Here is a 223,931-nt window from a genome sequence, read left to right on the forward strand (position 1 = left end):
GGATCGGCCGCGAGATCACCGTTGCAGCCAGACAGGGGGCTGATCCCAATGGCAACTTCCAGCTCAGAACGGCCATTGCCAAGGCCAAGGCCGCCGGCGTTCCAGCTGGCAACATCGAGCGGGCGATCGCCAAGGGATCAGGGCAGGGCGGAGAGGCCATCAAGCTGGAATCCATCCGCTACGAGGGGTATGGCCCAGGCGGCGTGGCCGTTCTGGTGGAAGCCCTCAGCGACAACCGCAATCGCACGGCGGCGGAGCTGCGCCTCGCCTTCAGCAAACACGGCGGCAACCTCGGCGAAAGTGGATGCGTCAGCTACCTGTTCCAGCATCGGAGCGAGGTGAGAATTGAGGCTGACGCAGAGCGCGAAGAAGCGCTTCTGGAAAGCTTGCTGAGCCTCGAAGCCGATGGCTATGAACTCGGCGACGACGGCCAGGCCCTGGTCCATGGCCCCTTCGAAGTCCTCGAGTCCCTGCAGAACGGGCTCAGGCAGCAGAGCTGGCAGGTTCAGGAGTGGACCCATGCATGGCATCCCCTCACCCAGGTGGTCCCCCAGGATCCAGACACCACCCGGCAGTGCCTCAAGCTTCTCGAGGCACTCGAGGACCTGGATGACGTGAACAGCATCAGCACAAACCTGGAGATCGACGACGCCTTCGTGCCTTGAGCCGATGGAGGGTCCGCTCAGGGGGCAGACGCCGTTGTCGCCACTCCCCAGCCTCCGCCACCAGGGGTCGCAATCAACAGACGATCCCCTGGCTGCACCTCCAGTTGGGCGCATCCCTGAAGCGGTTCGCAGGAACCAGTCGCGCGGGTGAGACGCGCAGCCCCGGGCGCGCCATCCTCGCCACCCTCAAGACCAAAGGGCGCCACCAATCTTGAACCCGACAGCAGCGCCGCTGTCATCGGTTCCAGGAATCGAAACTCCCGCACCAGGCCATCGCCCCCGGGCCAACGGCCGGCACCACCACTGCCAGGGCGGAATCCGAAGCGCTCCAGCCTCACGGGAAAGCGTTGTTCGAGGATTTCAGGATCCGTGAGCCTTGAGTTGGTCATGTGGGTCTGCACACCACAGGACCCAGGGAAGCCCGGACCCGCGCCGCCGCCGCCTGCGATCGTTTCGTAGTACTGCCGCCGCCCATCACCAAAGGTGAGGTTGTTCATCGTGCCCTGAGCCGCCGCCATGGCACCCACTGCGGCAAACAGAAGGTTGCAGAGCGCCTGGGAGGTTTCCACATTCCCCGCCACCACCGCAGCAGGCGGTCGGGGATTGAGCAGACACCCCTCCGGCACCACCAGGGTCAAGGGCTGAAAACAACCGGCATTGAGGGGGATCGGCTCCTCCACCAGGCAGCGCAGCACATACAGCACGGCGGCCTTGGTGACTGCCAGCGGAGCATGGAAATTGTGATCGCCTTGCAGAGAGCTGCCGCTGAAATCGAGCACCGCTTCACGACGGTGCCGTTGCACCCGCAACGCCAGCCGCAGCCAGGCCCCGTTATCCAGCTGCACCTCGCAGTGCCGCTCTTGCAAACGATCGATCAGGCGGCGAACGGTGCTCGCGGCGTGGTCTTGCACATGCTGGAGATAGCGACCCACGCGCGCTCGCCCCTCAACTTGAAGCAGCGTTTGGAACAGCTGCAGTCCGAGGTGGTTCGCCGCCACCTGAGCTTGCAAATCAGCCCAGAGCAAATCCGGAGCCCTGAGGGGGAAGGGCTGCTGGCGCACCAGCTCAGCCCAGCCGTCTTGATTCAGAACGCCCTGTTGCATCAGCCACCAGTTGCGCACCAGCAACCCTTCCTCGCTGATCCGCCTGCTGAAGGGGGGCATCGACCCCGGGGTCAGTCCCCCCACATCCGCGTGGTGCCCGCGGCAGGCCACGAACGCAAACGGTGCATCCAACCGATCGCTGAACACCGGCGTGATGGCGGTGATATCAGGCAGGTGGGTGCCGCCGTGGAAGGGGTCGTTGCTGATGATCGTGTCGCCGTCCCGCAACGCAGGACGGTCGCCCCGGCGCACCTGCAGCAGCAGATCGGCCACCGCATCACCCATGGAGCCCAGATGCACGGGGATATGGGGAGCATTGGCCACCAGGGCACCCTCGCCATCGAAGAGGGCGCAGGAAAAATCAAGCCGTTCGCGGATGTTCACCGAGCGACTGGTCTGACGCAGCCGCTCTCCCATCCGTTCAGCGATCTGCATGAACCGGTGATGGAACAGGCTCAGATCCACAGGATCGGGGCTCTGCGGGGGGCAAGATTCGCGACTCGCAGCGGCAGGCATCGCCGCACCCCCTGGTAGCGCCCCATCCATCTCCAGCGACAGGCTCCCGTTCGGCAGTCTCCGGGCTGACCAACCAGGCTCCAGCACAGTTCCAGCGGTGGGATCGAGGATCAAGGCCGGGCCCTCCAGGCGCTGATTCACGGAAAGCTGCAGCCGTTGCACCACCGGAACGGCACACCATCCGCGCTGCGGCCAATGCACCATCGCTGCATCAGGAACGCTGGCGAGAGTGCCGGCAGGCCCTAAGCATTCGTCCTGGCCCTGCGCCGAGAGCTCCGCCGCAGCCAGCACCTCCACGTCGATCCGCTCCACCACCAACCGGGTGTCGGGAGCTGGGGCATAGCCGAAGCGCTGCTGGTGCGCCTGGGCAAAGGCTGCCCGCAGATTCTCCAGGGAAGGCTGTTGCGGAGGAGGCTCAAGAGCGATGAGCAGTCCCTGCTCCGCGGCCCCATCCCGCAGTTCCAGATGGACCCGCTGCTCCCCCACCACCACGGAACGACCGCACACCTGCTTCAGGGCAGCGTGGGCCAGGGCCAGCTGTTCGGCGACCAGGGCTGGCAACCGAGTCAGGCAGGCGCCATCGAGGGGCTCGCGCACCGCCGACTGCCGCAGCTGCCGCGGACGGGCCTGACCAATCCCATAGGCCGAGAGCACCCCGGCCAGGGGATGCAACAACACCTGGCGCAGCCCGAGGGCAGTGGCCACGCGACAGGCCAACTGGCCGGCCGCACCGCCATAGGCGACCAGGACGCCCCCGCGGATGTCATGACCGCGGAACAGAGAGACCTGACGGATGGCTGCTGCCATGGCCTCAACCGCGAGGTCGAGGGCCCCTTCCGCCAAAACCTCCGGTGTGCGCTGCAGCGATTCAGCCAGAACAGCGAACTTGTTCTGCGTGATCGCCAGGTTCGGATGGGCATCACGATTCGGACCAAACAACGCCGGGAAAGCCTGAGCCTGCAGCCGGCCCAGCAGCAGATGGGCATCGGTGATGGTGAGGGGTCCACCCCTGCCGTAACAGGCGGGGCCTGGATCGGCGCCGGCCGAGCGGGGCCCCACCAACACCCGTCCGCCATCGTCGTGGATGATCGAGCCCCCCCCGGCAGCCACCGTGTGAATCGGCAATCGCGATGCCGTGAGCAGCAAACCGGCGATCTCTGTTTCGGGGCTGCGGTCCCAATCGCGATCGGCCGCACCTGCCGGCAAGCAGAACACATCGGTGCTCGTGCCTCCCATATCCACGCCCACCAGGGGGAGATGCCCCACACCGGCCTGTTGGGCCGCAGCCACGGCACCAACCATGCCCCCCGCCGGCCCAGACAGGATCGTGTCCTTGGCCAGCAGAGACGTTGGGGCCTGCAGGCCTCCACTGGAGGTCATCACCCGCAGCCGGGGGCGTCCCTGCAGCGCAGCCTGTACCTGGTTGAGGTAGGTCTGCAAAACCGGCCGCACAGCAGCCTCCACCAGGGTGGTTTGGCCCCTGGGAACCAGTCGGGGCAGAGGGCTCACCTGGTGGGAGCCAATCACCGTCTCAAAGCCAGCGGCGAGCACCGCCTCCGCCAGGGCCCGTTCATGGGCTGGCGTCCGCCAGGCATGCATCAAGGCGATGGCACAACTGCGCAGACCCGCGGCGCGATGGGCCTGCAACCGGCTGATCAGAGCGGCATCGATCACCAGCGGCTCCAGCTCGCGCCCCGCCGCATCCAAACGTCCCGAGACCCCCTCAACTGCCGCGATCAAGGAAGGAGACGGGGGAATCTCCAACGCGAAGAGGTCCCGCCGGTGCTGATCACCGATGCGCAGCAGGTCGGCCAGGCCCTTGTTCGTGAGCAACAGCACGGGCTCCCCCTTGCCCTCCAGCAGGGCATTGGTGGCAACGGTGGTTCCCAGTCGCAGCTCCTCGATGCCTGATGGGGAACCGAGGCCTTCCGTCGCCATGAGCGCCTGGATCGCATCCACCGCCGGATCGCCCTCCAGGCCAGGCTGCACCGACAGCACCTTGCGCACGATCAGCCCTCCGTCAGGCCGGCGTGCGACCACATCGGTGAAGGTGCCGCCGCGATCAATCGAGAACTGCCAACGCGTCACGGTGCCGAAAGACGGGCATAGGCGGCATCATCCACCCACACGTGCACCTGGGGATGCTGCTGAAGCCAGCTGGCGGGAATCAGATCAGTGCTGGGCTCCAACAAGGCCGCGCGCAGAATCTCCGCCTTGGCGCTGCCGGTCACGATCAGGTGAATCACCTCGGCACTGAGAATCTCCTGCAACCCGAGGGTGATCGCCTGCTTGGGCACAGCCTCGGAGTCACCGCCGAAGGCGTCAGCGTTCTGAATCAGCGTCGCTGCCTGCAACGTCACCACGCGGCAAGGACTATCCACCCCTGAGGGCGGTTCGTTGAAGCCCACATGGCCATTGCTGCCCAGGCCAAGAAGCTGGAGGCCGAGTCCCCCGGCCTGCTGCAAAGCCGTGCTGTAACGACGGGCCTCCAAACCTGGATCGCTGGCCCTGCCGTCAGGAAGTCTGACCCGGTCGGTCGGCAGATCCAGGGGACCCGCCAGGTGGGTCTGCATGTAGGCCGCAAAGCTGCGCGGATCCCCGACCGGCAGCCCCACGTATTCATCGAGGTTGAAACTGCACCAGTGCTCCCGTAGCCACTGCAGATCAAGCGCAGGCCAGCGCTTCAGCCGCGCACAGAGCGCCGCATAGAGAGGCTCCATGGTGCGGCCGGTGGCCAGGCCAAGAGGACGGAAGTGTTGCTGCTGAACACCCGTCTGCAGAGACGCATCCAGCACATCCACCACCGCATCCATCAGCGCAACGGGATCAGGGCGGCGCTGAACCGAGATGGACGGGGGAAGCTTCGACACAGATCGGGCGGGGATCAACCCCACCAGGCTGGCTCCGGTCCTGGGCTGAATGCCAGCGATGGATCATCGCTCGGCCGGTAGGGACGAATCTGCACCCCTCGGTAGTAGTGAAGAAGAATCTGGCGAAAATCAGCCCCTTGCTCAGCAAGACCGTGGGCTCCCCATTGGCTCATACCCACACCGTGCCCATACCCCTGGCCTTGTGCTTCGAGCACAAGGCTGTTTGAACGATCAAGGCTGTTCGGGCGGTCGTGGCTGTTCGGGCGGTCGTGGTTGCTGAGAGTGAGAGGCATCTGCAGCGGTGGTGGCGGTGGCGGTGGTGGCGCAAGCCCCGGATCCGCAGCTTCACTGGAGCCACTGGCCGAATCGCTCCAAAGGCCGATCAGAGCCGGCCGCGCGCGGGCTGGTTCGGAATCCAACGGACGTGCTGGAGAGAGCTCCCTGTCGCCACCGCTCACCATGGCGAAACGCACCATCGTGCTTTTGAGGCCAAGCCGCTGACGCAGCTCACGCCCTGACAGAACCAACGCCCCTCTCGGCCCCTGAATGCGAGCCGAGCGCACCCGCCCGGTGGAACTGGTGCTCAGAACACGCACTGTCTCCACTCCGCCGGTCTCCTTGAAGAGCCGTTGAAGATCGCCGCCATCGAAGCGCTTGTTCCATCGGTGCACAGGGCTGTGGTCGTCGTGATCGCGAACGCTCACCAGATAGGGCAGTTGTTGGCGCCACACCTCTCCGCTGGGCTCGGTCGCCCCACCCGAGCTGCTGTGGAACACCGCATTGATCAAACGGCCGCCATGCACCAGAACCAGCGATCGGGTGGTATCGACGGCCTCCCGAGTGCGTGGGGTCTCCGATTCGACGCCCTTGTACACCTGGCTGGCAACGGTGGCTTTCACATCGAAGTCGCCCTTTTTGCCCCGCTGCCGGAGGGCGTAGGTGCGTGCGGCAACCGCTTGGGCCTGGAGCGCAGGGAGCGGCCAGCTGGCCGGCATCTCACTGCCCACCACACTGGGCAGATAGGTCTCGATCCCAAGCCTGTTGATGGCCAGCACGCGACCGCCCCGGGGCAGAAGCAGCACATCCCCGCGGTAGCGCCGCTGGCCGAGCCAGAGGCCCCGGGGATCATCCGTGGACACGCGCAGGGATGGCGCTTGACCCAAACCATCGAGAAGCAGGGAGCCGCCACGGAGGCTGACCGACAACCGCTGCAGAGAGCGCTCCTGTCCTCCGAGGCCGCGCACCCGCAGCGGCAGCGCAGCATCGGCCCTGAACTGCAGCGTCTGTGCTTCGGCAATAAGAACCCGCATCATCGGCTCCTGGGCGGTCACCGCAACCCGCGGCTCACCCGCAAGGGCAGCGACGGCAAGGGGCGCCAGCGCGACAGCCCTGAGCACTGGCCGCAGGTTGGAGACGAACGGGGACACTCCAGGCACCGATGGGCGCCCAGTGTGCCCCTCCTGTTGCCGGAGAGCCAGGCCTCCGTGGCAGATTGGCCGTTGAGCCCGCTCCGCCGTGCAGGTCACCTTTCTCGGCACCAGTTCCGGAGTTCCGACCCGCGCCCGCAACGTGTCAGCCGTGGCGCTGCGTCTGCCGCAACGGTCGGAGCTTTGGCTGTTTGACTGCGGAGAAGGCACGCAGCACCAATTCCTGCGCAGCGATCTGCGCCTTTCCCAACTGCGCCGCGTGTTCATCACGCACATGCACGGCGATCACGTGTTCGGGCTGCCAGGGCTCCTGGCCAGCCTGGGGCTGAGCGGCAGCAGTGCCGGGGTGGATCTCTACGGACCGGATCCCCTCGATGCCTACCTGCACGGCGTTCTGCGCACCAGCTCCACCCGCATTGGCTATCCGCTGGCCGTACATCCGGTGCGTGGAGCTGCCGAATCAGGACGGATTGTCTTCGAGGACGACGATCTGCAAGTGCGGGCCACGCCCCTGCATCACCGGGTGCCCGCCTATGCCTACCGGGTGGATCAGAAGCCCCGGGCCGGTCGATTCGACGTGGCCAAAGCCAGGGATCTGAACATCCCACCCGGGCCTGTTTATGCCGCTTTGAAGCGCGGTGAGACCGTCATTCTTGATGATGGCCGCCGCATTGACGGCCACGCGTTGTGCGGCCCCCCGCGGCGTGGAGCCAGCGTGGTGTACTGCACCGACACCGTGTTTTGCGAAGCCGCCGTGGAACTCGCGCGCGGAGCGGACCTTCTGATTCACGAATCCACCTTTTCCCATGCCGAAGCGGAGATGGCATTCCAACGCCAGCACTCCACCAGCACCATGGCGGCACAAACGGCGGCGGAGGCGGGTGTGAGCCAACTGGTGCTGACCCACCTCAGTCCCCGCTATGCCCCGGGGAATGCTGTCACTGCAAACGATCTGCTCGCGGAAGCCCAGGCGATTTTTCCCGCCACGGTGCTCGCCAAAGACTTCCTTTCCATCGACGTCACCCCGCAGATGGATCCATCGTGCTGCAACAGTTCGTGATCGCCTGAGCGCGATCGGCCACAGGGGGATCCCACCCCGTGATACAAGAGCGTTGTGTGCTGTCTCCATCAGTCTCCGGCATTTTTATGGCCTCTTTCCTCCCAAACGTGCGTCGCTCCCTGAGCCGACTGCTGATCGTGCTGTCGGCCTTCGCCGTCCTGGTGATCGGCACCCCTGCCCAGGCTGCCTCTTGGGATGCGGAGACCTTGACGGTTCCCGCTGACGCCGAAGGCAGTCCCGTCACCTTCTCGGAGCAGCAGGTGAAAGCTGGACGCAAGGTGTTCAACACCAGCTGCGGCACCTGCCATGCCGGTGGCATCACCAAGACCAACCACAACGTTGGCCTCGACCCTGAAACCCTGGCCCTGGCCACCCCAGCCCGCGACAACGTGGCAGCACTGGTGGATTACCTCCAGGACCCCACGTCTTACGACGGGGAATACAGCATCGCCGACCTTCACCCCAGCATGCGCAGCCGGGACCTCTATCCCGCGATGCGTGACCTCACAGATGAAGATCTGCGCTTGATGTCGGCTTACATCCTCGTGGCTCCAAAAGTGCTGGGCCAGGAATGGGGTGGCGGCAAGATCTACTTCTGATTCATCCAGAACGCCTTCGTAGCGAATGCCCCTTTGAAGCCCGCTGCAGAGCGGGCTTTTTTAATGGCTTGCCAAACCCGGCCTTGCTCAAGGCTGTTGATTGGCCGCATCGAAGGAACGGGGATGCCGGCTGTACCACCACTCCTGAAGCTCAGGAGTGAAACGCATGGAGAACAGCGTCAGCACGGTGGCGGTAGGCCTGGAACCGGGCTGAAGCAGCTCAACCGCATAGGAGGGGCAACGACGGGAGGCGAGGTCGGGCACGAAACGACGGCCCACCCGGCGCCAACTCGGCTCCTTGCTGCGCCACACGAGGCGGCAGCAGGGCCAGGGCAGCTCATCGCGATCGAACAGCCGGCAACAGGGACCGATCACCCTGAAGCTGTACTGGCCCCCAGGACTGGTATGCACCGTGCCATGAGCAAGAAGCCCATCAACCTCAGGTCGCAGGGGAGTAGCAGCGGTGGCGGAGGACATCCTTCGATCGGCCAGACACACACCACCCTGCCAACAAAAAGCCACCCCTGGGGGTGGCAGAGCATTCTCCGGTTAAGGAGAGCTGATTGTTGCGGAGGGGCTCAATAGAGCTCTTCCTCGGCGTGGGTCTTGATGGTGCAATCAGAGGTGGGGTAGGCCACGCAGGTGAGCACGAAACCAGCTTCGATCTGGTCGTCGTCCAGGAAGCTCTGATCGGACTGGTCAACGGTGCCAGCGGTGATCTTGCCAGCACAGGTGGAGCAGGCGCCGGCGCGGCAGGAGTAGGGCAGGTCGATGCCCTGCTCTTCAGCGGCATCGAGGATGTACTGATCGTCGGGAACCTCGATGGTCTTGTTGAGACCTTCGCTCTCGCTGACCAGAGTGACCTTGTAAGAAGCCATGGATGGATGAAGTGTGCAGAGACCCGAAGCAATCGGGCTCGCAGGACCGCACCCTTCTACATCGGACAGGCGTCCCCCCACACGCTTCCACTGAGCATTAGGGCCAAGGCCAATCAAATCCGATACTTACATAAGCCCAGCTTATTGAACTTTCCGGCGGATCTCCAGCAGTCCCCAGCGCCCCTGACTGGCGAGAGGCTGCACCGACCAGCCCAGCGCCTCGAGCACGTCGGTCAGGCGCGGAGCTTGCTCCACCAGGAGCCCACTCAGAAGCCCCCGCCCCTGGGCGCTGAGGATGGATTGAAAGCCTGGCGCCAGGGCTTCGATCACCGGCGCCAGGATGTTGCAGAGCAGAAGGTCCGACGGCTGAGACGCCAGAAGGGTCTCCAAGGTCTCCAGAGACCCCTGAGCAACGCGCAGCGCTTCAGGGGCCAGACCGTTGAGGGACGCGTTCTCTGATGTGGCTCGGACAGCCAGGGAGTCGGTATCCACGGCCATCACCTCGCGGGCCCCGAGCCCCAGTGCCGCCAGGCCGAGCACGCCGCTCCCGCATCCGAGATCAGCCACCCGCAGCCCCTGGGGCGGCGCGGCTTCGAGAGCCTCCAAACACAGGCGTGTGGTGGGGTGACTCCCGGTCCCGAAGGCACTACCGGGATCCATCTTCAGCACCAGACGCTGGGCATGCTCCTCAGGAACACTGAGCCAGGCGGGAAGGATGAGAAGCCCCTTCCCCACAGGATCTGGCTGCCAGTGCTGCTTCCAGCTGCGGCTCCAATCTTCATCGGCCAACTCATCCCATTGCGGGTCCGCCAGCTGAAGGTCGAAGGTTTCAGCGAGGGGAGCCAGGCTCGCAATCAGCTCAAGCCGCTGGTCCTGCGGCCATTCATGGGCAGGCAGCCAGGCCAGCAGCGTGCGTTGATCTGGGGCCTCAGGGGCATGCTGAACCGCCACCCGGTGGAGTCCCATGGCCGTGAGCTTCCAGAGCAGGGATTCCTCCAGCTCTGGCTGCAGTGGCAGAGACAGGCGCCACCACATCACAGCGTGACGGGATGCGCTTCCTGGATCCCGTTGATCCCGTGGATCGTGGCCAGCAACGCCGGCGGAATCGGATCGTCGATGCTCAACACCATCACGGCATCCCCGCGCACGATCCGCCGCCCCACCTGCATGGAGGCAATGTTCACGTTGTGCTCACCCAGCAGTGAGCCAAGGTGGCCAATGATCCCGGGCATATCCCGGTGGCGGGTGAAGAGCATGTGACGGCTGGGGGGCACATTCACAGGAAACTCATCGATGTTGGTGACCCGCAGCTCCCCATCAGCGAACACCGCACCGGTCACGCTGTGCCCTCCCTGGCCGCCGCGGGTGGTCAGCTGGAGCGAGCCACCGGCGAAGTCGCGGCTGGCGTCATCCTTCACCTCCAGCACGTGAATGCCCCGTCCCTTGGCTTCCAGAGAGGCATTCACATAGTTGATGCGATCACCAAGAGCACTGGTCAGCAAACCCTTCAGCGCTGCCACCATCAGAGGCTGTGAGGGATGGAGGGCGAATTCACCCTGAAGCCTCACCTCAAGCTCCTGCACCTGCCCGCCACTGAGCTGACTTACCAGCAGTCCCAGCGTCTCAGCGAGCTGGAGATGGGGCTTGAGCCGCTCCATGATCTCCGCGCTCAGCCCGGGAATATTCACAGCGCTGCGCGCTGGAAGACCGAGCAGCACATCACGAATCTGCTCTGCCACATCCGTCGCCACATTTTCCTGGGCTTCCTCAGTGGAGGCGCCAAGGTGAGGGGTCAGGACCAATCCGCGTTCCACGGTCCTCAACGGAGAATCCTCAGCCAGCGGTTCTGAGGCATACACATCCAACCCCGCCCCGGCGATGACACCGTTCTCGATCGCTTCGGCCAGAGCCGCTTCATCCACGATTCCGCCCCTCGCGCAATTCACGATGCGGGCCGTGGACTTCATCGAGCGGAGCAGCTCAGCATTGACGAGGTTTTCGGTATCCGGCGTGCGGGGAATATGAAGCGTGATGTAGTCGGCCTGACGGAACAGATCCTCGAGCGTGGTGAGCCGCACCTGCATCTGCTGGGCGCGATCGGCAGAAATGAAGGGATCGAACGCAATCACCTCCATGCCCATCGCCTTGGCGACCCGAGCCACATGGGAGCCGATCTTTCCAAGACCGACAACGCCGAGAACCTTCTTGTAAAGCTCATTTCCCACGTACTTCTTGCGGTCCCAGGCACCGGCGCGCATGGAGCCATGGGCCTGGGGCACATGACGCGACAGGGACAGAAGCAGCGCGAGGGCATGCTCAGCCGCCGCGATCGTGTTGCCTTCGGGTGAGTTAACAACAAGCACGCCGCGCTGGGTCGCAGCGGGAACATCCACGTTGTCAACACCCACACCAGCCCGGCCGATGATGCGCAGGCGATCAGCCGCAGCGATCACATCCGCCGTCACCTGAGTGCCTGAGCGGATCATCAAAGCGTCGTAGTCACCGATAATGGACTTCAGCTCCTCGGCCGAAAGGCCCGTGCGCTGATCCACCTGAGCCACCTGCCCGAGGATGTCGATCCCCGCCTGATCAATGGGGTCTGAAACGAGAACTTTGGTCATCCAGCGGCAGGAGAAAGCCGCCATCCACTTTAGAGATTGATCCGATCGCTCCTGAGCCCTGATCGAGAAGGCTGCGCCGCAGCCCCTCTGATTCAGCGGCAAACCATGGAGAATGTGCCCTCGCGCCGAGTCTGTCCATGCCCGTCTGTGTCCTGGTGCTCAGCCAACGCGACGCCGCTGAGAACCTCGTGGCCTCCTTGCGGGAGGCAGGCACCCATCTGCTGCGAGTGGCGCTCGTGGCTCCCGACGATGAACCTGCTTCCTCCGGTGAGCTAACAGCTGAGCGCATCGACGAGGTCGACCTTTTGAATCCAAGCCTGACCAGAACGAAGCGTCAGCGCTCTATGTCGCGGTGGCTGATGCCCTTCGGTTTCCTGGCCGGAGCCACCTTTACCCAGATCACAACGCTCGACACCTTTGCCCGCTTCGGAACGCTCGGCGAAATGGTGCTTGGAGGATTGCTGGGTCTTGGATCCGGTCTGATGGGCAGCTATGCAGCAGCCGCCAGCGTTCCCTCAGATAACGACGACGGCGTGCGGATTTTGCGCAACCGTCACAAGGAAAACGCCTGGTTACTCCTGCTCGAGACCCGACCCGGGGTGGAGCTTCCCTGGACACTCGTTCAAAAGGTGCGTCCCCAGCAGGTTGTGCGGCTGAGCGACGTATGACACTGCCAAGAGATGCGCTCCTCGCTGGCTCCTGCCATCGGGCGGTGATGGCTCGGCTCCTCGATCAGGCCGAAGAGGTGCTGCGCACCTGGCAACCCAGCTGGAGTCCCTTTCTCACTGGCCCTGAACTGGAGGAGGCCGGAAAGCTCGAGGCCCTCGCGGAGTTGCGAATGGTGCGCGATGGAGGCCGGGAAGGCGCCGAACGCTGCCGGCTTCAACTGAGCCGCCGCGATCAGGAGGCTGACGCGGAATCAGCCCCGCTCTGCGGTCTTCGCCTGGAAGGCAACTTTCTTTTTGACCGCGCTGAACCCGATGACATGCGTCAGGCGCTGATGCAACTCGATGTGAGCGCAGATTCCATCGGTGATCTCTGGCTGCGCGGTGACCGGGGAGCGCAAGCCGTCTGCACCCCGGAGGCCGGAGAGCAGCTCAACGGACTGACTGGACAGGTTCGCGATGTACCGCTTCTGCTGGAAACGGTTCCTCTCGATGCTCTGCAATGGCCTGCCAGGCGCACGCCGCGGCTCCTGCGCAGCGTGGAGGCGTCCTGCCGGCTTGATGCCATTGCCTCAGCGGGCTTCGGGTTGTCCCGTTCCAAGGTGACGCGGGAGATCAAGGAAGGACGCCTCAGACTGAATTGGGGAGCGATCCGCCAGGCCAGTCGAGACGTCAAGGTGGGCGATCAACTGCAACTCCAGGACCGCGGAAGCGTGGAGGTGCTGAACCTGACGCTCACCAAGCGTGAGCGATGGCGAGTCGAAATGATGCGCCGGTGAGCTGCTAACTTCGATTTCACCCGGTGGACATCGATCCAACCGATCACCGCAGATTCTCTGAAGGGTGACAATGCGGGCGATTAGCTCAGAGGTAGAGCACTACCTTGACACGGTAGGAGTCACTGGTTCGATTCCAGTATCGCCCATTTCCCTTGATTGGACAGGAGTTTCTTGATGCCTCTGTCCATCGTTGTCGGGCTCGGCCGATCCGGTTCGGGCGCGGCCCGGTTGCTCCAGGCTCAAGGGCACGACGTGGTGGTGCTCGAACGGGGTGATACCCCGGCGTTGCAAGACACAGCGCATGCCCTGCGCCAGCAGAACATCACCATCGAGCTGGGGCGCCCTCTCGAGCTTGACAGCTTCACCGCCTGGCTCGACCAGGCCTCAGAGGTGGTCATCAGTCCTGGAATTGCCTGGGATCACCCCACACTCAATGCCCTGCGCGCCCAGGGCCTGCGCGTCCGCGGTGAAATGTCAGTGGCCTGGGATGCCCTCTCTGGCATTCCCTGGATCGGCATCACCGGCACCAACGGCAAAACCACAGTCACCCATCTTCTCCAACACGTGCTGGCCCATGCCGGCCTTGAAGCGCCCATGGCGGGCAATGTTGGTCATTCCGCAGCCGAACTGGCCCTTGAAGTCCTGCAAGGAACCAGACCCAAGCCTGACTGGGTCGTGATGGAGATGAGCAGCTATCAGATCGAAGCCGCAGGGGAGGTGTCGCCGCGCATCGGAATCTGGACAACCCTCACACCGGATCACCTCGAAAGGCACGGAACCCTCGCGGCGTACCGCGCCATCAAACGGGGCCTGCTGGAGCGCGCAGAGACTCCCGTTTTGAATGCGGATGACGCCGACATCCGCCAACACTGCGGTGCTTGGTCACGGCCAGGCCTTCGCTGGGTGTCCGGCGCCGATGATGGCCCCGACAAGGACTCAATCCACAGGATCAGCGTGAATGCTCAGGGCTGGGTGAGCCAGGGAGAGCGGCCACTGTTCCCGGCCGACGCCTTACCCCTGCCCGGCGATCACAACCGTCAGAACATGCTTTTAACGACCGCTGCTGCGCTGGAAGCGAGTGTCTCAGCGTCCAGCATCGAGGCGGCACTGCGCTGCTTCACCGGGGTCCCGCACAGGCTTGAACCCCTTGGGTCGGTTGGGGGCATCCCCGTGTTCAACGACAGCAAGGCCACGAATTACGACGCTGCCGCCGTGGGTTTGCGCTCCGTGCAGGCGCCTGTGGTGCTCCTCGCCGGCGGTCAGACCAAGCAGGGCGATCCAGATCCATGGCTGGAGCTTCTCCAGTCCCAGGTGTGCGGCGTGGTTCTGTTTGGAGCAGGCGCCGGGGAGCTCGCCGATCTGATCGAGACCGCTGGCTTCACAGGTCCGGTGATGCATCACGCCGACCTGAACGCGGCCGTGCCGCAAGCCCTGAGCCTTGCCAAGGACTTTGAGGCCGGCAGCGTGCTGCTGTCACCGGCTTGTGCCAGTTTCGACCAGTACCCCAACTTCGAGGCCAGAGGCGATCATTTCCGGCGGTTAATCAATGCGGTGAAAGATCTCTAGGCTGCGGAAAACACTGCGAAATCCGTGGCCTACTGGTTGATGAAAAGCGAACCCGATGTGTACGGGATTGACCATCTCCAACAGGAGCACACCACCCTTTGGGATGGAATTCGCAATTACCAGGCCCGCAATTTCATGCGGTCAATGGCCATTGGCGATCAGGCCTTTTTTTATCACTCCAACTGCAAACCCCCCGGCATCATTGGCCTCATGGAGGTCAGCGAAACGGGTCTTGTTGATCCCACCCAGTTTGATCCTTCCTCTAAGTACCACGATCCAGCCTCAAAGCCGGAAGCACCCCGCTGGGACTGCGTCAAACTCACCTACAAGGGCCGGTTTGGAAGCCTCTTAAGCCTTGACGATCTGCGCCAGGCCTACCAACCCGAACAACTGGCCGTGGTGAAGCGTGGCAATCGTCTCTCGATCCTCCCTGTGGACGAGGCCATTGCCCACGATCTGTTGAAGCGACTTGGCCCTCTCCAGTGACCCCCAGCAGGTGTCCAGCGCGGAACGCCTGCCGCTGACCACCCTGATTCCGAGAGCCTGGATCGGGTTCGGCAAAGCCCCATGGCAATGCGTCGGGCTGACCGCACTGACCCTGATTGCCTTAACCGGTCTTGGCGTCCTCGCTCGCGACCTCCAGGAGAGCGGGCACAGCGGCCTCCGACTCGCGGGGAACGCCCTGCTGCTGTTGACAATCCCTGCGACCCTTGGACCGTTGGTGTCGCTGCTGCGCCTGGCCGATCAACTTCTGCCCGTGGGTTCTGGTTCCGACGCCGACACAAGTCCAGGCAAGGGGCGCCCCCTGCGCTGGCTGTTGCGCCAAACCACAGCGCTTGTTCTGCTCGAGGGGGTGGTGTTCATCGGTGCCTTGAATGTGATCCGCATCCTCAGCGGGCTGATCGCATCCCACAGCGGGGTTTTCTCCACAGCAGTTCTGCTCTTGGGACTGCTAGCGCTGGCGGCCTGGTCCCTCAGCCAGATACTGGCTCTCCCCTTACTGGTGCACTACGGCCATCGCCCTCTGGCCGCGATGGAGCACAGCCGCAAAATTGTTCAAGCCAACCGCATCAAGGTGCTCGCCCTGTTGGGACTTCTGTTGGGGGTCAACCTGATCGGCCTGATGGGCGCCTGCCTGGGCCTTCTGCTGAGCATTCCATTCTCGGCCTTGCTCCTGATGGCCAGCTGCCGGACTCAAACCCCCTGGGACAGGGATTCACGCCGGAACATGCTTCCCACATAAAGACGGGTGATCTCGCGGGAATCAACACCGTTCTGAATCAGAAATCCCGCGATTGCAGCCTGCACAAGACGGTATTGATCCCAGTTGGGGCAACGCTCAATGAACCCCACCATGGCCTGCTGGAGCGGCTGGGAGACCTCCGTCTGAAAGCTCACAGAACCGGATTCCTCCAGAGCAGTACACGCAAGTCCAGCTTGGCTCGTCGTTTCAACCGTTTGATCAACCAGGTGCATGCAATCCCTTCCAATGGCTACCAGTTCTCCACATCAACAACGCTGCGTCAAGGCAGCACTTTTTGGGCAATCCCAACAACTCTCCCAATGAGATTTCAGTGGCAGACAGCCTTCACAGCCGGGGATTTGCCTCATAGAACGACAGGCCAGCCGCAAGCAGCTTCGTCAACCTCCGCACGCGCAATCACTGCCCTTTTCCACAGAGCGAGGCCAGAAGCCCGATACCGGCGCCAGGCCTGTGGAAAACAGTGGCACAAGCGCGGAAAAGCCTCGGGAAAAATCAGTGCATCGCGATTGATCAGTTCAGCTGATCAGTGGAGAGGTCCCAAAGCGTTCTCATGGCAGCGGCCACGGCTGCGGCCGCTGGGGCCGGCCAAAACACCTCCACACCTCGCTCGCAGCCGTCCTCCGGCCTCAGAATCATCTGCAGGGACCAACCCTCACGATCTCCCTCAAGAGATCCCCACCATGGAGTGCGTTCCAGCTCGAGGGTGATCAGCTCCTCGTCCATCAGCTGCCCGCGCAGGGCCGCATGGTGGTCGACCAAATCCTGAATTAACGAGGCCAACGCGCCGGCCTCGGATTCGGTGAGCTCAACGGCCCAGGTCTCCCCACCAATCAGTGCGCCATAGGGATGGCGTTGAGGATCCCTGGCCAGTCTCCAGCCGGGACCCTCCTGCTGAATCATCCCGGCAGGAGATCGGGCTGATCCTGCTCATCGCTGAGCTCCACGATGGCTCGCTGCACAGGCTTCACGCTGGATTCCTCCAGCAAGCCGTCGAAATCATCAAAGCGACGCTGCTTGGCACGAAACGCAATGCGTACCGTTGTCAGATAGCGATTGCTCGACTGACGGATCAGACTTTCTCCTCGCTTGGCAAGGTCCTGATGGTCGACTCCGGCCGTGAGCATGCCCAGTTCCAAGGAATTCAGCATCTTAAGTGAACAGGTCGCTGTGGAAGGGAATGTGCATCGGATAACAGCGTTGTGGACGGCCCGGCACGCGCAGCACGATCTGACGCCCCAGCCCCATCGCCACCAGCGGGCGACGCAGGTGGCTGAGCAAGGCACTCACCTCCTCGAGATGACCGGCATCCACACACTCCACGCGGATGGTTCCCCAGCTCCTCGACATCCGGCAGTCCCGAAGGGGTTCCAGCTCCGCCTCGATCTCAGGGTCCTCCCGGTAAAAGGAAAACACCAGTCGCCGTAACCGATCCATGACTGATCCCCGTAGTCTCAACCTTCCTCCAACGTGCCCATGGGGATGACGAAGCCCCGCGCTGGCGAACAAAACCTTCATCTTTCCCGACGCGGGACCCTGGCCATTGATCTGGGAAGCACCAACACCGTGGTGGCCTTTCAGGCCTGCGACGCGGTGGGAATCGAGCTGATTGACCTGGCGCCGATCAGTCGCGAAGCAGGCGAGGTCCCCTCGATGCTCTGGCTGGATGATCAAGACACAGACGGGCTTCTGGTGGGCCGCCAGGTGCTGGAGAGCGGCCTGGGCGACCGTGATGCTCCCCAGCTCCACCGAGACTTCAAGCGCTGGATCGGCCTTCCCGTTCCCTCCGAGTGGCGTCAGCGGCTCAGTCCTGATCAGGCTGGAGCGCGCTTGCTCCAGGAAATCTGGAAGCGGATTCCCCAAGATCTCACCATCGAACGCCTCGTGCTCACCGCGCCGGTGGAAACGGACGCGTCCTACCGCCAGTGGCTGCTGAACGCCTGTGCGCCGCTGCAGATTCCTGAAATCGCGATGGTGGATGAGCCCACGGCCGCAGCCCTTGGGGCGGGGTTACCGGCAGGAGCGAAATTGCTGGTTGTGGACCTCGGCGGCGGCACACTCGATCTGTCACTCGTGGCCCTGGAGGGAGGCGAAGGCCGCGCCGCACCTCTGGCGCAGCTGCTGCGCTTCCAGAGCCGAAACCTCAGCAAAAGTCGCCAAACCCTCCGTCAGGCGCGCGTGCTCGGAAAAGCAGGGATCGCGCTGGGGGGTCGAGATCTCGACCGCTGGATCCTCGACGCACTCCAACCGCCAGGCCTTCCTTGCGAAGGCGATGGATTCACCGCCTGTCTCGCTGCAGCCGAACGACTCAAATGCCGACTTTCAAACACCGACATCAACGATGAGGAGGAACTGACGGAACTGGCCAGCAGTCCCGCCATGGCGACTCCCGCCACGTTGCAGATGAACCGCAAACGCTTCACCCAGATCCTGGAGGAACGGGGACTGTTCCTGCTCCTGGAGGAGCTTCTCAATCAGACCTTGCGGTCTGCCGCCGTTCAAGGCTGTCGCCGCAGCGACCTCAGCGCCGTTGTGATCGTTGGTGGAGGCGCCCATCTCCCCCAGTTGCGCGCGTGGCTCACCCGCTTCATGAGCCCGGTTCCTCTCTGCACCCCACCTCCGATGGAAGCCGTCGCCCGCGGAGCCCTCAGCCTCACACCGGGAGTTCGGATTCTCGATCTTCTGCAACGGGGAATTGCGTTGCGCTGCTGGGACCGTCGCAGCAACCGACATCACTGGCATCCTCTCTTCGTTGCAGGACAACCCTGGCCATCAAGCCAGCCCTTTGAGCTGGTGCTGAGTGCCAGTGCCGTGGATCAAACCACCCTTGAATTCGTCCTGGGCGAGCCAGAGCTGGAGGCACGCCACGAGGTGAGACTTGTCGATGGACTTCCGCAGGTGATCGAACGCACATCCGATGCAGCAGCTGTGAAGGAGCGTCCCGGTCCTTCGTTCACCCTGATGCTCAATCCCCCGGCTCAGCCTGGAGAGGATTGCCTGAAACTGCACTTTGTGCTCGATGAGCATGCCGAGCTGATCATGGAGGGGGAAGACCTTCGCAACGGCAGGCGCCTCGAAAGAGTCAGCCTCGGCACCGTGCGGTAGCCGGTCCGTCCACAACGGGATGTCCGGCGTCGCAGGAGTCCATAGAAAGGGATTCCTTTCAAGTGTGTCTTGGCGCTTCGACGCCCTCTCCCCCGCTTTTGGCTGATCGCCACGCTGGGTGGCGTTCTGGCGCTTTGCGGAACCGCCTACTGGTGGGAGCAGCAGCTGCCCAAACGCCTCGAAAACGCTGCTGCGGCTGGCGACCTGGATGCATGCCTGCGCTATGGAGAGCAGCTGGCCGCCCTGCGTTGGCTAGGGACAGAAGCGCCCCTCGAGCAAGCGTTCTGCAGACGCCGCCAAGCGCAGCTCAGCTGGGAAGCCGGAAACACAGGCAAAGCACTGGAACTGCAGACCCAGCTTGTGAATTCTGCAGTCGGCAGCCAAGCGGAGCAGACCAGTGATCGCCAGCGGCTGAAAGAGTGGCGTTCTCAGGTCCGCGAGAAGGCACTGGCCCAGTTCCGAGCTGGAAACCTCGACGCAGCCTTGGCCACCTTGTCCCCCCTCGAGACAAGGGGGCAGCGCACGGGGAGCCAACTCAGCGACAGTTTGAGAGAAACCTGGAACCGCAATCGCGTCGATCATGAGCGCCTGCAGGAGCGGGTCCAGCGTCAACAATGGTGGGAAGCCTTGAGTGTGCTGAATCAACTCGACCATCCCTGGTGGCAGCGCCATGCCCTGCCGCTGCGACGTCAGATCGAAACCGCCATCAAGAACCTTCGCGATCAGCAAAGCCACACCAGTCACGGTGATCTCCCTGATCACAGCGTGGATCTGGAGCGCCTGAACGAGGCCGTTGAACAGCGCATTGGCGAAGGCATGGATCCTTGGAGCGCTTTCGTTGCCGGTTGCTCCGATCTCGACGGTGTGCTGGTGGAGGAGGGGCCTGAAAGCCTCTGCAAGGCGAAGAAGCCGTGAGACAATTCGCCCATTGACTTGAGACTTCATGCAGCCTGGTGACAAGGTCGTCGTCGCCTCATCAGTGGTGGTCTACAACCATCCCGAACATCGGGGCACATCCTTCGATCTCCAGGGCAGTGAGGGAGAGGTGGTCACCGTGCTGACGGAATGGAAAGGGCGCCCGATCAGCCCAACGCTTCCGGTGATCGTGGCCTTTGGTCGCTACAAGGCCCATTTCCGCAGTGATGAACTTCAGGTTGCGTCCTGAGTTCTGCGCAGAAACACCCCTTCTTCACCATCCACGTCCATCAAACGCAGTTCGATCGTTTCACAGCGACGCGTCGGAACGGTGCGCCCGCAGAAATCAGGCTGAATCGGCAGTTCGCGATGTCCGCGATCCACCATCACCAACAGCAGAACCCTGCGGGGACGTCCCCAGGCCTGAATCGCCTCAAGTGCCGCTCTAACCGTACGACCGGTGAAAATCACGTCATCCACAAGCACCACATCCCGCCCTTCCACACCCACAGGAAGGTCGGTGCCTGTCACCGGTCGCATGGCCACGCGCTCGAGATCGTCCCTGTGAAAGGTGGGATCCAAGGTTCCTCTGGCCACCGGCCGACCAGCTTGTTCTTCCAGAGCACGCGCCAAAACCGCAGCCAGCTGGACACCCCGCGTCGGGATGCCAAGCAAGACGAGATCATCAAGCCCACCAACGCTCTCAAGCACTTGAGAGGCCAGGCGCATCAACGTTCTTCTCAGTTCGTCGGACGAAAGAATCTCGATCCGTTCATCATGGCCGCCCGTCCCCATGGATCCAGTGAGCAGGGCGCTGAGTTTATGCGTTTGAGCCGGCGGGGCGTCCGCGAAAGCTGACCGATCAGCGGCGGACGATTCACTGAGGGAGGGATCCGGAGGTAACTTGTGAATCTGGAGAAGTCCTTAAGAAGGGAGACACGCTGAGTGAACGCGGTTGATCGCCAAGCTGGACCTCCCAAGCAGAGGTCGTCGGTGGCACCTGTGGTGCTCGCGATCCTGGATGGATGGGGCGACCGTGAAGGCAGCGATTTCAACGCCATCCGATCGGCCGAGACCCCGGTGATGGATGCCTTGAGGCACGCCTATCCGAACACCTTGATCCAGGCCAGCGGCTCCCATGTGGGACTCCCTGACGGGCAGATGGGGAATTCGGAGGTCGGCCACCTCACGATTGGCGCAGGACGCATCATTCGCCAGGAGCTGGTGCGCATTGGTGACACGGTGCGCGCCAACCAACTCGCAGCAGTGCCCGCGCTCAGCAAGCTGGCTGCGCGCCTGCGCGAGAGCGGCCGAACGCTCCATCTCCTCGGGCTCTGCTCCGATGGCGGCGTGCATAGCCACGTCGATCACATCTGCGGTCTACTGCGCTGGGCTGCTGAAGAAGGGATCGAATCCGTGGCCATTCACGCGATCACCGATGGGCGTGACACACCCACCCAGAGTGCACCGCGCTACGTGCACACCATCGAAGGCACCATCCATTCCTGCGGTGTGGGCGAGATCGCCAGCCTGTGCGGCCGCTACTGGGCCATGGACCGCGACCAGCGCTGGGAACGCACCGCACGCGCTTACGCGCTGCTGACAGATCCTGACCATCCCTGCAGCAACAGCGACGCTTCAGCCGTTCTCGAAGCGAGCTACGCCGCGGGAACCACCGATGAATTTCTGGAGCCCACGCGCCTGAGCAGCAGCCATCTTCAAGACGGTGACGCCCTGCTCATGTTCAATTTCCGTCCCGACCGCGCGCGTCAGATCATTCAGAGCCTCACCCTGGATGCATTCGATGGTTTTGAGCGTCCGCACCATCCCAAATTGGATGTTGTCACCTTCACGCAATACGAAAGCGGACTGCCCGTGGAGGTGGCCTTCCCTCCCGAATCCCTCGACGACCTCCTCGGCCAGGTGGTGGCTGCTGAAGGATTGAAGCAATACCGCACAGCGGAAACCGAGAAATATCCTCATGTGACCTATTTCATGAACGGCGGCATCGAGCAGCCCCTCGATGGAGAAGACCGGCATCTGGTGCCCTCTCCCCGGGTGGCCACCTATGACCAGGCCCCGGCCATGGCCGCCGACACGCTCACCGACAGCTGCATCGCCGCCATCGAACAGGGGATTTATTCCCTTGTCGTGATCAATTACGCCAATCCGGACATGGTGGGGCACACGGGAGTGATGCAAGCCGCCACCGAAGCGATCCAAACCGTGGACCAGTGCATCGGTCGCCTGCTCGATGCCGTCGGACGCATGGGCGGCACCTTGATGATCACTGCCGACCACGGCAACGCTGAGTGCATGCGCGGTGCCGATGGTGAGGCCTGGACAGCACACACCACCAATCCCGTGCCTGTGATTCTTGTCGAGGGTGAGAGGCGCAAGCTGGTGGGCATGGGCAATGCGCTGCGCTTGCGCGACGAAGGTGGTCTTGCGGACATCGCCCCAACACTGCTGCAGCTGCTGGGCCTCGACAAACCTGCAGCCATGACCGGTCAAAGCTTGATTGAAGCTATTGACACGCCAGCGCCGTCCAGCGCCAAGTTGCCCCAGCCAGTCTGACCCGACCCGCCATAGGATCAGCTGATGATTACAACAGTTCTCTCCTGGATCTGGATCGGCAGCGGCCTGCTGCTCATTCTGTTTGTCCTCCTCCACAGCCCAAAGGGCGATGGCATGGGAGGTCTTGCCGCCAGTGGCAGTTCAACGTTCACCAGCTCCAGCAGCGCTGAGGCAACCCTGAACCGCATCACGTGGACCACGTTGGCGGTGTTTCTCACGCTTGCGATCATCCTCAGCGCTGGCTGGCTGAAGTAATCAATCGCCTGGGTTGCCCTGTTTGGCGTTAGCCGACTCTTTGAAGGTGGACATTCCACTTTCAAGGGTTCGCTGTGAGCGGTTGATCGCCTTGATGATGAAGAACAGGGCCCAACCCACGATCAGAGAGTTGAGGATCACATCGAAGATTTTTCCAATTGCCAAGTCCCCGCCGAAGTAAGGGATGACAAGGTTTTGCCAGTTCCCTCCCCGCACCAAAGGGTTGAGGAGAGGCATCAACAGATCCTTACTGATGGCATCCACAAAAAGACCCCCGCCGTAGCAGGGGTCTTGATGTTGAACAGGGTTGATTGCGCTTGACGCGACTGATCGGTGTCGATCAGTAGTCGAAGTCGCCGCCTCCCATGCCGCCACCGGCCGGTGCTGCTTCCTTCTTCTCAGGAAGATCCGCCACGATGCACTCGGTGGTGAGCACCATGCCGGCAATGGATGCCGCGTTCTGCAGACCGGAACGGGTCACCTTGGCGGGATCGACGATGCCGGCAGCGAGCATGTCGACATAGTCGCCATTGGCAGCGTTGTAGCCCTCGTTGAAGGACTTGGCCTTCACGTTTTCGGCCACAACAGCACCGTTGACTCCGGCGTTCTCTGCGATGCGCATCAGAGGAGCGGTCAGAGCCGCGGCCACGATGTTGGCACCGATCAGTTCCTCACCGCTGAGCGTGGAGGCAGCCCACTGCTCAAGGGCGGGGGCCAGATGAGCCAGGGTGGTGCCGCCACCGGGGACGATGCCCTCCTCAACCGCAGCCTTGGTGGCATTGATGGCGTCCTCGAGACGAAGCTTCTTGTCCTTCATCTCGGTTTCGGTGGCTGCACCCACCTTCACCACAGCGACACCGCCGGCCAGCTTGGCCAGACGCTCCTGCAGTTTCTCTTTGTCATAGGTGGACTCGGTTTCGTCCATCTGCTTCTTGATCTGCTCGCAGCGCGCCTGCACAGCCACCTCATTGCCCTCGGCAACGATCGTGGTGGTGTCCTTGTTGATCGTCACGCGGCGGGCGGTGCCCAGCATTTCGATCTTGGCGTTTTCGAGCTTGAGGCCGGCGTCCTCAGTGATCAGCTGACCGTTGGTCAGCACAGCCATGTCTTCGAGCATGGCCTTGCGGCGATCGCCGAAGCCAGGGGCCTTCACGGCCGCCACGTTCAGCACACCGCGCAGACGGTTCACCACCAGGGTTGCCAGAGCTTCTTTCTCGATGTCCTCAGCGATGATCAGCAGAGGCTTGCCGGTGCGGGCAATCTGCTCCAGCACAGGAACGAGATCCTGCACCAGGCCGATTTTCTTGTCGGTGAGCAGGATGTAGGGCTCATCCAGCACCGCTTCCATCCGCTCGGTGTCGGTGGCGAAGTAAGGGGAGATGTAGCCCTTGTCGAAACGCATGCCTTCGGTGACCTCCAGTTCGGTGGTCATCGACTTGCCCTCTTCCAGGGAGATCACGCCTTCCTTGCCGACCTTGTCCATGGCGTCGGCGATCATCCGACCCACTTCCTCGTCGTTGCCGGCGGAGATGGTTCCCACCTGAGCGATGGCGTTGCTGTCGCTGATCGGGTTGGCCTTGTCCTTGATTTCAGCAACAAGGAAATCCGAAGCCTTGTCGATGCCCTTCTTGAGGGTGATGGCATTGGCGCCAGCAGCCACGTTGCGCAGACCCGCCTTCACCATGGCGTGGGCCAGAACAGTGGCGGTTGTGGTGCCGTCACCGGCGGCATCGTTGGTTTTGGAAGCAGCCTGACGAATCAGGGCAACACCCGTGTTCTCAATGTGATCCTCGAGCTCGATCTCTTTGGCGATGGTGACACCGTCATTGATGATCTGCGGGGCGCCGAACTTCTTTTCCAGCACCACGTTGCGACCCTTGGGGCCGAGGGTGACGGCAACGGATTCCGCAAGGATGTCGATGCCTTTCTCGAGAGCGCGGCGGGCGTTCTCGTTGTAAATGATGCGCTTAGCCATGGGAGGCGATGGTTCGTAGGGACTAGAAGATGGTCAGCCGAAGCTGTGCTGTCTCAGTTGACGACAGCCAGGATGTCCTTCTCGGACAGGAGCACGTACTCGTCACTGCCGAGCTTGATATCGGTTCCGGCGTACTTGCTGTAGAGAACCTTGTCGCCTACGCCGACTTCAGGAGCCTGACGGGAGCCGTCTTCGTTGGCTTTGCCGGGGCCGACCTGAACCACCTCACCCACCTGGGGCTTTTCCTTGGCGGTGTCGGGAAGAAGGATGCCGCCAGCGGTCTTTTCCTCGGATTCGGAAACCTTGACGAACACGCGATCGCCGAGGGGCTTGACGGTGGAGACGCTGAGAGAAACAGCTGCCATGGGGACTTGCAGGAGCAGGGACAGGGCGCCGAAGCGCGACAGCGACCCGAGCTGGCACTCAAGGTCACCGACTGCCAACTTATGTGCGCTCATCACCCATCGACCATGGATTCGGCGTGCGGGTGACCGAACCCTTTGGCCCCGCTCAAGGCGGTGGTATCGTTGCGCCGCTCGAGAAGGGTGCGCACGTCGCGTCCCTCACACACCTCCTTTCCTATGGCCGCTGCTGCTCCCGCCTCCGCCGGTACCAAGGGCGTTGTTCGCCAAGTTATTGGCCCGGTTCTGGACGTGGAATTTCCAGCCGGCAAGCTGCCCAAGATTCTCAATGCGCTCCGGATCGAGGGAACTAACACGGCGGGACAGCCGGTAGCCCTCACCGCAGAAGTGCAGCAGCTGCTGGGTGACCATCGCGTTCGTGCCGTGGCCATGAGTGGCACTGACGGCCTCGTCCGCGGCATGGAAGCGCTCGATACAGGCGCTCCGATCAGCGTTCCCGTGGGTGAAGCAACCCTCGGCCGAATCTTCAACGTTCTCGGCGAGCCCGTCGACGAACAGGGCCCTGTGAACGCTTCGGCAACGGCACCCATTCACCGTTCAGCCCCCAAACTCACCGAACTGGAAACCAAGCCCAAGGTTTTCGAAACCGGTATCAAGGTGATCGACCTTCTCGCCCCCTATCGCCAAGGCGGAAAAGTCGGCCTCTTCGGAGGTGCCGGTGTGGGCAAAACCGTTCTGATTCAGGAACTCATCAACAACATCGCCAAGGAGCACGGTGGCGTGTCCGTGTTCGGTGGCGTGGGTGAGCGCACCCGCGAAGGCAACGACCTCTACGAGGAGTTCAAGGATTCCGGCGTGATCAATGCCGAAGACCTCTCCAAGTCGAAGGTGGCCCTTTGCTACGGCCAGATGAATGAGCCCCCCGGCGCCCGCATGCGCGTGGGTCTCTCCGCTCTCACCATGGCTGAGCACTTCCGTGATGTGAACAAGCAGGACGTGCTCCTGTTCGTCGACAACATCTTCCGCTTCGTGCAGGCCGGCTCTGAGGTGTCCGCTCTCCTGGGCCGCATGCCGTCCGCCGTGGGTTACCAGCCCACCCTGGGCACCGACGTGGGTGAGCTTCAGGAGCGCATCACGTCCACTCTGGAAGGGTCCATCACCTCCATTCAGGCCGTTTACGTTCCCGCTGACGACCTCACTGACCCGGCTCCTGCGACCACCTTTGCTCACCTCGACGCCACCACCGTGCTGAGCCGCGGCCTGGCCTCCAAGGGCATCTATCCCGCTGTGGATCCCCTGGACTCCACCAGCACCATGCTCCAGCCCGCCGTTGTGGGTGAGGAGCACTACAAAACAGCGCGTGCCGTGCAGTCCACACTGCAGCGCTACAAGGAGCTTCAAGACATCATCGCCATTCTTGGTCTTGATGAACTCTCTGAAGACGACCGTCGCACCGTGGATCGCGCCCGCAAGATCGAGAAATTCCTCTCCCAGCCCTTCTTCGTGGCTGAGATCTTCACCGGAATGCCTGGTGTGTACGTGAAGCTGGAAGAAACCATCGCCGGATTCAACCAGATCCTCGCTGGTGAGCTCGACCACCTCCCCGAACAGGCCTTTTACCTCGTCGGCAACATCGACCAGGTCAAGGCCAAGGCCGAGAAGATCGCGGCAGAAGCCAAGTGAAGCTTCCGGGGACCGCCGTTCAACGCCGGTCCCCACCATCACGATTTAGCTCCAACGCCCCGACCCCAAGTCCTCCCCTTCCATGTCCCTCACCCTCCGCGTGCTGGCACCCGACCAGAGTGTGTTCGACGGTTCAGCTGACGAGGTGATTCTTCCAAGCACCACTGGTCAGCTTGGAATTCTCCCCGGCCACGTGTCCTTGCTCGCAGCGCTGGATGTGGGTGTCCTGCGTGTTCGTGCCGATGGCGGCTGGAAGTCCATCGCGCTGATGGGCGGTTTTGCGGAAGTGGATGCTGACGATGTCACCGTGTTGGTGAATTCTGCTGAGCTCGGCAGTTCCATTGACGCCTCCAGTGCCGAATCGGATCTTCAGGCTGCAAGGAACGAAGTCTCCAAAATGGAAGGCCAGCCTGCATCAGCCGACAAAGTGAAAGCTCAACAATCCCTCGATCGTGCCCGCGCACGCGTGCAGGCGGCTAAGAATCAGGATTGATTGTTCAAAATCAACGGAGATTTCATCCAGTCCGGGGTTTTCTACCCCGGCTTTTTCATGTCTGAACGATCGAACAAAAAAAACGACCTGCAGTGACTGCAGGTCGCGATCGAACCATGGACCCTTGGTGTGCGCGCGATTCAGGCGGTACCGCAGAAGGTGACGTCGGGGAACTTGAGCTTGGCATCCTCAAGGCTCTTGCCCTTGCCTTCCTCTTGCCAGTAATTGATCACTTCAGTGGCTTTGTTGAGCACTTCAACACGCTCGTTATCGGTGATCCAGGACTTTCCTTCCAACTCACTCTTGAGCGTTTCCCAGGCATCTTCACGAGGCCAGAAGAAGTAGGCAGTCAAAGGGCTTGGACCACCGCCGACGATTTGATCCACGGCCAGAGCCACGTTGTCAGGGAGCCAAAGGATCTTCAGGAGAAAACGTCCTTCGTCCGCTTTGGGTGTGTAGCCGGAAGGAACACCGTCGGCGTCGATGGTGGCAGAGGCCAAGGCAGCACTACCGCCGCGCATGACAGGGCGACCTTCCTTCGGCTCCTGCTGCTGATCGGCATCGGTGGTTTGCGGTGCCTGATCAGCTGCTGCTGCCTCGGTGGCGACCTCCTGGTCGACGGCAGCGCCTTCGGAAACCGTCATGGTGTCAGCGCTCAAGGATTAAGGACAAACAACTAACCTAACAGCCGCCTTAACCCTTCATCACCTGAGCTTGCCAAGCGATCCCCACCAACTCCTGTTGTTCGATATCGACGGCGTGATTCGGGACGTGGCCGGAAGCTACCGCCGTGCCTTGCAGGCAACGGTTGAGCACTACAGCAACTGGCGACCAAGTCCGTCGCAGATCGATGATCTCAAGGGAGAAGGGCGATGGAACAACGATTGGGATGCAAGCCTCGAGCTGTTGAAACGGCATGGATCGCCCCTGCCGGAACGCAATGCTCTGATCGCGGTGTTCAGCGGGTTTTATTTCGGGGGCGATCCAGAAGACTCACCGGAAAGCTGGACTGGTTTCATCGGCGATGAGCCACTCCTGGTGAATGCGTCCCTGTTTGAGACCCTTCATTCCCTCGGATGGGCCTGGGGCTTCGTCAGCGGCGCAGAACCCCCCTCCGCCCGCTTCGTACTGGAGCAGCGCCTGGGGCTCAACGCCCCGCCCTTGATCGCCATGGGCGATGCTCCCGACAAACCGGATCCCACCGGACTGCGGCAGATGAGTGAATCCCTCCTCACCAGCAGCGAAGCAACCACCGTGGCCTATCTCGGGGACACCGTGGCCGACGTTCAAACCGTCATCCGTGCCAGGGCTGAGCAACCAGAGCGAACCTGGATCAGCCTGGCCGTCGCCCCTCCGCACCTTCACGCTCACCCTGTGGAGCGTCGTGCTTACGAACAGCGGCTGATGGAGGCCGGTGCTGACCACATCCTGAGCAGCACCATGGCCGTGACTGAATGGCTGGAATCCGCGGCGCAGCGCTGAAAGGACTGCCAACGTATGGCCTGTGAACACCCCCAGGCGTCCATGAACAGCCGATCGCCACTGCCCTCCTCGGTCATGGAGATCCGCAACGAGCTGTCAACCCTCGCCCTCGGAGGCGGCGTGCTCGCCCTGCTCAGTTTCAGCGGAGTGCTGGATTGGCTGCTGGCCAGTGACGCCGGCTTGATCATTGCTGGACTCCTGATCCTGGGAGCCGTTGTGGTGCTCCTCTCCCAGCAAGTGGCCAATCAGGCCGAGCTGCTGGCGGAGGCGCTCGGCGAGCCCTACGGGACCCTGGTGCTCACAGGCTCTGTCATCGTGATCGAGCTGGCCCTCATCGGCAGCACCATGATCACCGGCGAACAGAACCCCACGCTCGCCCGTGACTCGATGTTCTCCGTGCTGATGATCGCCCTCACCGGCATCACCGGGTTATGCATGGCGATCACCTCTAGGCAGTCCAGACAGAAGCTGGAGTCTGATGAAGCCATGAGTGAGGAGGACCTCTCGGGCCCGAACATGGCCGGCTCGATGGTCTTCTACAACCTCATCAGCACGATGAGCGTTCTCGTCCTCATCATTCCCAACTTCAGCACGGACTCGCCAGAGGGTGAATTCAGCCTGCCGATCGAAGCGGTGCTGTCCGTGGTCGCCGTCGGCGTCTACGTGATCTTCCTGATCAACCAGATGGGGCCTTACCGCTGTTTCTTCATGGATGCGCAGGAGCGGGCATCTCTCAACAGCGGCAACACCCCTGGAGGCCTCAACCGCAAGCACCGACCCTGGCGGGCGGGCGGCCTGCTGGTCGCCAGTCTTGGAGTGGTGGTGCTGATCGCTGAGTCCATGGGTCAGCTGATCGAGCGGGGCGTGAACGAACTGGAACTGCCCGGTGCTCTGGCTGGCATCCTCGTGGCCATGCTGATCCTGATTCCGGAGGCGTTGAACGCGATCCAGGCCACGCGCCGCGGCCAGCTGCAGCGGGCCCTCAACACCCTCTTCGGATCGGTTTTGGCCACGATCAGCCTCACCGTTCCCGCGGTGCTCATCATCGGGCAGATCATCGGCTCTGAGGTGGTTTTGGGCCTTGAGCCCGCCTCCATGGTGCTGCTGGCTCTCACCCTCTTCCTGCTTCGCCCCCATCCGAAGGTGCTCGGGAGCGAAGGGTTGATGCTTCTGGTGGTGTTCCTGTTCTGGCTGATGTTGGATCTGGTCTGAGATCAGCGCTCCATGGCCTGAACCGACTTGAGGGCGTTGGCGCTGAGCACTTCGTGGCCTTCAGGCACCTCGTCGAGTTTCCTCACAGCCACGTCGTCCTCGATGCGGATGCCGATCCCCTTCCAGCGTTCGTCGATGCTGGGTTGCCCTTCAGGAACCGGCAGACGATCGCTCACGTAGAGGCCGGGCTCCACGGTGAGCACCATGCCGGGTTCCAGCTCCACGTGATGCTCGCCAAGCCGATAAGCACCCACATCATGAACATCCAGGCCGAGCCAATGGCCGGTGCGGTGCATGTAGAGATGGCGGTACGCGCCCTGTTCAATCAGGCCATCCACATCCCCCTGCAGGAGACCGAGGCTCACCAAACCCTCCACCAGAACGCGCACGGCCGTGTCGTGCACACCCTCAGCGGTCTGACCAGGTCGCACACTGTCAATCGCGGACTGTTGCGCAGCCAGCACAAGGCTGTAGAGCTCACGCTGCTCGCCGCTGAAGCGACCATTCACCGGGAACGTTCGCGTGATGTCGCCGTTGTAGTAGTCCGGCAGTGAGCAGCCGGCATCGATCAGCAGAAGATCGCCGTCCTGAAGCACGGCGTTGTTCTCGATGTAATGAAGAACGCAGGCGTTATCCCCTCCCGCCACGATGGATCCATAAGCCACACCACGGGCCCCTTGATCGAGGAAATGCTCTTCGATCAAGGCCTGAACCTGTCGTTCGCGCATCCCGGGTTTGACGACGGAACGGGCCAGCTCATGGGCGGCGGCCGAAATCCGCCCGGCCTCGCGCAGACGCTCCAGCTCCGCCGGCTCCTTGCGCAGGCGCATGCGATGCAGCAAGGAACAGGGAGCCAGCAAGGCCAAGGCCGCGCTCCCGGTTCGCGAAGCACGATCGAGTTGCCCGGCCCAAGCGGCAACCACCAACGGCTCAATGGCGGGATGGCGACCGACGCGGAAGGCGATGCCCTCAGCACCGTTCAGATAGTCGGGAAGCCGCTGCTCAAGCTCAGAGCGAGGGTGGGCGATATCAGCACCGAAACACTCCACGGCCCCCTCGCACCCCCAGCGACGTCCGGTCCAAACCTCAGCGGCTGGTTCGCGAGGGTTCACAAACAGCACAAACCGTTCCCCCTCCGGCCGATGGGGCAGCAGCAGAGCCACCGCATCTGGCTCATCAAAACCGGTCAGGTACCAGAAATCGCTGTCCTGACGGAACGGCCATTCCGTGTCGGCATGATGGGTGACCAAGGTGGCAGCGGGGATGACCGCAGCTGCACCCCCCAGATCTTGCATGAATCGCTCACGACGATCCGCATGACAAGCAACATCAATGAGGGGGGTGCATTCAGCCACGAAAGAGACAGGTTGCCGAGTAACAGTCAGGATGGCAGGCAAAGCGCACCCCCATGACCTCCGACCTGCTGATCCTGCTGATCCTGGTGGTGGTGGTGCTGGCGGGATCCGCTCTCTGCTCGGGTGTGGAGGCCGCTTTGCTCACGGTCAATCCCATCCGCGTCCACGAGCTCGCCGCCCGCCCGCGGCCAGTCGCTGGTGCCCGCAGACTTGCCCAGCTGCGCCAGCGCCTGGGACGCACCCTGTCGGTGCTGGTGATCGCCAACAACGGCTTCAACATCTTCGGCAGCCTGATGCTTGGGGGCTATGCCGCCTGGCTGTTCAAACGCATGGACAGCAGCAATGTGGCGCTGCCTCTGTTTTCGGTCAGTCTCACCGTTCTGGTGATTCTGCTTGGCGAGATCCTGCCCAAAGCGATCGGTAGTCGCCTGGCTCTGCCAGTGGCTCTGGCCAGTGCCCCGGTGCTGCACTGGCTGGGCGTGATGATGCGCCCCCTGGTTCTGCTGCTCGAACGCCTGCTGCCGGCCATCACTGAGGAGAGCGAGATCAGCACGGATGAGGAAGAGATCAGGCTTCTCGCCAGGCTTGGTTCTCAGAAAGGTCAGATCGAAGCGGATGAGGCCGCCATGATCGCCAAGGTGTTCCAGCTCAACGATCTCACCGCCCGCGATCTGATGATCCCGCGGGTGGCAGCGCCCACCCTGGATGGGGCCACCCGCCTGGATGAACTGCGGGACGCGCTGATCGACAATGAAGCCCAGTGGTGGGTCGTGCTCGGCGACGCAGTGGACAAGGTTCTGGGTGTGGCCAACCGCGACAGTCTTCTGAGCGCGCTGGTTCAAAACCGTGGTCAGCTCACCCCTTTGGATCTGAGCGAACCCGCAGAATTCGTCCCAGAGATGATCCGCGCTGATCGACTGCTGACTGCGTTTCGTCGTGACAATGCCGGCGTGCGCGTCGTGGTGGATGAATTCGGGGGCTTCGTCGGTGTGATCGGTCCCGATGCCGTCTTGGCGGTTCTGGCTGGGTGGTGGCGGAAGGGCGGAGGAAGCGGTTCCCCATGACCAACCCCACCGCGATGGCATCCAAGGCGACAGTGTTGCGGCTGTGGAAAGACCAGCTGAACCTGACGCCCCGTGAGCGAGGGCTTTTAAGCGGTGCTCTCATCACGCTGGACCACCAGCTCCAGCGACTGGAGCAGAGCCGGCTGCGCATCGCCGTGTTCGGCCGGGTTGGCGTCGGCAAGTCGAGTTTGGTCAACGCCCTCGTGGGCCAGTCGCTGATGGCCACGGACGTGGCCCATGGCTGCACAAGGCAACAGCAGAGCACTCCCTGGCCCAAGCCAGTCCCAGGCCTGCAAGGCGTCGACCTGGTGGACACACCGGGGATCGATGAGGTCGATGGCCCAGCCCGAGCCCGCCTTGCCGGACGGGTGGCCATGAACGCCGACCTCGTGTTGCTGGTGCTGGATGGGGACATCACCCAGATTGAGCTCGATGCACTGGCGACCCTCCAGACCAAGGGAAAACCGGTGCTCACCGTGTTGAATCGCAGCGATTGTTGGCCCGCCGAAGAGCTGGCCCCTCTGCTCGCCAGCATCAAACGCCGCCTGCCGAAAGGGCTCCCCGGGCCGGTCGTCGCCGCAGCGGCACCGAGACGGGCTGTGCAACTCAATGACGGACGCATCCGCAGCCAAAAGCAGCCAGCGGATGTCGCGCGTCTGGAGACCCATCTCAGCGCACTGCTGGCTGAGCACGGCGCAAGCCTGCTGCTCTTGAACGGCCTGCGCCAGGCAACGAGCATTCAGCAGCAGCTCGAAACCGGCCGCCTGCTGCGCCGCCGTCGGGAAGCGCAAGGGCTGATCGGTCGCTATGCCGCGCTCAAAGCAGCGGCCCTTGCTGCCAACCCCTTGCTGCTGCTTGATCTTGCAGGAGGCATGGCCTGTGATGCCGCCTTGGTGAGCCAGCTGTGTGCGCTGTACGACCTTCCGCTGGGAGGCCCCGCTGCCCGTCGTCTGCTCCGTCAGCTCGGTGGTCAGAACGCCCTGATCGGTGGAGCCCAGCTGGGGTTGCAAATGAGTCTGGGAGTGATTCGCCAGCTGCTCCTGCTGGCGGCTCCCTTCAGTGCAGGGCTCAGCCTGGCTCCGGCGGCTCCGGTGGCCGTGGCCCAGGCGGCTCTGGCGGTCCACACCACCCGCCGCACCGGGCGGATGACAGCCCGCTGGCTTCTGGAGGAGCGCGGCCGTGGTCGCCGCAACCAGCCGATACCCATCAGCATGATGCGCCGGCTCTCCCGCACCGATCGCGGGCTGGTCGGATTGATGCATCGCTGGCCGGATGCCCCAACGCGGCCGGCGTTGAAATCGCTACTGCCATGAGCAGAGACTCGATTGCACTGCTGGGCACCAGCGCGGATCCGCCCACCCTCGGACATCAGGCCCTCCTGGAAGGACTTCTCGGCGAGTTCCAGCGCGTGGTGACGTGGGCCAGTGACAACCCGTCCAAGCGCCACGGTGCAGAACTCAAGCAGCGCAGCGACCTGCTGGGTTGTGTCGTTCAGACCATCGACAACCCACGCCTGGAACTGGCCCAGGACCTCAGCAGTCCCTATGCCATCACCACCCTGGAACGCGCGCGACAGCGCTGGCCTCAATCCCCTTTGTGCTTTGTCGTTGGCAGCGATCTGGCCACGCAGATCCCACGTTGGAAAGATTGCGAGCAGTGGCTCGGTCTCTGTGAACTGGGCATTGTTCCGCGCAAGGGCTGGCCCTTACAGGCCGATCACGTCCAAACCCTCGAAGGCCTCGGTGCCCGCCCAAGGATTCTGTCCCTCGACATCCCAGCCACCGCCAGCTCCGCCGTGCGCCAAGCCACAGGGGATGATCAAATTCCCGACACGCTCTGGCCTCTGCTGTTGGAGCACAATCTTTACGGCTTCCACTCCTCTTCCGCCTGAGTGCTGATGCGTATCGCCCTGGCCCAGATCAATCCGGTGGTGGGCGACCTTCTGGGGAATGCCGATCGCATTCACGCGGCCTTGGCCGCCACCGAGGTCAACGGCAAGGTCTCGGCAGACCTGCTGGTGACACCAGAGCTATCCCTCTGGGGCTACCCACCAAGGGATCTGCTCTTCAGCGCCGCTCACCTGGAGCAGCAGCAACAGGCCCTCGACCAGCTGCAGCAACGCTTGCACGCCGAACAATTGGATGTGGCCCTCCTCGTTGGAGTGGCCGAGGTGGCCCCAGACCAGCAACACCCCCGGCTCTTCAACGCCCTGGCTCTGGTGCAGGCGAGGGGATGGCAGGTCGTCGCCCGCAAGCAGCTGTTGCCCAGCTACGACGTCTTCGACGAAACCCGTTATTTCCGCGCCAGCGGCAGTCCGTCCACCATCAGCCTTCGCGTGAACCACCGCGACTGGCACCTGGGGCTCAGCATCTGCGAAGACCTCTGGGTGGATGAGGAGCTCCATGGGCAACGCCTGGTGGGCCCGGATCCCATCGCCAGCTTGATCCCCGAACGCCTTGATGCCTTGATCAACTGCTCGGCATCCCCATTCAGCAGGCGAAAGGGCACGCTCCGCCATGAGCTGGCGGCTCGGGCCGCTGAACGTCTGCAGTGTCCTGTGGTGTACGTGAATCAAGTGGGGGGGAACGATGAGCTGATCTTCGATGGCGCCAGCTTCGTGATCGCTCCAGGAGACAACACCCCGCTGCTTCAACTGCCCGAATTCGCCGTCAGCACAGCGGTCTGGACAGCGGCATTACCCCCTGAGCGGCAAGAGCAGCCCAGCCGCGCGCATCAACAAGCGAACACCCCAGACGACGACCTCGAGGCGCTGTTCCGAGGCCTGGTGACCGGGGTCAAGGACTATGCAATCAAATGCGGATTCAAAAAGGCGCTTCTCGGACTCAGTGGCGGCATTGATTCGGCTTTGGTGGCGGTGATCGCCGCCGCTGCTCTGGGGCCTGACCACGTGCAGAGCCTGCTGATGCCCTCTCCCTGGAGCTCCTCAGGATCGATTGCCGATGCTCTGGACCTGGCAACACGCCTTGGGATCGCCTCGCAGATTGTGCCAATTCAGACTCTGATGGAGGGCTTTGAAACCACGCTCACACCAGCGCTGAACGCAGAGCCCTCAGGCATCACAGCTGAAAATCTGCAATCACGCATCCGCGGAACCCTGCTGATGGCGATGGCCAATCAGCAGGGCCAGCTGCTGCTCTCCACAGGAAACAAATCCGAACTGGCCGTGGGCTATTGCACCCTCTATGGCGACATGAACGGCGGCTTGGCGGTCATTGGTGATCTCTACAAATCAACGGTGTTCGCTCTCTGCCATTGGCTCGACAGCCCGGACGCTGGTGCCTGTCGAGCCGAACTGGGGCTGGGGGGGTCTGGGCCATTGATCGGCCAGGCCATTCTCGAAAAACCCCCGAGCGCCGAACTGCGGCCAGACCAGAAAGACAGTGACTCCCTGCCTGACTACGAACGGCTGGACCCCTTGCTCATGGATCTGATCGAACAGCGGATGAGTGGTGAGCAGCTGATCGGTGCCGGACATGATCCCGACGATGTGAAGCGCATTGAACGGTTGTTCCGTCGGGCTGAATTCAAGCGGCGACAGGCCCCTCCGCTTCTGAAAGTGAGCAAACAGGCGTTTGGCAGTGGCTGGCGGCTGCCGATTGCAGCCATCTGAGCCAGATTGAGAAGACGACTCTGCCTTCCATGGCTCATTCCGTTCTGACGGCCCCGATGGCCAGCATCGGGGTGCCCACCGAGATCAAAGCTGATGAGCAACGGGTCGCCCTGACGCCGGATGGGGTGAGGGAGTTGGTGACCCAGGGCCTGGAGGTTCGGGTCCAACACGGTGCCGGGGCTGGGGCCGGCATCGGCGATGACGCCTTTGCTGCAGCGGGGGCCCGCATGGTCGACCGGGACGAGGCCTGGGCCGCTCACCTGGTGGTGAAAGTGAAGGAACCGCAGGAGGAGGAATTCGGCCTGCTGCGCGACGACATGGTGCTCTTCACGTATCTGCACCTTGCGGCCTACCCCCAGGTGGGACAGGCCCTTCTGGATGCAGGAACAACGGGTGTGGCCTATGAGACGGTGCAGTTGGAAAACGGCAGCCTGCCGCTGCTGGCGCCGATGAGTGAAATTGCCGGCCGTCTCGCTGCTCAGGTGGGCGCACGCCTCCTGGAACGACCCAATGGCGGCCGTGGCGTGCTGATCGGTGGCTGCACCGGTGTTCAACCGGCACGGGTGGTGGTTCTTGGCGCAGGCACTGTCGGCTGGAACGCAGCCCGGCTTGCAGCGGCCATGGATGCCGAGGTGATGCTGCTGGATCGATCACCGGAGCGGTTGCGCAGCCTGGAAGCCGACCGCCGGGGACGCTTGATGAGTGTGGTGAGCAGTCGGGGACTGCTGGAACGACTCGTGCCCACCGCCGATTTGCTGATCGGTGCCGTGCTCACACCAGGCGGACGGGCGCCGACCCTGGTGGACGACGACATGGTGAAACAGATGAAACCGGGTTCGGCCATCGTGGATGTGGCCATCGACCAGGGGGGTTGCATCGCCACGAGCAGGGAAACCACGCACACCGATCCCACGATCAACATTCATGGCGTGCAGCACTACGCCGTTGGGAACATGCCGGGAGCCGTGCCGTTCACGTCCACCGAAGCCCTGGTCAGTGTCACGCTGCCTTACATCCTTGGCATCGCTGGACGTGGACTGGAAGAAGCCGTCACTGAGCGACCGGAATTGTTGTCTGGCCTCAACACCGTGAAAGGTGCGGTCTGCCACCCCGGCGTTGCGAAGGCCTTAAACGTTCCGCCCCGTCATCCCATGGCATGCCTGCGCTGAGGTCGTCACAGTGCGCGGATGTAAAGCCAATCACCACTGAGCTGCCCATCCCGCCGCTCAAACAACGAGGTTTCCTCAAGACATCTGCGCTGCCCAGAGGCAATGCAATGCGCAGCAAACTGAACCGTGCCCTGGCAATCCTCGATGCCACCACGCTCCACGGCCAGGATTTCGAGTGCGATCCATCGAACCTGGCGGCTGCTGGCCCGAAGCTCGCGGCGCCGTTGCTGAAGCGATGTCTGTGGCTCAGGGTGGGTGGCCATCAGATACGCAATCTCACCCAGCGCATAAGCGCTGTAGCGCGACCGCATCAGTTGTTCAGCCGTTTGTGCCTTCGCCAGGCCCTGATGAAAAACACCGCAGCATGACGCCAACGGGGCTCCGGACCCACAAGGACAAACCGACCGATCAGCAGCAGACCCTGCGAACCCCCTGGCCATGCGATCAGTCTCGAGCGATGGAGCAAGGTTTCAGAGGCAAAAGGGGCCTCTGCAGCGATGGCAACGCCACCCCCTCCCGCATCGCCAGCACCAACCCGGCGGCTTCGGCGTAGGTCGCAGCGGCAATCACCCGATCCTCGAGTCCGAGGGATTGGGACGACACCTGAAGCACCGAAGGGTTGCTGACGGCAATCACTGGAACGTTCCGCTCCAAGCAGGCCAGGACGGCCTCCCCGCCCAAGGCACCCTCCGGCACCACAAGGGCCCTGAGGCCGGAGGCCAGAAGATCCCCGGGCTGCGCCGTTGCCGACTGAATCAGATCCGGGGCGCGACTGAGCCCCACGAGAACACAGGGAAGAAAGGTATGCGCCAACTCTTCGGCTGCCGCCCGCGGATCCAGCTGAGGGTCGAGCGGCAAGGGAGCCAGAGCCGGTGCGTGGGCACAGGGGATCTGAAGATGCCTCACGAGCAGATGGCTGATCACCGCCTCCGCACCAGCCAACCCATCCACGCCGCTTCCATGGCGATAGGCCTCCAGAGCCTCACTGCCGCAGTCATCCGGGAATCGGGCCACCACGGCGATCGCCGATGCTCCAGCGTCTCGCAGTGTCTCCCCAGCGCGAAGCAGCGCATCCGGATGCTCGAGCGAGCCCCAGCTCACCCCACTCTCCCCTTGCCGAAGCGTCACTCCGAGGGCGACATCCGTGGTGACCACAGGACCAATCTCCAGGCCGAGGGTGGCGCGACAGGCATCGGCAACCTGCAAGTGGCGGTCTCGAAGAGACGGTTCAATCGCAGCATCGAGCAGCAGGCCGATGCGCTGCCGCCGTCCTCCACGCAGCGCCAACTCCCCGGCTGCAAACCGATCAAGCCCCCATCCCTCCACATAAAAAATGCGCTCATCGCTCCAATAAAGAGCCGCTCCATTCATCACGTTGGGATGGGTCACCAGACAGCCCGAAGCGGCCGCGAGTAACCGCGCAGCTGGAAGCGCATCGCCGGCATAACCTCCGATCGCGCATCCAATGCCCGTGGGCACAATCATCAGTGTGGGGAAGACGGCCGCCATGAGCTCACCCCGTGTGCTGAAGCATCACCGCTTCAATCAACACCTCAGATCCACCCTCTGGTGCGGCATTGGCCGAGGTGATGGCCCAGCGCAGAGGTTCGCCATGAACGCGCAGATGCTCCAGGATCCTGCCGCGCCAGTCACGGGCTGTTTCGTGCGCCGGAAGCGCCAGCTGCAGCTGAAGTGATTCAAGTTTCACTTCTGATACTGGCCAAACTGCGCTTCATAGAGAGCATCCTCCTGTCCTGCGAGCACCTTGAGATCTGAGCGTGGATAACTCACGCACAGCAATGCAAAGCCGTCCTGGCGGAGCTCTTCCTTCACGCCCATGGCATCCGGTTGATGCACAGTGCCATCAAGGATGCGGGCGGCACAGGTCGTGCACACACCAGCGCAACAGGAGCTGGGAACGGCCACGCCCGCAGATTCTGCGGCTGCGAGCACAGTTTGATCGGCACCGCACTGAAACTGATGGGTCTGTCCATCTAGCTCAACGCTGATGGCGAAGGTCGCTGCCGTGGAGTCGCTCATCCGTTCGAGATAGTCCTTGAAGCGCGCATTCTCTCAGGACAACTGGCGCTCACAGCCTTGCCACTGATGGGGATGGGGCGCGAGGAATTCCGCAGGCGCGGACGCAGCCTGGGCCGTGAGCACGAAGTCGAAGCTGATGGACACCCGGAGCGACTCCTCATCATTGTTCTGGCCAACACTGTGATCCAGCCGGTACGGAAAGATCACCAAAAGACCGGGTTCAGGGTTCACAGTCCAGAGCCCCTGATTGTGAGGGTGATGATCGCGAATGGGCCCACCATGACCTACAGCAAGCCCTGGAACCAGCTCATTGAGTTGATGCCTTGCGTGCAGACAGAGGGCTCCATCCTGCCCCTGACCATCACCACTGAGATACACGACGGCACTCACATGGGCATTGGGATGGTGATGCCGACCCACCACTTGCCCAGTCGTACTGAGCACAGGCCAACAGCGTTGGAGGTGCAAGGCAATCTGGTCAAGATCAAATCCTGTGCGCTCCAGATACATCCAAACGCGTGCCATCACCTCGTCCGCTAGCGGCTGGAAGTCGGGATGTTGATGCAATTGCCAGATGCCATGGAGATCTCCGGTCCATGCACAACCTTCATCGGGATTGCTGATCGCCTCGCCGCGCAGGTTCAGCAGTGTCTGCATCTGGCCGGCCAGCGTTAGAGGGTCGATCGCCATCCGCTCTGTGGCCACCACTGTGGGGAAAAGGGGATGAAGCTCCACAACGCGCGAGCGGCAGATCTCCAGAATCGGTCATGCACAACGCTACAGAAAACTCTCATCAAAAAAAAGCCGGCCCTGAGGCCGGCTTTGCACAATTGCGATGGGTGCGTGTGTCGTTAACCGACAGCAGCAGCTCCACCAGCCACTTCCAAAATCTCCTGAGTAATCGCAGCCTGACGGGCTTTGTTGTAATCAAGAGTCAGAGTTTTAGCCAGAGCCTTGGCGTTGTCGCTGGCATTGTTCATCGCCGTCATACGACTGGCGAGCTCCGAGGCCGCAGCCTCCTGAAGAGAGCGCAGCACCTGGTTCTGAAGGTAAAGAGGCAGAAGCGCATTCAAGAGCTGATCCGGGCTCTGCTCAAACACGATCTCAGAAGAGAGTTCTGGTTGCGCATTGGCAGGAGCAGAACCTGTTTCCACCCGGAGATCGCCATCTTTGGTGGTGAGGCGGAAGATCTCGTCATCAGCATCAGCGATGCCTTGGGGATCGAGCGGAAGCAGGGTCTGCACAACCGGCTTGCAGCTCACCAAATTGATGAACTTGGTGAAGATGATTTCAACCCGATCGGTTGTTTCGGAAAGAAACTCAGCGAACACTTCATTCGCCACAGATCCGGCTTCATCAGCCGTTGGCACTTGCTCCAAGCCAGTGAATGTGGCCTGAATCGGATAGCTGCGATTGGTGAAATAGCTGATGGCCTTGCGTCCGATCAACACAAGATTCACCTTGTAGCCCTTGCTCTGCAGCTCTTCAAAGCGCTGCTCGGTGCGCTTAATGATGTTGGCGTTGTAGCCACCGCACAAGCCACGATCACCTGTGACCGCCATGAGTGTGACCGTCTCAAGGGGACGATCCTCAAGCAGGGGGGCGTCAGCATCCTCAAAGCGCATGCGCGCCTGAAGATTTTCCAGGAGCCTGGCCAGGCGATCGGCGAAAGGCCGACTGCGCAGAACCTGCTCCTGGGCACGACGCACCTTGGCTGCCGCGACAAGGCGCATAGCCTCGGTAATCTTGCGTGTGTTTTTAACTGATTTGATCCGATCGCGGATCTCTTTGAGATTTGCCATGTCTCAGGACCTCAGTTGGCCGTTGCCAGCATGGTGGAAGTGACTTCAGCGACGGCCTCTTTGAGCATGGTCTCAGCTTCAGGGCTGAGAACCTTCTCGGTTTGGATTTTTTCGATGAACTCAGGCTTGTTGCTCTTGAGGTACTCGCGGAGCTCGCGAGAGAACTGAACCACCTGGTCCACAGGCACGTCGTCGATCAGGCCCTTCACACCGGCATAAACGATGGCCACCTGCTCAGCAAGGATCAGAGGGCTGAACTGAGGCTGCTTGAGCAGTTCGCGCAGACGCTTGCCACGGCCGAGCTGCTTCTGGGTTGCCGCATCAAGATCAGATGCGAACTGGGAGAAGGCGGCAAGTTCATCGAACTGAGCCAGCTCCAACTTGAGCGTGCCGGCGATTTTCTTGATGGCCTTGGTTTGGGCTGCACCACCAACGCGGCTCACGGAAATACCCACGTTGATGGCAGGACGCAGGCCGGAGTTGAACAGATTAGAGCTCAAGAACACCTGACCATCGGTGATGGAAATCACGTTGGTTGGGATGTAGGCCGACACGTCACCTGCCTGGGTCTCGATGATGGGCAGTGCCGTCATCGAACCTTTGCCCATGGCATCGGACAACTTGGCGGCACGCTCGAGAAGTCGGCTGTGGCAGTAGAACACGTCGCCGGGATAAGCCTCACGACCGGGCGGACGACGCAGAAGCAGAGACATCTGGCGATAAGCCTGAGCCTGCTTGGAGAGATCGTCGTAGATCACCAAGGTGGCCTTGCCCTTGTACATGAAGTACTCGGCAATCGACGCACCGGTGTAAGGCGCCAGATACTGAAGAGCAGCAGGTTCAGAGGCATTGGCGGCCACGATCACGGTGTAATCGAGGGCACCACGCTCACGCAGCACCTCAGTCACCTGGGCGACAGACGCAGCCTTCTGACCGATGGCCACATAAACGCAAACCACGTCCTGATCCTTCTGATTGAGGATCGTGTCGATCGCGATCGCTGTTTTGCCGGTTTGACGGTCGCCAATGATCAGCTCACGCTGGCCGCGACCGATGGGAATCATCGCGTCGATCGCGGTGATGCCCGTTTGCATCGGCTCATGCACCGACTTCCGCTGAATGATGCCGGGAGCGGGGGATTCGATCAGGCGAGACTCGGTTGTGCCCAGGTCACCCTTGCCATCGAGAGCAACACCCAAAGGGTTCACCACGCGGCCAAGAAGACCATCACCAACGGGGACAGATGCAATCTTTCCGGTGGCGCGAACGGTGCTCCCCTCCTGGATACCCAGGCCCTCACCCATCAGCACTGCGCCGACATTGTCGTCTTCGAGATTGAGCGCAATGCCTTCGGTGCCGTCTTCGAACTCAACGAGTTCACCGGCCATCACTTGCTGAAGGCCGTAGACACGAGCAATGCCGTCGCCCACCTGCAGGACGGAACCCACATTGCTGACCGAAACAGACTTGTCGTAGTCCTCAATCTGCTGTTTGAGGATGGCGCTGATCTCGTCGGGACGGATGGAAACCATGGCGGGTAAACCCTGGAAAAGGGCGTGAGAGGAGGAGCGTGGGGTTGAAGAGAGAGGTGCTCAGCTCGCCTTCGCGAGCGAAAGACCAAGGCGACGAACCTGGCCAGAAAGGCTGGCGTCGATGACTTGAGAGCCGATGTTGATCACGAAACCACCGATCAGGCTGGCGTCGATGGTGAGATCAATCTCAACGGAACCGGTTCCGACCATGGACTGAACCTTTGCCGTGAGGGCTTTGGTTTGGTCATCAGACAAAGCCTGTGCGCAGCGCACATGTGCCAGGGAGATGTTGCGCGATTCGCGATACAGCTCCAGGTAGCGGCGCAGGACGGCATCGAGTGCAGTCAAACGCTGGCGATCAGCGAGAACCTTGAGAAGGTTCATCAGTGAAGGCTTGATCTGCTCAGCCAGCAGTTTTGACAGGGCCTGTTTCTTGGCAGAAGGCTCAAGAACCGGAGATGTCATGGCGTCGCGCAAGGCGGTGCTGGAATCCCAGACCGCAAGGAGTTCCTTGCACTGTGCGGCAACATCATCGGATTCACTGCGACCATCAGTGACCTGAAGAAGAGCCTCGGCGTACGGAGTTGCCAGAGTGTTGAGCAGTGGCATCAGGCGTCCTCCAGGTTGCTGATGGAGGCATCAATCAACCGGGACTGTCCCGCTTGATCGAGACGTCCAGGAAGTTCGGTCATCACCTTGTCGATGGCGGCGAGTGCAGCCTCGCGGCGCAGTTGTTCGGTGAGGCGAGCACCTTCTGCATTGAGATCAGCCAAAGCATCCTGCTTGACAGCAGCCATGGCATTGATCGTGCGCATTTCACCGTCCTTGCGGATGGCTTCAGCTCGGGCCTTGCCGTCAGAGCGGATTTTCTCTGCTTTCTGCTGAGCAGCAGCGAGGTCTTCTTGGGCTCGAGCCAGATCGGTGGTGGCCTGACGCAACCGGCCTTCGGAATCCTCGAGGTCCTTCAGAATCGCTTGGCGGCGACGCTCAAGGATGCCCCCTAAGAAGCCCTTCAGGAACCAGTAAAGAACCCCGATCACAATGACGAGGTTGATGAGGTTGGTCTCGAAAAGGTTGAGGTTCAGACCGAACCCACCTTCCGAGGCAAAAAGTGGAAGAGGCATAGTCATCGTCAGGCGGCCAGAAGTCTGTTGATGATCTGGGCACTGAGCTGATCCACCTGACTCATGAGCTGAGCCTGGGCAGATTCTCGTTGGGACTCGATCTCGCGCCGGGCCTTTTCGCGGGTGCGATTGGCTTCGGCTTCCGCTTCGGCGAGGGCCTCGCGGTACAGACGATCAACTTCCTGTTCAGCCTCAACGATGGCTGACTGAGCAGCCTGACGGGCTCCACGCAGTTGATCTTGGAGATCGGCTTCCAGTCGGTTGATTTGCTCAAGCTTTTGCTTGGCCTCAGCACGACTGGTCGCGATGTAACCCTCGCGATCCTCCACGACCTTGCCGACCGGCCGGAAGAACAGGGAATTGAGCAGGAAGGTGAGGAGAACCACCTGAACCGCCATCAGCGGCAGGGTGGCATCGAGGTCAAAAAGACCTCCCTCCGGAACACCTGCTTCAGCGAGCAGAAGCCAGGTCATGGAAGGATGCGATTGGGACAGTCAAATCGAACGGATCAGAAGCGCGGGGAGACGTGAGGTCTCCCCGCAAGCGAATCTGATCAGCCAGCGAAGGGGTTGGCGAACAGAAGAACCAGTGCCACCACCAGGCCGTAGATGGTCAGAGCTTCCATGAAGGCCAGGGAGAGCAGCAGGGTTCCGCGGATCTTGCCTTCAGCTTCAGGCTGGCGGGCGATGCCTTCCACAGCCTGACCGGCTGCGGTGCCCTGGCCGATACCAGGGCCGATGGCGGCGAGACCCACCGCGAGAGCGGCGGCCAGAACGGAAGCGGCGGAGGTCAGATCACTCATTGGTGGAAAGCGGTTGGAGGTGCGCAGGATGAGCGCGGAAAGGGCAGGACGCGCCCGGGACACCCTCACGATGGAGGGCGGGCCCGGTTCCACCCGGACCTGCGCGCGATGTGTTTAGCAGATCGCGGGGGACCTGCGAAAGGCACGAAAAGACTTAGTGGGCCTCTTCGTGCACAGCCTCGCCGATGTAATTCGCGGCAAGGGTGGCGAAAATCAGGGCCTGAATGGCACTGGTAAACAACCCGAGGAACATGGCAGGCAGCGGGACCAGCACAGGCACGAGGAAGGCCAGGACGGCCACAACCAGTTCGTCAGCCAGGATGTTTCCGAAAAGACGGAACGAAAGCGACAGAGGCTTCGTGAAGTCTTCGATGATTTTGAAAGGGAGCATGATCGGGGTCGGCTCCACGTAGTACTCGAAGTAACGCAGACCTTTACGGCTCAGTCCCGCATAGAAGTAGGAGAGAGACACCAGCAGAGCCATGGCCACTGTGGTGTTGATGTCTGCAGTTGGTGCACCGAGCTCTCCATTGGGAAGCTCAACGAGACGCCAGGGAATCAGGGCGCCTCCCCAGTTGCAGACGAAGATGAACAGGAACAGGGTTCCCACGAAAGGAAGCCAATCTCTGTAAGCCTTCTCGCCGATCTGCTCCCGTGCGAGCTCCCGAAGGTAATCCCAGAGGTATTCCAGAAGGTTCTGAACACCTTTCGGATCGCGTTCCATCTTGCGGGTTCCGCTCACAACGAGCAGGAGCAGCAAGCCGATCACGACCCATGAGCTGAGGAAAACCTGGCCATGCAGGTTCAGATTGCCGATCTGCCAGTACAGGTGCTGACCGACCTCGAGTTCGGCGAAGGGCAGATTGAGGAGCGACGGAACCATGACGGTGATGAGTGCGCGAAATCAGGCGTCGATGACGGTCTGAAGAATCAAAGCGGGCTTGTAGAGAAGAAAACCGATGAAGGCGGGAAGAAGCTCGAGCTGGGGAAGTTTGGCCGCTGCCACGATGAGAAGCATTGGCACCACCAGCTGAAATCGCCCAACCTGACGGGAACCTCCGCCGAGCCTGGCCACGCTGCGGGCGAGTAAGCGCAGGTACAGAAGACCAGCACACGAGCCCACCAGCAGGCTGCGGGCCACCAGAGCATCGAATCGAACGAACGCGACAAGAGCCGCGAGCAGGGAGACGGTGAGGGTGGCCAGCATCAAGCGTCGTTGGAGCCTGGCGTACTCACCCATGCCCGAATCGGTTGCAACGGATGCCGCACTGGATTCGATCGGAGTGGTAGCCAGCAAACAACGCCTGAGAAAGCGCGCGGAATCTATCACGCGTTTTCCCTGCCCCCCCCTGCTTCAGCGATGGGCAACAGCAGACGCCGCTGGATCAGAGCCCTTGCCACATCAGCAGTCCAGGGGCCTAAATCGAGCTCTCCGAGAGAATGCTCAGGGTGGGCATCCACAGCCTCAAGCAGCTGCTTTTCCTGCGCAGACAACGCCATCGGCTCGAGATCAGGACCCAGCAGGCTGACGGAGGGCCAGCCCCACAAACACGACTGGCGTCGGCCTCGCGTCTTCAAGAGCTCCCCGTCATCGTCCCAGCGCCGCTTCTGAATCGGTTTCCGCGCAACAAAAAACTCGAAATGACTGATCTCCGTATCGAGATCCTCGATCAGAAACCACTGATCCTGGATGGGAAGCGATTGCGCCCGTGCCAGGAGATCACCGCTCAACACACGCGCTGGATCCCAAACCGAAGGATTGGAGAAGCCAGCGAAATGCAACCCGGAGGCCTCAATCAAGGCAAACAGTGACTTGAGGTCGTAACTGGTCTCCTGGGGGTGCAGATACATGTCTGCGAAGTTGGCATCGGCAGCGGTGTCGATCAACCACCGCTGTTCATGGTTACGGCGAAGCCGATTGGATTCAGGCAGCACCTCGAACAGCTCTCGGCCCAGGCGCAGAGCTTCTCCGTCCTGCCCCACGCCAAGCCTGGTCAGGGCTCTCTGCGTCCGGTGGATTTCCCAGCGCCCTGCATTCGCATACAGGAACAGGTGCATCAAGCCGTCTTCGTCCAGCAGCGCAGCAAGAGCTTTCAGACCCGCCAGAGGGTCTCGCAAATGATGCAGGACACCCACGGAGTTGATGTAGTCAAAGGGCCCCTCATCCTTGAGATCCAAGAGGCTGCGCTGTTCCTGACGCAGTGATCGAACCTGCTTTGCTCCTCCGGAGCGGTGCAGCCGCTCTCTGGCCAGTCCCAGAGCACCGGCGCTGATATCGACAGCCAGGATCTCGGCACCGGGATTGAGGTGGCAGAGATAGTCGGTACTCACACCCGTCCCACAGCCTGCGTCGAGAATGCGGGGAGGCGTCCCTGCATCAGCGCGAACGGGGGTTGCACCTCTGACGGCGCCATCGACGCTGTCCAGACACCAGCGCCAGTTGTACCCAGGCGGTGGGCCGTCCTGAATGGGGTCACCCGGATAGGGAAAACGGTCGTAGAAATCACTCACCACTGGTGTGGCGGCATCGGACGGGGTGGGTTGCATCAGCGGCGGGCTTCCGGGTCGATCGGCTTGCGATGGAGCATTTCATGCGCTGTCGCAATGCGTCACTGCTGACGGCGACCCCTGCAAACATTTGTTCATGGCAGCCGAGGTGCTCAGGGCACGAGCCGTAACCTGGCCGGATCCGGCTTGCTTCCGTTCATGACCGTGACCGCCAGCAGCGGCAGCCCCAGGGTCTCCCCCCAGCTGTACGACACACTGCCGCTCTCCAGCGTTCGCCAAGCCGAGCAGCAGGATCGATTCCCCGATGGTGGGGAGCTTGACTCGCTCATCACGTTTTTCCGCAGTGGTAACGACAGGCTTGAGGCCTCGCGGATCATTGCGGCCAACGCCGAGTCGATCGTGGCTCGTGCAGCCAACCGAATTTTCGTGGGGGGAACACCTCTTTCTTTCCTCGAGAGCCCACTCACAACCGGCGAAGAACGCCGGGCGGGTGATGACACCCCCCTGGCCGCCGATCAGGTCGCCTTCGCCCAATCGGTTCGCACCTTCACTGGAGAAAGCGCAACCACCAAGCGCGGAAACTTCCTCACCAGGCTTCTGGATGGAAGCAGCGGCGATGCCGATGTGCGTGTGGTGCTTCCCACTGGCTTCAACGCCATCAGTGTGGCCAAATACGGCCCCGCATTCATGCGCAAATCCGTGCGCGACATGGGTTGGTTCCTGCGATATGTGGGCTATGCCCTCGTGGCAGGAGACCCAAGCATTCTCTCGGTGAACACCCGAGGGCTACGGGACATTCTCCTGAAGAACTGCTCGTTGACAGCCACCAACGTTGCGCTGCAGGAAATGCGTGCGGCTTCAGCCCAACTGCTTCGTGAGCTGCCTGAAGCGCGTCGCCTCACGATCGACTGCTTCAACGTTCTGCTCCAGGAGCTGGCTGTTGCCACCCCTTCAACGCGGCAGAAGCCTGGAAGCGCTGTTCGGCAGGGACTGCAGCTCCCGGCGATCTATGCCCTGGCCGCTGAGTCGGCCCAGCGCTTTGAAATGCGTCCCGGTCTCTCCGGCGCCGAAAAAGCTGAGATTGTGAAGGCTGCGTACCGCCAGGTTTTTGAAAGGGATATTGCCAAGGGCTACTCCCAAACCCCCTGTCGCTCTGAAGCAAGTCAGCTCGTGCAGGGCAAGATCTCCATGCGCGAGTTCATTCGCGCTCTTGGCAAGAGCAAGGAATATCGAACTCAGTTTTACGGTCGATTTGTCAACAGTCGCGTCGTGGAACTGGCCTATCGCCACTTCCTCGGTCGAGGCATCAGCTCACTCGAAGAATTCCGCAAAGCCTTCTCGATCGTGAGCGAGCAGGGTCTCAACGGATTGGTTGATGTGCTCGTTAACAGCAGTGAGTACGCCCAAACCTTTGGGGAGGAGACCGTTCCCTACCTGCGCGATCTTGGAGAAGAAGCCCAGGAAAGTGCCGGCTGGGGCTCCAATCGGCGTTTGTTCAGGTTCAGCGCACCATTCGAAGGCGCTCCGCAATACGTCACGCTCTACGCGTCCTACCGCCAGCCGTTCGGCGATCAGCATGTTTACGGCGGTGGCAATGATCCCGTCGGCAACCAATACGGCGCGATCTTCCCCTCGTCGACAGCATCAGTCGCGACACGACCGGCTCCCTTCGGCTACGACACCCGCCGCCTGCTGGTCAGCAATGGCATGGCCCAGCCCGGCCAGATGGACAGTCCTCAGTTCCGCGGAAGCCGTCCCCGCAAGGTCGGCCCAAGAGTGCTGCGTCTTCAGCAGATCGCAACCGGTGGAGCCGCCAGACCCCGCCGAGGCGGCCAGCCCAGCATTCGCAACACCGAATCGTCCACCCAGGCTGTGATCAAAGCGGTCTATGTACAGGTTCTCGGAACAGCCGGCTACGCAGGAGAGCGACTCAGCTCTGAAGAAGCACGACTCGAGAACGGAGACATCAGCCTGCGCGACTTTGTGCGTTCGGTGGCACGCTCCAATGCGTTTCGCCGTCGCTATTGGGAAGGCTTGTACATCACGAAGGCGATCGAAGTGATGCATCGCAGACTGCTCGGGCGACCCACGTTTGGTCGCTGGGAGATTGATGCACTGTTCGATACTGCCGCCCGCCGAGGCTTTTACGGTCTCGTTGATGCACTGATCGACGGTCAGGACTACAAGGATTGCTTTGGTGAGGACACCGTTCCTTACGAGCGATTCATCACGCCGGCAGATCTGAACACACGCCGAGCTCCTGCCCTGCGACGTCCCATCGATGTCACCGCCGTCGTTGACCTGGCCATGGGTCGTCGTCCCGACTCTGTTCGGAACGACCGCCTGCGAACGACGAGCGATGTCACAACCCGGAACCTGACGGGTCAAACGCAAACCGCTGCTGGTCAGTGGCGCGCTGATGTGAGCTCCATGCCAGCATCCAATTGGTCGCCACTGATGCGTGGCCGCCCACAGCGAAGCTCAACGTCACCAGGCTCGGCGCAAGACACGGCCAACTCGTGGAGTCGCACGCTCGACTCACGCTTCACTCGAACGATCCAACAGGATCAGGGGAAGACTGGGCTCACAGCGGCTTTGCAAATAGGGAACGCGCTGGGCTTCCAGCGGCGCACCGGACTGCCCGCCAAGCTCTCGCTCCCTGTCAATCCAAGTGAATCAGAACTGAGAGAAGTGGCTGACGCCACCTATCGGCAGCTTCTCAACCGCGTGCCTTTGGAAAGCGAACGCCTGATCACGAGCGAATCCCGACTGCGCGATGGCCAAATCGATCTCGAAGGATTCGTGGCAGCTGTCGCCACCAGTGAAGCCTTTATGGAAAGACTGTCCAAAATGGCGCCCCTACGCGCTGCCACCGCAGCGGCAATGGCGCTTGTTGGACGGGCATCCACTCCGGCAGAAACGAGTCGCTTCCTGATCGTGAGAGCAGAATCAGGGCAATGTGCAGCTGTTCAGGAGTTGCTGGATCTTCGCTCCAAACTCGGATTCGAGTCGTCTGAGGTTCCTGGGCTTCAAGGCTTGAGTTCACAGCCAGGCGTCGCCCAGCCAACCCTCACCCGCACAGCATCCCTCTACAGCGGCAATGCCGGACTCACGCCTCCAACCAGCCAACCGTTGTAAGCACTCCTAATGCTGGTGCATCACGTCTAATTACCAATTACAACAACTCGCAATTTGCAGAGCCAGCGAATGTAAACCGCTGGCTTTTTTATGCCTGGTTATCAAACACCTAACCCAGGAATGAAGATCTGTTACCAGCACCAAACCCTCCCTAGCAGTTGGCTGAGAATCACTGGTGATCGGCCTCACCATCTCTGGTGAAGCCCGACGGCATCCCCGAAGGTCAACAGATACAACATCTGAAGGCCTTCGAGCTCGAATCTCCACGATCTGAGCACCTGCGGCCCTTAAGCTGCTGTCCGATCTCTGTCGAGATCACCACCACCACACACCGGATATCGGTCTCCTACGGGCGGCCGCTTGCTTCGAGGTAGAACTGCATGAGCATCGTCTCCAACTCGATCATCAACGCGGACGCCGAAGCCCGCTATCTCAGTCCAGGAGAACTGGACCAGATCAAGGCTTTCGTCGGCGGCGGCCAGCGTCGTCTGCGCGTCGCTCAGGTTCTCAGCGAGAGCCGTGAGCGCATCGTCAAGACAGCTGGCGGCCAGCTGTTTCAGAAGCGTCCTGATGTGATCTCCCCCGGCGGCAACGCCTACGGCGAGGAAATGACCGCAACCTGTCTTCGTGACATGGATTACTACCTGCGCCTCGTCACTTACGGGGTCGTCGCAGGTGACGTGACCCCGATTGAAGAAATCGGAGTCATCGGCGCTCGCGAGCTCTATCGCTCCCTGGGTACTCCCCTGGAAGCCATGGCTGAAGCGGTCCGTGAAATGAAGACCGTCGCCATGAGCATCCTCAGTGGCGCCGACGCCGAAGAGGCAGGCTTCTACTTCGATTACGTGGTCGGCGCCCTCGCCTGAATCACCGGACTTCACGCCCCTTTCCGTCACTCCTGATCCATGCAAGACGCGATCACCAACGTCATCAACAAGTCGGATGTCCAGGGTCTTTACCTGGACACGACGTCCATGAGCAGCCTCGAGGGCTATTTCGCCAGCGGTGAGCTGCGCGTTAAAGCTGCTGCCACCATCAGCGCCAATGCGTCCTCGATCATTCGTGATGCTGTGGCGAAGGCCCTGCTGTATTCGGACATCACCCGTCCGGGCGGCAACATGTACACCACCCGTCGCTATGCAGCCTGCATCCGCGATTTGGATTACTACCTGCGTTATTCCACCTACGCCATGCTGGCCGGTGATACCTCCATCCTCGACGAGCGGGTGCTGAACGGTCTCAAGGAGACCTACAACTCCCTCGGAGTGCCCATCGGAGCCACTGTTCAGGCCATTCAGGCCATGAAAGAAGTCACCGCTTCCCTCGTTGGCCCCGATGCAGGCAAGGAGATGGGTGTCTACTTCGACTACATCTGTTCCGGTCTCGGCAACTGAGGCCCATGCGGTTGTTCAAAGTCACCGCCTGCATTCCGAGCCCTGAAAAAGTTCGGACCCAGCGCGAATTGCAGAACACCTTCTTCACCAAGTGGGTTCCCTACGACAGCTGGTTCGCTGAACAACAGAGAATCCAGAAACAGGGTGGACGAATCATCAAGGTTGAACTCTGCACTGGCTCACGCCAGGTGAATGTCGGTAACTGACATCAGCTCAAACCCTTGCGAACCCGGCTAAAGGCCGGGTTTTTTTATGACCTGTCCCTTGGCAAATCGTGTTGAAGACGGCTCAATACACTTATTCCTTTCTTGACTCTTGAGCAGCCCGTCCGTGATGTCCAGGAGGAGTCGGTCCTCACGGTCGGACACCGTGAGGACTCGGACGCATCCTGAAAAAGAGCAGAAGGCGTTCTGGGACCGCCACCTCCCCCTCGACTGGTCGTTGTGGCCTGCGGAAGCACGCCTGTTGCTCACGCTCACAGCGATCTGGAGTCTTGCGGGTTTGCTGGTGCTGGCCTCTGCCAGCTGGTGGGTTGCAGCCCGAGAGCAAGGGGAAGGTGCTTTTTATCTCAAGCGCCAATTGGTGTGGATGGCTGCGAGCTGGAGCTTGATGGCGTTCACAGCATCCATCAACCTGAGGCGTTGGCTGAAGATGGCTGGCCCCGCCCTCTGGATTGGCGGCCTGCTTGTTGCCGCCACATTGGTGATGGGAACCACGGTGAACGGAGCCAGTCGCTGGCTCGTGATCGGACCGATCCAGATCCAGCCCTCAGAACTCGTGAAACCGTTTGTGGTGTTGCAGGCGGCCAACCTCTTCGCGCACTGGAAACGCACAGGCCTGGATCAGAAGCTGCTTTGGCTCGGCAGTTTTGGGCTGTTAGTGCTTCTCATCCTTAAGCAACCCAATCTCAGCACCGCCGCTCTGAATGGGTTATTGATCTGGTTGATGGCCTTCTCAGCAGGCTTACCCCTGGTGCAACTGTTCGGCACGGCGATCGGAGGCGCCTGCCTGGGCACCGCAAGCATTTTGATCAATGAATACCAACGACTCAGGGTGATTTCCTTTCTGAATCCCTGGAAAGATCCTCAGGGTGATGGCTACCAACTGATTCAAAGTCTTCTGGCGATCGGTTCGGGAGGGGTCTTCGGAGAGGGATTCGGACTCTCAACGCAGAAATTGCAATATCTGCCGATCCAAAGCACCGACTTCATTTTTGCGGTGTACGCCGAGGAATTCGGGCTGGTGGGCTCGTTGCTTCTGCTGCTCTTCTTGATGCTGATCGGCTACCTCGGCCTGCGCGTGGCACTGCGCTGCCGCAGCAATCAGGCGCGCCTTGTTGCCATTGGCTGTTCCACACTGTTGGTGGGGCAATCCATCATGAACATTGCCGTGGCCTCCGGAGCCATGCCAACAACAGGTCTGCCGTTGCCCCTGATGAGTTATGGAGGCAACTCGCTGCTGTCCAGCCTGATGATCGTGGGACTGCTCATCCGCTGCTCTCTGGAATCCACAGGCTTCATTGGAGGCCGCGGCCAACGCAGATCAGAACGCAAACTCCGGCGGCATTGAAGCGCTGATCGATAGGCTTGCAGTCTGTGATTTCCGGCCGACCGGCACGACCATCGCTTTCCTCGATCTAGCGCTTTCCGATCTGGCTCGAAGCGCTGAGCAGCTGCTGAATCACGCCCTGGAACAGCCAGGCCCCCTCAGTTTGGGGGTGGTTCTGATCGGAGGAGCCCTGACCAGCCTTGGTCCCTGCTCTCTCTCCCTTCTTCCGGTCACCCTTGCTTATCTGGCCGGCTTTGAGGGTCGCCAGGCTCCCTGGCAGCGCAGCCTGGCGTTTTCCGCTGGCATTGTTGCCGCACTGGTCATGCTGGGAAGCCTCAGCGGTTTGCTGGGCGGAATTTACGGACAAGTGCCAGGTCTGATCCCAACGCTGGTGGCTGTGCTTGCCATCGTGATGGGCCTCAATCTTCTGGGGATGATCCGGATTCCCCTGCCGGCGGGCCCTGATCCCAAGGCCTGGAGCAATCGAGTGCCAGCACCGCTGGCCCCCCTGGCCGCAGGCCTGGCCTTTGGGTTAGCAGCCTCGCCCTGCACGACCCCCGTTTTGGCCGTTCTGCTCGCTTGGATCGCCAGCACTGGGAATGTTGTGATTGGCATTCTGTTCCTGAGCAGCTTCGGGATCGGCCAGGTTCTGCCGCTGCTGTTGGCGGGCAGCATGGCAGCGTCCTTGCCGAAATTGATGGCGCTCCGTCCTGTGAGCCAATGGATCCCGAGCATCAGCGGAGCCGTGCTGATCACGGTGGGATCACTCACGCTGTTGGCTCGGTTGGTCTAAGGATGCGCACTCTCAATCGCGTCTTCGCGATCCTTTCCGATCTGCGCCTGGCCATCGCGCTGCTTCTGCTCATCGCCACAGCCAGTGCTGTGGGGACGATCCTTCCTCAGCAAGAAGCTCCTGAGCTGTACCTCGAGCGCTTCAACGCCGATCCCTGGCTCGGGTTGATCAATGGTGACCAGATGCTGGCCTTTCAGCTTGATCATCTCTACTCAAGCGTGTGGTTCCTGGCTCTGCTCGCCTGGCTCGGCCTGGCCCTGATGCTTTGCAGTTGGCGCCGGCAATGGCCGGCCTTGCAGGCGGCCATGCGTTGGATCGATTACACACGCCCGCGTCAACTGAGCAAGCTGGCCCTGGCGGAAACCCTCAGCTGTGCCAGCAGCGATGGTGCTCTCTCCAGCCTTGCCATCGAACTGAAATCACGGGGGTGGCAGGTCAAGCAGCATCAAGATCGCCTGGCCGCGCGTCGCGGCGTCGTGGGACGGGTAGGTCCGCTGCTGGTGCACACGGGCTTGGTGTTGCTGCTGATCGGAGCGGCCTGGGGAGCACTCGCCGGTCAGCGTCTGGAACGGTTTTTAGCTCCAGGACGGTCTCTGGATCTTCTCGATCCAGCAGGCGCCAATCGCCTCAGTCTCACGCTTGAGAACTTTTCGATCACGCGTGACCCTGCCGGACGTGCAGAACAGTTCCAATCGACGCTGACTCTCTCACCACCAGGCCAAGAGGACGAGCGCCGCACGATCAGCGTGAACCATCCACTCCGTTACCAGGGCATGACGGTGTATCAGGCCGACTGGTCTTTGGCTGCAGTCACGGTGCAGATCGGCAAAAGTCCCATGCTGCAGCTTCCCCTCAGCACATTTCCGGAGCTGGGTGACCAAGTCTGGGGACTGGTCCTGCCCACCCGTCCGGACGGCAGTGAACCCGTCTTTCTGAGCACCAGCAGTGAACAAGGTCCAGTGCAGGTGTTCGGCTCGGACGGTGCACTGATCACCAATCTCCGCCCCGGAGGCGAAGGAACAGAGGTGAGGGGCTTACCCCTGAAGGTGATCGACATCCTCCCTGCCAGTGGGCTGCTGCTCAAACGTGACCCCGGAGTGCCTCTGGTCTATGCCGGATTTGCCATCACGCTGCTCGGCGGAGCGCTGAGCATGGTGGCGACGCGTCAGATCTGGGTGATCAGCGACGCCGTGCATCAGCGCTTGCACATCGGCGGACTTTGCAATCGCAACCTGCTGGGTTTCGCTGCAGAACTGCCGGAACTGATCAACAGGGTTGACGTGTCCCATGGCTGACACGCACCACGGTGTGAACATTTCCCCGGGGATGGAAATCGGCCTCAAGCTGCATCCAAACCGGGTCGCAAGCTGACACGAGATCATCAAGGATCCGGTTGGCAACCTCTTCATGGGAGATGGTGCGATCGCGATAACCGTTCACATACAGCTTGATCGCCTTCAGCTCAACGACCCGCGGGCCGGGCTGATAAAGAAGACGCAAAACAGCGAAATCCGGGTAGCCCGAAAAGGGGCAGAGGCAGGTGAATTCCGGCAGTTCAATGGACACCTCATAGGGCCGACCGGGCCGAGGGTTGTCGAAACAGATCAATTCGGCCTCGGCGATCGCTCGCTCGCCATACAGAGGCGTTCGAGTCGTTGCTGAAGAGGATGCGCTCATGACTGACATCAGAGACAACGGTTTGTAAAGAACCTAAATCCCAACCGGAGAGGCCCAGGCCCACCAGAGCCTGGTATTCACCGATTTTCTTCCAAGCAAATCAGCAAAATGTTCACTATGAACAACACTTTTGCGGTACAACTGCATTGAAGGACAAAACGTTGAGCTCAGGCGACGGTCATGCGTCGCCTTTCCAGCCGGAAGTAGCCACTCGCGCGGCGAAGCAACGCTCCTTCCCACGAAGCGGCTCCGATCAGCGATCGGAACAACCACCACCCCCTTCGAGGCTTCTCCCATGACCACTGTTCAACACACCTACAGAGGCATTGCCTACGACCCAGCCCAGCACGAACGGCTGAGCACTCAACAGGTCGATCACACGTACCGCGGCAGTCACTACGAAGCGCCCCTGCAGCATCAAGTCGCTGATCAAAACACCGTCGAGCTGCACTATCGCGGCAGCGTTTATCAGCACAGGCAGCAGCAAGCCAAATCCTGATTCGGTATCGAATCGAACAACGACTGGGTCTGGGGCCAGCGGTAATGGGGACACACTCGAGCCCATTCCATGGATCTCCGATTGCTGGCAGATGGCCTTTCCTATCGATTGACGCCAAACAGCATTCACGGAATTCTCTGGCTCCAGACCCACTTCGAGTCTCAGCACTGGGACCTTCTGGCCGATGGACGGGTCACCGTGTCCCGTTCGGACGCCGAAATTCTCTGGCAAGACGCCACCAAGGGTGGTCTGACAGTCGCACCTCTGCCGACCCTTTCACCCTCCCGCTGAATCAGTCCTGAACCACCCCTTCACCGCCTGAAGCTCCTTCCATGAAAAAAGTCGAAGCAGTCATTCGTCCCTTCAAGCTCGAAGATGTGAAACTTGCCCTGGTCAATGCCGGAATCGTCGGCATGACCGTGAGTGAAGTGCGCGGATTCGGCAGGCAGAAAGGCCAGGTTGAGCGCTACCGAGGATCTGAGTTCACCGTTGAATTCCTTCAGAAGCTGAAGGTGGAAGTGGTCGTCGACGATGCCCGGGTGGACACGGTCGTGACGGCCATTGCCGAAGCAGCGAAAACTGGCGAGATCGGCGATGGAAAAATCTTCATCTCAACCGTTGAAACCGTGGTTCGCATCCGCACCGGCGATCGTGACGGTGCTGCTCTCTGACATTCGCATCAGGGATTGAGTGTTGCGATCACCACGGCCTCGGTCACCTCGCTGGTGACCGAGGAGTCACCTGATCCGCCAAGCCACAACAGATATTCGTGATTACCCGCAGGGCCTGTGATCGGTGACCCCACCAACCCGCGAGCCTTCCAGTTCAAAGCTCGGCCTGCAGCAATCACGCTTGCAATGGCATCGCGGTGCGCCGCTGGGTCACGAACAACACCGCCTTTTCCCACGCGCTCACGCCCCACTTCGAATTGAGGCTTCACCAGCAGCACAGCTTCACACCCACAGCAGCGTTCACCCTGTTGATCCAGTTGCAGCAACCCAGATAGAGCGGGAAGCACAAGCTGCAGAGAAATGAACGACACATCCGCCACGGCCAAGGTGGGTCTGGAATCACCCTCAGCGAAAAGCTCCTCAGGGATCAGGCGCCGCAAATTGGTGCGCTCCTTCAGCACCACCCGTTCATCGGTGCGAAGGCTCCAAGCGGTCTGGCCGTAACCCACATCGATGCCATAAACCCGAGTCGCGCCGTGCTGCAGCAAGCAATCGGTGAAACCGCCGGTGGAGATACCCCCATCCACACACACACGCCCTTCCACCTCGATGGGGAACGCCTGAAGCGCGCCGAGAAGTTTCTCCCCGCCCCGGGAAACAAACCGTGGCGGCTGCTCGACACGAACAACCGTGTCTTCAGTCACTTCAAAACCGGGCTTCTCCAGCCGCTGGCCATGGCGATCGCGCACCTTCCCAGCACGGATCAGCTGCTGAGCCTGTTGACGGGATGCCGCCAGGCCCAACGTCAGCAGATGCAGATCCAGCCGTTGTTTTCGGGGCACAGCTTCATAAAAGCAGAGTGGAAATCCGAACAAAGTCATGGGGTTCACCCATGAACCCGTTGATCTCCGGGAGGATCAAGCCGAGCCGCCTCACGGACATGTCCGCCAAGCAGCCTCCCCATCGCCGCTGCCGCAACCACAGCAACGTTCTGGAGCTTCTCCACCCTGGAACCTTTGTCACGATCGACAATCATCCTGATGATCTGCCTCCTTTCCAGGTGATCGAATGCCGTGGTGGCGTCTGCCTCGTGCGGCAGCAGTCATGGGGACAGCACGTGCAGTGGGAGGTTGAACACCGTCGCTTGCGCTCAGCCTGAACGTCCCCGTCGCCGTATGGTCATGGATTGACCGTTCGTCTGAGAGCCCTTGATCGAGCGCTACACCCTGCCCGAGATGGGCGCGATCTGGACCGACCGTGCCAAGTATCAAAGTTGGCTCGATGTCGAAGTCGCTGCCTGTGAAGCCAACTGCTCCTTAGGGCGCGTCCCGGAGCCTGCCATGGAGGACATCCGCACCAAGGCGGCCTTCGAGCCGGAGCGGATCCTCGAGATCGAAGCCGAGGTGCGCCATGACGTGATCGCGTTCCTCACCAACGTGAATGAGCATGTGGGGGATGCCGGGCGCTACATCCACGTGGGCATGACCAGCAGTGATGTGCTGGATACCGGCTTGGCGCTGCAACTCAAGGCCTCGGTGGCGCTGTTGCGACAGGAACTGACGGCCCTCGATCAGGCCATCGCCGAGCTGGCGACAGCGCACAAGAACACGGTGATGATCGGCCGCTCCCACGCCATCCATGGCGAACCGATCACCTTCGGCTTCAAGCTTGCAGGCTGGTTGGCAGAAACCCGGCGCAACGCTGAGCGTCTCGAACGCCTCGAACGGGATGTCGCCGTGGGCCAGGTGAGTGGAGCCATGGGCACCTACGCCAACACCGACCCAGAGGTGGAGCGTCTGACCTGTGAGCGTCTCGGGTTGAGCCCCGACACAGCCAGCACCCAGGTGATCTCCCGCGATCGCCATGCGGACTACATCCAGACCCTCGCCCTGGTGGGAGCGAGTCTTGACCGCTTTGCGACGGAAATCCGCAATCTCCAGCGCACCGATGTGCTCGAAGTGGAAGAAAGCTTCGCCAAGGGCCAAAAAGGCAGTTCGGCCATGCCCCACAAACGCAATCCGATCCGCAGTGAGCGCATCAGCGGCCTGGCCAGGGTGCTGCGCAGCTATGTCGTCGCGGCACTTGAAAATGTCGCTCTGTGGCATGAACGGGACATCAGCCACAGCTCCACCGAACGGATGATGCTTCCGGACTGTTCGGTCACGCTGCATTTCATGCTCAGGGAAATGACAGCTGTGGTGGCCGGTCTCGGCGTCTACCCGGACAACATGCGCCGCAACATGAATGTGTACGGCGGGGTGGTGTTCAGCCAGCGGGTCCTGCTCGGCCTCGTCGATGCCGGCATGAGCCGGGAGGATGCCTACCGAGTGGTGCAGAGGAACGCCCACAGCGCCTGGAATACCGAGGGAGGCGATTTCCGCTCCAACCTCGCCGGCGACCCTGAGGTCACGGCAAAACTGAGCAGCCAACAACTCGAAGACTGCTTCAGCACGGAGCTGCATCAAGCCAACCTGGGCGTGATCTGGGATCGGCTGAAGCTCTGATGCACGTCTGATGCACTGACGGCCCCCATGTTCTGGACCCCCTACGCAGACTGGATTTATGTGGTGGTGAGCGTCAGCGGAATGCTGCTGATCATTGCCCTTGTGTTGAGGCCCCCCTCGAAGCCATGACGAACGCGACGCGCACCGAACACGACAGCATGGGCACTGTGGAGGTGCCGGAGCAGGCGCTCTGGGGGGCGCAAACCCAGCGCTCCCTGAACAATTTCGCCATTGCCGAGGATCGGATCCCTACCCCCCTGATTCACGCACTCGCTCGCATCAAGCAAGCAGCCGCCATCGTGAATGCGCGACACGGCCTGATCAGCAGCGACCAGTGCAGCTTGATTGTGGACGCCGCGGCCGCCATCGCCGAAGGGCATCACGATGCGCAGTTTCCACTCAGGGTCTGGCAAACCGGCAGCGGCACGCAGACCAACATGAACCTCAACGAGGTGATCAGCAATCTGGCCTCGCTGCATGCAGGGGAAGCACTCGGCAGCCACTGGCCCATTCACCCGAATGACCACGTCAACCGTTCCCAGTCCACCAACGATGCCTTCCCTGCCGCCATTCACGTGGCAGCCGTTGACGCGATCAGTCGCCGTCTTCAACCGGAAGTGCAGCAGCTGAATGAGGCCTTTGCCATCAAGGCGGAGGCCTGGGGCTCCATCGTGAAAATCGGTCGCACTCACCTCCAGGATGCGGTCCCGCTCACCCTCGGCCAGGAAGCGTCCGCCTGGAGAGACCAAATCGGAACCGCGGCGCGACGCATCGACACGAGCCTGGAGGAACTCCTGCCTCTGCCCTTGGGAGGCACGGCGGTGGGAACGGGGCTCAACGCCCCCAAAGGCTTTTCCGTGGAGGCGGCAGCTGAGCTCAAACGCCTCACAGGCCTGCCCTTCACCACAGCCCCCAACAAGTTCGCCGTGATGGCCGGCCATGACGGACTCGTGAACACCATGGGGCAGCTCCGGCTTCTGGCCGTCAGCCTGCTCAAGATTGCCAATGACATCCGCTTACTGGCCTGCGGTCCGCGGGCCGGTCTGGCCGAACTGCATCTTCCAGAGAATGAACCTGGAAGTTCGATCATGCCGGGCAAGGTGAATCCCACCCAGTGCGAAGCGATGGCCATGGTCTGCACCCAGGTGATCGGACTGGACGCTGCGGTGGCCATGGCCGGTGCGGGTGGCCATCTGCAGATGAATGTGTACAAACCGCTGATCGGCTTCAACCTGCTGCAGGCCATCACACTGCTCACCGATGCCTGTCACTGTTTTCGCGTGGCGATGGTTGAAGGGATGGAACCCAACCGCGCCCGCATCCAACGGGATGTGGAGCAGTCCCTGATGCTGGTCACCCCCCTCACCCCGGTGATTGGGTACGACAAAGCAAGCACGATTGCGAAGTACGCACACGACCAGGGACTGGACCTGAGAAGCGCCGCTCTGAAACTGGGTTACGTGAGCGCTGAGGAGTTCGATCGCGTCGTCGACCCTGCAGCCATGGCGGCTCAACAGGGCTAGGAGCCGTTGGCTGGAGGGTCAAGCAGCCCTCTCGGTTGCAGGATTCAACGGATCCGATTCCGCTGCGGCAGCCTTGAGCAAATCATCCGCTTCCGCCACAGGGAAGCGATTGATCGCTTTCAGCGCCTGACGGGCATGGCTGCGCAGCTGCTCGCTGATCGCCTCGCAGTAGGGAACCTGCGCCAGCAGATCAATGGTGCGTCGCATGATCCGAACCACATCACCCTCATCCAGCGAAGTGTTGGCGATCAGATCATTCCAGGCCACACCGCGGGCCCAGGCCTCCACCAACCCCATCAGTTCAGGCTCCCACCAAGCAGGGACCACAACCTGATGGCGTTCCTGGGCCCGCAGCAGTTCCCGTCGCAGTCCTGAAAGATCATGAAGGGCCTCTTCGGCCCGGGGCGGCGGCAGGAAGCCGCTCCAGAGGTCAGGCCGGTTCACTTCGGTGCTGATCGCCTCGAACACCGCCGCGAGCTCGGCGGGTGGCAAATCATCCAGGTGACCACTCATCAGCGCCAGACCGAGCCAGAGCTCGTTGTCACCGCGCAGAGCCGCCACGGTTCTGCCGATCTCCGTCGGCACGAGGTCATCGAGAGCGCCGAAGTGCTGAAGAATCTCCATCAAGGAGAGAAACGTGTCCCAGTGCCGGTTGGCACGGTGATGGAGCAGTTGCTGGCGCTCGGTGATTTCCAGTTCCAGCTCCTCCATGCGCCGCCGGTGCTTCTTGAGGTGCTTGCGATCCCCCCAGCGGTGGGCGGGATGGGCTTCCAGCTCAGCCTCGAGCTCCTTGACGGTCTGCATCTGGCTCAGGACCTCGCCGGCAAGGTCGTACTGGGGTGTGGTCATGTCATGGCGCTGGGCCATGTGACCCACAGCAAGAGCGAGCCCACCACTGTGCTGATCGCCATGGCGAAGCTCTCCAGCACGTCCGAGCTCAGGCGCCTGCAGCCCATCCACCTGCAGACAACTCAATTCCGCATGCAGGCTCACCACGGCCTGACAGGGCAGCAGGAGCCAGACGTTGTCGCTGGTGAGGCACAGCAGGAGCGGGAACTGGCCGGGACCCTCGCATTTCTCCACGATCACGGCTGGCGTTACGCCACCGCGCAGTTGCGGAGCTTTCAGACTCACCAGCGTGCCGACGCTGGCAAACTGCAGCGCCAGTGTGAGCTCATGGGCCAGGGTTTCCTCAGCTTGTTGCTGAAGGATGCGCAACAGACGCCTCTCTTCGCGCAGGCGGCCACGCAGCTTTTCATAGTCTTCGAAATCTTCCCAGGGCACATCACCGGCGGTGCCCTGCAACTGCCCGAGCTGAAGGCGCAGCTGCTGGAGAATTTCCTCTTCCTCAACAAGATCGAGGCTGGCCAGATAGCGGCCGAAGCTGCGTTCAACCAGCTCACGAGCCTTAGCCAGATCATGGCGCTGCAAGAGGTTGAGCACCATCCCGTAGCTGGGTGTGAACTGACTGACGAGGGGATCCGACGGGCTTGTGGCCAGTTGTCCCGCCTCTCGCACCCCTTCAAAACGACTCTGCACCGTCACCACATAGCCCTTTGAATCCAGGCCACGCCGACCGGCACGACCGGCCATCTGCAGGAATTCACTCGCCATCAGCGGCCTGTGGCCCCGCTCCGTGCGCTTGGAGAGAGAGGAGATCACCGTGCTGCGCGCAGGCATGTTGATCCCCGCCGCCAGGGTTTCCGTGGCGAACACAACTTTCACCAAACCCTGCTGGAACAACTCCTCGATCAGCTCCTTCCACGCCGGCAGCACGCCGGCGTGATGGGCAGCAATCCCCCGCAGGAGCGCATCAGCATGCAAGCCATCACGCACCGCCTCCGGATTGGCCTCTGTGTTGGCCTTGAGGCGCTCACGAATGCGTGCTTGCTCAGACTCGCTGACCAGACACTGCACGCCGAGATCGCGCACGGCTTTGTCGCAGCCCCGGCGACTGAAGATGAAGTAGATGGCTGGCAACATCTCCCGCGCCGCCATCTGAGCGACCACAAAACTGATCGGCGGCGGCTCGGGCTGGGGCGGGCGCTGGGAGCGTCCCTTGCGCTTGTTCCCCTTGGGAGCGCGCCACACCTTGCAGTTGGGATGCAGGCCGGTGCCTTGGTCATTCAGCAACGGATGCAGGCCCTTGGCGCTGCAAAAACTGAACTGGAGGGGGACGGGTCTGAAGTCGCTGACCACCAGACGGGTGGGGCCATGGACCCGTTCAATCCAGTCGGTGAGCTGACCGGCATTGGCAACCGTGGCGGAGAGTGCCACCAGCTGCACCGGGGGTGGGCAGTGAATGATCGACTCTTCCCAAACCGTGCCGCGCTGCGAGTCGTTCATGTAGTGACACTCATCCAGCACCACCGCCTCCACACCCGCCAGCGGGTCGTCGGACTGATCGGCTTCCGCGTACAGCATGTTGCGGAAGATCTCCGTGGTCATCACCACGATTGAGGCCTCACGGTTCACGCTGAGGTCACCGGTCATCAAACCGACGTTGTCGGCCCCGAACTGCTCGCGGAAATCGCGCAGCTTCTGATTGGACAGAGCCTTGAGAGGCGTGGTGTAGAACACCTTCAGGCCATGGGCGATGGCCCTGTAGATGGCGTACTCACCCACGAGGGTCTTGCCGGATCCCGTCGGGGCGCTCACCACAACCGAATGCCCCTGATTGAGGGCATCGATCGCTTCCAGCTGGAAGTCATCCAGCTGGAAGGGAAACAATTGCGCCGGATCAGGAGATCCCTCACTGGCGGGCCGTGCAGCCTGGGGGGCCTGATCCTTCATGGCGCGATCCTAGGGACGCCGTCGCCACAGGGCCGCAAGCAGACTGCCCAGCAGTGAGTGCATCACAGCGGAGATCGCTCCTGGAAGGGCGGTGAGCGGACTCGCAAAGCCACCGGATCGGGCCAACACAACCGCCAGTCCGGAGTTCTGCATCCCCACTTCAATGCTGATGGTGCGACGCACAGCCCTGGGTTCACCCATGAGTGCTGGCAGCAGGAAGCCGAGCAGGAAGCCACCGCCGTGGAGGAGAGCCGTGGCCAACACCAGCACTGCTCCCTGGCGCAGCAGCACCTCACGCTGACTGCCAACAATGCCGGCAACAATCAAGGCAATCGCGACCACCGCCAGCGGTGGCATCACAGGCTGCACCCTGGCCGCCAATCGGGGCAGCCCCTGCTTGATCACCACGCCGACCGTGACCGGAATCAACACCACCTGCAACACATTCACCAGCAGGGTCCAGCCATTCACCGGCACGTAGCGCCCCGCCAGGGCACTGGCGAGCAGGGGTGTCACCACTACGGCCAGCAGGGTGCTCAACGACGTCATCACCACCGAAAGCGCCACATCAGCCCGGGCGATCAAAGCCACCACATTGCTGGCTGTCCCGCCTGGGCAGCAGCCCACCAGAATCAAGCCAACCGCCAGCGGCGGCTCCAACTGCAGGGTCCAGGCCAACAGGGCAGCAAGGGAGGGCATCACCAGAAACTGCGCACCCACACCGATCAGGGCAGCCCGCGGCGGAAGCATGGCCCGGCGGAAATCAGCGGGGGAAAGCCCCAGCCCCATGCCCAGCATGATCAGCGCAAGAGACCAAACAATCACTGGCCCCGCCACCCAGGAGAACAAACCGGGCTGCAGCAGGGAGAGCAACGCTGCGAGCAGGGTCCACAACGGGAAGAGAAGAGTGAAGCGCTCCAAGTCTTGAACCGCTTCCCAGTGAAACGGTGACAACGACCCCTTCACTCTGCAGGGCGATCAGGGCCCAAAGTGGGGGTCATGACTGTCCCACCCGCCCGCCGTCGACGACTGCGCACCTGGGCACCATCCCTGGATGGCGCAAACCTGCACCCCGTGCTGGCATCGGAGGCAGAGACGGTTGCAGGCCCAGCCCTGGTGGATCTGGCCAGCAATGACTACCTCGGGCTGAGCCGCCATCCGGCAGTGATCGCCGCAGCCGAAGACGAATTGCGGCGCAGCGGGGTCGGCGCCGGTGGATCCAGGCTGGTCACAGGCAGCCGGCCTGTCCATGACCGCCTGGAGACGGCTCTGGCCCGGTGGCTCCAACGCGACAGGGTGTTTCTGTTTCCAAGCGGATTTCAAGCCAATCTCGCCGCAGTCCTCGCACTGGCCAACCGCCACACCACCGTGCTGGCCGATCGCTTGATCCACCATTCACTGCTGGTGGGAGTCCAGGCCAGCGGAGCCCAGCTGAAGCGCTTCGCCCACAACGATCTCGACGCCTTGCGCCAGACACTGGAGGCGTGCCGCAGCCAGCGCCCGGACGCAGCCCTGGTGGTGATCAGCGAAAGCCTGTTCAGCATGGAGGGCACCAGCCCGGATGTGCCGGCCCTCGCCGCACTCTGCAAGACCTACAGCGCCCGCCTGCTTCTGGATGAAGCCCATGCGCTCGGGGTCCTCGGATTGGGAGGACGAGGGCTCGGCCTGGGCGTGGAAGGCATCGCCCTGATCAGTGGCACCTTTGGCAAAGCCTTCGGAAGCGGTGGCGCCTTCCTCGCCTGCGATCGAGAGCAGGCCGATGCTCTTCTGCAAACCAGCGGAGCCTTCCGTTACACCACAGCCCTGGCACCACCCCTGGCAGCCGCCGCGTTAGCCGCTCTGGACCTTCTGACCACGCATCCCTGCTGGGGATCCGACCTGGTGAAACAAAGCCATCTCTGGAGAGATCGCCTGGCAGCCCAGGGCTGGGCCCGCCCCGCCGGACTTGGGCCGATCCTGCCGCTGCTGGTGGGGGAGGATCAGCCAGCCCTGGAGTACCAGCAGCGGCTGGAGGCGGCAGGGGTTCTCACGGTTGCCATCCGCCCGCCAACCGTTCCGGAGAAAACAGCCCGGCTGCGCTTGGTGCTGCATCGCGGCCAATCCGATCAGGCCCTGCATGCCTTGGAGACGTCCCTTGGGCCCGGCCCTCTCCGCTCATGAATCAGATCATCGCGATGCATGGCTGGAGCTCGGATGCTGCCGTCTGGGCCCCCTGGGAGCGCGCCTTCCAAGCGCATGGATGGCACTGGATCAGTGGAGAACGTGGCTATGGCAGCCGCAGTCCTTACGCGCCTGTCTGGAGTGAGCAATCCGATCCTGCGGCGCCGCAGCGACGGGCGGTGATCGCCCACTCCCTTGGACCGCATCTGCTGGAGGCCACCGTGCTGGCCCAGGCCACAGATGTTGTCTTCCTGGCCAGCTTCGGGCGTTTTGTTCCTGAAGGACGGCAGGGCCGTGCGCTGCGGGCTGGGCTTGAAGGGATGAGAAGCGCCATCGGTGGTCCGGGCGAAGCCACGATGCTGCACACATTCCTGCAACGCGCTGCCGCCCCCACGGATGTCAGCGCGCTGCCACCGGGTCCGGGCACGCAGGGCCTGACAACTGCAGGGCGGGAGCGGCTGCGAGCCGATCTCGAGCGCCTGATCGCCACCACGGGGCTGCCACCAGGGCTGCCCGCCAGCGCCCGCGTGCTGATCGTGGAGGCGGGCTCCGACGCCATCGTGGCGCCAGAAGCGAGCCGATGCCTGCACCAAGAACTCGGCAACCTGCTTGAGCACGCTCCCGAGCACTGGTGTCTCCCCAACGTGGGCCATGCCCTGCTGGTGCCTCACTTGCTGACGCAAGTCAGAGAGTGGCTGGGCCAAGACCAGTGGCTGGGCCAAGACCAGTGGCTGGGCCAAGACATCGGGCAGCCCTCGTGAAACCGACCGCCTGGCAGGAACGCGTTCTGCGCGGATTCGATCGCGCTGCTGAACGGTATGACCGCTTAACACGACTGCAACGCTCCGTGGCCTGGCGGCTGGCCCAACTCTGTCGGCGGGAAGAACTCTCCGACGGGCTCTGGGTTGATCTGGGGAGCGGAACCGGTCATCTCGCCAAAGCTCTGGAAGAACTCCACCCCGGCCGCAGCGTGCTGCGCGTCGATGGCAGTCGGGCGATGCTGCGCGGTCATCCTGACCATGCTGAGGTGTTGCGGTGGGATCTCGCGGCGGGGCTGCCGGTCTGGAGTGAAGCGCCAACCCTCTTGGCCTCGAGCTTCTGCTTGCACTGGCTGCCGAACCCACAACGCGTGCTGCAACAGTGGGCGCGGCGGTTGTCACCCGCTGGACTCCTGGCCGTTGCTCTCCCGGTGGACGGATGCTTCCCCCAGTGGCAGGAAAGCGCCAGGCGCTGCGGGGTGCGCTGCACCGCTCTGCCATTCCCGTCCAGTGACGATTTACTGAAAACGATCCCGGCCCAGCAACTGCGCATGACGCGCCGGGTGTCTTACACCGTGACCTCACCGAGCCTGCCGCTCCTGCTCAAACCGATACGCCGGATCGGAGCTGGCACCAGCCCGCAAGCCCCTCTAGCGCTGCGGGACTGGCGTCGTCTCCAGACAAACTGGAGCGACCGCCGGAACGACGGCCAGCTCAGACTCACCTGGGTGATCCAATTGCTGCTGATTCGCGGATGAATCCAAGGTCTGATCCTCTCCGGCTCGTGGTCTGCGGCACAGACACCGACGTCGGGAAGACGGTCGTGAGTGCATGGCTGGTTCAGGGGCTGGAGGCGATGTACTGGAAGCCAGTGCAGAGCGGACTGGAGGGAGGGGGCGATCGTCAGAGGGTGATCGATCTTTTACAGCTACCGGAACACCGCTGGATTCCAGAGACCTACGCCTTCCAAGCTGCCGTCTCACCCCATTGGGCGGCGGAGCTTGAGAACAGGGTCCTCGAGCCGCGGCGGCTCCAGTTGCCCCCCAGCGGAACCAGCCCGTTGGTAGTGGAGACGGCCGGAGGCCTGCACGTGCCGCTCACCCGCACCTGGAGACAGATCGACCAGCTGCAGCGCTGGAATCTCCCGGTGGTCTTGGTGTGCCGCAGCGGACTGGGCACGCTCAATCACACGCTCCTGAGTCTTGAGGCCTTGGCAAGCCGAGGCATTCCCGTGCTCGGGCTGATCCTCAATGGCCCCTTGCATGCCGACAACCCTCGAACCCTGGAGGATCTCGGAGGGGTTCCGGTGCTGGCAGAACTGCCTCCCCTGGACCCTCTCAGCGCAGCAACACTCAGCGCTGCGTGGCAGAAGCAGAAGCTGGGCCTTAAGTTCAGGGCCTTGATGCACCGCCCGGATCACTGATGACCAGCCGACAGACCTGGGCCACCGTGGCCGTCGTCCTGCTGTGTGGGGGCATCCTTGTGCTCTTCACCGATGTCGAGGTTCAGCTGGTGCGCTGGTTCAACTGCGGCCCAATCGCGACCCAGGGAGAGCGCGACAGCGACGTTTGCCGCTGAACACCGTCGCTCAGGATCAACCCATGGGCCTGGAGCGAATCGGACAACGGCCCAGCATCAGCGCAACGTGACGCACCGCCATGGTCAGAGGCCACCCCTGGCGCAGCTGTTCGTGGATCTGCTCCACCTGGGAGGGCGACCATCCGCGCATCTCGAGGCGCGTCTTGATCGAAGGCCAACCCCCTTCAAAAAAAATGCTGCGACAGCCCTCGCTGCCTTGCTGGCATCGGGGCTGGGAGGACGCGGGTTCCACAAACCGTCGAGAGCGGGGCTGCCCGTGACGGCGGTTGGCTTCTGAGAAGGCCATCGATGCACGAACCCGACTAGAGCTCATGATGACAACTGGCTGTCATGCGTGCCCAGTGTCACGGAACCACCACCCCAACCTCTGGCCACCCTTCACATCCATCACCACCACACCGCCACTCGAGCAGGTGGTGCGAGGCGCAGGGGCGTTGCTCCACCGTGCCGAAGGAGGGCCCTTGATCGATGGGATCAGCAGCTGGTGGGTCACGCTGCACGGCCATGCGCACCCGGTGGTGGCGGCAGCCATCGCCGAGCAGGCGGCCACGCTGGAGCAGGTGATCTTTGCGGAATTCACCCATCCCCAGGCCGAGCGGCTCGCCCAGCGACTGGCCCAGCACACGCACCTCGATCGCGTGTTCTTCTCAGATAACGGATCCACGGCGGTGGAAGTGGCTCTGAAAACCGCGGTGCAGTGGTGGCACAACCGCGGAGAGCCCCGCCAGCAATTGATCGCTTTTGATGGGGCTTATCACGGCGACACCTTCGGCGCGATGGCCGTCGGCGCTCGCAGCCTGTTCAGCGAGCCCTTCGATCCGCTTCTGTTCCCCGTTGCGCGGGTGCCCTGGCCGCACACGCACTGGGACGACGCCACGGTGGACCAACGCGAACAGGAGGCCTTGAGTGCCCTGGAGCAAGCGCTGAAGACCCCAACAGCAGCTGTGATCCTGGAACCGCTGGTCCAGGGAGCCGGAGGGATGCGCATGGTCCGTCCTGCGTTTTTGCAAGCTGTGGAACAGCAGGTTCGGCAGGCCGGCAGTTTGCTGATCGCCGATGAGGTGCTGGCAGGCTTCGGTCGCTGTGGCGCCCTGCTGGCATCCCAGCGCGCAGGGATCGATCCCGACCTGGTCGCGCTCTCCAAGGGATTAACCGCCGGATTCCTGCCGATGGGGATCACGATGGCCCGAGAGTCGATCTTCGCGGAGTTCCTGGGGAGCGATCCCACCCGAACCCTTTGGCATGGCCACAGCTTCACGGCCAATCCATTGGGCTGTGCCGCCGCCAATGCCAGTCTCGACCTGCTGGAAGCCGAGCCGGAAAACTACCAGCGCTTTGAAGAGAGGCATCAGCCCCGTCTGGAACGTCTGGCCCGCCACCCCAAAGTTCAACGGCCGAGGTTGTGCGGCACGATCGCAGCCTTCGACCTGGTCACAGACAGCGCCGAGGGGTACCTCAATCCCGCAGGCAAAATCCTGCGCAGCCTGGTGCGTGAGCACGGAGTGCTGATTCGCCCTTTAGGAGATGTGGTGTATCTCCTTCCTCCGCTGTGCATCAGCGATGCTCAGCTGGATCAGTGCTACGACGCCATCGAAACCGGATTGGACGCGCTCAGGGACCAAGCCTGAGGGCTGCTTCCACATCCTCCCGGGACAGTCCATAGGGGAATGAGCAGGATTTCAGGGGCTGGCAGGACGTCCAGGTCACGCCCAGGTCCTCCTGGGCCAAACGCAAGCGAGCGCTCCATTCAGGCTGATCCCAGATCCAGTCGCAGGGATCACTGTCACTGCGCCCTGCGCCCAAACTCTGCAGCCATTCCTCAAGAGCCCGCAGTGAGTGCTGGTTCAGGGGAGTTTCTGGCGGAGGAAGCGGGGCCATCAAAACCACCAGGATTGCCGTCAATGATTCGAGTCTGCTCTTCCACCAGCCAACTCGGTTGCACCTGAAGCGCCAGACCCCGATTCCAGGCCACTCCGACCCCCAAGAGCAGGCAGAGCAACAACGCCCCTGCGAGCAGAAGCAATGACGTCCATTCCCCACCGGACAGGGGTCGACGCTGGCCGATCGCACTGGGCACCGGCAAGGAGGCCTGCATGGCGGCCACTGGCGTGGCCTTCCGCTCCTCTAAGGCCGCGTCGTAGAGACGTCGCAGGCGTGGATCAGCCAATTGCTCATAGGCCTCCCTGAGCAGGCGAAATTGTCTGGCGGCATCCTGGGCCGGCAGACGGGTCGTATCCGGATGCACAGCCTTGCTGAGCCTGCGGAAGGCCTGCCGCAACATTTCGCTATCGGCACCCTTGGGAACACCAAGGCGCTCGTAATGGCTGAGATCCTGAACCGAGGGTGGCATGCGGTGGGCTGAGTCCCCGGGCACGCGGACACTCTAGAAAGGAGAGAGGGGAAGGCCGTTATGCCTGAGTCAACGCCGTTCGCTGCCCCAGGGCCGGAGCTCTGGTCCAGGCTGGGCTGGACGCCTGACGCAGGGCAACGCGAGCAACTGATCACTCTCCAGGAGTTGCTGCGCGACTGGAACACGCGGGTGAACCTCACACGACTTGTGGAGGGGGAAGACTTCTGGGTCACCCAGGTGCTGGATAGTCTCTGGCCTCTCAAACCCGAACTGGACACGGCAGACAAGCCTCGTTGTTGCATTGATGTCGGCACGGGCGGCGGATTCCCTGGTCTCGCGGTCGCCATCGCTCTCCCGGGGGCAGAACTGACCCTGGTGGATTCTGTGAGCCGCAAAACGGCAGCGGTGGCAGCCATGGCCCGTTCACTCGGAATGGCAGATCGGGTCAGTGTCCGCACGGAACGGGTGGAACGAACCGGTCAGGACCCCCGATGCAGAGGCCAATTTGATCTGGCGTTGGCCCGGGCCGTGGCCTCGGCTCCTGTCGTGGCCGAATACCTGGTTCCACTCCTGCACACCAACGGGCAGGCCCTGCTCTATCGAGGGCGTTGGCAACAGGAGGACCAGCGGGATTTGGATCCTGCTCTTGCCTTGCTGAAAGCGAAAACGGTCGCGATTGAGCGCTGTGAGCTGCCATCGGCGCGCGGCCCCCGCACCGTGATCCGGGTGATGCCCGAACAGCCGACGCCGCACCTCTACCCGCGTGCCGTTGGCATTCCCGGCAAACAGCCTTTGGGCATTCAGGCTGACGACAACCGCTCCTGACGGTCACCTCCCACCCGCTCGCGCAGATCGCGCAGTCGCTCGGGGATGGAGGTCCGCCACGGACTCGCGCCCAGGGCCGCATCAAGTTCTTCCTCACTCACGTCGCGATCAAGGGCGTCAGCATTGGCACCGGGGAACCAGTGTCCAGCCCTGCCCAAGAGGCCATAACGGGCCCGGGCATAGCCATCCAGGCCCCAGGCCTCCACAAGATTGTGAAGCCAGAGCAGCACGGGCAGATTGATGTCCCCGGGGGTGGTTTGCCAATCGGGAAGCCCCTGCCGCCAACTGTTCAGCCAGTCGGCCCCGAGGGCCTCCAACTCGGCCTGATGCAAACGGGCCTCGATGGGGCTCACCAAAGCCTGAGCGTGATCCAATCGACTGACAGCCTCCAGATGCAGGTCGAGATCTTCAGGGCGGGCCGCACCCACGCTGAGGGTGTGAACACGCGCATCGCGCAGACAGAACAGATCGTTGAAGACGATGGGATGAAGAGGGTCGGTCAGCGCGACCAGCCGTTGCGCCGGTGTGTGCAGATGGCCACCTTTGTCTGTGGGGCTGATGATGAACACGCCCATGTCGTGGCGATGCGCAGCGGCAATCGCCGGCTCATTGTCCTGACGGATGAAGTACCAGTGCAGGTTCACGTAATCGAACGCATCGGTCTCAATCGCTTCAACAATCACATCGGTGTCCCCATGGGTGGAAAAGCCGACATGGCCGATGCGCCCTGATTGCTGCCAACGCAGCACCACCTCCAGGCAGCCTCCTGGCCTGATCGTCTGCACGAGGTGGTCCCGTCGGTTGATGCCATGGATGGCGAGCAGGTCCACGCGCTGCACACCCAACCGCTGCATGCTGAGCTCCAACTCCGCCTCAAACAGGGCAGGGTCCTGTTGAGGCGGAACTTTGGTTTGAAGAATGCGGCCTGGGTCAGGACAGTCAGGCATGGCCCAGCCCAGCTGCCGCTCCGAACTTCCGTAATGCCGTGCTGTTTCGATGTGACGAAAACCAAGCGCAACAGCACGTTCGAGGGTGCGCTGCAGCAACTGTTGGGACGGGGCCGTGATCGCCTTCGCTTCAAGATCACTCCAGCTCTGCTGAAAGCGCATTCCTCCGAGGGAGAGAACCGGCATCGAGAGCTCGGTCCGTCCAAAGCGGCGTGTGGGAAGAGTGGTCACACGCCTCAATCCGAAGACGTGGCACGAGGCAACTGCCGCCGCGGCCTTGCCGGTGATGGCAACCCGAGGGGGAGCAGTTCCTGGGCGTCGAGCTGCCGCCTCAGCGCGGGTAACTCATCGAATTGCACCCAATGAATGCAGTCCACTGGACAGGTTTCGATTGCTTCCTGAATCCGTTCACTGCTGTCACCGTCCTGACGAATGGCACGGGAGCGGCCCAGGTTGGGTTCGATTGCGAAGGTATTGGTGGCCACGTGGGCGCAGTAGCGACAGCCAATGCACACGGCCTCATCAACCCAAACTGCACGCTCTCGGAGTGCCCCGCCAAGCACGGGCTCACATCCCGACACAGCGGGCTGGTCAAGGGAGGACGCGGCATAGGCCGCTGCAGCAGGATCCTTCACGCTGGAGCAAGCCGACTCAGGCGTCCCAGCGGGTGACAACCAATTCGATCGAGCCGTCCTGAGTTGTGATCTGTTGAGCCAGATCAAAGCCCTCCTGACGACTGGCTTCGAGCACAGCACGCAGTGCGTAGCGCTGCGTGAGCTGGGACAGGAAACGCTCCACCGGGACCGGCTGACGCCACAGATCAAGATCGGTCACGAATTCGTAAGCGCCGCTGGTGGCGTTCCAGCGGAACCCAAAATCAGCACTGCCCTCGATCGCAACCGACAGTTCCGCCTCCACGGTCTGGCCGCGATAACCACGCACGGTCTGCATCCCTGAGTCGGGGGCGTAACCGAGATCTTCAAGAGCGCCGCGGAGGGGCTCGAGCTGACGAAGTTCAGTCTTGACAGTGCTGAAGTGAGACATCAGGAGGGCTCGACGGACTGGGTCTGTTGGAGGTTTTGGGTAGTGGCAAACGCCTCAGATGTGGACTCGCGCCTTTCAACGGTGCCGAGGGCCGCTTCCAGACGATCCGTGAGCTGCAAACAGCCGTCACCAGCGATCCCTTCCACCGTTTCCTCGACGCGACCGTCGGGACGAATTCGGAATCGCACTGTGCGCTGAGGCATGCACCACCACAAAGTTGGACAAATGCTAGAGGCGAGAGACCTTCTCCGGAGAGCCCTGTAACCGATCCCAGTCAGAGCAGCAGTCCCTCATCGACCAAGGTCTTCAACCGGTCCACAAGCTCGGGATCATCAAGCTGCTCAAGTGCGGTGCGTGCCTCATCGCGAACCGTCGCCTCACGATCCTGGAGCAGTGCGCCGACAAACGCCTCAACCACCTGATCCTGCCGAGGTTTCACCAGATGGTCATGCAAGCGGGACAGGGCCCAGATGCAATTGCTGCGCACAACGGGCTCACTGTCGATCTGAAGGCTCACAAGCAACTGCCCCGCTGCCAAATCGGCCTTCGCAGGCGAGGTGCTGCCGGCCTCAGCCAGGGAAACAGAAGCCCAGAGGCGCACCGATGCCACATCGGTTTGCAGCGCATGGATCAACGGATTGAGAACTGGAGCGTCCGAGTAGTTACCCAGACTCCAGGCAGTGGCCTTGCGCACATAGGCGTTGCTGTCCAGCTTGAGCAGCTGGAGCAGGGGCTGAACCGCCTGCGCTGAAGGATTCCGTCCCAGGGCGTACACCGCGCTCATGCGCACGACGGGACAGAACTCTTCCAACAGCGGCAGCAGCAGGGGAACGGCGCGGGGATCCCTGTGTTCACAGAACACACGCAGACCCTGCAACCACTGGTCATGGCCCTGTTGCAGCCATTCCAGCCCTTCATCACAGGCTCTGGCGGCCAGAAGGGCATCATGCTCTGGGTCATCCAGAGCAATCTCATCTAGGGGATCCCCGACCAGCTCAGCGGCTAGCTCATTGGCCAGCACATCCGGATCGATCGCCAGATCGGCCATCGCATCATTCTTTTTGGAGCTGAATGCGTCACCCATGTGCCGATCGTAATCTCAGCTCATGGGTGCGGGAGCGAGCATGTCCCCGGGAAGCCAGATGCGGGCACTGACGGCCACCAGGGCCAGAGCGAACAAGGCCACGATCAGGATGGGCAGCAGGGTGGATCGAAAGAACGCCACAACGTTGAACAGTTCGGCTCATTCTGACTGCCAGAGCACCGAAGCCACGCTCAGACCAGCGTGACGGCACGCCCTGTCCTGCGCAGCATCAGCAGACTGATAGCGGCAACAATCAGCCCCATCCAACCGATCACCTGCTGGTGCAGAAGAAAGGCTCCCGAACCCAGGAGAGCCCCGAACAGAATCCCGGAGCTGAACAGAAAACGGGCCAGCAGTGTCGACAACGTTTCAGCGGCCTGAACATCCCAGCGACGACGCCACTGGTCCCAGCCGGGTCCAGGCGGGCGCACGGTTTGCACGAAGCGTTCGAGCACGTCAGGGGATTCCGGTGGCGTCAGCAGCATCACCGTCAGCCAGACCAATGCCGTCAACCCAGTCGTGACCATCAAGCGCTGGCCGTAATCAGCGATCTGCAGAAGGGGAACGACCGATGTCAGCAAACCCACCACGAAGCCGCAGAGCATGGCGGCGAGTTCAGCGGCGGCATTGATCCGCCACCAGAACCAACGCAGCACCAGCACCACACCAGGGCCGGTGCCGATGGCGATCACCAGCCGAAAAACAGTGCCGATGCTGTCGCTGATCAAAGCCGTGATCACGCCCAACACGAGCAAGATCACACTCATCAGCTGACCCACCAGCAGGAGCTCCCGCTGGGAGGCGTTCGGGCGCAGGAAGCGTTGATACAGGTCGTGGGTCAGGTAGCTGGCGCCCCAGTTCACCGACGTACTCACCGTGCTCATGAAGGCGGCCACCAGAGACACCACGACGAGGCCGAGCACCACAGGCGGAAGGAACTGCACAGCCAGAGTCGGATAGCTGAGCTCCCAGTCCGCCTGATCGGGAAGCAGCACCAACGCCGCCAGGGCAACGAGCACCCAGAGCCAGCTGCGCACGAGGTAGTTCACCACCAGAAACACCCAGCCCGCGAGGCGTGCCTCCTGCTCATTGCGGGTGGCCAGCATGCGTTGGATGAACTCTCCACCGCCGTCACTGCGGCGGAAACTCCACCACTGCACGGTCAAGTAGGCCAAGAAGGTGGACACGCTGATCCCAGCGCCGCCGATCCAGTTGAAACCGTTGTCCTCCCAGCGCCAGGGAACGATGGAGAGCAATTCAGGCCGGCCCAAAGCCTCCAGCTGCTCCAGGAGGGGCCCCATTCCTCCAGCAGCGTGCACCGCCGCCCAGGCAACGGCCGCAGCACCGAGCAAAGCCAGGATCAATTGAATGAAATCCGTGATCACCACAGCCCAGAGCCCCCCGGCCACGGTGTAAGCCAGCACCAGGGCCGCCACGATGATCAAAAGGAGAAGCGTGTCGGACACACCACCGGCCGCGGGAACGGGCTGATCGGAGACGATGCCCAGAGCACCAACCACCTTGCGCATGGCCAGGAACGCGTAGCCGATCCCAATGCAATTCACAGGGAGTGCCAGCAGAAAGGCCTTGATTCCCCGCAACCAGGCAGCAGCAGCACCCCCGTAGCGCAGTTCGGTGAAGGCCGCATCGGTGAGAACTCCACTGCGGCGCCAAAGGGGCGCAAAGACCACCGCCATCGCCACGTGCGCGAGACCGAATCCCCACCACTCCCAGTTGGCCGCCAGTCCCCGCGTCCCAACAATGCCTGCCACGTAGAGCGGGGTATCGATGGAAAAGGTGGTCGCAGCCATGGACGCACCGGCCAACCAGCCGCTGAGCCGGCGACCGGCCACGAAATAGTCGTCTTCGCCGCGGTTTCGCCTGGCCAGCCAGAGCCCCAGAACCAGCGTGCTGGCCAGATAGGCGACCAGGATCAACCAATCAATGCGCGCCATGGGGACGAACGGTGATCCGCTGAGTCTCCCTTACTTCTGGCGGGAACGCCTCAGCTGCCCGCAGGCTGCATCCTGATCAAGCCCGCGGCTGGCACGCAGGCTCACGGCCACCCCACGGCTTTCCAGCACGCGCCGAAATCCCTCGATGCGATCCCGCGTGGGACGCTGAAATTCCTCTTCCTCGATCGGGTTGTAGGCGATCAGATTCACGTGACTCTGGAAACCACCCACCCGATCCGCCAGTTCCTCGGCGTGGGCTGGGTGGTCATTGAGGCCACCCAACAGGATGTATTCGAAGCTCACCCGCCTGCCGGTGATGGCCAGGTAGTGCCGGCAATCATCCAACAGCGCGTCGTAGGGGTAGGCATGCGCCGTGGGGATCAGCTCTTCCCTGAGGCTCTGATTCGGAGCATGCAAACTCACCGCCAGGGTGAACTGAGCGCGACCGAGCCGCTCCATGGCCAGTTCCGCCAGCCTTGGCAACGTGCGTGGCACTCCCACCGTGCTCACCGTGATCCGGCGCTGACCGATTCCGAGATCATCGTTGAGACAACGAATGGCATCCAGCACCGCCTCGATGTTCAACAGCGGTTCCCCCATGCCCATGAACACCACATGGGATGGTCGGCGCTCCATCACCTCACGCACGCTCAGCACCTGGGCGACGATCTCGTGGGTGTACAGCGAGCGTTGCAGCCCCCCTTTGCCGGTAGCGCAGAAACGGCAAGCCATGGGGCATCCCACCTGGCTTGACACACAGACAGTGAGGCGCTGATCCGTGGGGATGCCAACGGTCTCCAGCGTTTCGCCGTCGTCGGTTCCCAGGAGAAGTTTGGTGGTGGCATCACCGGCCACCTTGCGGTCCTGCTCCTTCAAGCGCCCGATGATCACCCCTTTGTCTTGAAGGGATGCTCTCCACGCTTTCGGGAGCACCGTGATGTCCTGCAGATCGCAGGCTCCCTTGGCGTAAAGCCAATCATGAAGCTGTCGGCCCCGGAAGGCGGATTGTCCCTGCGAGACAGCCCAACGTTCAAGCTCGGATGCACCGAGCCCAAGCAGTGTTTTGGACTGCGCAGTGCTGATCACCAGATCAGCAGTCCGTGGCCGAGCTTGATCTCCACCGCCAGGAGTGCGATGAACCCGAGCATGGCAGCACGGCCATTCAGCCGTTCGGTATGGGTGTGAAACCCATACCGGGGAAGACGACGGACGGGGATCGTGGTGGGTTCAATCATGAGCAGGGCTGACCTGGAGGGACAGTTTGGGGAGATTGGGAAGACGATCGCGATTCATGGCGCACGCATCATTCATCACTGAGAAGCCCCTCTTCCTGCAGACCCTCCACGGCTTCAGCATCCACCACTTGCTCCTCCTTCAGCTCATTGTCGGCATCAGGACGGGCAAAAGCTGCGAAGTTGCTGCCAGCTTCAATGCCGTGGCGACTGCGGGTGGCCTCCATGTCGGCATCGCTGGGATCGTCTAAGACCGCCGTGGCATCACCCGCTGGTGCAGCAGGCATGTCCACGGTGTAGTCAGGGCGAAGGTTTTGCATGCGGCGGTAGCCAGCCGGATCCTCGGCAAGGATGTCGGGGTGCGGACCGGCTTCGGCCTTGAGCTCCTCCTCAAAGCCGCTGAACCCGGTACCAGCGGGAATCAGGCGACCGATGATCACGTTTTCCTTAAGGCCGCGCAGCCAATCGCTCTTGCCTTCGATGGCCGCTTCGGTGAGCACACGGGTGGTTTCCTGGAAGGACGCTGCAGAGATGAAGCTGTCGGTGTTCAGGGACGCCTTGGTGATACCCAGCAGAACGGGAGTGAACTCGGCAGGAGCTCCTCCAGTGATCGACATGGCCTGATTGGTGTCTTCCACCTGACGGAGCTCGATCAACTCACCGGGCAGCAGGGTGGTATCCCCCGCATCCTCAACACGCACCTTGCTGGTCATCTGACGCACAATCACCTCGATGTGTTTGTCGTCGATGGACACGCCCTGGGACTTGTAGACGTTCTGAACCTCGGTCACCAGACGGTGCTGGAGCTTGGCGATGGCTTCCTGCGCCGCATCCATCAAGGGCTTGCGGCTGCGCAGATCCTCGAAGAAACACTCCAGCAGCTCGTGGGGATTGATGGGTCCGTCTGTCAGCAACTCACCGGCCGTGACCTGCTGACTGTCACTCACCATCACGTTGCGCCCCAGGAGAATGGGGTACTCGGAGACAGCGTCGTCGGCCTCGATCACCGTCACCGTGGTGTTCTCATCGTCTTCACCTTGCTTGATCTCAACGGTTCCTGGCTTTTTGCAGAGAATCGCTGATTCGCGCGGACGGCGAGCTTCCAGCAGTTCCTCGATCCTGGGCAGACCCTGAACGATGTCACCTGTCTTCTGGCGTTCGAACACCAGGAGAGCGAGGCCATCACCGCGCTGCACCAGATCACCGTCACGGACGTGCAGCAATGAATCCGGCGAGACCATGTAAGGCCGGCCGAGGCGCAGGGTGACGCTCGTGCTGTCAACCTTCTCAACCTCACCACAGCAGTCGGAGGGTTGACCTGCGGCGAGTTCTTCTCCGTCCACGATCCGCTGACCGACCGTTACGACGGGCTGGGAGTTGGTGGAGATGGTGAGGGTGTCTTCCGGACGCTCCACGATCAATCGGCGCACAGGCTCGTCGGCTGTGGCCTCAGGCATCTGGGCGACACCCTCCTGCTTGCAAAGGATCTGGGTGGTGGCAATCACCTCACCAGCCTTGATCGACTGACCATCCTCCACCTGAAGCTCGGTGTGGGTGGATCCGTGACTGGAGTCGGAAATGGTGTCACGGCGAACAAGGATGCTCTCGAGGATCACCAGCTGAAGACGTTCGATCGTCTTGGCCCGCTTGTCGGGGACCGCTTCCACATCCACAGTCATCTGAGGAGTGGTGTCAAAGGTCTCCAGCATCAACTGCGTCCGCAGCAGCTCAACACCCTCCACAGACTTGACCAGTTCGTTGTCCTTGAAGGCGAGACGCTGGCTGGCCTTGAGGCCAAGGTGCGGTCCATTGGGCTGTTTGACATGACCCAGATCAGGCAGCTGAGCCTCATTGGGAATCGTGTACTCCTCAACGGGGCGGAGGAGCAGACCGCTGCCTTCCGGTGTTTCCACCGTCTGGACATACACCATGGTTTCGGTACTGATCCCCTTGGCGATTGGCTCGCCGGGATTGACCATCACGCCATCACCCTGGAAGCGCTCCAGCGCTTTCTTTTCGCTGCAGAGATGGAAGCTGCCGCTACGAACGATGATCTCGCGAAGGATGTCGTTCTTCTGGGTGACGGTGACGATGCCAGCGGTCTGACTGAAAATGTCCTTCACCACCTCGGTGCCGGCCTCAATCCACTGGCCGTCCGTGATCATCAACAGAGAGATGTCCTTGTTGATCTCATGGGTCTCCTGGGGAATCCAGAGCAAGGTTCCACCCTTGTTCACCTCGTAACCGTTCTTGGCAGAACGGGCTTTCTTGATCGCCAGTCCAGGAGCGAATCGCACCAGTCCACCGGTCTGGGTGCGGAAGCGGTCGTCGTTGAGTTCCGCAACCACTTCGCCACTGCCGATCTTGCTGCCCGGGATGGTGTTGAGGCGATAACGGGTGCCGTCCTTGGCCTCCAGATTCCAGATCTCTCCAGCATGGGTTGACTCACCCTGCAGTTTGAAATCCCTGAGGGTCATGGCGGTTGTGACGATCTGCACCTCACGGGAATCGCCGAGAGCTTCCCGCAGACGAATCGCACCGCCGTACTCGCTGGCCTGGCTCGCCTCGGCGAGCACCTGGCCCTCCGTCACGGTTGCACCGGCAGTCACCACCGGACGCGCATTGGGCGGCAGGTTGTACACATCTCCGGCCAGGACCCACATCCGGCCCAGTCGCTGAGCCTTGTGGGTGATGTTGCCCTGACGGTCGGTGACCTCCCGGGGCTGGATCGAGGGGTCGTAGCTGACCTGACCGGCCAGGTCGCAGATCACGTCCTTGGTGGCCTTCTCCACACTTTTCTTCACCGCGCCGGCTGCGATCTGGGCAACGGTGACATCGGCGTCGATGGCCTGGCCGTTGTCCACAAAGAGCAGAGAGCCGTTGGTGATCTCAATCTTCTGGGGTTTGCCCTTACCGGATGGCTGGATCGTGAGGTTGAAATCAACCTCTGCCTGCTGGGCATTAACGCCATGGGGGGTGCGGTACGGGCGCACACGCGCCTTGGCACCGAATTCCACCGTTCCTTCCAGCTTTGAGCGCACCACGCCGGTCTCGGCGGTGGACACACCCCCGGTGTGGAACGTCCGCATGGTGAGCTGGGTTCCCGGCTCACCAATGGACTGAGCAGCAATAATGCCGACGGCCTCTCCGAGGTCCACCAGCTCGTTGTGAGCCAGCGCCCACCCGTAGCACTTGCGGCAAACGGAACGATTGGCCTCGCAGGTGAGCGGTGAACGCACGCTCACCGCTTGAACAGCGGCTTTCTCGAAGCGTTTCGACAGGGGTGGATCGATTTCGGTATTGCGCTCAGCCAACACCTCTCCATCAGCACCCACCACCTGATCGGCGGTGAGACGTCCCACCAGTCGGTTGCCGTACTTGCCGTCTTCCGCCTTCACCAGGATGCAGCGGCTGGTGCCGCAGTCGTCCTCACGGACGATCACGTCCTGAGCCACATCCACGAGTCGGCGGGTGAGGTAGCCGGAGTCGGCGGTGCGCAGAGCTGTATCAACCAGGCCCTTGCGAGCGCCGTACGAGGAGATCACGTACTCCGTAACGGTGAGTCCCTCACGGAAATTGGTACGGATCGGCAAGTCGATGATCTCCCCCTGAGGGTTGGCCATCAGGCCGCGCATGCCCACCAACTGGCGCACCTGGGACATGTTTCCCCTGGCGCCGGAGTTGGCCATCATCCACACGGAGTTGAGCGGATCGTTCTGGTTGAAGTTCTTCTTGACCGCATCAACCAGACGCTCATTGGTCTCTGTCCAGGTGTCGATCACCTTGGTGTGACGCTCAACCTCCGTAATCACCCCGAGGCGATAGGACTCCTCCGTGGCGGTGATCAGCTCTTCAGCCTGTCCCAGGAGGTTCTGCTTCGCTTCCGGAACCTTGAGGTCGTTCACGGAGATGGAGACCGCCGCCTGGGTGGCATAACGAAATCCGAGATCCTTGAGCTGGTCGGCCATGGCCGAGGTGGCCGCGGTGCCGTGATGCTTGTAAGCCCAAGCCACCAGCTGCTTCAGCCCCTTCTTGTCCACAACACGGTTGCGGAAGGGAGGGGGCGTTTTGGCCAGTGGACGGGTCTCGGGAGCGGAGGCAGCAGCCTTGGATCCCTTGGAAGACTTGCGGGACTTGGAAGGAGTGGAAGTCATGACAGCGCGGAGAGGAGAGGAATGAGAAGACGAGCGAATCGAAGTTGAGCGTCAGGTGGCTGCCACCGCGTCGATGATCGTGTGATTCATCACCACGCGGCCCACGGTGGTGAGGATGTAACGGCTGATCAGCGCGCCATCGTCATCAAAGCGGTCTCTGCGGTACGTCCACTGCTCAAACCGGGTGCCATCGGAGAGCGTTTCACTGCTCACGGGTTCTTCACGTTCATCGTCGTCTTCAACCTCACCGTTGAAGCGCACCCACACCCAGTCGTGCAGACCGAGGCGCTTGTCCTCGAACGCGTGAATCACATCCTCAAGATCTGAGAAGGTGCGGGAACGATCGCCAAAATCAACCGGTTGAACGTCGGGCTGCAGGGCGGTGAGGTAGTAGGCGCCCAGAACCATGTCCTGAGAAGGCGTGATGATCGGTTCGCCGGTCGCAGGAGAGAGGATGTTGTTGCTGGCCAGCATCAACATGCGTGCCTCGGTCTGGGCTTCGATGGCCAGGGGCACGTGCACAGCCATCTGGTCGCCGTCGAAGTCAGCGTTGAAAGCTGGGCAGACCAGGGGATGAAGCTGAATGGCGCGACCGTCGACCAGCTTGGGTTCGAAGGCCTGGATACCGAGACGGTGGAGCGTGGGCGCGCGGTTGAGCATGATCGGGTGCCCGTCGATCACTTCCTGCAGCACCTGCATCACTTCATCGTCAGCACGCTGAATGAGCTTCTTGGCTGCCTTGATGTTGTTGACGATGTTCTGACGGATCAAACGATGGATCACGAACGGCTGGAAGAGCTCGATCGCCATCTCCTTGGGAAGACCGCACTGGTGCATCTTCAACTTGGGACCAACCACAATCACGGATCGGCCGGAGTAATCGACACGCTTGCCGAGCAGGTTCTGCCGGAAACGACCTTGCTTGCCTTCGATGATGTCGCTGAGGGACTTCAGAGGGCGATTGTTGGCACCAACCACCGTGCGACCACGGCGACCGTTGTCGATCAGAGCGTCAACAGCCTCCTGCAGCATCCGCTTCTCGTTGCGGACGATGATTTCTGGAGCCAGGATTTCCTGGAGCCTGGCCAGACGGTTGTTGCGGTTGATGACCCTGCGATAAAGATCATTCAGATCGGAGGTTGCGAAACGACCACCGTCGAGCTGCACCATCGGGCGCAGATCGGGTGGAATCACCGGAATCACGTCCAACACCATCCACTCCGGACGAGCGTTGGTGGCGATGAAGTTGTCGATCACGCGCAGACGCTTGATCAACTTCGCCCGCTTCTGCCCCTTGCTGCCGGCGATCTCCTCGCGCAGCTGCTCGGCCACCTCGTCGAGGGTGAGATCTTCAAGCAACTGCTTGAGAGCCTCGGCGCCAATGCCCACAACGGGCTCATTTTCAATCTCTGAATCTTCGGCGTAGATCTCATCTTCGATTTCCAGCCACTCATCTTCGGTGAGAAGCTGCTTGTATTTCAGGTCCTTGTGGTCACCGGGATCCAGCACCACATAGCAGTTGAAATAAACGATCTGCTCAACGTCCCGCAGGGGCATGTCCAGCAGAATGGCCACATAGCTGGGGATGCCCTTGAGGTACCAGACATGGGAGACGGGGGCCGCGAGCTTGATGAAGCCCATGCGGTGACGACGCACGCGGCTCTCGGTCACCTCCACACCACAACGTTCACAAACGATGCCGCGGTGGCGAACACGTTTGTATTTGCCGCAGTGACACTCCCAATCTTTGGATGGCCCGAAGATTTTTTCGCAGAACAAGCCGTCCATCTCCGGCTTCAGGGTGCGGTAATTGATCGTTTCGGGCTTGGTGACCTCACCCACCACCTGGCCGTTGGGAAGGGTGCGTTGCCCCCACTCCATCACCCGGTCAGGTGATGCAAGGGTGATCTTGACGTAGTCGAAGTGGTTTTCGGTGCGGAGATTGCTGTTGGTCATTGACGGTTAAAGGAGAAGAAGCGTTGTGTCAGATCGTTCGTCAGTCCGTCAGTCCTCGTCGTAATCCGCGACGCCGAGGGATTCATAGGTCGGACGACTTGGGGTGCTGCGACGCGGATTCACGTCTTGCATGAGATCCACCTCCTTGCCTTCATCAGTGAACACAGCGATGTCCAGACCCAGGGACTGGAGTTCGCGCATCAACACCTTGAAGGATTCCGGTGTGCCGGGCCTGGGGATCGGCTTGCCCTTCACGATGGCGTTCAGAGCCTCATTCCGTCCCTGCATGTCGTCGGACTTGACCGTGAGCAGTTCCTGCAGGGTGTAGGCCGCGCCATAGGCCTCAAGCGCCCACACCTCCATCTCTCCGAGACGCTGGCCACCCTGCTGAGCCTTACCGCCCAGGGGTTGCTGCGTCACCAAGGAGTAAGGACCGGTGGAACGGGCGTGGATCTTGTCGTCGACCAGGTGGACCAGCTTGAGGAAGTGGGAATAACCCACGGCCACGGGCTGATCGAAGGGCTCGCCGCTGCGGCCATCGATCAGTTGAAGCTTGCCGGGATCATCCGGGTTGTAAATCCATTCCTTACCGGGTTGCTTGGCAGCCTCCTTGAGGAAGGTCTCCACCGTCTGCTGCGACTTTTCAGCCCCATACATCTCGTCAAACGGCACCACCTTCACGCGGCAATCAAGATTGGCGGCGGCCCAGCCCATCAGCAGCTCGAAGACCTGACCCACGTTCATCCGGCTCGGCACGCCCAGGGGGTTCAGCACGATGTCAACCGGGGTGCCATCGGGCAGATAGGGCATGTCCTCCCGGGGAAGAATGCGGCTGATGATTCCTTTGTTGCCATGACGGCCGGCCATCTTGTCGCCGACCTGGATCTTGCGGCGTTGCGCCACATACACCCTCACCACCATGTTGGCGCCGGGGGGCAGTTCATCACCTTGCTCACGGGTGTAGATGCGCACATCCACGACCCTGCCGCGCTCAGTGCTGGGAACGCGCAAGGAGTTATCGCGAACGTCACGCGCTTTCTCTCCAAAGATCGCTCGGAGCAGCTTTTCCTCAGGTGGCTGGTCAGACTCACCCTTGGGCGTGACCTTGCCAACCAGGATGTCGCCACTTTCAACAAAGGCGCCGATGCGGATGATGCCCATCTCATCGAGATTGCCCAGGCTTTCTTCCGCGACATTGGGAATTTCCCTGGTGATCTCTTCCGGTCCAAGCTTGGTCTGTCGGGCCTCAATCTCGTACTTCTCGATGTGCACCGAGGTGTACAAATCATCATTGACCAGACGCTCACTCACGAGGATTGCGTCCTCGTAGTTGTATCCCTCCCAAGGCATGTAAGCGATCAGCACATTCTGACCAAGGGCAATCTCACCGCCTTCGCAAGCCGAGCCATCGGCCAGAACCTGACCAACAATCACCGGATCGCCCTGACGCACGATCGGGCGCTGGTTCAGGCAGGTGTCCTGGTTTGAACGCTGGTATTTCTGCAGGTAGTGGGAGTGATCAACACCCTCTTCATCGCGGACGACGATCGCGGTGGCGTCCACGAAGGTCACGGTGCCGTTGACCCGGGAAATGGGGACCATGCCGGAGTCGCGGGCCACCTGGGTTTCCAGACCCGTGCCGACCAGAGGGCGTTCGGGACGCAGCAGGGGGACCGCCTGACGCTGCATGTTTGATCCCATCAGGGCACGGTTGGCGTCGTCGTGCTCCAGGAACGGAATCAGCGAGGTAGCAACGGAAATCACCTGCACGGGTGAAAGCTGCACATAATCCACCTGCTCAGGCGGCACCTTCTCGAAATCCTGGCGGTAGCGAACAGGGATGAGGTCAGCCAGGATCGCGCCATCGCTGTCGGTGGCGACATCACCAGGGGCCACACGGCACTCATCCTCCAGATCAGCGGAGAGATAGATGGGATCACCCTGCTTCAAAACGCGACCGTTCTCCACCTTCCAGAACGGTGTTTCGATGAAGCCGTACTCATTCACCCGGGCATGGGTGGCCAGGGAGTTGATCAGACCAGCATTCGGACCTTCAGGCGTTTCGATCGGGCAAAGGCGGCCGTAGTGAGAAGGGTGGATGTCGCGCACGGCGAAGCCAGCTCTTTCCCGGGTGAGACCTCCAGGGCCGAGGGCGGAGATACGGCGCTTGTGCGTGAGCTCAGCCAGCGGGTTCGTTTGATCCATGAACTGGCTCAACTGACTCGAGCCAAAGAATTCCTTGATCGCCGCAACCAGCGGCTTGGGATTCACCAACTGCGCAGGGGTGAGGGAATCGGTCTCACCGACGGTCATCCGCTCTTTGATGATGCGCTCGAGTCGATTGAGACCCACGCGCACCTGGTTCTGCAGGAGTTCGCCAACGGAACGCACGCGACGGTTGCCGAGATGATCGATGTCATCGAGGCTGGCACCGCCCACATCGAGCTCGAGATTGATCAGATAGTCGAGGGTGGAGAGAACATCCTCGTGGGTCAGCGTGCGAACCGAATCCGGAATCGTGAGGCGAAGCTTTTTGTTGATCTTGTACCGGCCAACCCGGCCGAGGTCGTAGCGCTTGGGATCGAAGAAACGGGTCTGTAGAAGCTGCTGACCGCCACTCACCGAGGGAGGCTCGCCCGGACGCAGCTTCTTATAAAGCTCCAGGAGGGCTTGGTCTTCAGAACTGATGCCTTCGTCGTTGGCCGCTTCAATCGACTTCTTGTAGTACTCCGGATGACGGAGCTTGTCGATCACATCGTTATCAGACAAGCCCATGGCGCGCATCAGCACGTGGGCATTGATCTTCCGAGTCTTATCAACACGAACATGCAACAGATCGTTCTTATCGGTTTCAAACTTCAGCCAAGCGCCTCGGTTCGGAATCACGCTCGCGTTGTAAGTACGGCGCCCGTTTTTATCCTGCTCGTCTTTGAAATAAACACCAGGGCTACGCACGATCTGATTCACGATCACGCGCTCAGCGCCATTGATGATGAACGTGCCACGCTCGGTCATCAGCGGGAGCTCACCGATGAACACCTCCTGCTCCTTGATCTCACCGGTCTCCTTGTTGACCAGCCGGCAAGTCACATACATCTGAGAGGCGAAGGTGGCATCGCGGCGCTTGGCCTCTTCGACATCGTGACGGGGACGCTTGAGCCGATACTCGCTGCCGACGAAATGAAGCTCGAGCTTCCCGGTGTAGTCGGTGATCGGAGAGAAACTCTCCAGTTCTTCGATCAGGCCCTTCTCCAGGAACCACTTGAAACTGGCCCGCTGCACCTCCACCAGATCAGGGAGATAGGTGGCGGTCTTGGCGACCTGAATCGCGCTGCTGCTCATGCGGAGACCTGCAGTATCAGAAGGTGGACGTAAGGGCCTGAGGGGAAGAACTGAACGGACCGAGGGAGCGTGCAACCAGACAGCAAAGTCGCTCCCCGAGGGGGAACAACCACCGCAACACTGGTTTCAGAACACTCGGGTCAGAACAGCTGACGTCGTCAATGCACCGATCGGTAATGGACGCTTCGGAAGCCAGAGAACAGAGAACTGCATCCGGCCAGGCCAATAAAACATCTTACACTTCCGCCCCAAGGCCTCTTTTTGATGGTCAGGGAAGCTTGAAAAGAGCCCTTGCGTTGGTCGTGCTGCTCATGGCCACGTCTTCGAGGGATTGCTCTCTGAGCTCGGCGACCCGGGAGGCCACCGCCGCAACGAAGGCGGGCTCGTTGCGCTTCCCCCGACGCGGGACCGGCGCCAGGAAGGGGCAATCCGTTTCCACCAGAAAGCGATCCTGAGGCACTTGCCTGGCGCAGTCGTGGGTGGGCAAGGCCTTCGGGAAGGTGACCGTGCCGCTGAAACTGATGTAGAAGCCGAGATCGAGGAACTGATGCATCTCCTCCGGCGTGCCGCCCCAGCAGTGCATCACGCCAGAAGGACAGCAGCCCCGGGCCTTACGAGCACGCAATTCCTCCAGCATGGGTTCGGCGGCATCGCGGCAGTGCACGATCACGGGCAAGTTGAGCTCCACCGCCAGATCGAGTTGGGGGCGAAGAATGGCTAACTGCTCAGCAAGGTTCTTGTCACGAAAGAGATCAAGACCCAGTTCGCCGATGGCCACCACCCGCTCATCAGCGCCAGCGGCCTCTCGCAACACACTTTGAGTGTCCTCAGACCAGTGCTCCGTATCCAGGGGGTGAACTCCCACTGAATAACGCATCTCGGGGAATCGATCCGCGAGGGCGCGGATGGCGGGAATCTCCGACGGTTCTACGCAAGCATGCAACAGCGACGTAACGCCTGCGTCACGCCAACGTTCCGCTACAGCGTCAAGGTCGTCATCGAAATTTCGAAAAACGATGTGACAGTGGCTGTCGATTAAAGCGGGGACTGCCATATCGGGTTCTGAAACGCGCCTTCAGAACCCATCTTGCCGAAAGCCGAACTGAAACTGGAGTTCAGCTTGCGCTTGCGGGTGCTGGATCGATCGCCTTCTTCACCGCCACACTCAAACGAGCCTTCTGATGGGCACCTGCATTGCGGTGGAGCACACCGCGCTTCACCGCCTTGTCGATTTTGCTGAATGCAGCATTCATGCTGGCTTGCACGCTGGTCTTGGCCTCATCGCCAGGGGTGGCGTTGTAAGCCTCACAGGCACTGAAGCAGCGCTTCATCAGCGTGCGCATCGACGACTTGTACGCCTTGTTCTGAAGGCGGTTGCGCTCAGCGATCTCGACGCGCTTCTTTGAGGACTTGTTATTGGCCACAGAGCCTTTGATCTGATCGACAATCCATAACCATAGCTCAGCGTTCCCAACGTCCTTGTCACGGTCGGGCCTAACTTGTGGAAATGCATGATCAGACGGTGAACGCCCCATCGAGCCCCCCTCCAAGCAGCGAGGCGTCTGTGATCCACCGCATCGACGCGGTTGACGCTGCGGAACAGCGACTGGATCAGATCGCGACCCGCACAGCAGGGCAATCCCAGCGAAAGGCCGCGAACAGCGTCGACTCCATCCTCGACCAGGTGCGAAAGGACGGGGATCAGGCCTTGATGGCGCTCACCCAGCAGTTCGACGGATTTGTCCCCGACCCGCTTCAGGTGCCCTGCACTGACCTACAGGATGCCTGGGACGCCACCCCTGCCAACCTCAGGGATGCACTGGAGCTGGCCCACCGGCGGATCCAGGACTTCCACCAGCGCCAAAAGCCTCTGGATCTCGATGTCAAAGGGGTTCATGGTGAGCGTCTTGGGCGACGCTGGCGTCCGGTTCAGGCCGCCGGCCTCTACGTGCCTGGAGGACGGGCTTCTTACCCGAGCACGGTGCTGATGAACGCTGTGCCAGCTCGGGCTGCAGGCGTGGAACGACTGGTGATGGTGACTCCCGGCGGATCCGACGGAACCGTGAATCGCACCGTTCTCGCCGCAGCCCACTTGGCCGGCGTGCGCGAGGTATACCGGATCGGCGGGGCTCAAGCGATTGCGGCACTGGCCTATGGCACCCAAACAATCCCTCGCGTTGACGTGATCAGCGGCCCGGGAAATATCTACGTGACCCTGGCCAAGAAGACCGTCTACGGGCAGGTGGGGATTGATTCACTGGCAGGCCCCAGCGAAGTGTTGGTCATTGCCGATGCCTCAGCCAACGTGACCCAGGTCGCCGCCGATCTGTTGGCCCAGGCTGAACATGATCCTTTGGCGGCTGCGATCCTGCTCACGACTGCTCCCTCCCTGGCCGAAGCGCTGCCTGCTGAATTGGAGCAGCAATTGCAGAAGCACCCGCGGGAAGCCATCTGCCGGCAATCCCTGCAGGAATGGGGGCTTGTGGTGGTCTGCGACAACCTCGAAACCTGTGCAGCGCTGAGTGACCGGTTTGCACCCGAACATCTCGAGCTTCTCGTCGAGCGCCCGCGCATGCTGGCGGACCGCATCCAGCAAGCCGGGGCCATTTTCATCGGGCCCTGGAGCCCGGAAGCGGTGGGGGATTACCTCGCCGGCCCCAATCACACCCTGCCCACCTGCGGCGCAGCCCGTTACAGCGGGGCCCTCAGCGTTGAAACCTTCATGCGGCATACATCATTGATTGAATTCAGCCGCGAGGCCCTCGACGCCACCGGTGGCGCCGTTGTGGAACTGGCTGGCAGTGAAGGACTGCACAGCCATGCCAACTCGGTGAAGGTTCGCCTTCGCTGAACTCAACTGGCCTTCTCGAGGCTGCGCGCGCTGGCAACACCACCATCGATCTGGCCGACGAGCACCTCGTCGGCCAGATCGACGAAAAGGCCGTTTTCAAGCACTCCGGGAATGTTGTTGATCTCTTTCTCGAGCGACGCGGGGTCAGCGATACCGCCTTCAAATCGCACATCCAGAACCAGATTGCCCTGATCGGTCACCACCGGACCCGCCTTGCGCGTGGCCATGCGCAGTTCGGCGTCACCGCCCATCGCTTTCAGTTGCTGGCTGATCTGAACCCAGGCTCCAGGCAGAACCTCAACAGGAAGCAAAAACCCGAGGTTCAGGCGCTCCACAAGCTTGGTGGAATCGACCACCACGATGAAACGGTCTGCGCGGGCTGCAACAAGCTTCTCTTGCACGTGGCAAGCGCCACCTCCCTTGATCAATTGGAACGCAGGGTCCACTTCATCGGCACCATCGATCGCCAGATCAATCCGGTCCACGGCGTTGAGACTACGCAGGGGAATCCCCAACTCTGCAGCGAGAACCTCGCCTTGAAACGACGTGGTCACCCCAACGATGTCGCTCAGCTGACCAGCAGCAAGGCGTTCACCCAAACCCTTGATCATCAGCGCCGCCGTGGAGCCTGACCCCAAACCAACCACCATGCCGTCGCGGAACTGCTGCACAGCCGCATCAGCAACGGCCTGCTTCATCTGGTTTTGAAGATCCGACATGGTCTGTGAGCGATCGGCGAGACCGTAGCAAGGGTTTCAGCTCAATCCCGGCAAGGGTTCCGGTTTGACGGAAACCTGAAGATCCTGCTCTCCGCGGATGATCGACAGCGACAAGGGCTGGTTGATCTCCGCCCGGTCCACCTGCTGCAACAGATCCTGCGGGTCGTCGATGGGCACCTCGCCGGCCTGGATCACGAGATCACCCCTGCGCAGTCCCGCTCTCTGGGCTGGGCTGTCCGGAAGCACAGACTGCACCAGAGCACCAGCCCGTTCCGGTAAAGCAACAAGGGCATTGGGATCCTCGTTGTGCTCCCGCGCGATGCGGGCGGTGAGGGCGATCAGCTGAACGCCGAGATAGGGGTGCACCACTTCACCGGCAGCTTGCAGCTCATCGGTCACCCGGCGAGCCAGGTTGATGGGGATGGCGAACCCAAGGCCTGCCCCGGGGCCGGAACGCACCAATGTATTGATGCCGATGACTCGACCATCAGCATTCACCAGCGGTCCACCGGAATTACCGGGGTTGATGGCCGCATCGGTCTGAATCAGGTCGAGACGCTTGTCAGAGAAGCCGAGCGTGCTGATGTTGCGGTGCAGGCTGCTGACGATCCCGAGCGTGACCGTTCGCTCCAAGCCGTAAGGGGTGCCGAGGGCAATGGCCCAGTCACCAACCTCGAGGGCTTCGGAATCACCCAGCCGTGCGGCAGGCGGCAAGGCGCTGCCTGTCAGTCGCACCAAAGCCAGATCGGTGATCGGATCACGGCCGATCACGTCGCCATCGCGTTGTTCGCCGCTGGCAAGGGTGACGTTCACCTGCTCCACCTGCTCCACCACATGGGCATTGGTGAGAACCAGACCTTGGTTGTCGATCACCACTCCCGATCCCTGCCCACGTTGCCGTTCAGGGCCGTAGCCAAAGCCGGGCTCACCGAGAAGATCACGCAGCAGCGGATCGATCAGGTTGGGGTCAAAGGGCTGACGCTCCACCACGCGCTCGGTGTCGATTCTCACGACAGCTGGAGCCACATCTCGCACTGCATCGGCAACGAAGCTGTGATTCCCAGACACACCAGCGGGGGCTGCAAGCGCCTGCATCGGCTGAAACAGGATCAACAGCAGAGCAGCAACCAGCCCCTGCAACCTCACAAACCTAACCATCAGTGACCGATCGAACCCCACAGGCATGAGCGGAAGAACTCCACTCACGCTAGGGGTCTTCGTCAGGCAAAGAGGAGGAAATCGTCGAGACCGAATTGGCCATCACCACCGACGATGAAGTCGAACTCTGGAGCCCGCCCAATCACCTCGGCATAGCTGGCCCCCTGGCGCAGCAGGTCATCAGCGGCTTCCACCAGGCTGGCGTCGCCTTCCGCGTCGTTGCTGAGGGCCCAGAACATCATTCCGCCGAGTCCCTTTTTGTCCACATAGGCCGCTTTACCGGCAATGGTGGCGGTGGTTTCCATCGAACTCCATTCGTCCCCGTCGTAGAGGAATGCGGCCTTGTTGTCGTCGTCCCAGTAGAGAATTCGAGAGCCGGTCACAACATCGTCGAGCAGATCCTTGTAGTCGTAAACGCCGGCCTGAAATGAGCCGGTGGCATCAAGGCCCGAGCCAGGTTGCTGATAACCGAAGGTTCCCCCGTCCAACACATTGCCCCAGGCGCGGGTGTAAGCCGGAGCACCCAAGACCACCTTGCCCAGATCCACACCAGCACCCTCAAAAACATCAACAGCACCCGTGATGTCGTAGTCGTTGGCATCACCGGTCATCGCAGCCTGATGGCCCGTGGCGTTCTCCCAGCCACCGTGGAAGTCATAGGTCATCACGTTGTAGAAATCGACGTAGGGGTCAATGCCTTCGAGGTTGAGGTTGGCCAGCTTCTCTTGACCACCGGCCGTGGCAATCGACACCTCAAAATCGCGCCCGGTCTCGGCGGAAAGATCATCGAGAGCGGAGCGCAGGTCGCGCAGCACCAACGCGAAGTTTTCACCATCGCTGGTGGACACCGCATTGCCAGCCTTGCCGCCGCCACCTGGGTATTCCCAGTCAAAATCGACCACGTTGAAGAAGTCGTAGGTTTCGAAAATGCGCACCGTTTCGCTAACAAATTTGTCGCGTCCTTCCTGGGTGGCGTAGGCGGTGCTGAATTCATCGGAAAGGGTCCAACCGCCAAGAGCGAAGCCAAGGTTGACCTCCGGATTGAGTTCCTTGAAGCGACGCAATTGCTCGAAGTTACCGGCATCGTTATCTCCAACACCGTTCCAACCCACGGGAACCGAGGTCACCGTGATCGAGTCACCGCTCTCGGTGGTGGTGTAGCGCCCTGAGTTTTCGTAGCTGTCCAGCAGCTCCGGTGCCATAGCGGCGTACTCACTGGTGCTGAAGGTGCGACTGACCTGGTCGGATTGGTCGAAGCGTTTCTGCAGGGCGGCGTAGGGATCGAACAAGGTGATCGACCCATCCGCCTTCACATCAAAGAAGCTGTAATTCATGTGGGTCATCGACTGACCGTCGACATCCGACAAGTTGACGTCACGGCCGTAGATGCCCCACTCCTCGAAATAGGTCACCACCCGTTTGTCTGTTGTGCCGTTGGGGCGCTCGTCATCGATGGTGACCGTGCCGCCCTCTCTGACGGGGACGCCCTCTGTGTTGGCGCCCCCCTCTGTGACGAGGCTCACCACAGGGGGTGTGGCGCCACCATCAGAAGAATCGCCCGACTCAGCACTATCAGGCTGTTGAGCTGTATCGGAACTGATGATGGCCGTGGCAGCAAGATCGAACACCTGATTCGGATCAGCGAAGTCACCGGAGCCCTGGTAGTAGGAGCTTTGTGCGGCGCCTGCGGCCAGAGGTGCTGACCAAGACTTGGGCATCAGGGTGATGGCGTAGCGGCCATCGTCACGGAGGGTGTTGGTGAATTCGAAGTTGCTGACGCTCTTCAACGGTGCATCGGAGACAAAGCTCACCGACCAATCCGTGCCGAGCGATTCATCCGTGTTGTTCGTGACGATGACATTCCCAGCGAAGGTTCCCGACCAACCACCGGTGATCGTGGCGGACACCTCCAGGCCCGAAGCATTGGGCTGGAGGTCAACGGTCGGTTCAAGATCGGCAGGACTGCCGGAATCCACTTCCATTCCGGAATCCATCTCCATATTCGTATCCATATTCATCTCCATCTCCATCGACGCCTGAGCGGGAGCAAAGAAATTGCTCCGGGTCAGCTCGCCGCCATTGGAGATCCCTACACCCTGCGCATTGAAGCTGATGGAAATCTCACCATTGGCCGGAATGCTGTTATTCCAAGCAGCGGGAGTGAATGTCACACGATTAAGACCATTTCCCAAGTCTTCAACAGTTGCATTACCAGCCCAACTTTGAAATTGGTCATGGGGAGTGAGGAAAGAGACTTCCCAGCCGTCGATAGCAAATCCCATAGGGTTTCTGACAATCAGATTGCCACCCATACCGCCACCCCACCACAGGGACCCATCCACTTCCAACTGCAGGCAACTGTTATGAACATTCGAACCACTGGGCAGATTCATCACCACGTTGGTGAGATCGGGAGGCGTCATATCCATGTCCATGCCCGCACCCATATCCATATCCATGCCCGTACCCATATCCATATCCATGCCCGTACCCATGGGCATGTCCATTTCGGCCCCCGTTTCCTGAGGTATCAGCTCAGCAGCCTGTTGCTGTTCAGCACGTTCCTGAATCTGACGCGTGCTCTCTTCCAAGCTCCTGGGCTGACCGGGGGCTTCTCCGGAGGCTGTTACAAAAGCCCCCACACGCGTTTGAAAACCATCGGTAGGGCCGCCCTCTGGCGTGAAGAGCATGGTGCGGTTCACCAGGGAGAGCTGCTCAGGCTGGAAGCCGAACGCTCTGTCGAGAAGATCCTCCTGGATCTGATCGAAATGGAACTCCAGATTAGCGCCGATCAGCTCTTCTTTTTGAACGCCTTTGAAAACGAAACGCTGGCCAATTGGCTCCGAACTGATCACCAGGTCGGCGCCTTCATTCACAACTGAAAGGCGCTCCCTGGTCCCAAAGTAGAGGAAATTGATCTTGTCTGTGACAGGATCAAAATTCTCAATCGTCGTGACACTGTCCCGTTCATGGGAACGAATGTAAACCGTGCTCTCTCGATCGGGATTACCAGGATCAAAGGCAGGGCCAATACCCTTTTCCCAGGAAAAAACGCCACCGATATCTCCCCGTAGGTGCTCATTACCAACGGGAGCGAAATTGCCTTCGTTCAGGTCACTCCATTGAATTCCCTGACCATTGGCACCAAGAATCCGCTGAAACTGATTGGGCTGCCATGGGTAAACAATCGTGGCCGTTCCATCAGGCTCCTGACCAAGAATCAGACTGTGAACAGAAATGCTACCGAAATCCAGTTGATCATTCGCAGGATCGAAGTTGGTGATGTCCTGAGAAAAATTGCCAACTTTGATGAGAGCCATGAATTCATGTTGCTCAAGGCCCCGTCATCGTTGCCCCGTTCTCAGACCCCAAGAACCCTGCAATCCAAGGGTTTGCGGCCTCATCCAGATGCACCCTCTGCCATGGATGTCACCATCTGGTCGCATTCAACGAGCATCCAGTCGCAACCTCTGCACGACGAACGCATCAATCGATCGCAATCACAGCCATGTCCTTGGATTTCAAGGGCGCCCAAGAAACACAGTTGATGAGGATCTCACACCTATCAAACGAGTCGCGCGCCAGTCATTCAACTGGTTCTGATTTCATTAATCCACCCAGTGACGCCGAATGCCCTCAACGGCAGCAGCGGTTCGATCCTTCACGTTCAACTTGCGCATGATGGATTGCACATGCCCTCTGGCCGTGGTCTCTGCAATCGAGAGCGCCTCGCCAATCCCCTTATTTGTAAAACCGTTGCAGAGCAGCTGAAGAACCCGGCGCTCCTGATCCGACAGAACGTGGATCCCACTGAGTTCGTACTGCCTGAGGGCATAAGGGATCGAAGGATCCACAAAGCGCACTCCCGCCAGGATCGACTCCACCGCATTCACGATCGACATCAGATCAAGACTGGGGCGGGCCAGCACCACATCCGCAGGACTGGCCATCACCTCTTTCAGCCTCGGAGAGTCGATTTGCTCCAACGTGAATACGGCGGCGATTGGCGACTGAGGCACTGATCGCTGCTTGAGATCAGCCACAAGCGCTAGCCCATCACCGTTTTCCAGGTGCTCACTGACGAAGGCCAACAGGGGACCACGAACGTCATCGAGACAGGCCAACGCTTCTTGCTGCGTCGTGGCAATTCCGACGAGACGGCTGGGGTGTTCGGTGTGGTGCAGAGCAAAACAACTGGCCAGAGCCAGGGCATAAGGGCGGTTGTCCGTCGCCACCAGAATCCGGTGATGCTGAGACAGATCCTGCAGGTGCTCATTGAGAGTGCGGAAGGACTCGTCAATGGAGATCAACATGCACCCACTCCCTTTCTGATCACCTCTTCAGCATGGGCACTCCCGTTGCGGCACCGCCAGACGAAATGGCCAGATTGACCGGCTTTCCCTACCAATGAGAGGGAGATCCCTCCAGCGGTGGTTACCCCATGCCTTTCGATCGCGTCCTGCGACCCGCACTGATCTGCGTTCTCAGTCTTCTGGCGTTTGGTTGCCAAGCGAAGCCTCCGTTGGCTGACAGTGGTGCGAACCAAAGGAGCGATGGGCAACTGCGAACAGTCGTGGTGGGGGAAGAGCTTCCTTTGGTGGAGAAAACAAACGATGGCTTCGACGGTTTGAGCTTCGTTTTTATCGAAGCCATCCGGGATCAGCTCAGCCACACCGATGGAAAGACGATTGCAATCCAGACCGTCCCTGTCAAAACCTTGCACGAAGCGCAGTCCCTACTGGAGCAAGGCAAGGCAGATCTGGCCTGTGGCGTGGATTTCAGCTGGGAGCGACAGACCCTGCTCAATTACACACTGCCATTTGCCACAACTGGAATCCGTCTCTTGGTGCCTGAGGGGAATGACGGCACCCCGAACAGCCTGAAGGGCAAAACCATCGGGGTCGTGAAAGACAGTGTCGCGGCCTCCGTACTGGCCAACAACCTTGAAACAGCAACGTTCCGGTTTTTTTCCACTCCCTCAAGCGCTTTGAATGCACTGAAAGACGGGACGATTGAAAGCCTCGGGGGAGACAGCCTCTGGCTTCAAGCCAGCCGTAAAGAAGTAGCACCCAAGGACAATCTGGTGCCTGTTCAGCCCTACGCCCGGACAGCAGTAGCTTGCGTGGTGCCTGAAGGCAGTGAATCCCTTTTGGACGCCAGCAACATCGCCATCGGCAGGGTGCTGCAGGACTACGTGGACGGAGATCAAGCCGTTCGCAAAGAAATCAACAGCTGGATTGGCCCTGGCAGTGCTGTGGGCTTAAGCGACGACGACATCGCGCATTACTACAGCGTTGTGTTGACAACGGTGACGGGATTCCGGCAGGACATGGATCGCACCGACTGAAACGCCGCTAACGCATAGCCGCTATCACCCATCACCTTCCATCACCGTGTCAGTAAAAAACCCATTGCTCAGCCTGCTCACCCTGATGGCCGCCTGCAGCACACTCCAGCAGGGCGCCTCTGCCAGCGTTTTCGTCGGACCGGATCCGAGCCTGGCTCTCGAGCAGCGCGTAAATGCGCTCAATCTTGACCAGCTCCAGAATCAACAAGAGAAACTCTTGGCCCGCCACTGGAGGAACGGTGGTGGTTGGGGCAACGGCGGTGGGCGCCGCTGGCGCAATGGCGGCTGGGGCAATGGCGGATTCCGCAACGGTGGCTGGCGAAACGGTGGCTTCCGCAATGGCGGATGGGGGAATGGTGGGGGAATTGGCTGGGGCAATGGTGGTCCCGGAGTCACCATTCGCTGGTAAATCAGCCGTCAACGAGAGCACTAACCTTCCCTCACCGTTGAACTGTTTCCATGACGAGTACTGAACCAGGGTCTCAACGCTGCGCGCTTTGCCAGGTCGAGATTCAGGGAGACGGATCAACCAGTGATCGCGTGCTCTTCAGCCGAGGGACACCCGGCACTCGCAGCAAACTCTGGGCGCGGGTCTGTCAGTACCTCAAAAGCGACGAACAGAAGCAGCAGTGCATCAACCAGGACCCCGGTCTGCGCGGAGAGTCGATGCCCGGTGATGGATTTGAGGAAATCAGCGCGATTCAGCTCGGGGAGAGCAGCGAAACCTGAAGGAGTGCGCTCAGCGTTCACGGATCCCAATCAGGCATGTTTTCTGAGGATGGTGTGGACACTTCTCTGCGAAGTGTCTAGACGTAAGCGTGTCACGTCCTGACCGACTCGTCATGCGTTTGATCCAGAGAGCCGCCACTGGCCTGCTCGCCTTTTCGACCGTCGCTCTGGTGGCTTGCCAAAACAAAGACGCTGATAACAAGACAGGATCACAATCCTCAGGATCAACCCCAGCACAATCAACAAGCAGCGTCTTCGACACCGGCAAGCTGCGCGCTGTTGTGATCGGCAATGCCCTGCCGATGGTGAAGAAGAACGGTGACGCCTACGACGGCCTTTCGTTCGTGGTTCTCGAGGCCATCCGCGATCAACTCAATGTCTCTCCGCTGAAAAAAGACAAAGACATTGAGATTGAACCCGTTGCCGTTGGCTCGGCGCAGGAAGGACTCAACAAGATCCGTTCCGGATCCGCTGATATCGCCTGTGGCGTGGCCTTCAGCTGGAAACGCCAACGCACCCTCACTTACACCCTTCCCTTCGCCATGGGTGGCGTGAGGGTTCTGGCCCCGAAAGGCAACGATGGAACCCCCGACAGCCTCAATGGGCAGACGGTGGGGGTGGTGAAAGACAGCGTGGCTGCCAACGTGCTCGCCTCATCGGTGGATGACGCCTCCTTCCAGTTCTTCAACACCCCCGACGAAGCGCTTGCCGCCCTGAAGGACGGAACAGTGAAGATTCTCGGCGGCGACAGTCTCTGGCTGAAGGCCAACCAAGCAGCAACCGCTCCCGAAGCAGCGTTGGTCCCCGCCCTTCCCTATGCACGCTCCGGCATTGGCTGCGTCGTGGCTGGAACCACACCCAAGCTCTTGAACATGAGCAACCTGGCCATCGGGCGTCTGCTCTCGGCCTATGTCAACGACAACGACGAAGTGCGCACGGAGATCAACTCCTGGATCGGCAGTGGCAGCACCGTGGGTCTGAGTGATGACCAGATCGGCAGCTTCTTCACGATCGTGTTGTCCACGGCAGCCGAATTCAACAAGCAGTCCTGACCCTGCCTCGTTCATCCATTCCTCTTTCTGAACCATGAACAAAACCAGTCTGCTGAGCCTTGCCGCCGTCCTCGCGACCAGCGCCGTTCTCTGCGAGTCCTCGAAAGCCGCCGTGCATCGCGAGCCTGATCTCGGCAATGCGCTCGAACAGCGCATTGAACGGATGGGAACAAAGGCCTGGGCTCTCCTTGAGAGCAACGGCATCACCGGCACCACTCCCGACTCCATCGCCAGGGCCTGGGGCAACGGCGGTGGCCGGGCCTGGGGCAATGGTGGCCGGGCCTGGGGCAACGGTGGCCGGGGCTTTGCGAATGGCGGCGGCGGCGGCTTCGCCAATGGCTACCGCGGTGGGTTCGCAAACTGGTGAACGCATCCGATTACGGCCCCATTGGTCTTCTGGTGATCCAGTCGACCTCCCTCTGCAATCTCGACTGCAGCTACTGCTATCTGCCAGATCGGCAAAAGCGGAACATCTTCAACCTCCAGCAGCAGCTCCCCCTGCTGCTGGAGCGGGTGTACGAAAGCCCGTTTTGGGGCCCCCACCTTTCGATTCTCTGGCACGCCGGAGAACCCCTCACGCTGCCGACTGCGTTTTACGACGAAGCCAGCGCCATCATCCATCGGGAAACGGCCGATCTTCAGGGCCAGGGGGTGGTGATTGAACAGCACATCCAGACCAATGCCACGTTGATTAATGACGCCTGGTGTGAGTGCTTCCAACGCAACAACATCGTCGTCGGCGTGAGCATCGACGGTCCTGAAGACATTCACAACAGCCACAGGCGATTCCGCAACGGCCTGGGATCCCATGGGCACACCTTGAAGGGCATCCGCACCCTCAGGAAGCACAACATCGACTTTCACGCGATCGCCGTACTTACAGAGGATGCTCTCGATCAACCCGATCGCATGTACACCTTCTTCCGCGATGAGGGGATCCATGCACTGGGCTTCAACGTGGAGGAGCAGGAGGGTGTTCATACCAACTCCTCGATGCAGGGGCTGGTCAAGGAGCGTCGTTACCGCGAATTTCTCTCCCGTTTCTGGGCTCTCAATCAACAGGATGGGTTTCCTCTGCGCATCCGGGAATTCGATCAAGTGATGGGCATGATCGCCGGCGGTCAACGCCTGCTTCAGAACGAAATGAATCGCCCCTACGCGATTCTGAGCGTGGACTCGAACGGTAACTTTTCCACCTTCGACCCTGAGCTGCTCTCGGTGGAAACGGAGCGCTATGGATTGTTCAATCTGGGCAATATCCGCGATCTCTCGCTCTTGGATGCCACTGAAGGCGCCGCATTCCAACACCTGCTGCAGGAGATGCAGGCCGGAACCGATCGCTGTCGGCAAACCTGTGAGTACTACGGATTCTGTGGAGGCGGAAACGGCAGCAACAAATACTGGGAGCACGGAAGTCTCGATGCGGCCGAAACCTGCGCATGCCGCTTTTCAAGCCAGATTCCTGTTGATGTGGTGCTCAACAAATTGGAACTGGCAACAGCCTCCAGCCCCTGAAGAATTCGCGCAACGACATCCAACCCCGCCAATCCACAGCCACCATGCTCATCCAACCAAAAGCAGCCGCCATCACCCTTTGCGTCACAGCCATGTCCGGCGCGCTCTCGATGGCACCGCAAGCCCACGCCGGTTGTTCTTTTCTGATGCCAATCGGAGGCAATGGCAACGGACCCAAGCCCACCATCGTCAAGAAAAAGGTTGAACGTCCCAAAGGCTTGGTCGGTAAAGCCGTCGGGAGAACAAATTGGAACACCGATTTTGTGGTCAACCAGCCCTACAAAACCTTCAAGCTCTTTTTCACAGCCGACTCAACCGATGGCAACCCGGGTGCCTATCCGATCGAGGCCTATCTGAAATTTACAGACGGCAGCAACCTCAGGGTCGTCCAGGAATCCATGAAGCCTCCAACGGGCACCGGTGCTCAATTTGGACCGTTCACCGTGCCGTCCGGAAAAGCCGTGAGTCAGGTGAATTTCAAAATCGGCGCAAACAATGATCCAGGAGCCACAGGCTTCAGCTACCGAATCTCAGTTCAAGGGTGCAATTAGTCAACGCGCTGAAAGGGTCTGGGCTTGGCCCTGGGGAACCTCCATCGCTTACATTGATTTAGGCCTGGTGAGTTCCTCTCTCCGGGAGGGTGATCACAGCATCAACCATCGGGCCTGAGCCCGAGTCACCGTCTCGACGACCCCTTGCCCCATCCACTTCTACCGGACATCACTCCTGTCGCTGCCAGCACAGCGGCGGCTCACGGCTTTGAGCTGGTGGAGATCCAGATTCTCACGCACCTACAACCGATGACGGTGCGGGTGCAGATCCGTTGCACTGATGGTTCTGATGTGTCTCTCGACGATTGCGCAGGCTTCAGTGGGCCCATGGGTGAAGCGCTCGAGTCGCAAGCTCTGCTCACCGAGGCGTATGTTCTGGAGATCAGCAGCCCTGGAATCGGGGAACAGCTCCAGAGCGATCGGGACTTTCAGACGTTCCGCAGCTACCCAGTTGAAGTCCTCTATCGCGATGACGAAGGCAGGGAGCAACGGCAACAGGGCTCCTTGCTCGAACGCAATGCCGACCACGTCCAGGTCAATGTGCGCGGGCGCATTAAACGCATCGCCAGAGCCTCTGTGATTTCTGTTCAGCTCATCAGTCCTACCGGCTGAGTCCACTCCACCGCACGTTCCCTTCGTTCTCTTCACACTCCCCACCCGATGGCTCTCGTTCTTCTTCCCGGCCTCAGCAACCTGATCGAAGACATCAGTGAAGAGAAGAAGCTTCCCCCACAAGTGGTTGAAGCGGCGTTGAGGGAAGCACTCCTCAAGGGCTATGAGCGTTATCGACGCACGCTTTACCTCGGCGTGGGTGAAGACCCGTTTGATGAGGAGTATTTCAGCAATTTCGATGTTGCCCTCGACCTCGACGAAGAGGGTTATCGCGTGCTCGCCAGCAAGATCATTGTTGATGAAGTGGAAAGTGAGGATCATCAGATTGCCCTGGCAGAGGTGATGCAGGTCGCCGATGACGCCCAATCCGGTGACACCGTCGTGCTCGATGTCACCCCGGAAAAAGAAGACTTCGGGCGGATGGCAGCAGCCACCACGAAGCAGGTGCTCGCCCAGAAGTTGCGGGACCAGCAACGTCGGATGATCCAAGAGGAATTCGCCGATCTGGAGGATCCCGTCCTCACCGCCCGCGTGATCCGCTTTGAACGCCAATCCGTGATCATGGCCGTGAGCTCAGGCCTGGGCCGGCCGGAAGTGGAGGCCGAATTACCGCGACGCGATCAGCTCCCCAATGACAATTACCGCGCCAATGCCACCTTCAAGGTCTTTTTGAAGGAGGTCAGCGAAGTCCCCAGACGAGGTCCCCAGCTGTTCGTGAGCCGAGCCAACGCAGGACTCGTGGTCTATTTGTTCGAGAACGAAGTTCCCGAGATCCAGGAAGGCTCCGTGCGCATCGTGGCCGTCGCCAGGGAAGCCAATCCTCCGTCCCGCTCCGTTGGCCCCCGCACCAAAGTGGCCGTGGACAGCATCGAACGGGAAGTGGATCCCGTCGGTGCCTGCATCGGTGCACGCGGCTCCAGGATTCAGCAGGTTGTGAACGAACTGCGTGGCGAGAAGATCGACGTGATTCGCTGGTCGTCTGATCCTGGTCAGTACATCGCCAACTCGCTCAGTCCGGCCCGGGTTGACGTGGTGCGTCTCGTCGATCCCGTCGGTCAGCATGCCCACGTTTTGGTCCCGCCCGATCAACTGAGCCTGGCCATTGGACGCGAAGGCCAAAACGTTCGTCTCGCAGCTCGTCTGACGGGCTGGAAAATCGACATCAAGAACGCCAGCGAATACGACCAAGCTTCAGAGGACGCCGTGGTGGCAGAACTGATTGCCCAACGGGAGCAAGAAGAGGCGCTTCAGCGAGAAGCTGAAGAGCGGCTTGCTGCCGAACAGGCCGCCAGAGCCGAGGAAGATGCCCGACTGCGCGAGCTCTATCCCCTCCCCGAAGACGAAGAGGAAGAGAAAGATGAGTATGGCGACGAAGCGGTTGAGGACGTTGTGATGTTTGAGGGTGAAGCCGCCGACACCAGCGAAGTCACGCCTGAATCCAGCGAATCCACAGAGGACGGGGCCCGGTGAAACCACAACGCCCTATCCTGAGACGTTGTGTCGCCTGCCGTCTGCTGCTGGACCGCAGCCTTCTCTGGCGGATTGTGCGTGACCATCGGGATGGGGTTCTCCTTGACCACGGAATGGGCCGTTCGGCCTATCTCTGTCCTCAGGAGAGCTGTCTCGAAGAAGCACAACGTCGGAAACGACTGCAGAAAGCCCTGCGATGCCAGGTGCCTGACACCGTGATGGCGACGTTGAAGCAGCGACTTGTTCCTGATCAGGAGACAGTCGCTGAGGCAAGATGAACACTGGCCCCACCTTGAGTGGTGCCCCGAGGCACACCGTGCCCGGACCGACCGGAGACCTGAATGACCAGCAGCGGCAAAGTCAGAATCTATGAGCTGTCCAAGGACCTTGGTCTGGACAACAAAGACGTGCTGGATGCCGCTGAGAAGCTGTCCATTGCGGCCAAGAGTCACAGCAGCTCAATCAGCGAAACGGAAGCTGGCAAGATCCGCAGCCTTCTGAAGGCCGGAAGCGCACCCCGCGCTGCAGCCGCCCCCTCCAAGCCTGCGCCAGGCAAGGCGATCCTCTCCGTTCAGAAAGCAGGTTCCGGCAGCAACTCTCCGGCACGCCCCGAGCAACCCAAGCCCGCGGCCAGCAGACCCCCTGCCGCACCCGCGGCGCCGAGCAAAGCGAAATCACCCCAGCAGCCGCCGGCCCGGCCTGCAGCCCCCTCAAGACCTGCGGCGCCGAAAGCCTCTGCACCACAGACCAGCGCCCCTCAAAAACCGGTGGTGCGCCAGCAACCAACGGCGCAGCAACCGGTTCCCAGACCGAAACCACAAACGGCACCGGAGCGCACCGTCAGCCGCCCCCCCTCGCCACCTGCGCGCCCAGTTCCCCAGCAACCCTCCCCTCCTTCAGCGAAACCCCGCGGTACCGCTCCGATCCGCCGGGCTGCTCCAAACGATGCCCCACGGCCGGCGAATGCTCCCCCGAGCCGTCCCCAACCCAAAACCCCTGTCAACAGGACGGCCCCCCCGCCGCAGCGCCCCGCTGCCAAGCCCGAACTGGTCGGCCGCCCCCAACCCAGGCGGCCAGAGGGACCTCCAACCCGACAAGGCGCAGGACCCGGCTCTCCAAGACCGGCTGTCAGCCCTCGCCCCAGTGCGCCAGGGAGTCAGCGGAACATGCCGCAAAGGCCGGCCGGAGCCCAACGTCCTGGAGCGCCCACGCGGCCCGGGACAGGTGCAGGCCGCCCCTCTCGCCCCGGTGGCAACACGCTTGAACTCGTTGGCAAGCCGATCCGCAGAGATGGCAGCGGCAACAGAGGTGAAGGTGGCCGTCCACCAGGGGGAGCACGTCCCGCAGGGGGCGGCAACCGTCCAGCCATGCCCCCTGGCATGCGCAAACCGGTTGCACCCGGCGAGCTCATGCAGCTCCAGAAGCCATCAGGACGTCCAGGTGTTCCCCCGCCGAGACGGCCCGACGGCACCCCTGTCACCCCGAGAGGAGACGGTCCGAAAGCAACTCCGCCGGTCTCGCGCCCGACGGCAACGCCGCCATCGCCGGCGACTGCCCCAAGGCGTCCTGGTGGCTTCAGGCCCGGAGCTGGGCCTGGAGGGCAACGTCGCCCCGGACGTCCCGACTGGGATGACAGCGCCAAGCTGGATGCGCTGCGCAACCGTTCACCGCAGAAGCAGCGTCAAAAAGTCCACATCATCGGGGAGAACGACGATTCCCTGGCTGCACAGACCGGAGGATTTGCCGGCGAGCAGCAAAACATGGTGCTGTCGGCCAGCCTGGCGCGCCCATCCAAGCCGAAATCCCAGCAGAAGGCTGCGCCGAAACCGGTGGCAGCGATGCGCAAGCGCCGCAAGGAAACCACGCGCCAGCGCCAGCGGAGGCGTGCCATGGAGCTGCGGGCAGCCCGTGAAGCCAAGCAGGTCAGGCCCGAAATGATCGTGGTGCCGGAGGACAACCTCACGGTTCAGGAGCTGGCCGACATGTTGAGTGTCGAAAGCTCGGAAATCATCAAATCCCTCTTCTTCAAGGGAATCATCGCCACGGTCACCCAGTCTCTCGACATGCCCACGATCGAGACCGTGGCTGAGGAGTTCGGTGTTCCTGTGCTTCAGGACGACGTCGAAGAGGCCGCGAAGAAGACCGTGGAGATGATCGAGGAACAAGACCTCGAACATCTCATCCGCCGCCCTCCCGTGGTCACGGTCATGGGCCACGTGGATCACGGCAAAACCAGCTTGCTCGACGCAATCCGCAAGGCGCGTGTGGCAGCGGGCGAAGCCGGTGGCATCACCCAGCACATTGGTGCCTATCAGGTGGAGATCGAGCACAGCGGCGAACCTCGCAGGCTCACCTTCCTCGACACTCCTGGCCACGAAGCGTTCACAGCCATGCGTGCCCGCGGCACGAAGGTCACAGACGTGGCGGTTCTCGTTGTGGCAGCCGATGATGGAGTGCGGCCTCAAACGCTTGAAGCCATCAGCCACGCCCGTGCTGCCGAAGTGCCCATCGTTGTGGCGATCAACAAGATCGACAAAGAAGGTGCCTCACCAGATCGGGTGAAGCAGGAGCTGTCTGAGCAGAACCTCCTGGCCGAGGAGTGGGGTGGTGATGTGGTGATGGTGCCTGTGAGTGCCATCAAGTCGGAGAACATCGACAAACTGCTTGAGATGCTCCTCCTGGTCACGGAGGTTGAGGATCTCCAGGCCAATCCCGATCGTCTGGCCCGTGGCACGGTGATCGAGGCACACCTCGATAAGGCCAAGGGTCCGGTGGCCACCCTGCTGGTTCAGAACGGAACGCTGCGAACAGGTGATGTGGTGGCGGCCGGTCCTGTGCTCGGCAAGGTTCGAGCCATGGTCGACGACGCCAGCGTTCGCCTCAAGGAAGCGGGCCCATCCTGTGCAGTTGAAGCGCTTGGATTCAGCGAAGTGCCAACGGCCGGGGATGAGTTTGAGGTCTATCCGGATGAAAAGTCAGCCCGTGCCGTGGTGGGCGACCGTGCCTCCGATGCCAGGGCGACCCGGTTGGCCCAGCAGATGGCTTCACGGCGTGTCTCTCTCACCGCCATGTCCGGTCAGGCGAACGACGGCGATCTCAAGGAGCTCAATCTGATCCTCAAGGCCGATGTCCAGGGCTCGGTTGAAGCCATTCTTGGCTCTCTCGAGCAGTTACCGAAGGATGAAGTTCAGGTGAGAGTGCTGCTCTCGGCCCCTGGCGAAATCACAGAAACAGATGTCGACCTGGCTGCAGCCTCTGGAGCCGTGATTGTGGGCTTCAACACCTCCATGGCCTCCGGAGCACGAAAGGCTGCGGATGCCAACGGTGTTGACGTGCGTGATTACGACGTGATCTACAAGCTCCTGGAGGACATCCAACTGGCCATGGAAGGCCTGCTGGAACCGGAGCTCGTGGAAGAGGCCTTGGGCGAAGCCGAGGTGCGTGCCGTGTTCACGATCGGCAAGAGCGCTGTGGCCGGCTGCTACGTCACCACAGGAAAACTGCAGCGGAACTGCAAGGTTCGTGTGCACCGCGGGAAGGAGATCGTCTACGCCGGCGACCTCGACTCCCTGCGCCGCAACAAAGACGACGTCAAAGAAGTGGCGACTGGATTCGAGTGCGGCGTCGGCACGGATCGCTTTGCCAACTGGCAGGACGGTGACCGGATCGAAGCCTTCAAGATGGTCACCCAGCGCCGCAAGCTCACCACCTGATGATCACTCGCCGAGAGCCGCTCCTCTGGCTTCAGCTCATGGCCCTGGCCGTGATTCCGCTGGAGCTCGAGCTGCTCAGGCTCATCTTGTCTGGCAGCACGTTTGGGCCTTCTCCCGCCCTCGAGCGCCTCTTGGTGTGGAGTCTGTCGGTGGTGGCGCCTGGGTACTGGCTGGTGCAACGGCCGGTGGACTGGGGATCACTGCTGCTGGTGCGCCAGCCTCTCTCAACCCGACAGGTTGATCAGCGACGGCTCAGCGCGCTTCAAGACTCGATCGCACTGCGCAGCGCCACCGTGTTCGGCATGGTTCTTCTGCTGATGGCGTTCTGGTGGATCGACCGTTCAGCCCTCCTGGTGATCGAGCTTTCGCCTCTGAAAGATGGGAGCAGGCTCACGGGGTTGCTGCTCTCAGGCCTGGTTCTCTCTCTGCTTCTGTGGCAGTGGCAACAGCTCTGTTCCGCCGTTTGGCTGCTCACCCGTCCCGACGAGAGCGTTCTTGCCACGACGCCCCTCAGCGACGATCAGATGCGCAGCCATCGGACCAGTTTTGGCTTCGGAGTGCTCATACTCCCGACCCTCACATGGCCATCCCCGAACGCAAGCTCAGGGCTCGGTTCTGGGCCGATCGAACCAGAGCAGGCTTCCGAACAGAACGACGGCTCCGATCTGGATCAACAAGTCGCTGGGGACGACGGGGTTGCCGGCACTGAGCCGGAACGCCATCACGAAGAGCCCGAGCCCGCCGGAACCGAACAAAGCGACCCAGAGGAGACGCCTGAGCCCCCTCCAGGGAGTGCGTGACTCCTGGAGGAGTCTCTGTCGCATGGCCGGATCCAGATCTCTGCCGTCCTGTTGATCGGATGTCACGGACAATGCTCGAGGTCCTGAATGTTAATTTCCTTAGGTCGCCGATGTAGCTCAGCTGGTAGAGCAACGCTTTCGTAAAGCGTGGGTCGCCTGTTCAAGTCAGGTCATCGGCTTGGAACGTCTGTTGCTTTCCGCACCTGAGCCGTTGTTCAGCACCCTGAATCCATCAGGCTGCTGAGATTGATTCAAACGGTTCATGGATTCGGAAAGCGACTCCAGCCGCATGCTCAAACGACTGCACCGCAGTCATATGAACGATGCAGCCCTCGACGAGGTCTTCATCGTGTTGAGTGTGGGGGCGAGCCTGATCGCCACACTCGGACTGCTGGCGAACAGCGCTGCTGTTGTGATCGGCGCCATGGTGGTGGCCCCGTGGATCATGCCGCTGCGGGCGGCTGCGTTTGCGATTCTGCTTGGAGAGGTTCAACTGCTGGGGCGATCGCTGCGCACCTTGATGGTGGGGATGGTGAGCACCACGGTGTTGTCTCTGGTGCTGGGAGCTCTTGCGGATCTCCCGCGATTCGGCACTGAAGTGCTAACCCGCACAACACCGAACCTGCTGGATCTCGGTATCGCCCTGGTGGCGGGTGGCCTCGCCACCTACGCCAAGCTGCGCAGCGATGCGGTGAGCTCCCTCGCCGGAACGGCCATTGCCGTGGCTCTGGTTCCGCCAGTGTGCGTGATGGGACTGCTGCTTTCACAGCAACAGTGGAACGATGCTGCAGGGGCTGGACTGCTGTTTGCCACCAACCTGCTGGGCATCCTCACCGGTGGCCTTGTGCTGATGGCCTGGAAGGATCCCGAATTCAGACAGGTGTTCCGGCGCAGTCACCTCAGCGCTGCGAGCTTCACCCTCACCGGTCTGCTCCTCCTCCCACTGGGAAGCAGTTTTTTCAATCTCCTGGACAGAGCCCGGAAGGACAGCACCCGGGACATGCTGCAAGAGACCATCGAAAGCTTTCTGACGCGGGAGACGTTGACCTTCGGTGATCGGGAATCTGTGGATGTGGAGCGTGTTGATATCGCCTGGAATCAGAATCCGCCGGTCATCCGCGTCATCGTGCGGGTTTCGGACCCAGACCTGCCCAGTTTCAAGCAGGTCTCGGCGGTACAGAAAGCAATCAACCGACGGCAAAACCGTCGTTTTCGGTTGGTCGTGCAGCGCACTGCAGTGGATGTTGTCGGTCCTGAAGTCGCTCCAAATCCTGAGACACCGGCAACCGAACCAGAGTTGGCGCCTGCACCTGAGCCGGAACAATCCATTGCTCCGATCGAACCAAACGCCAACTCAGCGGGGAACAACCTGGAGATTGAGGCACTGCTGCCTGGAACAGCCAATCCACAACAAACGATTCCCTCCGAGGAGGGGGCTTTCCGATCCAACTGACGCTGAATCTTTGGGAGACTTCAGCCTCAGGCTTTCTCGATCAACCGATGGCGGGAGCTTGCAGAGCCACAGGAGTGGACTCAACAGCAGCCAGGTCGAGGTTGGCGCGGTTGAGCACATCAGCCCGGGTGTTCAGGACGCGGCCCGGACCATCACCCCGTTCAGGCATAAGCTCCGCTGATGAAACAACCCGGACGGCGAGACTTTCTGCGGCTCATGGCCGCCGCCGCATCGGCTTCGGCCTTGGAGGCCCTGCTGAGGCAGGCGACTGCGCAACCTCTCGCTTCAGGGCAGTCCAGTTCCCCCCAAGCACAAAACAACCCTGTCAGGATTGGACTGATCAGCGATCTCAACCGCTCCTACGGCAGCACCAACTATGGCTCCACTGTTGAACGGGGCGTGAGCCTTCTGTTGCAGCAGAAGCCCGATCTGGTGATTTGTGCCGGTGACATGGTGGCTGGCCAGAAGACGTCGCTCACCGACCGCCAGCTCGCAGCGATGTGGGAAGGCTTTCAGGTCTCTGTCCAACGGCCACTGCAGACAGCCGGCATTCCACTTCTGCCAGCGATCGGAAATCACGATGCATCAAGCCAGCGGTTTCAGGGCCGCTACATCTACGCACGGGAGCGCCAGCAGGCTTCATTCTTCTGGAACCAGCATCGTGATGCGCTGTCACCAGGACTGACAGAAGCGATCAATTTTCCATTCCAGTACGCATGGCATGGACCTGGTCTTTTCCTTGTTGTGATGGATGCCTCATCCGCAACTGTGAGCAGTGCACAGCGGCAATGGCTCTCCCGCGCTTTAAACGCGCCGCAGCGACACAAGGATGACCTCTGCCTTGTCGTTGGCCACCTGCCACTAACGGCCTTCAGCCAAGGCCGGGCGCGCGCTGGCGAATGCATCCACGACGCCGAATCGCTGGCTGCCGAATTGCGCCAGGCACAGGTGGATCTTGTGATCTCAGGGCATCACCATGCCTGGTATCCCGCCGAAGCCCTGGGCCTCCGACTCCTGAGCCTGGGTGCCATGGGCAGTGGCCCGAGGCGACTGCTCGGCAGCAACATCGCTTCAGCGGCCTCGCTCACACTGCTGGATTGGTCTGTTTCCGATCAATGCATCTCAGAGAGAACACTGAACCTCAACACTCTCTCTGAGATGCAGCCAGACCTGCTCCCAACAACCATCGTTGCGCCTGGTTTTGCTGAGGCACGTCGACGCAGTACCCAGTGGCAGCGCACGCAACGCGGATAGGTCGTCAATCCCAACAAACCAACAAAAAGCCCCCTCGTGAGAGGGGGCTTTCCGATTCAACTGACGCTGAATCTTTTGGAGACTTCAGCCTCAGCCGATGGCGGGTGCTTGCAGAGCCACAGGAGTGGACTCAGCAGCAGCCAGGTCGAGGGGGAAGTTGTGAGCGTTGCGCTCGTGCATCACTTCCATGCCGAGGTTGGCGCGGTTCAGCACATCAGCCCAGGTGTTCAGGACGCGGCCCTGACCATCAAGGATGGACTGGTTGAAGTTGAAACCGTTCAGGTTGAAAGCCATGGTGCTGACGCCCAGGGCAGTGAACCAAATGCCGACCACAGGCCAGGCAGCCAGGAAGAAGTGAAGGCTGCGGCTGTTGTTGAAGGAGGCGTATTGGAAGATCAGGCGACCGAAGTAACCGTGGGCAGCCACGATGTTGTAGGTCTCTTCCTCTTGGCCGAACTTGTAGCCGTAGTTCTGGGACTCGCTCTCGGTGGTTTCACGCACCAGGGAGGAGGTCACCAGGGAGCCGTGCATGGCGGAGAACAGGGAGCCACCGAACACACCTGCGACGCCCATCATGTGGAAGGGGTGCATCAGGATGTTGTGCTCTGCCTGGAACACCAGCATGAAGTTGAAGGTGCCGGAGATGCCGAGGGGCATGCCGTCAGAGAAGGAACCCTGACCGAAGGGGTACACCAGGAACACGGCGGAAGCAGCAGCCACGGGTGCGCTGTAAGCAACGCAGATCCAGGGGCGCATGCCGAGGCGGTAGGAGAGTTCCCACTCGCGACCCATGTAGCAGAAGATGCCGATCAGGAAGTGGAAGACAACCAGCTGGTAAGGACCGCCGTTGTACAGCCACTCGTCGAGAGAAGCAGCTTCCCAGATGGGATAGAAGTGAAGGCCGATGGCGTTCGAGGAGGGCACAACAGCACCGGAGATGATGTTGTTGCCGTAGATCAGGGAGCCAGCGACGGGCTCACGGATGCCGTCGATGTCGACGGGGGGCGCTGCGATGAAAGCAACGATGAAGCAGGTGGTGGCAGCCAGCAGGGTGGGGATCATCAGCACACCGAACCAGCCCACATACAGGCGGTTGTTGGTGGAGGTGACCCACTCGCAGAAGGACTGCCAGCCATTGGCGCCGGAGCGCTGCTGAATGGTGGTGGTCATGAGAACGGAAAAGAATGCTCCGAAGAGCGGTTACGGAAGGGCAGGATGCCCTGCCAACCATGAGTGTAAAGCAACATTGCGGAAGTTGTCGAGAGCTTTATGAAGTCGTTGTGAAGAAGCGTTGAGCTCCGCCCCGTCTCGACCCTTGGGGATCGACGGCCGCTAAAGAATCACTTAAGGTTCTTAGAGTGAGTCTTAAGGAGACGCGTGTGGTCTTGATCCGCTGGCTGATCGCTGGCCAACGTCTCGAGGAGACCGTGCCGACCAAGCACGCGCGCCACAGACGCAACGAACTGGTTGCCCAAGGCGCTGTTGTGTACTGGAGCGAGCGACTGGCCGAAAGCCACTGACCCGCCAAACTGAATCAACTGAAATCAGCGGTCATGCCCCTGAGGTTGCGAACCACGTGCAGGCACTTGTCCTCAGGGGCCTTAGCACTGTTCACCCTCGGGCTTCTCAGCTCTTGCCAGACAACAGCTGATCGCAGCAACAGCGACGCCCCTTCGCAAGCGCAAGCGATTCAACAACTGGACGCTCGCCTCAAACGACTCGAACAACGGCTCGACACGGCAGCGCCCGTGCCAGATGAAGGCGATCGCGTCCCCCCCGGTCCGATCAAATCCATCACCTTCCGCAGCGGTACGGCGGATGACCGGGTGCGCATTTACTGGGCCAATGGAGAGCGCTCAGACCTGCCCTGCACCCTTGAGCAAGGCACCTGGGCCTGTGGCTGAGGAAGGCTCCCAGTCACACCAAGACACGCCTGGTGCTCAGGTTGGTCATGCATCAACAGTGCGGAGCCTTCAAGGTGAGGTTGATCAACTCACGCTCGTGATGCGCCGCTTTGCTCTCTTCATCGGGTTGACACTTGGTCTCAGCACCGGCTTGATGGTGCGGGCGGACCAGTCCCTGCCGTTCGCCCAGACCAAAGCAGCCAACCTGGCTCGAATGCGGGCGGAATCTCTCAATGGAGGTCTTGGGGCCTACCGCGCTGCAGGCTGCATGTACGAGACGGGGGGCACTTCATGTCTTGCATCCAAAACCAGCGAAGGCTTTCTCTTCCGGTTTGAGGGGGGCCCTCCAGGCTGGGAGCAGCAGACCCCACCCCGTCCCTCGCTTGAAACCAGTGTTCTGGTGTCCAAGGATGGAGATCGGATCTTGGAAGTTCCTTACAACGGCCCCTTGCGCTGACGAACAAGTCTCAGCGCAATCTTGTTGACACTCCATCGCTCAGTGAGTGCCATAGGAGAGGTTTTTCAAAAGACCATGAACCTTTCCACTGTTTCTGCTCTGGCCCTGGTCCTGGGCACAGGCGCCCTTACCGGCGCACCCGCGCTGGCGCAGGCTCCTGTTCCTGCCTCCCAGATCCGAGCCTTGAATCTGGCCCGAAATACCGCCGTCACAGAAAATGGTGGGCTCGGCGTCTATCGGCCCCAGCCGTGCATGTTCAATACCAGTGCAGGCGGTGGAGAGTGCCTGGTGAAGGACGATGCCAGTGGCTACACCTTCAAGTTCCTGGGGGGAGTACCGGGTTGGCCTGAGAACGGAAGCGACCCCACAACGGAAACCGAACTGCAGGTTGCGCCTGACGGCCGCAGCGTGACCAACATCATTTACAACGGATCTCCCCGCTGAGATCAGCCAAGGAGGTTGGCCAAGGCCTCTTTCCAGTCCTTGGAAAGAGGCCAAGCCTCTCGTTTGGTGAAACTCAAGGCGATGGCCTTCTCGGCATAAGCCGCTTCGTTGATAAACACTGGAATCAATCCATCCTCACCCTCAAAAACAGCAGCTTTTGATTCGGCATTGATAAAAAGTGGATCCCCTGCTTTCAAGGGTTGCCAATCGCGACCCTGAAGATTGGGATGCACCAGGGCATCCGGATCACCGGAACGGCGTCTCGGCACGTCCAGGCTGCCCAGGTGGCGGTGAATCACAACCTGGTCGGGATAGCGAGCAGTCCCATCACGCACCGACGTGATCGCCGCCATGAGCGCTTCGAGAGCCAGCCGTGTCTGCAGCACGATGTCGGAGCGGCGTACGTTCTGGGGAACCGGCCCCACCTCAATCACCAGTCCACAGGGCCAGCGCTCCGCAAGAAAGCCCTGCTGCGCCGCGTCCGCTTCGTGCAGATAGATCGGAAGGCCCAGTCGGTGCTGAACCAACGCCGCCAGTGCCAAATCCACGGGCCTGCGTCCATACACAACCAGGCAATTGCCCATCGCTGAGGTGGTGCTGTGCAGGTCCACCACCAAATCGCAGGGCGTTTGCCCCTCCGGACCGAATTGCTGGAGCAATGCCAGTGCCTGCAACATCTCCCGGTCCGCTTCAGCGGGAATCGTGGAGGCCCTCTCCAGAAGATCGGAGCGGAAGGAACGGTTGAGATCGCGGTCGAGGTAACGCCGGCCCTGCGCGCAAGCCGCTGGATTACCGATCGCCAGTTGGACGTCGAGGCCCTTGGAATCAACGAAATTCGGATGCTGGCGCCACTGGTCAAGCAACCAGGGGCCATTGATCTCATTGCCGTGGGTGCCGGCCACCACCAAAACCCGAGGCCTCACCATTCAGCAGCTGACAACGCACCCAGACTGACACCACTCGTCACGGATCAACAATGGCTCTACCACCTCTGGTTGTTGCCACGGCCAGAGAGGGCTGGCGGTGGCAATGGCGCCAGCTGATGCAGGGGCTTGGTCCGGCCGATGCCGAAGGGCGATATCTGCGCCCTGCAAGCGACCGCATGGACGTGGTGATTCCAGACCAGTCGGAGCTGCAACTCCGTTGCGACGCCCAACGGCCACGGTTGGTGATCGGCAGAAGCTGCCCCTGGGCCCATCGCACCTGGCTGATGCATCGGCTGCGTCGGCTGGAGGGAACGCTCACCCTGCTGATGGCCACTGCTGACCACCGCGCCGGACGCTGGTCCCTCGTTCCAGCCTGGCTGGACTGTGACTCCCTGCTGGCGCTGTATCGGCACTGCGGCACTCCGCCCCATCACAGAGCCACCGTCCCAGCCCTGATCGATCCAGGACGAGAGGCTGGACTCACGCCCCAACTCCTGGGAGATGACAGCGCGGCACTCACCAAAACACTGAATCAATGGCCAGGGGGAGAAGGAGCCATGGATTTGGCTCCCGCCGCTCTGGCGCCAGGCATTCAACGCTGGATGCAGCTTCTACAGCCTGCTGTCAATGACGGGGTGTACCGCTGCGGCTTTGCACGCACGCAGAAGGCTTACGACGAGGCCAGCGCAGCCTTGTTCTCAGCTCTCAACGCGGTGGAGGCCGCGCTTCAGCACCAGGGCCCCTGGCTCTGCGGCGTGCAACCCACCATCGCGGATGTGTGCCTGTTTCCCACGTTGATCCGCTGGGAGCTGGTGTACGCGCCGCTCTTTGGATGCAACGCCCAACCGTTGTGGATGTTTCCAGCGCTGTGGCGCTGGCGTCAAGCGTTTTACGCCCTGCCAGGGGTTGCCGAAACCTGCGCTGGCGAGGCCTGGCGTGCTGACTACTTCGGCGCCCTGTTCCCGTTGAATCCAGGCGGCATCATTCCAGCGGGGCCTGATCTCTGCACACTGATAGGAAGCTCACCGGCATTGCCATGACCGAGGCCGATCTCCAGAAGGCCGATCCCCGATACGAAGGCTTTTACGGCACTTACACCATCACCGAGGCGGACCGGCGCGAAGTGCAGCGCTATCGCGTGGCTCTGCTGATCAGTGGCATCGCCTTCAGCGCAGGATTGCTGCAGTGGTGGCAATGGGGCGGACAGCTGGCCTGGCTGTGGGTGCTGCCCCTCGCTGCATCCCTTGGTCTGGCCCTCCATTGGATTCACATCTACCTGCGGCCGCTGCATCGGGCCCTACAGCTCTTCTGGCTCCTGGGATGCCTTGGCTGGGGTGCATTACTGATGATGGCAAGCCCCTCCGCAGCCCTGACCACCCTGCAAAACCATCCGCTCTGGATCCTTGCGGTTGGTCCGTTGTTCGCGGCCTTAGCCGGGATTGGATTCAAGGAGTTTTTCTGCTTCCGGCGCGCGGAGGCGATTGGTTTGACCTTGCTGCTGCCCTTGGCCTTGCTGGGCCGCCTGAGCAGCTTGATGCCCGCTGATCTCTGCCTGGCGCTGCTCGGAGCGGCCGCTCTCTTGCTGCTGGTGCTGGCCCTGCGCAAATTCGGCATCCCCGCCGCTGCCGATGTGGGTGACAAGAGTGTGTTTGCTTATCTGGAGCAGCAGCGCGCCGCTGGAGCCCCGTGAGTCTGATCAGCCTTGTTGATGCGTCGAAAGACTTCGGGATCCGCACCTTGTTTGAGGACCTCACCCTGCATGTACGCGAGGGAGATCGCCTCGGGCTGATCGGCCCCAATGGAGCAGGGAAATCAACGTTGTTGAAAGTGCTCGCAGGGGTGGAACCTCTCGGCAGCGGTGAGCGTCGCTGCTCAGCGCGGCTGCGGGTGGAATTGGTGGGGCAGGACAGTCAGGTGAATCCAGGACTGACCGTGCTGGAGCAGGTCTTCGCTGGATGCGGAGCGAAAAGGGATCTGCTGCTGCGTTTCAGCGAGGTTTCAGAAGCCGTTGCCCAGTCCCCGGATGACACGGCCCTGATGGGTGAACTGGGAGCGCTCAGCGAACGCATGGATGAAGAGGAGGCCTGGGCACTGGAGCAGCAGTGCCAGGAGGTGTTGCAACGTCTGGGAATCACCGACCTGCACCGGCCCGTGGAGGATCTCTCCGGCGGGTATCGCAAACGCGTGGGGTTGGCCTCCGCCCTGGTGGCCTGCCCCGATGTTCTCTTGCTGGACGAACCCACGAACCACCTGGATGCCGCGGCGGTGGAATGGCTGCAGAGCTGGCTCGATCGCTATCCAGGCGCCGTGGTTCTCGTGACCCACGATCGGTACGTACTCGATCAGGTCACGCGCCGGATCGTGGAGGTTGAACGGGGGGTCGCCAGCAGCATCGACGGCAATTACAGCGCCTATCTGCAACGCAAGGCCGACCAGGAAGTGGCCAATGCCGCCGAGGCCGCGCGCTTCAAAAGCGTGATGCGTCGCGAACTGGCCTGGCTGCGCCAGGGGCCGAAAGCGAGAAGCACCAAACAGAGAGCCAGGATCGAAAGGATTGAGGCACTCAAGGCCTCACCGGTGAAGCAAGCCAAGCAGGAGCTGGCGATGAGCAGCGTCAGCCGGCGCATCGGCAAAGTCGTGATCGAGGCTGAAGAGCTCTCTGTTACAGCAGATGGCCAGCCGGGAAGTCCCTCGTTGCTGAGAGATTTCACCTACAGCTTCAGCCCCGAGGATCGGGTGGGGATCATCGGGCCCAACGGCAGCGGCAAATCCACCCTGCTCGATCTCATCGCTGGCCGCCGTCAGGCCACCAGCGGCTCCCTGCGGCTTGGCGACACGGTTCACCTCGGGTACCTCGACCAGCACACCGATGCGCTCAGCGAGGGACGTGGCCTGGAGCGCAAGGTGATCGAATTTGTCGAGGAAGCGGCGTCAAGAATCGACCTTGGTGGCGAACAGCTCAGTGCATCCCAACTTCTGGAGCGGTTCCTGTTTCCTCCAGCCCAACAGCACAGCCCTCTGAACAAACTCTCAGGTGGCGAACGCAGGCGTCTGAGCCTGTGCAGGATGTTGATCCAGGCACCCAACGTGCTGTTACTGGACGAACCCACCAACGATCTCGACGTCCAGACCCTGAGCGTCCTCGAAGATCTACTCGAGGATTTTCGTGGTTGCGTCGTGGTGGTGTCGCACGATCGCTATTTCCTCGACCGCACCGTTGATCGGTTGTTCTGTTTCGACGACGGCCGCCTTCAGCGATTCGAGGGCAACTACAGCGCTTTTCTCGACCACAAACGTGCCTTGGAGAAGAGCAGCTCCACTCCGTCGTCCGTTGCGAAGGAGTCCGCCAGCCCCAAGAAGAAACCTGCGAAATCCACCGATTCAGGCCCACGCCGCCGCAGTTTCAAAGAGTCCAGAGAGCTGGAGACACTGGAGCAGACACTGCCAGACCTGGAAAAGCGCAAAGCTGATCTGGAAGCAGCGATCGGATCAGGCCAAGGAGACCTCACCGTTCTCAGTCACGATCTGGCGGCACTGCTTGAGCAGCTGCAAGACAGTGAAGAGCGCTGGTTGGAACTCAGTGAACTGGCTCCTTGAGGGAGCGGCGCCGTCGACGGGGATGGGAGGGCTCTGCCGGCAAAGGGCAACTCAGAGGAGCCTGGGGCCGTCCTGCCCATGGAGCCGGCTCAAATCGCCCACCGGACGCTTCCGCCAGCTTCATCGCTGTGGGCTTGTAATCACTCCCCGAACGATGCAAGGCCATCTGATCCCCCATCTGCCGCAGGTAGAGATCCAATGACCACTGCACCGTGTTGTGTTCAAACGCTTCGCAGGCTTCCTTGATGGAACAGAACCGTTGGCTGACAAGCCCTGAAGGAGCGCACTGTTTCCACTTCAGCACTTGCTGAAAGGTCAGTCCCGATCGCCACTGACGTTGCTCTGAGAGGTAGCAAAAGCCTTCTGGGCCGTTGATCCAGAACACCCTTCCCTCTTCGTCCATGAAGTGGCGACCTTGTCGCTGCTGGATCCTCACCATGGGATCGATGCAGAAGCTGATTTCTTGGTAGCCGTCAACACCAGAGCCTGGCAAGCGTCTTGTTACGGAAACCTCGTCTCCGCTCCCATCGCTGGCATGTCTGTTCAACAGCCGTATGGTGTGGAGGTCGCCATTGGCCTGGACGCGCCAACGATTCCATGAAATCCATCGACGAGCACATCAAAAAGGACCAGACCGATCTCGAGTCGGCCAAGGCAGAAGGCAACGATGCCAAGGTTCGTCACATCAGTGAGGAGCTGGAGTCTTTGCAGGAATACAAAAAGGAACACCCCGAGGATTCCCACGATCCAACGCCTCTGGAGCTCTACTGCGAGGCCAACCCCGAAGCTGACGAATGCCGGGTCTACGACGACTGACGCTTGATGACGCGCTAGTTAAGTCCACGAAAAAGCGGGGCCGCGGCCCCGCTTTTTGATTGGCAAAGCGCCTGGCCCTGCGGACCCGATCACTCACTGCTCCTCGTTGAAGTCCGCAGGGCTACCGGTGAGGCTGCAGACCACCGACTCTTCGGGCTTCATCTCACGAATTTCGGCGATCGGACGCCCGCGACGGCGCAGGGCTTCGATCTCTTCACGGGTCTGGCAGCGGGCGATCAGTTGTCCCTGATCGTCAAAGCAACTGAAAAAGGTCATTCGTTTGCATGCATCCTCATGTCCTTTATCGCCAGGACGCTGGCATCAGACAAGGGCGGATGTGCCCCTCCACACCGGGGCAAACCGATTGCTGTCACACACCCAGCAGCTGCCAAACCTGATCCAGAAGGGCATCGAGCCCTTTGCCCATCACAGCGGAAATCAGCAGCGGGCGATGCCCACTGGAAGCCTCCAACCGTTCCAGCAAATCATCGCGTCCCTGCTCATCGAGCAGCTCAAGTTTGTTCAACACCAGCAGACGTGGACGGCTCACCAAGCCATGGCCGTAGGCCTCCAGTTCCTTTTCCACCACCCGAAGGTCCCCCACGGGATCGTCGGCGCCGCTGTCCACCAGATGAATCAACAGGCGGGTGCGCTCGATGTGGCGTAGGAAGTCATGGCCCAGGCCAGCGCCTTGGGCGGCTCCAGCAATCAATCCCGGAATATCTGCAAACACGGTGCCGTCCCCCGAGGGCCTGCGCACCACGCCGAGATTCGGCACCAGGGTGGTGAAGGGATAGTCGGCAATTTTGGGACGGGCTGCAGAGAGAACACTGATCAGGGTGCTTTTTCCTGCGTTGGGGAGGCCGATGATTCCTACCTCAGCCAGCAGCTTGAGCTCGAGTTGCAGCGGCCACTCCTCGCCATCCCTGCCTTCGGTGCATTTCTCAGGAGCGCGATTGCGATTGCTGAGGTAGTGCGCATTGCCAAGACCACCTCGACCACCGAAGGCCACCGTGAGCCGTTCGCCTGGATTCGTGAGATCACCCAACAGGATCCCCGTCGTGAGATGGCGCACCTCGGTGCCACAAGGCACCTTGATCACCAGAGGTTGGCCGGAGGCACCGGTGCAGCGATTGGGACCACCCCGACGTCCGTCGATCGCGGCGAACAAGCGCTTGTATTTGAAATCAAGCAGCGTCTGAAGGTTGGAATCAGCCTCCAGCACCACATCGGCGCCGTGCCCACCATCGCCGCCCGATGGCCCCCCGGCAGGGACGTACTTCTCCCGTCGGAAGGCGACGATGCCGTCGCCTCCGCGCCCTCCCCGCACGGTGATGCGTGCCTGATCGATGAACTGCACGAAACCCCTCGATGGGCCCAACCACCAACCCTAGGATCGTGCAGTGCCGGAGATTGGGCTTGGCAGGCGTTTGCTTCGAGGCGCTCAGCAAGAGCTACCCACCTCGGGGAGGATCCGATCCGGTCGAGGTGATCCGTGAACTCTCCCTCTCGATTGAAGACGGGGAATTTCTGGTTTTGGTCGGCCCTTCAGGCTGCGGGAAAAGCACGCTGTTGCGTTTGATGGCGGGTCTGGAGACCCCAACGTCCGGAGAAATCTTGATCGGAGACCAGCCCGTCAGCCGACTGCGTCCGGCCCAACGCAATGTGGCGATGGTGTTCCAGAGCTACGCGCTCTATCCCCACCTCAGCGTGCGCGACAACCTGGGGTTCGGGCTGAGGCGCAGCCGCAGGCGGACCGTTCTGCAGCAGATCGAGGACCAGCTGCATCGCACCACCCGGCGCTTTCCTCAGCGTCTGTCGTGGACATCGCCACGGGAAGCACGCCTGGAAATCCGGGTGAATGAGGTCGCAGAGGCCCTCGAATTGGATCAGCTGCTGGATCGGCTCCCCAAGGAACTGTCTGGAGGCCAAAAACAGCGGGTGGCGCTGGGACGGGCCATGGCGCGGCAACCAGACGTCTTCCTGATGGATGAACCTCTGAGCAATCTCGATGCCAAGTTGCGCGGCAGCACCCGCACGCGCATCGTTGATCTGCAGCGACAGCTGGGCACCACCACGCTGTACGTGACCCATGACCAGGTGGAGGCCATGACCATGGGCCACCGGATTGCGGTGCTCAATCAGGGCCGCCTGCAGCAGCTGGGCACACCGATGGAGCTCTACCGCTGGCCCTCGAACCTCTTCGTTGCCCAGTTCATCGGAAGCCCGCCGATGAATGTGCTTCCCGTCACAGTGGCTTCCGGGGGAACCCTGCTGCTCGGGGAGCGTCGCCTACCGGTCGAAGGCGCCCTGGCCGATGCGCTGCCCGCTCTAGAAGGCCAGCAGTTGAACGGCGGAATCCGCCCGGAACAGCTTCGGATTGCTCCAGCAACCAACCGCAATCTTCCCGCGGATGTGAGTCACAGCGAAGTGTTGGGCAACGAACAACTGATCACCTGCCGGCTCCTGGATGGCGGCCACTTAATCCAGGTTCGGGCCGATCCCGACCTGGACGCTCGCCCCGGATCCCGCGTGCATCTGGAAGCCGAACCCAGTGCATGGCGACTGTTCGATCGCCTCGGCGAGGCGATTGCCCGGCCCCAGCCATCCCGGTCGAACAACAACGAGCCGCTTCTGCCCAACTTGAACTGACGCTGCCGCCTGGGGAAGCGCTCAGCGCACCCACACCACGCTGCAACCGCCCCCCCCGTCTCCCTGGTCAGCATCCACAACCCGTTCCACATAAGCCAGGGACTGGAACCAGTCCCTGAGGCCACGTTTGAGCCGTCCAGTGCCGATGCCGTGAATCACCCACACCGGACCGCTCGCACCGCGCAGCACCTCTTCCACAGCCGACTCGGCTTCATGAACACGCATTCCGCGCACATCCACGGTGTTCCTGGATGTCCGCACCTCGGCACTGCCGCTCCCACGCCGCGCCTTCACCTGTACCTGAACCACCGGAGCAACCGGGGGATCGGGCTTGCGTCCGTCCAGGCTCTCAACGGCCGAGAGCTCCACAGTGCTGCGCATCACCCCGCAACGCACCTGAAGCTGCAGCCCATCGGCGGACACCTTCAGAACCTCAGCGGCCTTGCCGAGGGCCAGCAAGCGGATGCGATCGCCCACTTGCGGGCGCCAGCCTTGATGCCGGCGACGTTCCGGCTCAGGGCGGTGGCGATCCCCGAGTTTGCGCAAGCGCTGCCCTGCTTTTCGAGCGGTTTCGCCATCAGCACGATCATCGCGGAGCCGCCGGATCAGCTGACGCACCTCTTTCTGCCCAGCACGGATCGAGGTCTCCAGGCGCTGTCGTCCCTGTTCCTGCCGTTCCGCGGAATGCTGTTTCTGCTTCTCCCATCGCTGCAGGAGTTCCTCATGCAGCAATTCGGTTCTTGCCAGCAATGCCGCAGCATCTTCCGCCGCGGCCTGTTGGCGCATGCGCTGTTCTTCAAGACCACGGATCACGGTGTTCACCTCACCATCTCCTGCAGGGGAGAGCAGGGCGCGAGCCTCATCGATCACACTGGTCTCCAGCCCTAACCGGGTGGCGATCGCCAGGGCATTGCTCCGACCCGGGATCCCCCAGAGCAGGTGATAGGTGGGCGACAGCGTGTCGCTGTCGAAGGCGACTGAAGCGTTCTCAAAGCGAGAATCGCTGTACTTGAGAGCCTTGAGCTCACCGAAATGGGTGGTTGCCACGGTGAGCCGCGCACGGTCGGCCAGGGTGCGCAACAGTGCCGTCGCCAAAGCCGTGCCCTCACTGGGATCAGTGCCGGCCCCCACTTCATCCAGCAGCACCAGAGCAGGGGCCGGCCCGGAACGAATCGCCTCCAGGATGCGACCGATCCGTTTCACATGGCCGCTGAAGGTGGACAAGCTTTGCTGCAGCGATTGCTCATCGCCGATATCAGCGAGCACCTGGGCACACCAGGGAAGGGTGGGACTGCCCGTGCACGGCACCCAGAGCCCTGCCCGGGCCATCAAGGCGGCCAAACCGATGCTCTTCAGGGTGACGGTTTTACCGCCGGTGTTGGGGCCAGTGATCGCCACTACCCGCAGCGATGACGACACCTCCACGCTGACGGGCACCACGCTGGGACCCTGCTCATTGCGCTCCTGCCACACGAGCAGAGGATGGCGCAGGGTTTTCAGCTCGAACGGTGCATCAACCGCCGACTCCAGGCGGGGAGGAACCGCACCGAGCCACTGCCCGTAGCGACCGCGGGCGAGGGCCAGATCCAGCTTGAGCAGCACTTGCATCAGATGCTGGAGACCCTCAACCTGCTCAGCGACAGCCGCGCTGAGCTCAGCGAGCACGCGCTGCTCCTCCTCGCGGATCCGGCCGTCCACGTTGGCCAGCTTGTTCCCCAGGTCAATCACCACCTTGGGTTCCACGAACACGGTGCTGCCGGACGCGGAACTGTCGTGCACCATTCCCGGACATTGCCCGCCAGCACCGGCTTTGACGGCCAGGACGGGGCGGCCATGGCGCTCGGCGATCACGGTGTCCTGGAGATGGGCCGCCCAACGTCTGATCACGTCCTGAAGCCTGTCCCGTCGCTTGGCCCGCAGCTCCTGCCACTGCCGCCGCAGACCATCGAGGCCCGGGCTGGCGCGATCAGCAACCCGTCCCCCTTCTTCGATGGCGAATTTGAGGCGCTGCTCGAGATCAGGGAAGGTCGCCACATCCTCGAGCAGGGTCGTGCAAACGGGTCGCAGCTCCGGTTCATCGATCTGTCGACGCAACCGACGCGCGGCGGCCAGGGTGTCTGCCACCTCCAAAAGCTCCTCACCCGAAGCGGTTCCCCCTTTGCTGCAGCGCAACAGGGTTGGCGCGAGATCACGCACACCCTGAAAACTCAGCCCCCCGTCGAGAACACCATCCAGAGAGGCCATCTCCAAGGTCTGTGCCTGAAGCGTGAGGCTGGCTGGGAGCGAGTCTGGAAGGGGATCGCCCTTGCAGTGTCGACGCCCCTGCACCGTGCTGGCGAAACTGGCGAGGTGTTCACAGAGCCGCGGCCACTCGAGCAGTTCCAGGGTTTCCTGAAGTGCAGACATCAATCGGCTTCGGTTGCACCTGGCTGATTGGAGGGAATGCCACCAGGGGGCTCATAAAGCATTTCCAGCCAGTTGCCCTCCGGATCCCGCAGGTAAAAGGAGGCGGTGCCATCGCGGTGATCATGAACGGCACCCACAGCCACACCTGCGGCCTTCAATTGAGCGTGAACCGCATCCACTTCGGCACGGTCACGGAAGTGGAACGCGAAATGTGGCCCTGCAGCTTTGTAGTTCGGCCCCAGCAAAGCGAGACCGTCACGGGACTTGGCGGCTTCCATGTAGCACCAATCGTCTGCATTCCAGACCATCTCCATTCCCAGCTGGGAATAGAAAGCCACAGCCCTGTCCATATCTTCAACGCGGATGGCGACGTGGCCTAGGCGCTCCACCACTGGCATGGACCGGATTTCGAATCAGATCATTCTGAATGGTGCTCGACGTCAGACGAGAGGGCATCCGGCACCGGCCCGACGGTTGTGGGGTCGGTGTGAGGAGCCTTGGCGAAGGAAATACCCCAGGACGTTCGGCAGACGCATCCGATCGAGAAGCAGATCAATCCACTGCCGAGCAGAACCAAGCCCTCCGATCGGTCCTGACGATCTCCGCTGGTGAGCAGGTGGCCGGCAAGAATGAAGGCCACGGTCGCGCAAACAAAGGGAAGAGGGCTCCAAAAACGTAGTGGACGGCCAGACGTCATCAGCAATCAGCGCCTGCCCCCTGAGTAGCTCGGGTTCGTTATCCCTGCCGCAACCACGCAGCGGCATCACAAGCGTGATAAGTGAGGATCAGATCCGCACCGGCGCGCTTGAAGCTGAGCAAGGTCTCCAGCACCACGGCTTTCTCGTCGATCCAGCCACGCTCAGCGGCTGCTTTCACCATCGAGTACTCACCACTCACGTTGTAAGCGGCGATGGGCAACTCCGACTCTTCCCGCAAGCGGTGAATGATGTCGAGATAGGCAAGACCGGGTTTCACCATCATGATGTCGGCCCCTTCCTGCTCATCAAGCTGGGCCTCCGTGATGGCTTCTCTGGCATTGGCAGGATCCATCTGATAAGTGTCCTTGTTTTTGGGAATGGGCTTACTGCCGGCAGCGCGGGGCGCTGAATCGAGCGCTTCTCGGAACGGGCCGTAATAGGCCGAGGAGTATTTGGCGGTGTAGCTGATGATTCCCACATGCTCGAAGCCCTCGTCGTCGAGCGCTTCACGGATCGCACCAACCCGCCCATCCATCATGTCGCTGGGTCCGATCAGATCCGCACCGGCTCTGGCCTGAGCAACCGCCTGTTTGCAGAGCAACTCAATCGTTTCATCGTTGAGCACCACCCCCTGGTCGCTGACGATGCCGTCATGGCCATCGCAGGAGTAAGGGTCGAGGGCCACGTCCGTCATGATCGCCATCTCGGGAAGCTCCTGCTTGAGCTGTCGAATGGCCCGCGGGATTAACCCGTTCTCGTTGAAGCATTCCGCACCATCTTCGGTTTTGAGTCCCTCCGACACTTTCGGGAACAACACCACACAGCGGATTCCGAGATCCCAGGCGCGCCGCACCTCACCGCTGAGCTGCTCCAGACTCCAGCGCTTGGCCCCGGGCATGGCCCCGATCGGCTCCACAGCTGCGCCTTCATGCACAAACAGCGGATAGATGAAATCGGCAGCTGAGAGGCTGGTCTCACGCACCATGGCCCGCAGGGAAGCGGTGCGGCGCAGACGGCGTGGGCGGTAGGTGAGGTCCATCAGCGGGCCAAAGCAAGGTTGCGATCGTAAGCCGCAAACCTGGACGACTCCTCAAAGCCGAGCGGTTTGCAGCCAGTCGCGACGGGGGTCATCACCGCGCTCCTCACGCAAGCGCTCAAGCAGGGAACGCTGCGTTTCGGACCATTCAGGAGGCCACTGCAGGGTGAGTGTGAGCAGAAGATCTCCGCGACCGGTTTTCAGCGGCCAGCCCTTGCCTTTGAGGCGCAGAGTGCGGCCTGGGCTGGTTCCCGCCGGGATTGACACCTCGGCTTCACCGTCCGGCGTCATCACGGTGACGGTGCCTCCGAGCGCCAACTCATCGAGAGCCACAGGGAGATCAGCCCGCAGCTGATCTCCCTCGAAACGCCAAACAGGATGGGACTGAACCTCCAGGTTCAAGTAGAGATCGCCGCGACGTCCCGTTCCCGGTTGGAGGTTGCCCTTCCCTTTAAGGCGCAGGCGAGACCCCGTCTTTACACCCGCTGGGATCCGCACCTGCACCCGTTCATCATTCACCGAAAGGGTGCGTTCAGCACCACGAAAGGCCTCAGCAAAGCTCACCTTCACTGTGGCTTCTGCATCGAGATTCACCGGAGGGCGGGACGCTCCTCGGGGAAAGCCGCCGCCAGCAAAACCACCGGGGAAACCACCACCGGCGAAACCGCCCGGCGCGCCACCAAAGCCACCAGCACCCGGACCGCCAAAACGGCCGAGCAGGTCATTGATGAAATCATCGAAATTGCCGTACCGGCCAAAGTCCACATCCCCACCACCGGCACCGCTGCCGGCCTGGTTCCAGTACTGCCCAAATTGTTCGTAGCGCTTGCGCTTCTCAGGATCTGAAAGAACCTCGTAGGCCTCACTCACTTCCTTGAACTTGGCCTCAGCGTCTTTGTCTCCGGGGTTCACATCCGGGTGGTACTGCCGGGCCAGTTTGCGGAACGCCCTTTTGATGGCGTCAGCATCGGCTCCACGATCCACACCGAGCACCTTGAAGTAATCGCGGTACCCACTGCCTGCCATGGTGATCGTTCAGCCCGAAGACTCCACTACAACTGAGTCTCCCAGTTCCATCCTGAGTTCGGCACCTTGGCCGCAGGCCGGATGCCCGTACGCCCGAACGCACGTACATTTTCAAAATGAACCGACTTTTTCTTCTGGGCACGCTCTCCAGTGCGGGGCTTGGTCTTCTCGGTGCGGGGATGGTGCACTCAGCTCCCGACCCAGCGGCTCTGGCTGACCATCTCAGCGAGACCAAGGTTCTGTACTACGGATCCTGGCGGTGTCCCGCCTGTCAGGCGCAAGGTCGTCTATTTGGCGATGCGGTCACCAAGCTTCCTTACGTGGAATGCGCCAAACCCCAGGAGCTGCCTATTCAGGCCGCTGCCTGCAAAACAGCCAAGATCCGCGCCTATCCAACCTGGATCTTGCCGTCCGGTGAACGCCGCGAAGGGGTGCAATCACTGGAGGAACTTGAGGTTTGGTCAGGGATGAGCCCAACACCCTGAGGTGATGAACCAACGCAGGCACGCTGTCATTCATGGCTTCAGCTGGAGCCATTGGCGTGGAGATCTCTCCGGCGGGCTCACCGCAGCGGTTGTGGCACTGCCCCTGGCATTGGCCTTCGGCAATGCCGCCCTCGGACCGGGTGGAGCCATTTATGGGCTCTATGGAGCCATCGTGACGGGATTCCTCGCAGCTCTGCTTGGGGGAACACCTGCCCAGGTCAGCGGACCAACGGGCCCGATGAGCGTCACCGTGGCTGGCGTTGTCGGCAGCCTTGCGGCTGTCGGCGTCAGCCGTGAACTCAGCAGCGGGGAGCTGCTGCCGCTGGTGATGGCCGCCGTGGTGATCGGAGGACTCTTTCAGATCCTGATGGGAGCGCTGAGGCTCGGGCGGTACATCACGCTTGTTCCTTACTCGGTGGTCTCCGGTTTCATGACCGGCATCGGGGTAATCATCCTCTGCCTGCAAATCGGCCCGTTGCTGGGAATCAACAGCCGCGGCGGCGTGTTGCAGTCGTTGCAGATGGTGCTCACAGAGTTCAGTCCCCAGCCGGCGGCGCTGCTGGTGGGTGCCACCACCCTGCTGGTGGTGTTCGGCTGTCCGCGCCGGCTCAGCCAGGTGATTCCGTCACCCTTGATGGCACTTGTGCTGATCACGCCTCTGTCGCTGTGGCTGTTTCCAGACCAGCTGCCGCGCATTGGCAGCATCCCAGAAGGGGGACTGAGTTTCACTTTGCCGAATTGGCAGGAGCATCTGCCGGTTGTGCTGCGGGCTGGCTTGGTGCTGGCCCTTCTTGGCGCGATCGATTCGTTGCTCACCTCCCTGGTTGCCGACAACATCAGTCACACCCGGCATCGATCCGATCGCGAACTGGTGGGCCAGGGCGTCGCCAACAGCGTGGCCGGTCTCTTCGGCGGGCTTCCAGGTGCAGGGGCCACGATGCGCACAGTGATCAACATCCAATCCGGGGGGCGCACGCCCCTCTCGGGGATGACCCACTCGATCGTGCTGCTGGTCTTACTTTTGGGCGCCGGACCTCTGGCCGAAGGGATCCCCACCGCCCTTTTGGCGGGAATCCTGATCAAGGTGGGCGTCGACATCATCGACTGGGGGTTCCTGCGTCGCGCCCACCGGCTCTCCTTCAAGACGGCTTTGGTGATGTGGGGTGTTCTGCTGATGACCGTGTTCTGGGACCTGATCGGCGCAGTGCTGGTGGGAATGTTCGTGGCCAACCTGCTCACGATCGAGTCGCTCACCGCCCATCAGCTCGGCACCATGAACAAACACCAGGAACCGCTGAACGCTGAAGAGCAAACCCTGCTGAAACGCTGCGGAGATGATCTGATGCTGTTCAGGCTGCAAGGGCCTCTCAGTTTCGGAGCAGCCAAAGGAATCAGTGAACGGATGATGCTTGTGCGCCAATACCGGATTCTTTTGCTGGATATCACCGATGTCCCCCATCTCGGGGTCACAGCCAGCCTGGCGATCGAGCGCATGGTGCAGGAAGCGGCACAGCACGACCGGGAGGTTCTCGTCGCCGGGGCCGCCGGCAAGGTGAAACACCGTCTTGAACTGTTCGGCATTCCATCGCTCGTTGATACGCGCCTCGAGGCCTTACGCGAGGCCGAACAGCGCCTCAACAGTTGATGATTCAGCGTCATCGCCCTTCGGTGATGGCAGCGATCCCCATGCGCTGCTCGAGCATCTGCGCCGTCTCCTCACGCTCACTGAAACGATCCGCCAGCTGGCGCTGATTGGGACGGATCAGAAGGGTGAAACGGATCAGCTCCTCACACACATCAATCAAACGCTCGCGATACGAGGAATGTTTCATCGTGCAGTCGTCGTTGAATTCAGCAGTGGAGCGAGGAACACTGCTCTGATTCGGGATGCAGATCATGCGCATCCAGCGACCAAGAATGCGAAGGCTGTTGACGGTGTTGAACGACTGAGATCCTCCTGATACCTGGGCAAGGGCAAGGGTTTTTCCTTGCGTGGGCCTGGAGGCGCCACTCTGAAGCGGGATCCAGTCGATCTGATTTTTGAAAACACCACTGAGATTTCCGTGCAGTTCAGGTGAACACCAGAACTGCCCCTCCGACCAAGCCACCAACTCCCTGAGCTCCTTCACCTTCGGATGATCCGACAACTCAGAATCAAGAGGGGGAAGATCATGGGGATCAAACACCCTGACCTCAGCCCCCATCGCCTCGAGGATGCGCTGGGCCTCCAGGGTGAGGCAGCGGGAGCAGGAGTTGGCACGCAACGAGCCATACAGGGCAAGGATTCTTGGCCGGTGACTGATCGCTTGAACGGGCTGGAACTGCTCGAAGGAAGGAACGGGAGGGTAGATAACCATGAATTCATCAACCAAACTTGATGAATTCAGCCTTGCCGGTCTTGCCTGGGATGGCCATGGGGGTGACCGAACCTGATGGGCGCAGAACCGCACTCGAGCGCAGAAGCCGCAGCAGTTAGAGAACAAGAACCATCACAACAGCCTGAGGCCGACCGAGGGCTTCCGGTCTAAACCACAAAAAGAGGCTCTCAACCATGATCAATTCTCTTTTGATCGCCCAGCTTTTTTTCGCAAGCGATTACCAAGGCTGGGTCGACAGCCAGACCCCTGCAGAACTGTGCCAGGAGTACCAAGACGGAATGATTCAACAACAGTATTTACCGGGAGGACGTTCTCAAACGCCCTGCGGTGAGGGAACGCTTGACGACCCTCTGGATTACATCCCTCAATAAAAGAAACAACGCCAAGAGCGATTGAGGTGATCGTCAGGCATCGAGGTAGGAGCTAATCACCGTGCTTTCGATCACGTGACCAGCACCGCGGATCATGTCCTTGTTGTCTTCAAAAATCTTTTGGGCCACCCCAACAGGGCCCTGCTGAACTGCGCACACTTTGGTGGGATCATCTTTGCTGACACCACGAAACAGTGAGTTCACCCCCACGGCGGCGTTCATTTTGGCAACAGCGTCGCTAGAAGCCAACACTCGGAGTCGCGATCGGGGGGCCTTGCGCGCCAATCAAGACGCACGACCGCTTACGCTTGAACCAGTTGTAGCGCAAAGACACCATGGAGTTTTCAATCGTGATTCTCAATCAATTCACAGGCCAATACCCAACAATCGAGTGGATCGACTGGAAAGATGACAACAGCAAGCAAATGAAAAGTGAAGGCGATCACTGGGCCAAGGCGACTCTTTCAGGAACAGATATCTGGAATTGCCTAGACACGCATCAGATCGATCCGAACCACCTCGTGCAATGGAGGCCTCTCAATGACACGCTGCACAAGGTGAGCCTTCCAAGCAGAGTGCGATGAAAGCCGCCTCTGTTCAGGCCAAAACAGCATTGGTCACAGGGTGTTCATCAGGCATTGGCCGAGCCATCGCATTCCAGCTGCGACATCAAGGCTGGCATGTTTATCCAACCGCTAGATCGGAACACGATCTTGCCCATCTGCGCAGTCACGGCTTCCAGGCTCTTCAACTTGATGTTCTGGATCCAAGCTCTATCCAAGACTGTGTCTCATCCCTCGCCAAGAGGTGTCCAAGCGGCATTGGCGCCCTTGTGAACAATGCCGGCATCGTGATCCCAGGCGCAGTGGAAGACCTCTCACGCGAGGACCTCAGCAAACAATTTGAGGTGAATGTGTTTGGCCTGCAGGAACTCACGAACACGCTCATTCCGACACTCCGCCATCAGGGGTGGGGGAGGATTGTGCACATCAGCTCGATTTTTGGAGTGCTCACAGCACCCATGGTTGGTGGCTACTGCGCATCCAAATATGCACTCGAAGCACTGGCGAATGCCCAACGCATGGAACTGCGAGGGAGCGGCGTTGCCCTAAGCCTGATCGAGCCTGGGGCCATTCGCTCCAACCTGCGCAGCAATGCCATGAAGCATCTTCAAAACAAGCTCTCAACAAAACACCATTTTCATTCTGAATACAAACAAACGCTCAAAAAACAAACCGCATCAAACCAACAGACAGGGCAAAGGATGCAATCACCTGAAATCGTCGCCCGCAAGGTTCACCACGCTATAGCCAGCAATCACCCAAAGAGACGATATTTCGTGACCAGCGAGGCACAACTTGGCGCCATAGCCAGCAGAGCACTCCCAGACTTCTTGATTGATCGCCTCATGCAATCAATCACACCATGACGGACTGCCATCCATTCAAGTCACGGGAAAACAATATCAATCGCCGAATCATCACTGGCATTCACATAAGCGCTGTGGGTGGGCTGAGCGATATTCATCACGACAATGCATTGTTCTTTCGTCTCAATAGCATGAAGTGTTCCCACGCTTAGCGCATAGGTGTCCCCAGCCTTCAGTGGATGCACTTCACACGATGCTGGGTCAGGAACTCCATTCCGAATCTTGCTGAGGTGAAGCCAGCCTTCTCCGTCCTGAACCATAAAGATATCGATAATCCCATGGCGATGGTAATGAGGTTTTTGAGACGTATGGGCTGGAATTTCAAACACAACCAGTTCGTAATCACCCTGGCGATGCAAAGATCCCTGGAGGACATTGGTCGTCGTCAGTGCTTTGCCCCGAAGAATGTCGTTGGAGTTGCGAATAACAGTGAGACCCACAGCTTCTGAAAGAATTGGTTCAAAGCATAAGGACGTGCCCAGACCGATGCAGGAGCAATGACCGATCCCCTGGCCATGCAGTGGTCTGCCTTTTGAATCGAGGCCCGCCAGTGAGGCGGGGAATGGTTCTTTATCTGACGCGAAAGCGTGGAGCATCCAGACGCGAACGATAGGGCTTCGCTTGGATGGTCCGAGAAGGTCGCGCAGGCCGGTATCGACGCGTAGGCACCGGTGTGTAACGCTCCGATGGAACTGGTTGATAGCGACGAGCGGGCACAGGCGCGGAGCGCACCTTGTAAGCCTGAACCGGAGAGGCAGGCATCAACAGAATCAATGCGGCGAGCAGAATCTTCGTCATGATGGTTGAGTGAAATCAGTTGGGAGCGAACCCCCTCGACTCCTTCAAGATCACAGCCCTTCTGGTGAACGCTGCTCCACAGCCTTGGTGCAGTTGGGGTGCAGTTCTGGTGGATTTCCGGTGAACCGCTCGATGCCAGCGGGATACAGCGTTGCCATGGGTTGTGATAACCAAATTGATAGCATTCTGAACAATGAATCATGCACTGCACTTTGAAAAAGTTTCTCTTAGCCGTTATTACACTCATTCCCGCCACCTTGGCATCCACCGCCCAAGCAGCCGAATACAAAGGCACCTGTTCGTTCAACTCACTAACGATGCCTTGTTCGGTGTCTCAGAATCCATTCACATTAACGATGCGCTGGGCTGACGGTGTCACAGAAACCTATGTGCATCAGGGCAATGGCGAGTTCTCTGACAAGAATGGCGGCATTTGGACAAGCAGCACTCATAACAACAATGGAATCCTTTTAAAGCACAAAAACGGCAATTCAATCAGCTTTACAGAAAACCGCTAAAAGCGGACATCAAGTTGCCAACTTTGACGCCAGCTGCGAGAAGGTGGCCCTGGACCAGTGACGTGGAACGACCTGCTGGGTGAACGGTGAGTTGACAGCAGGCAACACATACCCCGCCATTGCTGACGGGGTGAATGTTTTGTCGGGAGATCGATAGCGACAAGCACACCCCCTGCTTTTCCCTCTCGGATTTTGTATCGCTTTCAGCCGACCAACTTCCATTAGAGGCATCAGGCTTCCCGAAGACCGTCTCAATTAGTTGCTGGGTTAAATGACGGGAAAATAGTCACAGAATTTGTGTCAGTAATAATTTTGAGTGAGCCATCAGTTAGGCGCTCAAACTTAGCGTCGGTACGCGTTGTCGCCCCAGCTCCATCTTCGCTGAAAATCTCAGCGTGCTTGTTCGACCAGAAAACATATGAGGATTCATAACCGTCAGCCCATTTAGCGTCATATACCGTATGACCATTTGAATTAATTCTACTTGACAACGCAACTCCGATTAACTCCTCTTTACCAGTTTTGCCTGACACAAACATGGCCTTCCCGCTGGGAATCACAGGCTGCCTAGTCTGTACTGCGACATCGCCTGTATTGTTGTAATTTCTTCTGGAAAAATCTGGCTTTCGAGCATAGTTGACGCCTGCGAACAATGGGCTTGAGTCATCTATTTCCTGAGATCGAGCTGCAATATTAGGCGCAGCCCCAATTACACATCCTTCCATTTCAATTTCTCTATTATCAAACATTCCATTGTTAAGCTTTAGTGTGCCGTGAATAGTGACCGAGCCTTCATGCGTAAGCCTGCCTAATGCGGCTCTTTGAGAGCTATCAATTTTACATGTTATGCCAAGCCCGCTCCAATCATTTCTATCCTCTACTTCCAGTCGGCCAGCGCCATCGTTGTAAATGCCATTTACAACACCAGCAATCTGCGTGGGCTTATTGTTGTACTTATCAATTGCAGCGACTAGGTTTTTATCCCACAATGAATAAATATCTGAGATTGAAACTTTTGAATATGTAATTGAGCGAGGGCTATTGGCTTGAGACGATTGAGCACTTGTCGAGCGGTAGCTCGATGAATCACTTCTAGAAACGTCAGCTGAAGTGCAGGCAGTTGAAAACAGCAGGGCTACTCCACATGCAGCAAGTTTACTGGTGGCAAAAAACAGTTTCATTTCAGTTTGGGGTAGTGGTAATTGTCCCTCCGATGTATTCACTATCGCAGTCCTCGCTGGAAAGTGCATCCCCTAACTGAGCTATTTATTTTCCCAATTTCAGGGGTCTCCTCCCCCAACTTGGTTAGAGGCTGACCCCCAGGTGCCAACCCACCAGCCTGTCCGCTTCGTCTGTCGTGAGGATTGGGTTCAACCCATCAAGCATCAGCTCGATCACAACAGGCTCTCCAAGCCGTTCGATGCCTAGAGACAGCCAAGCCTTGAAGGCATTGGAGTCGTTGTCACGAAGCGCTAGGAGCAGTTCCTGCAGCAGCGCAATGGTCATCTAAGTGTCGAGGGTCATTGGTCAGGTGCAACTGCTGAAAGCATTCCCCGCAGGGGCAGCTGATCGAGGGCGGCTGGGGTGCTGTGGATTGGCGAGGTGCTCAGCAACCAGAACGCGGGAGGATGAGTCAGAGACGTCAAAGACTTTGTCGATCTATGGGGATCAACCATCGGTGAAAGCCAAAATTGGATCTGCAGCCCGGGGTTCTGCCCAAAAGAGTTCATTGGGACGACAGCTGAGATGAGTGATCTGCAGGAACGCTTTCAACGATGGGCTGACGAGCTCGTAGACCTCACGGCGAGAAACGAGCTGATCAACTTCAAGGTCACCAAGACCTCGACGATCCTTCCCGAACCAAAAGGGCTCTCCAAGCTCCTGAAGGGAGACACGGTCGCGATCAAGGATCTCTGCGACTTGACTGATCCTGATCAAGTGAAGCCCGCGAAGGGGGCGATCAAAACAGCCATCGAGTTCAAAGAGCAGCGCGGCATCGAAGTGCTCAAGCTGGCTTCTGGCTTCGCCACCTGGAAGACCGACAAGATCAGTAACGCCAACGCGCCTTTGTTTCTCTACTCAGTCGAACTGGAGAACGAAGGGGGGGCCTTCATCAATACCAAGCTCAGGCTTGTCGACACCGAACCGGAGATTAACCCCGTCTTGATCCTCCACCTGCAACGCCGAATGGCTGTAGGCATCAACGACGAGAGCTTCGAAGAGCTGGAAGAGCTCACAGAGGAGAAGCTCTGGGAGCTCTTTGCTTCGCAGTGTCCTGCAGACCTAGAGATTCAAAAGCTCGACGGCCATGCGATCAAAAATCTGAAATACCCCAACCTGCCAATGGTTGCGGACCTGCAAAACGCGACTGAGTCGCTTGAAGAGAACACGCTGATTGCAGCACTAGCCGGAGACGCCGAAAGCAAGGATGCTTTAAGAGAGGACATCAGTGACGCGAGGCAGGACGCACCCAACTTCATTCCCCCTAAACAAGAGTTCCTGGTACTAGATGCGGACTCCAGTCAGCAGTGGGCGATCAACACCGCATTACAAGGACAAAACCTAGTAATTGAGGGGCCACCTGGCACGGGGAAAAGCCAGACGATCGCCAACTTGATCGCGTGCTACATCGCCGCCGGGAAAAGTGTTCTGTTCGTCGCAGAGAAACGAGCAGCAATCGATGCCGTCAAAAAGCGGATCGACTACGTCGGGCTCGGTGATTGCTTCTTCGATTTGCACTCCTCAGAGGCGGTTCGAAAACGACCTACTGAGCCCTTCTTCTCAGCTCTCGAAGAAATCAAATCAGTCCCCGACACGGACTTCAGTGCACAGCAACTGGAGCTTGAGGAAGTGCGCCAAAAGCTGGTTGACCGAAGTGCTGCCATCCAGACCAAGCAAGAGCCCTGGAAGTGCTCCTACCTAGAGGTTCTGGATCTAGCGATGGAAGCCGGCAATGAACCGACCCGATCCTTTGATCTTGATGTGTCATGCCTTGATGCGATCAACCTTGAGCAAATCAGAGGCATCGAGAAATGCCTGTCTGAGCTAATTTCTCTCGCAGCTAAAGATCTACTTGCAAGACATTCACCTATCGCGAAATCGATCAAAAACGGGCAACTTCAAACAACCCAGGCAATCCGAAGTGCTCTTGAGGCGTTGGACAAGCTCAAAGGAGCACAACGCTCGATTAAAGGCTGGCTCAAAGAGGTGGAAGCCAAGGCCCGGTCAACAGGCGCAGAGGTGCTGGTCCAGAGCCCTCACCAAATTCAACCGATCCTCGACAACTTGGACGTGATCGGCGAAAGCCTGGGGCTGATCGCTCCTGACCTTCGCAAGCTCCCATCCGTAGCTCAGCTCAAACGGCTGAAAGTAGACCTGGCTCAACCGTTCTTCCTGCGGTGCTTCAAATATCTCTTTGACAGGAGCTACCGCGATTCACTCGCTGGCCTGAAGTCGGCATTGCAGGAGGATGTACAGCCGACAGCAGAAACGCTTCGGGCTGCTTGTCGATCTGTGTCCGCCCTCAGCTCTCTTCATGCGATGGGTGTGCCTGCAGGAGCGAGGACGTATCCAAAAGATCTTAGAGATACCCTGACGAATTTCTTTGAGGCGTTGTCGCGACTCAACTCTTTGATGGAGGACTGGTCGCCTGACAGCTGCTCAATCAAAGAAGTCGATGCAGTGATCAGCCGGTTCGAAGAAATTCGGACCCAATTGCCTTTTGCCACTGACTTGCATCGGGAGCTCAAGAACCTCGAGCAACTGATCGCTGGCTCAAGGGAATTATTTGATCAGATGCTCGACCGACTTTGTGCGGGTGAATCGGCGAAGCCAATTTGCGATGGCTTGAAGAAGGAGTGGTCGAACCACGTCGAAGAAGCCATCCGTATTCAGTCGCCGGCCTTACGTAACTCCGGTCGTCAGTACCTCGACCGAAACATCGAGACCTTCCGGGAAAGGGATGCGAATCACATACGAACAAATGGAACCCGCATACGCCGTCTGTGCGCTGAACGAGCTCATGCCATCCGAAACACACATCCTGAACAGGCCGACCTGATCGAAACCCAGCACAAGAGGAGACGAAAGCGGAAGTCTGCTCGTCAACTCTTCGCTGAAACACCTGAATTACTCAAAGCACTCAAGCCGTGCTGGGCCATGAGCCCCCTTGTGGTCTCCGAGTTGCTCCCTCCGGACAAAGCCTTCTTCGATGTCGTCATCTTTGACGAGGCCAGTCAGATCGTTCCATTTGAGGCAGTCACCTCAATCCTGCGCGGCAAGCAAACGATCGTCGCGGGTGACTCCAAACAGCTTTCACCGACAAGCACCTCGTTCTTTGCGACCAAAGAGAACGAGGAGGAGATCTCCACGAGTGATGACCCAGAGGACGACGCCTTTGACGCCGTCGACGAAGCGGAGTCGCTGCTAGAAGCCGTCAAAGCGGTCTTACCTGGACAAGGCGTCAGAACCCTTTCGTGGCACTACCGCTCAGAGGATGAACGCCTCATCGCCTTCTCCAACCAACACCCTGAGCTCTACGGGCGGCGATTGGTCACAGCTCCATCGACGAGCCTGGAACCACCGTTCGAGTACCACCTCGTCGAAGGACAGCTCAACGATGTCACAGGCAAGTCACCCCGTGCAGAAATTCAACGCACGGTTCAAGTGGCGAAAAGACATCTCACCTTTTGCCCTGACTTGAGCCTTGCGGTGATCGCTCTTGGCTCTGAACACGCCCGAAACATCCAAAACGAATTTGACCGTCAGCTTGGTGAAGACCCATCCATCCAGCTATTCCCTGAAGGCAGACCGGACGAGAAATTCATCATTCGCCACCTGGAATCGATCCAGGGCGATGAGCGCGACGTCGTCATCCTTTCAACCGGCTATGGCCCCAGGGAGATCGGAAAGCTCCGCTACGACTTTGGACCGATTAACCGAGACAAGAACCTGTCTGGCTTACGACGCCTCAATGTCGCCGTCACACGGGCCCGCAAGCGCGTAGAGGTCGTCTCAACGATCAATCCCTATCAATACGACGACAACAAACTGAACAGCATTGGCGCGAAAGGACTGATCCAATACCTGCGCTTCGTCCATAGCGGAGGCGAAGACCTCGGTGATTTATCAGCGGACACAGTGCCGATGAATCCATTCGAACAAGACATCTACGACTCGCTTCGCAAGCAAGGGATTGGGATGGTGCCTCAGTACGGCGTCTCTGGTTATCGGCTGGACTTCGCGGTTCAGCATCCGGATAGCCCTGGACGATTCATCCTTGCGATCGAAGCAGATGGAGCCTCATACCACTCTTCAGAGACAGCCAGAGATCGAGACCGCATTCGCCAAGCCCACCTGGAAAAACTGGGTTGGCAGTTTCACCGCATCTGGTCGACCGAATGGTTCCGGAACAAAGAGACCGAAGTTTTCTTAGCGACGCAGGCCGTCCAAGAAGCTATTAATGCCTTCGAAGACAACCCAAAACCTGCTGAGCCAGCCCCACCCCCTACCCCCGAATACCCTGCCGCTGCCGCACCTAAAAAAAAAGGATCAGAACCCATGGTCCCGCAACTCGCATCAATCGACGACTACGGGAATGAACTGGCTAATTACATTATCTGGTTCTGCTCTGACGGAATCCTGCGTTCCGACAATGAGATCTTCGAGGCTCTTTTTGAAAAACTTCCCTTTAGCCGTCGAGGTGTACGAATCGTTGGCCGCATAGAAGAGGAGATTAAGAATTTGCGGACACTCAAGAAGATTAACTGATCTAATTTCTGTCAAATGCCATCACTGCAGATGGAGCAGCAGTAACAATCGACGCCCTGCAGGCCGCGGCCTTCAGCCTGCTTCAGGATCACCAAGATGAAGACTTCACACACATGCAACTCGATGCTCTGCGCTGAAGCTCTGTGCCTGCGTGCCGTGGCCAAACTGGACCAGCTGGAGCAGGGGTTTCAGGACTGCATTAGTTCAGACGATCCCGAGCTCTGGGCCATCGCACTACGGATGGTGGGTGGGCACCTTCTGCTGACCATGCGGCAGCTCGGACCGGCGCTGGTGATCAGCGAGGCGGAGATGGAGCCGGGATATCCACAATGTGGACAACAGGCCGGGATGTCCACCGGGATGTCCACCGGGATGTCCACAGAGGACTGAGCAACAAAAAAGTGGACCCTTGAGAACCGCTGCGCTGGAATGGTTGAGGGGCCCTTCCAGGCCCCATGAGTCATTTGGGTGATAAGACTGAATTGCCCCTAGTGAGACAAAGGGATTTCAGCCAAAATCCACTGCACCACAGTAGTTCTGAATAATCGTCAGTTGCGCAGGAGAGTCGCGGAGAGTAGTTTTAGGCCCAGTTTTAGGCCCATTGCCCTCCTATGCCTCGGCAGAAGAAGAACAAGCAGGCATGGGAGATCGGCCTTCAGGGCTCCGTCAGCGCAGGACGGCGTGGGTGGTCGGTCAGCGAACACAACGGCAGGACCCGGCTGCGCCTCCAGTTCCCCAAGACCGGGGACTGGCCGGCCAACGCCCAGACCAACCTTCCCTTCCCTTGGGACCAACGATCACAGAACGAAATCCTCCTCCTGATCAATCGGATCTACGACCCGGTGATGAGCGGGGAGAAAACACTCCAACAAGCCATCGGCGACGAACTGGCGCTCAGCGACAACAAGGCCGACAAAGTGATCACGCCATGGTCAGGAATCGTGGAAGCGTTCCGGGATAACAGGCTCACCCTCGGCAACCGCATCAAGCCCGAGACCTACGAGGCCAGCTACGGGCGTTACCTGCAAGTGGCTCTGCTGCATCTCCAAGGCCGCAAACCAGCCGGGACGGGCAAGGAGTTGATTGAGCGCGTTCTGACTCACGAGCGGTTCAATCAGAAGTCAGGTGTGAAGCAAGGCGAGAAGCTCAAACCTTGGATTGAGATGTCGGCATCACGGCAGGAGTGCTGCCTTGCCCTGAAGCTCTTCCTTGAGTTCGCGGTCTCAGAACATCGCCAACCTCAGGCTCTTCTGATTCCCGAGAAGGACTACCTGCAACTACGAGGCGCTGGGGTCAAGCGCAGGCAGAAGGCAGTCCTCACCGATGACGAAGTAATGGAACTCACCCGGCAGCTCTCGGAGCCCTGGGCCAACGTCGTGAAAGTTGCCCGAGTCTTCGGGGTGAGGACTTGGGAATTTGAATTCATCCTCCGCAGAACAAATGAGGAAGGGAACCCTCAGCTTTGGGTGAGGAAAGGCAAGACCTACAACAAGAGCGGTGGAGTCAAGGAAGGAACGGAGCCCCGCTGGTTGCACGCCATACCCGTGAATGGTCAAACGTTTGATCTGGTGGAGAAGTGGGATGAACTGGAGCTGCCTCCGACCATCAGCGGCAAAAGCCTCGGGGCAAAACTGCGGCTACTGCCGTACTGGAAAGAACTCCAAGCGAAGTACGCGGCCCAGGGGGAATGGCTCCGGCCCTACTCCTTCCGGGACACGTTCAGCGTCCGGTCCCACGACCTTGAGATTGAGACCACGCTGGTCTGCGCAGCCATGGGGCACAGCATGGAAGTGCATCGCCGCAGCTACCGCACACACGAAGCGAAGACAGTTCGCAAGGCCTACGAGAGGGCGAACTGATGCCAAAGCAAATTACATTCAGTGATTGGCTCAAGCGCGCAAAAGAGAAGCATGGAGATTTATACGACTATTCAAAATCAGAAGAAACCTTTTGCGGTAGCAGCAAAAATGTGAGGATAACTTGCAAGAAACATGGACCCTTTGATCAGCTAGCGAAATACCATGCAAATGGAAGCCATTGCCCAAAGTGTGCAAAACGAGGAACCCCAGCAGAAGACTTAACAGGCAAGACCTTCGGCAAGCTGACCGCAATCAGGCTTTCAAGCAAAAGGGTTAAAAAGAAAACATTTTGGTGGCTTCGCTGTGAGTGCGGAAATGAGGTTGAAATACAAACAAGCAATCTAAAAATAAGGAAAGACCCCACATGCGGAAATTGCAACACTCACGACGCTGAAGGAAACCCCCTAAGCATTGACCTGACACATCACATAAAAAGCTTTAAACCGAGAGGCCAGGACATTACAAACCAACGCTTCGGCAAGCTGGTGGCGAAAGTTTATTACGTCAAAGAATTTGAAAAAAGCCATACAGAAGGGGTTATTGGCATTGCGAGTGCGATTGCGGAAATACCGCAGAAGTGCCGGCCGTAAACATTCTCAAACCAGACACCAATAAGCACGCTACGCGCTCATGCGGATGCGAGAAAGGTGGCGGAATAACGCTAGAGATAGGATCAAAATTTGGAAGACTAATAGTTATTGGGAAAGGCCAAGCGAACTGGAAATATTCAAGAAGAGCATGGAAGTGCAAATGCGACTGCGGAGCTGAAATTGTTGTATCAACCAAAAATCTTTTAAGTGGTCACGCGAAAAGCTGCGGCTGTCTGTCAGCAGACCTAGCCAGTGAAAGAAGATTAGACATAACAGGCGAAAGATATGGACGACTTGTTGCCATAAAACGACTTCCAGACAATCAACAACGGAAAGATAGCGAAGGCTATTTTGTTGGAGACTGGCAATGGCAATGCGATTGCGGCAACACACATGTGGCGAAGATCGGGACCGTAAGAGCCGGCAATACCCGAAGCTGTGGGTGTCTCGGACGCGAACAGGGGCCTCTCAATTTCCACAACGAAGGGCATCTTGCATATGCGGAAGATCCCGAATATGCAGCAAGAGAATCACTCTTATATCTTGTTGAGATTTGCGGTTCGGTAGACAAGATTGGCATTGCTTTTGATCTTGAATCAAGATTCCAGTCTCATGAGGTGACTGAAATCTGGTGGACAAACACAATGTCACGCGCCGAGTGCTGGGCTGTTGAGCAAGTTGCCCTCAATTACACTCTTTCCAATAAAGTTAAAAATCCACCTGAAAACCTCAAGCGAGGCGGGGTCACTGAATTAAGGGAAGGGCTAATTATTGATGAGACGATCTGTCTTTTGGAAGAGCTTTGCGACGAAGCAAAGGAGCTTGGATGGCGTGAGTTCTACGACAAAAACTTGCTTTGATAGAAACGAATTAATTAGTCACCCAACGCCACAGGCGAGCGACAAAGCCATTGTGATTCCGCTGAATCTCGCGGTCCTGCCAAGCCTCGCAATCAGCCAGATCAATCTCTTCAGGCAGAGGCGCCCAGCCACCCATCCATGTGTTGATCGGCTGCCGCTTGCGGTTGCAGGGCAGCGTCTCAAGCCAAGCGATGTAGGCGCGATTCATGAGTCGTGGCTAGGGGTGGAGATGAGACGAGATCGGCGAGGGAACGACGGTCTTGGCTCGGGTGATTCGCCTTCTGGCGTGTGGATCACCCTGTCTGCGATTCATTGGAGTAGCGCAGTGAAGGTAAGGAGGGTTATGAACTCTGCAGAGACTTGCCCGCAGAGGTGGTGGGCTTGGCTCGGGTGATCTGCCTTTGATTTGCGGGCGGATCGCCCTGTCTGGAAATGGGATGAGGCCCTGTTAGCTACTGGAAGAAGCACGAAACCAGCCACTGAGGAGGAGTCATGGAGATGGGCTGAGCTCAAGAAACTGGCTAAGGACAAGCGACAAGCCGTCCACCCACGACTGTCACAGTGCCAGTTGGCTAGAGATGCTTGTTTTGTGAGAAAAACGCCTCACGGGGTGGAAACAAGGTCACACTCCCGAGAGACGTTTTGGAGCCCCTGCCTTCGGCGGGGGTTTCTTTTTGCCTACGAGTCAGCGCCGACTTCGCAGAAGGAGATGGGTTGGGCCCACGAAGCCAGCTAAGGAGACTTTGAGTGCGTTTACTTCTGAGCCTCAACCCTCTGGTGATTAGTCCGACCTATTTGCCTTCAGAAGTACTTCTGCAAGACAGCAGGAATCTCCAAGTCCTCTGGTGAGTCGCACTGGCTGGCTTGTTCAGCAAGCTGCGCGAGAGCATCTGATTCCTCTGGAAGGGGAATGCTGCATTCGCAGACATTCTCTTTTTTGCGAGGGAAGCGATTTCCAAGAAAAAAGGGCGGCAACTCCCAATCACGTGAAATCAGCTCCTCACCATCCGCATCTGGCCGAGCATTTTGGTGCTCCAGCTTGAGGTCAATAGCTTCCCCCCAACTGTTCCAAGGACGTTGATCATCCATGAAACGCTGGTCAGGGCAGGGGATCTTGAGGATGTCGGCGGCTCTGCACATATGGCGGAACCACCAACCAGACCAGTTCATCTCCATCACATGGTCAACGACTTCATCCGCAGTACAAACGCCAGTGGTGATGTGCCATGGCGCTGGCTTGGGATGAGCATGACGAGCGGATCTTTCTAGGAATGTCAAAAGACGTGGCAAGGCTGATTTGAAAAAAGCCCGCTTTCGCTTTGAGCAAGTCCCGTCAAGAGCGACGTCCTCTGTGACGGACCATGGGGTCCAATCCAGTTGACTCTCGTCTGTACCAATGCCATCAGAGAGAGGATTGCCTCCCATCAGAATGAAAATGGCAGGTCAGTAGGCAAAGGCGAAAGACCTAAACGCTGACGCTCGGCCTTGACGACTTGGCGACCTTCTTGAAGTAGCTTTCGCCCAGCTTGACGTCGCTTTGACCTGCACTCCTTACCGTCTTGAAAAGTCTGAGCATCCTTTAGGCATGCCTGTGTTGACTGGAGCAAAGCAAGCCTCTGGTCATGGCTACTGAGCAACCATTCGCGCCTCACTTGGAAGAGCTGCTGCTTTTGACTTTCAGTCAGCTTCGCTTCTTCTTGCAATCGTCGTTCTTGCATTCGCTCTTGAATGCGGCGTTGCAGGAAGGATTGAGCTTGACCCTCGCTCTGGTGCAGCACGATTGCAGACAGTGCAAGACAAGGGATAAGCAGGATGCCGCTCAAGCGAGTAGGCGAAAAAGTGCGAGGCGAATGGCTATCGGTTGCACCGAGGCCATTGGGACCAAGTTGTTTGCGCATTAGAAATCAATCCGCCTATGGGACGGCACGGGGTGGTCGGGTTAGTGCGAATGTCCTCGGACCCGCCTTGACGGGGATGTCTCCTTAGACATTTAGAACCTAGCAGCATTAACCCTCAGCGTCTAACCAACACCCTCGGCAGGACATCGCAAACTCACACGGCACTTATCACTACAACACAAAATTAGTTCTCACTAATTTGACGCTAATTTTTAGGCGAGCTCCGAAACCACCCACATGGCAGCACCCAGAAAGGACCCAAAAATCTTTTGTAGTGCACCTAATTGGAGCGGGGGTGTGTGGGAGAAGTACAAAAAGTCCTCTCTGCGTATGCATATCTCGGGCGACCACCAGTAGAGGCAAGGGTCTGTCTTGTGATCTTGTCCTCTACGTACAAACCCTTCAGAACCCGATAGGCGTGCCTCTCGGCGCAACCCAGCTCTCGCTGGATGTCCTCAACCATCCATTCGCGGTCACTTCCCGCCATCAGCGCCAGTACTTGTTCAGCAAACTGACGGCGTTGCTTTGGAGTCACGTCCGCTTCATTCGCGACTCCCGTCAGAAGGAACGAGAAGTCCTCGTCGCTGCCCTCAACGTTCCATGCCGTGCCGTCCGCACAGGTGCGCCCTTTCACGCACTGCAACCGCATCTGAATTCCTTGGCCTGGCTGCTGTTGATCAAGCCTCCAGAGCCCCCAAACCTCACTGGCAGCCCAGCCCTGACTGGCTGCGCCAAAAACGGAATCAAGAGTGATGGCGTTGGTCGTTGAGTCCTTGCTCTGCTTCCTGAGATGGGCGCTTAGCACCACGGCTACTCGGTGTTCAGCAGCCCATTGGTTCAGTGTGTAGAGATCAAATCCGAACTCGGCGTCGTTCATGCTCGGGCCGTCTGGTCTGCCAGCACCCAAGAGCGTCGTCAGGCTGTCCAAGACGATCAAGTCGTAGTGCTCTTGCTCTTGGAGAACCGTGAGCTGGTCCTCGTTGAAAGAACTCCAGTGAGTGATCAGGTGGAACTCTGATTTGACGCCCATGACCTTGAGCTTGTCGGCTGCGTTCTCGGGGCTTTCGTCGGACTGGATGAAACAGACCTTGCCCTTATTGGACGTGAGTTGACCTATGAAGTCCGAGCCAGTGGAGACGGCTTCCGCCAACCCATAAAGAAGCGAGCTTTTGCCCGCACCAGAGGCCCCAGCCAACAAAATCAAGCGACCACGAGGGATGAACTGATCAACAATCCAATCCGTGGCTTCCCGCGTCTTCAGAAGCTGCTGGGCGGATTGAGGGACTTTTTGAACATCCCCCTGACACCCCCCATCAGACAAATGTCCCCTAGGAGATTGCCGCACTTTTTGGAGAGTCTTGGAGTAGTAGTTCTCCCCGGCTTTTGAAGGGGAATACAAGGAGTCAGGAGGCAACACCTCCATATCCATCAGCTCATCAAAGGCATCTTTTTCAATACTCATGACCCTGCCCTCACACGGGTGGCACGGCTGTAGGTCTCAACTTTCTCGGCAGGCAAACGCTGGAACTCGGTGTAAGACCGGCACGCACTGTGGACATGCCACTGAAGAGTGCTGCTGGTGCTGAGGCCGACCCACCGGTAGTCGCGGCCTTCTTTGAAGGGGGTGATCTGATGACGCCGCAGCTTGCGCAGCGTCTGCGGGTGGATGCCAAGAATCTTCGCCATTGCGGCGGAGGGCACCCAATCTCTTTCGAACATCGTTGTTCAGGGTCGATCCTGAACCGCTGGAGACGAATCCGAGCCAGTGCGCTGCAAAGCAGACCAGCTGATGCCAAGGACCTCGCAGTCCTGCTTCAGCTGCTGAATGTCCGGTGATTGGACATCCAAGCCTTTGAAAAATCGCGACCGATTACGGCGACCCATGAGGTTCAGGTGTTTGCTTCGACCTGTCCCTGGGGACACCAACGAAGTTCCGCACCCTCTCGGTCAAAAGGGGGGCCAACCGTTGACACAAAAAATCTAGAACTCTCCTCTTCGACTGTCCACTGCCGGACACTACCCATAGCGTCTCGTAGGCCTATTTTTAGGCCCAACGTGTTTTAGGCCCTAAAGCGAATCCCTGAAATCGCTTGTCCTGGAATGGTTGAGGGGGCCTTCCAGCCCCCCATGAGTCATTTGGGTGATACAACTGACTGATTTCCTTACGGAAACAACGATCACGAGCAGAACATAGTCAGAGCCTTGATCTATTGGCAACCCTTGACGACCGAAGGCAACTGAATAGGATCTTTTTGGCATCACTTTTGGCATCACTCCATTGGCTCCGGATGACTCGCGCCCCCGCTGGGAACAGCGCCTGATCGAGACAACTGAGCCCTGGAACGGCTGGAGCATCTCCCGCGTCCGCGACAGGATCGTGCTGCGCGTCAGGGAGCGTGGCCGCCCCGCAGAGACCGCCTACCTGCCGCGGCCCAACACCTGGGATGAGGTGCACCACCGCAACGCCATCCGGTGGATTGAGGCGGTCTACAAGGAATGGGACAACGGCGAGAAAACACTGAAGGCAGCGATCGCCGACGCCCACGAAACAAGCGATCTTCAGGGTGAAGAGAAAGCCAAAACCTGGGCAGAAATTGCAGACGCGATGGAGGCGTCCCGGGTGCAGCAGTCGCAGAAGTGCAGCGCCGACACCTTCCGGAAGAACTGGCGCCCGTTCATCGACCATGCCGTGAAGCTCATCAACACCGGCAAGGCCCATGACGGCTACAGCCTGTTGAAGGCGGCCCTGAAGAACTGGGAGGGGGCTCCCACGATGAAGGTGGAGTGCGGGCGCTACCTGGGCCTGTTCATGCAGTTCGCGGTGTCCCGGCACAAGGCTCCAGCGAGCTGGCTGATCACCGAGTTCGACAAGGACGAGCTGATCCCCAAGGCACCGAAGCCGAGGCTCAAAGCGGTGCTGAAAGACCTAGAGATGCTGCGCCTGATTGAGCTGGCCGACTCGGTAAACGTCAGGTGGGGCAACGTGTTCCGGTTGTTAACGCAATTCGGATTACGACCCATCGAGCTTCAGCACCTGAGCAGCCGGATCAACCCGGTGACCGGCAAGCCAGCCATCTGGTGCAACTACCGCAAGACCGGCGGCGAAGAGGAAACCGAGCCCCGATTCCTGGAAGCGATGTACGTCCGCGACGCCAACGATCGGCCTGTGGTGTGGCCCCTGGAGCAGGCGATGGCCGACGGAACCTTGAAGCTCCCCACCGGTAGGGATGGTGATGTCCGCAAGCTCTCCGGGAGCGCAGTGAACTGCTACATCCACCGGAAGTCACGATCGACCGGCAAACCCAGCGGCGCGGTTCAGACCTACTGGGCGGAGCTGGTGGACCACTACGACAACCAGAATCCGAGCGAGTGGTTGCGGCCCTACAGCTTCCGAGACACCTATTCGATCCGCTGCCATCGAGAGGGAGTGCCGGTGGCGTCGATCTGCGACGCGATGGGCCACAGCGAAGCGGTGCACCAGCGCAGCTATCGGACCATGACCCTTGGGATAAGGACGCGCGACTTCGCAGCCAAGACAACCACAATCTCGTTACCATGACACCACCCCTAGTGGTGCGTGTGGCTTTAGTTGCTGCCAAACCACCTCAGTAGCGTTAGGTTGCCTATGTGAAGTCGGGAACGCAGCATCGCGTCTGCGCCGAGGGATCGAAACGAACACGTCATCCAAGTTGGATGCAAGGTCCTGATCGGCCTATCCCCACTCGCTTCGAGATGCTGACTCCTAAGGGAGTCGATTGTCGGTACGCCGAGCGGCAAGTTCGCCACTTCACCAAGAGGCGCGTCCGCCTGGACGACCCTGACTTCCGCATCGGAACCTTCGATAAAAGCAACCCCGATCAAAAACGCCGGGACAAGTTGCGCAACTTCTACGCAGCCCTCCAGGCGGAACTCCTGCATCACGAGAACTGGGATGGCAGCCCGCGCACCTGAGGGTGCGACTCATCGCAATGGCGATTGCTTCAAAACCACCACTATTTCCACAAACAGCAGCAACAACAGCCGAAGTCGCTCAAGCGGCGCGACTTTCAGTCGAGACCATTCTTCGTTTGAAACGGCTTGCACACAAAGGCCCCTTCCAGCGTGGACGTGACTGGCAATTTGTCGGCCTAGGCGCTCGGAAGATCCGATGGAACAAAGAGCAAGCTATCCAAAGCTTGTGGAACCACAAACGACAGCCAAGCGAAGAGGTTGAAACATTCTCGCGTGATGGAGCGCCGCGCTCATGAAAATGCCTCCCGAGGGGGAGGCACTGGCGAATGATTCCAACCCAATTGTATCGGCGCTTGCCGGTAGTCACTGGAACGCCAGCTCAGACAACAGCCTCGCGGTTGATGGTCTCGATGCCATCCCGTACGAAACACTTGAAGACAGCGGCATCCCGCGTGATGTTGCCGATCAGCTCAACTACCGGAATCTGACTCCGGCTGATGTTGAGGATGCCCTCGGCTATGAAATGCCAGGTTGCTGGGGTATCACATACACCAATCCAGATGGCAGCAACGTCCTGGTGGATGGCAAGCCATTTGTCCGGGTGCGATGCCCAGAAGGGGTGAAGCCCAAATACAGAACGCGCAAGGGCTCAGGTAACCGGATCTACTTCAGCCCGCTGCTGGATCCAGCAATGCTTACAAGCGGTAAGCCCCTGCTGATTACCGTGGGTGAGAAGTGCACTGACAGCGCCAATCACCATGGCTTCCCATGCATTGGCCTTGCTGGAGTTCACAACTGGAAGGACAAGACGAGCCCCGATGGCTTGGCAGAGCTGAAAGAGATCAATTTCAAGGAGGGACGCCAGATCCTGATCTGCTTTGACTCGGACCTCACCACCAACCCAAATGTCTTGGAAGCGGGGCACAAGCTTGCCCAGTGGCTGTGTCATCCAGAGAGTCCTCGTCGTGCAGAGCCTTACTTTGTCCAGCTCCCTTGCGAGCTAAACGGTGACAAAAATGGCGTCGATGACTTTTTGGCTCGTCATGGCTCTGATGCTCTCCAACGGCTGATCGAAATTGCCCAACTAGCAGGACGCTGGGTTGACTGCGAGTCAACTGATCCACTGACAGGGGAACCAACGACCAAGCACAAGTGGAAGCGCCTCTGGGAGCCAGAGCAGAAGAACCCTCACTTCATCGCTGTGATGCTGTCCACGGTGATGAAGGAAAGCTATGCCGACAATCCAGAGGTTGGCATCTATCAATGGTGCGATACGCACTGGTCACGTCTACCCGGCAAACGACCACTGCATCCACCAACACATCACTGGATGGATCGCGAGCGATTCCATACCCGTGGTGACGGTCGGATCAACACCATCGTCCACGAGGCCCAGGACTATCTGGAGGTTCGTCACTGGGACAGTCCCAACCTGACGGCTTTCGCCAACGGCACGTACGACGCTGATCATGATGTCCTTTTGCCTGGCCACCGTCAGGAGGATCGGCTCACGTTCTGTTTTCCGTTTGATCGTGACCCCAATGCCGAATGCCCTCGCTTTCTGGCGTTCCTAGGGGAAACCTTCAAGAACGCAGATGGCATGCCTGATCCTGCGGCAATTCACCTTCTCCGTGCTGCAATCCGTTGGACTGTTTGCCCTAAAGACCGGAGCAAACCATTCCCTTATGAACGTGGATTTGATGTTCAAGGCCCGCGCGGCAGTGGCAAGGGCACATTGGCCGAAGTGCTTCAAGCCTTGGTTGGTGGATCGCATGGTGCTGTCCATCTCCGTTCATGCGACTACAGCGACCCCAATGCCCTAGCCGATGGCATCGGTAAAAAGATGGCCATCGATACTGATGCCGCTGGCTTCTTGGCAGATGTCGACACCTACAACAAGGTGTGCAGCAATGAACCTGTCAAAACCAAGATCCTCTACAAGGATATTGGTTCAACCAGGCTCGGCATTGTTCCTTGGCGTTTCTACAACGACAAGCCTTCTAATTCACAGGCCAATGATGAGGGCATGACTCGCAGAGTCATTACTTTCGTCATCCGTGAATCCGTCAAAAAGAAGGATTACGGGCTGAAGGACAAGCTAATCGCAGAAATTTCTGGGATCTATTGGTGGGCGATGTCGATGTCAGAGCCTGAAATGGCTCGTGCGTTCGAGACTGCCGGCGGCGTTGACAGCATCCGCCAGGCGTCACTGGAGTCTCGATTGGATGCCAACCCGTGGCTGGTTTGGCTGATGGAGGTGTTCCCGAACGGACTTGAAGAGACTCAAGCCTCGATTCTGTATGGAATGTTCAGGCGGTGGTTCAAGGAGGACTTCGGCGGAAGTCAAGTGATGAGCCGGAAGGCTCTCTGCACTCGGTTGAAGAAACTGATCCCCTACCAAATGGTCTACCAGCGCGAGCTCAATGGTCGATCAATGTACCGAATCCTCCCGATCACCAAGGAAAAAGTCGAGGCGTATTTCGACCTGAAGCCTTTTGGTCGAGGATCAGATCCTCTACCAGTCGATGATTCTGACACCAACCCTCTACCAGAAAAGTCCGTTTGCATGAATGGATCTGAGCGATTAGTAGCGGATCGAGAGGGTTATGGTCCACTGTCTGTTAAAGGTAGAAATCAGTCAGTTAATGCGTCTAATTCCCGTGTATTAAAAGGTTCCGGGATAAACCCTCTCGATCCTCTACCAAGTGGCATTTTGACCAATCGTCAGTTGGTGCAACGCGCAATCGATGGAGGATGCACCGACGTCGATCAGGTCCTTGAGTGGGTTCCAAAACATCATCACACCAAGGTCGGCAGGCGTGATGCCGAGCGGTGCTTTAAGGAACTGTATCCACAATGAAAGCCCCCTCCATCCAAGTGAGGCGCAGTGCCTCAAGGCAGGGCAAAATCACAACACGACAGAGACCTCCGTGACGGACTCGGCAAACAACCCTCTTACCCAAGCAGCAGACCAGGCACCTGCTGGCCTGGATGACTTGCTGGCATCTGTGCGCTCAGACGATGAGGAGAAACCCAAGAAGCGAGGGCGGAAGAAGAAGGAAGCACCCGCCAAGGACTTCAAGGCAGTGCTCTGGGCATCAGCGGACAAACTCCGTGCCCAGATGGATGCTGCCGAATACAAGCATCTGGTCCTGGGACTGATCTTCCTCAAATACATCTCCGACACCTTCGTGGAGCAGCAGCAGAAGGTGCTGGCGACGGTGAGCAACCCAGAGTCCGACTACTACCTGGGCGATGACCCAGCAGATCACCAGGAAGCACTGGAAGATCGGGACTACTACACCCAGGAGAACGTGTTCTGGGTTCCTGCTGATGCCCGCTGGGAATCCCTGAGAAACCAGGCAAAGCAACCCGACATCGGGCAACTCATTGACCGAGCACTGGGTGCCATTCAGAACGAGAACCCCACGCTTCAGGGGAAGTTGGACAAGCGGTTTGGTGCTGCCCGACTGGAACCAGGACGAATGGGGGAACTGGTGGACCTCATCTCCACCATCGGGTTTGGCGAAGGAAAGAAGTCAGGCGATGTCCTGGGTGAGGTCTACGAGTATTTCCTTGGTCAGTTCGCCAGTGCCGAGGGCAAGAAGGGCGGTCAGTTCTATACGCCTGCCCATGTGGTGAAGACCTTGGTTGCTGTGTTGGCACCTCACAAGGGTCGGGTTTATGACCCCTGCTGTGGATCGGGCGGCATGTTCGTCCAGAGCGAGCGGTTCGTTGAAAGTCACGGCGGGCGACGTGATGACATCTCCATCTATGGGCAGGAGAGCAACCCCACCACTTGGCGGTTGGCAGCGATGAACCTGGCGATCCGTGGGTTTGCTGCTGACCTCGGACAGGAACCTGCTGACACCTTTGCCCGTGACCAGCACCCCGACCAGAAGTTCGACTACATCCTTGCCAACCCACCGTTCAACATCTCGGACTGGGGCGGGGAGAAATACGACAGCGACCCCCGCTGGACGTTTGGGCGTCCACCTGCTGGCAATGCCAACTACGCCTGGTTACAGCACATGCTCTGGAAACTTCGCCCTGGCGGTGAAGCAGGTGTGGTGCTCGCCAATGGATCGATGAGTTCCAACACCAGCGGTGAAGGGCAGATCCGTGAGGCGATGGTTCGTGGTGATGTGGTCGAGGTGATGGTGGCGCTGCCTGGGCAGTTGTTCCTCAACACTCAGATCCCTGTATGCCTTTGGTTCCTGACCAACGACAAGACCCATCGTGGTCGTGATAGACGAGGGGAGACCCTGTTCATCGATGCCCGCCAGATGGGGTCGATGGTTAGTCGAGTGGAGCGAGTGCTCACCGACGAGGACATCGCCAAGGTTGCTGACACTGTTCATTCCTGGCGTGGTGATGATGAGGTCGAGAACCCCTACGAAGATGTTTCTGGGTTCTGCTATTCCGCCAAGTTCGAGGAGATCGAGAAGAACAGTTTCGTTCTGACGCCTGGTCGCTACGTGGGAGCAGCGGATCTAGAAGAGGACGATGAACCCTTTGATCAGAAGATGAAGCGCCTTACTGCTCGTCTCAAGCGGCAGCAGGAAGAAGGGGCAAGGTTAGATCAAAAAATCACCGAGAATCTAAGGAGGGTTGGATATGAGTTCTGACTTTTTCCCCATCACTATCGGTGAATGCTGTGACCTCACGACTGGTTTCCCTTTTAAAAGCGCTCATTACATAGATAACGAAACGGGAGTCCGTTTAGTCAGGGGCGATAACATTATTCAAGGGTCGCTGAGATGGGATGGTGTTAAGAGATGGGATCCCGATAATCTTGATGGAGCGTTAGAGGCGAAATACTCCCTAAGAGAAGATGATGTCGTGCTGGCGATGGATCGCCCTTGGATAGAAGCGGGTCTTAAATACTCGTCAATAAGTAAAAATGATCTTCCATGTCTTCTTGTTCAACGAGTTGCCCGACTTAGAGCAAAGGGAGGCGTCCAGCAGAGGTTGCTGAAATATATAATTGGCAGCAAATCATTTACTCATCACGTCCTATCCATTCAGACAGGAACTGCTGTTCCACATATAAGTGCCAAGCAAATATCCGAATACTCGTTCCTACTCCCTCCCGAAGGCGACCAAAAAGCGATCGTCAATATACTGGGTACACTTGACGACAAGATTGAACTAAATCGAAACACCAACGAAACCCTCGAAGGCATAGCGACGGCGCTATTCAAGTCCTGGTTTGTGGATTTTGATCCTGTAAGAGCAAAGGCAGAAGGGCGACCGACTGGACTGCCCGATGAGGTCAGCGAGTTATTTTCCGATTCCTTGGAGGAGGCGGAACTTGGAGAGATTCCGAGTGGGTGGAGCGTTTCATCAATCAAAGATCAGTCTTCTTATCTTTCCAGGGGAATCTCGCCAAAATACTGTGAGGATGATGAGGGCGTAGTGGTCCTCAACCAGAAATGTATTAGAGGTGGTGCTATCGATTTCTCTAAATCAAGAAGGCACGATCCTTCTTATAAGAAGATAGAAGGAAGAGCGATCTCAAGGTTTGACTGCCTTGTTAATTCAACAGGAGTCGGAACCCTTGGTCGAGTAGCAATTGTTCCTGAGTTGGAATTCGGAGATGTCATTGTTGATTCACATGTCACGATTGTTAGAGGGATAAGTGAGCATTCAACATTCTATTTGACCAATGCCCTTCTAAATCGCCAGCAAGAAATAGAAGCGCTTGGGCAAGGTTCTACTGGTCAAACTGAACTATCTAGAACAGTTCTTGGAGATATGGCATTGGTTATGCCTCCAGAAGATCTTTTACACGCTTTCTATTCCTCGGCAGTTTGCCTATTTGAGAAAAGATGGTTAAACGAAGCGACATCGGCAACTCTTTCTTCACTTAGAGATGCTCTTCTTCCCCGCCTCATCTCAGGCGAACTACGAGTCCCTGATGCCGAGAAGATGCTTGAGGAGGCAGGTATCTGATGGCATTCATCTCAGAAGACGATCTGGAGCAGATGTCCCTGGATTGGTTCCAGGAGATCGGATACACCTTGATTCATGGACCACTCCTTGCTCCTGATGGAGAAACCCCAGAGCGAGATGACTTCCGCCAGGTGGTGCTCACGGGTCGTCTTCGCTCGGCACTGACGAAACTCAACCCAGGGGTGCCAGCGGCAACCATTGAGTCAGCAGTCCTCCAACTGGCGAACCCCAATACGCCTGGTCTGCTGCCATCCAACCGTCAGTTCCACCGCTGGATAACGACGGGTCTGCCCATTACCTACATGGATGGGAACCAAGAGGTCGGCATCCGCCTCAAGGTGATCGGGTTTGACGACCCCAAATCCAACGACTGGTTGGTGGTGAACCAGTTGGCGATCCAGGGTCCGAAGCACAACCGTCGCCCTGATGTCGTCGTCTACCTGAACGGTCTGCCGATAGCAGTCCTGGAACTGAAGAACCCTGCTGACGAGAAGGCAGATATCTGGGCAGCGTTCAACCAACTCCAGACCTACAAGGACAACATCCCCGACCTCTTCACCTCCAACGTTTTGATGGTGATCAGCGATGGCACCTATGCCCGTGTGGGGTCGCTATCCGCTTCCAAGGAACGCTTCCAGCAGTGGAGGGTGATCGACGCTGAGCAAGACCTTGATCCTCTGGGCAAGTTCCGTGAACTGGAGACGTTGATCCGTGGTCTCTTTGATCAAAAGCGTCTGCTCGACTTCATCCGTTACTTCTGCCTGTTTGAGGACGACGGAAAGATCATCAAGAAAATCGCTGCTTACCACCAGTTCCACGCCGTAAGGGCAGCAGTGGAGCGGGTGGCAGAAGCAAGCAAACCAGAAGGCGACCGTAAAGGTGGTGTGGTCTGGCACACACAAGGTGCTGGCAAGAGCATCGAGATGGCATGTCTGGCGGGCAAGTTGCTCACCGACCCACGTCTCCAGAACCCAACGCTGGTGATGGTCACCGACCGTCAGGACCTCGATGGGCAGTTGTTTGGAGTGTTTGCTGGGGCAAAGGACCTTCTGGGTGAAACTCCTCAGAAAGCAAACACCAGACAGGAACTTCGGGACTTGCTCGCCAACCGACCCAGCGGCGGAATCATCTTCACCACCATCCAGAAGTTCGGCACCGAAGAGGGTGAGGACAAGTTCCCAACCCTGAGCGACCGCCACAACGTTGTGGTGATCTGTGACGAGGCACACAGGACCCAATACGGATTCAAGGGTCGCCTCGACACCAAAACAGGCGAGATCAAATACGGACTGGCAAAGGCACTCAGGGATGCCCTACCCGAGGCAACCTTCCTTGCCTTCACGGGAACACCCATCTCCCAAGACGACCGTGACACCCAAGCGGTCTTTGGTCATTACGTCTCCGTTTACGACATCCAGCAGGCAGTGGAAGACGGTGCCACTGTCCCGATCTACTACGAGTCCCGACTGGCGAAGTTGGGGTTGAAGGAGAGCGTCCTTGCTGGCGTGGACGACAAGGTGGATGACCTGTTCACCGATGAGGATGACATCCCTGCTGCTGAGCGAGCAAAGAGTCGTTGGGCAGCACTGGAAGCATTGGTGGGTGCTGAACCTCGCCTGAAGCAGGTGGCAGCAGATCTGGTCTCTCACTACGAGCAGAGATCCAAAACCCAACCAGGGAAAGCAATGGTTGTGGCGATGAGTCGGGATATCTGTGCCCGCCTCTATGACGCCATCGTTGCTCTACGCCCTGATTGGCACGACACCGATTCGAGCAAAGGTGCCATCAAGGTCGTGATGACGGCATCGGCATCAGATGAACCCCATCTCCAACCTCACCACACCAGCAAGCAGCAAAAGAAGGACCTTGAGAAGCGGTTCAAGGACCCTGCTGACCCCTTGAAGATCGTGATCGTCCGAGACATGTGGTTAACGGGATTCGATGCCCCGTGTATGGCGACCATGTATGTCGACAAACCCATGAAGGGGGCGAACCTTGCTCAGGCAATCGCCCGTGTGAACAGGGTTTTCAAGGACAAACCAGGCGGTCTGATCGTCGATTACATCGGCATCGCTCCTCAACTCAAAGAGGCACTGGCGGACTACACCCAAGCAAAGGGCAAAGGCAAACCAACCCTCGACACCAGTGAGGCGGTTCGGATCCTCAAGGAGCAACTCCAGATCGCCAAGGACATACTTCACCCCGTCGATTGGAGCGGGTTCAGGGAGAAGGGCAAAGCACTTGAACTGATCTCCAACTGCCTGGATCACATCCTTGGCATTGCTGATGGCAAGCAAAGGTTCTGTGACACCGTTCTGAAGGTGACCAAGGCATTTGCCCTTTGTGGCACCACGGAAGAGGCGATGGCGGTGACCGAAGAGGTGGCATTCCTTCAGGCAGTGAGAGCACCCCTGATCAAGGGCGAAGGGGGAGGTGGTGGTGGCGTTGACGTGAACTACGAACTCCAGCAACTGCTGTCTGAGTCGCTGGTGGCAGAGGGCGTCATGGATGTCTTCAAGGTTGCTGGTCTGAAGAACCCCGACATCAGCATCATGTCGGACCAGTTCCTGGCAGAGGTTGCCAAGATCCCCCAGAAGAATCTGGCGGTGGAACTACTCCAGCGTCTGATCAAGGATGAACTGAAGACCAAGTTCAAGACCAACATCGTCAAGCAGAAGCGGTTCAGTGAACTGCTAACGGCATCGCTGAACAAATACTCCAACCGTGCTGTTGAAGCGGCACAGGTGATCGCTGAACTGATCGAGATGGCGAAGACGTTCCGAGAGGAACTGGAGCGTGGCGTTGCCCTGGGTCTGACTGATGCCGAGGTTGCCTTCTACGACGCCCTGGCCAACAACCCTTCAGCACAGGAACTGATGAAGGAAGACGTGCTAGCGACCATGGCAAGGGAACTGGCGGAGATGCTCAGACGTGACGCCACCATCGACTGGCAGTTCAAGGAGAACGTCAGGGCGAAACTCCGCCTCAAGATCAAGACGCTGCTCAAGCGATACAGATACCCGCCAGATCAACAAGCATCGGCGGTCGAAACGGTGCTCCTTCAGGCAGAGACCCTTGGTGAGGATCTTGTGGAGGTGGCGTAATCGGAGCAGAAGACCATACTTATACTGACAAGATGATGATCAAGCCCCGACATTCCTAGGCGATCTAATTGATGCCAACCCACTGTTCAGGCAGGCGCCCAATAGCAGCTCAAATGCTCACAATCACATTGCGTGATGTGCGGCCATTGGTCGAACCACAGCAGGTTTCTATTGCGTTGCCTGAGATGGGGCAACCGCTCTCTCTGTCGTGGCAATTCCAACGTGGTGGCTGTTTTGGGCCTCAATCGTCAGCTGCTATGAATCAGCGGCAACAGATTCCGCGAAAGCAGCGTGAACAATCAGAGTCAGATCTAGATCGTGGTGCAACTGGCGGTTGGCATTTGCTTCTCATTTGTCCGGTTTGCTCTAAACCCCGGAAAAAGCTATTTGCCCATTCCTGGGCAGAAAAGTTACGGCCTGACTGCAGGCTATGGGCCTGCGGGCCGTGTCACCGCGTGACCTACGAAAGTTGCAATAGGCCAGGTTCAAAGCGAAGACCCAAGGCATGTAGCTATGACTTTCGCAAACATGAAGAAGCAGCATTAAGGATCAAGCGTGACTACATGAAGCTGAATCCGGAAGATGAAGGGCTTCCAGCACACTTGCTTGCCCTAAAACCATCGGCAGACAACAAGATGCACTGGGAGCGATGGACAGCCCTTTGCCAGCTCGTGAGTGCCCATGAAACACTAGCTCTTGGAGCCTATGCCCAACGAATCAATAGTCTGAGTAAAACATCTGGGGAAGACTTATCAACGATCAATTTCAGTTCACTGCTTGATCAAGCACAGCAAACTCTTCTACAAAACAGCTGGGCCACTAGGCAAAGCAGCTGGCACCGACATGGAAGGCCGCGGCCTGGCCCAGAAGGGCGTTGTACGTGAACAGTGGGTATCGGACCCGCGAATCATGGCTACGATCGGGGCAGAATTCTTTAAATGCCATGCAACCAAAGCGATTTGAGCAGCGCCAGACCTTGGAGGTTTCGTGGTTCACGGACAGCGTGACCTGCTCTAAGATGGTTATCGAAACTGCCCATTAGATAGTCATGCAAAAAACCGAATTACCCCTTTGAGGAATTACACAAGATGCCTGCATCATTAGATTCATTCATCGGAATCGTCATTGGAGCAATTCTTCAGTATATTATTACTCGTCACTTAAGCATCACAAAACATCATCGCGACCCGCGAACAAAGGCTTATATAGATTACTTAAAAGCAGTTTGCGAACAATCAAATGTTGACATACAAAACCGTGATTCGCTGAAAAGTGATCTTAGAATAAAAGTTGCAGACGCTAAGTGCCGTATTTGCTTGTACGGTTCCAGAGCTGCGATCCAATCCTTCGCTGAGTTTGAGAAGGCTGGCGCTAATATCACTAGAAATCCCGCCAAAATCACTGAAATGGTTGTAATAATGCGGAATGACTCGAAAAGAGAGAAGGCTGCCTCTAAAGACATAGAATCAATGCTTATTGGAAAGCTAAATGCATAACATAGCTCTCCATTTGGCTTTCATGGCGCTACGCATCAGTTGCGCAAGTGAGCTCGACGTTAATCGACAAGCAAAGGTCAGAGAAGAACCATGACCGTGCCAGCCTTTCAAACTTGGTTTATGCCTCTGCTGCAGCAAGTCGCAGATGGTGATGCTCATAAATTAGCAACCTTGTACGAGGAATTGGCTGATCAGATGAATCTCTCAGAACAAGATCGCCGCGAAAAACTACCGAGTGGCAAGCAACTTACATATAGGAACAGAATCGGTTGGGCAAGAACGTACCTAAAGAAGGCTGGTCTCATCGAATCTCCTAGTCGTGGGCTTTGTCGTATCACAGATCGAGGGAGATCTTTACTCGAAGATCCTCCTGACAAGCTAAATGTGCGGTTTTTGAAGCAATACCCGGAGTTCATTGACTTTCATACCTATACCGGCCCCGCTGAACCGTCATCTCATGGTGGCGATATTGAGGAAAATGAGTCCTCTACTACTCCCGAAGAAAAACTAGAAAAATCGTACTCTGCTCTGAAGGAAGATCTGGCCCAAGATCTACTGGATCGAGTCAAAGCAGCACCACCCGTTTTCTTTGAGTCGCTGGTTGTAGAACTACTTCTCCGTATGGGGTATGGCGGCTCGCGGGAAGATGCTGGCCGTACAATTGGTGGGTCTGGTGATGGCGGCGTTGATGGAATTATCAATGAAGACCGGCTTGGTCTAGATGTTGTGTATATCCAGGCCAAGCGCTGGGAAGCCTCTGTTGGCCGCCCAGTTGTTCAAGCATTCGCCGGCAGCCTGGAGGGCGTTCGCGCTCGAAAAGGTGTGCTCATTACTACATCGACTTTCACTGCTGATGCTCGCCACTATGTAACGCAGATAGAGAAGCGGATCGTTCTTGTCGATGGGCAACAACTTTCCCATCTAATGTTTGAGCACAACCTAGGCGTTAGTTCGGTTGCGTCCTATGACGTCAAACAAATAGACAGTGACTTTTTTGAGGAGACGTAGTGTTGTCGCCTAACCAATCGTTGCAGCGGGCGTTCGACACTGTGTCCTTTAGCTGCCTTATTAGCGACATCGTCAAACGCCGCTGAACTCTGCCGTTAGGCATTCAAGTGAACAAGTTCCAATGTCTGATTGGATTGACGGACTCTCTTTACATTATCCAAGTCGTAGAGAAGAGCTGTCTTCAGGGTTGGCGGCAACGGAATGACCAATCGTTGCTGATGAGCTGTAGCAATGGGTTGTTTGGAGGTCAAAAAGAGTTGTCCCCCGGCGAACAGAATGCGTGGCATGCGTGTATCGGCAGCGTTGTGGATCGATCTGCACCCCAACCACCTTTCCCCACTTCGCCATACGAGCTCCAATCGCCTGACGAGTAATCGGAGCATCACGGCGGTCGCTCGGGAACAACCAATCCTCAGGCTCGCCGCGGCCCAAGGTCTCAAATAAATCAATCGTCGCCGTACTGACACGAATCGTGCGGGGCTCTTTACTTCCCTTCCCGACAAGCTTCATCTGTCCGCCACCCTCTAATCGTTGAAGATCCTGCCAACGGAGCAGCCTTAGCTCAGACACGCGACAACCAATCAGATACGAACCGCGGACCATGACGTAGTCACGCGCCGCAATGGCTGAACCCTTGTCCTTCGCGGCACTGATGACGCCGAGCACTGATGTCAGATCAACCTCGGATAGCGGCTTGGCCAGCGTTGCTGCCGTCATTCCTGTTCTTCGGGGGACTGGGTTCCGCGGCACTCCTGTCACAGTTGACCTTGTCGGTTCCGCGGCCCACCGGTAAAAAGCGCTCACGGCACTGATGCGGCGGTTGAAGGAGCGCGGCTTCAGCTCTCCGGCCTCGACTTGTTCCCGCAGAGAAGAGATCCAGACATCCACCAAAGCGGGATCGAGTTCCCTCAGGTGCAGGTGTGGGTGGTTCTGGTCACGCCAGCTGATGAAGTGTCGCAGCTCTCGGCGATAACCATCCTTGGTTTCCTGAGAACCAGTGCGACTGCACTGTTCAAGGAATCGCTTGAGGAGGAGCTTGTCCCCCCACAGCACGGCACCGGCCTGGGCGGCATCGAAAAGGCTGCTGACGTAGGCCAACGCCTCTGCTTTATCGAGCCCCGCCAGAACAGGTGGGAGGCTGGCATCACTTTTGGCATCACCGCGATTTTTGGGAAGTGGCGTAATTCCGTCTTCCCTTGCGGTGGAATGGTTTGAGGGCCCTTCCAGGCCCCATGAGTCATTTGGGTGATAAGGCTGACTTCACCCCATCTCCCCTAAGGGTCAGGCAGCAACAGGGGCTGCTTGACGGGAGAAACGAACGATGTTGTTCGCAGTTACGGTTTTGCTCTCACCGAGCAGGCTTCAGTCACCCTCCTCATGCCCCGTCGAAACCATTGCAGCCCCGGAAAGGGGGAATGGAGCTGAGCGGAATCGAACCGCTGTCCGAAACACTGGTGTGGATCACCTAGTCCGGAAGATCCGGACACTGCCATTCTGACAGCAGTGGTGACGTGGAGCACAGCAGCGTGGGGAGGGAACACCGCCATCCACCCAAACGGCTGCCCTGCATCGCCGTGCTGCCCCAGGGCCTCGAAGCCATCGGTGCTGACGAACTCAGTGCCCTTGGCGCCAAAGAGGTGAAGCCCTTGCGCCGTGCGGCGTCTTTTGAAGCCGACATGGCCTGCCTCTACAGGCTGCATCTACAGGCGCGATTGCCGTTTCGCCTGCTGCGCGAAATGAGCCATTTCCGCTGCAATGGGCGTGATGACCTCTACGACGGCATCCAGCAGGCCCTCGACTGGGAACGTTGGTTGCATCCCTCCATGAGCTTCCGGGTGGATGTCACCGGCACGGCCCCGGGCCTGAACCACAGCCATTTCACGGCCCTTCAGGTGAAAAATGCGGTGATCGATCGGCAGCGGGACCTTTGGGGAGAACGCTCGTCCATCGACCTTGAAGAGCCCGATCTGAACCTGCACCTGCATCTGCACCGCGGCGAAGCCACACTCAGCCTCGATGGCTCCGGCGGCAGCCTGCACCGGCGCGGTTACCGCGCGGCCATGGGCGCGGCGCCCTTGAAGGAAAATCTGGCCGCTGGTCTGATCCGACTCTCCGGATGGGATGGCACAACACCCCTTGTGGATCCTCTCTGCGGTTCCGGCACCCTGCTGATCGAAGCAGCAGCCATGGCGTTGCAGCTTCCAGCAGGACTCGATCGTGTCTTCGCTCTTGAAAGCTGGGCTGATTTCAACCTGGATCAATGGAACGCTGAACGACAACGCGCTCAGGGCCGGGCATGCCGGGAGCGGAAGCTTCCTCTGATTCAAGGATTTGAAGCCGATCCCAGCATCGCCGATCAAGCCAGGGCCAACGTTCAGGCCGCAGGCCTGGAGCACAGCGTTGAGATCAAGACGGGATCGTTCCACAACTTCGCCCTGCCCCAGGGACCTGGAACGCTGGTGTGCAATCCGCCCTATGGCGAACGCATCGGCGCGGGAAGCGATCTGGAGAGTCTTTATTCCGATCTGGGCCGCTACGCCAAAGAGCACGCATCGGGATGGGCGCTGTGGGTGCTCAGCGGCAACCCCCAGCTCACTGGAGCCCTGCGCATGAAGGCCACGCGCAGGATTCCGATCAGCAATGGCGGCATCGACTGCCGCTGGTTGCACTACGACGTGCGCTGAAGCTCAGCGGCCGAGAACAGCGCGGGTCGTGCGTGACAGTCCCTCAAGGGTCTGGGGCAGGTAAGGGCCCTTGGCCAGCATCCCTCCCACGCGCAGGCTGATGCCAGCCACCACCAGGTTGAGCACAGCCAAACCGAGTAACGCTTGAAGCAGGGACCACTCCCAAGCCTCGAGCACCCAAACCAACAGGGCGGCTTCTGCGGCCACCAAGGCCAGCAGCATCAAGGTGCCACCCATCGCCAGAAACACGCCACCACTGATCAAGCGGCGTTTTTCACGATCCACCTCTTGGAGTGCAATGCGCACATGCAGATCCATCACGGAACCCGCCAGCGCCGTCACCCTGGCGGCTGCGCCAAGCCCGCGCGGACGAGGCTCTTGGGAACGCGGCAGTTCGCTCATGAGGACCGCCGACCGCCGCTGAGCAACGCACCCACCAACACCCCGATTCCAGCAGCCACAGCCACAGAGAGGAGAGGCCGCTCCCGCAGGGGCTTCTCGATTTTCGGCCGCAGGGTGCGGTTGAGATCATCCAGCAACTGCTCAAGCTGCTCTTCGAGGGGCTCAAGACTGTCAGCCAGATGGCGGGACCGGTCTCCGGCCTGATGCATCAGCTCCTCAAGCTGATGGCGCACCGTCATCGAGGCTCGATCGGAGTGCGTGGCAATCAGATGCACCACATCATCAAGGCTTCCGCGGGTCGCTTCCAGCGCCTGATGGGTCACTTCCGGCCAGCGCCGCTGAATCTCAGGCAGGAGCGTTTCAAAGCGATCTCTGAAGCGATGCGCCAGATCCTGGGGTTCCGTAGTCGACTCGGCAGGGGATGGAGCTGAATCCATGGCGATCCTGGTGGCCACCTGCAGGGTAGGGGTGGTGTCCTGCGGATGAAACCCATGCCCGTCGATCCACACCGATACGTGCTGCTTGAGCATTTCGGCGCCCCGGATGATCCCCGTGGTTGCCACCTCGACCTCCTGCTGGAAGACGGTGACAGTTGCCGCAGCTGGCGGCTGGAAACGATCCCGCTCCTCAACGGCCCTGGCCAGCGCGCCACGCCGCTCCCCCCCCACCGGCTGGTCTGGCTCGATCGAGAGGCCGCAGCGGTGTCGGGAGGACGGGGTTGGGCGCGACGGGTGGTGGGAGGGCACTACCGCGGCACTCTTCCAGCCACGTCGGATACGCCGTTCAGCCTTGACCTTGAAGGGATGGCGGCGATCGGGATGCCGGATACCGTCTGTCTCTCCCTGATCGGAGGACTGTGCCGCCTCAGCCAGCCTTGAGGTGAACAACCTGTACGCAACGCTTGAGCTTTTCAAGGGCTTCGCTAATTTCAATGCGCTGACAGCCGTGCCCCCTGTTGGTTCATATCAATCAAGTTGGGCTCACGCACTTCAAGTCCTTCGGCGGGGCGATGACCATCCCCCTGGAGCCGGGCTTCACGGTGGTGACCGGGCCGAACGGATCCGGCAAAAGCAACATTCTCGATGGCGTGCTGTTCTGCCTGGGGCTCGCTAACAGCCGTGGCATGCGCGCCGATCGCTTGCCCGATCTTGTGAACAGCGGGGTTCTCAAGGCTGGCAAGTCTGCTGAAACCACGGTGAGCGTGCGCCTCGACCTCTCGGACTGGCAACCCGATGCCGCCGAAGAGGGCATCGAGGCTCCAGAGGAAGGTCCCTGGATCAGGCCTGATCAAACCGAGTGGACGGTGACCCGCAAATTACGGGTGATGCCGGGCGGCTCCTACAGCAGCAGTTACAGCGCCGACGGAATCCCTTGCAACCTGCAGCAGCTCCAAACCCAGCTGCGACGGCTCCGCATCGACCCCGAGGGAAGCAACGTGGTGATGCAGGGGGATGTGACCCGCATCGTGTCGATGAGCAACCGGGACCGCCGCGGCCTCATCGATGAATTGGCGGGGGTGGCCTTGTTCGACACCCGCATCGAACAGACCCGCAGAAAACTCGACGACGTACAGGAACGGCAGGAACGCTGCCGGATCGTGGAACAGGAACTTCTGGCCGCACGTCAGCGGCTGGAGAAGGATTGCGCCAAGGCTCGGGCCTATCAGGAGCTGCGTGAACAGCTCCAGATGGGTCGCCGGCAGGAGCTGGTTTTGGCTTACGAAGCCGCCCAGGCCGAGCGCCGCCGCCTGCAGCAGCGGCATCAAGACCTCGGTGATCAAGACACCCGCGACTCCCAAGCCCTGGAGGAGCAGGAAACAACACTGCAAGAAGCGGCCACCAAGCTGAAAACCCTTCAGGACAACGTCAAGGCGCTGGGGGAAGACCAGTTGCTGGGTGTGCAGGCTGAGCTGGCTGGCCTCGATCCCCAAAACCGGGAACTGGAGCGGCAGGCCGCGCAGCACCAGCAGGAGGGGGAACGGCTTCAGGCCGTGCGCCATGACCTCCAGGCACGCCGAGGACAGATCCAGTCCGAATCGGAGTCGCTTCGGCTCAGCGCTGATCCAAGCGGGCTCGCCCAGGCGGAACAGGATTGCCGGGATGCGGAAGCCGCCGTGGAGCGCTCCCGACGCCAGCTCGGTGAAGTGGCCGGCCGTTCAGGCACCTGGATTGAGGAGCAACGCCAGCGCAGCTCCCGACGCCAGCAATTGCAGGCCTCCCTGGCCCCCCTGCAGGAAGAGCGTCAGCAACTCAAAGAGCGGCTGCGCCAAGCAGAAGAGCGCAGGCTCGACCTGGAGCAGGAGCGGGATCAAGACGGCGCGGAAGACCACAAGGTGCAGACGCTTCTGGCGCAACTCGAACAGGAATGGCAAGCCCTGCTCAACACGATCCGTACAGGACAGGAGCAGCTGCAGCAGCTGGCGGAGTCGTTGGCGATTCAGCAGCGCACCCGCACCCGTTTGGCACAGGAGCAGACCCGACTCGAACGGGACATCGCACGCCAGGACAGTCGGCGTGAAGCCCTTCAGGAGAGCCGCGGCACTGGAGCCCTGCGCCTTCTGCTCGAATCAGGACTGGAGGGAATCCATGGGCCGGTCGCCCAGCTCGGCGAAGTGGAAGACCGCCATCGCATGGCCCTCGAGGTGGCGGCCGGCGCGCGCATGGGCCAGGTGGTGGTGGATGACGACCGCATCGCGGCACGGGCCATCGATCTCCTCAAGAGCCGCAGAGCCGGACGACTCACCTTTCTGCCACTCAACAAGATCCGGGCTCCCGGCGGTGGCGGCGGCGCCGCCATGGCCCGTGGTCGCAGACCGGACGGCGGCAACGCCGATGGCCTGATCGGCAGAGCCGTCGATTTGATTCGCTACGAACCGATTTACGGCGACGTGTTCGCCTACGTCTTCGGTGACACCCAGGTGTTCACGGACCTGGGCAGTGCACGCCGCGTCCTGGGCCGCTCCCGCGCTGTCACCCTCGACGGCGAACTTCTGGAGAAGAGCGGAGCCATGACCGGCGGAAGCCTGGGGCAGCGCAGTGGCGGCCTGAGCTTCGGCGTCAGCAACGAGGGTGACGACGCGGCTCCCCTGCGCCAACGCCTCCTGGAGCTGGGAGAAACCCTGGCTGCCTGCTGCCGGGAAGAGCAACGCTTAACGGCACAACTTGAGGAGCAGCGCCCCGGATTGCGCCAACTTGAGCAACGCCAGGCAGCCCTGGAGGCGGAACGCCAAGCAGCGCGCCGCTCCCACGGCCCCCTGCTGGAACGGCTGCAGCAACGCCAGCGCAGGCTGCAAGAGCTGCAGGAAACAGGCAGCCAGGAGAGCCGTCGGCTCCAGGAGATCGAGACGGCGCTGACGCCGCTGCAGACCGAGCTCCAGCAACTGGATCAGCAGGACTCCAAGGAGGAAAGCAACGCAGACGCCGAGCGCTGGCAAGCCCTCCAACAGACCCTGGAACAGGCCGACGGAGCCCTGGAGACGGCCCGCCGTCAGCGCGACACCTTGCTGCAGAAGGACCGGGAGCGGCAGATGTCGGGCCAGCGCTTGGCCGATCAGCTGCAGGCTGTCGAGCGCGAGGAGCAATCCCTCCAGGAAGCGGTGAAAACCCTTGCCGAAACCCATGGCCGTTGGAAACAGCAGCAGCAGGATCTGAAAACGCGGCGCGATGCCCTCAACGCGCAACAGCAGGAGCTGCAGACTCGCTTCGGCGAGGAACGTCGCGCCCGCGATGAAGCGGAGGCCGCCGTTGCGGAGCTACGCCAGGCGCTGCAGCAGGCGCGCTGGAACCTGGAACGGTTGCGTGAGGAACGCGTGAGCATGGAGGAGCAGTTGCGCAGCGGCAGCCTTCGCCTGGAGGAACTGAAGTCCTCCCTTCCAGACCCGCTGCCGGAGATCAGCGACGCCATTCGTGAGGGTGGAGTGGAGGCCCTGCAAGAGCAACTCCAGCAACTGCAACGGCGCATGGAGGCCCTCGAGCCAGTGAACATGCTGGCGCTGGAAGAGCTACAGGAGCTCGAACAACGCCTCGGCGATCTCGGCGAACGCCTGGATGTGCTGAGCCAGGAACGGGAAGAACTGCTGCTTCGGATCGGAACGGTGGCCACGCTCCGCCAGGAGGCCTTCATGGAGGCTTTCGAGGCGGTGGATGGTCATTTCCGCGAGATTTTCGCGAGCCTCTCCGATGGCGACGGCAAGCTCCAACTCGACAATGCCGATGACCCTCTCGAGGGAGGCCTGACCCTGGTCGCCCACCCCAAGGGCAAGGCCGTGCGTCGTCTGGCAGCCATGTCAGGCGGAGAGAAATCCCTCACCGCACTGAGCTTCCTGTTTGCGCTGCAACGCTTCAGGCCATCGCCCTTTTACGCCCTTGATGAAGTGGACAGTTTTCTGGACGGGGTGAATGTGGAACGTTTGGCGGCGCTGATCGCCCGGCAGGCCGAACAAGCCCAGTTCCTTGTGGTGAGCCACCGCAGGCCCATGATCGGTGCCTCGACCAGAACCATCGGTGTGACCCAGGCTCGGGGCGCTCACACCCAGGTGATTGGCCTCCCGGATGCCGCCTGACGGGCCGGTTTCTGCTCCTTGCGTCAAAATGGCGCCAATCCCTCCGGCTGAGGCCTGCGGTTGAGTGTGTCGTCGTCTTCCAATGATCCCCTGGCCAACGTGCCCAGTGATCGCCTCTGGCTGAGATCAGAGCTGATGGGCACCCAGGTGATCACCCGTGACACCGGGCGCCGCCTCGGGGTGGTGGGTGAGGTGATTGTGGACATTGACGGCCGCGAGGTCGTCGCCCTCGGTTTACGTGACAACCCCCTCACCCGATTCCTTCCGGGGCTCCCCCGCTGGATGCCCCTCGATCGCATCCGTCAGGTGGGCGACGTGATCCTTGTCGATTCCGCCGATTCTCTGAGTGAAGCCTTTTCACCTGAGCGTTACAGCCGGGTGATCAACTGCCAGGTGATCACCGAGTCGGGCCAGCAGCTCGGCAGGGTTCTCGGCTTCTCCTTCGATATCGAAACCGGAGAACTCACCACCCTGGTCACAGGGGCCGTGGGCGTGCCCCTGTTGGGTGAAGGCGTTCTCAGCACCTGGGAGATCCCGGTCGAAGAGATCGTGAGCAGCGGTGCTGACCGAATCATTGTGTATGAGGGCGCTGAGGACAAGCTCAAGCAGCTCAACAGTGGCTTTCTTGAAAAGTTGGGCGTTGGTGGCCCCAGCTGGGAAGAGCAGGAACGCGAGCGCTACCGGGTGAACGTGGTGCCTGTGGAGAATCAGTTGAGCTCTGGCCAGAGCGCTGAAGACACGCCCAGGCAACTCGAGGCCTCCTCCTCTCAGAGGTTTGACGCGGATCAGGCCGAACTGGAATACGTGGAGCTGGAGCAGCCCCGCCAGGACGAAGTTCGCCGCAGGCGCTACCTCGACGAACTCCCCCTGGAGGAAGAACCTGGGCGCTACGAACCCCAAGAGCGCTACCAGCCTCAAGAGCGCTACGAGTCTGAACAGCGCTACGAACCCCAAGAGCGCTACCAGCCTCAAGAGCGCTACGAGTCTGAACAGCGCAACGAACCCCAAGAGCGTTACGAGCAGCCCAGGAATGATCCGTCCCGTGACGTTGATCAGGACCGGGACTTCGACCGCCAGCCGCCGCAATTTGACGAGACCCCACCTCAGCCGCGTCCCGATCGACGACCCCGGCCAGCATCACGGCGGCCCATCGAGCGGCCCGGAGAACCCCTGGACGTGGAGCCCATGGATCAAGAGCCTCAACCCCGATCGCCAAGGGAACCGATGGATGATCCTTGGTAGATCAAAGGGTTGAGGCGCTGAGCTGTCGTCTTAGCCCTTGAACTGAAGCGACGCGCTGTTCACGCAGTAACGCTGCCCTGTAGGCGCTGGGCCATCCGGAAACACATGCCCGAGGTGGGCATCACAACGGGCACAGAGAATTTCAGTGCGCACCATGCCGTGGGTCCGATCCTCCTTGGTGCGAATCGCCCCTGAGCTCACTCCATCCCAGAAACTCGGCCAGCCGGTTCCGGACTCGAACTTGGTGCTCGAACTGAACAGCGGCGCATCGCAGCAGATGCAGTGATAGGTGCCGTCGTCCTTGTGATTCCAATAAGCCCCGGTAAAGGCGCGTTCCGTCCCCCCCTGCCGAGCAACCTGAAATTGCTCGGGGGTGAGCTGCTGTCGCCATTCTTCGGGAGAGCGCTCCATGCGATCGCCTTCAGCGGGGAGGGAGCCTGACATCAAGTTGAGGCAATTGGCGCGGACCCTAGTCGGAAAGCGCTCTGGGGAGCAGCTCCCTCACTTCGTCGGCCAGTGCCGCCACGGCACCGGGCTGACCGCGCAATCGGCGCAGATCCTCGCGCTGGCCCTCCAGCCGTTCCGGGGCGCGCAGCCACTCCAGGGCCTCCAAGGCGATCTGCTCAGGCGTGATCGGTCCCACGCGCTCGGGAACCACCATCCGTCCGGCAGCAATATTCGGCCAGGCCAACAGGCCATGGTTGCGCATGCGCCAGGCACTGAGAACAAGGCCGATCAGTCTGCGCAGTCCTGGAAGTCGGGCGAGCAGACCCAGCCAACCATCCCAGGCCTGCATCACCCCCAGATGTTGCGTTGGCACCAGCACGATCATCGGCACCCCAAGAGCGCCGAGCTCAGCGGTATTCGCTCCCACCGTGGTCAGAGCGAGCGCACACTGGCTGAGTGCAGCATGGGCAGGCGGATCTTCCTGCAGGTGAATCACCGTGCCGGCGTGGGTCAACAGGCGGCGCCATGGCCAGTGTTCATCCGCGGGCAACAGAGCATGAATGCCGCCGCGGTAGCTGGAAGCGATCGGATTGGTTGCACCGGAGAAGCGCAAAAGCTCCTCTGGGTTGGTGGTAGGGGCTACAGGCAACAGGAATTGGCAGTCAGGCTGTTGAGCCGCCAGACGATCGGCAGCCTCCACAAGGAACGGCACACCCACCTGCAACTTGGCAGGCTTTGATCCGGGCATCAGCGCCACCCAGAGCCCTTTGGGCAGGGGATCTCTGTCTTTGGCGTCATCGGACAGGTCTGCCATCAAATCCCCGACCACACGACAGCGCGAGCGGAAACGCCTGGGCAGCTGGTCGAGCACCGCAGGAGCCATCGCAGCAATTCGATCGTTCCAGCGAGGCCAGCGAGCCACCCATTCGGCATAGGTGATGTGGCGATAGCCAAGCCGGGCGGACAACAACACGGTCCAGAACTGATCGCCACCCAGAAACACCACAACACCCCGGGATGGCCAGGGTCCATAGCGTCTGGGATTCAGCAGCAAACTCCAGAAGCGTCGCGACGGAACGATGCGATCGAACTGTCCCCAGCGCGCTGCAGCCTCGGCCTCGGTGCCTGTGGCATTCGGGCAAGGAACCAACACAAGGTGAAGGCTGATCGGTGAACCAGGCGCCCTGGGCCGCAGCAAGAGACGACGGTGCAGCTGTTCAGCGAGGGGACGCACCCAGGTGGTGAGCTCCCCAGGCCCATTGGAAACAAAGATGATGGAGAGCGTCTGATCTGTAGGTCTTGTCGTCACGCGCGACAGATCAGGGAGAAGAAAAATGCGGATGGCGAGACTTGAACTCGCAAGGCCGAAGCCACACGCCCCTCAAACGTGCGTGTCTACCAATTCCACCACATCCGCGTGGTCGACGCAGCCGCTCGGGCCTTGTCGAGGATCGATCATACCGGCTCATGGTTCACCCCCTCTTCACAAGCCCATCCTCAAAGTGGAACGAGGTGTCGCCGACCGGCCGCTGATACGATCCGCCCTGGCTTGGATACTGCGGGATGACCATCGGCAAGGTGCTGATCGCCAACCGCGGCGAAATCGCTTTAAGGATCCTGAGGAGCTGCCGTGAACTGGGGATCGCCACGGTCGCTGTCTACAGCACCGTTGATCGCAATGCCCTGCACGTGCAATTGGCAGATGAAGCGGTGTGCGTCGGCGAGGGGCCCAGCAACCGCAGTTATCTCGATATTCCCAACATCTTGGCTGCGGCGACCTCGCGAGGCGCCGATGCCATCCATCCCGGCTACGGCTTTCTTGCCGAAAACGACCGTTTTGCTGAGATTTGCAGAGACCACGGGATCACCTTCGTAGGCCCGTCCCCCCACGCGATCCGCTCCATGGGGGATAAGTCCACGGCCAAAACCACCATGCAGGCCGTCGGCGTTCCCACCGTGCCGGGGAGCGAGGGTCTTCTGTCTGGGCCAGACGAAGCGGCCGACCTGGCCTTGGCCATGGGCTATCCCGTGATGATCAAAGCCACCGCTGGCGGCGGCGGCCGGGGCATGCGGCTCGTTCAGTCAGCAGACCAACTGGAGACTCTGTACAAGGCTGCCCAGGGGGAAGCCGAGGCGGCCTTCGGGAATCCGGGGCTCTACATGGAGAAATTCATCGACAAGCCTCGCCACGTGGAGGTCCAGGTGCTCGCTGACCGCCACGGCAATGTGGTGCACCTCGGTGAACGCGACTGCTCGATTCAGCGCCGGCACCAGAAACTGCTGGAAGAAGCACCGAGTCCAGCTCTGGACAAGGATCTGCGCATGCGCATGGGCGAAGCCGCCGTCGCCGCAGCACGCAGCATCAACTACGAGGGTGCGGGCACCGTTGAATTCCTGCTGGATCGCAGCGGTGGGTTCTATTTCATGGAGATGAACACCCGCATTCAAGTGGAACATCCGGTCACGGAAATGGTGACGGGCATCGACCTGATCGCGGAACAACTGCGCATTGCTGGCGGAGAGCCGATCAGCGTGTCGCAAGACCAGATCGAATTGCGGGGCCATGCCATCGAATGTCGGATCAATGCAGAAGACGCATCCCATAACTTCCGCCCGGCGCCAGGGCGCATCACCGGATGGCTCCCTCCGGGTGGACCGGGCGTGCGCGTCGACAGCCACGTGTATACCGGCTACGACATTCCACCTTTTTACGATTCACTGATCGGCAAGCTGATCGTGTGGGGGCCGGACCGCGAGGCGGCCATCAGCCGCATGCGCAGAGCCCTGAACGAATGCGCCGTTACCGGAATACCCACCACGGTGGATTTCCACTTGCGCATGCTCGAACGGCCGGAGTTTCTCCAGGGTGAGGTGCACACGAAATTCGTCGAACAGGAGATGCTCTGACGGCGGAGCAGAGCATCCAACCCCGGCTCAGGCGATGTCCTGAGCGCGCGATAGCACCATCGTGAACAGCCCCTGCTGACCCACCAGCAATTCGCGGATCAGACTGACAATGCCCACCCAGATCACAGGGGTGACATCCACTCCACCGATGGGAGACACCACGCGACGGGTGAGCGCCAGCACGGGTTCAGTGGGCAAGGCGATCACCGCCCAGGGTGCAGCCTTGAGATCCACCTGGGGGTACCAGGTGAGCACGATGCGCAGCAGGAACATCAGGCTCCAGGCCGCCAGCAGCAATCCCAACAGGGGGTTCAGGAACGTCAGCACCTGAAGCAAGGTCGGCGTCACAAACCTCAAAGCAATCGGAGCGACATCGTAGAAAGCTGCCAGCGATCCCTAGGATCGTTGCGTTTCAGATCAGATCGTCAGCCTCGGCGCGCTTGCTATGACCCCCTCCCTCGCCAATTTCCTCAGCAGCCTGGTTTGGGGTGCCGTGATCGTGGTGGTTCCCGCCTCCATCGGCCTCTTTTTCCTGAGCCAAACCGACCGCGTCGATCGCAAACTCTGATCGCTCTGGCGCGCTTCGTAAACTTGAAGGGTTAGCGCTGCTTTCATTCAGGGCTAACAACCGTTTCCCGGGGGACTCAACGTGGTTAACGCCAGTCTCAACTGGGCCAGCATCGTTGGAATCGTGCTGGCCGTTGGTGGCGCAATGCTGTACTTCATGCGCAGCTTCAAGCCGGCACTCGCCCGCGATTACGACGTTTTTTTTGCTGCTATCGGCTTGCTCTGCGGCGGCATCCTGTTTTTCCAAGGATGGCGACTTGATCCGATTCTCCAGTTCGGACAGTTCCTGCTCGCTGGCACCACGGTCTTTTTTGCCTACGAAAGCGTTCGCCTGCGCGGAATCTCAGCGGAACAAGCCAAACGTTCGGCTTATTTCGACGATGAGCCCCCGAGCCGCGTTCCCGCCGGAGGCCTGCGGGGGGGCTACGACGACGCCTATGACCGCTTCGACGAACCTCAGCCCCTGAGGCGCCGGTTTGCGGGCCAGGAGTTTGATGAGGCGCAAGCGGACGACCAGGACTTCTACCGTCCGCGCCGCAACCCCCGCGCTGCCATCCCCGAAGAGGCAGCCAGCCGCAGACGTGGCCGCAACGAGGCATCCAGCGATTGGACCGGCGATAGTGAGCGGGAGCGACGCATGGCGCGGTTCGGCAACCGTGACAATGAACCCCGCCGTTCTGGCCCGAGCTTCGGCGATCGGCGCAGCCAACGCGAAGACCAGCGCCGCGGCAGCAGACCCAGCCCAGCATCCAGCCGCTCTTCCGAAACGTCTGCACCAACGGAACGGAGCGGTGCTCCAAGCCAACGGACTCAGGGAAGCAGGCCAGTGGGCCGATCCGAAGCCGGCATCCCCCAAGGTTCGCCCCTGCGCCAACAGGCGGAAGATGCGGCTTACACCCCGAGCGAGCGCTCAACTCCACCAGCGCGGAGGCCTGCAGGACCGACCGCGGCTCGCACTGAGGGTGCTGATCGCACTCCGCCCCGCAGTTCTCGCCCACGGGACAACAGCTCCCGGTTCGACGACTGAAACGCCTGATCCTGCTGGTCCTCGTGGCTGGTTTGAGCACAGCCGGCTGCAGCGGCAGAAGCCGGCGGGCACCGAGCGGGCTTCTATCAGCCCAACAACAGCAGCCCAGCCTCAGTGGCGATGGCAGCAAACTCGCTGTGATCGCTGACCAACGCGGGCGCCCGACCGTGCAACTGAGGGATCTCAAGAGCGGGCAGCCGTTGCAACTGCGCCACTTCTCGCGCCATCAGCCTCACAGCTCACCATCGCTGAGTTGGAACGGCCGCTACCTCGCCGCTGTGATTCAACGAGGAAATCGACGACTCGTACTGATTGAAGATCGACTCACGGGCCGAGCACATCCACTGCGTCTTCCAGCAGGCCGTGATCCTGTGACCCTCAGCCTGGCACCCGATGCACGCGAACTGGCCGTACAGACGGCTGAGCAGGGGCGCTGGCAGGTTGAAGTGTTCAACCTCAGTGAACTGCTTGAAGCGGATCGTGCGGGCGGGCGCCGCGAAACCACAACCCCGCAGGACCCTTGAAGGGATGGCGAGAACCGGTGATCCTGGCGTCAGTGCTGGGACTGTGCATCTCAGGATGCGCCGGGTCCGGCATGCGTCCGCAACCGGGCTTGAATTCCGCCCTGCGACGCAGTGCAGACAGTCGCAGACAGCCAGCCTTGGGGCAGCAGTGGCTGGTGTCGATTGCCAGCCGAAATGGGCGAGAACGCATTGAGCTGGTGGATCTGCGCACCCGCCAACCGGTCCCTCTGCCCGGCCTCAATCAAGCAGGCAGTCAGCCGGTGAGCGCAAGCGTGAGCGGCAATGGCAAACGCATTGCGTTTATCCGCACCCGGGAGGGACGCACAGAGCTGATGCTCTACAGACGCGATGCTGGAGCGCTTCAGCGATTACCCGTTGAACCATCAGGTGTCCCCAGGGAGGTGAGTCTGGATGGAGAGGGCAGGCGCTTGGCCGTTCAGGTGAGTCGCGAGGGGCGCTGGGATGTGGATGTGATCCGACTCCCTTGATCAGCGCAGGAAACCAGCCCAGTGCAGAAAGGTGTCATGGCTGATGGCTTCCACAATCAGAAGCGCCACGAAACCCACCATGGCGAAACGGCCGTTCACCCGTTCCGCATAGCCGCTCCAACCAAACGCTGGTACGTCGGTTGTGGTGGCTGAAGGGGTGAGATCCGGGCTGGCGTTGGATGCGTTGGTGGAATCAGACGTCATCAGAGCAGTCAGGCGAGTTCAGGTTGATAGTTGGAAGCCGCAACAAGGCGCCAGTCACCGTTGCCGTACAACTCCAGCACACTGGAGTGAAAACGCGTTAGCGATGGGCGGTGGCCAACGCTAATAAAGGACACATCGCGCTCCAACAGAAGCTCATAGAGCAACCGCTCCGTTTTCACATCAAGTGCACTGGTCGCCTCATCAAGAACCACATAGCGCGGTGAATTCAGAAGCAATCGTGCAAATGCCAGGCGTTGCTGCTCACCCAGAGAAAGAATTCTCTGCCAATCCTGCTTGACGTCAAGATCCGGATATCTCGTAACAAGCTGTGGAAGATTCACTTTTTCCATAACACTTTTCAACTGAGAATCGCTGAAAAAGTCTTGGTCACTCGGATAACAAAGCTGTTCTCTCAGTGAGCCCAAAAGCAGATAAGGCTTCTGGGGAATAAACAGGAGATCGCCAGTTGCAGGACGCTCAACAGACCCAGTGCTGGGAGTCCACAATCCGCTGATCATCCGCATCAACGAGGTTTTCCCGCATCCAGAGGGACCCACCACCAGCACGCGGTCTTCTTCACTCACTGTGAGGTTGAGGTCACGGATCACGGGAATCCTGGCTTTCGGGGTGTAGAGATCTGCATTCGAAATCACAATCCCGCCTCCAGCACGAACAAGCTGGCGTTCATCAGCCGCAGGCGCAGCGGCAACCTGCTCAACTTTCGACTGAAACCCTTCCAGACGAGTAATGCCAGCGGTGAACTTGGCGAGCTCCTCAATTTGATTCACAACAAACAGAAGAGAACCCTCAACCATGTTGAAGGCGAAGTTGGCCTGCACAAAGCTTCCGTAGTCTGTTTGGCCCGAGAAGATCGCCGGCGCCAAGATGAGATAGGGGAAAAAGACGCCGGAATAGTTTGTGGAGCGTCTCATCACATCGATCACAACCTGCCAGTTGATGATGAAATTGAAATTGCGCACAACCTCGCCGAGCCTTCGCTTGGTTTCCTGGGCCTCAGGAGCTTCACCGGCGTAAAAAGCAATCGATTCAGCGTTGTTCCTGATGTGAACGAGCCCGTAACGGAAGTCAGCCTCGTAACGCAGCTGATCAAACTGCAATGCCACGAGCTTTCGGCCAGCAATCACCAGCAAGGTTGTTGAGAAAGCCGCATACACAAACAAACCTACTGTTAGCTCTGTACTGATTCCCCACAAAATCAAAATATTCAGAAAAAATGTGAGGAGGGCGTCAAAAATACCAATCGTGAAGGCCAGACTCTGTGCCGTAAAGGCACGCGTATCTTCTGTAATCCTCTGGTCAGGATTATCAACATCAGTCGCCTGTTCGTCATTAGGGTTCAACACGTAATAGGCACGATTACTCATGTAATCGCTGATGAGAGCGCGTGTTAACCAGTCTCTCCAAATAATTCCAAGCTTAAAAGTAAAAAAGATTTGAGAGACCCTGATAGGTAGAGCAACAACGAAACAACAGGCATAGATAATCAAGATTCGATAGAAATTATCCTCCTGCTGCTCCACCAAGGCATTGGTCAGGTCTCGAGCGATAAAACCAATCCCCGCATTGATCCCGTTCACCGCCAGGAGCATCAGCACAATCGCGGCCAACAGCAACCAGTGCAACCAGCGACGCTGCTTGAGTTGGTTACGAAAAGCCGTAAAACTTGCAACCCCAAGAACAAATAAGGCAACAAACGCACCTCCCCACCAAGACGACCAGATGTCGGTGATGGTGTCAGCGACACCGCCGAAATAATTTTCGGTCAGAACTGGTTGCCAACGCTCAAGAACGTTGAGAAGTCCTGTGAGAAGCGCGAGGACAATGCCACCGACACAAAACAGAAGGGAAACCAGCAGCCATACAAACTGCCAGCCATTCGCTTGATTGAGCGGGAGGAAAAACGGCTGGGCCAGATGTCGCAACTTGCTGAGTTGCTGCCGAAGCGACCGAAACGATCCGGTCCTCACAGGACTAAGAGATGTCATGGAGCAATTCTCGCCTGATTCAGCTTCAACCGGGGGGCCAGGCCAGCGGACGACCACCAATCACATGCACATGCAGGTGAAACACGGTCTGGCCAGCGCCCGCTCCGGTGTTGACCACGGTGCGCCAATCCTCCAGTCCCTCCTGCTGGGCAACCCGTGCAGCTACCAGCAAGAGATGACCAAGCAGGGAGGCGTGCTGGTCTTGCGCCTCACGCAAACTTGGAATCGGCTCACGGGGAATCACCAACACGTGAACCGGCGCTTGGGGGGCAACATCCCGAAAGGCGAGGCAGCGATCGTCGCTGTAGACCTCATCACAGGGAATCTCACCCCGCAGGATGCGGGCAAAAATCGTGTCCTCGGCCATGGCGCTGGGCTCGTTGGAGAAAGGCATGCGACGGACTGGGCATTGGATCCCTGAACCGTTTCAACCATGAATGCTTGCACGTTGCCTCAGCGCCTCGCTGCTTGGAATCGACGCCCGCCCGGTCACCGTGGAGGTGGACCTGGCCCCTGGCCTTCCAGGCCTGCATTTGGTGGGGCTGGCTGACACAGCCATCCAGGAGTCCAGAGAACGGGTGCGCTCGGCCCTGCGCAACAGCGGCTTCCGTGGCCCCCTCGTGAAAGTGGTGGTGAATCTGGCGCCGGCAGATCTACGCAAGGAAGGTCCTTGCTTTGATCTGCCCATTGCCCTCGGCCTGCTCATCGCGAGCGGTCAACTGGATTCACCCTGCCTGCAAGACCTCTGGAGCGCAGGCGAACTCGGCCTCGACGGTCGCCTGCGGCCTTGTCGCGGCATCCTTGCCATTGCCTGCTTAGCCAAATCCCAGGGAGCACGGGGCCTGCTGGTCGCCGCCGAAGATGCAGCAGAGGCCTCCCTGGTCAAGGGCCTGAAGGTGACAGCAGCGGCATCGCTGAAGGATCTGGTGAACCTCCTCCGCGCTGGCGACTTGGTGCAGACCCCGGCACGGCCCCAACACCAAACCCCAAGAGATCCATGCGCTGCTGCAATGCGATCCGCGGCACCAGCACCTCTGAATCTGCCGGCCCAGCATCTGGCCCGCCAGGGACTGGCCCTCGCGGCTGCAGGAGGCCATCACCTGTTGATGGTGGGTCCTCCAGGGTGCGGCAAGACCCTGCTTGCGCAGCAATTGCCAGGCCTGCTGCCACCTCTCGACGATGCTGAGGCTCTCGAGATCACCCGGCTGCATTCGATCGCAGGGTTGCCTGGCAGGAGAGAGGGCTTGATGCGCCAACGGCCGTTCCGGGCTCCGCACCACAGCGCCTCAGCCGCCGCATTACTGGGTGGAGGCGCGAATCCCAAACCCGGTGAGCTGAGCCTCGCCCATGGAGGCGTGCTGTTTCTCGATGAGCTCGGGGAGTTTCCTCGTGCCGTGCTCGATCAGTTGCGGCAACCGCTCGAAGCGGGGGTGCTGATGCTGAGCCGCGCCCGGGTGCGTTGTGCCTTCCCATGCAAGGTCACCCTGGTTGCCGCCACCAACCCATGCCCCTGTGGCTGGAATGGGGATTCCCGCTGCCGCTGCAGCGAATCCCAAGTGAAGCGCTATTGGCGCCGGATGTCGGGTCCGTTGCTCGATCGGATCGATCTGCAGCTGCGTCTGGAAGCTCCAGCAGCGGACTCCCTGCGCCAAGTGATCGAAGAACGCCGCGGTGCGATCGCAAGGGAGACGTTGCACACCACGATCGAGATGGCACGCCGACAGATGCAGCAACGCAATCCAGAGGGATGCAGCAATCGCGACCTCTCCCCAGCAGATCTCAGACGCCATGGAGCGTTTCAGTCAGACACGCTCACCTCCTGGGAGCAGGTGATGCGCGTGCGACGCCTCAGCCTGCGCAGCGGCCTGAAGCTGTTGAAGGTGTCACGCACGATTGCCGACCTTGCCGGTGAAAGGGATGTAACCGTGGAGCACCTTGCAACAGCCCTCTGTTTTCGAAGTTTCGACGCGCAGATCCAAGAGGGATCTGCACCTGTCTCTCACCGCGCAGCGTGAGGACGATCTCGATAAGGCTGCGTTCCAATGGCAGGAGGTTGCGTCAGCCTCTCTTCGCTGGGGTTCCCCATGGCATGGACAAGGGTTTCAGCGACCCAGCAACGGAATTGTTCAAGCTTCTGGCCCATGGTGTTGACCTCACGTTCTCCCTTCAGTTTCAACGGAACGTGAGGTGGTGCCAACAGGTTGAAGTACCGGTTTTCCGGACAGCGAACTCAGCGACGGCGGCGGCGCTGCTGAGCCTTGCGCTTGTACTTCTCGATGGGCGTTTCGTGGTGACGCAGACGCTTGAGATCAGCGAAGATGCCGGCCTTGGAGACCTGGCGCTTAAAGCGACGCAGGGCTGATTCGATGCCTTCGTTTTCTCCGACCGTGACCTGAGTCATGCAATCTGCAGGGATATCCAGCTAATCAACTTAGCAAGCCATGGTCAGGGTGTTTCTGCGTCCGCTGCCGGAGCCGCATCCCTGTACACGTACAGATGACCCAGGGTGCGCTTCCCGTACTGACGACGCATAAGGCGCCAGCCAGGCTCAAGAACCAACTGAATGAAGTCATTGCCTGGTCCCCCTGCCTTCGCGATCAGATAGGTGGGCTGGGAAGGATCCCGGGTTGGAACGGCCATCAGCTGCACATCGTCCGCCGACTTGATCACCGACAGCCGGTAACGGGTGCCCAGGTCATCGCCTCCGATGCGCAAGGAATAACCATTGCCATCGATGTACCGATTGCAGATCCCCGTGAAATCAAAGGTGGCCAGCATCGGATTCACCACAGCCGGTGCGCTCCCCGACATCTCGAAACAGGGCCTGGCATTGGTGCGTTGCTCATAGATATTGAGCTGAGCACTGGATCCACTGCCGATCGGTGCCGACACCATCACAAACTTCGTTTGATCCACCTCAGCCGCGGTGAACAAGGACCCTTGAGCCCTGACCGGGGAAGTCAGGCCGGTCGCCACCGTGGCAGTGAGAACGGCAGTAACGATCCGCAAACGGGCCATTCGGAACAAGGTGATGTGTCTGGATGGTAAAAGTCCTGCGCTGGATCAGCCGCCTGGTTCAGGCCGGTTTGTTGATCCGAATCGCAACAAGAAGTGACCCGATGGTGGCCGGGAGGCTCACCCCGAGAATCAAACGTGTGACACGCACGCCAAGGTCTGGATCGCCATAGGCCAGCTCAAACACGCAACCGGTGGCAGCGATTCCCAGCACGCAAGCCAGGGCCAGGAAGAGGCCGGCAAGAGGTTTCATCGGCATAGCGTCAGGCCAGAGAGCGAACGTCATTGGGCTGAAAGCCATGGTCTTTCAATTCCTTGGTCAACCCTCCGGCATCGGTCACACGGTCAACAAACAGCACACCGGTGAGGTGGTCCATTTCATGCTGGATGCAGCGGGCCATCAGGCCATCAGCCTTCATGGTTCTCGGCCGCCCCATTTCATCGCGGAAACTCACCTGCACCGCGCTGGGGCGCACCACATCCAGATAAACCCCCGGGATGCTGAGGCAGCCTTCCTCATAGGTCTCGAGGCTTGCACTGGCCGAGGTGATCTCGGGATTGATGAGCACGAGCGGGGGCGAGCTGGCTGTTTCCGGATCCAGATCAATCACGAGCAGCTGCTGGTGCACACCCACCTGGGGAGCCGCAAGACCGATGCCACGGGCTGTGTACATGCTGCGCAACATGTCGCGGGCCAAATCGCGCACGGTTTCATCCACCTTTCCGATGCGTCTGGCATCCAGCCGCAGAACATCATCTCCAAGGGTGTGAATCTGCAGAGGTGCGGTGTCCAGAGGCTCTTTGGGCACGGCCACCGGAGACCCTGCCTTCTCAGCTGATCGTGCTAATTGGGCAAAGCTCCTGGCCAAGACCTGTCCTGCAATCTGCTGTGCTGATCTTAGGCAGTCCCCTCAACCGTCGGATCGCGCGCCATGGCCACCCGCCAGCCCCTCTCCGCCCGTCAAGTCCTCGGGAAGCAACCCTCCCTCAAAGCACCCAGGGTTCTTGGCGACTGGCTGCTGTGGCTCGAACAGCGCCCCCAGGACAAGGGCCGCACCACTGCGCTGTTGCGCCCTTGGGGACGCCCTGAGCAAACGCCCAAGGAACTCACCCCAGCCCCCTGCAACCTGCGTTGCCGGGTCCACGAATACGGCGGTGGCGCCAGCGCGGCAGCCCTGGATGACCATGGCCTCCTGCTGACCTGGATCGATGACAGCGATGGCTGTCTCTGGGCCCGGTCCTGGGGCGGACTGGCTGACGGAGACCCACAAACCGTGGTGGCGAACGGACCTGCCCGGCGTCTGACGGCCCCTGGCGAGGGTCTGCTGGGCGGTGGTGTGATCGATGCGAAGCGAAACCGCTGGATCGGCGTGATGGAGCACGCCGGGCGGGACGTCCTCGTGCAGGTGGCGATCGACCGCTTGGATCAGACGCCGGTTGTGCTGCACACAGCGGCGGATTTCGCGGGATACCCCGCCATCAGCCCTGATGGAGACCAGCTGGCTTGGGTGGAGTGGCAACAACCCGCCATGCCCTGGGAAGCCGCCGCACTGCACTGGGCTCCCATCAACGCCCATGGTGATCTCGGCAGCGTTGGCACGCTGGCAGGCAGCGCACCCGACGCTGAGCGTCCAACATCCGTCTTTCAGCCGCTTTGGCTTCCTGACGGCCAGCTGATCGTTGCGGAGGACGCTGGTGGCTGGTGGAATCTGATGCAACACCAGGATCCCGGAGACCCGTCCCAGCGATGGGAACGGCTCTGGCCCATGCAGGCCGAGACGGCCATGCCGCAATGGGTGTTCGGCATGAGCACCACAGCCTGGGATGGGGAACAGCTGATTGCCGCTGTGTGCGCTGAAGGCCGTTGGCAATTGAAGCGGCTCAGCGCCGATGGCTCGATCCGCATGGTGGACCAACCCTTCGACGACCTTGCGGAGCTGCATGCCGACGCAGGCCGTGCCGTGGCGATCGCCAGCAACAGCACAACCGGGCAGGGGCTGCTGGAACTGCACATCGCCAGTGGACGCTGGAGCCATACGCCGGCTTCAGCCCCGGTGTTGGAGCCGGAGAGCATCAGCATCGCCGAGCCCCTCTGGTTCGCGGGAGCAGCCGGTCGGCGCACCCACGCCTGGTACTACCCACCCCGCGGCGGCGCCTCAGCGAACACGCCCCTGCTGGTGAAAAGCCACAGCGGTCCCACCGCGATGGCCCGCCGCGGCCTCAGCCTCGGCATTCAGTTTTGGACCAGCCGCGGCTGGGGCGTGGTGGATGTGAATTACGGGGGCTCCACTGGCTTTGGGCGGGCTTACCGCGAGCGGCTGAACGGTGAATGGGGCGTCGTGGATGTGCAGGACTGCGCCGCAGCAGCGAAGGCTGTGATCGCGAACGGAGATGCGCACCCGCAGCGGATCGCCATCGAAGGGGGAAGTGCCGGCGGCTTCACCACCCTGGCCTGCCTCTGCTTCACCGATGTGTTCCAGGTGGGAGCCTGCCGTTACGCGGTCAGCGACCTCTTGGCGCTGGCCTCCGAGACCCACCGCTTCGAAGCCCGCTATCTCGATGCTCTGGTGGGTGCATGGCCGCAGGACCGCCAGCGCTATGAGGAGCGTTCACCCCTGCACCACGCCGATCGCATCCGTTGCCCGGTGATCTTCTTTCAGGGTCTGCAGGACAAGGTGGTGGTGCCGGAGCAAACGGAACGGATGGCTGCGGCCCTGCGCCGCAACGGCATCCCTGTGGAGGTGCGCACCTACGCCGAGGAAGGGCATGGCTTCCGCGACAGTGCCGTGCAGGTGGATGTGCTCGAAGCAACGGAAGCCTTCTTCCGCCAACACCTCGGACTCGAGCCCCACCCTCACTGATCCTGCTGGCCGTAATGCAGACCTTTGAACTGGGCATGCACAGCCTCCATCTGCTCTGCATCGAGCAGGGGAGGCTCCCCCAATTGCAGGGCCTGCAGGTACATCTTCGCCAGGGTTTCCACCTCCACGGCAATGCGCAGGGCAGCCTCAAGATCCGAGCCCAGCGTGACCAGCCCGTGCCTGGCCATCAAACAGGCCTGCCGCTCGACAAGCGCTCTCACCACATGTGCCGACAAGGCTGCGGTGCCAAACGTGGCGTAGGGAGCGCAGCGGATGTCATCCCCACCGGCCACCGCCACCATGTAGTGAAACGCGGGAATCGGCCGGTCATGGCAAGCCAGGGCAGTGGCATGCACCGGATGGCAGTGGAGCACGGCTTGCGCCTCAGGACGGGAGGCGAGCACATCCGCATGCAACCGCCACTCGGAGGATGGACGGCGCTGCCCCGACTGCAGCGGCTGGCCGCTCAGATCCAGTGCCACCAGATCCCCGGTTGTCATCTGCTCGTAGGGCAATGAGCTGGGAGTCACCAGCAGTCCGCCGTCGATGCGGACAGACAGGTTTCCCGATGTGCCTTGGTTGAGACCAGAGCCATTCAGGCGACGCGCCACCGCAACGAGTTGCTGCCGCAGAACGTCATCGTTGCTGCAAGACTCAACTTGGGCCATAGAGCCTCCGCAAACCGTCCTCACTGGCCTCTGCCACACCCCGCTCGGTAATCAGTCCCGTCACCAGCCGAGCCGGGGTGACATCAAAGGCGGGATTAAACCCCTCACTGCCATCGGGAGTGAGCTGCACCGGCACCAGTGAGCCAGCGTCGGCTCCCTCCACCACCCGCCCCTGGATGTGGGTCACCTCCTCGGCAGACCGCGCTTCAATCGGGATCTCGGCGACACCGTCATCCAGGCTCCAGTCAATCGTGGATGCAGGCAGTGCCACGTAAAACGGCACGCCGTTGTCGTGAGCAGCCAGAGCCTTGAGATAGGTTCCGATCTTGTTGCAGACATCACCGCGGCGCGTGGTGCGGTCGGTGCCGACTATCACTGCATCCACCTCACCGTGCTGCATGAGATGGCCGCCAGCGTTGTCGACGATCACCGTATGCGGCACCCCCTCCCGCCCCAGCTCATAGGCGGTGAGGGAAGCCCCTTGATTGCGTGGACGGGTCTCATCCACCCACACGTGAATGTTGAGCCCGGCGCGATGGGCCTTGTAGATGGGAGCCAACGCAGTGCCCCAATCCACGGTGGCCAGCCAGCCAGCGTTGCAGTGGGTCAGCACTTGGAAGGGCATCCCCTGGCGTTCCTTGGGGCGGGCGGCCGCCAGCCGCTGGACAATCTCAAGGCCATGGTCGCCGATGGCCGCACACATGGCCACGTCCTCCTCGGCGATCGAACCCGCCTCCTCCCTGGCAGCGGCAGCCCGTTGCTCCGGCGGCAGAGGCCGCACCCGGTCGCGCACGCGCTCCAAAGCCCAGCGCAGATTCACCGCCGTGGGTCTGGTGGCGTTGAGCTGATCAAACGCTGCTGCCAGTGCCGCATCCGCGGGATCAACCTGCAAAGCCAGCATCAGCCCGTAGGCGCCGGTCACGCCGATGAGCGGAGCGCCACGAACCACCATCGTGCGAATGGCCTCGGCCGCCTCTGCACAGGTGTTGAGGGTGAGGGTTTGAAACTGATGGGGGAGCTTGGTTTGGTCGATCACCCACACCGAGCGACCGCCTGGTTCAAGCCCGATGGTGCGCCAGGCCTGGCCATCAATGTTCATTTGATGCGCAATGGGTGACCCAGCCAATCTGCCTGGCCGGTCACCCCCATGAACCAACGGTGCCACCGGGATGGCAACCTGCCGGCACTCACGCAACCGTTATGGGGCTCAAGCTTTTTGACGTGCTGGTGGCCTTTGCCGGCCTGAGCCTGCTGCTGCTGGCGGGGACGGCCCTGCGCCAGAGGCTGCGCTGGCTGCGGGCACTGGGGATTCCAGAGGCCCTGGTCGCAGGCCTTCTGGGGTTGCTGGTCGGCCCTTTCGGACCCTGGTCGGTGTTCCCTGATGCGGTCTACAGGGTGTGGAGTCAAACCCCCGGCGTGCTGATCTCCCTGGTGTTCGCCACCTTGTTCCTGGGACAACAACTGCCCAGCCCAAGGGTGATCTGGAACCGGGCCGCCGGGCAGACAGCGTTTGGCATGGTGCTGGGATTTGGCCAGTACCTGGTGGGCGCTCTGCTGGTACTGGCGGTACTCCAGCCACTGTTTGGCACCGACCCGCTGATGGCCGCCTTGATTGAAGTGGGCTTCGAGGGGGGCCACGGCACCGCCGCCGGCATGGGCCCCACCTTCACAGAGCTGGGGCTGCCCTCTGGAGAAACCCTGGGTCTGGCCATGGCCACAGTGGGTGTTCTGACCGCCGTGCTGCTCGGCAGCACCCTGGTGGTGATCGGTCGCAGTCGCCACTGGCTGTCCCGAGGAGACAGCGAAGCCGGCAGCAGCGCCTCTGCCACCCCGCTGATGCGAACAGGGGACGGCGACCCGATGTCGGCGGATGAACGACTCGCCCTGGAGACGGCTGCCGGAACCGTGCAGTCAGACCAAAAGGAGTCGATGACCATCGATGCGCTCACGGTGAACGTTGCGCTGGCCGGCGGCGCTGTCGGCCTGGGAATCCTGCTCAAAGCTGGACTCACCCAGCTGGGCGGATTGACTGGAGGCGAGGGCACAGCAAAGCTCTTGGCCGCGATTCCCGTCTTTCCCCTGGCGATGGTGGGGGGCTTGATCGTTCAGATTCTTCTGCAGCGCAGTCGCCAGACCCGCCTGGTGTCGCCCGTGGCCCAGGCCAGCATCGGCTCCTTGGCGATGGATCTGCTGATCACCGCCGCCATGGCCAGCCTCAACCTGCCTCTTTTGGAGGAAAACTGGCTTCCCTTTGCGCTGCTCGCTGCAGCTGGTCTCACCTGGAATGTCTGTGCATTCCTCTGGTTGGCCCCTCGCATCTTCAGCGACCACTGGTTTGAGCGGGGAATTGCCGACTTCGGGCAGGGCACGGGGGTCACGGCCACAGGGTTGCTGCTGCTGCGCATGGCCGACCCCTTTGGACGCAGCCGCGCCATGGAGGCGTTTTCCTTCAAACAGTTGCTGTTCGAGCCCTTCCTCGGTGGCGGGCTGGTGACGGCCCTCTCCCCTTTGCTGATCGTGAGTTGGGGATTGCCCCGCTTCAGCGTGGTTGCCCTGCTGCTCACCCTGGCCGCGTTGCTGCTGGGTCTGCGCCTCGGGCGACAGCGCCAACGGAGCTGACGGTCGGGATCCCCTACCCCTGCCAATGGAGACCGCTGTCATCCTGAAGGGCACAGGAGACAGGAATGAAAAGCATATTTGAACAGCAGTGGCAGACCTACCGCACCGTGCTGGAGCACGACGCCATGGAGCACCGGGCGGCGGCGGCCGCCACAGCGGAGAAACTGCAGGCATGGCTGGCGCAACGCCCTGCGCACCGGCCCCCACCAACACTCGTGGATCTTGGCTGCGGCGATCTGGCCCGCATGGCCGACCTCTTCAGGACCTTGCCGCTCGGCGCCTACACCGGCCTGGACCTGGCAGCGTCGGTGTTTCCCCTGGCCGCGCAGGCGATGGGTGAGGCGCCATTCCCTTGCCGATGGGAGCAGGGTGATCTCCTCGCCTGGGCTGAACGGCCCAACCCTCTGGCCGATGGCAACCAACCGGAGCGCGTGGATGTGATTCATTCCGCTTTCGCCATTCATCACCTCAGCGACAGCCAGAAAATTCAGTTTCTGCGAGGCGCCCGGCAACGGATCGAGACGGACGGTCTGCTGCTGTGGGTGGATGTGTTTCAGAACGAGGACGACACCCGAGAGACCTACCTCGACCGTTACATCGATCGGGTGCGCCACTGGCCCGCACTCAACACCCTGCAGATCCAGGCCATTGTTGAGCACATGCAGGCCTGCGACTGGCCTGCCCAGCGGGGCACGATTGAAACGATCGCCGCCCAAGAAGGATGGCGCTGGCGCTGGGCCTGGCGCGGCACCTCGGGGAGCGAGGCTCTCGCTGTGCTTCAGCCGTGCTCCCTGAAGAACGCAATCACGCCCTGAAGCTCGGCGGCAAAACGATCGATCTCGTCAAACGTCGTGGTGAAGCTGAGGCTGGCCCTTGCCGAACCCGTCACCTTGAAGCGACGATGCAGAGGCTGGCAGCAGTGGTGTCCGCTGCGGATGCAGATGCCGGCGAGATCGAGCATGGAGGCAATGTCGTTGGCGTGGACTCCATCAACGAGAAACGTGGCAAGGGCTCCCCGTCCCGGCTGCTGCTCCGGTGTCGGACCAAGTATGCGCAATCCCTCGATGCTGTCGAGCTGCTGGAAGAGATAGCGGGTGAGTTGCGCTTCCCAGGCAGCGATCTGCTCCAAGCCGAGCGCCTCGAGGTAGGTGATCGCCGCACCCATGCCCACAGCTTCGCCGATGGCGGGGGTGCCGGCCTCGAACTTATGGGGCAAAGCAGCCCAGGTGCTGTGATCGAGGAATACATCCTGGATCATTTCGCCTCCTCCCAGGAATGGAGGCATGGCTTCCAGCAGGTCTTTCCGTGCCCAGAGAAAGCCCATGCCCGTGGGCCCGCACAGCTTGTGGGAGGACCCCACAAGAAAATCAACACCCAGCTGATTCACATCGGTGGATTGGTGGGCCAAGCTCTGGCAGGCATCCACGAGCATCAGCGCACCAACCCCATGGGCCAAGGCCGCGATCTCCTCCACGGGATTGCGGCAACCCAGGGTGTTGCTGATGTGCACAAGGCTCACCAAACGGGTGCGCTTGTTGAGCTGCTGACGCAGATCATCGAGGTCGAGCTCTCCGCTCTCGGTGATGCCCACATGACGCAGAACGCAACCCGTGCGCTGGGCGAGCTGCTGCCAGGGCACGAGATTGCTGTGGTGCTCCATGACGCTGAGCAGCACCTCATCGCCGGCCTGAAGGTTGGCATCCCCCCAGGTGCGCGCCACCAGATTGATGGCCTCCGTGGCGTTGCGAGTAAACACCACTTCATCGGGCCCGGCAGCGCCCACGAATCGGGCCACGGCAGCGCGGGCTCCCTCGAAGGCCTCAGTGGCACGGGCGCTGAGCTGATGGGCCCCCCGATGCACATTGGCGTTGTCACAGCTGTAGTAACCGCGCAAGGCATCGAGCACGGCCTGGGGCTTTTGACTGGTCGCCGCATGGTCGAGATAGACCAAGGGACCACCCTGAGAATCCAACTGATCCAGGATCGGAAAATCGGAACGAGTCCGTTCCGCAAGCGTTACGCCAACGTCACGAGAAAGTGTGGTCATAGGGGGCGGGCGGGATCGTTGATGGCAGCGGATGCCAGCCAGGAGGGCGCCATTGAAGGAAGGCGATCCACCACATCGCAGCAGTAGCCCTTCAGCAGCAGCGCTGCAGCCTCATCGGCAGCCACGCCGCGGCTGCGCAGGTAGAAAAGCTGATCCTGCTGCAGTTGGCTGACCGTGGCTCCGTGAGCGCAACGCACATCGTCGGCCACAATCTCCAGCTCCGGCTTGGCATCCACGCGGGCCCGATTGGACAACAGCAGATTGCGACTGAGCTGGGACGCATCGGTGCGCTGGGCAGCCCTGGGCACCTGGATGGCGCCGTTGAAAATGCTGTGAGAGCGATCAGCCGCCACAGTTTTTTGCAGCTGATCCAGTGATCCCTCCGGGCCTTCAAAGCAAACACTCGTGTGGGTGGCGAATTGTTCATCCGTGTCGGTCATCGCCAAACCGGTGAGGCGAGTGGTGGCCTGTCCATCCACCTGCAGCACCCGAGGCTCCAGCCGCCCGAAGCGCCAACCACGAAACACACTCACGAAGTCGTAGCTGCTGCGAGGTTCCTGCTCCACCGCCAGATGGGCGAGCAAGGAGCTGTCGCCACTCCCACTGGCCAGAACGCCATGGCGCAGGCGCGCTTCCTGTCCCAGATGCACCTCGATCACATGGCTGTGCGCCAACGGCGCAGCCGCGGATTCACGCTCAGCAGGAATCACCTGAAACAGATCCAGCTCAGCCTTTTCCTCGAGAAGCAAAAGCACCCGCGTGGCCACCAGACCAACCCCTGCAGCCAGCACAATTTCGAGCGGAGCCACCGAGCCGCGCACGCGCAGAGCCAAAACGCGCTGGCTGCGGGCATGGTTGAGCTCCACGGGCCAGGTCTCAGCGCAACCACAGCGATCCAGGGTGTGCCCAAGGGCCTGCTCGAGCTCGGCTTCGCTCAAAGGCGAGACACCCTCAGGAAGCTGAACTCCTTCGAGGGGATCGACGCCGGTTCCGATCACGAAGCGGGTCACGCCCTGGGGGATGGAAGGCCAGGCGTGCTGAGCAGACCCTTCAACGGACGGCAGGGAGGCCATCGCCTCCAGCCGCTTGAGATCTGTGAGCCGCCAAGCTTCCTGGCGTCGGGTCGGCAGACCCAGCCGCTCGAGATTGGCCTGCCCCCGCTTCTGAACTGGTGTCAACACCGTGTTGACCATGATCAAGCCACTCCCTCAGCAGCCAGCTGCTCGTCCACCCAGTCGTATCCGATCTGCTCAAGCTCCAACGCCAGCTCTCTGCCGCCGGTCCGCAGAATGCGACCTGCAGCCATCACGTGGACGTAGTCAGGCGTGATCTCATCCAGCAACCGCTGGTAGTGGGTGATCAAGATGGATGCGGTCTCCGGGCTGGAGAGTTGATTCACGCCACTGGCAACGATGCGCAGGGCGTCGATGTCGAGCCCGGAATCGGTTTCGTCCAGGATGGAGACCACCGGCTCAAGCAGAGCCATCTGCAGGATTTCATTGCGTTTTTTCTCTCCCCCGGAGAATCCCTGATTCACGCTTCGATCAAGGAAGGCAGGGTCCATCTGAACCACCTTCAGCTTTTCGCGCACATGGTCTTCGAAGTCGAAGGTGTCGAGTTCCTCCTGCCCCTGGGTCTCGCGGCGAGCATTGGTGGACACCCTGAGGAATTCCAGGTTGCTGACGCCTGGAATTTCCACCGGATACTGAAAGCCAAGGAACACACCGAGGCGGGCCCGTTGCTCGGGTTCGAGCGTTAGGAGATCGTCACCGCGGTAACGCACCGATCCTCCGGTGACCCGATACGCAGGGTGACCGGCAAGAACCTTGGAGAGTGTGCTCTTGCCACTGCCGTTACGCCCCATGACGGCATGAATTTCACCGGCACGAACCTGCAGATTCACACCCTTCAGGATGGGTTGATCCTCCACGGACGCATGCAGGTCGGAAATGTCGAGAAGCAGCTCGGCGTCGGGTCGGATCACGATGGAAGAGAGGGCGGGATAAAAGGGAAACTCGTTCAGGAGAGCTGCGGACGTCAGCCCACGGAGCCCTCGAGCTTGAGAGCGAGAAGCTTGTCCGCTTCGGCAGCGAACTCCATGGGCAGCTGATTGAACACATCGCGGCAAAAGCCGCTCACCATCATGGACACAGCTTCTTCAAAACCGATGCCGCGACTCTGAAGGTAGAAAAGCTGGTCTTCGGACATTCGGCAGGTGCTGGCTTCGTGCTCCACAGCTGAATCAGGCTGCTGGGAGCGGATGTAGGGATAGGTGTTGGCACCAGCCTGATCACCGATCAACATCGAATCGCACTGGCTGTAATTGCGGGCGCCGGAGGCACCCGGGCCGATCTGCACCAGGCCGCGATAGCTGTTGCTGGAGTGCCCCGCGCTGATGCCTTTGCTCACGATCGTTGAGCGAGTGCGGGGACCGACGTGGACCATTTTGGTTCCGGTATCGGCTTGCTGGCGGTTGTTGGTGAGCGCCACGGAATAGAACTCGCCAACCGAGTCAGCTCCCTGAAGAACACAGCTCGGGTATTTCCAGGTGATCGCCGAGCCTGTTTCCACCTGCGTCCAGCTGATGCGGCTCCGCGCCCCGCGGCACTGGCCTCGCTTGGTCACAAAGTTGTAGATCCCTCCCACACCGTTCTCATCGCCGGCGTACCAGTTCTGCACCGTGGAATATTTGATCGACGCATCATCCAGCGCCACCAGCTCAACCACAGCCGCATGCAGCTGATTGGTGTCGAACATCGGAGCGGTGCAGCCCTCGAGGTAGCTCACCGACGCACCTTCTTCGGCAACGATCAGCGTGCGCTCAAACTGCCCCGTGTCTCCTGAGTTAATGCGGAAATACGTGGACAACTCCATTGGGCACTCAACGCCTTTGGGGATGAACACGAAGGATCCATCACTGAACACGGCGGAATTGAGAGCCGCGAAGTAGTTGTCGTTGCTGGCCACCACGGTGCCCAGGTAGCGCTCGATCAGGTCTGGGTGTTCCTTGACAGCCTCACTGAAGGAACAGAACACCACACCGTGCTCTGCAAGCTTTTCCTTGTAGGTGGTGGCAATAGAGACACTGTCAAACACCGCATCCACAGCCACATTGCTCAGACGCTTCTGCTCACTCAGAGGGATTCCGAGCTTGTCGAAGGTTTCCAGCAACTTGGGGTCGACCTCATCGAGACTCGCCTTCTTCTCCTGCTGCTTCGGAGCTGCGTAATAAACGATGTCTTGGTAATCGATCGGCGGGTAGCCAAGCGCAGCCCAATCGGGTTCTTCAAGGGTGAGCCAATGGCGAAAGGCCTTCAGTCGGAACTGGAGCAGGAAGTCGGGTTCAGCCTTCTTCTCAGAAATCAGACGCACCACGTCTTCACTGAGACCTTTAGCAATCTTGTCGGTCTCGATCTCGGTGACGAAGCCGTATTTGTACGGCTGGCTTACAAGATCCCGTGTGGACGTGGAGGTCATGGCAATCAGCCGGCAGTGGCGTGAATGGTTTCGGTGCTGATCGTCTGCTCATCACCCCGGAAAGGATTGTCTTCCGTGAGGAAGAGCATGCAATGGCATTCCTTGCGCTCACGCATCGGCACACAAGGGCAGTTCCAGAACGCCTGGGACACCTCTGCTTCCTTGTCCTCGTAGTGACGGCAGGGGCAGAGAGCACCACCGAGCTCATCCTTGTGACGCGCCAGTCCCTTCAGCACAACAGCGGTCACACCGGGGTCGCTACAGAAATAGGTACCTGTGCGCTGGGCATAGGTCTCTGCGAATTTACGGATGACCTCGAGGCTCTCAGCAGTCGGTTCTGAAGTGCCGGCAGGGGCGTCTGTCATGGCGCGAAACGGGGCTACGGGGAAGAGAACCGGGGGGAGATACGAAACCTATTGGTTTCGTTTTTTGGAGCCTAGAGCACGGATCCATCACCCGACGGATCCAGCCATTGTGAATGACACCGCATCGCCACAACGGACAAGCGATGTCGCCCAGGCACTGACGGATCTGTGGGCTGTCATTACCTTCGGCGCATCAACACAGTGATCCGCCATGGCCATTGCCATTGCCAACCGTCCGATCAGCGACTGGCTGGGAGATGAAGCTGAACTGCTGCTGAACGCCGCTCCCCGGGTGAGCAAGGAGCGACTCCATCTGCCCAACACCCACGTGGTGGATCGCTTCAGCCTGACCGACCGCAACCCCCAGGTGCTGCGAAGCATTCAGCAGATGTATGGAAGCGGTCGTCTCGCGAACACCGGGTACCTCTCCATCCTCCCGGTCGACCAAGGCATCGAGCACTCTGCGGCCCATTCCTTCGCCCCCAACCCCGACTACTTCGATAGCGAGGCGATCGTCGAGCTGGCTGTGGAGGCCGGCTGCAATGCCGTGTGTTCCACCCTCGGCGTTTTGGGATCCGTGGCCCGGAAGTGGGCCCACCGCATTCCGTTCATGGTGAAGGTGAACCACAACCAGCTGCTCACAGCACCGAACGTGCATGAGCAGATCCTCTTCGCCTCGGTCGACCAAGCCTGGGACATGGGGGCTGTGGCCATCGGTGCCACCATTTATTTCGGAAGCGACGACTGCAACAGAGAACTGCAACAAATTGCGGCCCTGTTCGAACATGCCCACGACCGCGGCCTGGCCACGGTGCTGTGGTGCTATTTGCGCAATCCGATCTTCAAGCAACCCGAAGCCGACTACCACCTCTCCGCCGACCTCACGGGTCAGGCGGTTCACCTCGGCGTCACCATCGGCGCCGACATCATCAAGCAGAAGCTGCCGGCCAACAACGGTGGCTATCCCGCCGTTGCCAAAGCTCTCGGCCAGTCGTTTGGCATGACGGACGATCGCATCTACAGCGAACTGTCGAGTGACAACCCGGTGGATCTTTGTCGGTATCAGGTGCTCAATTGCTACTCAGGCCGGATCGGCCTGATCAACAGCGGCGGCGCCTCAGGCAGCGATGACATGCATGAAGCGATCCGCACAGCCGTGATCAACAAACGGGCTGGGGGCAGCGGTTTGATCATGGGGCGAAAGGCGTTCCAAAAGCCCCGTCAGGAAGGGGTGGATCTGATTCACGCCGTTCAAGACGTCTATCTGAGTCCCGAGGTCAGCATCGCTTGAGCCCAGATCCCGTGGCATGGTGAGGAAACGATTCCGATGTCATGGGCGCTCCATCCCAGGCACCCACCCGCGAAGCGACCCTCACCCTGCTCTTGAGGCAGGGTGAGATCGATGCGGCCGGACTGGCCAGCCAACTGGGCATCTCCGTGCAGGCCATGCGGCGGCATCTGCGCACCCTCGAAGACGAGGGGCTGGTGGAATCCACCGCGGTGACTGCTGGACCGGGGCGCCCTTCGAACCTCTGGCGGCTCACGTCCCGCGGCCATCAACACTTTCCCGATGGCAGCGAAACCTTCGCGATCGGCTTACTGGACTCATTGGCCCAGAGCCTGCCTCCGGAAATGCTGAGCGCTCTGCTCCAGCAGCAGGCGCAGGACAAGGCCGACCAGTACAGACGCCATCTCGGTGATGCTCCGCTCGAGGAACGGGTGCGTGCCCTTGTTGATCTGCGCGGTCGCGAGGGGTACGTGAGCGATATGGCGCCTGCGCAGGATGGTCGCGGGTGGTGCATCAGTGAATTTCACTGCTCCGTGCAGCGCATCGCCGAGGAATTCCCCGCCATCTGCGACCAGGAACTGCAGCTGATCAGGATGACGTTCCCCGACTGTCAGGTGGAACGGGTGCACTGGCGCCTGGAATCAGGCCACTCCTGCGGTTTTCAGATCAGCCCCACAGACAACCTCCACGAAACGAAGACCCCGCTGTGATCGAGTCTTCATCCCCCAAAGGGCCCCTCAGCCGCGAGGACGCCGAGCGGATCGAAGCCACCCTGCTTCCCACCCTGGACCGCCACCATCTGCGCTTGCAGGCGCACTGCCTGTCCACCCTGAAGTCCATTGCAGCGCCGCGTTGTGAAGGACCACTGCCAAGCGACGCCGAGATTCAGGCCTGGTGCCGGGACCAACCTGCGCTGCGTGACGCTTCCGATTTCCAGGATGAGCTGCTCAGACAGTTCCAAGTGATTTCCGACCAGCTCAACGCCCTGGCGGACACCTGCGGATGCTCCCCGCTCGAACTCACCCTCACCGCATTGATCGAACAGGCCGAAGCCGCGAGCCGCCAACGGCTCGCCCAGGAGCGCTGAATCGGCAGGTCCCCAGCACTGCAGACCTCCTGCAATCATCAGTGAAGTTCTTCTCTCACCATGACTCTGGAGATTCCTGACGCTCTGAGCTTCTTCCGGCTCAGCTGCGGGCAGTGGCGATCCCAGCGCAGCGTTCACCATCTTCTGCACCGACGTGCCGAAGCCGGGGGATCACTGATCGTGGTGGACGACCTCCTGCCAACGGATGATCGGCTGGTGGCGATGGCCCGGCAACACGGCCAGGATCCGGCACGGATCATCGGCGGAAGCCACGTGCGCTGGAGCGCCAACATGGCCTGGGATCGCGATGGCGATGCCCACGACGGCGAAACCTGCTTTGCCTTGATTGCTGACGCCGACGCTGAGCGCAGCGGCACCTTGCTCAGAGACCAGGGCTACGCCGAGAAAGCACCAGCGACATCCAGCTTCAGCATGGACGACCGCGACGGCCTGATTTTGCGCACGAGCTACGAGATGATGACGGTGTGGGAGCGATTCAGCTTCAACGGTCCGAACGTCAGAGTGCGCTCGAGCACCGTTGAGGGCCTCTCGAACAATGCGTCCTTCTGCGTCGAAACGCGGCTCTCGGACGCTGCCCCAAGAGGTGCTGCATCCGCCAATGGACCAGTGAACTCCCTCTTTGGCTGGTGAGCGTCTCTGTTACGGACTGTGAGGCAGAGGAGGGCAGTTGAGAGGGGTGTTGACTCACACTTCTACGATCACGCCAGTGGATTTAGAAACGCGTGGCACTCCCCCTTCTGCAGTACGCCCCGACCACGCAGAACAACCGAGTCGCTGCCATCCGGGTTGCGTCTGACGAGAACCAGCGCACGCGTCAGATGGATATCTCCATGGATGCGGAGAATCTGACGACAGTGATCGAATCGGCGTATCGCCAGATCTTTTTCCACGCGTTCAAAAGCGACCGCGAGACCTTCCTCGAATCCCAATTGCGGAACGGTCAGATCACTGTTCGCGATTTCATCCGAGGGCTCTGCCTCTCCGACACGTTCAAACGCAGCTTCTACAACCTCAATTCCAACTACAAGGTGGTTCGCCATCTCGTTGAGAAGGTGCTCGGACGCAAGACCCATGGAAAGTCAGAGGAAATCGCCTGGTCGATCGTGATTGCCACCAAGGGAGTGGAGGGCATGGTGGATGCCCTTCTCGACAGCGAGGAGTACCTCAACGCCTTTGGGTACGACACCGTGCCTTACCAGCGCAACCGCGTCCTCCCCGGTCGCGAGCTGGGTGAAACCCCCTTCAACATCACCACCCCCCGCTACGACGAGTACTACCGAGGCATCCTGGGCTTCCCCCAGGTCGTCTACACCGGCACAGCCAAAGCTCTGCCTCCCAGAGCCAAGCGCATCCGCGGTGGTTTTCCGGAGGACTACCTTCCCTGGGTGCGTGGTCTGTCCCGGGCCACTGGGGCCTCACCCAGTGGATCTGCAGACATCGACTACCTCGCCAAGGTTCCTTATCGCAGCGTCGGACGCTGAGCACTCAAGCAATCGAATCGTTTCAACGGGGCCAGCGCCCCGTTTTTTTTGTGCCGAAACCAGCTGCAGTCAGAAGATGCTGACCCTGGGCATTCCGCTTGTTTGAAAAAAGGGATTTGCCTGCAGACTGATCCCAAAGAAACTTGGGAGCACGTCCGGTGACACAGGCCATCACGAATCTTGCCCGACTGACTCTTCGTCAGCTGCGTCAGATGGCGAGTGACCTGGGCGTGACTCTCTACAGCCGCAAGAGCAAGCAAGACCTCGTTTCAGCCATTGCCGAACGGCAGGAACGTCGTGGTGGCGATCTCAAGGCGATTGAAGCTGAACTCAACCCCCCAGCTCGGCCTCAGGCCAACACCCGGGTGGTTTTCCTCCCCCGCGACCCCCAGTGGGCTTACGTGTTCTGGGAACTCTCGGATGACGACCGCCGGCGCGCCCAAAGCGAGGGAGCCTCTCACCTCAGCCTGCGCCTGGCGGATGTCACCGGCCTGCAGGATGGCTCCTCCCATCCCCACACCCTTCAGGAAGTTCCTGTCGATAGCCACAGCACCGAGTGGTACCTGCCAGTGCCTCTGTGCGATCGCGACTACCGAGTTGAGCTCGGATTCCGTGCCGGCAGTCAGTGGATGTCCCTCGCCTTCTCATCGGTTGCTCGGGTGCCTGCTCTCCATCCAAGCGATCAGATTCTTGATCAGTTTGTTCCCTTCAGCCTCGATGCCAGTGCGCCGGCTCCCCAGCCGGTCACCACGCCGATCGAACCCAGTGACAGTGGCCTGCACGAGCGTCTCTATCAAAGCGCCACCACCCACTTCCGCAGCCGCCGAGTGGGTTCTGAGGTTCTGCATGAGCTGGACTCACAATCCGGCGATCAGCGGGGGCTGAGCGATTCCGGCGCAGGACTTTGGGCCAGTGGACGCAACGAATCAGGTCTCGGCGGTGTGGCGCCGCGCCAGCGCAGTTTCTGGCTAGTTGCTGATGCTGAGCTGATTGTTTACGGAGCCACTGATCCCTCGGCGCGTCTCACCATCGGCGGCGAAGAGGTTCCCCTCTCCAGCGACGGCACCTTCCACATCCAGGTCCCATTCCGCGACGGCGAGCAGGCCTACCCCATCGAAGCAACCGCCGCCGATGGAGAGCAGAAGCGCAACATCACGCTGAACTTCGAGCGTGTGACCCCTGAAGACAACAGCAACCCCGCCAGCGAAGCCAAAGCTGAGTGGTTCTGATTGGGTGGGGATGACCAACAACCGTCCACTGCGCTGGTTCGTGGCCATCACTCCCCTGGCGGGGGCCATGATTTTCCCAGTGGCTGTTCCACTCACGATGGCCAAGGTTGGCATTGGTGCCGGTGTCGGCGTGGCCTTGGTGTTGAGCAGTCTCTGGTTCGTCACCATGCTGCGCACCTCTGAGATGCCTCACTGACATCAAGCGGGGAATCCTGTTGCCATCCGCTCCAGGGTGATGAACTACGGCCCGATCGCCTTACTGGCCTTCACGCTGCTGGGCTGCAGCCAGCCCGGCATGGTGATCGGCCGCCCGCCCAGCGAACTCCCATGGCCAGCGGCGATTGAGGTTCGCTTCAACCATCGCGACAACAGTCGCTACCGCTCTCCACTCGGTGGCCAGTGGCGCAACGGCGACGATTTTGAAGGACACCTGATCGAGTTAATCGATGGTGCCAGGACGGAACTGCTGGTGGCTGTTCAGGAGCTCACGCTTGCGCAGGTCGCCGCCGCACTGGTGAGAGCCCACCAGCGCGGCGTGATCGTGCAAGTGGTGCTTGAAAACAGCTACAGCGCACCCTGGGCCGATCTGCATGAATCGGATCTGCCGCCCCACGCTCGTCAGAGACTGCGACGCTTGGAGGCCCTTGCCGACGTTGACAGCGATGGCGTGGTGACAGCAAGGGAGCGCCGTGCAGGCGATGCCGTGGGGTTGCTGCATGAGGGCGGCGTGCCTGTCATCGACGACACCGAGGACGGCAGCCGCGGCAGTGGACTGATGCACCACAAATTCATGGTGATCGACAAGCGCCAGGTGATCACCGGGAGTGCCAACTTCACAAGCTCTGGCGTCCACGGCGACGGTGGAGCACCACGGACCCGCGGGAATGTGAATCATCTGCTGAGCATCACAAGCACCGAGCTAGCTGCTGTGTTCCAAGAGGAATTTCAGATCCTGTGGGGGGATGGTCCGGGAGGCCTGCAGAACAGTCGCTTTGGCAGAGGAAAACCGAGCCGGCCTGTCAAAAGCGTGATGGTCGATGGAACACGGATGGATGTGCTGTTCGCTCCCCACAGCAAGCGCTCGGAAGACCATGGCCTCCAACTGATCGCACAACACCTGAGCGCAGCAAAGCGCAGCATTGATCTGGCCTTGTTCGTGTTCTCGGCCCAGTCGCTGACGGATGTGTTGGCCCAACGTGTTCAATCCGGAGTGGCGATCCGGCTGCTGGCTGACCCGGGCTTCGCCAGTCGCTCTTTTTCAGAGGTGCTCGACTTACTCGGGGTGGCACTTCCTGATCGTTTCTGCAAGTTGGAAAAGGGCAACCGCCCCTTGGCAAAGCCCCTGAGGGGAGTCGGCACCCCCCGCCTCGCCCGCGGCGACAAGTTGCACCATAAGTTCGCCGTGATCGACAACCGCAAAGTCATCACGGGATCCTTCAATTGGTCACCGTCGGCTGCTCATCAGAACGACGAAACCCTGTTGGTGATCCACTCACCCACACTGGCAGCGCACTTCACCCATGAGATCGATCGCATGTGGCGCGGCGCTGAACTGGGGGTCACAGCACGGATGCGACGCAAGCTGGAACGGCAACGGACCAAGTGCGGCAGTGGTGAAGAAAGAACGTGAACAAACGCTCGCCGGCAAGGTCATGCGGGCCCTGCGCCTTTTGATTCGGCGCAACTTCAGCGCCCGCGGCCTTTATCTACGCTTTCTGGCAGGACGGATCACCTTTGTTGATGGCAGAGAGAACAACGCAAGAGCGATCGTCCTGCAGATTCCAGGTCAGACCGACCCCTGTTACAGCCCGTTCAACACAGGAATCGCCCACAAGCTGCGCGCTGAGGGTTACACAGTAGTTCGCTGCGATTTCAGCGGTCAGAAGATCAACCAAATGAAACGCGAACTCACAGATCACCAGGTGGATGCTTTCTGCGAACAGCTCATTCAGCGCTGTCAGCGCTTGCGGCGGCGTCATCACCAACCACTGATCCTTGTCGGCAAATCACTCGGAGGAGCCATCGTGACCAAAGCGCTCGACAGAACAGGCGCAGCTGGCTGTGTGGTGCTCGGCTACCCATTCCACAAAGAGGGAAGCCACTGGGACCGGCTTCGCCACCTCCAACACGTCCGCAAGCCCGTGTTCATCATTCAGGGTGAGGACGATCGCTACGGCGGCAAGAACCTGGTCGCAGGGCTGGCACTGTCCGAATCCATCAACATGGTGTGGATCGCTCAAGCCGAACATGGCTTCAAACACCACATACCGGCTCTCAAGGACGCATTGGCAGGCGCTTGTCAGACGATCCTCAACGGATCCAATGGTCTGGAATCAGAGGCAGAATGACGATCTCTTCCCTCACCTCGCCTTGCGCTTCCTGACTCTTCTGCTCAGCCTCGCGGTGTTGAGGGTGCCTGCCGCCCAAGCGAAGGTTGAGTATGTACCTCTGCCCACCAAAGACGAACTGCGCTCGCTTCAACTGCAGGCCTACGCCTGCTCCCGGGAGAACGATGCCGATCTCTGCGAAGCAACCCGGAAGACAGCAGACCCCTTGATGGACCACCCCCGACTCCCCGCGGCCTGCAAAGACGCCGTGTGGGAGCTCATTCAGGCCTCCACCCCCGCCACACCGAACACCTTCCAGCGGCGCGACAGCATCGACAGGCCAGCACGTCGGCTCACGGTGGTCTGCGCCAAACCGGTCAAACCCAAAAAGCAAGCCACCCCGGCTCCAGGCAAGGCCTGAGGTCTCTTAAGACCAGTCGAAACTGAAACGCTGACCGGGCAGAAGTCGAGAGACTTCTGAACGCGCTTCATCCAGCAACTGCGTGCTGATCAGTGGGTGGCTCTTCAGATCTCGGATCAATTCGTTCATGTCATCACTGGTCAGCCCGTGGCTGGACACCATTGATTCCAGGCGCTTGCGGAATTCATCAAGCACTGCTTTTTGCTCCTCCGAGAGAGGTCCGGCATTCGGATGATCGATCTGCATACAACGCAACGTTCTCCCTTCCTTCAAAGGTAGCTGCAACAACTGGTTGTGCCGAACACCCCTTACGGCTTCAGACGTGTTTAGGTTCCCGTTGAATTGCTGTCTGATGGGATGACCGCATCCGCCTCGGCCGAACCGACGCACACCCTTGTGCGTCTGGACGCTCCCTTCACTGACCAGAAACCCGGCACGTCCGGACTGCGTAAAAGCAGCCGCCAGTTCGAACAGCCGCACTATCTGGAAAGCTTTGTTGAGGCAGTGTTCCGCACACTCCCTGGGGTTCAAGGCGGCACCCTGGTCCTGGGGGGCGACGGTCGCTACGGCAATGCCCGGGCCATCGACATCATTCTGCGCATGGGTGCAGCACACGGTCTCAGCAAGGTGATTGTCACCACGGCTGGCATCCTCTCCACACCAGCAGCATCCAATCTGATCCGCAAGCGTCAGGCGATCGGCGGCATCATCCTCTCAGCCAGTCACAACCCAGGGGGCGCCGATGGGGATTTCGGCGTGAAGGTGAACGGTGCCAACGGGGGGCCGACGCCTGCCTCTTTCACGGACGCCGTCTTCGAATGCACCAAGACACTCGAGCAATACGCCATCGTCGAGGCGCGAACCCCCAGCCTCGATGCCCCTGGCAAGCATTCCATTGGCGCCATGGACGTGGAGGTCATCGATGGCGTTGATGATTTCGTGGAGTTGATGCAGGAGCTGTTCGATTTCGATCGGATCCGCGATCTGATCCGCAGTGACTTCCCCCTGGCCTTCGACGCCATGCATGCCGTGACCGGCCCCTATGCGCGACGTTTGCTGGAAGGTTTGCTCGGAGCACCAGCGGGAAGCGTGCGCCATGGCACGCCCCTCGAAAACTTTGGTGGTGGACACCCGGATCCCAACCTCACCTACGCCCACGAACTGGCTGAACTGCTCCTCGATGGGGACGAGTACCGCTTCGGCGCCGCCTGCGACGGTGATGGCGATCGCAACATGATCTTGGGCCAGCGCTGCTTTGTGAATCCAAGCGACAGCCTTGCGGTGCTTACCGCCAACGCCACGGTGGCTCCGGCCTATGCCAATGGCCTGGCCGGGGTGGCCCGCTCCATGCCCACCAGTGCTGCTGTGGATGTGGTGGCCAAGGAGCTGGGGATTGACTGCTTCGAAACCCCCACGGGCTGGAAATTCTTCGGCAACCTGCTGGATGCCGGCAAAATCACCCTGTGCGGTGAAGAGAGCTTCGGCACCGGCAGCAACCATGTGCGCGAAAAGGACGGCCTCTGGGCCGTTCTGTTCTGGCTGCAGATCTTGGCCGAACGCCGCTGCAGCGTCGAAGACATCATGACCGAGCACTGGAAGCGCTTCGGACGCCACTACTACTCGCGTCACGACTATGAGGCTGTTGCCAGCGAAGCCGCCCACGGGCTTTACGAGCGCCTCGAAAGCATGCTTCCAGACCTCGTTGGGCAAGCGTTTGCCGGGCGTACCATCAGCGCGGCCGACAACTTCAGCTACACCGACCCCGTGGACGGGTCCGTGACCACGGGGCAGGGCCTGCGCATCCTGTTGGATGACGGCAGCCGAGTGGTGCTGCGTCTCTCGGGCACCGGCACCAAGGGCGCCACGATCCGGATCTATCTTGAGAGCTACGTCCCCAGCAGCGGCGATCTCAACCAGGATCCCCAAACTGCCTTGGCAGGCATGATCACGGCCATCAATGACCTCGCTGAACTAGAGCAGCGCACGGGCATGGACAAGCCCACGGTGATCACGTGATCCAACCTGCACCTCGCAGTAGCCAGAAAGCCTCCCCAACGGGGGGGCTTTTTTATTGGCGACGTCTGCGTTGCTTGTGGTGATACTCAGGCTCGGGCGAAGCCTCCTGAAGTTGGCGCATGCTCTCGATGGAGGAACCGAACAGAGCCGCCGATGCCACCACCACGCCGTAGAGATAGGTGAGGCGATTGTTGGACAGATCCGCAGGGGTATGACGGATGAAGGTTTCGAGAAAAAACGCCAACACAAGCCCGATCCCGGCACCGATGAATGCCGACCAGAGCACTTTGAATCCGTTGAATCCAGGTGGTTGTCCTGAATTCTGACCAGAAGGAGCCTGGGTCATGAGCTGGCCCCTGCCTCAGACTGACCATCCGCCTCACCCAAAAGGCTCTTCATCACCACGTAAAAGACGGGAACAACGAACAGAGACAGCACCGTGGCGATGAGCAGTCCGCCGAACACCACAGCGCCGAGCGATGTCTGACTGCGCGCACCAGCACCACTGGCAAACACCAGGGGGATGAAACCGAACAGCGATGAAATCGCCGTCATCAGAATCGGCCTGAGTCTGGATCCTGCGGCGAAACGGGCAGCCTCCAGAGCATTGGCACCGGCCTGCATGCGCTGGTTGGCCATGTCCACAATCAGGATGCCATTGCCGGCTGCAAGCCCGATCAGCATCACCAGGCCTACCTGCGCGTACACATTGAGCACCTCACCCCGCAGCGCCAGAAACACCAGGGCCCCGAGCATGGCCGTCGGTACCGTCATCAGGATGATCAACGGATCTGAGTAGCTTTCGTATTGCGCTGAAAGCACCAGATACACCGCCAGGATGCCCAGGGCAAAAATCACGACCGCCAGAGCTCCCGCTTTCACCTCTTCACGGGAAATACCCGTCCAATCGAAACTGAGCCCTTGGGGATTCAACGTTTCGAACGTGCCCTTCATGGCGGTGATCGCCTGGCCGGAACTCTTACCAGCGGCTGGCGTGCCCTCGATCTTGATCGCCCGGTACAGATTGAAGTGGGGAACCACCGTCGGGCCGAGAGTTTCGCGAACGGTGAAGAACTCAGACAACGGAATCTGCTCTCCGCTCTGATCTTTCACATAGATCGCTGAAAGTTTCTCCGGTGTGGCCCTGCTCTCCGCATCAGCTTGCACATAAACGCGTCGCACCTTGCCTTCCTGGAAGGTGTCGTTCACATACAGGCCTCCAAAATTGACGCTGAAGGTCTGCATCGCAGAGCCAAAATCCACATCGACGGCCGCCATGCGCTCACGGTCAACCTTGATCTCGATCTGGGGAGACTCAGGAGCAAACAGGGTGTAGACCCTGTTGAGATCAGGATCAGCATTGCCTGCCTGCACAAGGCGTCCAGCCGTGGCATAGAGATCAGCAAGGTTGTAGGCACCCCCGCTTTGATCCAACAGCTGGAATTCAAAGCCGCCTCCGGTTCCGTAACCAGGGATGGCAGGTGGCTCAACCACGATGACCCGTGCACCATCAATCGAAGCAGCCAGTTTCTGATTGAGTCGCTCAACGATGGCGCCCACGTTCTGATCTCTTTCCTTGCGATCAGACCAATTCTTCGTACCAAAGAAAAACAGACCCTTGTTCGGGCTGTTTCCATCGAGGCTGGCTCCGCTGAACACCGATGCGGCTGTGATGTCTTTCTCGGTTCTCAAGACAGCGGCCACCTTCTGGTTGATGGCTTCAGTGATTTGGGTGGAGACACCTTCAGGAGCCTGAACAACACCGATGGCATAGCCCTGGTCCTCAATGGGTACGAAGCCGCCCGGGATCGCTCTGAACGCAACAGCGGTGAGGAGGATGCCGACACTGAGAATTCCCATCACAAGCCGGCGTGATTCCAGGGCCAAATTCAGAGCAGAGGAATAGCGGGTTTCCATCGCCGCATAAAAGCGATTGAAATTGGCGAAGATCACCGGGGTGAACCAACCCAGCGTGAGGCCAAGGGCGGGATAGAGAATCACCGGAACAATCCGGCTCACCCCCACGAGCACCAACCCGGCGATGGCGCCACCAACCGTGAAGGGCAGAACCGCAGGTCGCTGCAGAAAACGAGAGAGGAGAAGTCCGACCAGAGCACCAACGAGGGTCGGAACCATCACCAACGCCGCACCATCACCCACCACCAGCAGTCCGTAGGTGAAACCGATCACGGTTCCGGCGATGGCGTACACCTTGCGACCTGGGTCCTTCGATTCCCGCGCCAGCAACAGTGCCGAGAGCATCGGCGAGAAGGTGAGGGCGTTGAAGGTGGAAATGGCGATCGAGAAAATCACCGTGGCTGCGAATTGCTTATAAATCGTTCCTGTCGCACCTGGGAAGAAGAGCACTGGCAAGAACACAGCGAACTTCACCAGAGAGGTGGCGATGATGGCTGAGAACAACTCGTCCATCGTGGATTTGGCCGCTTCAAGTGCGCTCAGTCCCTCCGACTTTTTGGTGGACGTGTCTTCAATCACCGTGATCGCATCGTCAACGACGAGACCTGTGGCCAAAACAAGGCCGAAGAGAGTGAGCTGATTGAGCGAGAAACCAAAGGCCAAAACAAGCCCGAAGGTTCCAATCAATGCAACCGGAATTGCAATTCCGGGGACCAAGGTCGCTTTCCAATTCTGAAGAAACAGAAAGAGAATCAGCACCACCAGGATCACAGCATCGCGGAGGGAGTTCACGACTCCTTTGATCGATGCCGTGATGAAGTCGGTGTTGTCGTAGATCTTCTCCATCTTCATGCCAATCGGCATGGTCTTCTCGAATTCAGCCAGCACCTTCTTGACACCGTCTGATACCTCGAGGGCGTTACTGCCTGTGAGCTGATAAACAGCCAGACCCACCGATGGGACCCCCTGAAGATCCGTGGCACTCACCGCATAAGACTCACCGCCCAGCTGAACGCTTCCCACGTCACGCAACCGCACCAAACCACCTTCATCGGCAGTTCGAACAATCATGTTTTCAAATTCTTCAACGCTGCGCAGGCGACCCTGAAGCTGAACGGTGAACGTGAATTCCTGCCCTTTCGGCGACGGTTCGCCACCCACCTGTCCGGCTGGAACCAGACGATTCTGACTGCTGAGCTGATTCACCACATCCGTGGAGGTGAGCCCAAATGTGGACAACTTGTTTGGATCGAGCCAAAGACGGAAAGCCAGTTTGCGATTGCCGAAGTAAGTGAGGTCACCCACACCGGTCACACGCTTGATCGAATCAGTGAGCTTGAGATCGAGAAGACCGCTGATGGTTTCCGCGCTGTAGAGAATCTCCTCTGGATTAGCGCTTCCGAAGTTGTAAACGAGCAGGATGGAGTTGGATGCCTTGTTCACGGTGACCCCGGCCTTCCGCACCTCCTCGGGAAGCTGCGGTTCTGCCAGAGACACCCTGTTCTGCACGTTCACCTGATTGATGTCGCCATCGGTGCCACTGGCGAAGGCAACATCGATCGCACTCACACCATCGGAAGAACTATTGGATTTAATGAAATCCATGTTTTCCACACCGTTGATCTGCTGCTCCAGAACGGTGGTGACACCTTCTTCTACCGACACCGCATCGGCACCGGTGTACGTCGCTCTCACCTTCACCGTGGGAGGTGCAATATCCGGGAGGTTCTCAATCGGCAGGATTGGGATGGCAATCAGGCCAACAATCACAATGAGAATGCTGCAGACCGTTGTGAGAACAGGTCGCGTAATGAAGTTATTGGATGCAGACATGATTTAGACCCTCAGCCCTTCACCTTGACCGGCACACCGTGTCGCAAGCTCAGCAGGTTGCTGGTGATGACCTTCTGACCAAGTTTCAGACCCTTTGTGACGGGGTAACGGTTGTTCTGCAGAGACCCGAGGGTGACCGGAGTTTGCAACGCAAACAGTGTTGTGGAGGGAATTTTGCCGAGCTCGATTCCTTTTTTGATCCGGGCAAGATCAGCTTTTCCAGGCTGGGCCTCGAGTTCCTTGAAGGTGCCGAGCCGGAACACGAAACTCTGCCCGGAGGATTGGGTCACAGCGGAAAACGGCACGGAAGGTTCCTTGCGTTCCTCGAGCTGCAAACGCGTTCGCAGACGCTGCCCATTGCGCAATTTTCCGTCAGGGTTGGGGAACACGGCGAGGGCCAGCAACGCCTGAGTGTCCGAGGCGATGTTGGGATCCACCGAAAGCACAGTGCTCTTGGCGATCACCTCATCGGTGCCGGGAAGACTGAGCAGCACGGGCAAACCGACCTTCACGCGGGTTGCTGAGGTGGAGGGAATTTCCACACGCGCTTCCAGCGTGTTGTTGCGGATCAACTTGGTGAATGGGTCTCCTGAACGCACCACATCGCCCACCTTCACGGAGACGTCTGCCACCGTGCCGCCAATCGGTGATTTCAAATTGCTGTAGGCAAGCGTGGCTTCCTGTGCCTGCACCTGCGCGCGGGAGGCGATGTAGATGGCTCGGCGCTGATCACGTTCAGACGCCTCGGCTGCTCCCAGGGGGACAAGAAACTCGTAGCGCTTCAGCTCAAGCAGATCTTTCTGTTCCTGAGCCCTAGCCGAAGCCAGTCGCGCCTGCTCCTGGGCCTGGTCCAGAACCATCAGCAGTTGCCCCGGCTCGACTTTGTCGCCTTGCGCGATCTTCAGTTCCAGAACCCTTCCCGTGGCCTGGGCTGCAAGCTGAACCAGATCGTTGGCCTCCAGCGTGCTCACCGTGTCGATGTCGTCGGTGAAAGACGCTTCGGTTACTGCAGCCTGCTGCACTTCGGGCAGTGGTTTTTGCGCGTCACCCTTTCCGCCACAGGCACTGAGTGCAGCGGTGGTCAGTGCCAAGGCCAGGCAGGAAGATAGCGCTCGCACGATTTATTCACGGTCGGGCGCATTATGACCGCGAAAAAGGAAATAGCTGGGCCGTTTCGGGCAAGAATCGGCTCATGCACATCAAACGGTCTTGAGCGGATCGCAGGATTCCGATCTATTCAGTCATCAACGGGAGGCCTTGCTACGGCGACAGGCTCCTCTCGCTGATCGGTTGCGCCCGCGCAACCTCGACGAATTTGTCGGCCAGGGAGCGATCCTTGCGGAGGGTCGATTGCTGCGCCGTGCCATCGCCGCAGATCGTGTTGGGAATTTGATCCTTCATGGCCCACCAGGTGTCGGGAAGACGACCCTGGCCCGAATCATCGCCAATCACACCAGGGCTCATTTCAGCTCCCTGAATGCGGTTCTCGCCGGGGTCAAAGACTTGCGTGCCGAAGTGAGCGAGGCCGGACAGCGACTGGAACGCCATGGTCTGCGCACCATCCTCTTCATCGATGAAGTGCATCGCTTCAACAGTGCACAACAGGATGCCCTACTCCCCTGGGTTGAGAACGGAACGCTCACCCTGATCGGTGCCACCACCGAAAACCCCTATTTCGAAGTCAACAAGGCTCTTGTCAGCCGCTCCCGTCTGTTCCGACTTCAGGCGCTCACGCCAGGCGACCTCAGCAAGCTCCTCAACAGCGCCTTGAAGGATCCCGAGCGTGGCTACGGCGATCGCAAGATCAAAATCGAGCCTGAGGCCGCGGCCCATCTCGTGGATGTGGCATCCGGTGATGCGCGCAGTCTCCTCAATGCCCTGGAACTGGCGGTGGACAGCACCCCAGCGGATGAGAACGGCTTGGTCCGCATCGATCTGGGCATTGCCGAGGAATCCATCCAGCAGAGGGCCGTTCTGTACGACAAGCAGGGGGACGCGCACTTCGACACGATCAGCGCATTCATCAAGTCGATCCGGGGCTCCGATCCCGACGCGGCTCTGTTCTGGCTGGCTCGCATGGTTGAGGCCGGTGAAAATCCCCGGTTCATCTTCAGGCGCATGCTGATCTCTGCTGGTGAGGATGTCGGTCTGGCCGATCCTCAGGCCGTGGTGGTGGTGGAAGCCTGTGCCGCGGCCTTTGAACGCATTGGTCTGCCCGAAGGCCTCTACCCCCTGGCCCAGGCAGCTCTTTACCTGGCCGGCACCGACAAGAGCAACAGCACCGGTGGCTTCTTCGAGGCTCTTCGACAGGTTCGCAGCACCCAGCGCCAAGACGTCCCCACCCACTTAAGGGATGCCAATCGTGATGGGGACGCCTTCGGCGATGGTCAGGGCTACCGCTATCCCCATGCCTTCCGGGAGCACTGGGTCGCCCAGCAGTACCTTCCCGATGCCCTTCAAGGGGAAGCGTTCTGGGCCCCAAGCCATCAGGGTTGGGAAGGTCAGCGGCGGGAGCGGATTCTCGAGCGCCGGGCCGCTCAGCTTGCGGCCGCTGTGGAAGCGGAGGATGCCCATCCGCTTCTGGTGAGCAGTGGCCCCGATCAACCTCAGCTCGAGCGTTGGCTTCAACGGCAACTGGCCATCGACGGTGAGCGACTGCAGACCCTCCGCCAGCGCCTCTGGGCTGATCTGAACTGGAGCCGTACCGACCGCGTTCTGATGCTCGGTGGTCGCTCTTTGCTCTGGAGCTTGGATCCCCTGACCGCTGTTGCGGAAGGAGGGGTGATGATTTTGTGCGGTTCAGAAACCGATGAAGCGCGGCTGGACGCGCAGCTCACCCTGTTGGATCCCCTACAGAGGCCTGCCTTGCTAGGCAACCCGAACGACCTCAAGGCTCTGAATGCAAACCTCAACTTTGAAGTCATCGGCGGACGCCTCAATCAGGACGATCTCAAGTCGTCATCCTTGATGGATCTCTGGCCCACCATCACCAAGCGAACAGGCAAAGGAGCCCGGCTACGCCTTCTGTTGAGTGAATCTGAACTGGGCCCTGCGTCGGCTCTGCTGGAGCACAGCCAGGGTGCTTTCGCCCCCGAAACCGCTCAGGCGTTGCATGGCTTGCAACAACTGGAAGCCCAATGGCTCAGCCAAAAGTCGGAGCGTGAAGCCCTCATGCAACAACTGGAAGCCTGCGGCTGGAGCCTCGAAAGCACCAACTGGAAAGAATCCTCCAACCTGCACCTGGATCAGGCCTTGATGAGCCGCTGGCTGGGTGCAGGACGGCCCTACCGACTGGCCGTTGAACACCAGACCTGTGGCACGCCCACTGCTCTTGCCAGCTTGACCCAGGAACTGACGCATCGTCTTGGTCAACAGCTGCCGATGCGACTGCAGCACTGGCGGATTGATGGCCGCCGGGGCTGAAAGACATAAAAAAACCCCGGCATTGCCGGGGTTCGAACGATGCAATGAAATCCGAAGATTTCAACCGATCACCAGAGGCCGCGGACGGGAGCGGCGGAACGAACGGGGGCTGCGGGGAGGATCTGGTTGGCCTGCACGCAAGCGGGCAGGAACACGTACCAGGACAGCAGTGAGGTGGCCTGAGCACCGTCGAGGCCGTCCTTGCAGACGTTCTGAGCGCCGTCGGAGGAGCCATTGTCGTTCAGACGGAAAGCAACGGGCAGCTGCTTCATGATGCCGGCGGAAGAGATCTTGCCGTCAGCAGCGTCGAGGATGATGGCGGAGCGAAGAGCCACAACAGCGGTCTTCTTCTTCTGCCAGTAGGGGAAGTAGGAGCGGGTCTGATCCTTCAGGAACTTGACACCATCCTTGGAGTAGAGGAAGCGGGACACGCCCACCAGATCCACTTCATAGGTTTTGGTCATGCCCTCTTGGATCTCATCGGCAGTCCAACCGGAGTTGTTGATGCCAGCCTCAAGAGCGCGATCGGTGATTTCACCGTTCTTAAAGAACTTTTTGAAAGCCTTGGACTTGGTGGTCCAGACAGCACCACCGGACACCCAGCGCACAGGGCGCTTGGTGCCAGCTTCAGCGGCGACAGCCAGAGTGGAGATGGAAGCGGCGGCGAGAGCGCCAGCAGCGAATCGGGTGAGCACGGACGGCGAGAAAAGACGTCGATTTAAACCTAGCCGGAAGAAATACGAATGCCAACAACTATCCCCTGATCAGCACAGGGAGCCGGGAAAAACCGCACGAACAGGATCACGCATCTCGGGTCTCGCGAATCTCGCGAGGCGCACGAATCTCTCCCAGTCGCTCTTAAGGAGCTGACTGCTTCATCGGTGTCCAGCCAAGGGGACATTGACCTGCGTTTGCTTCAACTTCATCTCCAGAAGTCCCCCGGCAATGCAAACGCTCCAGCTGCTCGCCGTTGAAGCTCACTTGCGCCAGATAAGCCTCCGCACCCCGGCGAGGGGTCAGCCAGAGCCTGGTCACACCCTCAACATTCTCAACACGAACCCCAAGTGAGGAATCAGCCGTCAGGCCAAGGTCCGCGAGCGTGGGAGCGAAATATCCCCAGTAGTGACGTGTGAGCTGTCCTTTGGTGAATGCCGCAAGCAGATCTTCAACGCCCCTGCGTTGAAGCAACGTGGCGTCCCTTTCGTCCAGGCGGCTGTAGTCAGGGTCTGCCCCAGTCCAGGCACTCCCCAAGCCCTGACTGGACGGAGCGTCCAGCATCGCCGCAAGTCCAAGACCAGCAAGAGCCGCTGCGCTGACCAGGGACGGAAGGCTGGGCAAGCCGGCAGCAGGCACTGGAGTGGGGGCAAAAACAGTTGCATTCAGGCTAGGCAGAGGGTGATGGATTGCAGAACTTGTTGATCTGCTGCCACGACGGCGAACGCCCAAGCGTCGTAGTCATGCAGTGCAGCGGCCAGCGTTTGCTGACTGCGTTGATGCACCACGCTGCTCATCCCAGGCCGGACCTCCCAGAAGCGCAGATCACGGGAGATCGCCCCCTGCTGCCACTTGATTGAGGCTTCCTTGATCAACCAGTGCCTCAACACTGCCTGTCGCAGCTCCTCTGCGCGCAGGTGTTGCAGCCGCTCCTGTTCCTCACGGCAATAGGACCGCCGCAGGATTGACGCGGCCGGAATCATCCGGTCGCGTCGCTCGAGGTCCAAACCAATGGGGTGCTGGGAACAGCCCAGCAGCAGGGCATCAGGGCAATGACTCAGGCTCAGGAACCCCCAGCCATTGGGAAGGACGGGGGGTTCTCCCGGTGGCGCCTGCAGTGGCACCGCCTCGGGAGACAACTGGAAGCGATCGGCCAGACAGGTTCGCATCCACACCCGCGAACGGATGAACACATCAGAACGGGTTTTGGATAGGCGCGTTGACCACTGCAGCTCCTGATGGGATAAACAGCTGGCATCGCAGGGCAGCGACGCTGACATCCGCCGAAACCAGAGGGCCGTTACGCTTCCGCCACTCCATCCCTGATCCATGACCCTGCAGATCGGTGATCCAGCCCCGGACTTCACACTTCCGAACGAAAAGGAAGAGCTTGTGACCTTGTCGTCACTCAAAGGCCAGCGAGTGGTGATCTACTTCTACCCGAAGGACGCGACACCTGGCTGCACCAAAGAAGCCTGCAATTTCCGAGATCGCTGGGACCAGTTCGAGGCCCATGGCATTCGGGTTCTTGGGATCAGCAAAGACAACGCCGCCTCGCACAGCCGCTTCATCAGCAAACAGGAGCTTCCTTTCACCCTGCTCACTGACGTCGAGCCCTGTGCCGTCGCCAGCGCCTATGAGAGTTACGGCCTCAAAAAGTTCATGGGCCGCGAATACATGGGCATGATGCGCCACACCTTTGTTGTGGATGCTCAGGGAAATCTTGAGCTGATCTATCGAAAGGTGAAAGCCGAAATCATGGCCGACCAGATCCTCAATGACCTGGGCCTCACAGCTAGCTGACGAGATCCACAAAGGTCTCCATCACAAGGTTCGAGGTGTGCTGAACATCAACACCCCGAGCCTTCAGCTCCGGGAACAGAAGCGGAGCATCTCCTCCGCAAAGCCAAACTGGTCCAGGGCAACGCAGCTGAGCGCCGTGGATCAAACCCAACAGGCTTTGGAGAACGCCCTGGGTCATGGCACTTGCCGTCTCAACGGGGAACGTTGGGCAGGGATCAAGACACGGCCCGTCAGGTCCTAGCGCTGGTAGGGCTGCGGTTCCCTCACCCATGGCCTGGAGCTGAAGACGCAACCCGGCGCAAAGCCATCCTCCACCAAAACATCCCGCGGCGGTGACCCGCGTCAGGCTGAGCACCGTTCCAGCATCCACAACGCACACACCTTCACCGCCGCCGGATCGCAGCCAGGCCCCCCAACCAGCAAGAGCACGATCGATGCCCAGCCATGGAGGCGCATCCTTCAAGGGCACCTGATCGAGAAGCAGTTGCTGGTCAGCATGTTGCGACAACGCAGCGGGAATCTTGCCAACGGCGGCCCAACGATCAGGGATTGAAGTCTCCGGCAATGGTTCAACGGGCGGGTCGGTGTGACGAAACAACCAGCGGGATGCATGCGCACGGTCAGCCCAATGCCAGCGTGAATTACCGATCAGGAGGCATTGCTGGGGAGTCACCGCATCAAATGCCGTCACCCATCACCCCAGGCACGTGAATCCCACACTCCTGTCGTTGTCCACCAAAACGTGTGCTGCGTCCCTCGCCATCCACACCGTCGGGAGCACTGGAATGCCAATCGCCCACCGTGGAATATCCCCGATCGAACAGAGGATGCTGCGGTAGGTCGTGATCCCGCATGTAATAGAAGATGTCTCTATTGGTCCAATGCAGAAGCGGCCTGAGAGAGAGTCGGCCGCGGATCGGATCCAGCACCGTCATCGAGCTCCTGTGATCAGTCTGTCCGCTGCGCACCCCACTCGCCCAACAGCGCACAGTGTGGCGATCGAGCGAACTCTCGAGAGGTTCAACTTTGCGCAGTTGAAGGTATCGATCAAGGTCGCTGTCGCTGCCCGTTTCCCAAAGTCGCCCATGCAGGGCTTCCATCCGTGCTGGGGACACAGACGATTGAACGACATCGGGTTGAAGACCGAGACGGTCGCAGAGCGTTTTGGCGTAGCGATAGGTCTCTGGGGGCAAATAACCGGTATCCACCCAGATCACCGGCACCGATTCAAAATCCGGCAAGCCTGAAAGCATGTGAAGGAGCACGGACGATTGGATCCCAAAGCTCGTGGTCATCGCGAATCCCGACCCGAACTGATCCCGCGCCCACTGCAGCCGCTGCGCAGGTTCTAAGGACTCAAGGTCCTCCCTCAGACGCGTCAGCTGGGCGGGATCACCGCCGCAATCCAAGTCCGCGGCAGCGCCTGTCATCGCAATGATGCCGTTCCTCATCGGTGCATTCTCATACGCCGGGGTGACCAGGGGCCTGCCTAGGGTCGGATCAAGAACAGATAGCTCCCCTTGACGCAAACACCCAATCCGCAGGAGCAACCGATCCTTGTGGTTGGTGGAGGTTTCGCAGGGTTATCCGCCCTGCAAGCATTCAGCAGGGTGCATCCCCGTCCCCCCCTCGTTTTGATCGAACCGCGATCGAAGTTCTTGTTTGTTCCCCTTCTCTATGAGCTGCTCAGCGGGGAGCTACAGGGATGGGAAGTCGCGCCCGACTACGGACAGCTCCTGCAAGCACGGGGGGTCAGCCACGTGCAGGACTCGGTGCGCTCGATCAACTTGGAGGATCACGTCGTCACAACGAACGGCGGTCAGCGAATGCCTTACAGCCAACTGGTGCTGGCCACTGGAGCGGTGCCCGAAGACTTTGGAATCCCTGGCGTCCGCGAGCACGCCCTGCGCTTCCACGCCTTAGAGGACATCCATCCGCTTCAGGCTCGCTTGAGGGAACTGCGCCACCGTCCCTCCGGAACCAGCACGCTTGTGATTGTTGGAGCCGGTGCCACAGGTGTGGAACTCGCTTGCAAACTCGTCGATCTGCTGGATGGAGCAGCCCGGGTGCATCTCGTCGAACAGGGAGAACAGATCTTGTCTCGTTCGCGGGCCTTCAACCGAGAGCAAGCAGAGCGCGCCTTGAAACAACGCGGTGTCACGGTGCATCTGAAGACGCGCGTTCTCAATGTGAGCGCAAACGCCGTGCAGTGGAGTGGGGTGGAAGGCGAGGTGGAGCAAGCCCACGACGGCCTGATCTGGACGGCAGGCAGCCGGCCCAACATCCCTGAGCTGACGCCTTCCATCGCGCCTCATCACAAACGCCTGCCCGTGGATGAAACGCTGCGACTGATCGGGCAACCGGACGTTCTTGTGCTGGGGGATATCGCCCGCCAGCCCACGATTGATGAAGGTCAAACGCCCTGGCCTTTGTCAGCCCAGGTCGCCATCCAGCAAGGGCAAGCCGCGGCTTGCAGCCTTCAATCCCATCGCCAAGGCAACCGCTCCGATCCCTTTGTGTTCAAAGATCTTGGCGAGATGCTCAGTTTGGGAATCGGTGATGCCACCCTCACCGGCATGGGCGTCACGTTGGCGGGTCCTCTGGCCTTTCAAATGAGGCGCCTGGCTTACCTCACACGCATGCCCGGACTGTCCCTCGGGCTTCGCTCTGCAGGGGCCTGGTTGTTCAGTTCTTGAAGCAGGCTCACCTCGCAGGACGCACACGCGGGCTGAGGCCATCCCAGCTGCGTCAGCTGGAAAGGCTCAGCCACCGGCGTCATCCGCAGAACGCTGGCAGCGATCTGCTCACCCTTGAACGCCTGGCCGAACTCACCTCCGAGCTCAAGCAGTCCTTGCATCTTTTGATCGATGCCCGCGGTGTCTGCAGGCTGCTTTGGGTCGGCCCCCTGGGAGAGTCCAGCCGGCTGGACGACCAGCTTCCCGGCGGATTGCGACGCCGCCAGCGCTGGCGGCTGGTGAGTTCGTTGCCGGGCACGCAAGGAGTGGATCTGAAACCAGAGGGGCGCGAGGCCGTCATCGCCTTGGATGTTGCTCCCAGCACCTGGCTACGGCTCCAGGCTGCAGCCACGCGTTCAGGAACGCGACCCGCTGCGCTCTGGCGCGCCGACGCCGCGGCCGCGATCGGATGGCGCTGCGATGCCATCGCTGCGCTGTCAGCACTGTGTGCAGACGAGACAACACCCTCCGCTGCCGAGCCGGCCGGTGTCAAAGACCCCGGCGACCATCCCGGGTCCCAGGAGGAACGGGTCTTGCTGCTGACACTCATCGGCGCCGACCCCGCCATCAATGAGCGCGAGCTCGCTGAACTCGAGGGGCTGACGCGCAGCGCCGGTGCCTGCCCCGTTGCGGTGTGTCGTCAACGCCTCGGCCAGATCAACCCCCAGACACTCTGGGGAACGGGAAAACTCCAGGAAGCTGCCGTTGATGTGCGCCGCCATGGGGCCTCTCTGGTGATTACAGACAGGGAGCTGACCCCTGTGCAAGCGAGAAACCTCGAGCGCCTTCTCGACTGTCCAGTGATGGATCGCAGCGAACTCATCCTGGATATTTTTGCCCAGCGCGCCACGAGTGCTGCCGGCCGACTTCAAGTGGAGCTAGCCCAGCTGCGGTACAGGCTTCCACGCCTGACCGGACGCGGCCTCAGCCTGTCGCGCCAAGGAGGGGGCGTTGGCACCCGAGGACCGGGGGAAACACAGCTGGAGAAAGACCGCCGCGCCATCAGCCGCCGCATCGAACATCTGAGCCGGGAATTGCGGCAGCTGGGGGCTCATCGCGCCCGGCTGCGGCAACAACGCAGCACGCTTCCGAGAGTTGCCCTGGTGGGTTACACCAATGCCGGGAAGTCATCCCTTCTCAATGCACTCTGCGACCGTGGGCAGGGGCGTGTCGTGGAAGCGAAAAACAGACTGTTTGCAACGCTCGATCCCACCACCAGGCGGTTATGCCTTCCCCAGTCAGGGGCTGCACCGAAAGAGCTGCTGATCACCGACACAGTCGGCTTCATTCGGGAACTACCCGAACCGTTGATGCAGGCCTTCATGGCCACGCTTGAAGAAACCCGGGAAGCCGATCAGCTTCTTCTGGTGGTGGATCTCGCAGATCCAGACTGGCAAGGCCAACTGACTGCAGTGCATTCCATTCTCAACGGGCTTCACTGCCAGCAACCGCGGCAGGTGATCGCCAATCAGATCGATCGCTGTGATGCTTCAGCACTGGAGGTGATCAGAACGGTTGAACCGGAAGCCCTATATCTCTCAGCCACGCAAGGGACCGGATTGAAAGGTCTGCGATCATGGCTCGAGCAAACGTTCTGGGAGACCTCACCAGAACAGAAGTGCCCATTCTCCTCCGATCAGACCAGCGCACGCGTCCATGGCTGAACTCAGTGCCGCTCTTCAAAACGGAGACGCCCTTATCACCCTTGGGGTGTTGTTACTGGCTGTTGTTCTGTTCATCAGCGGCGTCATCGCCCCCGAGCTTGTTGGTCTGCTCAGCCTTTCACTGCTGATGATCGGGGGTGTGCTGACGCCCCTTCAAGCGCTTGCAGGCTTTGGGAGCCCAGCCCTGATCACACTGATGGGCCTGTTCGCGGTTTCCGCTGCCCTCTTCCGCAGTGGGGCCCTCGATCGCCTTCGCGAGCAAATCGCCTCCGACCGGGTCCGCTCCCCCCGCCGACTGATCGCGCTCCTCGGTCTGGTGGTGGCGCCCGTGTCCGGGGTCGTGCCCAACACACCCGTTGTGGCCTCTCTTCTCCCCGTGCTGGAGGCTTGGTGCCGGCGGCGACGGGTGGCGCCATCAAGGGTGCTGCTCCCCCTGTCCTTCGCCTCACTGCTGGGGGGAACCCTGACCCTGCTTGGCAGCTCGGTGAATCTGCTGGCAAGCGACATCAGCGAACAGCTCGGCTACGGGCCGCTTCAGCTGTTCAGCTTCACAAGCATCGGAATTCCTGTGTGGCTCACAGGCGTCGCTTACATGCTCCTGGCCCCCCAGGGACTCCTGCCTGATCGCGGACTGGAAGCCAATGCACTGACACCCGACCAGAACCTGGAGGGTTATTTCACCGAAGTCACCATCCCTGGCAGGTCAAGCCTTGTGGGTCAAACACTCCGCCACAGCCGGCTGCAGCGGCGATTTGATGTGGATGTTCTCGAGCTGCAACGCGAGAGAGAGCGGCTGATGCCGCCCCTTGCCGATCGCCAACTGGAAGCGGGTGATCGGCTGCTGCTGAGGATCACGCGCCATGACCTCCTGCGGCTCCAGCAGGATGAAACGGTTCGCTTGGCTGCCGATTCCCTGCCCCATTCTTCTGAGGAAGGGGGACAGACGATGGTTGAAGTCCTGCTCCCCTCAGGCTCGACCCTGGCCGGTGCCAGTCTTCGGGAACTGCGTTTTCGCCAGCGCTACAACGCAACGGTTCTGGCTCTGCGCCGCGGCCAGCAGACCGTTCAAGAGCGGCTTGGGCAGGCCGTTCTCAGGGAAGGCGATGTGCTCCTGATTCAAGCGCCCGTGGATGCCATCCGAGGCCTGCAGTCCAACCATGACCTTCTCGTGCTCGACGAACTGGAAAACGACCTGCCGACCGTTCGCCGCAAACCACTGGCCATCGCGATCACCGCCGGCATGCTGTTGCTGCCAACACTGACGCCCATCCCACTCGTGGCCTCAGTGCTTCTCGCTGTGGTGCTGATGGTGATTGGCGGTTGTCTGCGCTCAGGGGAGATGCTGCGATCAATCCGTCTGGATGTGATCCTGCTTCTGGGAGCGCTCCCGAGCTTCAGTGTGGCCATGCAGCGCACCGGGCTTGCCGATGGGTTGGCCGCCTCCCTGCGCTTGCTCCTGCTGAACTGGCCTGATTACGCCGCTTTACTGGTGATTTTCCTCAGCACCACACTGCTCACGGAAGTTCTCAGCAATGCCGCATCCGTGGCACTTCTGATTCCAGTGGCGACCCAACTGGCCGATCCCCTCAACCTGCCGCCGCAGGCTCTTCTGCTCACCGTGCTCTTTGGAGCAAGCCAGTCCTTCCTCTCCCCGATGGGATACCAGACCAATTTGATGGTGTTCGGACCGGGGCGTTACCGCTTCTTTGACGTCGCCCGCTACGGACTGGGACTCACCGTATTGATGACCCTGCTGGTGCCTTGGCTGATCCTCAACCAGATGGTGGGCGCATGAAGCCAATGCCTCTGCCCAAGGCCATTCATCGAACCCAGGCCTGGTACCGACGCCTAACCGTGCCTCAGTTCACTGTGGTGACAGGCCTTCTGGTGATCACCACTGGGACGTTTCTTCTGGCAAGCCCCATGTGCTCCGAAAGCACTGTGGGGCTCTGGGAAGCGCTGTTCACAGCCACCTCGGCCGTCACGGTGACTGGACTGACGGTGATCGACGTCGGTCGCGACCTCACCCCTTTCGGCCAAGGGGTCTTGGCCTTCATGATTCTCGTGGGAGGGCTGGGCCTCATGGCCATCACCACCTTTCTGCAGGGATTCGTGGTGCGGGGTGCCTCCCTTCGTCGGCGCCTCGATCGAGGCCAGACCCTCGATCAGTTTGGCGTCGGCGGTATCGGCAGCACCTTCAGAAGCATTGCTCTCACCGCAACCGTGCTGATCCTGATGGGAGCCCTTGTGCTGTACACCTTCGGATTCAGCGATCTACCCGCGGGGGGATCCAGGGCCTGGGCCTCTCTCTTTCACAGCATTTCCGCTTACAACAACGCCGGATTCGGTCTCTGGAGCGACAGCCTCGAGGGATACCGGACCAATCGCGTGGTCAATGCGGTGATCATGCTTCTGATTGTGCTGGGAGGCCTGGGATGGCGGGTCACCAATGATCTTTGGAGCAACAGGCAACGGCTCAAACGTCGCAACCTCAGCCTTCACACCAGGCTTGTGCTTCGCACATCAGCACTGCTGATTCTGATCGGGATGCTTGGACTGATGCTGACTGAATCCCTCTCGAAAGGCCACGTGCTCACCACCATGGGCTGGCAGGAGAGAGTGATGAGCACCCTGTTCGGCTCGGTGAGTGCACGCACAGCAGGCTTCACCACCGTGCCTCTGTCGATTCAGAGCATTTCGGATTCAGGCCTGCTCCTCCTGATGACGCTGATGTTCATCGGTGCCAGCCCTGGAGGGACTGGTGGAGGGATCAAAACCACCACAGTGGCTGCATTGATGGCCACCACCCGCTCAACCCTCCGGGGGCACGACGATGTCGTGATTCGTCATCGCCAGATTCCCGACAAGGTGGTGCTGAGGGCTGTGAGCATCACCGTGGCCTCCCTGCTGTTCGTGCTGATGATGGCCTTGTTGCTGGCTCTGATCAGTGATCCCACCGCCGACGACCCACTGTCGTTTCTGGAGCTGATGTTCACGTGCATCTCCGCCTTCGCCACGGTGGGCCTCGATCTTGGTGTGACCGAACAACTCGGGCACCTTGGTCAGCTGATCTTGGTTGTGGGTATGTTCGTAGGCCGGCTTGGCATCCTTCTGTTGCTCAGCGCCATCTGGGAGAGCTTCGAGCGCGACCAGATCCAACGCCAGAATCGAGTGGGTTATCCCCGTGAAGATCTGTATGTCTGACCGAGGTTCCTTGGAGAGGCCGTCATGAGGGACTGGTGGAATTGGTCACAGTCCACCGAAAGCGATCCACAGAGCTTCGGGATTGTCGGCGTCGGGCGTTTCGGGAGCGCAGTCTGTCGTCAGCTGATGCAAAACGGCGCTGAAGTGCTTGCCGTGGATCGTTCCTCCAAGGCGATCGAGGAACTGCGCCAGCTCGAACCCTCCATCGAAGCGCGGGTGGTGGATTGCACCGATGAGGAGTCACTGCGTGTGGCAGGCATCCTCGACATGGACACCGTGGTTGTGGCCATCAGTGAACCGATCGAAGCCAGCATCACAGCCACGCTCATTGCGAAGGACAGTCCGGGGACTCGCGTGCGTCAGGTGATCGCAAGAGCCACCAGCGATCTGCACGAAAAGATGCTGAAGCGTGTTGGTGCTGATCGTGTGGTGTTCCCTTCACGCATGCAAGGTGAACGCTTGGGGATCGAGCTGGTTCGCCCCAATCTGATGGAACGGCTCGAGCTCGATGAGCATCACTCGATTGAGGAGATCAAAGTTCCTGAGCGCTTTGTGGGCCGATCCCTGCGGGATCTGAATCTGCGCAAAAACCACAGGGTGAACGTGCTCGCGGCAGGCCCTGCTGGGGAACTGCTGGTGAATCCACCCGCCTCGCATGTTCTTCTCGACGGTCATGTGCTGGTCGTCATGGGCCTCACGGAAGACCTTCAGAATCTTCCAAGAACCTGAGCAGCTCTCGATCATGCGCGTGCTCGGATTGATGAGCGGTACCAGCGCCGATGGAGTTGACGCAGCGCTCGCGCAGTTCCATGGCAGACCAGAAGCCCCGCACTGGGATCTGCTGAACACCGCGTCGGTGCCCTATCCCTCAGCACTGAAAGAGCGACTGATTCGCATGGCTCAGGGTGAACCCACCCGCGCCTGCGATGTCCTGGAGATGTCCGAGGCAGTCACAGAGATCCAGGCGGCAGCAGCCCATCTCTGCGACCCCGAGCAGTCGGCATCCCTGCTGGGCTGCCATGGCCAGACGATGTGGCACCGTCCGCCTGTTCCTTCAAGCGAGCCGTCGAGGGGGTCCGGCCGCCGAGGCGCCAGTTGGCAGATGCTCCAGGCCCCACTCCTGGCGCACCTCAGCGGCAGACCTGTGATCCACGACTTCCGAGCCGCCGATCTTGCCCTTGGAGGCCAGGGCGCACCCTTGGTTCCCATGGCCGATGCGGCGCTCATGGGTCGCATCGATGGCTGGCGAGGACTCCTGAATCTGGGTGGAATCGCCAACATCACGCTGATCCCTCCAAACGCCGGCCCCGATCGCCAGCACCCTGTCCTGGGATGGGATTGCGGGCCGGCCAACACCCTGATGGACCTGGCGATGACCCGCCTCAGCGGCGGGCAGGACACGTTCGACCTGGATGGAGCGCTGGCGGGCCGCGGCACCGTCTGCGAGGAGACGCTCGAGCGATGGCTTCAGGAGCCTTATTTCCTCAGTTCCCCGCCGAAATCCACCGGGCGGGAGGTGTTTGGACAAGAGGATCTCAACCGACGACTGCAACAGCTGGCCCCCCATTCAGCCGCAAACCAGCTGGCCACCCTCACCGCCTTCAGCGCCGCCGTGGTGGCACAGGATCTGCGCCGGCTGACAGCAACGGGCCAGCCTCAACCCGTGGAGCTGCTGGTTGCAGGCGGGGGGTGCAGGAATCAAACCCTGATGCGGCAGCTCAGGCAGCGGTGCCTCGGGGTGCGGGTCCGCCCGAGCAGCGACTTGAATCTCCCCACCCAGTTCCGCGAAGCACTCGTCTTTGCGCTTCTGGCCTGGTGGCACCAACGCGGCCACCCAGGCAACGCTCCGGCGATTACTGGCGCAGCAAAAGCCACAGTGCTGGGCCTGCGCGTCAACCCGGTCTGATCAATTGCCAGAGCGATCGGGACGGTGCAACCGCATCCGGCGCGGTGCACCACGCAACCGCCGCGGCTGCTGGGATTCGAGAGCTGAGCGCAGACGATCGGTGGGGGATTGGGGGGGAGCAGACGCCGGGGAGCGAAACGCCGATTCCCCCTGCTCCAAACGCTGAACCCCCTGCTGAATCAACACCTTGGCCATGTTGCTCACAGTGCGGGATTCCTGCTCGGCGAGTGCCGTGAGGCGCAGGCAGAGATCTTCCGGGAGCACCACCTGGATCCGTGGCGACTTCGGCTTCCCGCTGGATGAGGTTTGGCGGGTTGCCACGACCGCAGAGGCAGAGCTACTTAAAAGTGTACAGAGATGCGCAAGGATAGTATCCGGCACTATGCTGATGGCATCGATCCGACCTCTGACGCCCGCCTCCACTCAAAGGTTCAACGCAACCGTTCCTTCATCCGCACTTGCTTCTCGACGTTCAGCCAGGACTGCCATGCCCCGTTCCTCCAGCCAGGCCACCAGCACTCGCAAGCCAACGCCTCGCACCAGGCGCACCGGCGGTGCACGCCGGACCCGTCGTGCCACTGAAAACAGTGACGTCTTGGTGTCTGCCGTGATCAGCACCTACCTGCTGACCCACCTGCACCATGTTCTTCAACGCGCTGAATACGGCGCCGTTCAGGAAGGGCGTCCATCCCAGGCCGCCAACTACGCCCAGTTGCGCAAGGTTCTCTGCATGGATGCGCGAAGCATGGAAGACGCCTCAGCCGCAGGCCTCAAGGAGGCGGATCTCGATCAAGCCGCCTAGACAACACGCCGCCTTCAGAGCTCGCCGCTTCAACAGAACTTGCGGTTTTGGGCTGATCCGCCCGTTGTGAATACTCTGCGGTGAGTCAGGGATGGGCCATGGGCAACGCTGCCGCGCTCTACGAACGCATCGAAAGTGACTGTGATCTCACCCGCTCGCTTTTTCGGCAAGCCCTGCAGAACCCTGCTGGGGCCATCGATGCCATCTGCGCGATCGGGGAGCAACTTCAGCTCCCTGTGACGGTCGACGAGGTGAAAGCTCACATCAGCAATCTTGACGACGATCTCAGCAAGCAATGGCTGATCAAAGCGAGAGGGGGGCTTTGACTGGCACTGAAACCTGAGGCTTGGGCGAAGGGTTCACACGACGCTCCCGTGGTCCGCCTCCGCCAGCCCAGCTGAAGAACAGCCAGTAACTCACCAAAGCCAATCCTGCAGCGACCACAAGCGCTGCCACCTGCTCAAGCCTCCGCATCACCGCCGTCTCATCGATCACCAGTCTGCCCTCACCACGGCACGGGATGATGAGGGCATCTGCCTTCGCCCCTGTGCTGCGACTTGAGCGCGTCAGCAAGATCTATCCCACCGGGGAAGTGCTCCGCGATGTGACCTGGGAGGTCAAAGACGGTGACCGCATCGGCCTTGTGGGGGTGAACGGAGCGGGGAAATCCACGCAGATGAAATTGATCGCCGGCCTGGAAGAACCCAGCAGCGGCCAGATCGTGCGTCAGGGAGAGCCGCGCATCGCCTTTCTTCAGCAGGAATTCGACGTGGACCCCGAGAGAACGGTCCGCGAAGAGCTGTTCCAAGCCTTTGGCGAAGCAGCACAGGTGCTGAGTGAGCAGAAACAGGTTGAGCTGGCCATGGCATCCGAGCAGGCAGCGTCCGATCCAGAGCATCTCGACCAACTCATCCACCGCCTCGGGGCTCTTCAAACCCGTTTTGAATCCCTGCATGGTTACGAACTGGATGCTCGGATCGACAAGCTTCTGCCCACCATCGGCTTCTCAGCTGAAGCGGCGGAACAGCTGGTGAAGGACTATTCCGGGGGCTGGCAAATGCGCATCGCTCTCGGCAAGATCCTTCTTCAGGATCCGGATCTGCTGCTTCTCGACGAACCGACCAATCACCTGGATGTGGAAACGATCCAATGGCTTGAGGACTACCTCAAGACGCAGACCGCAGCCTTGGTGGTGATCAGTCACGACCGAGCCTTTCTTGATCAGGTGTGCAATCAAATCGTGTCCACCGAGCGGGGAATCTCCCGCGCCTACCTGGGGAACTACACAGCTCACCTCGAGCAGAAGCAGCAGGAGCAGGAGGCCACCCAGGCAGCGTTTGATCGCCAGCAGAAGGACATCGCCGCCCAGCAGGCCTACATCGACCGATTCCGTGCCAGTGCAACCCGCAGCACCCAGGCGAAGAGCCGGGAAAAGCAGCTCGAGAAAGTCGAGCGCGTTGAGGCACCGATCGAATCGGTTTCAGGGCCAAGCTTCCGCTTTCCCCCAGCACCACGGTCCGGGGCCCAGGTGGCTCTGATCGACAACCTCACCCACAGCTACGGAGACAAGATCCTGTTCCTGGGCGCCGAACTGGAAGTGGAGCGAGGCGACAGGATCGCCTTCGTTGGCCCGAATGGTGCGGGCAAATCCACTCTTCTGCGCCTGGTGATGGGGCTGGAAACCCCAGACGAAGGGTCCGCCACTCTTGGCGAACACAACATCGTGGCGAGCTATTTCGAACAGAACCAGGCGGAGGCCCTGGATCTCAGCAAAACGGTGATCGACACCCTGTTCGAGGCAGTACCGGACTGGACCCAGACCCAGGTGCGCTCTCTTCTGGGGAGCTTTTGCTTCAGCAACGAGAGCGTCTTCAAAGAAGTGGGACAACTCAGCGGCGGCGAGAAGGCGCGCCTGGCCCTGGCCCTCATGCTCCTGAGCCCCTGCAATCTGCTGGTTCTTGATGAGCCGACCAACCACCTCGACATTCCTGCCAAGCAAATGCTCGAGGATGCGCTCTGTGCCTACGAAGGGGCTGCCCTACTCGTGTCGCACGACCGCTACTTCATTTCCCGGGTGGCAAACCGAATCGTGGAACTCCGCGACGGAGAGCTTGTGCTGTACCGCGGGGATTACAACTACTACCTGGAGAAGAAAACGGAGGAGCGCCAAGCTGCCGAGGAGGCGCTGCAGAAAGCGGAGCAGGAGGCCAAGCGCCAGGCCAAACGCGAGAAACAGAAAGAACGCGAAAGCCGGCGCAAGAAAGCTGCCTAACGCAACAATTCAACACGGCAAGATGAAACTTCACGAACAGCTAGGAAGGAAGACTCATTTGCCTTTACCCACTCAAAACGTGTGCATAAGCTGACATCACTGATCCCGGCAGCTGATGACACACCCAGGAACCCTGCCCGCTGGCCGCAACCAGAGCCAGGCCAATGCAGCGGACCATGAACAGACCTGGGATGCAGTAGAGACCTATTTCGAATGCATCACCACGTGCAATCTCGACGACGGCGAATGCATCACGCGCTGCGTCGAGCAGCTGCGCGATGCGGATGAGGATTGATCAGCGCATCTTCAGGGCGCGCATGTCCACCGGCGTCACCGTGATGGGAAGCGAGCGGCCCTGACGCTCGACCCGGAGCTCCAGGGGTCGCCCCACGCCACTGCGATCAATCGCCGTCACCACCTCCGCAGGGCTCTTCACAGCCACACCTGCTACGGCCACGATCACATCGTTCACCTGCAACCCTCCCCGGGCGGCAGGACCACCTGAAACCACTGAGCGCACGACGGCCCCAGGAGGTGTCACGCCTCCCGGAGCGGACGCAGGAATCGAGGAAAGGCCAATTCCCACCATCGGATGACTGGCACGTCCCTGCTCGACGAGTTGCATGGCAATGGTCTTGGCCCGGTTGATCGGGATCGCGAATCCCAATCCAGCACCCGGCCCTGATCGCACCAACGTGTTAATTCCCACGACTTCTCCACTGGCATTGAGCAGCGGGCCACCTGAGTTACCTGGATTGATCGCTGCATCCGTCTGGATCAAATCCAGGCGTTTCCCCTGGATTCCCAGCTGGGACACATTGCGATTCAAATTGCTCACAATGCCGAGGGTGACCGTGTTCTCAAGTCCGAAAGGATTGCCCACAGCGATCGCCCAATCGCCAACACGAAGCTGATCGGAATTGCCGAGGGGCGCCGTTGGCCAGCTGTTACCACCCTTGAGTTTCACCACAGCCAGATCC

At 60.3% G+C, this 223,931-nt stretch carries 230 protein-coding genes, 3 tRNA genes, 2 pseudogenes and 1 riboswitch (2 of these 236 only partly in view); of the genes and pseudogenes, 125 read left to right on the plus strand and 110 right to left on the minus strand.

Translation table 11 applies throughout. The features are described 5' to 3' along the window. On the plus strand, window positions 1–665 hold the 3' portion of the coding sequence (locus SynBMKMC1_RS11590; protein ID WP_186471861.1) for a YebC/PmpR family DNA-binding transcriptional regulator. The gene continues 79 nt to the left of window position 1, outside the view; only the last 665 of its 744 coding nucleotides appear in the window; its start codon lies off the left edge, out of view; it ends in the stop codon at window positions 663–665. A gap of 17 nt (window positions 666–682) precedes the next feature. Here the strand turns inward: SynBMKMC1_RS11590 and SynBMKMC1_RS11595 are convergent, their stop codons facing one another. The 3 genes from SynBMKMC1_RS11595 to SynBMKMC1_RS11605 are packed head-to-tail and all read right to left on the minus strand — an operon-like array spanning window position 683 to window position 6,581. Continuing rightward, the gene (locus tag SynBMKMC1_RS11595; protein ID WP_186471862.1) at window positions 683–4,372 is read right to left on the minus strand and encodes a hydantoinase B/oxoprolinase family protein; all 3,690 of its coding nucleotides are present in this window, start codon (window positions 4,370–4,372) and stop codon (window positions 683–685) included. Continuing rightward, window positions 4,369–5,178: a glucosamine-6-phosphate deaminase gene (locus SynBMKMC1_RS11600; RefSeq protein WP_186471863.1), complete on the minus strand. Its 810-nt coding sequence runs from the start codon at window positions 5,176–5,178 to the stop codon at window positions 4,369–4,371. The genes SynBMKMC1_RS11595 and SynBMKMC1_RS11600 overlap by 4 nt, the downstream gene beginning before the upstream one ends. Then, entirely contained in the window at window positions 5,169–6,581 is a 1,413-nt protein-coding gene (locus tag SynBMKMC1_RS11605; protein WP_186471864.1) for a SpoIID/LytB domain-containing protein, read from the minus strand. The genes SynBMKMC1_RS11600 and SynBMKMC1_RS11605 overlap by 10 nt, the downstream gene beginning before the upstream one ends. An 88-nt stretch (window positions 6,582–6,669) precedes the next feature. Here SynBMKMC1_RS11605 and rnz point away from each other — a divergent pair, with 88 nt between their 5' ends. Then, entirely contained in the window at window positions 6,670–7,641 is a 972-nt protein-coding gene (rnz, locus tag SynBMKMC1_RS11610) for a ribonuclease Z (protein WP_186471865.1), read from the plus strand. An 86-nt stretch (window positions 7,642–7,727) separates the two neighbouring features. Next, a complete protein-coding gene (psbV, locus tag SynBMKMC1_RS11615) occupies window positions 7,728–8,240 on the plus strand; it encodes a photosystem II cytochrome c-550 (protein ID WP_011933873.1) in 513 nt (170 codons plus the stop codon). Window positions 8,241–8,327: 87 nt separating this feature from the next. On the opposite strand, the gene SynBMKMC1_RS11620 is transcribed toward psbV, so the two are convergent. From SynBMKMC1_RS11620 to serA, 4 genes are all read right to left on the minus strand, one after another. Further along, on the minus strand, window positions 8,328–8,717 hold the full coding sequence (locus tag SynBMKMC1_RS11620) for a hypothetical protein (protein WP_011933874.1): 390 nt from the start codon (window positions 8,715–8,717) through the stop codon (window positions 8,328–8,330). Window positions 8,718–8,818: 101 nt separating this feature from the next. Then, window positions 8,819–9,118 carry a ferredoxin gene (locus tag SynBMKMC1_RS11625; protein WP_006043345.1) on the minus strand — a complete coding sequence of 100 codons (300 nt, stop codon included), beginning with the start codon at window positions 9,116–9,118 and terminating at the stop codon, window positions 8,819–8,821. Window positions 9,119–9,259: 141 nt separating this feature from the next. Then, window positions 9,260–10,153 (minus strand): 50S ribosomal protein L11 methyltransferase, encoded by an 894-nt coding sequence (prmA, locus tag SynBMKMC1_RS11630; RefSeq protein ID WP_011933875.1) that lies wholly within the window; start codon window positions 10,151–10,153, stop codon window positions 9,260–9,262. Further along, window positions 10,153–11,739 carry a phosphoglycerate dehydrogenase gene (gene serA / locus SynBMKMC1_RS11635; protein WP_186471866.1) on the minus strand — a complete coding sequence of 529 codons (1,587 nt, stop codon included), beginning with the start codon at window positions 11,737–11,739 and terminating at the stop codon, window positions 10,153–10,155. The genes prmA and serA overlap by 1 nt, the downstream gene beginning before the upstream one ends. A gap of 137 nt (window positions 11,740–11,876) precedes the next feature. Here serA and SynBMKMC1_RS11640 point away from each other — a divergent pair, with 137 nt between their 5' ends. The 6 genes from SynBMKMC1_RS11640 to SynBMKMC1_RS11665 all read left to right on the plus strand — a co-directional run bounded on the left by SynBMKMC1_RS11640 (window position 11,877) and on the right by SynBMKMC1_RS11665 (window position 15,992). Next, window positions 11,877–12,407 (plus strand): hypothetical protein, encoded by a 531-nt coding sequence (locus tag SynBMKMC1_RS11640; protein WP_186471867.1) that lies wholly within the window; start codon window positions 11,877–11,879, stop codon window positions 12,405–12,407. Further along, entirely contained in the window at window positions 12,404–13,183 is a 780-nt protein-coding gene (locus SynBMKMC1_RS11645) for a photosystem II S4 domain protein (protein ID WP_186471868.1), read from the plus strand. Before SynBMKMC1_RS11640 ends, SynBMKMC1_RS11645 begins: the two co-directional genes overlap by 4 nt. A gap of 74 nt (window positions 13,184–13,257) precedes the next feature. Further along, window positions 13,258–13,329 (plus strand) — tRNA-Val (locus SynBMKMC1_RS11650). A 28-nt stretch (window positions 13,330–13,357) separates the two neighbouring features. Continuing rightward, on the plus strand, window positions 13,358–14,749 hold the full coding sequence (murD, locus tag SynBMKMC1_RS11655; RefSeq protein ID WP_186471869.1) for a UDP-N-acetylmuramoyl-L-alanine--D-glutamate ligase: 1,392 nt from the start codon (window positions 13,358–13,360) through the stop codon (window positions 14,747–14,749). 39 nt (window positions 14,750–14,788) lie between these two features. Continuing rightward, window positions 14,789–15,235, plus strand: a complete 447-nt coding sequence (locus SynBMKMC1_RS11660; protein ID WP_186473448.1) for an EVE domain-containing protein — start codon at window positions 14,789–14,791, stop codon at window positions 15,233–15,235. Further along, on the plus strand, window positions 15,219–15,992 hold the full coding sequence (locus SynBMKMC1_RS11665; RefSeq protein WP_186471870.1) for a hypothetical protein: 774 nt from the start codon (window positions 15,219–15,221) through the stop codon (window positions 15,990–15,992). Before SynBMKMC1_RS11660 ends, SynBMKMC1_RS11665 begins: the two co-directional genes overlap by 17 nt. Here the strand turns inward: SynBMKMC1_RS11665 and SynBMKMC1_RS11670 are convergent. From SynBMKMC1_RS11670 to SynBMKMC1_RS11685, 4 genes are all read right to left on the minus strand, one after another. Then, window positions 15,944–16,225 carry a DUF2811 domain-containing protein gene (locus tag SynBMKMC1_RS11670; protein WP_255486187.1) on the minus strand — a complete coding sequence of 94 codons (282 nt, stop codon included), beginning with the start codon at window positions 16,223–16,225 and terminating at the stop codon, window positions 15,944–15,946. The two genes, SynBMKMC1_RS11665 and SynBMKMC1_RS11670, sit on opposite strands and share 49 nt — an antisense overlap. 298 nt (window positions 16,226–16,523) lie before the next feature. Next, entirely contained in the window at window positions 16,524–16,913 is a 390-nt protein-coding gene (locus tag SynBMKMC1_RS11675) for a DUF1818 family protein (RefSeq protein WP_186471871.1), read from the minus strand. Next, complete coding sequence (locus tag SynBMKMC1_RS11680) at window positions 16,910–17,137, minus strand: DNA-directed RNA polymerase subunit omega (RefSeq protein WP_006043334.1); 228 nt, start codon at window positions 17,135–17,137, stop codon at window positions 16,910–16,912. The genes SynBMKMC1_RS11675 and SynBMKMC1_RS11680 overlap by 4 nt, the downstream gene beginning before the upstream one ends. Window positions 17,138–17,162: 25 nt before the next feature. Then, window positions 17,163–17,447 carry a hypothetical protein gene (locus SynBMKMC1_RS11685; protein WP_011933884.1) on the minus strand — a complete coding sequence of 95 codons (285 nt, stop codon included), beginning with the start codon at window positions 17,445–17,447 and terminating at the stop codon, window positions 17,163–17,165. A gap of 39 nt (window positions 17,448–17,486) precedes the next feature. On the opposite strand from SynBMKMC1_RS11685, the gene SynBMKMC1_RS11690 reads away from it, so the two are divergent. The 3 genes from SynBMKMC1_RS11690 to SynBMKMC1_RS11700 all read left to right on the plus strand — a co-directional run bounded on the left by SynBMKMC1_RS11690 (window position 17,487) and on the right by SynBMKMC1_RS11700 (window position 20,280). Then, window positions 17,487–19,115, plus strand: a complete 1,629-nt coding sequence (locus SynBMKMC1_RS11690; RefSeq protein ID WP_186471872.1) for an Hsp70 family protein — start codon at window positions 17,487–17,489, stop codon at window positions 19,113–19,115. 69 nt (window positions 19,116–19,184) lie between these two features. Continuing rightward, window positions 19,185–20,030, plus strand: a complete 846-nt coding sequence (locus SynBMKMC1_RS11695) for a hypothetical protein (RefSeq protein ID WP_186471873.1) — start codon at window positions 19,185–19,187, stop codon at window positions 20,028–20,030. 28 nt (window positions 20,031–20,058) lie between these two features. After that, window positions 20,059–20,280 carry a ferredoxin-thioredoxin reductase variable chain gene (locus tag SynBMKMC1_RS11700; RefSeq protein WP_006043330.1) on the plus strand — a complete coding sequence of 74 codons (222 nt, stop codon included), beginning with the start codon at window positions 20,059–20,061 and terminating at the stop codon, window positions 20,278–20,280. Here SynBMKMC1_RS11700 and pyrR read toward each other — a convergent pair. After that, window positions 20,265–20,825 carry a bifunctional pyr operon transcriptional regulator/uracil phosphoribosyltransferase PyrR gene (gene pyrR / locus SynBMKMC1_RS11705; protein WP_011933887.1) on the minus strand — a complete coding sequence of 187 codons (561 nt, stop codon included), beginning with the start codon at window positions 20,823–20,825 and terminating at the stop codon, window positions 20,265–20,267. The genes SynBMKMC1_RS11700 and pyrR overlap by 16 nt on opposite strands. A 150-nt stretch (window positions 20,826–20,975) precedes the next feature. Here pyrR and gpmI point away from each other — a divergent pair, with 150 nt between their 5' ends. Further along, the gene (gpmI, locus tag SynBMKMC1_RS11710) at window positions 20,976–22,607 is read left to right on the plus strand and encodes a 2,3-bisphosphoglycerate-independent phosphoglycerate mutase (protein ID WP_186471874.1); all 1,632 of its coding nucleotides are present in this window, start codon (window positions 20,976–20,978) and stop codon (window positions 22,605–22,607) included. Between the two features lie 24 nt (window positions 22,608–22,631). Then, window positions 22,632–22,862, plus strand: coding sequence for a preprotein translocase subunit SecG (secG, locus tag SynBMKMC1_RS11715; RefSeq protein WP_186471875.1), 231 nt, complete (start codon window positions 22,632–22,634; stop codon window positions 22,860–22,862). Here the strand turns inward: secG and SynBMKMC1_RS11720 are convergent, their stop codons facing one another. Genes SynBMKMC1_RS11720 through groES form a run of 3 tightly spaced genes read right to left on the minus strand, consistent with a single transcriptional unit; the run spans window position 22,863 to window position 25,202 of the window. After that, a complete protein-coding gene (locus SynBMKMC1_RS11720) occupies window positions 22,863–23,237 on the minus strand; it encodes an MscL family protein (RefSeq protein ID WP_370593918.1) in 375 nt (124 codons plus the stop codon). After that, window positions 23,203–24,837, minus strand: a complete 1,635-nt coding sequence (gene groL, locus SynBMKMC1_RS11725; RefSeq protein ID WP_011933891.1) for a chaperonin GroEL — start codon at window positions 24,835–24,837, stop codon at window positions 23,203–23,205. The genes SynBMKMC1_RS11720 and groL overlap by 35 nt, the downstream gene beginning before the upstream one ends. A gap of 53 nt (window positions 24,838–24,890) precedes the next feature. After that, a complete protein-coding gene (gene groES, locus SynBMKMC1_RS11730) occupies window positions 24,891–25,202 on the minus strand; it encodes a co-chaperone GroES (RefSeq protein WP_011933892.1) in 312 nt (103 codons plus the stop codon). A gap of 216 nt (window positions 25,203–25,418) precedes the next feature. On the opposite strand from groES, the gene atpD reads away from it, so the two are divergent. Continuing rightward, window positions 25,419–26,882 carry a F0F1 ATP synthase subunit beta gene (atpD, locus tag SynBMKMC1_RS11735; protein WP_011933893.1) on the plus strand — a complete coding sequence of 488 codons (1,464 nt, stop codon included), beginning with the start codon at window positions 25,419–25,421 and terminating at the stop codon, window positions 26,880–26,882. A gap of 82 nt (window positions 26,883–26,964) precedes the next feature. Further along, complete coding sequence (atpC, locus tag SynBMKMC1_RS11740; protein ID WP_011933894.1) at window positions 26,965–27,375, plus strand: ATP synthase F1 subunit epsilon; 411 nt, start codon at window positions 26,965–26,967, stop codon at window positions 27,373–27,375. 140 nt (window positions 27,376–27,515) lie between these two features. Here atpC and SynBMKMC1_RS11745 read toward each other — a convergent pair whose 3' ends face one another. Next, window positions 27,516–28,019: a 30S ribosomal protein PSRP-3 gene (locus SynBMKMC1_RS11745; RefSeq protein WP_011933895.1), complete on the minus strand. Its 504-nt coding sequence runs from the start codon at window positions 28,017–28,019 to the stop codon at window positions 27,516–27,518. A 70-nt stretch (window positions 28,020–28,089) separates the two neighbouring features. Between SynBMKMC1_RS11745 and SynBMKMC1_RS11750 the strand changes: the two genes are divergently transcribed. Next, a complete protein-coding gene (locus tag SynBMKMC1_RS11750) occupies window positions 28,090–28,857 on the plus strand; it encodes a TIGR01548 family HAD-type hydrolase (protein ID WP_186471876.1) in 768 nt (255 codons plus the stop codon). Window positions 28,858–28,899: 42 nt separating this feature from the next. Beyond that, window positions 28,900–30,069 carry a calcium:proton antiporter gene (locus SynBMKMC1_RS11755; protein ID WP_255486188.1) on the plus strand — a complete coding sequence of 390 codons (1,170 nt, stop codon included), beginning with the start codon at window positions 28,900–28,902 and terminating at the stop codon, window positions 30,067–30,069. Between the two features lie 2 nt (window positions 30,070–30,071). On the opposite strand, the gene SynBMKMC1_RS11760 is transcribed toward SynBMKMC1_RS11755, so the two are convergent. Beyond that, window positions 30,072–31,424 (minus strand): aminopeptidase P N-terminal domain-containing protein, encoded by a 1,353-nt coding sequence (locus SynBMKMC1_RS11760; RefSeq protein ID WP_186471877.1) that lies wholly within the window; start codon window positions 31,422–31,424, stop codon window positions 30,072–30,074. Between the two features lie 53 nt (window positions 31,425–31,477). Between SynBMKMC1_RS11760 and SynBMKMC1_RS11765 the strand changes: the two genes are divergently transcribed. From SynBMKMC1_RS11765 to ald, 5 genes are read left to right on the plus strand one after another with little or no spacing between them, the layout of a single operon-like run. Beyond that, window positions 31,478–32,488: a CNNM domain-containing protein gene (locus SynBMKMC1_RS11765; RefSeq protein WP_011933899.1), complete on the plus strand. Its 1,011-nt coding sequence runs from the start codon at window positions 31,478–31,480 to the stop codon at window positions 32,486–32,488. After that, window positions 32,485–33,801, plus strand: a complete 1,317-nt coding sequence (locus tag SynBMKMC1_RS11770; RefSeq protein ID WP_186471878.1) for a DUF697 domain-containing protein — start codon at window positions 32,485–32,487, stop codon at window positions 33,799–33,801. Before SynBMKMC1_RS11765 ends, SynBMKMC1_RS11770 begins: the two co-directional genes overlap by 4 nt. Then, the gene (locus SynBMKMC1_RS11775) at window positions 33,798–34,379 is read left to right on the plus strand and encodes a nicotinate-nucleotide adenylyltransferase (RefSeq protein WP_011933901.1); all 582 of its coding nucleotides are present in this window, start codon (window positions 33,798–33,800) and stop codon (window positions 34,377–34,379) included. Before SynBMKMC1_RS11770 ends, SynBMKMC1_RS11775 begins: the two co-directional genes overlap by 4 nt. 6 nt (window positions 34,380–34,385) lie before the next feature. Further along, window positions 34,386–36,119: an NAD+ synthase gene (locus SynBMKMC1_RS11780; RefSeq protein WP_186471879.1), complete on the plus strand. Its 1,734-nt coding sequence runs from the start codon at window positions 34,386–34,388 to the stop codon at window positions 36,117–36,119. A 29-nt stretch (window positions 36,120–36,148) separates the two neighbouring features. Beyond that, window positions 36,149–37,288: an alanine dehydrogenase gene (gene ald, locus SynBMKMC1_RS11785; protein WP_186471880.1), complete on the plus strand. Its 1,140-nt coding sequence runs from the start codon at window positions 36,149–36,151 to the stop codon at window positions 37,286–37,288. 5 nt (window positions 37,289–37,293) lie between these two features. Here the strand turns inward: ald and SynBMKMC1_RS11790 are convergent, their stop codons facing one another. The 14 genes from SynBMKMC1_RS11790 to SynBMKMC1_RS11855 form a co-directional block, all read right to left on the minus strand. Then, the gene (locus SynBMKMC1_RS11790; protein WP_370593919.1) at window positions 37,294–37,662 is read right to left on the minus strand and encodes a YchJ family protein; all 369 of its coding nucleotides are present in this window, start codon (window positions 37,660–37,662) and stop codon (window positions 37,294–37,296) included. Window positions 37,663–37,732: 70 nt separating this feature from the next. Further along, entirely contained in the window at window positions 37,733–38,797 is a 1,065-nt protein-coding gene (locus SynBMKMC1_RS11795; protein ID WP_186471882.1) for a DUF3326 domain-containing protein, read from the minus strand. A 4-nt stretch (window positions 38,798–38,801) separates the two neighbouring features. Further along, window positions 38,802–38,996, minus strand: coding sequence for a hypothetical protein (locus tag SynBMKMC1_RS11800; RefSeq protein ID WP_186471883.1), 195 nt, complete (start codon window positions 38,994–38,996; stop codon window positions 38,802–38,804). Further along, complete coding sequence (locus SynBMKMC1_RS11805; RefSeq protein ID WP_011933907.1) at window positions 38,993–39,328, minus strand: 2Fe-2S iron-sulfur cluster-binding protein; 336 nt, start codon at window positions 39,326–39,328, stop codon at window positions 38,993–38,995. The genes SynBMKMC1_RS11800 and SynBMKMC1_RS11805 overlap by 4 nt, the downstream gene beginning before the upstream one ends. A gap of 33 nt (window positions 39,329–39,361) precedes the next feature. Further along, complete coding sequence (locus tag SynBMKMC1_RS11810; protein WP_186471884.1) at window positions 39,362–40,063, minus strand: TIGR02466 family protein; 702 nt, start codon at window positions 40,061–40,063, stop codon at window positions 39,362–39,364. 116 nt (window positions 40,064–40,179) lie between these two features. Beyond that, window positions 40,180–41,130: a F0F1 ATP synthase subunit gamma gene (locus tag SynBMKMC1_RS11815; RefSeq protein WP_011933909.1), complete on the minus strand. Its 951-nt coding sequence runs from the start codon at window positions 41,128–41,130 to the stop codon at window positions 40,180–40,182. Between the two features lie 11 nt (window positions 41,131–41,141). Next, entirely contained in the window at window positions 41,142–42,662 is a 1,521-nt protein-coding gene (gene atpA / locus SynBMKMC1_RS11820; RefSeq protein WP_186471885.1) for a F0F1 ATP synthase subunit alpha, read from the minus strand. 60 nt (window positions 42,663–42,722) lie between these two features. Beyond that, a complete protein-coding gene (gene atpH / locus SynBMKMC1_RS11825) occupies window positions 42,723–43,271 on the minus strand; it encodes an ATP synthase F1 subunit delta (protein WP_186471886.1) in 549 nt (182 codons plus the stop codon). Next, entirely contained in the window at window positions 43,271–43,792 is a 522-nt protein-coding gene (locus SynBMKMC1_RS11830; RefSeq protein ID WP_041428669.1) for a F0F1 ATP synthase subunit B, read from the minus strand. The genes atpH and SynBMKMC1_RS11830 overlap by 1 nt, the downstream gene beginning before the upstream one ends. A 2-nt stretch (window positions 43,793–43,794) precedes the next feature. After that, on the minus strand, window positions 43,795–44,259 hold the full coding sequence (locus tag SynBMKMC1_RS11835; RefSeq protein ID WP_011933913.1) for a F0F1 ATP synthase subunit B': 465 nt from the start codon (window positions 44,257–44,259) through the stop codon (window positions 43,795–43,797). A gap of 80 nt (window positions 44,260–44,339) precedes the next feature. Next, entirely contained in the window at window positions 44,340–44,588 is a 249-nt protein-coding gene (gene atpE, locus SynBMKMC1_RS11840) for an ATP synthase F0 subunit C (RefSeq protein WP_006911576.1), read from the minus strand. A 154-nt stretch (window positions 44,589–44,742) separates the two neighbouring features. After that, the gene (atpB, locus tag SynBMKMC1_RS11845; RefSeq protein WP_011933914.1) at window positions 44,743–45,471 is read right to left on the minus strand and encodes a F0F1 ATP synthase subunit A; all 729 of its coding nucleotides are present in this window, start codon (window positions 45,469–45,471) and stop codon (window positions 44,743–44,745) included. A gap of 21 nt (window positions 45,472–45,492) precedes the next feature. Next, window positions 45,493–45,828 (minus strand): hypothetical protein, encoded by a 336-nt coding sequence (locus SynBMKMC1_RS11850; RefSeq protein WP_011933915.1) that lies wholly within the window; start codon window positions 45,826–45,828, stop codon window positions 45,493–45,495. Between the two features lie 86 nt (window positions 45,829–45,914). After that, the gene (locus SynBMKMC1_RS11855) at window positions 45,915–47,135 is read right to left on the minus strand and encodes a trans-aconitate 2-methyltransferase (protein WP_186471887.1); all 1,221 of its coding nucleotides are present in this window, start codon (window positions 47,133–47,135) and stop codon (window positions 45,915–45,917) included. 159 nt (window positions 47,136–47,294) lie between these two features. On the opposite strand from SynBMKMC1_RS11855, the gene SynBMKMC1_RS11860 reads away from it, so the two are divergent. From SynBMKMC1_RS11860 to SynBMKMC1_RS11890, 7 genes are all read left to right on the plus strand, one after another. Then, the gene (locus SynBMKMC1_RS11860; protein WP_186471888.1) at window positions 47,295–50,234 is read left to right on the plus strand and encodes a phycobilisome rod-core linker polypeptide; all 2,940 of its coding nucleotides are present in this window, start codon (window positions 47,295–47,297) and stop codon (window positions 50,232–50,234) included. Window positions 50,235–50,614: 380 nt separating this feature from the next. Then, window positions 50,615–51,100, plus strand: a complete 486-nt coding sequence (locus SynBMKMC1_RS11865) for an allophycocyanin subunit alpha (RefSeq protein WP_011933918.1) — start codon at window positions 50,615–50,617, stop codon at window positions 51,098–51,100. Between the two features lie 39 nt (window positions 51,101–51,139). Further along, window positions 51,140–51,628, plus strand: a complete 489-nt coding sequence (apcB, locus tag SynBMKMC1_RS11870; protein ID WP_011933919.1) for an allophycocyanin subunit beta — start codon at window positions 51,140–51,142, stop codon at window positions 51,626–51,628. Between the two features lie 5 nt (window positions 51,629–51,633). Then, on the plus strand, window positions 51,634–51,834 hold the full coding sequence (locus tag SynBMKMC1_RS11875; protein ID WP_006043293.1) for a phycobilisome linker polypeptide: 201 nt from the start codon (window positions 51,634–51,636) through the stop codon (window positions 51,832–51,834). Between the two features lie 127 nt (window positions 51,835–51,961). After that, window positions 51,962–53,197, plus strand: coding sequence for an FtsW/RodA/SpoVE family cell cycle protein (locus SynBMKMC1_RS11880; protein ID WP_186471889.1), 1,236 nt, complete (start codon window positions 51,962–51,964; stop codon window positions 53,195–53,197). A 103-nt stretch (window positions 53,198–53,300) separates the two neighbouring features. Further along, window positions 53,301–53,969, plus strand: a complete 669-nt coding sequence (locus tag SynBMKMC1_RS11885) for a cytochrome c biogenesis CcdA family protein (protein ID WP_255486401.1) — start codon at window positions 53,301–53,303, stop codon at window positions 53,967–53,969. Window positions 53,970–53,971: 2 nt separating this feature from the next. Beyond that, on the plus strand, window positions 53,972–55,264 hold the full coding sequence (locus SynBMKMC1_RS11890; protein ID WP_186471890.1) for a cytochrome c biogenesis protein ResB: 1,293 nt from the start codon (window positions 53,972–53,974) through the stop codon (window positions 55,262–55,264). On the opposite strand, the gene queF is transcribed toward SynBMKMC1_RS11890, so the two are convergent. Beyond that, a complete protein-coding gene (gene queF / locus SynBMKMC1_RS11895; RefSeq protein WP_186471891.1) occupies window positions 55,236–55,646 on the minus strand; it encodes a preQ(1) synthase in 411 nt (136 codons plus the stop codon). The two genes, SynBMKMC1_RS11890 and queF, sit on opposite strands and share 29 nt — an antisense overlap. A 157-nt stretch (window positions 55,647–55,803) precedes the next feature. Then, window positions 55,804–55,879, plus strand: a riboswitch (Glutamine riboswitch). Window positions 55,880–55,941: 62 nt separating this feature from the next. On the opposite strand from queF, the gene SynBMKMC1_RS11900 reads away from it, so the two are divergent. The 3 genes from SynBMKMC1_RS11900 (at window position 55,942) to SynBMKMC1_RS11910 (ending at window position 56,816) form a co-directional block, all read left to right on the plus strand. Continuing rightward, window positions 55,942–56,145 (plus strand): DUF4278 domain-containing protein, encoded by a 204-nt coding sequence (locus SynBMKMC1_RS11900; protein ID WP_186471892.1) that lies wholly within the window; start codon window positions 55,942–55,944, stop codon window positions 56,143–56,145. 69 nt (window positions 56,146–56,214) lie between these two features. Next, window positions 56,215–56,436, plus strand: a complete 222-nt coding sequence (locus SynBMKMC1_RS11905) for a hypothetical protein (RefSeq protein WP_186471893.1) — start codon at window positions 56,215–56,217, stop codon at window positions 56,434–56,436. Between the two features lie 41 nt (window positions 56,437–56,477). Continuing rightward, window positions 56,478–56,816 (plus strand): P-II family nitrogen regulator, encoded by a 339-nt coding sequence (locus tag SynBMKMC1_RS11910; RefSeq protein ID WP_186471894.1) that lies wholly within the window; start codon window positions 56,478–56,480, stop codon window positions 56,814–56,816. A gap of 8 nt (window positions 56,817–56,824) precedes the next feature. Here SynBMKMC1_RS11910 and SynBMKMC1_RS11915 read toward each other — a convergent pair whose 3' ends face one another. Further along, the gene (locus tag SynBMKMC1_RS11915) at window positions 56,825–57,658 is read right to left on the minus strand and encodes a TlyA family RNA methyltransferase (protein WP_186473451.1); all 834 of its coding nucleotides are present in this window, start codon (window positions 57,656–57,658) and stop codon (window positions 56,825–56,827) included. A gap of 98 nt (window positions 57,659–57,756) precedes the next feature. Here SynBMKMC1_RS11915 and SynBMKMC1_RS11920 point away from each other — a divergent pair, with 98 nt between their 5' ends. Genes SynBMKMC1_RS11920 through SynBMKMC1_RS11935 form a run of 4 tightly spaced genes read left to right on the plus strand, consistent with a single transcriptional unit; the run spans window position 57,757 to window position 60,843 of the window. Next, a complete protein-coding gene (locus tag SynBMKMC1_RS11920) occupies window positions 57,757–57,975 on the plus strand; it encodes a hypothetical protein (protein ID WP_050815941.1) in 219 nt (72 codons plus the stop codon). A 49-nt stretch (window positions 57,976–58,024) separates the two neighbouring features. Next, window positions 58,025–59,320: an adenylosuccinate lyase gene (gene purB, locus SynBMKMC1_RS11925; RefSeq protein ID WP_186471895.1), complete on the plus strand. Its 1,296-nt coding sequence runs from the start codon at window positions 58,025–58,027 to the stop codon at window positions 59,318–59,320. 27 nt (window positions 59,321–59,347) lie between these two features. After that, entirely contained in the window at window positions 59,348–59,449 is a 102-nt protein-coding gene (locus tag SynBMKMC1_RS11930; RefSeq protein ID WP_186471896.1) for an adenylosuccinate lyase, read from the plus strand. Further along, on the plus strand, window positions 59,446–60,843 hold the full coding sequence (locus SynBMKMC1_RS11935; RefSeq protein ID WP_186471897.1) for a class II fumarate hydratase: 1,398 nt from the start codon (window positions 59,446–59,448) through the stop codon (window positions 60,841–60,843). The genes SynBMKMC1_RS11930 and SynBMKMC1_RS11935 overlap by 4 nt, the downstream gene beginning before the upstream one ends. 18 nt (window positions 60,844–60,861) lie before the next feature. On the opposite strand, the gene SynBMKMC1_RS11940 is transcribed toward SynBMKMC1_RS11935, so the two are convergent. Both SynBMKMC1_RS11940 and SynBMKMC1_RS11945 read right to left on the minus strand, forming a co-directional pair. Continuing rightward, the gene (locus tag SynBMKMC1_RS11940) at window positions 60,862–63,636 is read right to left on the minus strand and encodes an RNA helicase (protein ID WP_186471898.1); all 2,775 of its coding nucleotides are present in this window, start codon (window positions 63,634–63,636) and stop codon (window positions 60,862–60,864) included. A 9-nt stretch (window positions 63,637–63,645) separates the two neighbouring features. Further along, window positions 63,646–64,590, minus strand: a complete 945-nt coding sequence (locus tag SynBMKMC1_RS11945) for a bile acid:sodium symporter family protein (RefSeq protein WP_255486190.1) — start codon at window positions 64,588–64,590, stop codon at window positions 63,646–63,648. A 45-nt stretch (window positions 64,591–64,635) separates the two neighbouring features. Here SynBMKMC1_RS11945 and SynBMKMC1_RS11950 point away from each other — a divergent pair, with 45 nt between their 5' ends. Genes SynBMKMC1_RS11950 through SynBMKMC1_RS11970 form a run of 5 tightly spaced genes read left to right on the plus strand, consistent with a single transcriptional unit; the run spans window position 64,636 to window position 68,132 of the window. Next, complete coding sequence (locus SynBMKMC1_RS11950) at window positions 64,636–65,796, plus strand: aminotransferase class I/II-fold pyridoxal phosphate-dependent enzyme (protein ID WP_186471900.1); 1,161 nt, start codon at window positions 64,636–64,638, stop codon at window positions 65,794–65,796. Further along, window positions 65,793–66,557: an alpha/beta hydrolase gene (locus tag SynBMKMC1_RS11955; RefSeq protein ID WP_186471901.1), complete on the plus strand. Its 765-nt coding sequence runs from the start codon at window positions 65,793–65,795 to the stop codon at window positions 66,555–66,557. Before SynBMKMC1_RS11950 ends, SynBMKMC1_RS11955 begins: the two co-directional genes overlap by 4 nt. Beyond that, the gene (locus SynBMKMC1_RS11960) at window positions 66,554–67,312 is read left to right on the plus strand and encodes a methyltransferase domain-containing protein (RefSeq protein ID WP_186471902.1); all 759 of its coding nucleotides are present in this window, start codon (window positions 66,554–66,556) and stop codon (window positions 67,310–67,312) included. The genes SynBMKMC1_RS11955 and SynBMKMC1_RS11960 overlap by 4 nt, the downstream gene beginning before the upstream one ends. Further along, window positions 67,309–67,977 carry a dethiobiotin synthase gene (gene bioD, locus SynBMKMC1_RS11965; RefSeq protein ID WP_186471903.1) on the plus strand — a complete coding sequence of 223 codons (669 nt, stop codon included), beginning with the start codon at window positions 67,309–67,311 and terminating at the stop codon, window positions 67,975–67,977. Before SynBMKMC1_RS11960 ends, bioD begins: the two co-directional genes overlap by 4 nt. Continuing rightward, complete coding sequence (locus SynBMKMC1_RS11970; protein ID WP_011933937.1) at window positions 67,977–68,132, plus strand: hypothetical protein; 156 nt, start codon at window positions 67,977–67,979, stop codon at window positions 68,130–68,132. Before bioD ends, SynBMKMC1_RS11970 begins: the two co-directional genes overlap by 1 nt. 16 nt (window positions 68,133–68,148) lie before the next feature. Here the strand turns inward: SynBMKMC1_RS11970 and SynBMKMC1_RS11975 are convergent, their stop codons facing one another. Beyond that, complete coding sequence (locus SynBMKMC1_RS11975) at window positions 68,149–68,439, minus strand: hypothetical protein (protein WP_186471904.1); 291 nt, start codon at window positions 68,437–68,439, stop codon at window positions 68,149–68,151. Window positions 68,440–68,494: 55 nt separating this feature from the next. Here SynBMKMC1_RS11975 and bioA point away from each other — a divergent pair, with 55 nt between their 5' ends. Beyond that, on the plus strand, window positions 68,495–69,781 hold the full coding sequence (gene bioA, locus SynBMKMC1_RS11980) for an adenosylmethionine--8-amino-7-oxononanoate transaminase (protein WP_255486191.1): 1,287 nt from the start codon (window positions 68,495–68,497) through the stop codon (window positions 69,779–69,781). Here bioA and SynBMKMC1_RS11985 read toward each other — a convergent pair. Both SynBMKMC1_RS11985 and SynBMKMC1_RS11990 read right to left on the minus strand, forming a co-directional pair. Beyond that, window positions 69,765–70,031, minus strand: coding sequence for a DUF3143 domain-containing protein (locus tag SynBMKMC1_RS11985; protein WP_255486192.1), 267 nt, complete (start codon window positions 70,029–70,031; stop codon window positions 69,765–69,767). The genes bioA and SynBMKMC1_RS11985 overlap by 17 nt on opposite strands. Further along, a complete protein-coding gene (locus SynBMKMC1_RS11990; protein ID WP_186471906.1) occupies window positions 69,973–70,503 on the minus strand; it encodes a J domain-containing protein in 531 nt (176 codons plus the stop codon). The genes SynBMKMC1_RS11985 and SynBMKMC1_RS11990 overlap by 59 nt, the downstream gene beginning before the upstream one ends. Before the next feature lie 60 nt (window positions 70,504–70,563). On the opposite strand from SynBMKMC1_RS11990, the gene rsmG reads away from it, so the two are divergent. Next, window positions 70,564–71,328, plus strand: a complete 765-nt coding sequence (gene rsmG / locus SynBMKMC1_RS11995) for a 16S rRNA (guanine(527)-N(7))-methyltransferase RsmG (protein WP_186471907.1) — start codon at window positions 70,564–70,566, stop codon at window positions 71,326–71,328. Here the strand turns inward: rsmG and SynBMKMC1_RS12000 are convergent. The 14 genes from SynBMKMC1_RS12000 to rpsT all read right to left on the minus strand — a co-directional run bounded on the left by SynBMKMC1_RS12000 (window position 71,304) and on the right by rpsT (window position 88,466). Continuing rightward, on the minus strand, window positions 71,304–72,461 hold the full coding sequence (locus tag SynBMKMC1_RS12000; RefSeq protein WP_186473452.1) for an aldo/keto reductase: 1,158 nt from the start codon (window positions 72,459–72,461) through the stop codon (window positions 71,304–71,306). The two genes, rsmG and SynBMKMC1_RS12000, sit on opposite strands and share 25 nt — an antisense overlap. A 50-nt stretch (window positions 72,462–72,511) precedes the next feature. Further along, complete coding sequence (locus SynBMKMC1_RS12005) at window positions 72,512–72,910, minus strand: ferredoxin (protein ID WP_011933944.1); 399 nt, start codon at window positions 72,908–72,910, stop codon at window positions 72,512–72,514. A gap of 16 nt (window positions 72,911–72,926) precedes the next feature. Continuing rightward, window positions 72,927–73,319 (minus strand): DUF1257 domain-containing protein, encoded by a 393-nt coding sequence (locus tag SynBMKMC1_RS12010; protein ID WP_011933945.1) that lies wholly within the window; start codon window positions 73,317–73,319, stop codon window positions 72,927–72,929. Continuing rightward, window positions 73,319–73,522 carry a DUF2997 domain-containing protein gene (locus SynBMKMC1_RS12015; RefSeq protein ID WP_011933946.1) on the minus strand — a complete coding sequence of 68 codons (204 nt, stop codon included), beginning with the start codon at window positions 73,520–73,522 and terminating at the stop codon, window positions 73,319–73,321. The genes SynBMKMC1_RS12010 and SynBMKMC1_RS12015 overlap by 1 nt, the downstream gene beginning before the upstream one ends. A 71-nt stretch (window positions 73,523–73,593) precedes the next feature. Beyond that, window positions 73,594–74,403 carry a HEAT repeat domain-containing protein gene (locus SynBMKMC1_RS12020; RefSeq protein ID WP_011933947.1) on the minus strand — a complete coding sequence of 270 codons (810 nt, stop codon included), beginning with the start codon at window positions 74,401–74,403 and terminating at the stop codon, window positions 73,594–73,596. A gap of 15 nt (window positions 74,404–74,418) precedes the next feature. Continuing rightward, window positions 74,419–74,544, minus strand: a complete 126-nt coding sequence (locus SynBMKMC1_RS14755; RefSeq protein WP_255486193.1) for a hypothetical protein — start codon at window positions 74,542–74,544, stop codon at window positions 74,419–74,421. Between the two features lie 50 nt (window positions 74,545–74,594). Next, window positions 74,595–76,358 carry a sodium:solute symporter family protein gene (locus SynBMKMC1_RS12025; protein WP_186471908.1) on the minus strand — a complete coding sequence of 588 codons (1,764 nt, stop codon included), beginning with the start codon at window positions 76,356–76,358 and terminating at the stop codon, window positions 74,595–74,597. Window positions 76,359–76,388: 30 nt separating this feature from the next. Beyond that, the gene (gene rlmN / locus SynBMKMC1_RS12030) at window positions 76,389–77,444 is read right to left on the minus strand and encodes a 23S rRNA (adenine(2503)-C(2))-methyltransferase RlmN (protein WP_011933949.1); all 1,056 of its coding nucleotides are present in this window, start codon (window positions 77,442–77,444) and stop codon (window positions 76,389–76,391) included. Next, a complete protein-coding gene (locus SynBMKMC1_RS12035) occupies window positions 77,441–77,593 on the minus strand; it encodes a high light inducible protein (RefSeq protein ID WP_011933950.1) in 153 nt (50 codons plus the stop codon). The genes rlmN and SynBMKMC1_RS12035 overlap by 4 nt, the downstream gene beginning before the upstream one ends. Before the next feature lie 68 nt (window positions 77,594–77,661). Further along, complete coding sequence (locus tag SynBMKMC1_RS12040; protein ID WP_186471909.1) at window positions 77,662–81,744, minus strand: DNA-directed RNA polymerase subunit beta'; 4,083 nt, start codon at window positions 81,742–81,744, stop codon at window positions 77,662–77,664. Between the two features lie 51 nt (window positions 81,745–81,795). Then, window positions 81,796–83,700: a DNA-directed RNA polymerase subunit gamma gene (locus SynBMKMC1_RS12045; protein WP_011933952.1), complete on the minus strand. Its 1,905-nt coding sequence runs from the start codon at window positions 83,698–83,700 to the stop codon at window positions 81,796–81,798. A gap of 48 nt (window positions 83,701–83,748) precedes the next feature. Next, complete coding sequence (rpoB, locus tag SynBMKMC1_RS12050; protein WP_011933953.1) at window positions 83,749–87,042, minus strand: DNA-directed RNA polymerase subunit beta; 3,294 nt, start codon at window positions 87,040–87,042, stop codon at window positions 83,749–83,751. Window positions 87,043–87,310: 268 nt separating this feature from the next. After that, complete coding sequence (locus SynBMKMC1_RS12055; RefSeq protein ID WP_186471910.1) at window positions 87,311–88,096, minus strand: TatD family hydrolase; 786 nt, start codon at window positions 88,094–88,096, stop codon at window positions 87,311–87,313. Between the two features lie 61 nt (window positions 88,097–88,157). Beyond that, window positions 88,158–88,466 (minus strand): 30S ribosomal protein S20, encoded by a 309-nt coding sequence (gene rpsT, locus SynBMKMC1_RS12060; RefSeq protein ID WP_011933955.1) that lies wholly within the window; start codon window positions 88,464–88,466, stop codon window positions 88,158–88,160. Window positions 88,467–88,549: 83 nt separating this feature from the next. Here rpsT and hisD point away from each other — a divergent pair, with 83 nt between their 5' ends. Further along, window positions 88,550–89,893: a histidinol dehydrogenase gene (hisD, locus tag SynBMKMC1_RS12065; RefSeq protein WP_186471911.1), complete on the plus strand. Its 1,344-nt coding sequence runs from the start codon at window positions 88,550–88,552 to the stop codon at window positions 89,891–89,893. Between the two features lie 2 nt (window positions 89,894–89,895). Here the strand turns inward: hisD and rpiA are convergent, their stop codons facing one another. The 4 genes from rpiA to SynBMKMC1_RS12085 form a co-directional block, all read right to left on the minus strand. Beyond that, on the minus strand, window positions 89,896–90,612 hold the full coding sequence (gene rpiA, locus SynBMKMC1_RS12070; RefSeq protein WP_186471912.1) for a ribose-5-phosphate isomerase RpiA: 717 nt from the start codon (window positions 90,610–90,612) through the stop codon (window positions 89,896–89,898). Window positions 90,613–90,648: 36 nt separating this feature from the next. Then, a complete protein-coding gene (locus SynBMKMC1_RS12075) occupies window positions 90,649–91,770 on the minus strand; it encodes a trypsin-like peptidase domain-containing protein (protein WP_370593920.1) in 1,122 nt (373 codons plus the stop codon). A gap of 62 nt (window positions 91,771–91,832) precedes the next feature. After that, the gene (locus tag SynBMKMC1_RS12080) at window positions 91,833–95,090 is read right to left on the minus strand and encodes a glycosyl hydrolase family 18 protein (RefSeq protein WP_255486194.1); all 3,258 of its coding nucleotides are present in this window, start codon (window positions 95,088–95,090) and stop codon (window positions 91,833–91,835) included. Window positions 95,091–95,378: 288 nt separating this feature from the next. Continuing rightward, a complete protein-coding gene (locus SynBMKMC1_RS12085) occupies window positions 95,379–96,083 on the minus strand; it encodes a response regulator transcription factor (RefSeq protein ID WP_186471913.1) in 705 nt (234 codons plus the stop codon). A 128-nt stretch (window positions 96,084–96,211) separates the two neighbouring features. On the opposite strand from SynBMKMC1_RS12085, the gene grrP (SynBMKMC1_RS12090) reads away from it, so the two are divergent. The 12 genes and pseudogenes from grrP (SynBMKMC1_RS12090) to SynBMKMC1_RS14760 form a co-directional block, all read left to right on the plus strand. Continuing rightward, window positions 96,212–97,117 carry an extracellular substrate binding-like orphan protein GrrP gene (grrP, locus tag SynBMKMC1_RS12090; protein WP_255486195.1) on the plus strand — a complete coding sequence of 302 codons (906 nt, stop codon included), beginning with the start codon at window positions 96,212–96,214 and terminating at the stop codon, window positions 97,115–97,117. Window positions 97,118–97,163: 46 nt separating this feature from the next. Then, the gene (gene grrA / locus SynBMKMC1_RS12095) at window positions 97,164–97,526 is read left to right on the plus strand and encodes a GrrA/OscA1 family cyclophane-containing rSAM-modified RiPP (RefSeq protein WP_186471914.1); all 363 of its coding nucleotides are present in this window, start codon (window positions 97,164–97,166) and stop codon (window positions 97,524–97,526) included. Between the two features lie 50 nt (window positions 97,527–97,576). After that, window positions 97,577–97,846: a hypothetical protein gene (locus tag SynBMKMC1_RS12100; protein WP_041428675.1), complete on the plus strand. Its 270-nt coding sequence runs from the start codon at window positions 97,577–97,579 to the stop codon at window positions 97,844–97,846. 113 nt (window positions 97,847–97,959) lie between these two features. After that, window positions 97,960–98,898 carry an extracellular substrate binding-like orphan protein GrrP gene (gene grrP / locus SynBMKMC1_RS12105; protein WP_186471915.1) on the plus strand — a complete coding sequence of 313 codons (939 nt, stop codon included), beginning with the start codon at window positions 97,960–97,962 and terminating at the stop codon, window positions 98,896–98,898. A 34-nt stretch (window positions 98,899–98,932) separates the two neighbouring features. Continuing rightward, entirely contained in the window at window positions 98,933–99,265 is a 333-nt protein-coding gene (gene grrA / locus SynBMKMC1_RS12110; protein WP_186471916.1) for a GrrA/OscA1 family cyclophane-containing rSAM-modified RiPP, read from the plus strand. Then, a complete protein-coding gene (gene grrM, locus SynBMKMC1_RS12115) occupies window positions 99,262–100,413 on the plus strand; it encodes a cyclophane-forming radical SAM/SPASM peptide maturase GrrM/OscB (RefSeq protein ID WP_186471917.1) in 1,152 nt (383 codons plus the stop codon). Before grrA (SynBMKMC1_RS12110) ends, grrM begins: the two co-directional genes overlap by 4 nt. A gap of 92 nt (window positions 100,414–100,505) precedes the next feature. Then, window positions 100,506–100,964, plus strand: coding sequence for a hypothetical protein (locus tag SynBMKMC1_RS12120; RefSeq protein ID WP_186471918.1), 459 nt, complete (start codon window positions 100,506–100,508; stop codon window positions 100,962–100,964). A gap of 144 nt (window positions 100,965–101,108) precedes the next feature. Further along, on the plus strand, window positions 101,109–101,576 hold the full coding sequence (rimP, locus tag SynBMKMC1_RS12125; protein WP_186471919.1) for a ribosome maturation factor RimP: 468 nt from the start codon (window positions 101,109–101,111) through the stop codon (window positions 101,574–101,576). Between the two features lie 48 nt (window positions 101,577–101,624). Next, a complete protein-coding gene (gene nusA, locus SynBMKMC1_RS12130; RefSeq protein WP_186471920.1) occupies window positions 101,625–103,046 on the plus strand; it encodes a transcription termination factor NusA in 1,422 nt (473 codons plus the stop codon). Next, complete coding sequence (locus SynBMKMC1_RS12135) at window positions 103,043–103,324, plus strand: YlxR family protein (protein ID WP_011933969.1); 282 nt, start codon at window positions 103,043–103,045, stop codon at window positions 103,322–103,324. Before nusA ends, SynBMKMC1_RS12135 begins: the two co-directional genes overlap by 4 nt. Window positions 103,325–103,387: 63 nt before the next feature. Continuing rightward, window positions 103,388–106,759: a translation initiation factor IF-2 gene (gene infB / locus SynBMKMC1_RS12140; RefSeq protein ID WP_186471921.1), complete on the plus strand. Its 3,372-nt coding sequence runs from the start codon at window positions 103,388–103,390 to the stop codon at window positions 106,757–106,759. Continuing rightward, window positions 106,759–107,313: pseudogene (locus SynBMKMC1_RS14760) on the plus strand (low-complexity tail membrane protein); the annotation flags it as partial. The gene infB and the pseudogene SynBMKMC1_RS14760, both read left to right, overlap by 1 nt. A gap of 48 nt (window positions 107,314–107,361) precedes the next feature. On the opposite strand, the gene SynBMKMC1_RS12145 reads toward SynBMKMC1_RS14760, so the two are convergent. Next, window positions 107,362–107,583: a DUF3493 domain-containing protein gene (locus SynBMKMC1_RS12145; RefSeq protein WP_186473456.1), complete on the minus strand. Its 222-nt coding sequence runs from the start codon at window positions 107,581–107,583 to the stop codon at window positions 107,362–107,364. Between the two features lie 82 nt (window positions 107,584–107,665). Here SynBMKMC1_RS12145 and SynBMKMC1_RS12150 point away from each other — a divergent pair. Together SynBMKMC1_RS12150 and SynBMKMC1_RS12155 are read left to right on the plus strand one after the other, a co-directional pair. Continuing rightward, window positions 107,666–107,738 (plus strand) — tRNA-Thr (locus SynBMKMC1_RS12150). An 83-nt stretch (window positions 107,739–107,821) separates the two neighbouring features. Then, the gene (locus SynBMKMC1_RS12155; protein ID WP_186471922.1) at window positions 107,822–109,012 is read left to right on the plus strand and encodes a DUF389 domain-containing protein; all 1,191 of its coding nucleotides are present in this window, start codon (window positions 107,822–107,824) and stop codon (window positions 109,010–109,012) included. Window positions 109,013–109,052: 40 nt separating this feature from the next. Here SynBMKMC1_RS12155 and SynBMKMC1_RS12160 read toward each other — a convergent pair. Then, window positions 109,053–109,166, minus strand: a pseudogene (locus SynBMKMC1_RS12160) (photosystem II q(b) protein); the annotation flags it as partial. A gap of 26 nt (window positions 109,167–109,192) precedes the next feature. On the opposite strand from SynBMKMC1_RS12160, the gene SynBMKMC1_RS12165 reads away from it, so the two are divergent. Continuing rightward, window positions 109,193–110,266 (plus strand): metallophosphoesterase, encoded by a 1,074-nt coding sequence (locus SynBMKMC1_RS12165; protein ID WP_186471923.1) that lies wholly within the window; start codon window positions 109,193–109,195, stop codon window positions 110,264–110,266. 90 nt (window positions 110,267–110,356) lie between these two features. Here the strand turns inward: SynBMKMC1_RS12165 and psbA are convergent, their stop codons facing one another. Next, window positions 110,357–111,436 carry a photosystem II q(b) protein gene (psbA, locus tag SynBMKMC1_RS12170; RefSeq protein WP_006040880.1) on the minus strand — a complete coding sequence of 360 codons (1,080 nt, stop codon included), beginning with the start codon at window positions 111,434–111,436 and terminating at the stop codon, window positions 110,357–110,359. A gap of 188 nt (window positions 111,437–111,624) precedes the next feature. Here psbA and SynBMKMC1_RS12175 point away from each other — a divergent pair, with 188 nt between their 5' ends. The 4 genes from SynBMKMC1_RS12175 (at window position 111,625) to SynBMKMC1_RS12190 (ending at window position 113,071) form a co-directional block, all read left to right on the plus strand. Beyond that, the gene (locus tag SynBMKMC1_RS12175; RefSeq protein WP_186473502.1) at window positions 111,625–111,786 is read left to right on the plus strand and encodes a hypothetical protein; all 162 of its coding nucleotides are present in this window, start codon (window positions 111,625–111,627) and stop codon (window positions 111,784–111,786) included. 33 nt (window positions 111,787–111,819) lie between these two features. After that, complete coding sequence (locus SynBMKMC1_RS12180; RefSeq protein WP_186471924.1) at window positions 111,820–112,170, plus strand: hypothetical protein; 351 nt, start codon at window positions 111,820–111,822, stop codon at window positions 112,168–112,170. Next, window positions 112,142–112,627 (plus strand): hypothetical protein, encoded by a 486-nt coding sequence (locus tag SynBMKMC1_RS12185; RefSeq protein WP_255486196.1) that lies wholly within the window; start codon window positions 112,142–112,144, stop codon window positions 112,625–112,627. Before SynBMKMC1_RS12180 ends, SynBMKMC1_RS12185 begins: the two co-directional genes overlap by 29 nt. 75 nt (window positions 112,628–112,702) lie before the next feature. After that, window positions 112,703–113,071, plus strand: a complete 369-nt coding sequence (locus SynBMKMC1_RS12190; protein WP_011933977.1) for a hypothetical protein — start codon at window positions 112,703–112,705, stop codon at window positions 113,069–113,071. A gap of 2 nt (window positions 113,072–113,073) precedes the next feature. On the opposite strand, the gene SynBMKMC1_RS12195 is transcribed toward SynBMKMC1_RS12190, so the two are convergent. Beyond that, window positions 113,074–113,997 (minus strand): aspartoacylase, encoded by a 924-nt coding sequence (locus SynBMKMC1_RS12195; protein WP_186471925.1) that lies wholly within the window; start codon window positions 113,995–113,997, stop codon window positions 113,074–113,076. 50 nt (window positions 113,998–114,047) lie between these two features. Between SynBMKMC1_RS12195 and SynBMKMC1_RS12200 the strand changes: the two genes are divergently transcribed. From SynBMKMC1_RS12200 to SynBMKMC1_RS12210, 3 genes are read left to right on the plus strand one after another with little or no spacing between them, the layout of a single operon-like run. Further along, entirely contained in the window at window positions 114,048–115,037 is a 990-nt protein-coding gene (locus SynBMKMC1_RS12200) for a glutathione S-transferase C-terminal domain-containing protein (protein WP_186471926.1), read from the plus strand. Next, complete coding sequence (locus SynBMKMC1_RS12205; RefSeq protein ID WP_011933980.1) at window positions 115,034–115,687, plus strand: DUF2301 domain-containing membrane protein; 654 nt, start codon at window positions 115,034–115,036, stop codon at window positions 115,685–115,687. The genes SynBMKMC1_RS12200 and SynBMKMC1_RS12205 overlap by 4 nt, the downstream gene beginning before the upstream one ends. Continuing rightward, window positions 115,684–117,594: an ABC-F family ATP-binding cassette domain-containing protein gene (locus SynBMKMC1_RS12210; RefSeq protein ID WP_186471927.1), complete on the plus strand. Its 1,911-nt coding sequence runs from the start codon at window positions 115,684–115,686 to the stop codon at window positions 117,592–117,594. Before SynBMKMC1_RS12205 ends, SynBMKMC1_RS12210 begins: the two co-directional genes overlap by 4 nt. Here SynBMKMC1_RS12210 and SynBMKMC1_RS12215 read toward each other — a convergent pair. After that, window positions 117,575–118,033, minus strand: a complete 459-nt coding sequence (locus SynBMKMC1_RS12215; RefSeq protein WP_186471928.1) for a hypothetical protein — start codon at window positions 118,031–118,033, stop codon at window positions 117,575–117,577. The genes SynBMKMC1_RS12210 and SynBMKMC1_RS12215 overlap by 20 nt on opposite strands. Before the next feature lie 158 nt (window positions 118,034–118,191). Here SynBMKMC1_RS12215 and SynBMKMC1_RS12220 point away from each other — a divergent pair, with 158 nt between their 5' ends. Beyond that, window positions 118,192–118,410: a CP12 domain-containing protein gene (locus SynBMKMC1_RS12220; protein WP_011933983.1), complete on the plus strand. Its 219-nt coding sequence runs from the start codon at window positions 118,192–118,194 to the stop codon at window positions 118,408–118,410. 93 nt (window positions 118,411–118,503) lie between these two features. On the opposite strand, the gene SynBMKMC1_RS12225 is transcribed toward SynBMKMC1_RS12220, so the two are convergent. Further along, a complete protein-coding gene (locus tag SynBMKMC1_RS12225; RefSeq protein WP_011933984.1) occupies window positions 118,504–118,686 on the minus strand; it encodes a hypothetical protein in 183 nt (60 codons plus the stop codon). Window positions 118,687–118,780: 94 nt separating this feature from the next. After that, window positions 118,781–119,770, minus strand: a complete 990-nt coding sequence (gene obgE, locus SynBMKMC1_RS12230; protein ID WP_011933985.1) for a GTPase ObgE — start codon at window positions 119,768–119,770, stop codon at window positions 118,781–118,783. Between the two features lie 59 nt (window positions 119,771–119,829). Here obgE and SynBMKMC1_RS12235 point away from each other — a divergent pair, with 59 nt between their 5' ends. Continuing rightward, window positions 119,830–121,062 (plus strand): ABC transporter ATP-binding protein, encoded by a 1,233-nt coding sequence (locus SynBMKMC1_RS12235; RefSeq protein ID WP_186471929.1) that lies wholly within the window; start codon window positions 119,830–119,832, stop codon window positions 121,060–121,062. Window positions 121,063–121,083: 21 nt separating this feature from the next. On the opposite strand, the gene SynBMKMC1_RS12240 is transcribed toward SynBMKMC1_RS12235, so the two are convergent. The 5 genes from SynBMKMC1_RS12240 to SynBMKMC1_RS12260 are packed head-to-tail and all read right to left on the minus strand — an operon-like array spanning window position 121,084 to window position 126,228. Continuing rightward, a complete protein-coding gene (locus tag SynBMKMC1_RS12240; protein ID WP_186471930.1) occupies window positions 121,084–123,468 on the minus strand; it encodes an endonuclease MutS2 in 2,385 nt (794 codons plus the stop codon). Beyond that, entirely contained in the window at window positions 123,468–123,866 is a 399-nt protein-coding gene (locus tag SynBMKMC1_RS12245) for a VOC family protein (protein ID WP_186471931.1), read from the minus strand. The genes SynBMKMC1_RS12240 and SynBMKMC1_RS12245 overlap by 1 nt, the downstream gene beginning before the upstream one ends. 20 nt (window positions 123,867–123,886) lie before the next feature. Then, a complete protein-coding gene (locus SynBMKMC1_RS12250; RefSeq protein ID WP_186471932.1) occupies window positions 123,887–124,165 on the minus strand; it encodes a hypothetical protein in 279 nt (92 codons plus the stop codon). Window positions 124,166–124,203: 38 nt separating this feature from the next. Further along, window positions 124,204–125,205, minus strand: a complete 1,002-nt coding sequence (hemB, locus tag SynBMKMC1_RS12255) for a porphobilinogen synthase (protein WP_186471933.1) — start codon at window positions 125,203–125,205, stop codon at window positions 124,204–124,206. Window positions 125,206–125,256: 51 nt separating this feature from the next. Then, window positions 125,257–126,228: a DnaJ C-terminal domain-containing protein gene (locus SynBMKMC1_RS12260; RefSeq protein ID WP_186471934.1), complete on the minus strand. Its 972-nt coding sequence runs from the start codon at window positions 126,226–126,228 to the stop codon at window positions 125,257–125,259. A gap of 116 nt (window positions 126,229–126,344) precedes the next feature. On the opposite strand from SynBMKMC1_RS12260, the gene SynBMKMC1_RS12265 reads away from it, so the two are divergent. Beyond that, entirely contained in the window at window positions 126,345–126,713 is a 369-nt protein-coding gene (locus tag SynBMKMC1_RS12265) for a hypothetical protein (protein ID WP_011933991.1), read from the plus strand. A 4-nt stretch (window positions 126,714–126,717) separates the two neighbouring features. After that, entirely contained in the window at window positions 126,718–128,358 is a 1,641-nt protein-coding gene (locus SynBMKMC1_RS12270) for a SulP family inorganic anion transporter (RefSeq protein WP_186471935.1), read from the plus strand. 10 nt (window positions 128,359–128,368) lie between these two features. Here the strand turns inward: SynBMKMC1_RS12270 and arsH are convergent, their stop codons facing one another. Further along, window positions 128,369–129,070 (minus strand): arsenical resistance protein ArsH, encoded by a 702-nt coding sequence (gene arsH / locus SynBMKMC1_RS12275; protein ID WP_186471936.1) that lies wholly within the window; start codon window positions 129,068–129,070, stop codon window positions 128,369–128,371. A 194-nt stretch (window positions 129,071–129,264) separates the two neighbouring features. On the opposite strand from arsH, the gene SynBMKMC1_RS14560 reads away from it, so the two are divergent. Next, complete coding sequence (locus tag SynBMKMC1_RS14560; RefSeq protein WP_222930365.1) at window positions 129,265–129,462, plus strand: hypothetical protein; 198 nt, start codon at window positions 129,265–129,267, stop codon at window positions 129,460–129,462. A gap of 33 nt (window positions 129,463–129,495) precedes the next feature. On the opposite strand, the gene SynBMKMC1_RS12280 is transcribed toward SynBMKMC1_RS14560, so the two are convergent. Continuing rightward, entirely contained in the window at window positions 129,496–129,714 is a 219-nt protein-coding gene (locus SynBMKMC1_RS12280; RefSeq protein ID WP_255486403.1) for a DUF3764 family protein, read from the minus strand. Window positions 129,715–129,797: 83 nt separating this feature from the next. Between SynBMKMC1_RS12280 and SynBMKMC1_RS12285 the strand changes: the two genes are divergently transcribed. Together SynBMKMC1_RS12285 and SynBMKMC1_RS12290 are read left to right on the plus strand one after the other, a co-directional pair. Further along, entirely contained in the window at window positions 129,798–130,046 is a 249-nt protein-coding gene (locus SynBMKMC1_RS12285; RefSeq protein WP_011933995.1) for a hypothetical protein, read from the plus strand. Continuing rightward, window positions 130,043–130,891, plus strand: coding sequence for an SDR family NAD(P)-dependent oxidoreductase (locus SynBMKMC1_RS12290; RefSeq protein ID WP_186471937.1), 849 nt, complete (start codon window positions 130,043–130,045; stop codon window positions 130,889–130,891). Before SynBMKMC1_RS12285 ends, SynBMKMC1_RS12290 begins: the two co-directional genes overlap by 4 nt. Before the next feature lie 20 nt (window positions 130,892–130,911). Here the strand turns inward: SynBMKMC1_RS12290 and SynBMKMC1_RS12295 are convergent, their stop codons facing one another. Continuing rightward, entirely contained in the window at window positions 130,912–131,487 is a 576-nt protein-coding gene (locus SynBMKMC1_RS12295; RefSeq protein WP_186471938.1) for a cupin domain-containing protein, read from the minus strand. 402 nt (window positions 131,488–131,889) lie between these two features. On the opposite strand from SynBMKMC1_RS12295, the gene SynBMKMC1_RS12300 reads away from it, so the two are divergent. Further along, the gene (locus SynBMKMC1_RS12300; protein WP_222930366.1) at window positions 131,890–132,207 is read left to right on the plus strand and encodes a hypothetical protein; all 318 of its coding nucleotides are present in this window, start codon (window positions 131,890–131,892) and stop codon (window positions 132,205–132,207) included. 251 nt (window positions 132,208–132,458) lie between these two features. Here the strand turns inward: SynBMKMC1_RS12300 and SynBMKMC1_RS12305 are convergent, their stop codons facing one another. Together SynBMKMC1_RS12305 and SynBMKMC1_RS12310 are read right to left on the minus strand one after the other, a co-directional pair. Continuing rightward, window positions 132,459–133,388, minus strand: a complete 930-nt coding sequence (locus SynBMKMC1_RS12305) for a hypothetical protein (RefSeq protein ID WP_186471940.1) — start codon at window positions 133,386–133,388, stop codon at window positions 132,459–132,461. Between the two features lie 124 nt (window positions 133,389–133,512). Beyond that, window positions 133,513–133,713 (minus strand): hypothetical protein, encoded by a 201-nt coding sequence (locus SynBMKMC1_RS12310; RefSeq protein ID WP_222930367.1) that lies wholly within the window; start codon window positions 133,711–133,713, stop codon window positions 133,513–133,515. A gap of 240 nt (window positions 133,714–133,953) precedes the next feature. On the opposite strand from SynBMKMC1_RS12310, the gene SynBMKMC1_RS12315 reads away from it, so the two are divergent. The 5 genes from SynBMKMC1_RS12315 (at window position 133,954) to SynBMKMC1_RS12335 (ending at window position 141,285) form a co-directional block, all read left to right on the plus strand. Further along, window positions 133,954–137,976 (plus strand): AAA domain-containing protein, encoded by a 4,023-nt coding sequence (locus SynBMKMC1_RS12315; RefSeq protein WP_186471941.1) that lies wholly within the window; start codon window positions 133,954–133,956, stop codon window positions 137,974–137,976. Between the two features lie 123 nt (window positions 137,977–138,099). After that, the gene (locus SynBMKMC1_RS12320) at window positions 138,100–138,366 is read left to right on the plus strand and encodes a hypothetical protein (RefSeq protein ID WP_186471942.1); all 267 of its coding nucleotides are present in this window, start codon (window positions 138,100–138,102) and stop codon (window positions 138,364–138,366) included. A gap of 221 nt (window positions 138,367–138,587) precedes the next feature. Next, window positions 138,588–139,835, plus strand: coding sequence for a hypothetical protein (locus SynBMKMC1_RS12325; protein ID WP_186471943.1), 1,248 nt, complete (start codon window positions 138,588–138,590; stop codon window positions 139,833–139,835). Beyond that, the gene (locus tag SynBMKMC1_RS12330; RefSeq protein WP_186471944.1) at window positions 139,835–140,425 is read left to right on the plus strand and encodes a hypothetical protein; all 591 of its coding nucleotides are present in this window, start codon (window positions 139,835–139,837) and stop codon (window positions 140,423–140,425) included. The genes SynBMKMC1_RS12325 and SynBMKMC1_RS12330 overlap by 1 nt, the downstream gene beginning before the upstream one ends. Next, window positions 140,413–141,285 carry a hypothetical protein gene (locus SynBMKMC1_RS12335; protein ID WP_186471945.1) on the plus strand — a complete coding sequence of 291 codons (873 nt, stop codon included), beginning with the start codon at window positions 140,413–140,415 and terminating at the stop codon, window positions 141,283–141,285. Before SynBMKMC1_RS12330 ends, SynBMKMC1_RS12335 begins: the two co-directional genes overlap by 13 nt. Before the next feature lie 801 nt (window positions 141,286–142,086). Here the strand turns inward: SynBMKMC1_RS12335 and SynBMKMC1_RS12340 are convergent. The 4 genes from SynBMKMC1_RS12340 to SynBMKMC1_RS12355 all read right to left on the minus strand — a co-directional run bounded on the left by SynBMKMC1_RS12340 (window position 142,087) and on the right by SynBMKMC1_RS12355 (window position 144,884). Continuing rightward, window positions 142,087–142,461, minus strand: coding sequence for a hypothetical protein (locus tag SynBMKMC1_RS12340; RefSeq protein WP_222930368.1), 375 nt, complete (start codon window positions 142,459–142,461; stop codon window positions 142,087–142,089). Window positions 142,462–142,709: 248 nt separating this feature from the next. After that, a complete protein-coding gene (locus tag SynBMKMC1_RS12345) occupies window positions 142,710–143,108 on the minus strand; it encodes a hypothetical protein (RefSeq protein ID WP_186471947.1) in 399 nt (132 codons plus the stop codon). 355 nt (window positions 143,109–143,463) lie between these two features. After that, window positions 143,464–144,645, minus strand: a complete 1,182-nt coding sequence (locus SynBMKMC1_RS12350) for an AAA family ATPase (protein WP_186471948.1) — start codon at window positions 144,643–144,645, stop codon at window positions 143,464–143,466. Beyond that, window positions 144,642–144,884 carry a helix-turn-helix domain-containing protein gene (locus tag SynBMKMC1_RS12355; protein WP_186471949.1) on the minus strand — a complete coding sequence of 81 codons (243 nt, stop codon included), beginning with the start codon at window positions 144,882–144,884 and terminating at the stop codon, window positions 144,642–144,644. The genes SynBMKMC1_RS12350 and SynBMKMC1_RS12355 overlap by 4 nt, the downstream gene beginning before the upstream one ends. A 577-nt stretch (window positions 144,885–145,461) precedes the next feature. Between SynBMKMC1_RS12355 and SynBMKMC1_RS12360 the strand changes: the two genes are divergently transcribed. From SynBMKMC1_RS12360 to SynBMKMC1_RS12400, 9 genes are all read left to right on the plus strand, one after another. Further along, entirely contained in the window at window positions 145,462–146,742 is a 1,281-nt protein-coding gene (locus SynBMKMC1_RS12360; protein WP_186471950.1) for a hypothetical protein, read from the plus strand. Between the two features lie 173 nt (window positions 146,743–146,915). Then, window positions 146,916–147,134: a hypothetical protein gene (locus tag SynBMKMC1_RS12365; RefSeq protein ID WP_255486197.1), complete on the plus strand. Its 219-nt coding sequence runs from the start codon at window positions 146,916–146,918 to the stop codon at window positions 147,132–147,134. A 17-nt stretch (window positions 147,135–147,151) separates the two neighbouring features. Beyond that, window positions 147,152–147,430: a hypothetical protein gene (locus tag SynBMKMC1_RS12370; protein ID WP_186471952.1), complete on the plus strand. Its 279-nt coding sequence runs from the start codon at window positions 147,152–147,154 to the stop codon at window positions 147,428–147,430. After that, the gene (locus SynBMKMC1_RS12375; RefSeq protein WP_186471953.1) at window positions 147,427–149,994 is read left to right on the plus strand and encodes a DUF3854 domain-containing protein; all 2,568 of its coding nucleotides are present in this window, start codon (window positions 147,427–147,429) and stop codon (window positions 149,992–149,994) included. Before SynBMKMC1_RS12370 ends, SynBMKMC1_RS12375 begins: the two co-directional genes overlap by 4 nt. A gap of 70 nt (window positions 149,995–150,064) precedes the next feature. Continuing rightward, entirely contained in the window at window positions 150,065–151,762 is a 1,698-nt protein-coding gene (locus SynBMKMC1_RS12380; RefSeq protein WP_255486198.1) for a class I SAM-dependent DNA methyltransferase, read from the plus strand. Then, window positions 151,752–153,089, plus strand: coding sequence for a restriction endonuclease subunit S (locus SynBMKMC1_RS12385; RefSeq protein WP_186471955.1), 1,338 nt, complete (start codon window positions 151,752–151,754; stop codon window positions 153,087–153,089). The genes SynBMKMC1_RS12380 and SynBMKMC1_RS12385 overlap by 11 nt, the downstream gene beginning before the upstream one ends. Further along, window positions 153,089–156,193 carry a type I restriction endonuclease subunit R gene (locus tag SynBMKMC1_RS12390; RefSeq protein ID WP_186471956.1) on the plus strand — a complete coding sequence of 1,035 codons (3,105 nt, stop codon included), beginning with the start codon at window positions 153,089–153,091 and terminating at the stop codon, window positions 156,191–156,193. The genes SynBMKMC1_RS12385 and SynBMKMC1_RS12390 overlap by 1 nt, the downstream gene beginning before the upstream one ends. Before the next feature lie 1,088 nt (window positions 156,194–157,281). Further along, entirely contained in the window at window positions 157,282–157,689 is a 408-nt protein-coding gene (locus SynBMKMC1_RS12395; RefSeq protein ID WP_186471957.1) for a hypothetical protein, read from the plus strand. 90 nt (window positions 157,690–157,779) lie between these two features. Then, the gene (locus tag SynBMKMC1_RS12400) at window positions 157,780–158,697 is read left to right on the plus strand and encodes a restriction endonuclease (protein WP_186471958.1); all 918 of its coding nucleotides are present in this window, start codon (window positions 157,780–157,782) and stop codon (window positions 158,695–158,697) included. 153 nt (window positions 158,698–158,850) lie between these two features. Here SynBMKMC1_RS12400 and SynBMKMC1_RS12405 read toward each other — a convergent pair whose 3' ends face one another. Further along, window positions 158,851–159,747: a tyrosine-type recombinase/integrase gene (locus SynBMKMC1_RS12405; protein ID WP_255486404.1), complete on the minus strand. Its 897-nt coding sequence runs from the start codon at window positions 159,745–159,747 to the stop codon at window positions 158,851–158,853. 461 nt (window positions 159,748–160,208) lie between these two features. Here SynBMKMC1_RS12405 and SynBMKMC1_RS12415 point away from each other — a divergent pair, with 461 nt between their 5' ends. Further along, window positions 160,209–161,381, plus strand: coding sequence for a class I SAM-dependent RNA methyltransferase (locus SynBMKMC1_RS12415; RefSeq protein WP_186471959.1), 1,173 nt, complete (start codon window positions 160,209–160,211; stop codon window positions 161,379–161,381). 3 nt (window positions 161,382–161,384) lie between these two features. Here SynBMKMC1_RS12415 and SynBMKMC1_RS12420 read toward each other — a convergent pair whose 3' ends face one another. Together SynBMKMC1_RS12420 and SynBMKMC1_RS12425 are read right to left on the minus strand one after the other, a co-directional pair. Next, window positions 161,385–161,783 (minus strand): phage holin family protein, encoded by a 399-nt coding sequence (locus SynBMKMC1_RS12420; protein ID WP_011934011.1) that lies wholly within the window; start codon window positions 161,781–161,783, stop codon window positions 161,385–161,387. Further along, on the minus strand, window positions 161,780–162,220 hold the full coding sequence (locus SynBMKMC1_RS12425) for a hypothetical protein (RefSeq protein ID WP_255486199.1): 441 nt from the start codon (window positions 162,218–162,220) through the stop codon (window positions 161,780–161,782). The genes SynBMKMC1_RS12420 and SynBMKMC1_RS12425 overlap by 4 nt, the downstream gene beginning before the upstream one ends. A gap of 54 nt (window positions 162,221–162,274) precedes the next feature. Between SynBMKMC1_RS12425 and SynBMKMC1_RS12430 the strand changes: the two genes are divergently transcribed. The 3 genes from SynBMKMC1_RS12430 (at window position 162,275) to SynBMKMC1_RS12440 (ending at window position 167,586) form a co-directional block, all read left to right on the plus strand. After that, window positions 162,275–162,661 (plus strand): hypothetical protein, encoded by a 387-nt coding sequence (locus tag SynBMKMC1_RS12430; protein WP_186471961.1) that lies wholly within the window; start codon window positions 162,275–162,277, stop codon window positions 162,659–162,661. 131 nt (window positions 162,662–162,792) lie between these two features. Continuing rightward, window positions 162,793–166,344 (plus strand): chromosome segregation protein SMC, encoded by a 3,552-nt coding sequence (gene smc / locus SynBMKMC1_RS12435; RefSeq protein WP_370593921.1) that lies wholly within the window; start codon window positions 162,793–162,795, stop codon window positions 166,342–166,344. A 60-nt stretch (window positions 166,345–166,404) separates the two neighbouring features. Then, complete coding sequence (locus SynBMKMC1_RS12440) at window positions 166,405–167,586, plus strand: PRC-barrel domain-containing protein (RefSeq protein ID WP_186471963.1); 1,182 nt, start codon at window positions 166,405–166,407, stop codon at window positions 167,584–167,586. A 30-nt stretch (window positions 167,587–167,616) separates the two neighbouring features. Here the strand turns inward: SynBMKMC1_RS12440 and msrB are convergent, their stop codons facing one another. The 3 genes from msrB to SynBMKMC1_RS12455 all read right to left on the minus strand — a co-directional run bounded on the left by msrB (window position 167,617) and on the right by SynBMKMC1_RS12455 (window position 169,450). Continuing rightward, window positions 167,617–168,030: a peptide-methionine (R)-S-oxide reductase MsrB gene (gene msrB, locus SynBMKMC1_RS12445; protein ID WP_186471964.1), complete on the minus strand. Its 414-nt coding sequence runs from the start codon at window positions 168,028–168,030 to the stop codon at window positions 167,617–167,619. Window positions 168,031–168,055: 25 nt separating this feature from the next. After that, a complete protein-coding gene (locus SynBMKMC1_RS12450) occupies window positions 168,056–169,342 on the minus strand; it encodes a glycosyl transferase (protein WP_186471965.1) in 1,287 nt (428 codons plus the stop codon). A gap of 26 nt (window positions 169,343–169,368) precedes the next feature. Continuing rightward, window positions 169,369–169,450, minus strand: a tRNA-Leu gene (locus SynBMKMC1_RS12455). 146 nt (window positions 169,451–169,596) lie between these two features. On the opposite strand from SynBMKMC1_RS12455, the gene accC reads away from it, so the two are divergent. After that, the gene (accC, locus tag SynBMKMC1_RS12460) at window positions 169,597–170,940 is read left to right on the plus strand and encodes an acetyl-CoA carboxylase biotin carboxylase subunit (protein WP_186471966.1); all 1,344 of its coding nucleotides are present in this window, start codon (window positions 169,597–169,599) and stop codon (window positions 170,938–170,940) included. A gap of 27 nt (window positions 170,941–170,967) precedes the next feature. Here the strand turns inward: accC and SynBMKMC1_RS12465 are convergent, their stop codons facing one another. After that, entirely contained in the window at window positions 170,968–171,288 is a 321-nt protein-coding gene (locus tag SynBMKMC1_RS12465) for a YggT family protein (protein WP_186471967.1), read from the minus strand. A gap of 97 nt (window positions 171,289–171,385) precedes the next feature. Here SynBMKMC1_RS12465 and psbX point away from each other — a divergent pair, with 97 nt between their 5' ends. The 4 genes from psbX to SynBMKMC1_RS12485 all read left to right on the plus strand — a co-directional run bounded on the left by psbX (window position 171,386) and on the right by SynBMKMC1_RS12485 (window position 173,546). Then, window positions 171,386–171,508: a photosystem II reaction center X protein gene (gene psbX / locus SynBMKMC1_RS12470; RefSeq protein WP_006043150.1), complete on the plus strand. Its 123-nt coding sequence runs from the start codon at window positions 171,386–171,388 to the stop codon at window positions 171,506–171,508. An 81-nt stretch (window positions 171,509–171,589) separates the two neighbouring features. Then, window positions 171,590–172,534, plus strand: coding sequence for a Ycf66 family protein (locus tag SynBMKMC1_RS12475; protein ID WP_186471968.1), 945 nt, complete (start codon window positions 171,590–171,592; stop codon window positions 172,532–172,534). A 23-nt stretch (window positions 172,535–172,557) separates the two neighbouring features. Continuing rightward, window positions 172,558–173,058: a Tol biopolymer transporter periplasmic protein gene (locus tag SynBMKMC1_RS12480; RefSeq protein ID WP_186471969.1), complete on the plus strand. Its 501-nt coding sequence runs from the start codon at window positions 172,558–172,560 to the stop codon at window positions 173,056–173,058. A 71-nt stretch (window positions 173,059–173,129) separates the two neighbouring features. Beyond that, complete coding sequence (locus tag SynBMKMC1_RS12485; RefSeq protein ID WP_255486200.1) at window positions 173,130–173,546, plus strand: hypothetical protein; 417 nt, start codon at window positions 173,130–173,132, stop codon at window positions 173,544–173,546. Here SynBMKMC1_RS12485 and SynBMKMC1_RS12490 read toward each other — a convergent pair whose 3' ends face one another. The 3 genes from SynBMKMC1_RS12490 to SynBMKMC1_RS12500 are packed head-to-tail and all read right to left on the minus strand — an operon-like array spanning window position 173,547 to window position 176,123. Then, a complete protein-coding gene (locus SynBMKMC1_RS12490) occupies window positions 173,547–173,750 on the minus strand; it encodes a chlorophyll a/b-binding protein (RefSeq protein ID WP_011934023.1) in 204 nt (67 codons plus the stop codon). 8 nt (window positions 173,751–173,758) lie between these two features. Then, a complete protein-coding gene (locus SynBMKMC1_RS12495) occupies window positions 173,759–175,756 on the minus strand; it encodes an ABC transporter ATP-binding protein/permease (RefSeq protein WP_186471970.1) in 1,998 nt (665 codons plus the stop codon). A 25-nt stretch (window positions 175,757–175,781) separates the two neighbouring features. Then, window positions 175,782–176,123, minus strand: coding sequence for a histidine triad nucleotide-binding protein (locus SynBMKMC1_RS12500; RefSeq protein ID WP_186473459.1), 342 nt, complete (start codon window positions 176,121–176,123; stop codon window positions 175,782–175,784). A gap of 70 nt (window positions 176,124–176,193) precedes the next feature. On the opposite strand from SynBMKMC1_RS12500, the gene SynBMKMC1_RS12505 reads away from it, so the two are divergent. Beyond that, window positions 176,194–177,771 carry a YifB family Mg chelatase-like AAA ATPase gene (locus SynBMKMC1_RS12505; RefSeq protein WP_186471971.1) on the plus strand — a complete coding sequence of 526 codons (1,578 nt, stop codon included), beginning with the start codon at window positions 176,194–176,196 and terminating at the stop codon, window positions 177,769–177,771. Between the two features lie 215 nt (window positions 177,772–177,986). Here the strand turns inward: SynBMKMC1_RS12505 and rpsU are convergent, their stop codons facing one another. From rpsU to def, 4 genes are read right to left on the minus strand one after another with little or no spacing between them, the layout of a single operon-like run. After that, window positions 177,987–178,157: a 30S ribosomal protein S21 gene (gene rpsU, locus SynBMKMC1_RS12510; protein ID WP_006043142.1), complete on the minus strand. Its 171-nt coding sequence runs from the start codon at window positions 178,155–178,157 to the stop codon at window positions 177,987–177,989. A gap of 44 nt (window positions 178,158–178,201) precedes the next feature. Further along, the gene (locus SynBMKMC1_RS12515) at window positions 178,202–178,774 is read right to left on the minus strand and encodes a DUF3747 domain-containing protein (RefSeq protein WP_186471972.1); all 573 of its coding nucleotides are present in this window, start codon (window positions 178,772–178,774) and stop codon (window positions 178,202–178,204) included. A 58-nt stretch (window positions 178,775–178,832) separates the two neighbouring features. Next, window positions 178,833–179,030: a hypothetical protein gene (locus SynBMKMC1_RS12520; RefSeq protein ID WP_011934028.1), complete on the minus strand. Its 198-nt coding sequence runs from the start codon at window positions 179,028–179,030 to the stop codon at window positions 178,833–178,835. A gap of 4 nt (window positions 179,031–179,034) precedes the next feature. Continuing rightward, a complete protein-coding gene (gene def, locus SynBMKMC1_RS12525; protein WP_011934029.1) occupies window positions 179,035–179,640 on the minus strand; it encodes a peptide deformylase in 606 nt (201 codons plus the stop codon). Between the two features lie 63 nt (window positions 179,641–179,703). Between def and SynBMKMC1_RS12530 the strand changes: the two genes are divergently transcribed. Then, on the plus strand, window positions 179,704–181,632 hold the full coding sequence (locus SynBMKMC1_RS12530; RefSeq protein ID WP_186471973.1) for a prolyl oligopeptidase family serine peptidase: 1,929 nt from the start codon (window positions 179,704–179,706) through the stop codon (window positions 181,630–181,632). On the opposite strand, the gene SynBMKMC1_RS12535 is transcribed toward SynBMKMC1_RS12530, so the two are convergent. Both SynBMKMC1_RS12535 and mtnA read right to left on the minus strand, forming a co-directional pair. Then, a complete protein-coding gene (locus SynBMKMC1_RS12535) occupies window positions 181,626–182,300 on the minus strand; it encodes a class II aldolase/adducin family protein (protein ID WP_186471974.1) in 675 nt (224 codons plus the stop codon). The genes SynBMKMC1_RS12530 and SynBMKMC1_RS12535 overlap by 7 nt on opposite strands. Then, window positions 182,287–183,399, minus strand: coding sequence for an S-methyl-5-thioribose-1-phosphate isomerase (mtnA, locus tag SynBMKMC1_RS12540; RefSeq protein ID WP_186471975.1), 1,113 nt, complete (start codon window positions 183,397–183,399; stop codon window positions 182,287–182,289). The genes SynBMKMC1_RS12535 and mtnA overlap by 14 nt, the downstream gene beginning before the upstream one ends. 14 nt (window positions 183,400–183,413) lie before the next feature. On the opposite strand from mtnA, the gene SynBMKMC1_RS12545 reads away from it, so the two are divergent. Together SynBMKMC1_RS12545 and SynBMKMC1_RS12550 are read left to right on the plus strand one after the other, a co-directional pair. Beyond that, window positions 183,414–184,919, plus strand: a complete 1,506-nt coding sequence (locus SynBMKMC1_RS12545) for a sodium/glutamate symporter (RefSeq protein WP_255486201.1) — start codon at window positions 183,414–183,416, stop codon at window positions 184,917–184,919. Between the two features lie 65 nt (window positions 184,920–184,984). Then, complete coding sequence (locus SynBMKMC1_RS12550) at window positions 184,985–185,734, plus strand: class I SAM-dependent methyltransferase (RefSeq protein WP_186471976.1); 750 nt, start codon at window positions 184,985–184,987, stop codon at window positions 185,732–185,734. Here the strand turns inward: SynBMKMC1_RS12550 and SynBMKMC1_RS12555 are convergent. From SynBMKMC1_RS12555 to SynBMKMC1_RS12575, 5 genes are read right to left on the minus strand one after another with little or no spacing between them, the layout of a single operon-like run. Then, window positions 185,698–186,966: a SufS family cysteine desulfurase gene (locus SynBMKMC1_RS12555; protein ID WP_186471977.1), complete on the minus strand. Its 1,269-nt coding sequence runs from the start codon at window positions 186,964–186,966 to the stop codon at window positions 185,698–185,700. The genes SynBMKMC1_RS12550 and SynBMKMC1_RS12555 overlap by 37 nt on opposite strands. Continuing rightward, complete coding sequence (locus SynBMKMC1_RS12560; RefSeq protein ID WP_186471978.1) at window positions 186,963–188,159, minus strand: SufD family Fe-S cluster assembly protein; 1,197 nt, start codon at window positions 188,157–188,159, stop codon at window positions 186,963–186,965. The genes SynBMKMC1_RS12555 and SynBMKMC1_RS12560 overlap by 4 nt, the downstream gene beginning before the upstream one ends. Window positions 188,160–188,161: 2 nt before the next feature. Next, window positions 188,162–188,950 carry a Fe-S cluster assembly ATPase SufC gene (gene sufC, locus SynBMKMC1_RS12565; protein WP_186471979.1) on the minus strand — a complete coding sequence of 263 codons (789 nt, stop codon included), beginning with the start codon at window positions 188,948–188,950 and terminating at the stop codon, window positions 188,162–188,164. A 53-nt stretch (window positions 188,951–189,003) separates the two neighbouring features. Continuing rightward, window positions 189,004–190,443 (minus strand): Fe-S cluster assembly protein SufB, encoded by a 1,440-nt coding sequence (sufB, locus tag SynBMKMC1_RS12570; protein WP_186471980.1) that lies wholly within the window; start codon window positions 190,441–190,443, stop codon window positions 189,004–189,006. Window positions 190,444–190,448: 5 nt separating this feature from the next. Next, window positions 190,449–190,808: a ferredoxin-thioredoxin reductase catalytic domain-containing protein gene (locus SynBMKMC1_RS12575; protein ID WP_011934039.1), complete on the minus strand. Its 360-nt coding sequence runs from the start codon at window positions 190,806–190,808 to the stop codon at window positions 190,449–190,451. A 211-nt stretch (window positions 190,809–191,019) separates the two neighbouring features. Between SynBMKMC1_RS12575 and SynBMKMC1_RS12580 the strand changes: the two genes are divergently transcribed. The 10 genes from SynBMKMC1_RS12580 (at window position 191,020) to SynBMKMC1_RS12625 (ending at window position 198,662) form a co-directional block, all read left to right on the plus strand. Then, window positions 191,020–192,099: a class I fructose-bisphosphate aldolase gene (locus tag SynBMKMC1_RS12580; RefSeq protein ID WP_186471981.1), complete on the plus strand. Its 1,080-nt coding sequence runs from the start codon at window positions 191,020–191,022 to the stop codon at window positions 192,097–192,099. A 41-nt stretch (window positions 192,100–192,140) separates the two neighbouring features. Then, a complete protein-coding gene (sufR, locus tag SynBMKMC1_RS12585; protein ID WP_186471982.1) occupies window positions 192,141–192,806 on the plus strand; it encodes an iron-sulfur cluster biosynthesis transcriptional regulator SufR in 666 nt (221 codons plus the stop codon). Beyond that, window positions 192,803–193,183: a hypothetical protein gene (locus SynBMKMC1_RS12590; protein ID WP_186471983.1), complete on the plus strand. Its 381-nt coding sequence runs from the start codon at window positions 192,803–192,805 to the stop codon at window positions 193,181–193,183. The genes sufR and SynBMKMC1_RS12590 overlap by 4 nt, the downstream gene beginning before the upstream one ends. Window positions 193,184–193,243: 60 nt before the next feature. After that, window positions 193,244–193,834 (plus strand): phycobiliprotein lyase, encoded by a 591-nt coding sequence (locus tag SynBMKMC1_RS12595; RefSeq protein ID WP_186471984.1) that lies wholly within the window; start codon window positions 193,244–193,246, stop codon window positions 193,832–193,834. Between the two features lie 92 nt (window positions 193,835–193,926). Beyond that, window positions 193,927–194,685, plus strand: coding sequence for a phycobilisome rod-core linker polypeptide (locus SynBMKMC1_RS12600; protein WP_186471985.1), 759 nt, complete (start codon window positions 193,927–193,929; stop codon window positions 194,683–194,685). Window positions 194,686–194,843: 158 nt separating this feature from the next. Continuing rightward, the gene (locus SynBMKMC1_RS12605) at window positions 194,844–195,914 is read left to right on the plus strand and encodes a DUF4912 domain-containing protein (protein ID WP_186471986.1); all 1,071 of its coding nucleotides are present in this window, start codon (window positions 194,844–194,846) and stop codon (window positions 195,912–195,914) included. A 10-nt stretch (window positions 195,915–195,924) separates the two neighbouring features. After that, window positions 195,925–196,110 carry a hypothetical protein gene (locus tag SynBMKMC1_RS12610; protein WP_011934046.1) on the plus strand — a complete coding sequence of 62 codons (186 nt, stop codon included), beginning with the start codon at window positions 195,925–195,927 and terminating at the stop codon, window positions 196,108–196,110. 39 nt (window positions 196,111–196,149) lie between these two features. Next, entirely contained in the window at window positions 196,150–197,544 is a 1,395-nt protein-coding gene (locus SynBMKMC1_RS12615) for a phosphatidylserine/phosphatidylglycerophosphate/cardiolipin synthase family protein (RefSeq protein WP_186471987.1), read from the plus strand. Further along, on the plus strand, window positions 197,528–198,262 hold the full coding sequence (locus SynBMKMC1_RS12620; RefSeq protein WP_186471988.1) for an alpha/beta family hydrolase: 735 nt from the start codon (window positions 197,528–197,530) through the stop codon (window positions 198,260–198,262). The genes SynBMKMC1_RS12615 and SynBMKMC1_RS12620 overlap by 17 nt, the downstream gene beginning before the upstream one ends. Further along, window positions 198,237–198,662, plus strand: coding sequence for a hypothetical protein (locus tag SynBMKMC1_RS12625; protein WP_011934050.1), 426 nt, complete (start codon window positions 198,237–198,239; stop codon window positions 198,660–198,662). Before SynBMKMC1_RS12620 ends, SynBMKMC1_RS12625 begins: the two co-directional genes overlap by 26 nt. Before the next feature lie 6 nt (window positions 198,663–198,668). Here the strand turns inward: SynBMKMC1_RS12625 and SynBMKMC1_RS12630 are convergent, their stop codons facing one another. Then, on the minus strand, window positions 198,669–198,908 hold the full coding sequence (locus SynBMKMC1_RS12630) for a hypothetical protein (RefSeq protein ID WP_186471990.1): 240 nt from the start codon (window positions 198,906–198,908) through the stop codon (window positions 198,669–198,671). 111 nt (window positions 198,909–199,019) lie between these two features. Here SynBMKMC1_RS12630 and SynBMKMC1_RS12635 point away from each other — a divergent pair, with 111 nt between their 5' ends. Next, on the plus strand, window positions 199,020–200,678 hold the full coding sequence (locus SynBMKMC1_RS12635) for an alpha-D-glucose phosphate-specific phosphoglucomutase (RefSeq protein WP_186471991.1): 1,659 nt from the start codon (window positions 199,020–199,022) through the stop codon (window positions 200,676–200,678). A 52-nt stretch (window positions 200,679–200,730) separates the two neighbouring features. On the opposite strand, the gene SynBMKMC1_RS12640 is transcribed toward SynBMKMC1_RS12635, so the two are convergent. The 3 genes from SynBMKMC1_RS12640 to SynBMKMC1_RS12650 are packed head-to-tail and all read right to left on the minus strand — an operon-like array spanning window position 200,731 to window position 205,519. Further along, window positions 200,731–201,024, minus strand: coding sequence for a hypothetical protein (locus SynBMKMC1_RS12640; RefSeq protein WP_186471992.1), 294 nt, complete (start codon window positions 201,022–201,024; stop codon window positions 200,731–200,733). After that, window positions 201,021–204,428, minus strand: a complete 3,408-nt coding sequence (locus tag SynBMKMC1_RS12645; protein ID WP_186471993.1) for an efflux RND transporter permease subunit — start codon at window positions 204,426–204,428, stop codon at window positions 201,021–201,023. The genes SynBMKMC1_RS12640 and SynBMKMC1_RS12645 overlap by 4 nt, the downstream gene beginning before the upstream one ends. An 11-nt stretch (window positions 204,429–204,439) precedes the next feature. Next, on the minus strand, window positions 204,440–205,519 hold the full coding sequence (locus tag SynBMKMC1_RS12650; protein ID WP_186473461.1) for an efflux RND transporter periplasmic adaptor subunit: 1,080 nt from the start codon (window positions 205,517–205,519) through the stop codon (window positions 204,440–204,442). Window positions 205,520–205,637: 118 nt separating this feature from the next. On the opposite strand from SynBMKMC1_RS12650, the gene SynBMKMC1_RS12655 reads away from it, so the two are divergent. Next, window positions 205,638–207,851 (plus strand): AAA family ATPase, encoded by a 2,214-nt coding sequence (locus tag SynBMKMC1_RS12655; RefSeq protein WP_186471994.1) that lies wholly within the window; start codon window positions 205,638–205,640, stop codon window positions 207,849–207,851. Window positions 207,852–207,919: 68 nt separating this feature from the next. On the opposite strand, the gene SynBMKMC1_RS12660 is transcribed toward SynBMKMC1_RS12655, so the two are convergent. The 3 genes from SynBMKMC1_RS12660 to SynBMKMC1_RS12670 form a co-directional block, all read right to left on the minus strand. After that, window positions 207,920–208,546, minus strand: a complete 627-nt coding sequence (locus tag SynBMKMC1_RS12660) for an alpha/beta hydrolase (protein WP_186471995.1) — start codon at window positions 208,544–208,546, stop codon at window positions 207,920–207,922. A gap of 163 nt (window positions 208,547–208,709) precedes the next feature. Continuing rightward, window positions 208,710–209,204 (minus strand): thymidylate synthase, encoded by a 495-nt coding sequence (locus SynBMKMC1_RS12665; RefSeq protein ID WP_186471996.1) that lies wholly within the window; start codon window positions 209,202–209,204, stop codon window positions 208,710–208,712. 26 nt (window positions 209,205–209,230) lie between these two features. Further along, window positions 209,231–209,845 (minus strand): 4'-phosphopantetheinyl transferase superfamily protein, encoded by a 615-nt coding sequence (locus SynBMKMC1_RS12670; protein ID WP_255486202.1) that lies wholly within the window; start codon window positions 209,843–209,845, stop codon window positions 209,231–209,233. Between the two features lie 49 nt (window positions 209,846–209,894). Here SynBMKMC1_RS12670 and bcp point away from each other — a divergent pair, with 49 nt between their 5' ends. Then, window positions 209,895–210,368, plus strand: a complete 474-nt coding sequence (gene bcp / locus SynBMKMC1_RS12675; protein ID WP_011934060.1) for a thioredoxin-dependent thiol peroxidase — start codon at window positions 209,895–209,897, stop codon at window positions 210,366–210,368. On the opposite strand, the gene SynBMKMC1_RS12680 is transcribed toward bcp, so the two are convergent. Together SynBMKMC1_RS12680 and SynBMKMC1_RS12685 are read right to left on the minus strand one after the other, a co-directional pair. Then, the gene (locus tag SynBMKMC1_RS12680) at window positions 210,361–211,059 is read right to left on the minus strand and encodes a type III pantothenate kinase (RefSeq protein WP_255486203.1); all 699 of its coding nucleotides are present in this window, start codon (window positions 211,057–211,059) and stop codon (window positions 210,361–210,363) included. The genes bcp and SynBMKMC1_RS12680 overlap by 8 nt on opposite strands. Then, window positions 211,046–211,798: a phosphoadenylyl-sulfate reductase gene (locus tag SynBMKMC1_RS12685; protein ID WP_186471998.1), complete on the minus strand. Its 753-nt coding sequence runs from the start codon at window positions 211,796–211,798 to the stop codon at window positions 211,046–211,048. Before SynBMKMC1_RS12685 ends, SynBMKMC1_RS12680 begins: the two co-directional genes overlap by 14 nt. 90 nt (window positions 211,799–211,888) lie before the next feature. Between SynBMKMC1_RS12685 and SynBMKMC1_RS12690 the strand changes: the two genes are divergently transcribed. From SynBMKMC1_RS12690 to SynBMKMC1_RS12715, 6 genes are read left to right on the plus strand one after another with little or no spacing between them, the layout of a single operon-like run. Then, the gene (locus SynBMKMC1_RS12690; protein WP_186471999.1) at window positions 211,889–213,064 is read left to right on the plus strand and encodes an NAD(P)/FAD-dependent oxidoreductase; all 1,176 of its coding nucleotides are present in this window, start codon (window positions 211,889–211,891) and stop codon (window positions 213,062–213,064) included. Next, window positions 213,061–214,767: a GTPase HflX gene (gene hflX, locus SynBMKMC1_RS12695; protein WP_186472000.1), complete on the plus strand. Its 1,707-nt coding sequence runs from the start codon at window positions 213,061–213,063 to the stop codon at window positions 214,765–214,767. Before SynBMKMC1_RS12690 ends, hflX begins: the two co-directional genes overlap by 4 nt. Next, on the plus strand, window positions 214,760–216,562 hold the full coding sequence (locus tag SynBMKMC1_RS12700; protein ID WP_186472001.1) for an SLC13 family permease: 1,803 nt from the start codon (window positions 214,760–214,762) through the stop codon (window positions 216,560–216,562). The genes hflX and SynBMKMC1_RS12700 overlap by 8 nt, the downstream gene beginning before the upstream one ends. A 5-nt stretch (window positions 216,563–216,567) precedes the next feature. Next, window positions 216,568–217,971 (plus strand): TrkH family potassium uptake protein, encoded by a 1,404-nt coding sequence (locus tag SynBMKMC1_RS12705; protein WP_186472002.1) that lies wholly within the window; start codon window positions 216,568–216,570, stop codon window positions 217,969–217,971. Window positions 217,972–217,995: 24 nt separating this feature from the next. Further along, window positions 217,996–218,700, plus strand: coding sequence for a TrkA family potassium uptake protein (locus SynBMKMC1_RS12710; RefSeq protein ID WP_186472003.1), 705 nt, complete (start codon window positions 217,996–217,998; stop codon window positions 218,698–218,700). A 13-nt stretch (window positions 218,701–218,713) separates the two neighbouring features. Beyond that, window positions 218,714–219,877, plus strand: a complete 1,164-nt coding sequence (locus tag SynBMKMC1_RS12715; protein ID WP_186472004.1) for an anhydro-N-acetylmuramic acid kinase — start codon at window positions 218,714–218,716, stop codon at window positions 219,875–219,877. Here SynBMKMC1_RS12715 and SynBMKMC1_RS12720 read toward each other — a convergent pair whose 3' ends face one another. Then, complete coding sequence (locus tag SynBMKMC1_RS12720) at window positions 219,878–220,198, minus strand: hypothetical protein (protein ID WP_011934069.1); 321 nt, start codon at window positions 220,196–220,198, stop codon at window positions 219,878–219,880. 166 nt (window positions 220,199–220,364) lie between these two features. Between SynBMKMC1_RS12720 and SynBMKMC1_RS12725 the strand changes: the two genes are divergently transcribed. Both SynBMKMC1_RS12725 and SynBMKMC1_RS12730 read left to right on the plus strand, forming a co-directional pair. After that, complete coding sequence (locus SynBMKMC1_RS12725) at window positions 220,365–220,679, plus strand: hypothetical protein (protein ID WP_011934070.1); 315 nt, start codon at window positions 220,365–220,367, stop codon at window positions 220,677–220,679. Window positions 220,680–220,777: 98 nt separating this feature from the next. Further along, window positions 220,778–221,005 carry a hypothetical protein gene (locus SynBMKMC1_RS12730; protein ID WP_186472005.1) on the plus strand — a complete coding sequence of 76 codons (228 nt, stop codon included), beginning with the start codon at window positions 220,778–220,780 and terminating at the stop codon, window positions 221,003–221,005. On the opposite strand, the gene SynBMKMC1_RS12735 is transcribed toward SynBMKMC1_RS12730, so the two are convergent. Further along, window positions 220,983–221,174 (minus strand): hypothetical protein, encoded by a 192-nt coding sequence (locus SynBMKMC1_RS12735; RefSeq protein ID WP_011934072.1) that lies wholly within the window; start codon window positions 221,172–221,174, stop codon window positions 220,983–220,985. The two genes, SynBMKMC1_RS12730 and SynBMKMC1_RS12735, sit on opposite strands and share 23 nt — an antisense overlap. Window positions 221,175–221,226: 52 nt before the next feature. Here SynBMKMC1_RS12735 and SynBMKMC1_RS12740 point away from each other — a divergent pair, with 52 nt between their 5' ends. Both SynBMKMC1_RS12740 and SynBMKMC1_RS12745 read left to right on the plus strand, forming a co-directional pair. After that, the gene (locus SynBMKMC1_RS12740; RefSeq protein WP_186473463.1) at window positions 221,227–222,951 is read left to right on the plus strand and encodes an ATP-binding cassette domain-containing protein; all 1,725 of its coding nucleotides are present in this window, start codon (window positions 221,227–221,229) and stop codon (window positions 222,949–222,951) included. A 115-nt stretch (window positions 222,952–223,066) separates the two neighbouring features. Next, window positions 223,067–223,246 (plus strand): hypothetical protein, encoded by a 180-nt coding sequence (locus SynBMKMC1_RS12745; RefSeq protein ID WP_011934074.1) that lies wholly within the window; start codon window positions 223,067–223,069, stop codon window positions 223,244–223,246. Here SynBMKMC1_RS12745 and SynBMKMC1_RS12750 read toward each other — a convergent pair whose 3' ends face one another. Next, window positions 223,247–223,931, minus strand: partial view of a trypsin-like peptidase domain-containing protein gene (locus SynBMKMC1_RS12750; protein WP_186472006.1) — the 3' portion only. 503 nt of this gene lie beyond the right edge of the window; the window shows 685 of its 1,188 coding nt (coding positions 504–1,188); its start codon lies beyond the right edge, outside the window — the gene reads right to left on this strand; its stop codon occupies window positions 223,247–223,249.

It is taken from the genome of Synechococcus sp. BMK-MC-1 (genome assembly GCF_014279955.1).
GTDB lineage: Bacteria > Cyanobacteriota > Cyanobacteriia > PCC-6307 > Cyanobiaceae > Synechococcus_C.

Coding starts and splice junctions, on each gene's coding strand:
- psbV (WP_011933873.1), top strand. CDS start 7,728: ATGGCCTCTTTCCTCCCAAACGTGCGTCGCTCCCTGAGCCGACTGCTG.
- SynBMKMC1_RS11620 (WP_011933874.1), bottom strand. CDS start 8,717: ATGTCCTCCGCCACCGCTGCTACTCCCCTGCGACCTGAGGTTGATGGG.
- SynBMKMC1_RS11625 (WP_006043345.1), bottom strand. CDS start 9,118: ATGGCTTCTTACAAGGTCACTCTGGTCAGCGAGAGCGAAGGTCTCAAC.
- prmA (WP_011933875.1), bottom strand. CDS start 10,153: ATGTGGTGGCGCCTGTCTCTGCCACTGCAGCCAGAGCTGGAGGAATCC.
- serA (WP_186471866.1), bottom strand. CDS start 11,739: ATGACCAAAGTTCTCGTTTCAGACCCCATTGATCAGGCGGGGATCGAC.
- SynBMKMC1_RS11640 (WP_186471867.1), top strand. CDS start 11,877: ATGCCCGTCTGTGTCCTGGTGCTCAGCCAACGCGACGCCGCTGAGAAC.
- SynBMKMC1_RS11645 (WP_186471868.1), top strand. CDS start 12,404: ATGACACTGCCAAGAGATGCGCTCCTCGCTGGCTCCTGCCATCGGGCG.
- murD (WP_186471869.1), top strand. CDS start 13,358: ATGCCTCTGTCCATCGTTGTCGGGCTCGGCCGATCCGGTTCGGGCGCG.
- SynBMKMC1_RS11660 (WP_186473448.1), top strand. CDS start 14,789: ATGAAAAGCGAACCCGATGTGTACGGGATTGACCATCTCCAACAGGAG.
- SynBMKMC1_RS11670 (WP_255486187.1), bottom strand. CDS start 16,225: ATGCACCTGGTTGATCAAACGGTTGAAACGACGAGCCAAGCTGGACTT.
- SynBMKMC1_RS11675 (WP_186471871.1), bottom strand. CDS start 16,913: ATGATTCAGCAGGAGGGTCCCGGCTGGAGACTGGCCAGGGATCCTCAA.
- SynBMKMC1_RS11680 (WP_006043334.1), bottom strand. CDS start 17,137: ATGCTCACGGCCGGAGTCGACCATCAGGACCTTGCCAAGCGAGGAGAA.
- SynBMKMC1_RS11685 (WP_011933884.1), bottom strand. CDS start 17,447: ATGGATCGGTTACGGCGACTGGTGTTTTCCTTTTACCGGGAGGACCCT.
- SynBMKMC1_RS11690 (WP_186471872.1), top strand. CDS start 17,487: ATGGGGATGACGAAGCCCCGCGCTGGCGAACAAAACCTTCATCTTTCC.
- SynBMKMC1_RS11700 (WP_006043330.1), top strand. CDS start 20,059: ATGCAGCCTGGTGACAAGGTCGTCGTCGCCTCATCAGTGGTGGTCTAC.
- pyrR (WP_011933887.1), bottom strand. CDS start 20,825: ATGGGGACGGGCGGCCATGATGAACGGATCGAGATTCTTTCGTCCGAC.
- secG (WP_186471875.1), top strand. CDS start 22,632: ATGATTACAACAGTTCTCTCCTGGATCTGGATCGGCAGCGGCCTGCTG.
- groL (WP_011933891.1), bottom strand. CDS start 24,837: ATGGCTAAGCGCATCATTTACAACGAGAACGCCCGCCGCGCTCTCGAG.
- groES (WP_011933892.1), bottom strand. CDS start 25,202: ATGGCAGCTGTTTCTCTCAGCGTCTCCACCGTCAAGCCCCTCGGCGAT.
- atpD (WP_011933893.1), top strand. CDS start 25,419: ATGGCCGCTGCTGCTCCCGCCTCCGCCGGTACCAAGGGCGTTGTTCGC.
- atpC (WP_011933894.1), top strand. CDS start 26,965: ATGTCCCTCACCCTCCGCGTGCTGGCACCCGACCAGAGTGTGTTCGAC.
- SynBMKMC1_RS11745 (WP_011933895.1), bottom strand. CDS start 28,019: ATGACGGTTTCCGAAGGCGCTGCCGTCGACCAGGAGGTCGCCACCGAG.
- SynBMKMC1_RS11755 (WP_255486188.1), top strand. CDS start 28,900: ATGAACAGCCGATCGCCACTGCCCTCCTCGGTCATGGAGATCCGCAAC.
- SynBMKMC1_RS11765 (WP_011933899.1), top strand. CDS start 31,478: ATGACCTCCGACCTGCTGATCCTGCTGATCCTGGTGGTGGTGGTGCTG.
- SynBMKMC1_RS11770 (WP_186471878.1), top strand. CDS start 32,485: ATGACCAACCCCACCGCGATGGCATCCAAGGCGACAGTGTTGCGGCTG.
- SynBMKMC1_RS11775 (WP_011933901.1), top strand. CDS start 33,798: ATGAGCAGAGACTCGATTGCACTGCTGGGCACCAGCGCGGATCCGCCC.
- SynBMKMC1_RS11780 (WP_186471879.1), top strand. CDS start 34,386: ATGCGTATCGCCCTGGCCCAGATCAATCCGGTGGTGGGCGACCTTCTG.
- ald (WP_186471880.1), top strand. CDS start 36,149: ATGGCTCATTCCGTTCTGACGGCCCCGATGGCCAGCATCGGGGTGCCC.
- SynBMKMC1_RS11795 (WP_186471882.1), bottom strand. CDS start 38,797: ATGGCGGCCGTCTTCCCCACACTGATGATTGTGCCCACGGGCATTGGA.
- SynBMKMC1_RS11805 (WP_011933907.1), bottom strand. CDS start 39,328: ATGAGCGACTCCACGGCAGCGACCTTCGCCATCAGCGTTGAGCTAGAT.
- SynBMKMC1_RS11815 (WP_011933909.1), bottom strand. CDS start 41,130: ATGGCAAATCTCAAAGAGATCCGCGATCGGATCAAATCAGTTAAAAAC.
- atpA (WP_186471885.1), bottom strand. CDS start 42,662: ATGGTTTCCATCCGTCCCGACGAGATCAGCGCCATCCTCAAACAGCAG.
- atpH (WP_186471886.1), bottom strand. CDS start 43,271: ATGCCACTGCTCAACACTCTGGCAACTCCGTACGCCGAGGCTCTTCTT.
- SynBMKMC1_RS11830 (WP_041428669.1), bottom strand. CDS start 43,792: ATGACTATGCCTCTTCCACTTTTTGCCTCGGAAGGTGGGTTCGGTCTG.
- SynBMKMC1_RS11835 (WP_011933913.1), bottom strand. CDS start 44,259: ATGACCTGGCTTCTGCTCGCTGAAGCAGGTGTTCCGGAGGGAGGTCTT.
- atpE (WP_006911576.1), bottom strand. CDS start 44,588: ATGAGTGATCTGACCTCCGCCGCTTCCGTTCTGGCCGCCGCTCTCGCG.
- atpB (WP_011933914.1), bottom strand. CDS start 45,471: ATGGTTCCGTCGCTCCTCAATCTGCCCTTCGCCGAACTCGAGGTCGGT.
- SynBMKMC1_RS11850 (WP_011933915.1), bottom strand. CDS start 45,828: ATGGGTGAGTACGCCAGGCTCCAACGACGCTTGATGCTGGCCACCCTC.
- SynBMKMC1_RS11855 (WP_186471887.1), bottom strand. CDS start 47,135: ATGCAACCCACCCCGTCCGATGCCGCCACACCAGTGGTGAGTGATTTC.
- SynBMKMC1_RS11860 (WP_186471888.1), top strand. CDS start 47,295: ATGACCGTGACCGCCAGCAGCGGCAGCCCCAGGGTCTCCCCCCAGCTG.
- SynBMKMC1_RS11865 (WP_011933918.1), top strand. CDS start 50,615: ATGAGCATCGTCTCCAACTCGATCATCAACGCGGACGCCGAAGCCCGC.
- apcB (WP_011933919.1), top strand. CDS start 51,140: ATGCAAGACGCGATCACCAACGTCATCAACAAGTCGGATGTCCAGGGT.
- SynBMKMC1_RS11875 (WP_006043293.1), top strand. CDS start 51,634: ATGCGGTTGTTCAAAGTCACCGCCTGCATTCCGAGCCCTGAAAAAGTT.
- SynBMKMC1_RS11880 (WP_186471889.1), top strand. CDS start 51,962: ATGTCCAGGAGGAGTCGGTCCTCACGGTCGGACACCGTGAGGACTCGG.
- SynBMKMC1_RS11890 (WP_186471890.1), top strand. CDS start 53,972: ATGCGCACTCTCAATCGCGTCTTCGCGATCCTTTCCGATCTGCGCCTG.
- queF (WP_186471891.1), bottom strand. CDS start 55,646: ATGAGCGCATCCTCTTCAGCAACGACTCGAACGCCTCTGTATGGCGAG.
- SynBMKMC1_RS11900 (WP_186471892.1), top strand. CDS start 55,942: ATGACCACTGTTCAACACACCTACAGAGGCATTGCCTACGACCCAGCC.
- SynBMKMC1_RS11905 (WP_186471893.1), top strand. CDS start 56,215: ATGGATCTCCGATTGCTGGCAGATGGCCTTTCCTATCGATTGACGCCA.
- SynBMKMC1_RS11910 (WP_186471894.1), top strand. CDS start 56,478: ATGAAAAAAGTCGAAGCAGTCATTCGTCCCTTCAAGCTCGAAGATGTG.
- SynBMKMC1_RS11920 (WP_050815941.1), top strand. CDS start 57,757: ATGTCCGCCAAGCAGCCTCCCCATCGCCGCTGCCGCAACCACAGCAAC.
- SynBMKMC1_RS11930 (WP_186471896.1), top strand. CDS start 59,348: ATGTTCTGGACCCCCTACGCAGACTGGATTTATGTGGTGGTGAGCGTC.
- SynBMKMC1_RS11935 (WP_186471897.1), top strand. CDS start 59,446: ATGACGAACGCGACGCGCACCGAACACGACAGCATGGGCACTGTGGAG.
- SynBMKMC1_RS11940 (WP_186471898.1), bottom strand. CDS start 63,636: ATGAAGGATCAGGCCCCCCAGGCTGCACGGCCCGCCAGTGAGGGATCT.
- SynBMKMC1_RS11950 (WP_186471900.1), top strand. CDS start 64,636: ATGACTGTCCCACCCGCCCGCCGTCGACGACTGCGCACCTGGGCACCA.
- SynBMKMC1_RS11955 (WP_186471901.1), top strand. CDS start 65,793: ATGAATCAGATCATCGCGATGCATGGCTGGAGCTCGGATGCTGCCGTC.
- bioD (WP_186471903.1), top strand. CDS start 67,309: ATGAATCCAAGGTCTGATCCTCTCCGGCTCGTGGTCTGCGGCACAGAC.
- SynBMKMC1_RS11970 (WP_011933937.1), top strand. CDS start 67,977: ATGACCAGCCGACAGACCTGGGCCACCGTGGCCGTCGTCCTGCTGTGT.
- SynBMKMC1_RS11975 (WP_186471904.1), bottom strand. CDS start 68,439: ATGGCCTTCTCAGAAGCCAACCGCCGTCACGGGCAGCCCCGCTCTCGA.
- SynBMKMC1_RS11985 (WP_255486192.1), bottom strand. CDS start 70,031: ATGGCCCCGCTTCCTCCGCCAGAAACTCCCCTGAACCAGCACTCACTG.
- SynBMKMC1_RS11990 (WP_186471906.1), bottom strand. CDS start 70,503: ATGCCACCCTCGGTTCAGGATCTCAGCCATTACGAGCGCCTTGGTGTT.
- rsmG (WP_186471907.1), top strand. CDS start 70,564: ATGCCTGAGTCAACGCCGTTCGCTGCCCCAGGGCCGGAGCTCTGGTCC.
- SynBMKMC1_RS12000 (WP_186473452.1), bottom strand. CDS start 72,461: ATGCCGGTTCTCTCCCTCGGAGGAATGCGCTTTCAGCAGAGCTGGAGT.
- SynBMKMC1_RS12010 (WP_011933945.1), bottom strand. CDS start 73,319: ATGTCTCACTTCAGCACTGTCAAGACTGAACTTCGTCAGCTCGAGCCC.
- SynBMKMC1_RS12015 (WP_011933946.1), bottom strand. CDS start 73,522: ATGCCTCAGCGCACAGTGCGATTCCGAATTCGTCCCGACGGTCGCGTC.
- SynBMKMC1_RS12020 (WP_011933947.1), bottom strand. CDS start 74,403: ATGGGTGACGCATTCAGCTCCAAAAAGAATGATGCGATGGCCGATCTG.
- SynBMKMC1_RS12025 (WP_186471908.1), bottom strand. CDS start 76,358: ATGGCGCGCATTGATTGGTTGATCCTGGTCGCCTATCTGGCCAGCACG.
- SynBMKMC1_RS12035 (WP_011933950.1), bottom strand. CDS start 77,593: ATGATTGAACCCACCACGATCCCCGTCCGTCGTCTTCCCCGGTATGGG.
- SynBMKMC1_RS12040 (WP_186471909.1), bottom strand. CDS start 81,744: ATGACTTCCACTCCTTCCAAGTCCCGCAAGTCTTCCAAGGGATCCAAG.
- SynBMKMC1_RS12045 (WP_011933952.1), bottom strand. CDS start 83,700: ATGACCAACAGCAATCTCCGCACCGAAAACCACTTCGACTACGTCAAG.
- rpoB (WP_011933953.1), bottom strand. CDS start 87,042: ATGAGCAGCAGCGCGATTCAGGTCGCCAAGACCGCCACCTATCTCCCT.
- SynBMKMC1_RS12055 (WP_186471910.1), bottom strand. CDS start 88,096: ATGGCAGTCCCCGCTTTAATCGACAGCCACTGTCACATCGTTTTTCGA.
- hisD (WP_186471911.1), top strand. CDS start 88,550: ATGCATGATCAGACGGTGAACGCCCCATCGAGCCCCCCTCCAAGCAGC.
- rpiA (WP_186471912.1), bottom strand. CDS start 90,612: ATGTCGGATCTTCAAAACCAGATGAAGCAGGCCGTTGCTGATGCGGCT.
- SynBMKMC1_RS12075 (WP_370593920.1), bottom strand. CDS start 91,770: ATGGTTAGGTTTGTGAGGTTGCAGGGGCTGGTTGCTGCTCTGCTGTTG.
- SynBMKMC1_RS12080 (WP_255486194.1), bottom strand. CDS start 95,090: ATGGCTCTCATCAAAGTTGGCAATTTTTCTCAGGACATCACCAACTTC.
- SynBMKMC1_RS12085 (WP_186471913.1), bottom strand. CDS start 96,083: ATGTTGATCTCCATTGACGAGTCCTTCCGCACTCTCAATGAGCACCTG.
- grrP (WP_255486195.1), top strand. CDS start 96,212: ATGCCTTTCGATCGCGTCCTGCGACCCGCACTGATCTGCGTTCTCAGT.
- SynBMKMC1_RS12100 (WP_041428675.1), top strand. CDS start 97,577: ATGACGAGTACTGAACCAGGGTCTCAACGCTGCGCGCTTTGCCAGGTC.
- grrP (WP_186471915.1), top strand. CDS start 97,960: ATGCGTTTGATCCAGAGAGCCGCCACTGGCCTGCTCGCCTTTTCGACC.
- grrA (WP_186471916.1), top strand. CDS start 98,933: ATGAACAAAACCAGTCTGCTGAGCCTTGCCGCCGTCCTCGCGACCAGC.
- SynBMKMC1_RS12120 (WP_186471918.1), top strand. CDS start 100,506: ATGTCCGGCGCGCTCTCGATGGCACCGCAAGCCCACGCCGGTTGTTCT.
- nusA (WP_186471920.1), top strand. CDS start 101,625: ATGGCTCTCGTTCTTCTTCCCGGCCTCAGCAACCTGATCGAAGACATC.
- infB (WP_186471921.1), top strand. CDS start 103,388: ATGACCAGCAGCGGCAAAGTCAGAATCTATGAGCTGTCCAAGGACCTT.
- SynBMKMC1_RS12145 (WP_186473456.1), bottom strand. CDS start 107,583: ATGCGACAGAGACTCCTCCAGGAGTCACGCACTCCCTGGAGGGGGCTC.
- SynBMKMC1_RS12155 (WP_186471922.1), top strand. CDS start 107,822: ATGGATTCGGAAAGCGACTCCAGCCGCATGCTCAAACGACTGCACCGC.
- SynBMKMC1_RS12165 (WP_186471923.1), top strand. CDS start 109,193: ATGAAACAACCCGGACGGCGAGACTTTCTGCGGCTCATGGCCGCCGCC.
- psbA (WP_006040880.1), bottom strand. CDS start 111,436: ATGACCACCACCATTCAGCAGCGCTCCGGCGCCAATGGCTGGCAGTCC.
- SynBMKMC1_RS12180 (WP_186471924.1), top strand. CDS start 111,820: ATGCCCCTGAGGTTGCGAACCACGTGCAGGCACTTGTCCTCAGGGGCC.
- SynBMKMC1_RS12190 (WP_011933977.1), top strand. CDS start 112,703: ATGAACCTTTCCACTGTTTCTGCTCTGGCCCTGGTCCTGGGCACAGGC.
- SynBMKMC1_RS12195 (WP_186471925.1), bottom strand. CDS start 113,997: ATGGTGAGGCCTCGGGTTTTGGTGGTGGCCGGCACCCACGGCAATGAG.
- SynBMKMC1_RS12200 (WP_186471926.1), top strand. CDS start 114,048: ATGGCTCTACCACCTCTGGTTGTTGCCACGGCCAGAGAGGGCTGGCGG.
- SynBMKMC1_RS12205 (WP_011933980.1), top strand. CDS start 115,034: ATGACCGAGGCCGATCTCCAGAAGGCCGATCCCCGATACGAAGGCTTT.
- SynBMKMC1_RS12215 (WP_186471928.1), bottom strand. CDS start 118,033: ATGGTGAGGATCCAGCAGCGACAAGGTCGCCACTTCATGGACGAAGAG.
- SynBMKMC1_RS12220 (WP_011933983.1), top strand. CDS start 118,192: ATGAAATCCATCGACGAGCACATCAAAAAGGACCAGACCGATCTCGAG.
- SynBMKMC1_RS12225 (WP_011933984.1), bottom strand. CDS start 118,686: ATGACCTTTTTCAGTTGCTTTGACGATCAGGGACAACTGATCGCCCGC.
- SynBMKMC1_RS12240 (WP_186471930.1), bottom strand. CDS start 123,468: ATGTCTGCACTTCAGGAAACCCTGGAACTGCTCGAGTGGCCGCGGCTC.
- SynBMKMC1_RS12245 (WP_186471931.1), bottom strand. CDS start 123,866: ATGCCAGTGGTGGAGCGCCTAGGCCACGTCGCCATCCGCGTTGAAGAT.
- SynBMKMC1_RS12250 (WP_186471932.1), bottom strand. CDS start 124,165: ATGACGTCTGGCCGTCCACTACGTTTTTGGAGCCCTCTTCCCTTTGTT.
- hemB (WP_186471933.1), bottom strand. CDS start 125,205: ATGGACCTCACCTACCGCCCACGCCGTCTGCGCCGCACCGCTTCCCTG.
- SynBMKMC1_RS12260 (WP_186471934.1), bottom strand. CDS start 126,228: ATGGCAGGCAGTGGGTACCGCGATTACTTCAAGGTGCTCGGTGTGGAT.
- SynBMKMC1_RS12265 (WP_011933991.1), top strand. CDS start 126,345: ATGAACCGACTTTTTCTTCTGGGCACGCTCTCCAGTGCGGGGCTTGGT.
- SynBMKMC1_RS12270 (WP_186471935.1), top strand. CDS start 126,718: ATGAACCAACGCAGGCACGCTGTCATTCATGGCTTCAGCTGGAGCCAT.
- arsH (WP_186471936.1), bottom strand. CDS start 129,070: ATGGTTATCTACCCTCCCGTTCCTTCCTTCGAGCAGTTCCAGCCCGTT.
- SynBMKMC1_RS14560 (WP_222930365.1), top strand. CDS start 129,265: ATGATCAATTCTCTTTTGATCGCCCAGCTTTTTTTCGCAAGCGATTAC.
- SynBMKMC1_RS12285 (WP_011933995.1), top strand. CDS start 129,798: ATGGAGTTTTCAATCGTGATTCTCAATCAATTCACAGGCCAATACCCA.
- SynBMKMC1_RS12290 (WP_186471937.1), top strand. CDS start 130,043: ATGAAAGCCGCCTCTGTTCAGGCCAAAACAGCATTGGTCACAGGGTGT.
- SynBMKMC1_RS12295 (WP_186471938.1), bottom strand. CDS start 131,487: ATGCTCCACGCTTTCGCGTCAGATAAAGAACCATTCCCCGCCTCACTG.
- SynBMKMC1_RS12300 (WP_222930366.1), top strand. CDS start 131,890: ATGCACTGCACTTTGAAAAAGTTTCTCTTAGCCGTTATTACACTCATT.
- SynBMKMC1_RS12305 (WP_186471940.1), bottom strand. CDS start 133,388: ATGAAACTGTTTTTTGCCACCAGTAAACTTGCTGCATGTGGAGTAGCC.
- SynBMKMC1_RS12310 (WP_222930367.1), bottom strand. CDS start 133,713: ATGACCATTGCGCTGCTGCAGGAACTGCTCCTAGCGCTTCGTGACAAC.
- SynBMKMC1_RS12315 (WP_186471941.1), top strand. CDS start 133,954: ATGAGTGATCTGCAGGAACGCTTTCAACGATGGGCTGACGAGCTCGTA.
- SynBMKMC1_RS12320 (WP_186471942.1), top strand. CDS start 138,100: ATGCTCTGCGCTGAAGCTCTGTGCCTGCGTGCCGTGGCCAAACTGGAC.
- SynBMKMC1_RS12325 (WP_186471943.1), top strand. CDS start 138,588: ATGCCTCGGCAGAAGAAGAACAAGCAGGCATGGGAGATCGGCCTTCAG.
- SynBMKMC1_RS12330 (WP_186471944.1), top strand. CDS start 139,835: ATGCCAAAGCAAATTACATTCAGTGATTGGCTCAAGCGCGCAAAAGAG.
- SynBMKMC1_RS12340 (WP_222930368.1), bottom strand. CDS start 142,461: ATGGAGATGAACTGGTCTGGTTGGTGGTTCCGCCATATGTGCAGAGCC.
- SynBMKMC1_RS12350 (WP_186471948.1), bottom strand. CDS start 144,645: ATGAGTATTGAAAAAGATGCCTTTGATGAGCTGATGGATATGGAGGTG.
- SynBMKMC1_RS12365 (WP_255486197.1), top strand. CDS start 146,916: ATGCTGACTCCTAAGGGAGTCGATTGTCGGTACGCCGAGCGGCAAGTT.
- SynBMKMC1_RS12370 (WP_186471952.1), top strand. CDS start 147,152: ATGGCGATTGCTTCAAAACCACCACTATTTCCACAAACAGCAGCAACA.
- SynBMKMC1_RS12375 (WP_186471953.1), top strand. CDS start 147,427: ATGAAAATGCCTCCCGAGGGGGAGGCACTGGCGAATGATTCCAACCCA.
- SynBMKMC1_RS12385 (WP_186471955.1), top strand. CDS start 151,752: ATGAGTTCTGACTTTTTCCCCATCACTATCGGTGAATGCTGTGACCTC.
- SynBMKMC1_RS12390 (WP_186471956.1), top strand. CDS start 153,089: ATGGCATTCATCTCAGAAGACGATCTGGAGCAGATGTCCCTGGATTGG.
- SynBMKMC1_RS12395 (WP_186471957.1), top strand. CDS start 157,282: ATGCCTGCATCATTAGATTCATTCATCGGAATCGTCATTGGAGCAATT.
- SynBMKMC1_RS12400 (WP_186471958.1), top strand. CDS start 157,780: ATGACCGTGCCAGCCTTTCAAACTTGGTTTATGCCTCTGCTGCAGCAA.
- SynBMKMC1_RS12420 (WP_011934011.1), bottom strand. CDS start 161,783: ATGAGCGAACTGCCGCGTTCCCAAGAGCCTCGTCCGCGCGGGCTTGGC.
- SynBMKMC1_RS12425 (WP_255486199.1), bottom strand. CDS start 162,220: ATGGATTCAGCTCCATCCCCTGCCGAGTCGACTACGGAACCCCAGGAT.
- SynBMKMC1_RS12430 (WP_186471961.1), top strand. CDS start 162,275: ATGCCCGTCGATCCACACCGATACGTGCTGCTTGAGCATTTCGGCGCC.
- smc (WP_370593921.1), top strand. CDS start 162,793: ATGACCATCCCCCTGGAGCCGGGCTTCACGGTGGTGACCGGGCCGAAC.
- msrB (WP_186471964.1), bottom strand. CDS start 168,030: ATGTCAGGCTCCCTCCCCGCTGAAGGCGATCGCATGGAGCGCTCTCCC.
- accC (WP_186471966.1), top strand. CDS start 169,597: ATGACCATCGGCAAGGTGCTGATCGCCAACCGCGGCGAAATCGCTTTA.
- psbX (WP_006043150.1), top strand. CDS start 171,386: ATGACCCCCTCCCTCGCCAATTTCCTCAGCAGCCTGGTTTGGGGTGCC.
- SynBMKMC1_RS12485 (WP_255486200.1), top strand. CDS start 173,130: ATGCGTCCGCAACCGGGCTTGAATTCCGCCCTGCGACGCAGTGCAGAC.
- SynBMKMC1_RS12490 (WP_011934023.1), bottom strand. CDS start 173,750: ATGACGTCTGATTCCACCAACGCATCCAACGCCAGCCCGGATCTCACC.
- SynBMKMC1_RS12495 (WP_186471970.1), bottom strand. CDS start 175,756: ATGACATCTCTTAGTCCTGTGAGGACCGGATCGTTTCGGTCGCTTCGG.
- SynBMKMC1_RS12500 (WP_186473459.1), bottom strand. CDS start 176,123: ATGGCCGAGGACACGATTTTTGCCCGCATCCTGCGGGGTGAGATTCCC.
- SynBMKMC1_RS12505 (WP_186471971.1), top strand. CDS start 176,194: ATGCTTGCACGTTGCCTCAGCGCCTCGCTGCTTGGAATCGACGCCCGC.
- rpsU (WP_006043142.1), bottom strand. CDS start 178,157: ATGACTCAGGTCACGGTCGGAGAAAACGAAGGCATCGAATCAGCCCTG.
- SynBMKMC1_RS12515 (WP_186471972.1), bottom strand. CDS start 178,774: ATGGCCCGTTTGCGGATCGTTACTGCCGTTCTCACTGCCACGGTGGCG.
- SynBMKMC1_RS12520 (WP_011934028.1), bottom strand. CDS start 179,030: ATGCCGATGAAACCTCTTGCCGGCCTCTTCCTGGCCCTGGCTTGCGTG.
- SynBMKMC1_RS12530 (WP_186471973.1), top strand. CDS start 179,704: ATGGCCACCCGCCAGCCCCTCTCCGCCCGTCAAGTCCTCGGGAAGCAA.
- SynBMKMC1_RS12535 (WP_186471974.1), bottom strand. CDS start 182,300: ATGGCCCAAGTTGAGTCTTGCAGCAACGATGACGTTCTGCGGCAGCAA.
- mtnA (WP_186471975.1), bottom strand. CDS start 183,399: ATGAACATTGATGGCCAGGCCTGGCGCACCATCGGGCTTGAACCAGGC.
- SynBMKMC1_RS12550 (WP_186471976.1), top strand. CDS start 184,985: ATGAAAAGCATATTTGAACAGCAGTGGCAGACCTACCGCACCGTGCTG.
- SynBMKMC1_RS12555 (WP_186471977.1), bottom strand. CDS start 186,966: ATGACCACACTTTCTCGTGACGTTGGCGTAACGCTTGCGGAACGGACT.
- SynBMKMC1_RS12560 (WP_186471978.1), bottom strand. CDS start 188,159: ATGGTCAACACGGTGTTGACACCAGTTCAGAAGCGGGGGCAGGCCAAT.
- sufB (WP_186471980.1), bottom strand. CDS start 190,443: ATGACCTCCACGTCCACACGGGATCTTGTAAGCCAGCCGTACAAATAC.
- SynBMKMC1_RS12575 (WP_011934039.1), bottom strand. CDS start 190,808: ATGACAGACGCCCCTGCCGGCACTTCAGAACCGACTGCTGAGAGCCTC.
- SynBMKMC1_RS12580 (WP_186471981.1), top strand. CDS start 191,020: ATGGCCATTGCCATTGCCAACCGTCCGATCAGCGACTGGCTGGGAGAT.
- sufR (WP_186471982.1), top strand. CDS start 192,141: ATGGGCGCTCCATCCCAGGCACCCACCCGCGAAGCGACCCTCACCCTG.
- SynBMKMC1_RS12595 (WP_186471984.1), top strand. CDS start 193,244: ATGACTCTGGAGATTCCTGACGCTCTGAGCTTCTTCCGGCTCAGCTGC.
- SynBMKMC1_RS12610 (WP_011934046.1), top strand. CDS start 195,925: ATGACCAACAACCGTCCACTGCGCTGGTTCGTGGCCATCACTCCCCTG.
- SynBMKMC1_RS12615 (WP_186471987.1), top strand. CDS start 196,150: ATGAACTACGGCCCGATCGCCTTACTGGCCTTCACGCTGCTGGGCTGC.
- SynBMKMC1_RS12625 (WP_011934050.1), top strand. CDS start 198,237: ATGGTCTGGAATCAGAGGCAGAATGACGATCTCTTCCCTCACCTCGCC.
- SynBMKMC1_RS12630 (WP_186471990.1), bottom strand. CDS start 198,908: ATGCAGATCGATCATCCGAATGCCGGACCTCTCTCGGAGGAGCAAAAA.
- SynBMKMC1_RS12635 (WP_186471991.1), top strand. CDS start 199,020: ATGACCGCATCCGCCTCGGCCGAACCGACGCACACCCTTGTGCGTCTG.
- SynBMKMC1_RS12640 (WP_186471992.1), bottom strand. CDS start 201,024: ATGACCCAGGCTCCTTCTGGTCAGAATTCAGGACAACCACCTGGATTC.
- SynBMKMC1_RS12645 (WP_186471993.1), bottom strand. CDS start 204,428: ATGTCTGCATCCAATAACTTCATTACGCGACCTGTTCTCACAACGGTC.
- SynBMKMC1_RS12670 (WP_255486202.1), bottom strand. CDS start 209,845: ATGTCAGCGTCGCTGCCCTGCGATGCCAGCTGTTTATCCCATCAGGAG.
- bcp (WP_011934060.1), top strand. CDS start 209,895: ATGACCCTGCAGATCGGTGATCCAGCCCCGGACTTCACACTTCCGAAC.
- SynBMKMC1_RS12685 (WP_186471998.1), bottom strand. CDS start 211,798: ATGACAGGCGCTGCCGCGGACTTGGATTGCGGCGGTGATCCCGCCCAG.
- SynBMKMC1_RS12700 (WP_186472001.1), top strand. CDS start 214,760: ATGGCTGAACTCAGTGCCGCTCTTCAAAACGGAGACGCCCTTATCACC.
- SynBMKMC1_RS12705 (WP_186472002.1), top strand. CDS start 216,568: ATGCCTCTGCCCAAGGCCATTCATCGAACCCAGGCCTGGTACCGACGC.
- SynBMKMC1_RS12710 (WP_186472003.1), top strand. CDS start 217,996: ATGAGGGACTGGTGGAATTGGTCACAGTCCACCGAAAGCGATCCACAG.
- SynBMKMC1_RS12715 (WP_186472004.1), top strand. CDS start 218,714: ATGCGCGTGCTCGGATTGATGAGCGGTACCAGCGCCGATGGAGTTGAC.
- SynBMKMC1_RS12725 (WP_011934070.1), top strand. CDS start 220,365: ATGCCCCGTTCCTCCAGCCAGGCCACCAGCACTCGCAAGCCAACGCCT.
- SynBMKMC1_RS12730 (WP_186472005.1), top strand. CDS start 220,778: ATGGGCAACGCTGCCGCGCTCTACGAACGCATCGAAAGTGACTGTGAT.
- SynBMKMC1_RS12745 (WP_011934074.1), top strand. CDS start 223,067: ATGACACACCCAGGAACCCTGCCCGCTGGCCGCAACCAGAGCCAGGCC.